The organism is Micromonospora vulcania (assembly GCF_042658605.1).
Lineage (GTDB): Bacteria > Actinomycetota > Actinomycetes > Mycobacteriales > Micromonosporaceae > Micromonospora > Micromonospora vulcania.
This window is the reverse complement of sequence record NZ_JBHSQS010000006.1, coordinates 124,710-355,395: the sequence shown is the minus strand read 5'-3', so window position 1 is coordinate 355,395 and position 230,686 is coordinate 124,710. Positions and strand designations below refer to the sequence as shown.

The 230,686-nt window shown below is 71.4% G+C and carries 191 protein-coding genes and 1 pseudogene (2 of these 192 only partly in view); 108 read left to right on the top strand and 84 right to left on the bottom strand.

Going from position 1 to position 230,686, the window contains the following annotated elements; all coding sequences use genetic code 11:
• Both ACFQGL_RS12745 and ACFQGL_RS12740 read right to left on the bottom strand, forming a co-directional pair.
• A protein-coding gene (locus ACFQGL_RS12745) for an SDR family NAD(P)-dependent oxidoreductase (RefSeq protein WP_377510442.1) crosses the window boundary here: on the bottom strand, positions 1–694 show its 5' portion. 104 nt of this gene lie to the left of the window's left edge; only the first 694 of its 798 coding nucleotides appear in the window; its start codon is at positions 692–694; the stop codon falls past the left edge of the window.
• Positions 695–876: 182 nt separating this feature from the next.
• Positions 877–1,443: a TetR family transcriptional regulator gene (locus ACFQGL_RS12740; protein WP_377510439.1), complete on the bottom strand. Its 567-nt coding sequence runs from the start codon at positions 1,441–1,443 to the stop codon at positions 877–879.
• 129 nt (positions 1,444–1,572) lie between these two features.
• Between ACFQGL_RS12740 and ACFQGL_RS12735 the strand changes: the two genes are divergently transcribed.
• The 4 genes from ACFQGL_RS12735 to ACFQGL_RS12720 all read left to right on the top strand — a co-directional run bounded on the left by ACFQGL_RS12735 (position 1,573) and on the right by ACFQGL_RS12720 (position 4,809).
• Entirely contained in the window at positions 1,573–2,097 is a 525-nt protein-coding gene (locus tag ACFQGL_RS12735; RefSeq protein WP_377510436.1) for a hypothetical protein, read from the top strand.
• 74 nt (positions 2,098–2,171) lie between these two features.
• Complete coding sequence (locus tag ACFQGL_RS12730) at positions 2,172–3,014, top strand: DUF4097 family beta strand repeat-containing protein (protein WP_377510434.1); 843 nt, start codon at positions 2,172–2,174, stop codon at positions 3,012–3,014.
• Positions 3,015–3,046: 32 nt separating this feature from the next.
• Positions 3,047–4,024: an ATP-binding cassette domain-containing protein gene (locus tag ACFQGL_RS12725; RefSeq protein WP_377510431.1), complete on the top strand. Its 978-nt coding sequence runs from the start codon at positions 3,047–3,049 to the stop codon at positions 4,022–4,024.
• The gene (locus ACFQGL_RS12720) at positions 4,021–4,809 is read left to right on the top strand and encodes an ABC transporter permease (RefSeq protein WP_377510428.1); all 789 of its coding nucleotides are present in this window, start codon (positions 4,021–4,023) and stop codon (positions 4,807–4,809) included. The genes ACFQGL_RS12725 and ACFQGL_RS12720 overlap by 4 nt, the downstream gene beginning before the upstream one ends.
• A 31-nt stretch (positions 4,810–4,840) precedes the next feature.
• Here the strand turns inward: ACFQGL_RS12720 and ACFQGL_RS12715 are convergent, their stop codons facing one another.
• Both ACFQGL_RS12715 and ACFQGL_RS12710 read right to left on the bottom strand, forming a co-directional pair.
• Positions 4,841–5,638 carry an SAM-dependent methyltransferase gene (locus ACFQGL_RS12715; protein ID WP_377510425.1) on the bottom strand — a complete coding sequence of 266 codons (798 nt, stop codon included), beginning with the start codon at positions 5,636–5,638 and terminating at the stop codon, positions 4,841–4,843.
• A 98-nt stretch (positions 5,639–5,736) separates the two neighbouring features.
• Positions 5,737–6,384: a winged helix-turn-helix transcriptional regulator gene (locus ACFQGL_RS12710; RefSeq protein ID WP_377510422.1), complete on the bottom strand. Its 648-nt coding sequence runs from the start codon at positions 6,382–6,384 to the stop codon at positions 5,737–5,739.
• A 106-nt stretch (positions 6,385–6,490) separates the two neighbouring features.
• On the opposite strand from ACFQGL_RS12710, the gene ACFQGL_RS12705 reads away from it, so the two are divergent.
• From ACFQGL_RS12705 to ACFQGL_RS12695, 3 genes are all read left to right on the top strand, one after another.
• Positions 6,491–6,877, top strand: a complete 387-nt coding sequence (locus tag ACFQGL_RS12705; RefSeq protein ID WP_377510419.1) for a VOC family protein — start codon at positions 6,491–6,493, stop codon at positions 6,875–6,877.
• A 73-nt stretch (positions 6,878–6,950) separates the two neighbouring features.
• Positions 6,951–7,826: an alpha/beta fold hydrolase gene (locus ACFQGL_RS12700; RefSeq protein WP_377510416.1), complete on the top strand. Its 876-nt coding sequence runs from the start codon at positions 6,951–6,953 to the stop codon at positions 7,824–7,826.
• 153 nt (positions 7,827–7,979) lie between these two features.
• Positions 7,980–8,729, top strand: coding sequence for an alpha/beta fold hydrolase (locus ACFQGL_RS12695; protein WP_377510413.1), 750 nt, complete (start codon positions 7,980–7,982; stop codon positions 8,727–8,729).
• A gap of 22 nt (positions 8,730–8,751) precedes the next feature.
• Here the strand turns inward: ACFQGL_RS12695 and ACFQGL_RS12690 are convergent, their stop codons facing one another.
• A complete protein-coding gene (locus ACFQGL_RS12690; RefSeq protein WP_377510410.1) occupies positions 8,752–9,351 on the bottom strand; it encodes a TetR/AcrR family transcriptional regulator in 600 nt (199 codons plus the stop codon).
• Positions 9,352–9,549: 198 nt separating this feature from the next.
• Between ACFQGL_RS12690 and ACFQGL_RS12685 the strand changes: the two genes are divergently transcribed.
• From ACFQGL_RS12685 to ACFQGL_RS12625, 13 genes are all read left to right on the top strand, one after another.
• The gene (locus ACFQGL_RS12685; protein ID WP_377510407.1) at positions 9,550–11,193 is read left to right on the top strand and encodes an MDR family MFS transporter; all 1,644 of its coding nucleotides are present in this window, start codon (positions 9,550–9,552) and stop codon (positions 11,191–11,193) included.
• 97 nt (positions 11,194–11,290) lie between these two features.
• On the top strand, positions 11,291–12,070 hold the full coding sequence (locus tag ACFQGL_RS12680; RefSeq protein WP_377510404.1) for a phosphatase PAP2 family protein: 780 nt from the start codon (positions 11,291–11,293) through the stop codon (positions 12,068–12,070).
• Positions 12,071–12,079: 9 nt separating this feature from the next.
• Positions 12,080–12,274, top strand: a complete 195-nt coding sequence (locus tag ACFQGL_RS12675) for a helix-hairpin-helix domain-containing protein (protein WP_377510401.1) — start codon at positions 12,080–12,082, stop codon at positions 12,272–12,274.
• A gap of 87 nt (positions 12,275–12,361) precedes the next feature.
• The gene (locus ACFQGL_RS12670; protein ID WP_377510398.1) at positions 12,362–13,555 is read left to right on the top strand and encodes an MFS transporter; all 1,194 of its coding nucleotides are present in this window, start codon (positions 12,362–12,364) and stop codon (positions 13,553–13,555) included.
• A 176-nt stretch (positions 13,556–13,731) separates the two neighbouring features.
• Positions 13,732–14,715 carry an NADP-dependent oxidoreductase gene (locus ACFQGL_RS12665; RefSeq protein WP_377510395.1) on the top strand — a complete coding sequence of 328 codons (984 nt, stop codon included), beginning with the start codon at positions 13,732–13,734 and terminating at the stop codon, positions 14,713–14,715.
• Between the two features lie 33 nt (positions 14,716–14,748).
• The gene (locus tag ACFQGL_RS12660) at positions 14,749–15,513 is read left to right on the top strand and encodes an SDR family oxidoreductase (RefSeq protein WP_377510392.1); all 765 of its coding nucleotides are present in this window, start codon (positions 14,749–14,751) and stop codon (positions 15,511–15,513) included.
• Positions 15,514–15,659: 146 nt separating this feature from the next.
• Entirely contained in the window at positions 15,660–16,271 is a 612-nt protein-coding gene (locus ACFQGL_RS12655) for an MmyB family transcriptional regulator (protein ID WP_377510389.1), read from the top strand.
• Positions 16,272–16,400: 129 nt separating this feature from the next.
• Positions 16,401–18,800 (top strand): DUF7800 domain-containing protein, encoded by a 2,400-nt coding sequence (locus ACFQGL_RS12650; protein WP_377510386.1) that lies wholly within the window; start codon positions 16,401–16,403, stop codon positions 18,798–18,800.
• A complete protein-coding gene (locus ACFQGL_RS12645; RefSeq protein WP_377510383.1) occupies positions 18,797–22,222 on the top strand; it encodes a DUF6603 domain-containing protein in 3,426 nt (1,141 codons plus the stop codon). The genes ACFQGL_RS12650 and ACFQGL_RS12645 overlap by 4 nt, the downstream gene beginning before the upstream one ends.
• Positions 22,219–24,870: a hypothetical protein gene (locus ACFQGL_RS12640; protein ID WP_377510380.1), complete on the top strand. Its 2,652-nt coding sequence runs from the start codon at positions 22,219–22,221 to the stop codon at positions 24,868–24,870. The genes ACFQGL_RS12645 and ACFQGL_RS12640 overlap by 4 nt, the downstream gene beginning before the upstream one ends.
• Positions 24,867–30,179, top strand: coding sequence for a hypothetical protein (locus tag ACFQGL_RS12635; protein ID WP_377510377.1), 5,313 nt, complete (start codon positions 24,867–24,869; stop codon positions 30,177–30,179). The genes ACFQGL_RS12640 and ACFQGL_RS12635 overlap by 4 nt, the downstream gene beginning before the upstream one ends.
• Before the next feature lie 11 nt (positions 30,180–30,190).
• Positions 30,191–31,816, top strand: coding sequence for a hypothetical protein (locus ACFQGL_RS12630; RefSeq protein ID WP_377510374.1), 1,626 nt, complete (start codon positions 30,191–30,193; stop codon positions 31,814–31,816).
• 198 nt (positions 31,817–32,014) lie between these two features.
• A complete protein-coding gene (locus ACFQGL_RS12625) occupies positions 32,015–32,818 on the top strand; it encodes an SGNH/GDSL hydrolase family protein (protein WP_377510371.1) in 804 nt (267 codons plus the stop codon).
• 60 nt (positions 32,819–32,878) lie between these two features.
• Here the strand turns inward: ACFQGL_RS12625 and ACFQGL_RS12620 are convergent, their stop codons facing one another.
• A complete protein-coding gene (locus ACFQGL_RS12620; protein WP_377510368.1) occupies positions 32,879–33,763 on the bottom strand; it encodes a LysR family transcriptional regulator in 885 nt (294 codons plus the stop codon).
• 128 nt (positions 33,764–33,891) lie between these two features.
• Between ACFQGL_RS12620 and ACFQGL_RS12615 the strand changes: the two genes are divergently transcribed.
• The gene (locus ACFQGL_RS12615) at positions 33,892–34,263 is read left to right on the top strand and encodes a DUF4267 domain-containing protein (RefSeq protein WP_377510365.1); all 372 of its coding nucleotides are present in this window, start codon (positions 33,892–33,894) and stop codon (positions 34,261–34,263) included.
• Positions 34,264–34,380: 117 nt separating this feature from the next.
• On the opposite strand, the gene ACFQGL_RS12610 is transcribed toward ACFQGL_RS12615, so the two are convergent.
• The 8 genes from ACFQGL_RS12610 to ACFQGL_RS12575 all read right to left on the bottom strand — a co-directional run bounded on the left by ACFQGL_RS12610 (position 34,381) and on the right by ACFQGL_RS12575 (position 40,782).
• Positions 34,381–34,806 carry a nucleoside deaminase gene (locus tag ACFQGL_RS12610; RefSeq protein ID WP_377510363.1) on the bottom strand — a complete coding sequence of 142 codons (426 nt, stop codon included), beginning with the start codon at positions 34,804–34,806 and terminating at the stop codon, positions 34,381–34,383.
• Between the two features lie 61 nt (positions 34,807–34,867).
• Positions 34,868–35,170 (bottom strand): GNAT family N-acetyltransferase, encoded by a 303-nt coding sequence (locus tag ACFQGL_RS12605; RefSeq protein WP_377510360.1) that lies wholly within the window; start codon positions 35,168–35,170, stop codon positions 34,868–34,870.
• Between the two features lie 183 nt (positions 35,171–35,353).
• Positions 35,354–36,430, bottom strand: coding sequence for an ABC transporter ATP-binding protein (locus tag ACFQGL_RS12600; RefSeq protein ID WP_377510357.1), 1,077 nt, complete (start codon positions 36,428–36,430; stop codon positions 35,354–35,356).
• Positions 36,427–37,248: an ABC transporter permease gene (locus ACFQGL_RS12595; RefSeq protein ID WP_377510354.1), complete on the bottom strand. Its 822-nt coding sequence runs from the start codon at positions 37,246–37,248 to the stop codon at positions 36,427–36,429. The genes ACFQGL_RS12600 and ACFQGL_RS12595 overlap by 4 nt, the downstream gene beginning before the upstream one ends.
• A 27-nt stretch (positions 37,249–37,275) precedes the next feature.
• Positions 37,276–38,073: a molybdate ABC transporter substrate-binding protein gene (gene modA / locus ACFQGL_RS12590; RefSeq protein ID WP_377510351.1), complete on the bottom strand. Its 798-nt coding sequence runs from the start codon at positions 38,071–38,073 to the stop codon at positions 37,276–37,278.
• On the bottom strand, positions 38,070–38,495 hold the full coding sequence (locus tag ACFQGL_RS12585; RefSeq protein WP_377510348.1) for a TOBE domain-containing protein: 426 nt from the start codon (positions 38,493–38,495) through the stop codon (positions 38,070–38,072). Before ACFQGL_RS12585 ends, modA begins: the two co-directional genes overlap by 4 nt.
• Positions 38,496–38,761: 266 nt before the next feature.
• Complete coding sequence (locus ACFQGL_RS12580) at positions 38,762–39,583, bottom strand: SAM-dependent methyltransferase (RefSeq protein WP_377510345.1); 822 nt, start codon at positions 39,581–39,583, stop codon at positions 38,762–38,764.
• Positions 39,584–39,654: 71 nt separating this feature from the next.
• The gene (locus ACFQGL_RS12575; RefSeq protein WP_377510342.1) at positions 39,655–40,782 is read right to left on the bottom strand and encodes a DUF4185 domain-containing protein; all 1,128 of its coding nucleotides are present in this window, start codon (positions 40,780–40,782) and stop codon (positions 39,655–39,657) included.
• 259 nt (positions 40,783–41,041) lie between these two features.
• Here ACFQGL_RS12575 and ACFQGL_RS12570 point away from each other — a divergent pair, with 259 nt between their 5' ends.
• On the top strand, positions 41,042–41,929 hold the full coding sequence (locus ACFQGL_RS12570) for a peptidoglycan DD-metalloendopeptidase family protein (protein ID WP_377510339.1): 888 nt from the start codon (positions 41,042–41,044) through the stop codon (positions 41,927–41,929).
• A 52-nt stretch (positions 41,930–41,981) separates the two neighbouring features.
• On the opposite strand, the gene ACFQGL_RS12565 is transcribed toward ACFQGL_RS12570, so the two are convergent.
• Both ACFQGL_RS12565 and ACFQGL_RS12560 read right to left on the bottom strand, forming a co-directional pair.
• Positions 41,982–42,272, bottom strand: coding sequence for a DUF1540 domain-containing protein (locus tag ACFQGL_RS12565; protein ID WP_377510336.1), 291 nt, complete (start codon positions 42,270–42,272; stop codon positions 41,982–41,984).
• Positions 42,273–42,402: 130 nt separating this feature from the next.
• A complete protein-coding gene (locus tag ACFQGL_RS12560) occupies positions 42,403–43,116 on the bottom strand; it encodes a DUF2470 domain-containing protein (RefSeq protein ID WP_377510654.1) in 714 nt (237 codons plus the stop codon).
• Between the two features lie 71 nt (positions 43,117–43,187).
• Here ACFQGL_RS12560 and rpsD point away from each other — a divergent pair, with 71 nt between their 5' ends.
• On the top strand, positions 43,188–43,796 hold the full coding sequence (gene rpsD / locus ACFQGL_RS12555; protein ID WP_377510333.1) for a 30S ribosomal protein S4: 609 nt from the start codon (positions 43,188–43,190) through the stop codon (positions 43,794–43,796).
• A 54-nt stretch (positions 43,797–43,850) separates the two neighbouring features.
• Here the strand turns inward: rpsD and ACFQGL_RS12550 are convergent, their stop codons facing one another.
• On the bottom strand, positions 43,851–46,496 hold the full coding sequence (locus ACFQGL_RS12550) for an AAA family ATPase (protein ID WP_377510330.1): 2,646 nt from the start codon (positions 46,494–46,496) through the stop codon (positions 43,851–43,853).
• Between the two features lie 320 nt (positions 46,497–46,816).
• Between ACFQGL_RS12550 and ACFQGL_RS12545 the strand changes: the two genes are divergently transcribed.
• From ACFQGL_RS12545 to ACFQGL_RS12525, 5 genes are all read left to right on the top strand, one after another.
• Positions 46,817–46,999 (top strand): mersacidin/lichenicidin family type 2 lantibiotic, encoded by a 183-nt coding sequence (locus tag ACFQGL_RS12545; RefSeq protein WP_377510327.1) that lies wholly within the window; start codon positions 46,817–46,819, stop codon positions 46,997–46,999.
• Positions 47,000–47,090: 91 nt separating this feature from the next.
• Positions 47,091–50,261, top strand: coding sequence for a type 2 lanthipeptide synthetase LanM family protein (locus tag ACFQGL_RS12540; protein WP_377510324.1), 3,171 nt, complete (start codon positions 47,091–47,093; stop codon positions 50,259–50,261).
• Positions 50,249–52,474 (top strand): peptidase domain-containing ABC transporter, encoded by a 2,226-nt coding sequence (locus tag ACFQGL_RS12535; RefSeq protein ID WP_377510321.1) that lies wholly within the window; start codon positions 50,249–50,251, stop codon positions 52,472–52,474. The genes ACFQGL_RS12540 and ACFQGL_RS12535 overlap by 13 nt, the downstream gene beginning before the upstream one ends.
• Positions 52,456–53,088 carry a flavoprotein gene (locus ACFQGL_RS12530; protein ID WP_377510317.1) on the top strand — a complete coding sequence of 211 codons (633 nt, stop codon included), beginning with the start codon at positions 52,456–52,458 and terminating at the stop codon, positions 53,086–53,088. Before ACFQGL_RS12535 ends, ACFQGL_RS12530 begins: the two co-directional genes overlap by 19 nt.
• A complete protein-coding gene (locus ACFQGL_RS12525; RefSeq protein ID WP_377510314.1) occupies positions 53,081–53,737 on the top strand; it encodes a DUF3105 domain-containing protein in 657 nt (218 codons plus the stop codon). The genes ACFQGL_RS12530 and ACFQGL_RS12525 overlap by 8 nt, the downstream gene beginning before the upstream one ends.
• A 61-nt stretch (positions 53,738–53,798) precedes the next feature.
• On the opposite strand, the gene ACFQGL_RS12520 is transcribed toward ACFQGL_RS12525, so the two are convergent.
• Positions 53,799–54,737: an SDR family NAD(P)-dependent oxidoreductase gene (locus tag ACFQGL_RS12520; RefSeq protein WP_377510311.1), complete on the bottom strand. Its 939-nt coding sequence runs from the start codon at positions 54,735–54,737 to the stop codon at positions 53,799–53,801.
• A 119-nt stretch (positions 54,738–54,856) separates the two neighbouring features.
• On the opposite strand from ACFQGL_RS12520, the gene ACFQGL_RS12515 reads away from it, so the two are divergent.
• Positions 54,857–55,762, top strand: a complete 906-nt coding sequence (locus tag ACFQGL_RS12515) for a LysR family transcriptional regulator (RefSeq protein WP_377510308.1) — start codon at positions 54,857–54,859, stop codon at positions 55,760–55,762.
• 69 nt (positions 55,763–55,831) lie between these two features.
• Here ACFQGL_RS12515 and ACFQGL_RS12510 read toward each other — a convergent pair whose 3' ends face one another.
• The 3 genes from ACFQGL_RS12510 to ACFQGL_RS12500 all read right to left on the bottom strand — a co-directional run bounded on the left by ACFQGL_RS12510 (position 55,832) and on the right by ACFQGL_RS12500 (position 61,685).
• Positions 55,832–57,994 carry a peptidase domain-containing ABC transporter gene (locus tag ACFQGL_RS12510; RefSeq protein WP_377510305.1) on the bottom strand — a complete coding sequence of 721 codons (2,163 nt, stop codon included), beginning with the start codon at positions 57,992–57,994 and terminating at the stop codon, positions 55,832–55,834.
• On the bottom strand, positions 57,976–61,404 hold the full coding sequence (locus ACFQGL_RS12505; protein ID WP_377510302.1) for a type 2 lanthipeptide synthetase LanM family protein: 3,429 nt from the start codon (positions 61,402–61,404) through the stop codon (positions 57,976–57,978). Before ACFQGL_RS12505 ends, ACFQGL_RS12510 begins: the two co-directional genes overlap by 19 nt.
• 113 nt (positions 61,405–61,517) lie before the next feature.
• Positions 61,518–61,685 carry a hypothetical protein gene (locus ACFQGL_RS12500; RefSeq protein ID WP_377510299.1) on the bottom strand — a complete coding sequence of 56 codons (168 nt, stop codon included), beginning with the start codon at positions 61,683–61,685 and terminating at the stop codon, positions 61,518–61,520.
• Positions 61,686–61,946: 261 nt separating this feature from the next.
• Between ACFQGL_RS12500 and ACFQGL_RS12495 the strand changes: the two genes are divergently transcribed.
• The 3 genes from ACFQGL_RS12495 (at position 61,947) to ACFQGL_RS12485 (ending at position 65,925) form a co-directional block, all read left to right on the top strand.
• The gene (locus tag ACFQGL_RS12495) at positions 61,947–62,192 is read left to right on the top strand and encodes a mersacidin/lichenicidin family type 2 lantibiotic (RefSeq protein WP_377510296.1); all 246 of its coding nucleotides are present in this window, start codon (positions 61,947–61,949) and stop codon (positions 62,190–62,192) included.
• 19 nt (positions 62,193–62,211) lie between these two features.
• A complete protein-coding gene (locus tag ACFQGL_RS12490; protein ID WP_377510293.1) occupies positions 62,212–62,454 on the top strand; it encodes a mersacidin/lichenicidin family type 2 lantibiotic in 243 nt (80 codons plus the stop codon).
• A gap of 147 nt (positions 62,455–62,601) precedes the next feature.
• A complete protein-coding gene (locus ACFQGL_RS12485; protein WP_377510290.1) occupies positions 62,602–65,925 on the top strand; it encodes a type 2 lanthipeptide synthetase LanM family protein in 3,324 nt (1,107 codons plus the stop codon).
• 77 nt (positions 65,926–66,002) lie between these two features.
• Here ACFQGL_RS12485 and ACFQGL_RS12480 read toward each other — a convergent pair whose 3' ends face one another.
• The 12 genes from ACFQGL_RS12480 to ACFQGL_RS12425 all read right to left on the bottom strand — a co-directional run bounded on the left by ACFQGL_RS12480 (position 66,003) and on the right by ACFQGL_RS12425 (position 78,013).
• Positions 66,003–66,875: an AfsR/SARP family transcriptional regulator gene (locus ACFQGL_RS12480; RefSeq protein WP_377510287.1), complete on the bottom strand. Its 873-nt coding sequence runs from the start codon at positions 66,873–66,875 to the stop codon at positions 66,003–66,005.
• Positions 66,876–67,060: 185 nt separating this feature from the next.
• Positions 67,061–67,318: a DUF418 domain-containing protein gene (locus tag ACFQGL_RS12475; RefSeq protein ID WP_377510284.1), complete on the bottom strand. Its 258-nt coding sequence runs from the start codon at positions 67,316–67,318 to the stop codon at positions 67,061–67,063.
• Positions 67,319–67,361: 43 nt separating this feature from the next.
• A complete protein-coding gene (locus ACFQGL_RS12470) occupies positions 67,362–68,177 on the bottom strand; it encodes a class I SAM-dependent methyltransferase (RefSeq protein WP_377510281.1) in 816 nt (271 codons plus the stop codon).
• 34 nt (positions 68,178–68,211) lie between these two features.
• On the bottom strand, positions 68,212–68,982 hold the full coding sequence (locus tag ACFQGL_RS12465; protein ID WP_377510278.1) for an ABC transporter ATP-binding protein: 771 nt from the start codon (positions 68,980–68,982) through the stop codon (positions 68,212–68,214).
• Positions 68,982–69,725 (bottom strand): ABC transporter ATP-binding protein, encoded by a 744-nt coding sequence (locus ACFQGL_RS12460; protein WP_377510276.1) that lies wholly within the window; start codon positions 69,723–69,725, stop codon positions 68,982–68,984. The genes ACFQGL_RS12465 and ACFQGL_RS12460 overlap by 1 nt, the downstream gene beginning before the upstream one ends.
• Positions 69,722–70,750: a branched-chain amino acid ABC transporter permease gene (locus ACFQGL_RS12455; RefSeq protein WP_377510273.1), complete on the bottom strand. Its 1,029-nt coding sequence runs from the start codon at positions 70,748–70,750 to the stop codon at positions 69,722–69,724. The genes ACFQGL_RS12460 and ACFQGL_RS12455 overlap by 4 nt, the downstream gene beginning before the upstream one ends.
• Complete coding sequence (locus tag ACFQGL_RS12450) at positions 70,747–71,643, bottom strand: branched-chain amino acid ABC transporter permease (protein ID WP_377510270.1); 897 nt, start codon at positions 71,641–71,643, stop codon at positions 70,747–70,749. The genes ACFQGL_RS12455 and ACFQGL_RS12450 overlap by 4 nt, the downstream gene beginning before the upstream one ends.
• Positions 71,640–72,833 (bottom strand): ABC transporter substrate-binding protein, encoded by a 1,194-nt coding sequence (locus ACFQGL_RS12445; protein ID WP_377510267.1) that lies wholly within the window; start codon positions 72,831–72,833, stop codon positions 71,640–71,642. The genes ACFQGL_RS12450 and ACFQGL_RS12445 overlap by 4 nt, the downstream gene beginning before the upstream one ends.
• Positions 72,834–72,885: 52 nt before the next feature.
• Positions 72,886–73,290, bottom strand: coding sequence for a roadblock/LC7 domain-containing protein (locus ACFQGL_RS12440; protein WP_377510264.1), 405 nt, complete (start codon positions 73,288–73,290; stop codon positions 72,886–72,888).
• A 17-nt stretch (positions 73,291–73,307) separates the two neighbouring features.
• Entirely contained in the window at positions 73,308–75,701 is a 2,394-nt protein-coding gene (locus tag ACFQGL_RS12435; RefSeq protein WP_377510261.1) for a sensor histidine kinase, read from the bottom strand.
• 252 nt (positions 75,702–75,953) lie between these two features.
• On the bottom strand, positions 75,954–76,433 hold the full coding sequence (locus tag ACFQGL_RS12430) for a helix-turn-helix transcriptional regulator (protein WP_377510257.1): 480 nt from the start codon (positions 76,431–76,433) through the stop codon (positions 75,954–75,956).
• A 287-nt stretch (positions 76,434–76,720) separates the two neighbouring features.
• Positions 76,721–78,013 (bottom strand): cytochrome P450, encoded by a 1,293-nt coding sequence (locus ACFQGL_RS12425; RefSeq protein ID WP_377510254.1) that lies wholly within the window; start codon positions 78,011–78,013, stop codon positions 76,721–76,723.
• A 444-nt stretch (positions 78,014–78,457) separates the two neighbouring features.
• On the opposite strand from ACFQGL_RS12425, the gene ACFQGL_RS12420 reads away from it, so the two are divergent.
• Together ACFQGL_RS12420 and ACFQGL_RS12415 are read left to right on the top strand one after the other, a co-directional pair.
• Entirely contained in the window at positions 78,458–79,615 is a 1,158-nt protein-coding gene (locus ACFQGL_RS12420; RefSeq protein ID WP_377510251.1) for an FHA domain-containing protein, read from the top strand.
• A complete protein-coding gene (locus ACFQGL_RS12415) occupies positions 79,612–80,760 on the top strand; it encodes a serine/threonine-protein kinase (RefSeq protein WP_377510248.1) in 1,149 nt (382 codons plus the stop codon). The genes ACFQGL_RS12420 and ACFQGL_RS12415 overlap by 4 nt, the downstream gene beginning before the upstream one ends.
• Here the strand turns inward: ACFQGL_RS12415 and ACFQGL_RS12410 are convergent.
• Together ACFQGL_RS12410 and ACFQGL_RS12405 are read right to left on the bottom strand one after the other, a co-directional pair.
• Positions 80,747–82,327 carry a serine/threonine-protein kinase gene (locus ACFQGL_RS12410; protein ID WP_377510245.1) on the bottom strand — a complete coding sequence of 527 codons (1,581 nt, stop codon included), beginning with the start codon at positions 82,325–82,327 and terminating at the stop codon, positions 80,747–80,749. The genes ACFQGL_RS12415 and ACFQGL_RS12410 overlap by 14 nt on opposite strands.
• A 136-nt stretch (positions 82,328–82,463) precedes the next feature.
• Entirely contained in the window at positions 82,464–83,483 is a 1,020-nt protein-coding gene (locus ACFQGL_RS12405) for an LLM class flavin-dependent oxidoreductase (RefSeq protein ID WP_377510242.1), read from the bottom strand.
• Between the two features lie 192 nt (positions 83,484–83,675).
• On the opposite strand from ACFQGL_RS12405, the gene ACFQGL_RS12400 reads away from it, so the two are divergent.
• The 17 genes from ACFQGL_RS12400 (at position 83,676) to ACFQGL_RS12320 (ending at position 102,822) form a co-directional block, all read left to right on the top strand.
• Positions 83,676–84,749 carry a glycoside hydrolase family 19 protein gene (locus tag ACFQGL_RS12400; RefSeq protein WP_377510239.1) on the top strand — a complete coding sequence of 358 codons (1,074 nt, stop codon included), beginning with the start codon at positions 83,676–83,678 and terminating at the stop codon, positions 84,747–84,749.
• A gap of 256 nt (positions 84,750–85,005) precedes the next feature.
• Positions 85,006–85,956 carry a S8 family peptidase gene (locus ACFQGL_RS12395; RefSeq protein ID WP_377510236.1) on the top strand — a complete coding sequence of 317 codons (951 nt, stop codon included), beginning with the start codon at positions 85,006–85,008 and terminating at the stop codon, positions 85,954–85,956.
• Between the two features lie 5 nt (positions 85,957–85,961).
• The gene (locus ACFQGL_RS12390; protein WP_377510233.1) at positions 85,962–86,570 is read left to right on the top strand and encodes an RNA polymerase sigma factor; all 609 of its coding nucleotides are present in this window, start codon (positions 85,962–85,964) and stop codon (positions 86,568–86,570) included.
• The gene (locus ACFQGL_RS12385) at positions 86,567–87,055 is read left to right on the top strand and encodes a hypothetical protein (protein ID WP_377510230.1); all 489 of its coding nucleotides are present in this window, start codon (positions 86,567–86,569) and stop codon (positions 87,053–87,055) included. Before ACFQGL_RS12390 ends, ACFQGL_RS12385 begins: the two co-directional genes overlap by 4 nt.
• Before the next feature lie 11 nt (positions 87,056–87,066).
• Complete coding sequence (locus tag ACFQGL_RS12380; RefSeq protein ID WP_377510227.1) at positions 87,067–89,613, top strand: CHAT domain-containing protein; 2,547 nt, start codon at positions 87,067–87,069, stop codon at positions 89,611–89,613.
• Between the two features lie 120 nt (positions 89,614–89,733).
• Positions 89,734–90,000 carry a hypothetical protein gene (locus ACFQGL_RS12375; protein ID WP_377510224.1) on the top strand — a complete coding sequence of 89 codons (267 nt, stop codon included), beginning with the start codon at positions 89,734–89,736 and terminating at the stop codon, positions 89,998–90,000.
• Positions 89,990–91,294, top strand: a complete 1,305-nt coding sequence (locus tag ACFQGL_RS12370) for a DUF6895 family protein (protein ID WP_377510221.1) — start codon at positions 89,990–89,992, stop codon at positions 91,292–91,294. The genes ACFQGL_RS12375 and ACFQGL_RS12370 overlap by 11 nt, the downstream gene beginning before the upstream one ends.
• Positions 91,295–91,556: 262 nt before the next feature.
• Entirely contained in the window at positions 91,557–92,399 is an 843-nt protein-coding gene (locus ACFQGL_RS12365; RefSeq protein ID WP_377510218.1) for a DUF1684 domain-containing protein, read from the top strand.
• A gap of 27 nt (positions 92,400–92,426) precedes the next feature.
• On the top strand, positions 92,427–92,960 hold the full coding sequence (locus ACFQGL_RS12360; protein ID WP_377510215.1) for a flavin reductase family protein: 534 nt from the start codon (positions 92,427–92,429) through the stop codon (positions 92,958–92,960).
• A gap of 453 nt (positions 92,961–93,413) precedes the next feature.
• Positions 93,414–95,057 (top strand): ABC transporter substrate-binding protein, encoded by a 1,644-nt coding sequence (locus ACFQGL_RS12355; RefSeq protein ID WP_377510212.1) that lies wholly within the window; start codon positions 93,414–93,416, stop codon positions 95,055–95,057.
• A 1-nt stretch (position 95,058) separates the two neighbouring features.
• Positions 95,059–95,994: an ABC transporter permease gene (locus tag ACFQGL_RS12350; RefSeq protein ID WP_377510209.1), complete on the top strand. Its 936-nt coding sequence runs from the start codon at positions 95,059–95,061 to the stop codon at positions 95,992–95,994.
• A 4-nt stretch (positions 95,995–95,998) separates the two neighbouring features.
• Positions 95,999–96,889: an ABC transporter permease gene (locus ACFQGL_RS12345; RefSeq protein ID WP_377510207.1), complete on the top strand. Its 891-nt coding sequence runs from the start codon at positions 95,999–96,001 to the stop codon at positions 96,887–96,889.
• Positions 96,889–98,532 (top strand): dipeptide ABC transporter ATP-binding protein, encoded by a 1,644-nt coding sequence (locus ACFQGL_RS12340; protein ID WP_377510204.1) that lies wholly within the window; start codon positions 96,889–96,891, stop codon positions 98,530–98,532. Before ACFQGL_RS12345 ends, ACFQGL_RS12340 begins: the two co-directional genes overlap by 1 nt.
• A 10-nt stretch (positions 98,533–98,542) precedes the next feature.
• Positions 98,543–99,751, top strand: coding sequence for an LLM class flavin-dependent oxidoreductase (locus ACFQGL_RS12335; RefSeq protein WP_377510201.1), 1,209 nt, complete (start codon positions 98,543–98,545; stop codon positions 99,749–99,751).
• 15 nt (positions 99,752–99,766) lie between these two features.
• Positions 99,767–101,122 carry an NtaA/DmoA family FMN-dependent monooxygenase gene (locus ACFQGL_RS12330; protein ID WP_377510198.1) on the top strand — a complete coding sequence of 452 codons (1,356 nt, stop codon included), beginning with the start codon at positions 99,767–99,769 and terminating at the stop codon, positions 101,120–101,122.
• Positions 101,119–101,679: a GNAT family N-acetyltransferase gene (locus tag ACFQGL_RS12325; RefSeq protein WP_377510195.1), complete on the top strand. Its 561-nt coding sequence runs from the start codon at positions 101,119–101,121 to the stop codon at positions 101,677–101,679. The genes ACFQGL_RS12330 and ACFQGL_RS12325 overlap by 4 nt, the downstream gene beginning before the upstream one ends.
• 18 nt (positions 101,680–101,697) lie before the next feature.
• Positions 101,698–102,822, top strand: a complete 1,125-nt coding sequence (locus ACFQGL_RS12320; RefSeq protein WP_377510193.1) for an LLM class flavin-dependent oxidoreductase — start codon at positions 101,698–101,700, stop codon at positions 102,820–102,822.
• A gap of 20 nt (positions 102,823–102,842) precedes the next feature.
• On the opposite strand, the gene ACFQGL_RS12315 is transcribed toward ACFQGL_RS12320, so the two are convergent.
• Complete coding sequence (locus ACFQGL_RS12315; RefSeq protein ID WP_377510190.1) at positions 102,843–103,985, bottom strand: sulfite oxidase; 1,143 nt, start codon at positions 103,983–103,985, stop codon at positions 102,843–102,845.
• A 294-nt stretch (positions 103,986–104,279) separates the two neighbouring features.
• Here ACFQGL_RS12315 and ACFQGL_RS12310 point away from each other — a divergent pair, with 294 nt between their 5' ends.
• Both ACFQGL_RS12310 and ACFQGL_RS12305 read left to right on the top strand, forming a co-directional pair.
• The gene (locus tag ACFQGL_RS12310) at positions 104,280–104,645 is read left to right on the top strand and encodes a hypothetical protein (protein WP_377510187.1); all 366 of its coding nucleotides are present in this window, start codon (positions 104,280–104,282) and stop codon (positions 104,643–104,645) included.
• A gap of 163 nt (positions 104,646–104,808) precedes the next feature.
• A complete protein-coding gene (locus ACFQGL_RS12305; protein ID WP_377510184.1) occupies positions 104,809–105,513 on the top strand; it encodes a superantigen-like protein SSL4 in 705 nt (234 codons plus the stop codon).
• Here ACFQGL_RS12305 and ACFQGL_RS12300 read toward each other — a convergent pair.
• A complete protein-coding gene (locus tag ACFQGL_RS12300; protein WP_377510181.1) occupies positions 105,510–106,874 on the bottom strand; it encodes a serine/threonine-protein kinase in 1,365 nt (454 codons plus the stop codon). The two genes, ACFQGL_RS12305 and ACFQGL_RS12300, sit on opposite strands and share 4 nt — an antisense overlap.
• Before the next feature lie 55 nt (positions 106,875–106,929).
• Between ACFQGL_RS12300 and ACFQGL_RS12295 the strand changes: the two genes are divergently transcribed.
• Positions 106,930–107,478 carry an RNA polymerase sigma factor gene (locus ACFQGL_RS12295; protein WP_377510178.1) on the top strand — a complete coding sequence of 183 codons (549 nt, stop codon included), beginning with the start codon at positions 106,930–106,932 and terminating at the stop codon, positions 107,476–107,478.
• A 99-nt stretch (positions 107,479–107,577) separates the two neighbouring features.
• Here the strand turns inward: ACFQGL_RS12295 and ACFQGL_RS12290 are convergent, their stop codons facing one another.
• The gene (locus ACFQGL_RS12290) at positions 107,578–107,724 is read right to left on the bottom strand and encodes a hypothetical protein (protein WP_377510175.1); all 147 of its coding nucleotides are present in this window, start codon (positions 107,722–107,724) and stop codon (positions 107,578–107,580) included.
• A 186-nt stretch (positions 107,725–107,910) separates the two neighbouring features.
• On the opposite strand from ACFQGL_RS12290, the gene ACFQGL_RS12285 reads away from it, so the two are divergent.
• Positions 107,911–110,286, top strand: a complete 2,376-nt coding sequence (locus ACFQGL_RS12285; RefSeq protein ID WP_377510172.1) for an acylase — start codon at positions 107,911–107,913, stop codon at positions 110,284–110,286.
• Positions 110,287–110,288: 2 nt separating this feature from the next.
• Here ACFQGL_RS12285 and ACFQGL_RS12280 read toward each other — a convergent pair whose 3' ends face one another.
• The 4 genes from ACFQGL_RS12280 to ACFQGL_RS12265 form a co-directional block, all read right to left on the bottom strand.
• Positions 110,289–111,269 carry a ThuA domain-containing protein gene (locus tag ACFQGL_RS12280; RefSeq protein WP_377510169.1) on the bottom strand — a complete coding sequence of 327 codons (981 nt, stop codon included), beginning with the start codon at positions 111,267–111,269 and terminating at the stop codon, positions 110,289–110,291.
• 296 nt (positions 111,270–111,565) lie between these two features.
• Positions 111,566–112,369, bottom strand: a complete 804-nt coding sequence (locus ACFQGL_RS12275; RefSeq protein ID WP_377510166.1) for a citryl-CoA lyase — start codon at positions 112,367–112,369, stop codon at positions 111,566–111,568.
• Positions 112,366–113,556, bottom strand: coding sequence for a CaiB/BaiF CoA transferase family protein (locus ACFQGL_RS12270; protein ID WP_377510163.1), 1,191 nt, complete (start codon positions 113,554–113,556; stop codon positions 112,366–112,368). The genes ACFQGL_RS12275 and ACFQGL_RS12270 overlap by 4 nt, the downstream gene beginning before the upstream one ends.
• 50 nt (positions 113,557–113,606) lie before the next feature.
• A complete protein-coding gene (locus ACFQGL_RS12265) occupies positions 113,607–114,311 on the bottom strand; it encodes an IclR family transcriptional regulator (protein WP_377510160.1) in 705 nt (234 codons plus the stop codon).
• Between ACFQGL_RS12265 and ACFQGL_RS12260 the strand changes: the two genes are divergently transcribed.
• The 7 genes from ACFQGL_RS12260 to ACFQGL_RS12230 all read left to right on the top strand — a co-directional run bounded on the left by ACFQGL_RS12260 (position 114,274) and on the right by ACFQGL_RS12230 (position 124,695).
• Positions 114,274–116,052, top strand: coding sequence for an aldehyde dehydrogenase family protein (locus ACFQGL_RS12260; RefSeq protein ID WP_377510157.1), 1,779 nt, complete (start codon positions 114,274–114,276; stop codon positions 116,050–116,052). The genes ACFQGL_RS12265 and ACFQGL_RS12260 overlap by 38 nt on opposite strands.
• Positions 116,049–117,827: a thiamine pyrophosphate-binding protein gene (locus tag ACFQGL_RS12255; protein ID WP_377510154.1), complete on the top strand. Its 1,779-nt coding sequence runs from the start codon at positions 116,049–116,051 to the stop codon at positions 117,825–117,827. The genes ACFQGL_RS12260 and ACFQGL_RS12255 overlap by 4 nt, the downstream gene beginning before the upstream one ends.
• 73 nt (positions 117,828–117,900) lie before the next feature.
• A complete protein-coding gene (locus tag ACFQGL_RS12250) occupies positions 117,901–119,055 on the top strand; it encodes an ABC transporter substrate-binding protein (RefSeq protein ID WP_377510151.1) in 1,155 nt (384 codons plus the stop codon).
• Between the two features lie 64 nt (positions 119,056–119,119).
• On the top strand, positions 119,120–119,989 hold the full coding sequence (locus tag ACFQGL_RS12245) for a branched-chain amino acid ABC transporter permease (RefSeq protein WP_377510148.1): 870 nt from the start codon (positions 119,120–119,122) through the stop codon (positions 119,987–119,989).
• Complete coding sequence (locus tag ACFQGL_RS12240; protein ID WP_377510145.1) at positions 119,986–121,800, top strand: branched-chain amino acid ABC transporter ATP-binding protein/permease; 1,815 nt, start codon at positions 119,986–119,988, stop codon at positions 121,798–121,800. Before ACFQGL_RS12245 ends, ACFQGL_RS12240 begins: the two co-directional genes overlap by 4 nt.
• Positions 121,797–122,534: an ABC transporter ATP-binding protein gene (locus ACFQGL_RS12235; RefSeq protein ID WP_377510142.1), complete on the top strand. Its 738-nt coding sequence runs from the start codon at positions 121,797–121,799 to the stop codon at positions 122,532–122,534. The genes ACFQGL_RS12240 and ACFQGL_RS12235 overlap by 4 nt, the downstream gene beginning before the upstream one ends.
• A 19-nt stretch (positions 122,535–122,553) precedes the next feature.
• Positions 122,554–124,695 (top strand): outer membrane protein assembly factor BamB family protein, encoded by a 2,142-nt coding sequence (locus tag ACFQGL_RS12230; RefSeq protein ID WP_377510139.1) that lies wholly within the window; start codon positions 122,554–122,556, stop codon positions 124,693–124,695.
• Between the two features lie 65 nt (positions 124,696–124,760).
• On the opposite strand, the gene ACFQGL_RS12225 is transcribed toward ACFQGL_RS12230, so the two are convergent.
• Complete coding sequence (locus tag ACFQGL_RS12225) at positions 124,761–127,550, bottom strand: TIM barrel protein (protein ID WP_377510136.1); 2,790 nt, start codon at positions 127,548–127,550, stop codon at positions 124,761–124,763.
• Entirely contained in the window at positions 127,531–128,460 is a 930-nt protein-coding gene (locus ACFQGL_RS12220) for a shikimate dehydrogenase (RefSeq protein ID WP_377510133.1), read from the bottom strand. The genes ACFQGL_RS12225 and ACFQGL_RS12220 overlap by 20 nt, the downstream gene beginning before the upstream one ends.
• Positions 128,461–128,546: 86 nt before the next feature.
• Between ACFQGL_RS12220 and ACFQGL_RS12215 the strand changes: the two genes are divergently transcribed.
• From ACFQGL_RS12215 to ACFQGL_RS12205, 3 genes are all read left to right on the top strand, one after another.
• On the top strand, positions 128,547–129,218 hold the full coding sequence (locus ACFQGL_RS12215; RefSeq protein WP_377510130.1) for a TetR/AcrR family transcriptional regulator: 672 nt from the start codon (positions 128,547–128,549) through the stop codon (positions 129,216–129,218).
• A 287-nt stretch (positions 129,219–129,505) separates the two neighbouring features.
• The gene (locus ACFQGL_RS12210) at positions 129,506–135,088 is read left to right on the top strand and encodes a GH92 family glycosyl hydrolase (protein WP_377510127.1); all 5,583 of its coding nucleotides are present in this window, start codon (positions 129,506–129,508) and stop codon (positions 135,086–135,088) included.
• Positions 135,089–135,191: 103 nt separating this feature from the next.
• Complete coding sequence (locus ACFQGL_RS12205; protein ID WP_377510124.1) at positions 135,192–136,133, top strand: hypothetical protein; 942 nt, start codon at positions 135,192–135,194, stop codon at positions 136,131–136,133.
• Between the two features lie 24 nt (positions 136,134–136,157).
• Here the strand turns inward: ACFQGL_RS12205 and ACFQGL_RS12200 are convergent, their stop codons facing one another.
• The 3 genes from ACFQGL_RS12200 to ACFQGL_RS12190 all read right to left on the bottom strand — a co-directional run bounded on the left by ACFQGL_RS12200 (position 136,158) and on the right by ACFQGL_RS12190 (position 141,722).
• A complete protein-coding gene (locus ACFQGL_RS12200; RefSeq protein ID WP_377510121.1) occupies positions 136,158–137,342 on the bottom strand; it encodes a DUF418 domain-containing protein in 1,185 nt (394 codons plus the stop codon).
• 282 nt (positions 137,343–137,624) lie between these two features.
• On the bottom strand, positions 137,625–140,423 hold the full coding sequence (locus ACFQGL_RS12195) for an AfsR/SARP family transcriptional regulator (protein WP_377510118.1): 2,799 nt from the start codon (positions 140,421–140,423) through the stop codon (positions 137,625–137,627).
• A 165-nt stretch (positions 140,424–140,588) separates the two neighbouring features.
• Positions 140,589–141,722 (bottom strand): DUF1996 domain-containing protein, encoded by a 1,134-nt coding sequence (locus ACFQGL_RS12190; protein WP_377510115.1) that lies wholly within the window; start codon positions 141,720–141,722, stop codon positions 140,589–140,591.
• Positions 141,723–142,499: 777 nt separating this feature from the next.
• Here ACFQGL_RS12190 and ACFQGL_RS12185 point away from each other — a divergent pair.
• Positions 142,500–143,135 (top strand): hypothetical protein, encoded by a 636-nt coding sequence (locus tag ACFQGL_RS12185; protein WP_377510112.1) that lies wholly within the window; start codon positions 142,500–142,502, stop codon positions 143,133–143,135.
• A gap of 118 nt (positions 143,136–143,253) precedes the next feature.
• Here the strand turns inward: ACFQGL_RS12185 and ACFQGL_RS12180 are convergent, their stop codons facing one another.
• Complete coding sequence (locus ACFQGL_RS12180; protein WP_377510108.1) at positions 143,254–143,709, bottom strand: GNAT family N-acetyltransferase; 456 nt, start codon at positions 143,707–143,709, stop codon at positions 143,254–143,256.
• Between the two features lie 119 nt (positions 143,710–143,828).
• Between ACFQGL_RS12180 and ACFQGL_RS12175 the strand changes: the two genes are divergently transcribed.
• Complete coding sequence (locus ACFQGL_RS12175) at positions 143,829–144,596, top strand: DUF5984 family protein (protein WP_377510105.1); 768 nt, start codon at positions 143,829–143,831, stop codon at positions 144,594–144,596.
• Between the two features lie 4 nt (positions 144,597–144,600).
• Here ACFQGL_RS12175 and ACFQGL_RS12170 read toward each other — a convergent pair whose 3' ends face one another.
• The 3 genes from ACFQGL_RS12170 to ACFQGL_RS12160 form a co-directional block, all read right to left on the bottom strand.
• Positions 144,601–145,323: a VOC family protein gene (locus ACFQGL_RS12170; protein WP_377510102.1), complete on the bottom strand. Its 723-nt coding sequence runs from the start codon at positions 145,321–145,323 to the stop codon at positions 144,601–144,603.
• A gap of 102 nt (positions 145,324–145,425) precedes the next feature.
• Positions 145,426–146,430, bottom strand: coding sequence for an ADP-ribosylglycohydrolase family protein (locus ACFQGL_RS12165; protein WP_377510099.1), 1,005 nt, complete (start codon positions 146,428–146,430; stop codon positions 145,426–145,428).
• Between the two features lie 17 nt (positions 146,431–146,447).
• On the bottom strand, positions 146,448–148,589 hold the full coding sequence (locus ACFQGL_RS12160; RefSeq protein ID WP_377510096.1) for a serine/threonine-protein kinase: 2,142 nt from the start codon (positions 148,587–148,589) through the stop codon (positions 146,448–146,450).
• A 429-nt stretch (positions 148,590–149,018) separates the two neighbouring features.
• On the opposite strand from ACFQGL_RS12160, the gene ACFQGL_RS12155 reads away from it, so the two are divergent.
• Positions 149,019–149,444, top strand: coding sequence for a hypothetical protein (locus tag ACFQGL_RS12155; RefSeq protein ID WP_377510093.1), 426 nt, complete (start codon positions 149,019–149,021; stop codon positions 149,442–149,444).
• 48 nt (positions 149,445–149,492) lie between these two features.
• Here the strand turns inward: ACFQGL_RS12155 and ACFQGL_RS12150 are convergent, their stop codons facing one another.
• Together ACFQGL_RS12150 and ACFQGL_RS12145 are read right to left on the bottom strand one after the other, a co-directional pair.
• A complete protein-coding gene (locus ACFQGL_RS12150; RefSeq protein WP_377510090.1) occupies positions 149,493–149,684 on the bottom strand; it encodes a DUF397 domain-containing protein in 192 nt (63 codons plus the stop codon).
• Positions 149,675–150,442 (bottom strand): DUF5753 domain-containing protein, encoded by a 768-nt coding sequence (locus ACFQGL_RS12145; RefSeq protein WP_377510087.1) that lies wholly within the window; start codon positions 150,440–150,442, stop codon positions 149,675–149,677. The genes ACFQGL_RS12150 and ACFQGL_RS12145 overlap by 10 nt, the downstream gene beginning before the upstream one ends.
• Before the next feature lie 324 nt (positions 150,443–150,766).
• On the opposite strand from ACFQGL_RS12145, the gene ACFQGL_RS12140 reads away from it, so the two are divergent.
• The 4 genes from ACFQGL_RS12140 to ACFQGL_RS12125 all read left to right on the top strand — a co-directional run bounded on the left by ACFQGL_RS12140 (position 150,767) and on the right by ACFQGL_RS12125 (position 153,073).
• Positions 150,767–151,045: a hypothetical protein gene (locus tag ACFQGL_RS12140; protein WP_377510084.1), complete on the top strand. Its 279-nt coding sequence runs from the start codon at positions 150,767–150,769 to the stop codon at positions 151,043–151,045.
• On the top strand, positions 151,042–151,290 hold the full coding sequence (locus ACFQGL_RS12135) for a flavin reductase (protein ID WP_377510081.1): 249 nt from the start codon (positions 151,042–151,044) through the stop codon (positions 151,288–151,290). The genes ACFQGL_RS12140 and ACFQGL_RS12135 overlap by 4 nt, the downstream gene beginning before the upstream one ends.
• Before the next feature lie 21 nt (positions 151,291–151,311).
• Complete coding sequence (locus tag ACFQGL_RS12130) at positions 151,312–151,791, top strand: hypothetical protein (protein WP_377510079.1); 480 nt, start codon at positions 151,312–151,314, stop codon at positions 151,789–151,791.
• Positions 151,792–151,867: 76 nt separating this feature from the next.
• Positions 151,868–153,073, top strand: a complete 1,206-nt coding sequence (locus tag ACFQGL_RS12125) for an MFS transporter (RefSeq protein ID WP_377510076.1) — start codon at positions 151,868–151,870, stop codon at positions 153,071–153,073.
• Here ACFQGL_RS12125 and ACFQGL_RS12120 read toward each other — a convergent pair.
• On the bottom strand, positions 153,021–153,719 hold the full coding sequence (locus tag ACFQGL_RS12120; RefSeq protein ID WP_377510073.1) for a hypothetical protein: 699 nt from the start codon (positions 153,717–153,719) through the stop codon (positions 153,021–153,023). The genes ACFQGL_RS12125 and ACFQGL_RS12120 overlap by 53 nt on opposite strands.
• Before the next feature lie 157 nt (positions 153,720–153,876).
• On the opposite strand from ACFQGL_RS12120, the gene ACFQGL_RS12115 reads away from it, so the two are divergent.
• Positions 153,877–154,470, top strand: coding sequence for a hypothetical protein (locus ACFQGL_RS12115; RefSeq protein WP_377510070.1), 594 nt, complete (start codon positions 153,877–153,879; stop codon positions 154,468–154,470).
• Between the two features lie 15 nt (positions 154,471–154,485).
• Here ACFQGL_RS12115 and ACFQGL_RS12110 read toward each other — a convergent pair whose 3' ends face one another.
• Positions 154,486–154,866, bottom strand: coding sequence for a YccF domain-containing protein (locus ACFQGL_RS12110; protein WP_377510068.1), 381 nt, complete (start codon positions 154,864–154,866; stop codon positions 154,486–154,488).
• A gap of 165 nt (positions 154,867–155,031) precedes the next feature.
• On the opposite strand from ACFQGL_RS12110, the gene ACFQGL_RS12105 reads away from it, so the two are divergent.
• The 3 genes from ACFQGL_RS12105 to ACFQGL_RS12095 all read left to right on the top strand — a co-directional run bounded on the left by ACFQGL_RS12105 (position 155,032) and on the right by ACFQGL_RS12095 (position 157,166).
• Complete coding sequence (locus tag ACFQGL_RS12105) at positions 155,032–155,655, top strand: RNA polymerase sigma factor (RefSeq protein ID WP_377510065.1); 624 nt, start codon at positions 155,032–155,034, stop codon at positions 155,653–155,655.
• Complete coding sequence (locus ACFQGL_RS12100) at positions 155,652–156,410, top strand: hypothetical protein (RefSeq protein WP_377510062.1); 759 nt, start codon at positions 155,652–155,654, stop codon at positions 156,408–156,410. The genes ACFQGL_RS12105 and ACFQGL_RS12100 overlap by 4 nt, the downstream gene beginning before the upstream one ends.
• Before the next feature lie 114 nt (positions 156,411–156,524).
• The gene (locus tag ACFQGL_RS12095; RefSeq protein ID WP_377510059.1) at positions 156,525–157,166 is read left to right on the top strand and encodes a hypothetical protein; all 642 of its coding nucleotides are present in this window, start codon (positions 156,525–156,527) and stop codon (positions 157,164–157,166) included.
• 46 nt (positions 157,167–157,212) lie between these two features.
• Here ACFQGL_RS12095 and ACFQGL_RS12090 read toward each other — a convergent pair whose 3' ends face one another.
• The 3 genes from ACFQGL_RS12090 to ACFQGL_RS12080 are packed head-to-tail and all read right to left on the bottom strand — an operon-like array spanning position 157,213 to position 159,220.
• Positions 157,213–157,446 carry a hypothetical protein gene (locus tag ACFQGL_RS12090; protein WP_377510056.1) on the bottom strand — a complete coding sequence of 78 codons (234 nt, stop codon included), beginning with the start codon at positions 157,444–157,446 and terminating at the stop codon, positions 157,213–157,215.
• 17 nt (positions 157,447–157,463) lie between these two features.
• A complete protein-coding gene (locus ACFQGL_RS12085) occupies positions 157,464–158,306 on the bottom strand; it encodes an ABC transporter permease (protein ID WP_377510054.1) in 843 nt (280 codons plus the stop codon).
• A complete protein-coding gene (locus ACFQGL_RS12080) occupies positions 158,303–159,220 on the bottom strand; it encodes an ABC transporter ATP-binding protein (protein ID WP_377510051.1) in 918 nt (305 codons plus the stop codon). The genes ACFQGL_RS12085 and ACFQGL_RS12080 overlap by 4 nt, the downstream gene beginning before the upstream one ends.
• 493 nt (positions 159,221–159,713) lie before the next feature.
• Between ACFQGL_RS12080 and ACFQGL_RS12075 the strand changes: the two genes are divergently transcribed.
• The 12 genes from ACFQGL_RS12075 to ACFQGL_RS12020 all read left to right on the top strand — a co-directional run bounded on the left by ACFQGL_RS12075 (position 159,714) and on the right by ACFQGL_RS12020 (position 174,980).
• Entirely contained in the window at positions 159,714–161,873 is a 2,160-nt protein-coding gene (locus ACFQGL_RS12075; RefSeq protein WP_377510048.1) for a TOMM precursor leader peptide-binding protein, read from the top strand.
• Positions 161,874–161,926: 53 nt separating this feature from the next.
• Entirely contained in the window at positions 161,927–162,109 is a 183-nt protein-coding gene (locus ACFQGL_RS12070; RefSeq protein ID WP_046564715.1) for a hypothetical protein, read from the top strand.
• Positions 162,110–162,414: 305 nt separating this feature from the next.
• A complete protein-coding gene (locus ACFQGL_RS12065; protein ID WP_233258082.1) occupies positions 162,415–162,516 on the top strand; it encodes a hypothetical protein in 102 nt (33 codons plus the stop codon).
• 75 nt (positions 162,517–162,591) lie between these two features.
• Positions 162,592–162,777 (top strand): thiazolylpeptide-type bacteriocin, encoded by a 186-nt coding sequence (locus ACFQGL_RS12060; protein ID WP_377510045.1) that lies wholly within the window; start codon positions 162,592–162,594, stop codon positions 162,775–162,777.
• A 91-nt stretch (positions 162,778–162,868) separates the two neighbouring features.
• A complete protein-coding gene (locus ACFQGL_RS12055; protein WP_377510042.1) occupies positions 162,869–164,818 on the top strand; it encodes a TOMM precursor leader peptide-binding protein in 1,950 nt (649 codons plus the stop codon).
• Between the two features lie 10 nt (positions 164,819–164,828).
• A complete protein-coding gene (locus ACFQGL_RS12050) occupies positions 164,829–166,445 on the top strand; it encodes a SagB family peptide dehydrogenase (protein ID WP_377510039.1) in 1,617 nt (538 codons plus the stop codon).
• A 59-nt stretch (positions 166,446–166,504) separates the two neighbouring features.
• Complete coding sequence (locus tag ACFQGL_RS12045; protein ID WP_377510036.1) at positions 166,505–169,285, top strand: lantibiotic dehydratase; 2,781 nt, start codon at positions 166,505–166,507, stop codon at positions 169,283–169,285.
• Positions 169,278–170,324, top strand: a complete 1,047-nt coding sequence (locus ACFQGL_RS12040; protein WP_377510033.1) for a thiopeptide-type bacteriocin biosynthesis protein — start codon at positions 169,278–169,280, stop codon at positions 170,322–170,324. Before ACFQGL_RS12045 ends, ACFQGL_RS12040 begins: the two co-directional genes overlap by 8 nt.
• A complete protein-coding gene (locus ACFQGL_RS12035) occupies positions 170,321–171,616 on the top strand; it encodes a hypothetical protein (RefSeq protein ID WP_377510030.1) in 1,296 nt (431 codons plus the stop codon). Before ACFQGL_RS12040 ends, ACFQGL_RS12035 begins: the two co-directional genes overlap by 4 nt.
• A gap of 7 nt (positions 171,617–171,623) precedes the next feature.
• Positions 171,624–172,760, top strand: coding sequence for an effector-associated domain 2-containing protein (locus ACFQGL_RS12030; RefSeq protein WP_377510027.1), 1,137 nt, complete (start codon positions 171,624–171,626; stop codon positions 172,758–172,760).
• A gap of 137 nt (positions 172,761–172,897) precedes the next feature.
• Positions 172,898–173,125: a hypothetical protein gene (locus ACFQGL_RS12025; RefSeq protein ID WP_377510024.1), complete on the top strand. Its 228-nt coding sequence runs from the start codon at positions 172,898–172,900 to the stop codon at positions 173,123–173,125.
• On the top strand, positions 173,115–174,980 hold the full coding sequence (locus ACFQGL_RS12020; RefSeq protein ID WP_377510021.1) for an HEXXH motif domain-containing protein: 1,866 nt from the start codon (positions 173,115–173,117) through the stop codon (positions 174,978–174,980). Before ACFQGL_RS12025 ends, ACFQGL_RS12020 begins: the two co-directional genes overlap by 11 nt.
• Positions 174,981–175,003: 23 nt before the next feature.
• Here the strand turns inward: ACFQGL_RS12020 and fxsT are convergent, their stop codons facing one another.
• The 3 genes from fxsT to ACFQGL_RS12005 all read right to left on the bottom strand — a co-directional run bounded on the left by fxsT (position 175,004) and on the right by ACFQGL_RS12005 (position 181,001).
• On the bottom strand, positions 175,004–178,897 hold the full coding sequence (fxsT, locus tag ACFQGL_RS12015; protein WP_377510018.1) for an FxSxx-COOH system tetratricopeptide repeat protein: 3,894 nt from the start codon (positions 178,895–178,897) through the stop codon (positions 175,004–175,006).
• Positions 178,898–179,021: 124 nt separating this feature from the next.
• Positions 179,022–180,434 carry a VMAP-C domain-containing protein gene (locus ACFQGL_RS12010; protein ID WP_377510016.1) on the bottom strand — a complete coding sequence of 471 codons (1,413 nt, stop codon included), beginning with the start codon at positions 180,432–180,434 and terminating at the stop codon, positions 179,022–179,024.
• A gap of 129 nt (positions 180,435–180,563) precedes the next feature.
• Positions 180,564–181,001, bottom strand: coding sequence for a hypothetical protein (locus ACFQGL_RS12005; RefSeq protein WP_377510013.1), 438 nt, complete (start codon positions 180,999–181,001; stop codon positions 180,564–180,566).
• A 637-nt stretch (positions 181,002–181,638) separates the two neighbouring features.
• On the opposite strand from ACFQGL_RS12005, the gene ACFQGL_RS12000 reads away from it, so the two are divergent.
• Positions 181,639–183,015: an FAD-dependent oxidoreductase gene (locus ACFQGL_RS12000; RefSeq protein WP_377510010.1), complete on the top strand. Its 1,377-nt coding sequence runs from the start codon at positions 181,639–181,641 to the stop codon at positions 183,013–183,015.
• Between the two features lie 4 nt (positions 183,016–183,019).
• Here the strand turns inward: ACFQGL_RS12000 and ACFQGL_RS11995 are convergent, their stop codons facing one another.
• The 3 genes from ACFQGL_RS11995 to ACFQGL_RS11985 form a co-directional block, all read right to left on the bottom strand.
• Positions 183,020–183,496 (bottom strand): heme-degrading domain-containing protein, encoded by a 477-nt coding sequence (locus tag ACFQGL_RS11995; RefSeq protein ID WP_377510007.1) that lies wholly within the window; start codon positions 183,494–183,496, stop codon positions 183,020–183,022.
• A 32-nt stretch (positions 183,497–183,528) separates the two neighbouring features.
• Positions 183,529–184,989, bottom strand: a complete 1,461-nt coding sequence (locus ACFQGL_RS11990; protein ID WP_377510005.1) for an SDR family NAD(P)-dependent oxidoreductase — start codon at positions 184,987–184,989, stop codon at positions 183,529–183,531.
• 194 nt (positions 184,990–185,183) lie between these two features.
• Positions 185,184–186,524 carry a glycoside hydrolase family 18 protein gene (locus ACFQGL_RS11985; RefSeq protein WP_377510002.1) on the bottom strand — a complete coding sequence of 447 codons (1,341 nt, stop codon included), beginning with the start codon at positions 186,522–186,524 and terminating at the stop codon, positions 185,184–185,186.
• A 152-nt stretch (positions 186,525–186,676) separates the two neighbouring features.
• On the opposite strand from ACFQGL_RS11985, the gene ACFQGL_RS11980 reads away from it, so the two are divergent.
• Complete coding sequence (locus ACFQGL_RS11980; protein ID WP_377509999.1) at positions 186,677–187,552, top strand: bile acid:sodium symporter family protein; 876 nt, start codon at positions 186,677–186,679, stop codon at positions 187,550–187,552.
• 94 nt (positions 187,553–187,646) lie between these two features.
• Here ACFQGL_RS11980 and ACFQGL_RS11975 read toward each other — a convergent pair whose 3' ends face one another.
• The 4 genes from ACFQGL_RS11975 to ACFQGL_RS11960 all read right to left on the bottom strand — a co-directional run bounded on the left by ACFQGL_RS11975 (position 187,647) and on the right by ACFQGL_RS11960 (position 190,937).
• Positions 187,647–188,066, bottom strand: coding sequence for a PPOX class F420-dependent oxidoreductase (locus ACFQGL_RS11975; RefSeq protein WP_377509996.1), 420 nt, complete (start codon positions 188,064–188,066; stop codon positions 187,647–187,649).
• 125 nt (positions 188,067–188,191) lie between these two features.
• Positions 188,192–188,908, bottom strand: a complete 717-nt coding sequence (locus ACFQGL_RS11970; RefSeq protein WP_377509993.1) for an SDR family NAD(P)-dependent oxidoreductase — start codon at positions 188,906–188,908, stop codon at positions 188,192–188,194.
• Entirely contained in the window at positions 188,905–189,792 is an 888-nt protein-coding gene (locus ACFQGL_RS11965; RefSeq protein ID WP_377509990.1) for a dihydrodipicolinate synthase family protein, read from the bottom strand. Before ACFQGL_RS11965 ends, ACFQGL_RS11970 begins: the two co-directional genes overlap by 4 nt.
• Complete coding sequence (locus ACFQGL_RS11960; RefSeq protein WP_377509987.1) at positions 189,789–190,937, bottom strand: mandelate racemase/muconate lactonizing enzyme family protein; 1,149 nt, start codon at positions 190,935–190,937, stop codon at positions 189,789–189,791. Before ACFQGL_RS11960 ends, ACFQGL_RS11965 begins: the two co-directional genes overlap by 4 nt.
• Positions 190,938–191,023: 86 nt before the next feature.
• Here ACFQGL_RS11960 and ACFQGL_RS11955 point away from each other — a divergent pair, with 86 nt between their 5' ends.
• The 6 genes from ACFQGL_RS11955 (at position 191,024) to ACFQGL_RS11930 (ending at position 197,202) form a co-directional block, all read left to right on the top strand.
• On the top strand, positions 191,024–191,833 hold the full coding sequence (locus tag ACFQGL_RS11955) for an IclR family transcriptional regulator (protein ID WP_377509984.1): 810 nt from the start codon (positions 191,024–191,026) through the stop codon (positions 191,831–191,833).
• Positions 191,830–192,729 (top strand): carbohydrate ABC transporter permease, encoded by a 900-nt coding sequence (locus ACFQGL_RS11950; protein WP_377509981.1) that lies wholly within the window; start codon positions 191,830–191,832, stop codon positions 192,727–192,729. The genes ACFQGL_RS11955 and ACFQGL_RS11950 overlap by 4 nt, the downstream gene beginning before the upstream one ends.
• Positions 192,726–193,622 (top strand): carbohydrate ABC transporter permease, encoded by an 897-nt coding sequence (locus ACFQGL_RS11945; protein ID WP_377509978.1) that lies wholly within the window; start codon positions 192,726–192,728, stop codon positions 193,620–193,622. Before ACFQGL_RS11950 ends, ACFQGL_RS11945 begins: the two co-directional genes overlap by 4 nt.
• Positions 193,623–193,660: 38 nt before the next feature.
• On the top strand, positions 193,661–194,959 hold the full coding sequence (locus ACFQGL_RS11940; RefSeq protein WP_377509975.1) for an ABC transporter substrate-binding protein: 1,299 nt from the start codon (positions 193,661–193,663) through the stop codon (positions 194,957–194,959).
• Between the two features lie 76 nt (positions 194,960–195,035).
• The gene (locus tag ACFQGL_RS11935) at positions 195,036–196,217 is read left to right on the top strand and encodes a golvesin C-terminal-like domain-containing protein (protein ID WP_377509972.1); all 1,182 of its coding nucleotides are present in this window, start codon (positions 195,036–195,038) and stop codon (positions 196,215–196,217) included.
• Positions 196,218–196,401: 184 nt separating this feature from the next.
• A complete protein-coding gene (locus ACFQGL_RS11930; RefSeq protein ID WP_377509969.1) occupies positions 196,402–197,202 on the top strand; it encodes an SAM-dependent methyltransferase in 801 nt (266 codons plus the stop codon).
• Between the two features lie 71 nt (positions 197,203–197,273).
• Here the strand turns inward: ACFQGL_RS11930 and ACFQGL_RS11925 are convergent, their stop codons facing one another.
• Positions 197,274–197,945 (bottom strand): DUF1345 domain-containing protein, encoded by a 672-nt coding sequence (locus tag ACFQGL_RS11925; protein WP_377509966.1) that lies wholly within the window; start codon positions 197,943–197,945, stop codon positions 197,274–197,276.
• Between the two features lie 405 nt (positions 197,946–198,350).
• On the opposite strand from ACFQGL_RS11925, the gene ACFQGL_RS11920 reads away from it, so the two are divergent.
• Positions 198,351–199,601 (top strand): phospholipase D-like domain-containing protein, encoded by a 1,251-nt coding sequence (locus ACFQGL_RS11920; RefSeq protein WP_377509963.1) that lies wholly within the window; start codon positions 198,351–198,353, stop codon positions 199,599–199,601.
• 43 nt (positions 199,602–199,644) lie between these two features.
• Here ACFQGL_RS11920 and ACFQGL_RS11915 read toward each other — a convergent pair whose 3' ends face one another.
• The gene (locus ACFQGL_RS11915) at positions 199,645–199,893 is read right to left on the bottom strand and encodes a flavin reductase (protein WP_377509961.1); all 249 of its coding nucleotides are present in this window, start codon (positions 199,891–199,893) and stop codon (positions 199,645–199,647) included.
• Positions 199,893–200,081, bottom strand: coding sequence for a hypothetical protein (locus tag ACFQGL_RS11910; RefSeq protein WP_377509958.1), 189 nt, complete (start codon positions 200,079–200,081; stop codon positions 199,893–199,895). Before ACFQGL_RS11910 ends, ACFQGL_RS11915 begins: the two co-directional genes overlap by 1 nt.
• A 351-nt stretch (positions 200,082–200,432) precedes the next feature.
• Here ACFQGL_RS11910 and ACFQGL_RS11905 point away from each other — a divergent pair, with 351 nt between their 5' ends.
• The 3 genes from ACFQGL_RS11905 to ACFQGL_RS11895 all read left to right on the top strand — a co-directional run bounded on the left by ACFQGL_RS11905 (position 200,433) and on the right by ACFQGL_RS11895 (position 202,632).
• Positions 200,433–201,233: a helix-turn-helix domain-containing protein gene (locus ACFQGL_RS11905; RefSeq protein ID WP_377509955.1), complete on the top strand. Its 801-nt coding sequence runs from the start codon at positions 200,433–200,435 to the stop codon at positions 201,231–201,233.
• The gene (locus tag ACFQGL_RS11900) at positions 201,224–201,415 is read left to right on the top strand and encodes a DUF397 domain-containing protein (protein WP_377509952.1); all 192 of its coding nucleotides are present in this window, start codon (positions 201,224–201,226) and stop codon (positions 201,413–201,415) included. Before ACFQGL_RS11905 ends, ACFQGL_RS11900 begins: the two co-directional genes overlap by 10 nt.
• A gap of 530 nt (positions 201,416–201,945) precedes the next feature.
• Positions 201,946–202,632: an HAD family hydrolase gene (locus tag ACFQGL_RS11895; RefSeq protein WP_377509949.1), complete on the top strand. Its 687-nt coding sequence runs from the start codon at positions 201,946–201,948 to the stop codon at positions 202,630–202,632.
• Between the two features lie 449 nt (positions 202,633–203,081).
• On the opposite strand, the gene ACFQGL_RS11890 is transcribed toward ACFQGL_RS11895, so the two are convergent.
• The 7 genes from ACFQGL_RS11890 to ACFQGL_RS11860 form a co-directional block, all read right to left on the bottom strand.
• Positions 203,082–205,874, bottom strand: coding sequence for a M14 family zinc carboxypeptidase (locus tag ACFQGL_RS11890; protein WP_377509946.1), 2,793 nt, complete (start codon positions 205,872–205,874; stop codon positions 203,082–203,084).
• A gap of 121 nt (positions 205,875–205,995) precedes the next feature.
• A complete protein-coding gene (locus ACFQGL_RS11885; protein ID WP_377510651.1) occupies positions 205,996–206,742 on the bottom strand; it encodes an MBL fold metallo-hydrolase in 747 nt (248 codons plus the stop codon).
• A 168-nt stretch (positions 206,743–206,910) separates the two neighbouring features.
• Positions 206,911–207,210 carry a hypothetical protein gene (locus ACFQGL_RS11880; RefSeq protein WP_377509943.1) on the bottom strand — a complete coding sequence of 100 codons (300 nt, stop codon included), beginning with the start codon at positions 207,208–207,210 and terminating at the stop codon, positions 206,911–206,913.
• Between the two features lie 142 nt (positions 207,211–207,352).
• The gene (locus ACFQGL_RS11875; protein ID WP_377509941.1) at positions 207,353–207,637 is read right to left on the bottom strand and encodes a hypothetical protein; all 285 of its coding nucleotides are present in this window, start codon (positions 207,635–207,637) and stop codon (positions 207,353–207,355) included.
• An 87-nt stretch (positions 207,638–207,724) separates the two neighbouring features.
• Complete coding sequence (locus ACFQGL_RS11870; RefSeq protein WP_377509938.1) at positions 207,725–208,063, bottom strand: hypothetical protein; 339 nt, start codon at positions 208,061–208,063, stop codon at positions 207,725–207,727.
• Positions 208,051–209,256, bottom strand: a complete 1,206-nt coding sequence (locus ACFQGL_RS11865) for a WXG100-like domain-containing protein (RefSeq protein ID WP_377509936.1) — start codon at positions 209,254–209,256, stop codon at positions 208,051–208,053. The genes ACFQGL_RS11870 and ACFQGL_RS11865 overlap by 13 nt, the downstream gene beginning before the upstream one ends.
• The gene (locus ACFQGL_RS11860; RefSeq protein WP_377509933.1) at positions 209,253–209,591 is read right to left on the bottom strand and encodes a type VII secretion target; all 339 of its coding nucleotides are present in this window, start codon (positions 209,589–209,591) and stop codon (positions 209,253–209,255) included. Before ACFQGL_RS11860 ends, ACFQGL_RS11865 begins: the two co-directional genes overlap by 4 nt.
• 150 nt (positions 209,592–209,741) lie before the next feature.
• Here ACFQGL_RS11860 and ACFQGL_RS11855 point away from each other — a divergent pair.
• Positions 209,742–210,635: pseudogene (locus ACFQGL_RS11855) on the top strand (NAD-dependent epimerase/dehydratase family protein).
• 6 nt (positions 210,636–210,641) lie between these two features.
• On the opposite strand, the gene ACFQGL_RS11850 reads toward ACFQGL_RS11855, so the two are convergent.
• The 5 genes from ACFQGL_RS11850 to ACFQGL_RS11830 form a co-directional block, all read right to left on the bottom strand.
• Positions 210,642–211,745 (bottom strand): glycoside hydrolase family protein, encoded by a 1,104-nt coding sequence (locus ACFQGL_RS11850; protein ID WP_377509930.1) that lies wholly within the window; start codon positions 211,743–211,745, stop codon positions 210,642–210,644.
• Between the two features lie 173 nt (positions 211,746–211,918).
• Positions 211,919–213,280 (bottom strand): GH1 family beta-glucosidase, encoded by a 1,362-nt coding sequence (locus ACFQGL_RS11845; protein ID WP_377509927.1) that lies wholly within the window; start codon positions 213,278–213,280, stop codon positions 211,919–211,921.
• On the bottom strand, positions 213,277–214,155 hold the full coding sequence (locus ACFQGL_RS11840) for a carbohydrate ABC transporter permease (protein WP_377509924.1): 879 nt from the start codon (positions 214,153–214,155) through the stop codon (positions 213,277–213,279). The genes ACFQGL_RS11845 and ACFQGL_RS11840 overlap by 4 nt, the downstream gene beginning before the upstream one ends.
• Before the next feature lies 1 nt (position 214,156).
• A complete protein-coding gene (locus ACFQGL_RS11835; RefSeq protein ID WP_377509921.1) occupies positions 214,157–215,179 on the bottom strand; it encodes a carbohydrate ABC transporter permease in 1,023 nt (340 codons plus the stop codon).
• Positions 215,180–215,260: 81 nt separating this feature from the next.
• Entirely contained in the window at positions 215,261–216,559 is a 1,299-nt protein-coding gene (locus tag ACFQGL_RS11830) for an ABC transporter substrate-binding protein (RefSeq protein ID WP_377509918.1), read from the bottom strand.
• 328 nt (positions 216,560–216,887) lie between these two features.
• On the opposite strand from ACFQGL_RS11830, the gene ACFQGL_RS11825 reads away from it, so the two are divergent.
• From ACFQGL_RS11825 to ACFQGL_RS11815, 3 genes are all read left to right on the top strand, one after another.
• A complete protein-coding gene (locus ACFQGL_RS11825; protein WP_377509915.1) occupies positions 216,888–217,898 on the top strand; it encodes a LacI family DNA-binding transcriptional regulator in 1,011 nt (336 codons plus the stop codon).
• 184 nt (positions 217,899–218,082) lie between these two features.
• On the top strand, positions 218,083–220,968 hold the full coding sequence (locus tag ACFQGL_RS11820; protein WP_377509912.1) for a glycosyl hydrolase: 2,886 nt from the start codon (positions 218,083–218,085) through the stop codon (positions 220,966–220,968).
• A gap of 210 nt (positions 220,969–221,178) precedes the next feature.
• On the top strand, positions 221,179–224,850 hold the full coding sequence (locus tag ACFQGL_RS11815; RefSeq protein WP_377509909.1) for a family 78 glycoside hydrolase catalytic domain: 3,672 nt from the start codon (positions 221,179–221,181) through the stop codon (positions 224,848–224,850).
• Positions 224,851–224,949: 99 nt separating this feature from the next.
• Here ACFQGL_RS11815 and ACFQGL_RS11810 read toward each other — a convergent pair whose 3' ends face one another.
• Positions 224,950–225,981 carry a LacI family DNA-binding transcriptional regulator gene (locus tag ACFQGL_RS11810; RefSeq protein ID WP_377509906.1) on the bottom strand — a complete coding sequence of 344 codons (1,032 nt, stop codon included), beginning with the start codon at positions 225,979–225,981 and terminating at the stop codon, positions 224,950–224,952.
• Between the two features lie 235 nt (positions 225,982–226,216).
• On the opposite strand from ACFQGL_RS11810, the gene ACFQGL_RS11805 reads away from it, so the two are divergent.
• The 4 genes in view from ACFQGL_RS11805 to rhaS are tightly spaced (at most 37 nt apart) and all read left to right on the top strand, a layout consistent with a single transcriptional unit that may run on beyond the window.
• Positions 226,217–227,740: a sugar ABC transporter ATP-binding protein gene (locus tag ACFQGL_RS11805; protein WP_377509903.1), complete on the top strand. Its 1,524-nt coding sequence runs from the start codon at positions 226,217–226,219 to the stop codon at positions 227,738–227,740.
• Entirely contained in the window at positions 227,737–228,798 is a 1,062-nt protein-coding gene (locus ACFQGL_RS11800; RefSeq protein ID WP_377509900.1) for an ABC transporter permease, read from the top strand. Before ACFQGL_RS11805 ends, ACFQGL_RS11800 begins: the two co-directional genes overlap by 4 nt.
• Complete coding sequence (locus ACFQGL_RS11795) at positions 228,788–229,843, top strand: ABC transporter permease (protein WP_377509896.1); 1,056 nt, start codon at positions 228,788–228,790, stop codon at positions 229,841–229,843. The genes ACFQGL_RS11800 and ACFQGL_RS11795 overlap by 11 nt, the downstream gene beginning before the upstream one ends.
• A 37-nt stretch (positions 229,844–229,880) precedes the next feature.
• On the top strand, positions 229,881–230,686 hold the 5' portion of the coding sequence (gene rhaS, locus ACFQGL_RS11790; RefSeq protein ID WP_377509893.1) for a rhamnose ABC transporter substrate-binding protein. The gene runs 280 nt beyond the window's last position; 806 of the gene's 1,086 nt are visible here — the first part of the coding sequence; the start codon lies at positions 229,881–229,883; the stop codon falls past the right edge of the window.

Sequence of the window (230,686 nt, the reverse complement as noted above, 5' to 3'; positions counted from 1 at the left end):
GCAGGGTCATCGGCTCGCCCGCGTCCAGACCGGCGAGGGCGGCGTCGACCGCGTCGTCGACGGACATGACCGACTCCTGCGGGAGCATGGACACCTCGATGCCGGAACCGTCCCAGATCTCGGTGCGGACCGCGCCGGGGAAGACCGCCTGGACGCGGATGTCGGTGTCGGCGAGTTCCTGCTGGAGCGCCTGGGTGAGGGCCACCACGTAGGCCTTCGTCCCGCTGTAGACGGCGCTGACCGGCAGCACGTTGAACGCCAGCGCGGACGACACGTTGATGAGCGTGCCGGTGCCCCGCTGGGTGAAGCCCGCGAGCACGGCGGTGGTCAGGCGGGTCAGCGAGGTCACGTTCAGCGCGATCTGGTCGTCCACGTGCGACTGGTCGGCCTGTGCGAGTGGGCTGAAGCTGGCGACGCCGGCGTTGTTGACCAGCAGCGAGATCGACGCGTCGGTGCGGAGGCGTTCCTGGACGGTCGCGAGCTGTGCGGGGTCGGTGAGGTCGGCGGCGAGCACCTCGACCGTACGACCGGTGTCCTCGGTGACCTTCGCGGCGACGGTGTCGAGGCGGCTCTTGTTGCGGGCGACCAGCAGCAGGTCGTAGCCGCGGCGGGCGAGTCGGTCGGCGTACACGGCGCCGATGCCGGTCGAGGCTCCGGTGATCACGGCGATGCCCTGCGTGTTCGTGGCAGACATGGAGGCACGTTCCTTCGGATCGGGGAAGCGCGGTTGCCCGACGGGGCTCCGCGGTACTCGATTAGATTACTCCCATCATCTAAAGGCTGCAAACGAGCGCCTCCAAGCGGACATCGGGCGATGGTCGGTATGAAAAGGCGCCCGCCGGATGGTCCGGCGGGCGCCCTCGGGTGGGGCTTGACTCAGTCCGTCGCGGCGGGCAGCGCCTCGTGGGCCGCGGTCAGGATCCGCTCGGACAGCTCGGTTCCCGCGGTGGCGCGGGCAAGGGTCAGTGCGCCGACGAGCATCGAGACGGTGGCGAGATCCTCCTTGCCGTCCGCTGACAGCCAGCGGGCGAACAGGCCCACGCCCTCGGCGTACGCCGTGCGGGCGGGGCCGTCGGCGCCCTCGTTCGCGATGTCGGAGCCGAGGCCGGTGGCGGGGCAGCCCTGCCCCACGTCGTCCCGATGTTCCGTCGAGAGGTAGTAGTCGACGAGTTCCCCGCGGGCCGAATCGCGGTCGCCCGGATGCCGGGCGTCGAACTCGGCCAGCAGTACGGCAAGGTCGGCGAACGCGTGCACGGTGGCCTCGGAGAGCAGCGCCTCCTTCGAGGCGAACTGCCGGTAGAAGCCGCCGTGCGTGAGGCCGACCTCCGCCATGAGATCGGCGACACTGACCGCCTGGACGCCTCGTTCGCGGAACAGGCGAGCTGCCGCGGCGATCACCCGCTTGCGGTTCTCCTGAGCTTGCGCCTGCGATACCCGTCCCAAGGTGCACCTCCTGCCCGCAGTATAGATGAGAGGTCTAATCTATAGCGTTCACCAGGGTGGCGGCACTCGATGTGCCAACTCTGAGCCAACCGGTTGCGCTCTGAGCCAAAATGGTGCCATGATGGTGTCATGGAGCTGAGGTCGTACGTCGAGAACCTGCGAAACGAGTTCGCCGTGGCCGCCGAGGGGGTTGACGCGGACGGCCGGGCATTGGCGGAGCGGCTCTTCACCCAGCTGGAGGCGGCGACACGCCTGACGTTGCTCGAAGCGCTGTCGGACGCGGCCGAGGAGATCACCCGTGACCTCGCGCCCGGGTCGGTGCACCTCCGGCTGCGGGGCCGCGAGCCCGACTTCGTGGTGGTGCCAACGAATCCTCCGACGGAGGAGCCGGCCGTTGAGCCGGCCCCGCCGGTGCTGCCGGCGTCGGTGCTCACGCCCGAGGGCGACGACGGCGGCACGTCGCGGATCAACCTCCGTCTGCCGGACCACCTCAAGGCCAGCGTCGAGGAGGCCGCCGGCCGGGCCGGGCTGTCGGTCAACGCCTGGTTGGTGCGAGCTGTCGCCGGCGCCATCGGTGCGGGCGACGCGGATCGCCGTCCGTCCCGCCGGCCGGAGCCGCGGTCCGGCCAACACTTCACCGGCTGGGCGCGCTAGCCCTCCGTACCCCTTCTTTACTTCACGCCGCTGACCAGCGGCGACCTTCACCGACCACATTTCTGGAGACCACCATGCCTGTTTTCGACACGCCAGAACCGATCACCGTCCAGCTCGAACTGCCCGTCGGGGACGCCTGGATCTCCGCGACCGATCGCACCGACACGGTGGTGCGGGTGCGGCCCCGCGACCCGTCGAGCAAGGCTGACCTGGGCGCCGCGGAGCAGACCGTCGTCGAGTACGCCGCCGGGCAACTGATGGTCAGGGTGCCGAAGAGCTGGCGTCGCTACGGCTTCGGCAGCGGACCGTCGGTCGACGTCCTGATCGAGGTGCCGACCGGGTCGCGGGTGCACGCCGAGGCGTCGTGGGCGGCGTTCCGCTGCGAGGGGCGGCTCGGTGAGTGCCGCTTCAAGACCGGTGGCACGATCCGGCTCGACGAGACCGGGCCGCTCGACATCGACACCAGCCACGGCGAGGTCGCCGTGGAGCGTGTGCACGGTTCGGCCCGGGTGAAGTCCTCGTCCGGCAAGGTGCGCCTCGGGGCGGTCGACGGCACCGCCGAGATCAAGAACTCGTCCGGTGACTGCTGGGTCGGCCGCAGCGGCGGGGACGTCCGGGTCAACACCGCGTACGGCGACATCACCGTCGACGCGCCGATGGCCTCGGTGTCGGGGCGCACCGCGTACGGCAACGTCCGGCTGGGCGAGGTCGTACGGGGCTCGATCGAGCTGCAGACCTCGTACGGCGCGATCGAGATCGGCATCCGGCGGGGGACCGCCGCCTGGCTCGACGTCAGCTCGCGCCACGGACGGGTGCACAACGCGCTCGAGACGACCGACAGCCCGGCGCAGACCGACGAGACGGTCGAGGTCCGGGCGAACACCTCCTACGGCGACATCATGATCCGCCGCGCCTGATCCGCCCGCCACCGTCCACAAATGAGGAAACCATGACCATCCCCACGAAGCCCGCGATCATCGCGACCGAGCTGCGGAAGTCCTACGGTGACAAGGTCGTGCTCGACGGCATCGACCTCACGATCTCCGAGGGAACGATCTTCGCGTTGCTCGGCCCCAACGGCGCCGGCAAGACCACCACCGTGCAGATCCTGTCCACGCTGATCAACGCCGATGGCGGCAACGTCCGCATCTTCGGCCACGACCTGAAGCGGGAGCCCGACGCGGTACGCCGACTGATCGGTGTCACCGGCCAGTTCTCCGCCGTGGACAACCTGCTCACCGGGCGGGAGAACCTGAACCTGATGGCCGACCTGTGTCACCTGGACAGGGCGGCCGGACGGCGACGGATCGCCGACCTGCTCGACCAGTTCGACCTGGCCGACGCGGCGGGCAAGCCGGTGTCGACGTACTCCGGTGGCATGCGGCGCCGGCTCGACCTCGCGATGACCCTGGTCGGCGCGCCTCGTGTCATCTTCCTCGACGAGCCGACCACCGGCCTCGACCCGCGTAGCCGCCGGTCCATGTGGCAGATCATCCGCGCGCTGGCCGCCGAGGGGGTCACCATCCTGCTGACCACCCAGTACCTGGAGGAGGCCGACCAGCTCGCCGACCGCGTCGCGTTCCTCGATCACGGCCGGCTGATCGCCGAGGGCACCCCGCACGAGCTCAAGCGACTCATCCCGGGCGGTCACGTCGTGTTGCAGCTGGCCGACCCGGAGGGGCTCGACTCGGCGGCCCGTACCTTCCCGGACGCCACCCGGGACGACGCGGCGCTCACCCTCCAGGTGCCGAGCGATGGCGGGGTCGGGTCGCTGCGGTCCCTGCTCGACCAGCTCGACCGGGCCTCGATCAACGTGGCCGGACTCTCCGTGCACACCCCCGATCTCGACGACGTCTTCCTCACCCTCACCGGCCAGCCCGACGGCCAGGCCGGCCGACCCGACCACGAAAGGGCTCCGGCGCGATGAGCACTCTCTCCCTCGCCGTGCGCGACTCGGGCACGATGCTGCGGCGCAACCTCCTGCACATGCGGCGCTATCCGTCGATGACCTTCCTGCTCATCGGCATCCCGGTCATCGTCCTGCTGCTCTTCGTCTACGTTTTCGGCGGCACGCTCGGCGCCGGACTCGGGCCGGCCGGTGACCGCGCCGACTACGCCAACTACGTCACCCCCGGCATCCTGCTCATCACCGTGGCCAGCGCGGCGCAGGGCACCGCCATCTCGGTCGCCATGGACATGACCGAGGGCATCATCGCCCGATTCCGTACCATGGCGATCTTCCGACCGTCGGTCCTCACCGGCCACGTGCTGGGCAGCCTGGTCCAGACGCTGATCAGTCTCGCCGCCGTCATCGGTGTGGCACTGCTGGTCGGTTTCCGGCCCACCGCCAACCCGGTCGAATGGCTCGCCGCGATCGGCGTCCTCGCGATGATCACCTTCGCGCTCACCTGGCTGTCGGTCGCATTGGGCCTGGTCAGCGACAGCGTCGAGACGGCGAGCAACCTGCCCATGCCGCTGGTGCTCCTACCGTTCCTCGGCAGCGGGTTCGTGCCCACCGATTCGATGCCGACGCCGGTGCGCCTGTTCGCCGACTACCAGCCCTTCACCCCGGTCATGGAGACCCTGCGGGGCCTGCTGTTCGGTAGCGGGATCGGCACCAACGGGATCCTCGCGGTCGGCTGGTGCGTCGTCATCACGGTGGTCTGCTTCCTGTGGGCCAAGTCGCTCTACAACCGCAAGACCGCACGCTGACGGGTCGCCGTCGGGGTGGTCCGCGAGGCCGTCAGGGCTTGCGGGCCACCGCGCCGTACGCGTCGATGCCCTGGGCGTCGGGCTCGTCCGGACGCCACAGCGGGATCGGCACCAGGCCGGGCGCCACCATCGTCAGGCCGTCGAAGCAACTGGCCAGATCCTGCGGGCTGCGCAGGATGTACGGAACACCACCGCTCTCCGCCAGCCGCGCGGCACCCGAGACCACGGCCGGACTGGTGTCGGTGCCGTCCCACAGCACCAGGTGGCTGCCGGACGCGGTGGCGTCCATCGTCCGCTGGACGATCGAGCGCACCACGGCCAGGTCGGGCTCGTAGCCCATGACGCCCATGTACATCACGGCGACGGGCTGGTCGAAGTCCAGCGTGTCGGCCGCCGCGGCGAGGATCCGACCGGGGTCGTGGTAGTCGGCCGGCACGTAGGTGGTGACGCCCTCGGAGGTCGTGTTGGCCAGCAACGCCCGAGCGTGCACGAGCACCATCGGGTCGTTGTCGACGTAGACGATCCGGGACTCGGGTGCGACCTGCTGGGCGACCGCGTGGGTGTTCTGCATGGTGGGCAGGCCGGTGCCGATGTCCAGGAACTGCCGGATGCCGGCTTCGGCGGCCAGGTAACGCACGGCCCGCACGAGGAACCGGCGGGACTGCTGCGCCATGACGACGATCTCCGGGTAGACCTCTGCGACGCCGTCGCCGGCGGCCCGGTCGGACGGGAAGTTGTCCGTACCGCCCATCCAGTAGTTCCAGATCCGTGCCGCGTGCGGCACGTCGGGCTGAAGTTGCGCGGTGAGGTCGGAATCTGGGCCAGCCATGCCAGGCTCCCATCGAGAAGGGTGATCGGTGGTGGATCACCGCTGCGGCAGGACAGCATCGTACCGACCAACCGTCCACTGTCGAGGATCCGCCGAGGCTAGCCGGCGACGGTGACCGAGCGCAGGAGGCGGCGCAGCGCCGCAAGGTCGCCCGCGGCCACGACGCTCCCGTCCGACACGGCGGCGTCGAGCGCGGACGGGTCGTCGAGCAGGGCGTTGAACGTCTGGGGGTCGGCGCGAAGGGACGCATCCGCCCTGCTGGGCTCGCCCGGCTCGACCTGCACCTGACCGGCCGCCGCCCGGACGGTCCAGACGCGCTCGTCGAGCTCGATCCGATAGCTGGTCGGAGGCGCCGTGGGGGCGGGGCGCCCGGCGGAGCGCAGAAAGAGCAGCACGGAGGTCGCGCTGAGCGTGGTCGGCGTGGACGGCAGCGGGACGCGAACACCCCAGTTGCCCAGAGCGAGCACCACCGGTTCCAGCTCCCGTCCCCACGGGGTCAGGTCGTACACCCATGAGCTGGCCGGGGGCGTCAGTTTGCGGCGGTGGATCACGCCGCGGCCTTCGAGCTCGCGCAGCCGGTCGGCGACCAGGTTCGAGCTCGCGCCGGGCAGCGCGCGACGCAGGTCGGAGAAGCGCTGCGGGCCGAGGAGCAGTTCGCGTACGACGAGCAGGGCCCATCGTTCACCGACGACATCGAGGGCGCGGGCGATTCCGCAGGCGTCCCCGTAGCTACGGCTCGTTGGCATGACCGCCCCCCACTCGCGTCGGTTCAAACGTACAACTTGGTGGTTGCTTTTAACAACCATGGTCCTTACCGTGGGGACGTCCAGCCAGGACACGGAAGGGGCCGACATGGGACAGCCAGTTGTGCACTTCGAGATCATCGGAACCGACCCGGCGAAGCTCCGTAGCTACTACGGCGACCTGTTCGGGTGGAAGTTCGACACGAGTGGTCCAGTGTCCGAGGCGGTGTCCGAGCCGGGCAACTACGGATTCATCGACCCGAGCGTGAGCAGCGGCGGAGTCGGCATACCGGGCGGCGTCGGTGGAGGCGCGGGCTTCGCCGCCCAGGTCACCTTCTACGTCGGCGTGCCTGACGTGGAAGCCGCGCTGCAGAGGGCGGAGAGCCTCGGGGGGACGCGCCGGATGGGCCCGTCCCGGGCGCCGGGGACGAACCTCGTGGTCGGCCACTTCACCGACCCGGAGGGCCACCTGATCGGCGTCGCCGGCACGGCGTAGCCGTCCGGATTGCCGGCCGCGACCCGCACGCGGTGCGCCACGATCCGTTCCCGTCGGCCGTAGTCTCACCGGCATGACCGAAACGCAGACGCACACCCTCGCCATCCCCGGCGTCGACCTGGTCTACGACGTCCGCGGCCCGCTTCCGCCGTCCGGCGGGCGCCCCGCGCTGCTCCTGATCGGCCAGCCGATGACGGCGGAGGGCTTCAGCGCGCTCGCCCCGCACCTGGCGGACCGCACGATCGTCACCTACGATCCGCGCGGCCTGGGTCGCAGCGTCCGCACGGATGGCCGCACCGAGCACACCCCGCAGCAGCAGGCGGCGGACCTGCACCTGCTGATCGAGGCGCTCGGCGCCGGTCCGGTCGAGGTTTTTGGCAGCAGCGGCGGCGCGGTGACCGCACTCGAACTGGTCGCCACCCACCCCGGCGACGTCGTCACCCTGGTGGCGCACGAGCCGCCGATCAACGCCGTGCTCCCCGACGCCACCGCCGCCGAGCGCGCCCGGGCCGCCTTCCACGAGGCGTACCAGGCCAAGGGCCGAGGCGCGGGCATGGCCTCGTTCATCGCGATGACCTCGTGGCAGGGCGAGTACACCGACGCCTACTTCGCCCAGCCGGTGCCCGACCCGGCGATGTTCGGCCTGCCGACCGACGACGACGGCACCCGCGACGATCCGCTGCTGTCGAAGGACTCGTGGGCGGTCACCGACTACCGGCCCGACGCGAGCCTGCTCGCCGCGGCACCGACCCGGATCGTGATCGCGGTCGGCGAGGAGTCGGCGGGGACGTACACCGCGCGTACCTCGAACGGCACCGCGGCGTTGCTCGGCCAGGAGGCCGCGGTGTTCCCGAGCCACCACGGCGGCTTCCTCGGCGACCAGCACGGGTACGCGGGCAAGCCCGCCGAGTTCGCGGCACGGCTGCGTGAGGTGCTGGACGCCGACTGACCGCGAGGGCATCTGTCGACGCCGAGGGATGGGCGCGGCGGGTAAGCAATCTCTCGTCGGCGCAACCGCGCCGCGACGACACGTCGTCCCGTGGGAGTCTGGGGAGCCAGCGCCCATCGAGGCCGGTTCGCACGCGCAGGGACAGGTGACGTCATGACCGTGGTATTCGTCCATGGGGTGCCCGAGACACCCCGGGTGTGGTCCGATCTGCGGGCCCAGCTCACCGTCGAGTCGACGGCACTGACCCTGCCCGGATTCGGCACCCCGCTGCCGGCCGGGTTCACCCCCGACAAGGACGGGTACGCGGCCTGGCTGGTCGACGAGCTGAAGCGGTTCGACGGCCCCGTCGACCTCGTGGGGCACGACTGGGGAGCGCTGCTGGTGCTCCGGGTCGCCACCACCGCTGGGGTGGAGTTGCGCAGTTGGGCGGTCGATGTCGCCAGCGTCTACCACCCGGACTACGCCTGGCACCCCTGGGCGGTCGGCCTGTGGGAGGCCGGGGTCGGCGAGGAGACCCTGGCCGCCCGACGCGACGCCGGCCCGGACGACCCGGCCGGGTCGGTGGCCTTCCAGACCGGCCTGGGTGTGCCGAAAGACGTCGCCGTCGAGATGGCGCAGGCCCACGACGAGACCATGAGCCGGGCCATCCTCGGCCTCTACCGTTCGGCCGTGCCGAACGTCAGCGCGGACTGGGGTGCCGCGGCCGAGCGACCGACCGCCAGCCCCGGCCTGGTGGTCTTCGCGAGTGCGGACGCTGTGGAGAACGAGCAGCGCTCGCGCGAGATGGCAGACCGGCTCGGCGCACGGTGGGTGCCGATCGAGGGCAGCGGGCACTGGTGGATGTTCGATCCGACCGGGCAGGTCGCGAGCACGCTTGAGGAGTTCTGGGCATCCGCCAGGTAGGTCAGCGGCGCAGGGTGCCGTGCTAGCCGTGGGCGGGCACGGCGGCGGCGGCCTCCGCGAGCGTGGTCCGGACCGTGTCCAGCAGCGGGTCGCCCGGGTGCTCGATCCAGTGCTGCACGGCGACCCGCAGGACGGCCAGGAAGGTCGCGGCCAGAACGCGGGACCGCAGCGCCACGTCGCCGCCGGTGATGCGGTGTGCCAGCTCTCCGGCAAGCTCGCGCTCGATCGCCGTGTACGCCGCGACCTGGTGTGCGGCCAGGCTGGGGTGCCCACGCAGCTTCCGGCGCCGGGTCAACCAGGAGGGGTCGCGATCACCGAACGCCTCTTCGGTGAGGCGTTCGGCGGCCCGACTCAGCACCGCCCACGGCGGCTCGCCGGCGGGTTGTTCGCGGATGAGCTGCAACAGCCGGCGTAGGCGCATGGTGTCGCCGTGGAAGAGCGCCTCTTCCTTGCTCGAGAAGTAGTTGGAGAAGGTTCGCCGGGAGACGTTGGCGGCGTCGGCGATGGCCTCGACGGTGATGCCGTCGAGCCCTTGTTCGACGGCGAGGCGCAGTGCCGCCTCGTGCAGGGCGAGGCGGGTCGCCGCCTTCTTGCGCTCCCGCAGCCCAACGGTCTCGTCCATCGCACCCAGCGTACGTGCGGGTGATCGGCTTCTCAATGTGCAAACTTGCCTACTGGGCAAGATCGGTAGATGCTTGCGTGAGGCAACCAACTTGGGTGTGGGGGCAGACGTGGACGGCGCCGTTCGTGAGCTCGGCGTTCGGCTGGCTCGCCGCACCGGGGTCGCCTTCGCAAATCACGACAACCTGGAGGCCGCGCGATGAGCGCACCCACCACCACGACCGGCGCCGAGCCGATGACGCATCGGCAGACGCTCGAGGCACTCAGCGGCCTGCTGCTGGTGCTGTTCGTCGCGATGCTGAGCAGTACGGTCGTCTCGACCGCGCTACCGAAGATCATCGGAGCGCTGAACGGCTCGCAGAACCAGTACACCTGGGTGGTCACCGCGACGCTGCTCACCGCGACCGCGACCACCCCGATCTGGGGCAAGCTGGCGGATCTGTTCAACAAGAAGATCCTGATCCAGGTCGCCATCGTGATCTTCTTGCTGGGCTCGGTCATCGCCGGGTTCTCGCAGAGCGGCGGCCAGCTCATCGCCGCCCGCGCGTTCCAGGGCATCGGGGTCGGCGGCCTGCAGGCCCTCGTTCAGGTGGCGATCGCGGCCATGATCCCGCCGCGCGAGCGGGGTCGGTACAACGGCTACCTCGGCGGCGTCATGGCGGTCGCGACGGTCGGCGGCCCGCTGCTCGGCGGCCTCATCGTGGACACGTCCTGGCTCGGCTGGCGCTGGTGTTTCTTCGTCGGCGTGCCGGTCGCCATCATCGCGCTGATCCTGCTCCAGGCCACCCTGCACCTGCCGACGGTGCGGCGGGAGAATGTCAAGATCGACTACCTGGGTGCCACCCTCATCGCCGCCGGCGTCAGCCTGCTGCTGATCTGGATCTCCTTCGTCGACGGCTCGTTCGCCTGGGCCTCCTGGCAGACCGCGGCCATGGTGGGCGGGTCGCTCATCCTGCTCGCCCTGGCGGTCTGGGTCGAGTCGCGGGCGGCCGAGCCGGTCGTCCCGCTCGGCATCGTGCGCGAGCACACCACCGCGCTGGCCATCCTCGGCAGTCTCGCGGTCGGTATGGCCATGTTCGGTGGCGCCGTCTTCCTCGGCCAGTACTTCCAGATCGGCCGCGGCTACAGCCCGACGGAGGCTGGCCTGCTCACCATCCCGATGATGGCCGGGGTCCTCGGATCCTCGATCGTCGCCGGCCGGCTGATCACCAAGTCCGGAAGGATCAAGCCGTACATCGTCGCCGGCTCGATCATCCTGGTCGCCGGGTTCGCGCTGCTCGGCACCATCGACCACGAGACGTCGCTCGTCCTGGTCGGCGCCGCCATGTTCATCGTCGGCACCGGCGTCGGCATGACCATGCAGAACCTCGTCCTGGCCGTGCAGAACACGGTCGCGCTCAAGGACATCGGCGCGGCGAGCGCCAGCGTCGCGTTCTTCCGGTCGCTCGGCGGCACCATCGGCGTCTCGGTGCTCGGCGCGGTCCTCGCCCGCCGGGTCACCGACCAGATCACCCACGACCTCGCCGCCGCCGGGATCCCCGCCTCCGGCAACGGGAGCGGCAGCAGCAACCTGAACATCACCGCGCTGCCCGAAGGGATCCAGCACATCGTCCGGGCCGCGTACGGCGACGCCACCGGGCACATCTTCCTCATCTCCGCCGCCATCGCGGTGGTCGGCGTCATCGCCGCGATCCTGCTCAAGCCGGTCACCCTGCGGACCAGCCTCGACCTGCCGGACACCGCCACGTCGACGGCCGTCGCCGCCGACGCGATCGACGGCGCACCCGCCTTCGACCAGGTGTCCGTCGACGCCGTGCCGGACGGAACGCCCGGCCGGCGCTGACATCGGGCCGTACGACCCGGGGCCGCCGCCGTCTTCAAGACGGCGGCGGCCCCGGTCTGTCCGGGCGAGGGCCCGTGAGTAACCGAATCGAGGCGTTGTGGGAATTTCGGAAATCGCAGCGGTACGGCCGGCAGCACCCGACCGGCGAGCCACCGCACTGCGCCGAGCGCTGCGTGAACTGGGACTCGTCGCCGCGCTGTTCCTGCTGTACAAGGTGGCTCGGCTGGCGGTGGCCGGTCGGGTCTCGACCGCGCTCGCGAACGGGGAGTCCGTCTGGCACCTGGAGCGCCTGTTCCACCTGCCGAACGAGGCAGCCGTCCAGCGCCCCGTGCTCGCCCACGATCTGCTGGTGCACCTGGCCAACGGCTACTACGCGTACGTGCACTTTCCCGCCACCGCCGCGGCGCTGATCTGGCTGTACGCACGGCATCCGGCGCACTACCTCTGGACGCGCCGGATGCTGGCCGGGCTCACCGCGGCGGCGCTGGCGCTGCACCTCCTGGTTCCACTGGCACCGCCACGGCTGACCACGCTGACCGGCATGGTGGACACCGGCCGGGCGTACGGGCCCGCCGTCTACGGCCCACCCGACACGGACGCGTTGAGTAACCAGTACGCCGCCATGCCGTCCCTGCACGTCGGGTGGGCGATCGCGGTCGCCGTCGCACTCGTCGCGGTGACCCGGGGGCGACCGCGCTGGCTGTGGCTGGCCCACCCGCTCGCCACCCTGCTGGTCGTCGTGAGTACCGGCAACCACTACTGGCTCGACGGCATCGTCGCGGCGATCATGCTCGCCGCCGTCTGCCTGCTGCTGCCCGCACCCGACACCGGCCGCCGCCCGTCGTGCAGCCCGCCGAGGCAGCGCTCGGCCGATTAGCATCCGGGGATGACCTCGTCGCTGGACACGCTTCCGAAGATCGGGGCGCCCGCGACCCGGGCCCTGCACGGCGCCGGCTACACCACCCTGCGCCAACTCGCCGGCGTCCCCCGGTCGGAACTGGCCAAACTGCACGGCATGGGCCCGAAGGCGCTCGGCCTCCTGCAGGCCGCCCTCGAAGAGCACGACCTCGGCCTCGGCTGAGCCGGTGAGCTAGCGCTCCGGCTTTGCTCGCGTGTGCAGGGCCGCAGTGGGTACTCCGCTGCGGCCCTGCACACCGAGGAGACGCTGATGCCTGTCGCCGAATCGAAGCGCCTGTCGCCGAACGTCTCCCTGTTTCTGCTCGCCTCGATCCTCGTGTCCTTTCTGGCGGCTTCGGCGGCCCCGACGCCCCTCTACGGGCTCTACCAGGAGCGTTGGCACTTCTCGCCGATCACGACCACGGTGGTGTTCGCCATCTACGCCCTCGCGGTGCTGGCGTCCCTGCTGACGTTCGGCAAGCTGTCCGACCATGTCGGGCGACGACCCGTCCTGCTCGTCGCGGTCGCGGTCCAGATGATCGCGATGGTCGTCTTCGTCCTGGCCAACGGCGTACCCACACTGCTGGCCGCCCGCGTCGTGCAGGGCCTCGCGGCCGGCGCCGCCGCCGGCACCATCGGTGCTGGCATGCTCGACATCAACCGCACTCGTGGCACGCTCGCGAACTCGATCGCCCCCGGCATCGGAACGGGCAGCGGTGCGCTGCTCTCGGCGTTGTTCGTCCAGTTCCTGCCCGCGCCGACACGGTTGGTGTACGTCGTCCTGTTCGTCATCCTGCTGATACAGGGCGTCGGGGTCGTGCTGATGCCGGAGACCGTCACGCGGATGGGCGGTGCGGTACGGAGCATGCGGCCGGAGATCAAGCTGCCCCGCGCCGTGCGTGGGCCGGTACTGGTCGTCCTGCCGGTGGTCTTCGCCGTCTGGGCGCTGGCCGGCTTCTTCGGTGCGCTCGGCCCGGCACTGCTGCACGCCCTCATGGACACCTCGATCGTGGTCGGTGGCCTCCTCCTCTTCGTGTTCGGCATCGTCGGGTCCATCACCGTCCTGCTGCTGCGCAATGCCACCGCACGGACCGTGATGCTCACCGGTATCACCGCCCTCATCCTCGGCATGATCATCACGCTGGTGTCGGTGATGACCGACTCCGTCGCCGGCTTCTTCGTCGGCCTCGCGTTCGGGGGTGTCGGCTTCGGTGGCGGTTTCCAGGGCAGTCTCAAGACCGTCCTGCCGCTGGTCGAGGCCCACGAACGAGCCAGCGTGCTCTCCCTGCTCTACGTCTTCAGCTACGTCGGCTTCGGTCTGCCGACCGTCATCGCGGGCTTCCTCGTGGTCTACGGCGGTGGCCTGCCCCGGACCGCCGACGAGTACTCCGTCGTCGTCATCCTCCTCGCCCTGGTCGCCCTGCTCGGTCTGCGCAGGGCCAGCAGGACGTCTGCCACCGCGTAGGGAGGCGGGCATCCCGGGGCGGCGCACGCCGATCCGGTTTGCCGATGGGAGGTGGCCAGGGTCACCTCGTCGGGTGCCCGAATAAGCGGACGAGAACCGTCCTGTTGGGCTACGGTTCGAAAGCGGACGGAAGTCGTCCGCCTGGTCCCTGCGGTAGCCACGAGAGGAACGCATTCGTGCGAGCTGTTGGTCTGTACGAGTTCGGCGGGCCGGAGGTGCTGGAGGTCATCGACCTGCCGGAACCACACGCCGGGCCCGGCGAGGTTCGGGTGCGCGTGCGCGCGGCCGCGGTGAGTCCGTCGGACACGCTGCTGCGCTCGGGTGCGCACGCATCGGCGCTGGCTGGGGTGCCGGGGCCGTACGTGCCCGGGATGGACGTCGCGGGTGTGGTCGACGAGATCGGCTCGGGGACCGAAGCTGACCTGTCGATCGGTGACCCGGTGATGGCGATGCTCCTGCCGGTGACCCCGACCCCCGCCGGCACCCTTGAGAACAGCGGCGGCGGTTACGTGGAGTACGTGGTGCTCCCGGCCAACTGGGTCGTCCGTGCACCAGCGGGGATCAGCCACGAGGCCGCGTCGACGCTGCCGATGAACGGTCTGACCGCACTGTTGGCCCTCGACCAGTTGGCCCTCGCGCCTGGCTCCACCCTGGCGGTGATCGGGGCCGCGGGGACCCTCGGTAGCTACCTGATTCAGATGGCCAGGCAGGCCGGTCTGGTCGTGATCGCCGACGCGGCTCCGGCCGACGAGACCCTCGTTCGCGAGTTCGGCGCGGCCGACGTCGTGGCCAGGGGCTCCGATGTCGTCGACCGAATCCGGGCCCGCTATCCCGATGGGGTGGACGCGGTCGCCGACGTGGCGCTGCTCGGATCGCGGCTGTTCGACGCCGTACGCGACGGCGGCACTCTGGTCCGGTTCCGCTCGACTGACGAACCGGGCGGCTATCAGGCCGACAGCAGCCGCGGCATCACCGTGCTGTCCCCGTTCGTGCCCGACTACGCCGGCCGGACGGACAAGCTGGACGAGATCCGGCGTCTCGCCGAGTCGGATGTGCTGATCCCGAGGGTCGCGAAGACCCTGCCCGCCGCCGAGGCGCCCGACGCGCACCGCCGATTCGAGGCCGGCGGCGTCCGCGGCCGCCTCGTGCTCACCTTCTGACCACCCAGACCCGAGAAATCCAAAGGAGCAATGATGTCCACGCGTTTCGCGGACAAAGTCATTCTGATCACCGGTGCCACCTCCGGCATGGGCCGGGCCGTCGCAGAGCGGGTTGCCGCGGAGGGCGCGAGGGTCGTCCTGGCGGCACGCGGCAAGGACGCGGGTGAGGCACTCGTCGCCGACCTGCACTCCGCCGGACGCGATGCGATCTTCGTGCCGACCGACGTGACGGTGGGGGCCGAGGTGGCGCAGTTGGTGCGGCGGGCGGTCGACCACTACGGCCGACTCGACGGCGCGTTCAACAACGTCGGCGCGGCCACCGCGTACGGACCGATCGCGGATATCGAGGAGGACGCCTGGAGCGCCGACCTGGCCCTCAACCTCAGCAGTGTCTTCTTCGGACTGAAGTACCAGATCCCGGCGCTGCAGGCGTCCGGCGGCGGCGCGATCGTGAACAACGCCTCCAACCTCGGTGTCACCGGTGCGGCCGGCATGGCCTCCTACAGCGCCGCCAAGCACGGCGTCGTCGGGCTCACTCGCTCGGCGGCACTCGACACCGCCGCGACGGGTCTGCGGATCAACGCGCTCATCACCGGTGGTGTCGACACCCCGCTCCTGCGCGGTGCGATGGGCCCGAACCCGGAGGAGGCGATCCGTGCCGCCGGCGCGATGCACCCGGTCGGACGGATTGCCCAGCCGGACGAGATCGCCGCGTTCGCGGCCTTCCTGCTGAGTGACGAAGCCAGGTTCATCACTGGAGCCGCGCTCGCGATCGACGGCGGCATGACCGCCGCCTGACCACCCGGCACCGGGTCTTCGGCGCGTGCGCCCTTCCTGGCCGAGGGCGTGACCGCTACCCGCGCCGAAGACCCGACGGTCGTGGACCGAACTGCTCAGTGAGGCGGGCGGTGAACAGGTCGACGCCTTTGTACCGGAGTGAGCGCGTGCACCTGTACCGCCTCACGAAGGCGGCCGACCCCGGTTTCAACTGTCGGGGTGCGGCGCCCCCGGCGCGCACGGTCCGTCCCACCGTGCAGGCCCTGCTGGACCGTCTCGAACCCACGGCAGCGGTGCTGCTCAACCAGCTCGGCGACATCCTCGCCCACACGGCCGCCTACGAACGGCTGGCCAAGCCGATCGGGTTGCTGGACGGGGCACCGCCCAACCTCGCCCGGTTCGTCCTCACCGACGACCGGGCACGCAGCACGTACCCCGACTGGGACCACATCGCCGACGAGCAGGTGGCCGCCCTCAAGCAGGGGCCGTTCCGGGCGGACCCGCACATGGCCGCGCTGGCCGACGAGTTGACCGTGACCGCCGGTGCGGCCTTCACGCGTCGCGTCGACACCGTTGCGGGGTTGCCGAAGTCCAGTGGCATCTATCGACTGGCCCATCCCGAGGCGGGTCTGCTCCGGCTCGCGTACGAGACCCTCGAACTCTCCGCCGACGACGACCAGCGCCTGATCGTCCACCTGCCCGCCGACGCGGCGACATGCGCCGCCCTCGACCGTCTCGACAGGCACCATCCGCAGCCGCTCCGCCTCGTGGTCGGATAGGCGGTTCCCGGCCCGGCGGCCCTCGGATCACGTCTGATTCGCGACAGAGCGCACTGCCGCGTGCGCGCTGCTGCCACGATCCTGCGTGTCGTGATCGGACAGCCGAGTGGACGGTGGTGACGTCGGGCCGTGAGCCTCTTCCGACCTCTCGCGGAATGGCCCCTGCTGATCTGCGGGCCGGTGCTGCGGCGCGTCACGCCGACCCGGGTCAGCGTCTTCGTCGTCACCTCGGCGCCCTGCACGGTGGAGATCCTGCTGAGCACCGGTGGGCAGCAGGTCGCGGCGAGTCCGGCCACCTCGACCCGTACGATCGGCGCACTGCTGCACGCCATCGTGGCGACGGTCGTCCTACCCGACGCGAGTCCGCTCACACCCGACGTGGTCTACGCCTACGACGTGCGGATGACACCCACGCTCCCGGCCGGTCCGGCGAAGACCCTGGCGGACCAACCCGGGCTGCTCACCGGGCCGCGACCGCTCGGCTACCGCGACGGCGCGCTGCCCAGCTTCGCGCTCCCCACCGGCCTGCAGTACCTGCATCTGCTGCACGCATCCTGCCGCAAGCCGCACGGTGGTGGCCCGGACGCGACGGCCATCATCGACAGTCTGGTCAACGCCGCACACGGCAACCAGGCCATCGCCAACACCGTCGAGGACGCCCGCCGCCGTCCGCACCAGTTGCTGCTGACCGGCGACCAGATCTACGCCGACGACGTGGCGGTCAGCCTGCTACCCGTGCTCATCGACGTGGGCGGGCTGCTGCTCGGCGAGACGGTCAAGGAACGGTTCGCCGGCAACGCCGTGATGACCGACCCGGCGGTACGGCCGGGCCCGTCCCGCCGCCGCTACCTGGAGGCGAACACGAAACTCTCCAGCGGCGCCATGGAGAACCACCTGATGTACTTCGCCGAGTTCTGCGCGATGTACGTGCTGGTCTGGTCGGACGAGCTGTGGGCGCGCGACGGCGGCGGCGTTCCGCGACTCGATCCGCTGGACCCCGCGACGATCTACCCGGCCAGGCAGAGCCCGGACTGGACCAAGGCCGACGACGTGGCGCGGGCCCGCGCCCTCACCCACCGGGGCGAGGTGCTCTCCTTCGCCAAGACGGTCCGGCGGGTGCGCCGCGTACTTGCCAACGTGCCGACCATGATGATGTTCGACGACCACGAGATCAGTGACGACTGGAACATCGACAGCGGTTGGGTACAGGACTCCCGCACCGACCCCGGTACGCACCAGGTCGTCCGCAACGGCCTGCTCGCCCAGGCGCTCTTCCAGGCCTGGGGCAACCTGCCGACCCGCTTCGAGGCCGGGGTCGGCAAGGCGCTGCTCGACCTGATCACCGTGCCCACCGGCCAGTTGCGTACGCCGCTGGCGGTCACGCCGGCCGCGGCGGACGTGCTGCTCGACATCGCACCGACCGGCCCGTCGCCGGCCGCACAGCGGGTGCAGTGGGACTGGACCCTGGACGGCCCGCAGCACCGGATCATCGGGCTCGACACCCGTACGCACCGCGACTTCACGACCGGCGGGCCGAACAAGGTGGGGCTGCTGACCGAGGCCGAGATGACCCGCCAGTTGACCGCGAACAAGCCGACCGATCCGTCCACGCTGGTGTTCGTCATCGCCCCCGCGCCGGTCGTGGGCCATCCGCTCGTGGAGGAGGCGCTGCAACCGATGGTCACCTCCGCCGAAGGCGTCCGTGAGGCCGACAGCGAGGCGTGGGGCGTCAACCGTCCGCTGTTCGAGGCGTTCCTGCGGCGGCTCGGGGCGTTCGGCCGGGTGGTGCTGCTCTCCGGTGACGTGCACTACGGGTACACCAACCACACCGCGTACTTCGGCCCCGCCCCGCAGACCCCGTCCCGTTTCGTGCAGTTGTGCGCGAGCGCCGCCAAGAACGCGGACGAGCTGACTCGGGCGATCCAGACAGCCGGCTACCTCACGATGGTCAATCGGGGCTGGCTCGGCTTCAGCACGCCGATCACCACCGACGGGGGTGCCAAGCTGCGGGCCGGCCTGCGGGCGATGACCGAGGCGAACCCCCGCGACAAGGTGCTGCGGGACATCTACTTCCGGCTCATCGTCGAGGACCGGCTGACCACCCCGCCGGTGATCCCGGCCGGTCCGTGGTTCACCGACGCCGCCACCGCCGAGGTCGCGCAGATCGTCGCGTTGGGTCGACCGGACGACTGGGCCTACCGCACCACGTACCTGAGCGACACCCGGACCACCGCGCAGCGCCTGACCGACCTCGGGGTGACCCCGGGATCGAGCGTGCCGCAGACCAGCCGGCAGTTCATGCAGGACCTGGCGGTGACCGTGGTGGGCGAGCCCAACATCGGTCAGATCCGGCTCCGGATGACGCAGGGCAACCTGCAGGTCGTCCACCGGCTGCACTGGTACGTCCCGGCGCAGACCATCAACACCGACACCGCGCCGGCCGCGTACACCGAGCACGTCGCGCCGCTGACCGTACCGACCGCCGCGGACCGGCCGACCGTGTTCAAGCTGCCGACGGTGACACCGTGACCGAGCGCAACGCCCTCGACGACATCGTCGACACCCTGCTCGATCTCGTCTCCCCGCTCGCCGAGGCGGTACGCGACGACGCCGCGTTCGGCTGGTTCCTCGCCCAGTTCGGCTGGACCGCGCGCACCGTCGACCTGGACGACGCCGGCGCGGCCGTGCAGGCGCTGCTGGACACCCTGGAGAACCTCGGCGAGGACCTGTCCTTCGACGACCTGCCGGCCCTCGTGCAGAGCCTCGCGTCGCTCGGCGGGACGGTCGTCGCGGTGGCCGACTTCGCCGAAGCCCTCGGCTCGGCCGCCGGCGATCCGGCCGCATCGGCCGAGGTGCTCGGCGAACTGGCCGCCGACGTGCTGCAACACCTCGTGCTGACCTGGATCGGCACCCGGTCACCGGCGGCGTACAGCGTCCTGTCACTGCTCGGGATCATCGACCGGCGGGTGGCGACGGCCGTGGCGACGGCCGGGCCCGATCCGCTGCTGCAGCGCGCGGCGGTGGAACGGCCGGTGCTGGTGCTGGAGGCGTTCGCGGCGCTGCTCAGCGATCCGGTGGGGCACCTTCGCACCCGGCTGGGCATCATCCAGATGGCCTCGAACGAGGACGCCGAGCAGCTGCTGCGGACCCTCTTCGCGCCGATCCGGGAGCTGGTCGTCGCGGCCGGCGGCGTCGGCAGCCTCGGCGCGGACGCGGTGCCCGCGCTGCCCGGCGACCCGGTGCTGCGCCGCGCCGCCTTCCTGCTGCCGCTCCCGGTGGGTGGCGACGACCAGGACGTACGACCGTGGGTGTCGCTGCTGCTGGAGCTGGTGCCGGCTGGCGGCCTGAGCCCGGCCGGGGACGCCGGACCGGGCCTGGCGGTCGAACCGGGCGGGGGACTAGAGGTCACCCTCCCGCTGCCCGGCTCGCGGCTGGATCTGCACGTAACGGCCGGCATCGGCAGCGTCTTCTTCGCCCAGGGCGGCCCGCCGGCCGTGCACGCGGACAGCACCGAGGGTGTGCACGTGCGGGTCGATTTCACCACGGTCGCGGACGCCGCCGGCACGCCTGCCATCGTCCTCGGCGCCGACACCCTGGGGCTCACCATCGGCGGCGTGACCGCGGGCGCCGAGGCGCGTTTCGGCCGCCGCGACGACCCCGGCCTCGACCTCGACCTACGCGCCGGCGTCCAGGACGCCCGCTTCCGACTGGCGCCCGGCGAGGGCGACGGCTTCCTCGGCAAGGTGCTGCCGGCCGACGGGATCGGCTTCGACTTCGACCTGGGCATCGGCTGGTCCACCCGGCGCGGGCTCTACTTCAGTGGCGCGGCCAGCCTGGAGGCGGAGTTTCCGCTGCACGTGAGCCTGCTCGGGGTGCTGACCATCGACCTGGTGCACCTGCGGCTGGCCGCCGACGACGACGGGTTCGGCCTCACCGTGGCGGCGACCGCGGCGCTCAAGCTCGGCCCGATCGCGGCCACCGTGGAGCGGATGGGGCTCGGCGCTCAGGTGGCGCTCCCGCCCGGTGGCGGCAACGTCGGCCCGTTCGACATCAGCCCCCGCTTCGTGCCGCCGCGCGGTGCCGGCATGGTCATCGACGCGTCGGTGGTCATCGGCGGGGGGTACGTGCTCAACGACCCGGACAACGGTCGTTACGCCGGCATCCTCCAGCTGAAGATCGGCGACATCGTCACGGTCACCGCGATCGGGCTGGTCACCACCAAGCTGCCGGACGGGTCCCCGGGCTTCAGCCTGCTGGTCATCATCACCGCCACGTTCCCCCCGATCCAGCTCGGATTCGGCTTCAACCTGTCCGGGCTGGGTGGCCTGCTCGGCCTCAACCGCACGATGAACGTGCAGGCGTTGCGCGACGGCGCGCGCAGCGGCGTACTCGACTCGATCCTGTTTCCGGTCGACCCGGTGGCCCGCGCGACCAAGGTGATCAGCGATGTGGAGGCGGTCTTCCCGGTCGCACCGGGGCGCTTCGTGATCGGGCTGATGGCGCGGATCGGCTGGGGGAGCCCGCGCCTGGTCACGGTCGACCTCGGCGTGATCATCGAGGTGCCGATGCCGCTGCGGATCGCGCTGATCGGCCGGGTCAGCGTGGTGCTGCCGGCCGCCGACGCCGCCGTCGTCGAGCTCAACCTCGACATCGTCGGCATCATCGACCTCGGCCGTGGTGAGCTGTCGATCGACGCCAGCCTGCACGACTCCCGGGTGGCCGTCTTCGACATCAGCGGCGACATGGCGGTACGGGTCGGCTGGGGCGCGACGCCCGCGTTCGTCGTCTCGGTCGGCGGCCTCAACCCCCGATTCGAGCGTCCGCCCGGCCTGCCGGACCTCAAGCGGCTCACCATCGCGCTCGCCTCCGGAGAGAACCCGAGCGTCCGCCTGGAGACCTACCTCGCGTTGACCTCGAACACGATCCAGATCGGCGCGCGGCTCGGCGCGCACGCCGAACTCGACGCCGGCGCGCTGGGACTGTTCAGCGCGGACGCGTACTTCGGCTTCGACGCGTTGATCACGTTCGTGCCGTTCGAGTTCATCGTGGACATCTCCGGTGGCATCGTCATCGCCCGCAACGGCGCACCGTTCATCGGCGCGGACGTCCTGCTCACCCTCTACGGGCCGGAGCCACTGCGCGCGGTCGGGTACGCCGAGGTGCACTTCCTCGGCACCCACCGGATCCCGTTCGACGTGACGGTCGGCGGCGAGGCGGTGGCCGCCGTCCTCGCGGCGGTCGACCCGCTCGCCGCGTTGCTGGCCGAGGTGGCCCGCCTGGGGGCCTGGAGTGCCCAGCCACCCCGCGAGGTGACCGGTGTCGCGGTGCGCGACGTCGGCGGCAGCGAGGAGCTGCTCGCCCATCCGCGCGGCGAGCTGACGGTACGCCAGCGGGCGGTCCCGCTCGGCGTCCGCATCGAGCGGTTCGGTGGGGCGCCGATCGACGGCGGACCGCGCGGGTACACGCTCGGGTACCGGCTGGGCGGCGAACCGGCCACCGGTGGCGAGGAGATCCGGGACGCCTGGGCGCCGGGCGACCTCTTCACGCTCACCGACGACGAGAAGCTCTCCCGCCCCTCGTTCGAGCGGCTGCCCAGCGGCAACACCGGAATCGGCGGCGTCGGGGTCAGCTTCGGCACCGCACGCGAGGGTGCCGAGGCCGACTACGAGACGCGGGTGATCGACGACGACGAGCTGTCCCGGCCGGCCGCCGGCTACCGGGTGCCCGCCCGTGCCGAAGCGGTGCTGGTCGCGGCGGAGGCCCGGGGTGCCCCCGGGTACGCCGGCCCCGACCTGGCGGTCCGCGTCGCGCCGCCGGCGTTCCGGGTGGCCGACACCGCGACGCTGGCCGCCGACGGTACCGAGCATCCGTCGTGGATCGAGGCGTACGAGGCACAGGCGGGCCGGTCGGACCGGCAGGTCGTCGGAGCCCACGAGGTGGCAGCAGCATGAGCCGTCCCACCTACCTGCCCTGGGTACGCGCCGGACTGGTCGCCACCGTGACCAACCCGGACCCGCTGTCCGGGGCGCTGCCGGCCCGTACGACGTTCCAGGTGACGGCCGAGGCGGACACCGGCGACAGCCAGTCGGTCGACATCCGGCTGATGGGTCCGGGCGACGTCACCGCCATCGATCCCGGTCTGGTCACCGGCACGCAGCCGACCGACGGCGCGATCGAGGTGGAGCCGAACTACTTCTGCGTCGCCGAGCTGCCCAGTGCCGACCTGCCCTGGATGTTCACTCCGGCCGCACCCAACCAGGACCGGCTGCGCCCGTTCCTCGTGCTGGTGGTCGTGCCGGCCGAGACGAACGCGCTGACGCCCGGCGCCGCCGACCGGTTGCCGGTGCTGCACGTCGACGACGCCAGCACCGAACTGCCCGACCTGGCCCAGTCGTACGCGTGGGCGCACGCCGAGGTGCCGAACGTGGCCGGGCTCCCGGCAGCGGCGCAGCCGACCGGCGTCGCGCGGCTGATGTGCCCCCGGCTGCTGGTGTCCCGCACGACGTACCTCGCGGCCGTGGTGCCCGCCTTCGAGCCCGGGCGGCTCAGCGGGCTCGGGCTGCCGCTGCCCGACGACGACACCATGCTCCCGGCCTGGGACATCTCGGTCGCCGGCCCGGTCGACCTGCCCGTCTACCACTCCTGGACGTTCACCACCGGCGACGACGGCGACTTCGAGGCACTCGCCACGCGCCTGCGACGGGTGCGCCTCGGCGCGGACACCGCGGTCGGTCAACCGGCCACCGTGGACGCCCATGCGGGCCTGCCCGCCCTGACGGACTGGCGCTTTCCCGGCGCACTCGGCAGCTGCCCCGACCCGCTGCCCGGCACCGACTTCACCGCCGGGCTCACCGCGCTCGTCGACGGCACGGAGGCCGCGGCCGAGCTGCCGGTGCCGCCGCCCCTGTACGGCGGCCGGCACGCCGCCGACCCGACCCTCGCCGGGACGGCCAGAACCTGGCTGCGGCGGCTCAACCTGGATCCCCGCTACCGCAGCGCCGCCGCCCTCGGCACCCGCCTCGTGCAGGAGCACCAGGAGGCGCTGATGGGCGCGGCCTGGGCCCAACTCGGCGAGGTCGAGGCGGCCAACGCGCTGCTGCGGCAGGGGCAACTGGCCCGTGCCGCCGGCACCGCCGTACACGCCCGCCTCGCCACCCTCGACGCGGCCACGCTCGTCCAGCTCGCCGGCCCGATGCTGGCCCGTCTGCGCGAGCCGGCGAGCGGCGGCACGCTCGCCCACCGGGTCGCGGTCAGCTGGGTGCCGCGACAGTTGGCCTCCGGCGCGTTCCGGCGGGCCCTGCGGCCGCGTGGCCCGCTCGCCCGGCGTACCGGACGGACCGCCGCCGACCTGCTGGCCGCGGTCGACGCGGGCACGCCCGTGGTGCCGCCCCGGGGCCGTCCGGACGGGATCGTGACCATCGACGTGCAGACCCCGGACGGCTTCCCCGACTGGTGCACGATCACCCCCAAGACCCTTCAGGAGTACGCCGGCAGGCCGCAGCCGCCAGCGAACGCCGCGCAGTGGCGGGACCTGGTCGGCGCGCTGGCCGCCGTACACCGGGCCAAGCCGCCGTGCACGCCGCCGCCACCGGCCGGCGGACCGGTCCCACTGGCCACCGCGCGGACGGCGATCCTCGCCGCCACCGATCCGCACACCACCGTGCCGGCCCGGATCGGCGCCCGCGTCACCGGCCCGCCCGGCTGGTCACCGGCCGACCCGCTCACGCCGATCATGGCGACCCCCCGGATCGACACCCCGCTCAGCCGCGACCTGATCGCGCTCTCGCCCGACCTGCTCCTGCCCGGCATCGCCGCGCTGCCGGCCGAGGCGGTCGGCGCCGTGCCGGTCAACCGCCGCTTCGTCGAGGCGCTGATGGTCGGCGCCAACCACGAGGTGATGCGCGAGCTGCTCTGGCGCGGGTACCCGACCGACCAGCGTGGTACGCCCCTGCACCGGTTCTGGGACCGCAACGGCTCGCTGGCCGGGGCCACCGACGACATCCCCGCCATCGACGAGCACTGGACCGGCGACCTCGGTACGCACCAGACCGGCGACCCGTCGCAGGTGGTGCTCATCGTGCGGGGTGAGCTGCTGCGCCGGTACCCGCGTACCCAGGTCTACGCGGTGCGGGCCGAGTGGGTCGACGGCCGTCGCCGTCCGGTCGCCGTGCCGGCCGCGCTGCCCCTCGACGACCCCGCCCACCCCGAGCGGTACCCGGCCTTCGGCGGCCTGATCCCGCCGGACATCGCGTACGTCGGCTTCGACCTGCCCGACGACGTACGCGGCGACGCCGATCCGGCCGCCGGACGGCCCGGCTGGTTCTTCGTCTTCCAGCAGCCGCGCACACAGACCCGCTTCGGCCTGGACGCGACCCGTTCGGAGAACGTCCCCGGCCAGGGCGCACCGGACCTGTCCTGGCCGGCCGTCGCGGTCAGCCCGTCCGGGCATGTCGACCTCGCCGGCCCGCTCTCCGATCTCGTCCTGCCCGGCTGGGGGCCGCAGGCCACCTCCGCCGACCTCGCGCAGTGGTGCGAGCAGAAGCCGTACCGGGTGTGTATCCACGCCTCTGACCTGCTTGCGGAGGAAGACACCCCGTGACCACGTACGACGAACTCGTGGCCCTGCGGCAACCGCAGCGCGCCGCCGTGCTCGCCGCCACGATCGGCGACCTGGACCAGGGCGTACCGCTGGTGCTGCTGCCGGTGCGGTTGGAGACCCGGTACGACACCGACCCGGCCTCCACCCGGCTGCGGATCCGGGTATATCCCGACGACATCCACCTGGACGCGCACGAGCCCGAGCTCACCGACGCGGAGGCCGAGGCCGGTCGGGCGTACTGGCGTGCCTGCTGGACGGCCGCGGAGCAGCCGGACCGGCAGCGGGCCTGGACGCTGCTGGTCACCTCGGTGGGACCGGAGCGGGCCGCCTGGATCAGCCGTGCGCTCACCCCGGTCAACCCGCGCACGGATCCGGAGCCGCTGTTCCCGGGCCACGCCACCCGCGCCGGCCGGTGGACCCGAGCCGTACGCGCCGAGCTGCTGCCGGACTGCTGGCGGGCCGAGGCGTGGCGCGGCGGCGTCCGCATCGCCACCGCCACCGGCAGCCTCATCCGCCGCCCCCTGCCGGCCGGCCCGGACCCGGCCGACACCGGCGGCGGCCTGATCGACGACGGCATGCGGTGGATGACCGACTTCGGTGCGGCGCTCGACGCCGGCATGGGTCTGGTGCTCGACCTGCCCGACCGCGACCCGGTCGACCTGCTGACCGTCGTCGGTGTCCGGGCCACCGAGCCGCCCGACGCCGGGCTCGCCGACCTCCTGCGAGCCCACCGGTACGGCCTGGGCGACGGCCTCGACCTGGTCGCGCACGGCGCGCCGACCAACAACGACGAGCAGGCCCGCTCGGCGTACGTGGGGGCACCGTTCGCCGACCCGTTCACGCCGGCAGCGGGCCCGGTCGCCGGCGACGGCGGGGACGCCGACCGGCTCGCGTCCGCACTCGGCGTACCGATCGCCACGTTCGACGACCTCCCCGGTGCCGCCCAGCGCCGGGCCGCGCTCGAAGTCGACCTGGCCACCCTGCTCTGGCCCGGTACCTGGGGCTACTACCTGACCCAGCTGCTCCGACTCGACGAGTTCGACCAGGAGGGGCCGGCCTGGCGGCGGTGGATCATCGACAGCGTCCGGGCCGGCGGGCCGCTGCCGGTGCTGCGGGTCGGGCGTCAGCCGTACGGCGTACTTCCGGTGACATCGCTGGATCGCTGGCGTCCCGGGCGGACCGCCGGGCTGGTCAGTGTCGAACTCGTACCGGCGAGGAAGGGCACCGCCACCCGGCTCCGGGTCTTCGGTGGGCTGACCGACCAGGCGGTCTGGACGTTCCTCGAACCTCGCGTCTTCGCGCTGCCCAGTCCAGCGGCGGCCCGGCTGGTCGCGGCCGCCACCGACCCGAGCACCTCCGGCGAGCGGACGCGGATCGTCATCGCGTACGCCGGTGACGCCGACCCGGCCACCGGCGGCATCACCTGCCTACGGATCGGTCTGGACGACGGCGGACCCACCGGGCCCGCCGCGCTGCGGATCGGCCCGGTGCCCGGCGGCTTCCCCGCCCGCCGACTGCAGGGGCTCGCCGTCGCGGTGGGCCGACGGGACGTGGCGTTCGTGCTGCAGTTCGAGCCGACCCGACCGAAGCTGCGCCCCCAGACCGCCGTCCTGGTGGGAAGTGGCTTCAACGGCTCGACCGTGCGGGCCTGGTCGGCGTTGGTGGACATCACCGCACGGCTGACCGCCACCGAGCGGGTCACCTCGGCCGCCCTGCTGCCCAGCAAGGACCGCTACGACCTGGTGGTGGTCACCGAGGAGACCGCCGCCGCGCCGGACACACCCCTGGCCCGCTGGCACGTCGGCCACGGGCTCGACGCCGACGGTCAGGTCGCCGGATGGTCCGGACCCTTGCCCGTCGGGCCCGCCTCCGCCACCGGCATCGGGTCGGTCGGGACCGCGTTGACCGTCACCGACGTCGACGGCGACGGTGCGCCCGAGGCGTTGCTGGCGGCGTACCGCACCTACCCGGACGGCACCGTCACGGCGGGCTACACCGTCGGCGTCACCCCGACCGACGGCGTGTTCACCTGGCCGGCCGGCTGGTACGCCAACCTCGGCCAGCCACCCGCCGACCTGCGGGGTGCGGCGCTCGTCGCGGTGCCGTGGACCCCGTTCCGTGAATCCACCAGCGGCCTGGGCACCCCGAGCCGCCAGGTCAACCTGCTGCGCCGGCTCGCCGAGCGGTGGCGCGAGGCGTCGGCCGGGGCCGCCCACGTGCACGACGGCGACCGCGACCCGGACCGGACGCTGCTCGACCTGCTCGCCACCGACGCGGTGTCGCAGACGTTCGAGGCACGACCGTTCGTGGGCGCCGCGGTCCTGGAGAGCACCGCCCGGGTGCTCGGCCGAGGGCAGCCGACCGGCTCGGCCGCTGCCGTCGTCGCGGCCCTGCTCGACGATCTCGGCATCACCCCCGGTCGTCCGGTACGGCTCGGCCGTGGTGGCTACACCGACGTGGCCAGTCCGGTCGAGCCGCCGAAGCCGGGGCAGGACCTGACGGGCACCGCCGCCGGACCGGACCGGGACCGGCCGTTGCCGTGGCTGCGCGAGATGCTCGACGCGACCCCGGCCGAGCTGCACGACAACTGGATCGGCGCGGACGAGCCGCTGCTGGCCCGGCTGGTCCGGCACAGCCTCCTACAGGCGTACGCGGACGCCGCGTTCGCAATGGTGCCGGTGCCGACGGCGGACCCGCCACCGCTGCCCGAGCCGGAACTCGTCGACCTCGTCGACCTGACCAAGCCCGACCCGGTGGTGACCCGCACGCTGACCTCCTGGCGGCACCTCTCCACGGCCACCTACCAGGGCAGGCCGCTGGCCGAGGTGCTGTACAAGGCGGCCCGGGACGCGAACCCGCCACCGCAGGTGCGACCGCTGGCCGAGACGCTCTCCGCCCTGGGTCGGCTCGCCGAGATTCCCGCCGGCGAACTCGCCCGGCTCACCGGCGGGGCCCTGGACCTGGCCACCCACCGGCTCGACGCGTGGATCACGGCGGTCGCCACCGAGCGGCTGGGCCAGCTGCGCGGGACCAGGCGGACCGGCGCGCACACCGGCGGGTACGGTTTCGTCCGCGACCTGCGGCCGGCCACCGGGTCACCGTCCACCGGGTACGTGCACGCGCCCTCGATGACCCACGCCGCCACCGCCGCCGTGCTCCGCTCGGGGCACCTGACCCACCCCGGCGGCGAACTGGCCGTCGACCTCTCCTCCGGCCGGGTACGCGCGGCGCTGGACGTGCTCGGCGCGCTGCGCCAGGGCCAGTCGCTCGGCGCCGCGCTCGGCTACCGCTTCGAACGCGCGCTCTCCGATGCCGGAGCGGCCCGCTACCTGACCGCCGTACGGCAGCTCGTCCCGCTCGACGTGGGGCTGCTCACCCCGGCGCCGGAGGGCGTCGACGTGTCCACCGTGGCGGCGATGGTCACCACCGACGGGCTGGCCCTGCTCGCCCTGGCCGAGGGGGCGGGCCTGCCGTGGGGGACCACCCCACCCGGCCAGCAGCAGGCACTTCCCACACCGGGCAGCGCCGACCAACGGGCCATCGACGCGGCCATCGAGCGGGTCGCCGACGTCGCCGACGCGATCGCCGACATCGGTGTCGCCGAGGGCGTGCACCAGCTGCTCCAGCGCAACCCGATCCGGGCGGCCGGCACGCTCGACGCCCTCACCCGTGGCGAGGTCCCCGCGTCGGACGACCCCGACGTGCTGCGTACCCCGCGACAGGGCACCGGTGTCACCCACCGTCTGCTGGTGGTCGCGCCGGACCCGGGCAGCAAGGTGGCGGCATCCGCCCTGGCGGCCTGGCCGGCCACCGTGGCCCAGCGCGCCCGGCACGCCCGCGCGAGCGCCGAACCCCGACTCAACGCCTGGGCCGCGCTGACGCTCGGCGATCCGGCCCGGGTGTTCTTCCGGGTGGCGTCGGCCGGAGGCGAACCCGAGGAGTTCAGCCTCGCCGAGGTCGGGCTGTCACCCTGGGACGTACTCGCCGCGTCCGCACCGGGCGTGGCCAGCCTCGCCCAGACGAACCTCGGCCGACGGCTGCTGCGGCACGCCCAGGCCAGCCTCGGAACCACGGACCTCACGCTGGTCACCGAACCCGCCGAGGACTGGGACGTCGACCGGCTGAGTGTTCCGGAGCTGCTCACGCTCGCCGAGAGTGGTCGCAACCTCATCATGGGCGCTCGCGCGGCACACGCCGGCGACCTGCGCGCCGGCACCGCCCAGGACCCCGCACGGGACGACGCCGACCTCGCCGCGCGGGCCAGCACCGCCCGGGCGAGCCTCACCGCGGCGGTGAACGACCTGCGCCCGTACTTCACGCTCGACGCCGATCAGCGCGCCACCGTGGACGCCCTCTATCCCGGGATGGACACCGGTGGGCTGACCAACCTGCTGGACCTCCCGGCGTACCGGGACGTGACCGCCGCCGCCAACGCCGTGCGCCTGCCGACGATGCCGGCGGACGGGCTGCTCGACGTGCTCGACCGGCTCAGCGGCTTCGGCATCGCGGACGCCGCCGCGCCACCCGCCTCCGCCGACGTCGAGGCGGATCGCGCCGACCTGGCCGTACGGGCCCGGGCGGCGCACATCCAGGCCGTCGAGCGCCTCGCCGCGTCGACCAGGGCCACTGCCGAGGGGGACGGGCCGGCCGCGGTGGAGAGCCTGTTCGGTGAGGGCTTCCGGGTGCTGCCACTCTTCGAACCGGGCGTACCCACCGTCGCCACGCCGTCCGGCGCGACCGATGACGAGGTTGCCGGGTGGCTCGACGGCGTCGCCACGGTACGGGCCGGCGCGGCCCGGTTGCAGGACTTCCTGCTCGGCAGCGAGGTGACCGGCGGGGACCCGGGCGGTTGGGACGTCGTGCAGTTGCCGGCCGGGGCCGCGACGCGCTGGGTCGCGCTCGCCCCCGACCCGGGCGGCCCACGGATCCCGGCCGGCTGCGTCTCGGTGGTCGTCAGCGGCCCGGACCCGACCTGGCGCGAGAGCGCGGCGGCTGCACTGCTGGTGGACGCCTGGGTCGAGGTCGTCCCGTCGACCCAGGAGAACACGGCGATCGCGTTCCACCTGGACACCCCGGACGCCACCGCGCCCCAGTCGATCCTGCTCGCCGTCGCGCCGGACCCGGGCCGCCGGTGGACCTGGGACGCGCTCGGCGACGTGGTGGCCGAGACCGCCGCACTGGCCCAGATCCGCGCCGTCGACCCCGACCTCGTCCCGGCGTACGGGCATCTGCTCCCCGCGCTCCTGCTTCCGCACAACATCGGCGGCGACCCGGGCGGCGACACGGTTTCCACGAGATTCGAGGGCTGACCATGCCATCGGTGACGACCTGGCGACGGCTGGAGCCGCGTACCCGCGACGGGGAGCTTTCGTCGATCGCGGCTCGCGTCGCGGATCCACTGTGGATGCTTGCTAGGCAGTGGCAGAGCGGCGAGCTCACCGGATCGGACAACGGCTCACCCACGCTCGTCCGGCTCACCGCCGAGCACTCCACCATCACCCGGTGGACGACCGGTACGCAGACGCCGGCCGGTGACGGCACCACACTCCCGGCCGGCCAGCCGATCGAGAGCCGGGTCGACGCGGTGCCGGTGACCCCCGGGCTCGGCGATCGCGCCCGCGCCGGTCAGCACCTGCTACGGCTGCTCGGCGCCACGCTGGCCGGGCGGTACGCGTCCGCGCTCCGCGACCACTACGCGCTGCCCCCGCTCGACGCCGCCGCCGAGGACCGCAGCGACCAGGCCGGCCGGCGCTGGTCCGGGTTGCTCGCCGGGCGGGCGCTCGACGGGGAGGCGCTACGGACGGCGATCGGGTCCGCGCAGGCCCCGAAATCCCCGCCCGGCCCGGCGTACGACGTTGGCGACCAGGCGGCGGTACGCGACGCGGCCGGCCGGTACGCCCGCTGGTGGGACGCCCGCTTCGCTGCCACCAGCGGGGCGTGGCTGCCCGGCCGTCTCGCCGCGCCGTTCCGCCTCGCGGCATCCACCTCCACCGGGCCCACCGCGCTGGTCGCGCCGGAGCACCGGGGTGGCCGGATCGACTGGCACTCGTTCGACGGCGCCGGATCCACCTCGATGGCGGCGGCGGACGCACCCTCGGCGCCCGTGACCACCAGAGTGCTGCCCAACCGGCTCAGCTTCCCCGGCATGCCCCGCCCACGCTGGTGGGAGTTCGAGGACGCGGCCGTCGACCTCGGCCGGATCGACGCCGCTCCGGACGACCTGGGACGCCTGCTGCTGGCCGAGTTCGCCCTCGTCTACGGCAACGACTTCTTCGCCGTACCGATGTCGATGGCCGCCGGCTCGCTCTGCCGCGTCGTCACGATCGAGGTCGACACCTGCTTCGACGAGACCGTCACGGTCCCCTCGGCGGTCGACTTCGACGGCCCGGGCGGCGGGCGTCGCGCCTGGCGGATGTTCCACAGCGACGGCGCGGCCGGCCTGGTCCTCGCACCGTCCATCGTGGATGTGACGGAGGGCGCTTCTCGCGAGGAGGTGCTCCTCAGCCGCGACGAGATGGCCAACCTCGCCTGGGCGGTCGAGCTACGGGTGACCGGGCCGACCGGCACCGTCGTCGACCGCCGCGAGGTCGAGTCGGCCCGGCAGGCCCGCGCCGGCGACGAGCCCACCGTGGAGAACGCGTTGCACTATCGGCTCTCCACCACGGTGCCGGAGTCGTGGCTGCCGTTGCTGCCGGAAGCCGGGGGCGTACTGGCGCTGCCGGCGACGTCCGCGCCGGCCGGCCGACTCCTGGGCGACCAGCAGAGCTTCCGGCTCGACGCCATCGAACTGCCCCGGGTCGGCCGCCGGGTCACGCTGGTGCCGCGCCGTGCCCGCGCGGTCGACGGCACGATCCGGGTCTGGTCGGGCTGGCACGTCGGACCCGGTCGAGGGGAGAGCTCCAGTGGCCTGCGCCACGACGAGCTCACCCACGAGCGGCCCGCCTAGCCGTACGCCATCGCGCTGATCTGACCCGGCACCGAAGGAATTTCTTCGGTAGCCGTCAGTCATCGGTCCTCGTCGGACGGCCGCCGCCTCCCGGCGCCGACCGGCACGGCGGCGGGACGCGCCGACAGGATCTTTTCATCATCGATGTTTGGTGATACCTATCTCACACCGAACCTCCTACCACCACCGGAGCGCGACGTGCGGAGATCCCGTCTGGCAACCCTTGCCCTGAGCCTGGTCACGGCTCTGGGCGCCACCTTCACCCTGGCAGCGCCCGCCCAGGCCGCTCCCAGCGACCACTACGTCGCCCTCGGCGACTCCTACTCCTCCGGGGTGGGCGCCGGTAGCTACACCGCGGAGAGCGGTTCGTGTCAGCGCAGCTCCAACGCCTACCCGGCGCTGTACGCCACCAATGTGCGCCCCGCGTCGTACCGGTCGGTCGCCTGCTCGGGCGCCACCACCGCCAGCGTGATCAGCTCGCAGCTCGGCGCACTCAGCGCCACCACGACCTTGGTCAGCGTCTCGGTCGGCGGCAACGACGTCGGCTTCGCCAACATCATGACGACCTGCGTGCTCTACGGGACCACCGAATGCGTGGCCGCCGTACAGGGCGCCGAGAACAAGGCCCGCGCCGACCTCGCGAACCTGCTGAACGGCGTCTACAACGGCATCCGCACCCGAGCGCCGTCGGCGCGGGTGGTGGTCGTCGGCTACCCGGTGTTCTACCAGCTCGGTACGACGTGCGTCGGGCTCAGCGCCACCTCGCGGGCGAAGATCAACGAAGCCATCAACCTGGTGGACGACATCATTCGCAGCGCCGCCGGGGCTGCCGGGTTCGCCTTCGCCGACGTCCGGTCGCAGTTCGTCGGCCATCAGCTGTGCAGCTACGGCGAGAAGTGGCTGCACGCCCTCAACTTCACCAACCTCGGCATCTCCTACCACCCGACCGCCGCGGGTCAGTCCGGCGGCTACTACCCGGTCTTCCGCTCGGTCGCGGGCTGACGGCAGGCGCCCGTGGGGCGCGTTCCGGAAGATCCGGACCGCGCCCCACGGGCGAACCGCCTACAGCCGGAGCGGTCCGAGATCGGTGACGACCTGGGCGAGTGTACGGATGAGGTCGGTCTCCGCCGCCGTACGCCAGATGAGTGCCCACTCGGCGATCGGCGCGTCCGCGATCGGCAGGTAGCGGATGTCGGGACGGGCGTAGTAGCGGCTCGCGTGGTCGTGCACCGGGCAGACCGCGTTGCCGGCCGCGACGATGGTGATGAGTTCCTGGAAGTTGGCCACGTACGGGCCGCGCGGGATGGGCCTGCCGCTCGGAGTGTGGAACGGCGTGATGCCCGACACCCAGTAGTCCGGGGCGGTGGTGGAGGGGACGACGTAGTCGCCGAGGTCCTCGTAGCGGACCGAGTCCTGGTAGGCGAGCGGGTTGTCGGTCGCGACGGCGAGCAGGATCCGTTCGGTGTGGACGATCGGCCCGACGGTGAGGTCGGGCTCCTGGATCGGCAGCCAATTGATCTGGGCATCGATCTCACCTCGGCGCAGCGGGCCGAACGGGTCGCTGAAGTGGTTGTGGGCTATCTCCAGGAGACAGTGTTGGCGGCGGGACCGTAGGCCGTCCAACAGCGGACGCAGGTCGTCCAGGTTGCTGGCGAGCATGCCCAGGCGTAGGACGTCGGTCGTGCCCCGGGCTGCCGCCGTGGCGCGTTGCAGGCTGTCGCGTAGGCCGCGCTGAACGGGCCGAAGGTCGTCGAGGAGTTGGCGGCCGATCGGCGTCAGGGTCACGGTGCGACTGGTCCGGTCGAACAGGGCCGCGCCGATCTGCCGTTCCTGCTTCTTGATCGCCTGGCTCACCCGGGCCTGGGAGACGTGCAGGCGCTCGGCCGTCCGGCCGAAGTGCAGTTCCTCGGCGAGCGTCAGGAAGATCTCGATGTCGCGTAGTTCCACTCGCAGCACCTCCGGCGATAACGCACAGGTTATCAATATCGGCCGAAGTCATCGTTGATCAATAGGGGTTCGTGGCCGGAAGCTGTTTCCACACCACCCCTCATCGTCACAAGACAACGGGAGTCGCCGTGCTCACCCCCATCGCCTACGGGCTCGCCATCGTGCTCAACCTCTTCGTCGTCGTCATCGGTGCCCGTTTCCTGCTCGCCCCGCACAGTGCCGCGGCCGGCTACGGCGTACCGGCCAGACCCGGCGGGGACGGCGCCTATCTGACGATCAAAGGCCTGCGTGACCTCAGCTACGGCGTACTCGGCCTGGTCCTGCTGGCGTTCGCCGGCGCGCAGGCCGAGGCGTGGTTCATGCTCGTCGTGGCCCTGCTGCCGCTGGGCGACACGGTGATCGTCCTGCGCCACGGCGGCACCAGGGCAGCGGCCTTCGGCATCCACTTCGCCACCGCGGTGGTCGTCCTGATCAGTGCCGCCCTGCTGTTCGCGCTCTGAAAGAACCCAACCACCCCAGGGAGTACGCCCATGTCGCTGTCCGTACCGGACCTCACCGACTCCGTCGTGGTCCGCGCCGCACCACCACTCCTGGGACCACGCGCGGGTCGCCGACCGTCAGTAGTAACGGTCGATCGGCTCGCGGGCCTCGGCGAACAACGCCGGTCCCTCGTAACGGACCGGGGCCGGCTCCGGGGTGGGCGGTTTGACGTCCTCGAACTGCTCGCCGGACAGGCCGAACACGATCCGCCCCAGGCCGGAGCGGGTGATGGCGGTCGCGCACATGGGGCATGGCTGGCAGCTCGTGTACATGGTGGTGCCGGCTGCTACCTCCGGGGCGAGTTCCCTGGCCGCCCAGCGGGCCAGCTTCAGCTCCGGGTGGGCCGTGATGTCGCGTTCCGAGACCACCGTGTTGTGGTCCTCGGCCAGGACGTCCCCGTCCGGGCCGACCAGCAGTGAACCGAACGGCCGCTCGCCGGCCGCGCCGGCCCGACCGGCGATCTCGATCGCCTGGCGAAGGAACTTCTCGTCGTCGGGTGTCATGAGCCAACGTTATCGATACGACAGCGGCGGTCGCGGCCCGGCGTGGCGGGACGAGAAGGACCTATTTCACCTTGCGGGTCGATCGAGCCACGATGCCCTCGTACTCCGGGTGCTTGACCAGCCATTCGCTGAGAAACGGGCAGATCGGCACGACGGTACGGCCCTTGGCCCGCGCGTCGTCCATCACCGCCCGAGCCAGGGTCGACCCGACGCCCTTGCCCTCGAACTCCGGATCGACCTCGGTGTGGGTGTAGGCGATGACGTTGCCGGTCAGCTGGTAGGTGACCACCCCGGCGACCGCGCCCGCCTCGTCGCGCGCCTCGAATCGCTCCCGCGTCGGCGCGTCTGTCACGGTGAACTGCACCGGACCATCCAACCACGTCCGCCGGTCGACCCCGACGTGGTGGGGACGTGGTGCCGGTACTGCTCAGGAGCCATATACCTGTGGGTCATGATTATGACTCACAGGTATACCGCGCTCAGGTGCGGCCGCCGCGCAGGTGGTCGACCGGTGCAGAGCCAGCGGCCGTGGCTCCGACAGGTCGGGTCAGCCCGAACAGGGGTAGACGCGGGTCTCGGTGGCCTTGACCGTGGCCCAGACGGCCTGGCCCGGGACGAGGTGGAGGTGGGCGGCGGCGAGCGGGGTGATGTCGGCGGCCACCCCGACCGGGCCGTCGAGCTGGACGCGCAGGTTGTCGCCGTGGCGTTGGATGCCGCTGATGGTGGCCGGCCAGGTGTTGCGGGGGCTGCCGTCGGGGCGCTTCGGATACAGGGCCACGGCCGAGGGTGGGAAGGCGACGAAGACGTCCCCGTGGTGCTGCTCGGCGGTGGCGAGCGGGAAGGTGCCACCGACCAGGACGGTCAGCCCGTTGGCGGCGCCGCGGTAGAGGTTGAGCCCGACGAGGCGGGCCACGTAGTCGGTGCGCGGTCGGGCGGTGATGGTCGCGGCATCGCCCTCCTGCACCACCCGGCCGTCCTCGACGATGATCAGCCGGTCGGCGAGGACCAGGGCGTCGAGCGGATCGTGGGTGACCAGCAGGGTGGCCCCGGTGTGGTCACCGAGGTGGCGTTGCAGTTCGGCCCGGGTGTCGAGGCGGGTACGGGCGTCGAGCGCGGCGAGCGGCTCGTCGAGCAGCAACAGCGCCGGGTCGACGGCGAGGGCGCGGGCGAGCGCGACCCGTTGGGCCTGGCCACCGGAGAGCTGACGTGGTTTGCGCCGGGCGTGGTCGGCCAGCCCCATCCGGTCCAGCCAGCCGGCGGCCTGTTCGCGGGCGGCACGCCGGTCGACGCCGTGCCGCCGGGGGCCGAACGCGACGTTGTCCAGTGCGCTCAGGTGCGGGAACAGCAGGTAGTCCTGGAAGACCACGCCGATCGGACGGCGCTCGGTGGGCACCCAGACCCGACGCTCGGGCCGGTCGAGGTCGGTGCCGCCGAGGGTGACATGGCCGGCGGTGAGTGCGGCCAGGCCGGCGAGCGTACGCAGGGCGGTGGTCTTGCCGGCGCCGTTGGGCCCGAGCAGCGCGACGACCTCGCCCGGCGCGACCCGCAGGGTCAGGTCGAGGCGGAAGGTGCCCTGGTCGACGACGAGATGGGCGTCGAGACTGGGATCCGTGTCGGTCGTCACGGGCTGGTGATCCATCGGTCGCGGAGGCTGGCCAGGATGGTGACCGAGACGGTGAGCAGGATGAGGCTCAGGACGATCGCCGACTGCAGGTCGGTTTCCAACGCGAGATAGACCGCGAGCGGCATGGTCTGGGTGCGACCCGGGAAGTTGCCGGCGAAGGTGATGGTGGCGCCGAACTCGCCGAGCGCGCGGGCCCAGCAGAGCACCGCCCCGGCGGCGATGCCGGGGGCGACGAGGGGGAGCGTGACGTGGGTGAAGGTCGTCCAGCGTCCCGCGCCGAGGGTTGCGGCGGCCTCCTCGTAGCGGGTGTCCGCGCCGCGCAGCGCACCCTCGACCGCGATGATCAGGAAGGGCATGGCGACGAACGCCTCGGCGAGGACGACGCCGGTAGTGGTGAACGGCAGGGTGATGCCGAACGTGGAGTCGAGCCAGCCGCCGAGCAGACCCTTGCGGCCGAAGACCAGCAGCAGCGCCACTCCGCCGACGACGGGCGGGAGCACGAGCGGCACGGTGACCAACGCGCGGACGACGCGCCGGCCGGGGAACTCGGCCCGGGCCAACAACCACGCCAGGGGTACGCCGAAGGCCAGGCAGAGCAGCGTGGCGAGGGTCGCGGTCTGCAACGACAGGCGCAGTGCGGTGAGTACGCCGGGCTCGGCCAGTCGCTGCGGCAGGGTGCTCCACGGCGTACGGACCAGGAGCCCGATCAGGGGTAGGACCAGGAACAGCAGCCCGAGCGTGGCGGGGACGAGAAGCGCGACCGGAATGCGGGAACGTCGGCGACGTGGCGGAGCGACCACCGCTGGTCGTTCCGCCACGTCCGTACCGTTGGCGACTGACACGTCCTACGGGGCCTGGAAACCGGCCTGGCTGAGCACGGACCTGCCGGCGTCCGACCGCACGTACGCGACGAAGGCCGCCGCGCCGGTCTTGTTCGGCGCGCTCTTCAGGACGGTGATCGGGTATTCGTTGATGGCACCGGCGGATTCGGGGAACTCGATGCCGTCGACGTCGGCGGTGGATGCCTTCGCGTCCGTCCGGTAGACCAGGGCGGCGTCGACCTCGCCGAGCTTCACCTTGGACAGGGCGCCCTTGACGTCCTGCTCCAGCGTGACCGGGGTGAGTTTCACCCCGGCGGCGTCGAGGGCCTTCTTCGCCGCCGCGCCACAGGGCACCTGCTCGGCGCAGAGCGCGACCTTCGCGCCGGGCTTGGTGAGGTCCCTCAGCCCGGTCACACCGTTCGGGTTGCCCTTGGGCACGGCGATGACGAGCTGGTTCTTCACGAAGGTGGTCGGGGTGCCGTCGCCGTTGCCCGCGTCGGTGACCGCCTTCATGTTCGCCGGGGCGGCGGACGCGAACACGTCCGCTGGGGCACCCTGGTTGATCTGGGTGGCGAGCGCGGAGCTGCCGGCGAAGCTGAAGGTGACCTTCGTGCCGGGGTTGGCCGCCTCGAAGTCCTTGCCGATCGTGGTGAACGACTCGGTCAGCGACGCCGCCGCGAAGACGGTGATCGTGCCGCTGACGCCGGAGGCGGTGCTGCCCGGTTGCGGGCTGGCGGGGTCGGCGTCGCCGCAGCCGGTGACGCCGAACGCCGCCAGTGCGGTGAGTGCGGCCAGGGCGATGCGGAACCGTCGTGCTCTCACGAGCTGGTCCTCCCTCTGCTGCCGGTGGTCGGGGTGGGCTTCTCCACCATGACCGTGGTGGACTTGATGACGGCGATCGCCACCGATCCGACGGTCAGGCCGAGTTCGTCGACGGCTTCCCGGCTCATCAGCGACACCACCCGGAACGGCCCGGCCTGGATGTCGACCTGCGCCATCACGGTGTCCTTGACCACCGCGGTGACGATCCCCCGCAAGCGGTTGCGCGCGGACGACTCGTCGGCGCGATCCTCCGGCTCGGCGGCCTGGGTCTGGACGAACGTGGCGAGGTCGATCCCTCTGATCACGCGGTGGCCGTGCTCGTCGCGGACCGCGGCGACGCGCCCCGCGTCGACCCAACGCCTCATGGTGTCGACGCTGACTCCGACCAGGTCGGCCGCTTCGCCGATCCGAAACACCGTCATGTCGGCCAACCCTAGTCCACCGCACCTGCGAGGAGAAGATGGCTGTTGGGGCCGCAGCATCGGCCTGGTGTTCCCTTTCATCGGCCGCATCTGCATGATGGCTTCATGGCTGGTGACACGCTGTCGACAGGGCAGATCCGCACCGACGAACAGCGCCGACGGTGGACCGATGTCCTCGACCACATCGCCGACTCCCCGGCGCGCAGATCCGGCTCGGGGCGGTGACGACGTGTCCTGCGGTCAGGCTGACCCTGCCGGACTGTCGGTCACCGCACGACGCGGGCGACGACGCCGTTGAAGGACACGTCCTGCACGGACGGGCGCGGCTGCGGCAGGTCGTCCGTGTGCCACCGCGCCACGGACACGATGCCCGGCTCGACGAGCTCCAGGCCGTCGAGGAGGTCGGCGAACTGCTCGGTGTTGCGGGCCCGGAACTGGCCGTTGTCGTTGTTGGCTTCCAGCTTGGCGGTCACCGCCGGCGGCAGATATTCCCAGGTGACGTGGGAGGCGACCACATAACTGCCGGTCGGGAGCGCGGCGACGAGCCGGGCGAGGATGCCCCTCGGGTCCTCGTCGTCGCGGATGAAGTGCAGGATCGCCACCAGCATCAACGCGACGGGCTCGGACAGGTCCAACGTGGCGTCCAGATCAGGGTGGGCGAGGATCTTCTCCGGCTCACGCAGGTCGGCGTCGAGGTAGGCCGTGCGGCCCTCCGAGGTGCTGCTCAGCAGCGCGCGGGCGTGGGCCAGCACGATCGGGTCGTTGTCGACGTAGACGACCCGGGCGGACGGGATGACCGCCTGGGCGACCTCGTGCGTGTTGTCGGCGGTCGGGATGCCGGTGCCGATGTCCAGGAACTGCCGGACGCCCTGCCGCGCCAGGAACCGTACCGCGCGCTGGAGGAACATCCGGTTCTCGACGGCGGCGAGCCGGATGGTGGGCATCGCGGCGGCGAGGGCGTCGCCGGACTCCCGGTCAGCGGCGAAGTTGTCCTTGCCGCCCAGCAGGTAGTTGTATCTGCGAGCCGGGTGCGCTACCGAGGTGTCGATTCGGTCCACCGCTGACAGTTCACCGCTCCGGCTGATCATCCCGGCCCCCATCGCTGCTGTCGACGACATCCACAACCTACACACACGACGGTCGATGTGGATGCCGCCGGTCACACCGAGCCGACGAACTGGCTGACGTGGTATGCGGTGCTTCGGCCGTCCGGCGTACGCGTCCACTTCGAGACCATCAGGTGCAGGTCGTTGGCGTCGCGACTCGACCAGGGGTGGATGAACCCGCCGTAGAGGGCGGGCTCCTGCCAACCGGTGACCTGGACCTTCTCCGCGGTCCACGCCCGATCCGGCCCCGCGGCGGTCCGGGTGACCAGGTTGCCGGTCTGGCAGTTCAGGTACGACATCACCCAGGTCCCGTCGGTGAGGCGGCGTACCGACGGCTCGCCGAAGCGGCCGGTGAGGATGGCGGTGCAGGGGCGACCCCAGCCCCAGTTCGTGCCGTTCCAGCCCCACCCCTCGTACGACTCGGGGTAGAACAGCCGGTCCCACCGGACGCGGCGCAGCATCATCGGGCCGTCCTGGCGCCCGGAGCGTACCGAGAAGACGTAGACGTGGTCGCCGTCGCGCTGCATGGTCCACATCTGGAACGGGTCCTTGTTGTCGGGACTGTTCCACCACTTCAGCGGCGTACGGATGAAGTCGTTGCCGTTGTCCGAGTAGGCGAGCCCCGCGTAGCGCGACCTCCACTGCGGACCGGCCGGGCCGGCGGAGTTCCAGTTCTCGATGCTCATGTAGGAGACGAGCTGCCGACCGGTCTCCGGGAAGGCGATGCCGTCGTTGGGGATGACGGTCACCTCCCACAGCCCGTCGATGCCGACGCCGTTGTGGCCGTTGTGCATCAGCTCCGGCGCGCGTCCGTTGCCGGCGACCCGTGCGGCGCTGTCGAAGACCACCCCGCCCGGCGCGGCCGGGTGGATGGCGGAGCGCAACATGACCGGTGAGCGCCAGTCGTTCGGCAGCGGCGGGCCCTCCGGCCACGGCGTGTTGAAGGTGTCGCCGAAGAGATAGCCGATCGACCCGTTCTCCAGCACGTACGGGATGCCCAGGTCGGTGCCGGCCACCCGCCACCGGCTGTTGGTGTCGAGGTCCGCGCCGGTCAACCGCTTCTTCCACACCGCCGCCTGGGCGGGGCCGGCCGTCATCAGAGCGGCCCCGGTGGCACCGACGGCGCCGGCCGCACCGATGGCCGCGACCCGCCCGAGGAGCGTACGACGACGCATACCCATGGCTGCCCCTTCACGCTGCACTCGTCGGTTGCCCGCTCGCTCGATTGCCGGCGAGTCAACCCGCGACGACCATCGATGTCAATACCTGCCCACCTTGGCTGTCACGACGAAGGAAATGTTCAGATTGGGTTGACAGAATTCACTGCCTGGGGTCGTCCGTCCCGACCCGGTCCGGCCCGGTCCGGACATTGATCCCCACGATTTCGAGGGTTACCCTCTGCTCGCCCATGGTCAACTACGACCGTATGGAGGACCGGCCATGAACCACGACAATCCGTCCGGCTGCTGCGGCGGCGACGGACAGCAGTCACAGCCCGGGATCAGTCGTCGGAGGCTGCTGCGGGGCACCGCGCTGACCACCGGCGCGCTCGCCGTCGGTGGCGTCGTCGGCCTGCCCGGGATCGCCCACGCCGCGCCCGCGATCTACAACCCGTTCGCCGGCTACCCGATCACCGGCACCTGGCAGGACCACCTGAACAGCGGCTCGCTGGGCGGTATCGACTTCGGGATGGGCGTCGGCACCAACCTGCCGGCCTGCGGCGCCGGCACGATCCAGAACATCCCGAACAACGGTACGGGCGGCCACACCGTCACGATCTACCACGCGGACGGATACCGCAGCCAGTACCTGCACCTGTCCCAGTTCCTGCTGTCCAACGGCACCGCGGTCGGCGCCGGTGCGATCGTGGGACGCTCGGGCGGTGCGGTCGGTGCGCCCGGGTCCGGCAGCTCCACCGGGCCACACCTGCACTGGCACATGATCAACCCCAGTGGGGTACGCATCAACCCGCTGACCTACATCGCCCAGAACCCGGGTGGCGGCGGGCTGCCCAAGACCTCGACCGAGCAGGACGGCATCCCCGGCACCGTCTTCTACAAGCGCATGCAGAACTGGCTGCGGATCACCTCGGGTTACACCGGCCCGATCGACGGTGTCCCCGGTACGCAGACCTACGCCGCCCTGCAACGGGCCATGCGTGGCTACGGCTACACCGGCCCGATCGACGGGGTGCCGGGGGCGAACACCTGGAGGGCGGTGCAGCGGCTCGCGTCCGGCTGGGGTTACACCGGCCCGATCGACGGGGTGATGGGGCCGAACTCGTGGCGGGGGTTCGCCCGGTTCCTGAACCAGGACCGGTGGGACTGACCTGTTCCCGGGGTCTGCGGCCGGCTCCGCGGCGGAGCCGGCCGGTCCCCACTCATCGTGGTTCGTACGTCTGGCAGTCGGCGATGTCCTGACCCGGCCCGACGCGAATCGACGAGGCGTGGCACTCCAACTCGGCGTTGTGTCGGCACTCGGACCGCTGGCACGCCCCGACCTGGGCGATGACCCGGTCCAGCCCGCCCTTGGCGGAGGTGTCGATGAAGGTGGCGCAGTTGGCGTTCTCCTGGCCGATGGTGATGGCGAACGCGTGGCAGCCGTCGTGGTTGTAGCCGCAGTCGGTGACCGTGCACTCGTGTACCCGAGGCATCTCCAGCATGTCAGTCATGATCGTTTCCGCCTTCCGTTGGACGTGTCTGCTGGACACCCTTACCCGGCTCGGAGCGGACGATTCCCGGTTTACTGCCCCTTTCAGGGGTATTTGAGGTAGGTCAGCCTAACCTAAGGCACCTGTCCGTTTAGGACCGTGCGCGCGGAGGGTGGCAGTGTCGCGTGTGCGCGAGCAGTGCCTCGATCTGTGCCCCGAGCTGGCCCGGATGGCGCAGCGTGCTGGGGAACTGCAGCCGGACGTCCCGGTCGCGGTTCGACAGTTCGAGCCGCAGGACGATGCCGTGGCGGTCCAGGCGCAACGGGCGGACCATCCGGACACCATGCAGGTGGCGGGGATCCACCAGCCGGCACAGTCGTTCGACCGTGTGCGGGTGGTGGTGGTCGAGGTGGCACAGCAGGTCGGCCTCCTCGGCGGCGAGCGGATCGGGCTCGGCGTCGGCGAACTCGTCCGGGTCGATCGACGTGGTGCCGTCGACGGTGGTCAGCTCCGCGGTGGCGAGGTCGAGGACCGTCACCACGTCGTCGTCGACCGCGCGTCCGGTGCTGTCGGCCTCGGCGGGGCTCAGCCAGCCGGTGAGGGTGGCGCGTCCCCGGACCCGGTCGCGTACCGGGGTGGGTGCCAGGTCGGTCACCTCGATCATCGCCACCGTCTCGTCCTGGTACGCGACGTGCTGCGCCATCCGGCTATCCGTGGGCAGTTCGATTCGTAGGCGTCCGTCCCGGGTGACGACGTGTCGGCCGGCGATGTCCGCCCGGAAGCCGGGCAGGTGCAGGCCCAGCGACGGGCTGGCGACGAGCATCGAGCGGAGCCGGCTCGCCGGGCTGTCGGTCACGTCCGTCATGTCGGTCAGCTGGTTGCTCAACCCGATCACCTCCTATTAAGGTAAGGCTTACCTTACTTGAGAGGTGAAGGATGAATCAGACCCGCCCCAAGGTCAAGCGCTCCCGCGCACTGGGCATCCCCTTGACGCCGAAATGCGTGAAGTACTTCGAGCGCCGCCCGTTCCCACCGGGTCAACACGGCCGGGCCCGCCGTACCACCAGTGACTACAAGGTCCGGCTGTTGGAGAAGCAGCGCCTCAAGGCGCAGTACGACCTGCGCGAGGTCCAGCTGCGGTCCGCGTTCGACCGGGCCGTGCGCCGGCCGGGCAAGACCGGTGAGGAACTGATCGTCGATCTGGAGACCCGGCTCGACGCGCTGGTGCTGCGGGCGGGATTCGCTCGGACGATCTATCAGGCCCGCCAGCTCGTCACCCATCACCACATCACCGTGAACGGCCGTCGGCTGGACCGGCCGTCGGCGCGGCTGCGCCCCGGTGACGTCATCGCAGTGTCGGAGCGCAGTCGCGGCAAGGCGCCGTTCGTCGTGGCGGCGGCCGGCGCGCACGCCCCGGAGCGTCCCGCGCCCTACCTGGAGGTCAGCCTGACCGGCCTGACCGCCCGGCTGGCCCGGCCCCCGCTGCGGTCGGAGGTGCCGGTCGTCTGTGACGTGCAGCTCGTCGTCGAGTACTACTCGCGCTGAGCGGGAGTGGGCCGAGGCGCGGCATCCGCCCCGTGGGCGCGCCGCAGCCCGGCCTCACCCGGCCCGCCGTACGCCGATCGCCTGGGTGAGCCCGGACCGGCCCCGTACGCCGAGCTTGACGTACGCCCGCTGGAGGTGGTTCTCCACGGTCCGTACCGACAACACCAGCTCGGCCGCGATCGCCGCGTTGTCACGCCCGGTCGAGGCCAGCTCGCAGATCTGCCGCTCCCGTGGGGTGAGCCCCTCCCGGTCCGTTGGCCGAGGGCTCAACGGCGGCCAGTAGCCGCCGCACCGCTCCCGCAGCAGGTCCGCCCGGCGGGCCAGCAGGTTCGCCCGGCGCTGGTCGCCGCGCCGACCGTACGCCGCCTCGGCGGCCACCACCGCCTCCAGCCCCAGCGTCAGGTACCCGCTGGCCTCCAGGGCGGTGCCGACGCGTTCCAACGCGGCCGGGTCGTCGGCGGCCAGCGCGTGGGCGTACTCGGACCACAGGCCGAACAGCGGGCTGTCACAGTCGGTCGTCGCCTCGGCCAGACGCGCGGCGGTCGCGGCGCTGGGCTCCAGGCGGGAGAGCAGGTGCAGGCACTCGACCGTGACCGTGGTCGCCTGCTCGGCCCGCCCGTGCAGGTCGCGCAGCGTGGCGACGGCCGTGGCCGGACGCCCCTCGGCCGCGGTCAGCCAGGCTGCGGTCAGCTCGGCGTCGATGGCCACCAGGCCGCCGGTGTGCGCCCCGTCGTCGTCGGCCCGGTCGTCGTCGAGCTGCCGCAGCAGGCGCCTGCTCTCGGCCAGCTCACCCAGTTGCGCCGCCACGTACGCGTTGGCCGACAGGACGTAGTCCCGGATCGGAAACAGGGTGCCCTCGGCGACGAGGGTCCGCGCCTCGTGCAGCCAGCGCATCGACCGGCGCATCTGCCCGGCGTGGTACGCGCACTTGCCCCGGGAGAAGGCGAGCAGCCCGACCGCGTCCGCCGAGCCCCGGGTCACCGCGTCCTGGTAGTAGCGCTGCGCCAGCCGTTCGGCCTCCGGCAACCGCCCGGACAACACCAGGGACTGCACGTGGCACGCCTGCGTGGCCGCCCGCATCGTCGGCCAGGTCTCCGGGAGGTCGACCTCGCCGGTCTCGAACATCCGCACCGCCCGGCCCGGCTGCCCGTCGAACAGCAGCAGGTACGGCAGCAGCGCCGCGACGGCCGTCGCCAGCAGCGGATCCCGGGGCCGGTCGGCGGCCAACCGCACCACGGATGCCCGGGCGCCGACCGCGTCGCCGCCGAACGCCGCGACCCCCACCTCCGCGGCGAGCAACCCGGGCAGCGCCTCGGCAGGCAGCTCACGGCGACCCGCGTCGATCACCTCGCGGGCCCGGTCCGGCCGGCGGCCACCCCAGTACATGTTCAGCGCCCGCAGCGCCGTCGCCTCCGCGCGGTCCCGCGGGTCGACGAGGTCGGCCGCCGCGCGGGCCAGGTACCCGTCCGCCTCGTCGCTGCGGCCCTGAGCCACCAGCGCCCGGCCCACCTGCCAGTCGCCCCGCGCGGAGCCGATCCGACGGCCCAACCGCTCGGCCAGCACCGCGTCGTGCCGGCGTAGCGCGTACTCCGATGCCACCAGCAGGTCGTCCGCGTCCACCGGCAGATCCGCCTCGCAGCGCCAGGCCGCGATCCGCGCCCGGTCGTCGGCGCCGCCGCCGTCCACGGTCGCGAGCGCCTCGGCCAGGGTCCGGCGCAGCCGGCGGGCCCGCAGCGCGCCGGTACGGTTGCGGACCACCTCGGCGTAGAGCGGGTGGCCGGTCTGCACCAGCACGGCCGCACCGTGGCGGACCAGGCGGATCAGGCCCCGCTCCTCCAGCCGCTCCGCGGTCAGCGGGTCGACCGTCCGCTCGATCAACGCCAGCGGTGCCGGCTCGGCGTGCGCGACGTACTGCAACGCCTCGGCCTCCTCGGAGGTGAGCGTGCCGAGTGTCTGGTCGATGAGGTCGGCCAGGTGCGTGGGACAGAGCGATTCGGCGGGCCAGGTCCACATCCCGTCACGCTGGACCAGCCCGCCGTCGCGAAGCCCGCAGCGCAGTGCCTCACGCAGGAAGAGCGGGTTGCCCTGACTGATCCGCCACAGCGTGCCGAGGGTCAGGCCGTCGACCGGACCACCGAGCGCCTCGCGGACCAGCAGGGCGGTCTCGTCCGGGTCCAGTGGCGGCACGTGAACCCGGTCGATGCCGCAGGACCGGCGCAGCGCCGCCACCGGCGCGGCGTCCAGGGCGTCACCGCGTACGCTCGCCACCACCCGTACGGTGCCGCCCGCGACGAGACGTTCGAGCAGTGCGCCGGACGCGTCGTCCAGCCAGTTGAGGTCGTCCACGCCGACCACCACGCCCCGGCCGGCCGCGACCTCGCGGAGCCGGCGCTCCACGTCCCGGAAGACGTCGGCCACGCTCGCGTCGGACGGCTGCGGCAGCCGGCTGGCGAGCACGCCGAACGGCACGCCGCGCCAACCCGGGGTGGCGGTGACCCGCAGTACGACATGTTGGCGTCGCAGTGCCTGGTCCAGCACCGCCTCCAACAGCCGGCTCTTTCCCACCCCCGGATCGCCGGTGAGCACGACCCCCTGACCCGGCGACGCGGTGAGCGCCTCGACCGCCCGGTCCCGCTCGCGCGTCCTGCCGACGAACGGCCAACCGGCGGCACCGTCGACGAAACCTCCTGGTGCAGACACGGAACCCCTTCAACCCGGCCGGGTCCCCCCGGGCCCGGTCGCCATCTCCGTCCTCGATCCGCTCGACCAGCCGGATCGTGTGCACGGCGGTCTGGGTGTCGCGGGCCCACCCTCACACACCCCGAGCGGTGGTGCCGTCACCTTCCAGACACGCCTGCACACCTGACGCCCCGGCCCGCGGGTTCGGTTGTCACCACGGTGACAGCACCGGGCCGGGGTGAGGTACCGGCTACTCATGTGCCGGCACCCCCTCGGCACCGACGCTGGTTCTGCCAACGACCGCCGGGCAGGCCGGCGGTCGTCCTGAGAGGAGAAACCGAATGTCCATCACCGACATCGTCAGCAGCTGGAAGGACGAGTACCGCCGCGCCGCCTCGCCCGAGGTCGTCGAGTCCCACCCGGCCGGCGTGGTCGAGCTGGACCGTGACCAGCTGGAGACGGTGGCCGGCGGTGCCGCCGCGACCACCGGACACACCACGGCCTGCTGCCACTGCGTCTGCTGATCCGGAACGACCGACCATCGGGTCCGTACGGGGTCCGGGCCTGGCCCGGACCCCGTCGTCCCGCCCGACCTCACCGCGAGGGGAGCTCCGAATGTCCGTACCTGCGCACCACGCCGCCGTCGATCCGGCCGTCCGCCGCGCCGAGCAGCGCCTCCTGGCCGCGTTGACCAGCACCGAACGGCTGGCCGTGCCCGTGCCGACCGACGTGACGTTTGGCGATCGGGCGCGGTGGCGACTGTCCCGGTGGCGCACCGGCGGCGCGTTCACCGACGACGCCGACTGGCGACGCCGGCTGGACGCCGAGGGCATCGACGAGCAGGTGCTCCTCGCGCTGCTGGACGAGACGCCGGAGCGGCTCGCCGAGCGCCTCGGCCGCCCGCCGGCGTGGATCCGCCGCCTGCTGGCCCGCTACGACCAGCCGGTGGACGGCGAGATCGAATCCGGGCTGCTGCCCGGCCGCCCGCTGGACGCCTGCCTCACCCTGGTGGCACCGCTGGTCGCGGCGGCCCGCGCCCGGGTGACGCGCCGGGCCCGCGAACTCCCCGGCGACCTACTGCCGGCCGACGCCGATCGGCTGGGTCTGACCGGCCTGCTCGACGAACTGGTGGTGGTCCTCAGCCGGGCCGTCGTCCTGGAACTCAACATCGACCGGCTGCGCGGCACGTCGGCGGGGGAGACGCCGCAGGAGCGCTTCGCGGCCTTTTTCCACCGGCACCGCGCACCCCAGGCCGCCCTGACCCTGCTGGCCGACTACCCGGTCCTGGCACGTCAGGCGTACGAGCTGACCCACGACTGGGCCGAGCGCACCGTCGAGTTCCTGGAGCGGCTCGTCGACGACGCCCCGACGCTCGGTGCGGTCTTTCACGCGGGCGTTCCGGTCGGTCGCCTGGTCGAGATCGAGGAGACCGGCGACCCGCACCGCGACGGCCGCCGGGTGCTGGTGGCCACGTTCGACAGCGGACTGCGGCTGGTCTACAAGCCCCGACCGGTCGCCGTCGAGGCCCGGTTCCAGCACCTGCTGGCCTGGCTCAACGACCGCGGCGCGGACCTGCACACCTTCACCGTCCTTGCGCGTGGTGAACACGGCTGGGCCGAGTACGTCGACACCCGGGCCCCCGGTACGCCCGACGGGCACCGCCGCTACGCCCACCGCTTCGGCGCACTGCTGGCCCTGTTGCAGGCCGTCGGCGCCACCGACTGCCACCAGGAGAACGTGCTCGTGCACGGCGAGCATCCGGTCCTGGTCGACCTGGAGACCGTGTTCACCCCGTCGGTCGTACGGGCCGCGAGCGCGCGGGGCGGGGACGCCATCGCCGACTCGGTGCTCGCGGTCGGCCTGCTGCCCCGCGCCGACGAGGCGGCGGGACCGGCCGGCGACGGCTGCAACTGCTCGGCCTGGCAGGGCGCGGGGACCGACGAGATGCGGCTGTGCGCGCCCGGTCACCACCACGACGAGCCCGGCGTCCAGGACCCCGCCGCGGCGTCGCCGGTGACCGACGTCGCCGAGCACCTGCCGCAGGTGGTGGACGGCTTCGCCGCGATGTACCGACTGCTCGCCAACGCACGCGAGGACCTGCTGGCCCCGGACGGGCCGGTAACCGCGTTCGCCGACGACGAGATTCGCGTGGTGCTCCGCCCCACCCGCACCTACCTGCGGCTACGCGACGCCGCCCTGCACACCGACGTGTTGCAGGACGGCCTCGACACCGAACGGCTGTACGACTGGCTCTGGTCAGGAGTGGCCGAACTGCCGCTGCTGACGGCCACCGTGGCGGCGGAACGGGCCGACCTGGCCCGCCGCGACGTGCCGGTGTTCACCACCAGGGTGGACTCGCGCGACCTCTGGACCAGCCGGGGACGACGACTGCCGGGGCTACTGGCCCGGTCCGGCCTCGCCGAGGCGCGTCGTCGACTCGCCCGGCTCGACTCGGCCGACCTGGCCCGGCAGCGCTGGCTGATCGAGGCGGCCTTCGCCGCCCGGGTGGACGCCACCGAGGCACCCCACGCGCGGGTACGGTGGCGGCTCGCGGACGTGCCACCTGCGCCGCTGCCTCCGTCGTCGGTCTACCTGGCCGCCGCGACCGAGGTGGCGGACCGGGTGGTCGGGCTCGCGCACCCGGGCACCGAGCCGACCTGGTTCGGCCTGACGCCCGGCGCCACCGCTCCGGGCCATCGGGCACCGGCACCGCTCGGGCCACACCTCTACGACGGTGTCGCGGGGGTGGCGCTCTTCCTGGCCCACGCCGGCCGGCTCGCCGGTGAGCAGCGCTTCACCGACCTCGCCGAACGTGCGGTGGTCGGGCTCGCCGTCCGAATCCTCGACGACCGGATACCCGGCGACCGGATCGGCGCGTTCACCGGCTGGGCGGGGCTGCTCTACACGTTCGGCCACCTCGGGGCGCTGTGGCAGACCCGCCGGTTCGTGCCGGTCGTCGACAGGGCACTGGCGCGGATCGGCACGCTGGCCACCACCGACCAGGCACCCGATCTCGTCGACGGGTACGCCGGTGCCGTCCTCGCGGTGTCCGGCGCCGGTCTGGACCCCGAGCGGGTCGGGCCGGTGGTGCGCGCGGCGGCCCGACGCCTGCGCGACGCCGCCGACCGCTATCCGCACCCGGCCGGGGCGGCGAACGGCGGCCCCCTGGGCGGGCTGTCCCACGGGTCGGCCGGGATCGCCGCGGCGTTGGCCCGGGCCGCGCAGACCACCGGCGAGCCCGGGTACGCCGACGCCGCCGCCCGCGCGCTCGCGTACGACCGCAGTCTGTTCCGCCCCGACCTGGCGAACTGGGCCGACCTGCGACGCCCGGGGCGAAGCGCGGTGACCTGGTGCCACGGCGCTCCGGGGATCGGCCTGTCGCGGCTGCTCGTCCGCGACGCCCTCGGTGGCGACGACGTCCTGGACGCGGAGATCACCACCGCGATCGGCACGACCCTGGCCACCGGCTTCGGTCGCAACCACTCGCTGTGCCACGGCGATCTCGGCAACCTCGACCTGCTGCTGACCGCCGCACCGCGACAGGCGGCGGCACCCGCCGCGGCGGTGCTGCGCGACGGCCTCGTCGAGGGCTGGCGCTGTGCGAACCCGACGGCGCTCGCCGCACCGGAGCTGATGACCGGCCTGTCCGGGATCGGGCTCGCCCTGCTGCGGCTCGCCGCGCCCGAGCGGGTGCCGTCCGTACTCCTGCTGGCGTCACCGGCGGGTACCCCGACGCGGGAGCGCGCCAGCGCGCCCGGGGACCGGAGGCGGCAGTGGGCGGCCTGAGTACCGGGCCATCGTGGCCGGGCCGGCGGCGGGTGCCGCTGGTCCTGCAGATGACCGACGCCGACTGCGGTGCCGCCTGCCTCGCCATGGTCTCCCGCCGGCACGGCGTACGCGCCTCGCTGGCCCAGGTACGCGATGGGCTGGACGTCGGCCGCGACGGGGTCACCGCGCGGGCGCTGCTGGCCGCGGCCCCACGGTTCGGGTTGCGGGCGCGCGCGTTCCGGGCCGACGCGGGCCAGGTCGGTACGCTGCCGCTGCCCTCCATCGCGCACTGGGAGGACGCCCACTTCGTGGTGGTGGAACACGTCGGCCCGCGCGGGGTCCGGCTCGTCGATCCGGCGCTCGGGCGTCGGCTGCTCACGCCGGCCGAGTTCGCGGCCGGATTCAGTGGAACGGTGCTGACCTTCACCCCCGACCCGCGGTACGCGCCCGAGCCGTCGACCCGCCGGCCGAGCCCGCTGGCCCGGTGGCGTCGTGCCCGTCCGCTGATACGGCCCTTCCTGCCCCGGCTGCGGGCCGCCTTCGGCGTCTCCCTGGTGCTCCAGGCGCTGGGGCTGGCGCTGCCGCTGGCCACGACGGTCGCCTTCGACCAGATCATGCCGGCCCGGGAGACCGCCCTCATGCCGTACCTGGCGCTGGGCATCGCGGCACTGGTGCTCACCCAGTTCGGCGTGGCGTACCTGCGGTCCCGGCTCCTGGTGACCCTCCAGGCCACGGTGGACGCCGCGCTGATGACCCGGCTGTTCGGGCATCTGCTGCGGCTGCCGTACGCCTTCTTCCAACAGCGGGCCAGCGGCGACCTGATGCAGCGGCTGTCCAGCAGCATCTTGCTGCGCGAACTGGTCACCACCCAGGTGCTGACCGCGGTGATCGACGGGGTGCTGGTGATCGCGTACTTCGGTGTGCTGCTCGCCAAGGACCTCGCCTTCGCCGGGCTCGCCGCCGCGATCGGCATCACCCAGGTGGTGGCCGTCGCGATGGTCAACGGTCGGCTGCTGCGGTTGACCCAGCGACACCTCACCGTGCAGGCCGACGCCGAGAGCGCGCTCATGGAGGCGCTGTCGGGCATCGCGACGGTCAAGTCGATGGGGGCCGAGCGGCAGGTGTTCGACGGCTGGCTGCGCCGGTACAACACGGCACTGGATGCCGACGTCGCCCAGAACCGGCTCTCCGCCACGGTCGCCAACATCACCGCGAGCGTCCAGCTCGCCGGGCCGCTGGCGTTGCTGTGGCTCGGCACCGGCCGGCTCTTCGACGGCGCCGGCCTCGGTCAGACCCTGGGCCTGCAGGCGCTGGCGTTGTCCGCGCTGACGCCGCTGGCATCCCTGGTGGCCAGTGCCCAGGTCCTCCAGTCGGTCGTGTCGCACCTGCAACGGCTGCGCGACGTCTTCGCCGCCCAGCCGGAACCGACCGGGGACCCCGAGCTGCCCGCGCCCCGGCTGACCGGCCGGATCAGCGTCCGCGACCTCAGTTTCCGCTACGACGGTGGCGCGGCACCGGTGTTGCGGGACGTCTCGTTCGACGTCGCGCCGGGGGAGAAGGTCGCCGTGGTCGGCCCCTCGGGCAGCGGCAAGAGCACCCTGGCCATGCTGCTGACCGGCCTCTACCGGCCGACCGGCGGGGAGATCCTGTTCGACGGGGTGCCGCTGTCCCGTATCGACCCGACCGAGCTGCGCCGCCAGTTCGGCGTGGTGCTGCAGGAGAGCTACCTGTTCCGGGACTCCATCCGACGCAACATCAGCCTGGTCCACCCGGGCGTCGGCATGCCGGCGATCCGGGCGGCCACCGAGGCCGCCGCCATCGACGAGGACATCGCGGCGATGCCCATGGGGTACGACACCCAGGTCGCCGAGCGGGGCCAGGCCCTCTCCGGCGGGCAGCGGCAGCGGCTGTCCATCGCGCGGGCCCTGGCGGGGCAGCCCGCCGTGCTCCTGCTGGACGAGGCCACCAGCCACCTCGACGTGGCCACCGAGCGCCGCGTCGACCAGGCCATCTCGGCGATGCGCTGCACCCGGATCGTGGTGGCCCACCGGCTGAGCACCGTCCGCAACGCCGACCAGATCCTCGTCGTGGCCGGTGGCCGGCTCGTGGAGCGGGGCCGGCACGACGACCTGCTGCGCGCCGGGGGCGTCTACGCCGACCTGGTCCGGTGCCAGTTGACCGACGACGAACCCGCCCGTACAGGAGGCGACCCGTGGATACCCGTACCGTGACCGCCGGCGCGAAGCCGGCCCGTCCCGCCACCTCCGCCGGCAGCGACCCCGGGCCGTTCCCGGCGCGGCGGGTCCTCGTCGCCGCCTGCGGCTCGGCGGACGTCCTGACCCTGCCTCAGTCGATCATGGTGCTGCGTCACGCCTTGCGGCTCGACGTCCGGGTCGTGCTCACTCCCGCCGCGGCCCGCTTCGTCCCGGCCCGCTCGTTCAGCCTCCTGACCGGGCACCCGGCGCTGGTGGACGAGGAGGCGATGACGGAGGTGCCGCACCTGGCCCTGACGGCATGGGCGGACCTCGTGCTCGTCCTGCCCGCCACCGCCAACACCCTGGCCAAGGCGGCCCTGGGGATCGCCGACAACCTGGTCGGCACCTGCGTGCTGGCCGCCACCGCCCCGGTCGTGCTGGTGCCGTCGATGAACGCCGCGATGTGGCAGCGCCCCGCCGTGCAACGCAATGTGGCGCAGTTGCGCGCCGACGGGTACGGCGTGGTGCCGCCGGTGCCGGTGCTCGCCCTGAGCACCGGCACCCTCGCCGGCCGGGGGATGCCGTCCATCGAGGCGGTGCTGGAGTGGACCGCCGCCCACCTGCGGGCCGCGGGGGCGGGCCGTGGCTGAGGTGCGCGCCGGGTACGGGCCGCGGATCGCCGCGCTGGCCACCGCGCTCGGCGTCACCCTGCTCGTGGTGGCGGCCGTCCCGTTCCTGCGCGCGTACGCCGACCCGGCCGCCCGCCAGCCGGCCACCGCGATCGGGGTCGGCCTCGACCGGGCCGGTTGCGATCCGGAGCTGACCGACCCGATCAGTGGCGCCGGGGTGCACGTCGGCCCCGGCACCGCCCAGCCGTACGTCACCCGGATCCAGTACGACCTGGTCCCGCCGTCGTCCGGGCCGCACTTCGTGGTGCCGGCCCCGACCGTGCGCCGGTTCTACACCGCCCGGGACCGGCCGCCGATCGAGACGTTGGTGCACAACCTCGAACACGGCTATGCCGTCCTCTGGTACGTCGAACCGCTCGCCCACGACCAGATCGAGGCGCTGCGGGCGCTGGCGCGTACGTTCGGCGCCGACCGGTACGGCGGCAGGTTCGTGGTGGCGCCCTGGGACCCGGGGTACGGGGCGTTCCCCGCCGGCCGTCCGCTCGCTCTGTCGCACTGGGGCGCGCACGCCGGCTACCGGCAGTTCTGTGCCGCGGTCAGTGGCGCCGCCGTGGAGCGGTTCGTCCTGGCGCACCCGGCGGGTGACGCGCCCGAGCCGACCGGGATGTGACGCCGTCGGGCCGGTTCCGTCGTCGGCGCGGGACCCGTCGCCCGGTCGGGGGAGCGCGGGGTCAGGCGCGCCCGGCGGCGGTGAGCATGTCCAGCGAGACCTGCCACAGGCGCTCGGCCGCCGTGGGGTCGACCGCGTGGTCGGCGACGCCGTTCAGCGGTGTCTCGGAGCTGTGCCGCACGGCCTGGTTGCAGTCCTCGAAGTACCGGCCACCGACGCCCTCCAGCTGCGGCCAGGCCGCGAGCAGCACGGAGGTGGCCGCACCCTGCTCCGGGGTCTTGAAGTCGTACGACGGGAGCTGCGCGTAGTCCTCCTCGGTGAGGTGGCGTCCCAGGTTGGTGGTGACCGCGCCGGGGTTGGCCGCGTTGACGATGATGCCGTCGCCGGCCCAACGCCGGTTCGCCTCGACCGCGAACAGCGCGGTGGCCGTCTTCGACTCGCCGTACGCGAGCATCCGGTCGTACGGGCGTTCGCGGAAGTTGACGTCCTCGAAGACCATCGGCGCCGACACGTGGGCGATGGAGCTGAGCGACACCACACGGGCCCGGCCGGCCGCCGCGAGCGCCCGGTGCAACCCGGTGGCGAGCGCGAAGTGGCCGAGATGGTTGGTCGCGAACTGCAGCTCCCAGCCCTCCGGCGTCCGCGACTCGGGGGTCGCCGAGACCCCGGCGTTGTTGACCAGGATGTGCAGGGGGCCGTCCCAGGCGCGGACGAAGGCGGCAACCGAGCTCTGGTCGGACAGGTCCAGCGGGGCGACCTGGATCAGCGTGCTCGCGGTGGTGGCGTGGATGTCCTGCGCCACGTGCTCGCCGGCCGCCATGTCCCGTACCGCCAAGGTCACCTCGGCCCCCGCGGTGGCGAGCGCCCGGGCCGTCTCGACGCCGATGCCCGACGAGGCGCCGGTGACGATGGCGCGCTCTCCGGTGAGGTCGACACCGGCCACGGCGTCAGCGGCGGTGGATCGGGCATCGAAAGGCGTGCTGATGGGTGGTGCAGTCATGATCGGCTTCCTTCGCTGTGTGGTTGGTGCGTGGTCCGCACCGGTTCCCGAAACCATCGTGCGAGGCGGCCGGCGAAGCGCCCAACACACGCTTCCTGGCGTGGTTACAGTCTGTTCCTGTGACCACCCCTGAGCTGCGGCAACTGCGGTATTTCCTGGTCCTCGCGGAGGAGTTGAGCTTCACCCGGGCCGCCGCCCGCCTGATGATCGCCCAGCAGTCGCTGTCCCAGCAGATCACCGCCCTGGAACGCGTTCTGGGGGCGAAGCTGTTCGACCGGGACAGCCGCGGCACCAGGCTGACCGACGTCGGTGCCCTGTTCGTCCCCGAGGCCCGCGCGGTGACGGACCGCGCCGAGGAGGCCGTCGCCGTGGTGGACCGGGCCCGACGGGGCGAGGTCGGTGGCCTCAGCCTGGCCTTTCTGGCCACGGTCGCCAACCACCTGCTGCCCCCGGTCGCCCGGGCCGTGCGGGACCGGCTTCCCGGCCTCCGTCTGACCACCGAGTCCACCAGCATCGCGCCCCTGGTCCAGGGCGTCCTGGACGGGCGCTACGACGTCGGCTTCACCCGTACCCCGCTGGTCGCCGGCCTGGAGTCCAGGATCCTGGCGACCGAACCGGTGTGTGCCGTCCTGCCCGAGGGCCATCCGCTCGCCGAGCGGGCCGAGTTGGACCTCGCCGATCTGGCGGACGAACCGTGGGTCATGACCCCGCGCAGTTCCTGGGAGCCGTGGCACCGCGCCTACGACGACCTCTTTCGCGAGGCGGGCTTCGTGCCGAACATCGTCCAGGAGGAAGCCAGCGTGCAGAGTCTGCTCGGCCTGGTCGCCGCCGGCCTCGGCGTCACCCGGCTCGCCCGCTCGGCGCGCAGCCTGCGCCGTACCGGCGTGGTGTTCGTCCCGCTGGTCGGCGCCCGCACGAACACCGAGATGGTCTGGCTGCCCGGCAACACCGCACCCGCCCTGCGCCGGCTCGTGGACGTGGTCACCGAACTCGCGGCGGCAACCGACCTCACCGAGGCCGGTTGACCGTACGCCGCGACGCTGCCGACGCCCGAGCCGACCGACGGTGACCTCGCGCGGTCGCCGTGCGGCCTGTCACCTGGCGCGGGCGGACTCGGTGAGCCGGGGGGTCTGCCGCCGTACCAGCGCCGCGTACCGGCCGCCGAGCACCATCAACTCCTCGTGGTCGCCGCGCTCGATGATCTCGCCGTGGTGCAGCACCACGATCTGGTCCGCGTCGCTGACCGTACTGATCCGGTGCGCGATCACGATCCGCGTACAGCCCAGCGCCGACAGTTCGGCGGCGATCGCCGCCTCGGTCAACACGTCCATGTTGCTCGTCGCCTCGTCGAGCAACAGCACGCTGGTCCTGGCCAGCAGGGCCCGGGCGATCGCCAAACGCTGCCGCTGCCCACCGGAGAGGGCGCTGCCGCCCTCGCCCACGCTGGTGCTCAGCCCCAGCGGCATGCGCTCCAGATCCGGCAGGAACTGCACCTTGCGCAACGCTTCGCGCAGGTCGTCGTCGCTGACGTCACCCCGACCGAGGCTCAGATTGTCCCGGATCGAGCCGCCGAAGACGTACGGGAACTGGGTGACCACTCCGAACCGCTGGCGCAACGGCTCCAGGTCGTAGTCGTCGAGCGGATGCCCGTCCACCAGCACCGTCCCGGCGGTCGGCTGGAGCAGGCCGGTGAAGAGCCGCACCAGGGTGGTCTTCCCGGAACCCGTCGAGCCGACGATGGCCACCTTCGTGCCGGGTGCGATCCGGAGGTCGATGTCGTGCAGGACCAGCGGGGCGCTGCTGTCGTACCGGAAGTCGACCCCCCGCAGCTCGATCTCGCCATGCAGCTCATCCGGCTGGCGGGCCTGCGGGCGGGCGGGTTCGGGGGTTTCGTTCAGGACGTCGTAGATGCGCTCCAGGTGCGAGCCGATCGTCTGCAGATAGCGCAGTGCGCCCATCACCTGACCGATGGGCCTCAGCAGCAGGCCGGCGAGGACGTTCAGGCCGAGCATCGTGCCGAGCGACATCCGCCCGTCGACCACCTGGATGATGCCGAAGACGAGCAGCACCAGTGGCGCGGCGGCCTGGAACATGCCCATCGCGGACTCGTTGATCAGATCCAGCCGGCGGCGCTGGAACCCGGCCTGGACCGACTCGACGAACCGGTCGGACCACCGCCGCAGCGCCCAGTTGGCCAGCCCGGAGCTCTTCAGGAACTCCGCCCCGGCCAGAGCGTCGATCGCGCTGCTCTGCGCCTTGGCGTTGACGGACAACTCGCGCTGCGAACGCTCGTGCACCGCCCGGAGCGTGGTCAGCACGATGACGATCTGGGCGATCGTCAGGACCGCGACGACGGCCGCGTACGCCGGGCTCACCACCACCAGCAGCGCGGTGTAGACGAGGACGAAGAGGGTGTCCAGCACGATCGTGACGAGCTGTGAGGTGAGCATGTCGCGTACCGTCATGTTGCTGCTCAGGCGGGCCATCAGGTCACCCGTGCCGCGGGTCTGGAAGTACGTGTACGGCAGGCGCAACAGATGGCTCATGAAGCGCTCGCCCAACTCGGCGTCGAGCCGTCGTTGCAGCACCAGCAGCGCCAGCCCCCGGGACAGGGTGGCCAACGTCTGGGTCAGGACGTACGCGCCGACGCCGACGACGAAGAGCGACAGCGTGTCCGCGCCCTGGCCGATGAGGACGTCCACGCCGTACTTGGTCGCCCAGGCCGAGGCGAGCCCGAGCACCTGCATCAGGGCCGAGAGGATGGTGGCCAGCACGATGAAGAACGGGGCGAGCCGGACCACGTCGCGCAGAAACCGCAGCGCCAGATTGTCGCGCCGGGCCGGGCGTCGCCGCTGCATCGACTCCTGCGGCGTGAACTCCAGTATCGTGCCGGAGAAGCCGGCGAAGAAGTCCTCGTGCGTCAGCCACCGCCGACCATAGGCCGGGTCGACCAACCGTACGCGGCGCCGTCCGATCCTCTCCACCACCGCGAAGTGGTCCTTGCCCCAGTGTGCGATGGCCGGCAGCCGGACGGCGGCCAGCCCGGATTCGTCCACCCGCAGCCCTCGGGCGTGCAGCCCGTGGTCACGGGCGACCTCGGCGATCCGACGCGCGCTGGTGCCGTCGCGTCCCACCCCGAAGTGCGGGCGCAACTCCCGCACCGAGGTCGTCCGGCCCAGGGCGCCGAGCACCATCGCCAGACAGCTGGGGCCGCACTCGGTCGAGCTCATCTGCAGGATCACGGGTACGCGGGGCATGCTGCCTCCTCGGTGACGCCACGGTCGACGGTCGGGGCACCCGGCTCGCGTCCCGGCCGGGTCGCGGCCGGCGGTGGCGCGGTGGCCGGCGGTGGCGCGGTGGCCGGCGGTGGCGCGGTGGCCGGTGCCTCAAGCAGCAGCACGTTGGGCGTCAGATCGGGTCGGGCGGCGCGGAGCAGCCCGTAGCCGATGCCCGCGGTTCCCATCAGCAGTCCCGGCACGTGCACCCCGCGAGGTACGCCACAGAGTTCCTCCCCGGCGAGGACGGTCTCCGCGACGGCCCGCGCGGTGCGGCGGGCCAGCCCGAGGAGCGCCGCGTCGTCGGTGACCCGGCCGACGGTGAGCAGGGTCTCGGCCAGACCGAGATCCCCGTGGCACAGGCAGTCGTTGCCGATGCCGGTGAGCACGTCGTCGTCCAACAGGTCCCGGAGGACCGCGGCGATCGCGGCGTCGAGGTCGGCCCGTACCTCGGGGATGTCGACAGTTCCGACCATGCCCGCCCGGGCCATGCCGATGCCGGCCGCGCCGTGGCACCACGCGTTCATGAACGATCCCCGCGGTGTGCTCGTACGGTGATCGGGCCAGTTCCCGGCGACCGCGTCGTACTGGTGGTGCTCGTGCCGGACGGCCTGCGCGGCGGCGTCGAGGAAGCGCTGTTTCCCGGTGGCGCGGCCGATCTCGGCCAGCGCGTGGGCGATGCCGGAGGTGCCGTGCGAGTAGCCGAGCAGCGGTGAGCGCGCTTCGAGCACCGTCCGCCAGCCCAACCCGTGTTCGGTGGTCGTGGCCGCAGCGAGCAGGCGGTCGCCGGCCGCGTCAAGGGCCGCCAGCGTCCGGTCGCTCGGGTCGACCGTGTGCAGGGCGCGCAGCGCCAGGGCCGCGCCGGCCGTTCCGGTCACCACATCGAGGTGCCGGTCGTTCCCGAACCGCCGAACCAGCTCGGGTACGAGTCGGTGTGCCTGGGCCAGCATGGTTTGCGATCGCCACAGGGCGCCCAGGTGGGTCAGTGTGTGGACGTAGCCACCCACCTCGCTGAAGCCCCCGATGCCCAGCGCGTCCCGGTCCGCCTCCGGCCAGCCGAGCAGCGCGTCGACGTGCTCGCCGAGTGTCGCGGCGATCGCACGGGCCGTGGACCGGAACCTCGTCAGGTTGGTCTGTTCGCCGAGCTGGCCGAGGAACACCGCGATGCCGCAGAGCCCGCTGAAACTCTCGAACGTGGTGGGGACGACGCTCCAGTAGCGATCGGCCACCAGTGCGAGCGTGAGCCACAGCGGACGCTGGGCGGGATCACCGACCGCGGTGCCCAGGAGGTGGTCGCCGAGCCGGACGGCGGCCCGCTCGGCGAGGGCCTGGTCGATCTCCTCGGCCGGCAGGGCGCGCGTCCGTGGTCGCGGGTCACGCTGGCGGTCGCCGATCTGCAGGGACGCCAGGGACGCGGACACCGCCCAGGTCTGCCGCCGCAGATCGGCGGCGGAGAGCCCGGCGATCCGGTCGCGGACCAGCTCCAGCCCGGACGCGGGGAAGAAATCCGCTGCCACCACCCCGTGGTCGTCGTGCAGGTCCCGGGAGTCGGGCCGGGTCCAGAAGAAGGGAATGTCCCGCCGGGCGAGCTGTCGGATCTCGCTGGCGGCGACCGGACCGTCCGCCACCAGGTCCGGGTGGCGGGTCGCGAGGATCTCGAACAGGCACTCCCGGTCCAGCGCGTCACCCAACACGGCCGGGTGCCAGGACTCCTGCAGGATCCGGGCGTACGTCACGGTGGGCAGCACGATGAACCGGATCTCGTCGGTGGCGAACGCGGCCACCGGACCGCCCGGCGCCGCCAGCTCGTCGCGGTGTGCCAGCAGCAACTGGTAGCAGGACGTGAAACCTTCGATCAGGTCGTCGTGGTGCCGGGTCGGGTCCGCCGGGGTGCCGTTCAACCGGGGCAGGTTCTGGGCGGCCGGCATCTCCACCCGGTCCCGGGCCCGCCGCATCTCGTCCGTGCCGGTGCCATCCCAACGCGGCACCTTCATCGGGGTGAGGTCACCGGTGCCGCCGGCCAGCCCGGACAGCTCCATCGCCAGCACGTCGTCGCCCTCGTGCCGCATGATCCGCTGCGGCAGCAGGCCGATCGACAGCACGGACTCCTCGGCGAGCCGGAGCGCCTCGGCGGGCAGCGCCAGCGGTCTATCGCGGACGGTCGGCCGGGTCTGCTGGAAGGTCGCCTCGAGGTCGACGATGACCGGTTGCTCGCCGGCGGCGATGACGTTCTCGAGGTGGATGTCCGATGCGCGCAGCAGATACAGCAGGCCGAGGTAGGCGCCCTGCCGCCAGAAGAAGCGGCGCACCCCGTCCTCGTCGGCGCAGCCGTCGACGGGGACGAACTCCACCCAGCCGTACTGCGGGCGTTCGACGACGACCATGCGGCGCAACGGGTTGGCCAACCCCTTGTCGTTGAGCCAGTCGACGAGCGCGTAGAAGTGCGTCTCGACGGTCAGGGAACGCGGTTTGTAGACCACCTTGCCGCCGTCGACGAAGGTGAGGATCGCGACGCTGCGTCCGCCACGGTGGGTGTCGCCCGCGCCGGTCTGCAGATCGACAAGGTCGTTCAGCGAGGTGCAGGTCAGCCCGAACTCCGCGCGCAGCGCGGGCAGGTCCGCCAGCAGGCGGTCGGCCAGCTCCCGTCGTACGGCGACCCAGGACTCCACCTCGTCGACCAGTTCCCGGGCGAGGGTGGGATGCGCGGCGAGGATCGCCAGCGCGTACGCCGGTTCCTGGAGCTGCCGCACGAAGTCGGCGTACCGGGCCGTCGGGGTGTCCCCGGACAGGGCGCCCGCCGCACGGGCCCGCTGGAGGTGTACGGCGAGGACCGGGCTGATCATCGACAGATGTACGCCGTGGTGGGGCTGTAGCAGCGGATGGTGCAGCGGGATCTCGTCCTGGTGACCGACCTCGCGGGCACGTCGGTTCAGCTCCTCGTGCAGGCCCCGCTGGTACGCCGACAGCAGCGGGTGGACCAGCGCCAGGAGGCCTGCGGACGGACCGAACTCGGCGGTCGGACCGTCCCCGAAAGGGGGTCGTTCGGATGGGTCGACCGCCCAGGCCCGCGACATGCTGGTGAGCCAGGTGGGGGGTTCGGGCAGGCGGTCCCGGAGGCTGTCGGGCGACTCGCCCAGCAGCAACCGCAACTCGTCCTCGCTCAGGCCGGATCGGTGCCACCGGGAGAGGTCCGGCTCCAGGCCGCCGGTGACCGTCCGGTCGGTCCGCCAGGCGTCGAGCCGACGGGTGCCCCGGAGGTCGGCGTCGGTGGTTCTCGTCACCGGCGACCGCCGCCGTTCCTCCAGCGGCAGTGCCCTCCACCAGGCCGAGCTGTCCAGTACGTCGCCCCCGAGTTCGGTGCGATCGCTGCGTGCGATGTTGTGCGGGACCATCACGATCCTCCATTGCGGCGAGTCTCGGTGGTACGGAACCCGGGTGGGCGGCGACGCCGCGCGCCGCCGCCCACCCGGTTGGCGATCGTGCTGACGATCGCCGGTCACGTGCCTCAGCAGCAGCCCGTGCTCAAGATGCCGCAGGTGCCGCACGCGGTCCGCTGCGAACCGAAGAAGACGGTGGTCCACGTCGAGGTGGCACCGTTCAGGTCCTGCAGCTCCAGGTCGGTGAGGTCCATCTCGCCGATCGGGTCGTCGATGAAGTCCTGATGTTCGGTCATTCTCGTCACCTCCTCTCGTAAGCGAGTCGCCGATTCTGGCCGAGCCTGTACAGCCTTTCAGGACGGGGTCTATTAGCGGTGTCTTCATGGTCGACGCTCGACCAACCGCTGGTCGAGGCGCGGTCGAGTGACGCTGTTCCGTGTTGACAGGCGGATGCGTCGAGCCGAATGTGGAATTCGCGGCGGTGCCGGTTCCTGGCCGAGCCGAGATGTGTTTTCCGCCGCCTGACTCACACCGTCTATTGACGATTGGAGGAGACCATGAACACCACGACCAGGGCATGGAAGGACCCGGTTTTCCGGGCCACGCTCGAGGACGCCGAATTTGCTGCTCTGCCGGTCCACCCGGCCGGCGCGGTCGAGTTCGAGACGATCACGTTGGACGAGACCCGGGGTGCCGGCAGCGAGGCCAACATGACCGTTGGCTGCTGCAACACGATCCCCGCGACGTTCCGCACCTGCCTCACCTGTGCTCAGTGGACCTGTCGCACCTGCTGGGGCTGCTAGCAGAAACGGAGAGAATTCGATGAATACGATCATCAGAGCGTGGAAGGATCCCGCATTCCGCGTAACGCTCGACGACACCGGTCCCGCTCTCATGGAGGACAGCCCGGTGGGCGCCGTCGGCGGCATCGACGACGAGTTCACCGAAGTCGTCGGTGCGGATCGGGCGTTCACCTTCTACACCTGCTTCACCTGCCAGTGGGGCAGCCTCGGATGCGGTACGTCCGGCTGCACCTGGTGCGGTGCCCCGCACGGTGGCTGCTGACCGCCGCTGATCGGTGCGCAATTGATTTCCGCGCGACCGGGGTGGGCATCGTGGTGCTGATGCCCACCCCGGGCCGGAAATGCGAATGTCGATGACTGCTGGGCTGCGGCCCCCGGGCATTTCAGGCCCCACAACGAAGGCAGAGGCATGTTAGAGCAGATTCTCGATGCGCCGGAATGGTGGCGTGGCGTGACCCGGGACCAGCGGGGCGACGGCGCGCTGTCCCTCACCGACGAACAGCGGGACTATGGCCGCCGCCGGCAGGAGGCGTGGCGCGGCGGGTACATCCTGCGCGGACAGGAGATATCCCTGGACCGATGGAAGCGGCTCGGCCTGACCGAGGAGCGGATCCTCGGGCTGCTCGCCGAGCCGGCCGAGTCCATCGCCGGACGACTCCCCGACCGGCCACCCTGGCTGGAGGTGATCGGCGAGGCGTGGCGACGGTTCGGATCGGCCCGCCCGGAGGAGCTTCCCGGCTTCGACCGGATGGGGGAGGACGACCACGACCACGACGGCCAGCACCACGAGGCGGCCAACGAGGCCTTTCTGCACCTGATCGCGCCGCTGCTGGCGTGGGGTCAGGACGAGCTGGGCAACCGCGTCGCCGCGCTCTCGGCCCACCACGGGTACGGCGACCGCCTGCCGGCCGCCCATCCGCTGCTGCACCCACCGGTCGGCCGACTCATGCACATGATCATCTCGGTGATGATCCTGGAGGTGAACGTCGCCCGGATGGAGGGGCGGCTGTCGGGTACGACGCCGAGTGAGCGGATGGCCTCGTTCATCGAGCAGATCCGCGAACCGGACAACGCGCTGCGCGTCCTCGCCGAATACCCGGTGCTCGCCCGCGAGCTGGTGCTCTGCGTGCAGACCGCGGTGAACGTCCGTGCCGAGTTCGTCGCGCGTCTGCTCGTGGACCTGCCTGTTCTGCGGCGGACGTTCGGCGGGTCGTGGCAGGGGCTGGCGGACCTCGCGGAGGTCAGCTTCGGAGCCGGGGACACGCACCGCGGTGGCCGTACCGTGGCGATCCTCACCTTCACCGACGGCCGCAAGCTGGTCTACAAGCCGCGCAGCCTCGGCGTGGAGGTGCATTTCAACCAGTTGGTCGACTGGCTCAACACGAACGGGCTCCGGCACCAGCTCCGACCGCTGCGGGTCCTGGACCGTGGCGAGTACGGCTGGGTCGAGCACGTTGCCGTCGCGCCGTGTCAGGACGAGGAGCAGGTCGACCGGTTCTTCTGGCGACAGGGCAGCTACCTGGCCCTCTTCTACGCCCTCTGCGGCTCGGACATGCACCTGGAGAACGTCATCGCCTCGGGAGAGCATCCCGTTCTCGTCGACCTGGAGGCGATCTTCCAGGTCCGGCCCCGGGTCGACGTGGAGGAGGCCCTGCCACTGGTCCTCGGTGAGGCGCCGAGGGTCGTACGCGATTCGGTCCTGCGGGTCGGCCTGCTGCCGGAGCGGATGATCACCGCCGACGAGAGTGGCGTCTACGACGCGGAGGTCAGCGGCCTCGCCGGGGGTGGCGGCCAGCTCTCGCCGGGACGGATGCCCACCTACGTCGATAGTGGCACCGACGACGTACGGGTCGTGCGGGAGCGGCGCGAGATGCCGGAGACGGAGAACCGGGCGCGGCTCGACGGTCGACCGGTCCACGCACTGGCCTACGTCGAGACGCTCGCCGCCGGCTTCGAGGAGTGCTACCGGATCATCTCGACCCACCGGGACGAGTTGCTCGCCGACGACGGCCTGATCGCCAGCTTCCGCGACGACGAGGTGCGCTTCATCCCGCGCGCGACCATGACGTACGCCCGGGTGCAGAGCGAGTCGTGGCACCCGGACCTGCTCCGCGACTCGCTCGACCGCGAGATCTTCTTCGAGGTGCTCTCGTCCGGCTTCGTCGACCTGCCGGACCGGGAGTTGCTGCTGGCCAGCGAGCAGCGCCAGCTCGCGGACCAGGATGTCCCGTCGTTCCACACCACGCCCAGTTCCACCGACCTGTACGACGGGTACGGCGTGGTGACCCGCGACTTCCTGGAGAGCAGTGGGCTGGCGGCGGTGCGCGCGCGGATCGGCGACATGTCCGAGAAGGATCTACGCCGACAGCTCTGGTGCATCCGGGCGTCGATGTCGGGGCTGACCGTCGGCGCCCCGCGCCCCGAACTGGTCGAGTCCAAGGTGCTGCCCGACGCGCCGCTCGACGTCGACCTGGCGATGCGGGCCGCGCGGACGGTCGCCGACCAGTTGCTCGAAGCCGCTCTGGTGGTGGACGGAGAAGCGCCCTCCTGGCTCTCGGTGAACTTCGTTGGCGACCGTTTCTGGTCGGTCGGGCACGCGGGCATCGACCTGTACACCGGGGTACCCGGCGTCGCGCTGTTCCTGGCGCAGTTCGGTGCCCTGACCGGTGAGTCCCGGTTCCGTCGTCCCGCCGAACAGATCGCTCAGCAACTCGTCGACGTGACCGCGAAACTCGCCGTCAGCGCGGATCGCAGCGCCCAACTGCCGATCGGCGGGTTCGGCGAACTTGGTGGCCTGGTGTACGTGCTGAGCCGGCTCGGCGAGCTGTGGCAGGAGCCCGCGCTCCTGGACGCGGCCCGCCAGGCCATGGCCATGTGTCGGGTGCGCTTCGCCGACGACAAGGTCCTCGACGTCATCGGCGGCACCGCCGGCGCGGCGCTCGCGATCTCCGCTCTGCACCTCGCCGATCCGCACGACGAGACGCTCGACGCCCTGCGCGCCGCTGGTGCCCGGCTCGTCGACCAGGCGATCGAGGTACCCGGCGGCACCGCCTGGCAGACCGACTTCGAGCAGACGCAGCCGGTGCTCGGGTTCTCGCACGGTGCCAGCGGAATCGCGTACGCGCTGGCGCGCATCGCCGAGGTCACCGGCGACGGTCGCTGCACGGACCGTTGCGCCGAGGCGCTGCGCTTCGAGCGGCACCATCTGTCACCGGAGCGGCGGAACTGGCCCGACCTCCGTGAGATCAGCGGGCCGGGCGCGTTCATGGACGCGTGGTGCCACGGTGCCGCCGGCATCGGTATGGCTCGGGCCGCGCTGCTCGACTTCCCGGGCCTGGCGTCGTCGCACGGTCTTATTCGCGAGGATCTGGAGATCGCGGCCGGCCGGGTGCGGGACGACCTGGTCGTCGACGGCCGCTACGCGGGTACCGGCAACGACTCGATCTGCCACGGGGATCTCGGACTGGTGGAGACGTTGCTGGTGGCGGGCCCAGCGCTCGGGGAGCCGGAGTTCCCTCTGGTGGGCCGCCGGTGTGCCCGGGTGATCGCGGAGGAGGTCGTCGCCGGCCGCCCCCGGCCCGGAGTTCCGCAGAGCGTCTCCACTCCCGGCCTGCTGATGGGGCTCGCCGGCATCGGCTACGGCCTGCTGCGTACGGCGATGCCGCAGCGGGTCCCGAACGTCCTGCTGCTGGAGCCGGCCAGCCGGGGTGGCGAGCCGGATCCTCGGTCGTAGGACAGCCGGCGGGTCGCGCCCGCCCTCGGTGCCGGTCCGGTCGCCCGCTCGGGGTGACCGGACCGGCAGGGCCAGCCTCAGGCGAGGTTGCCCACGGGTGGCGTCTCCGGCCGCAGCAGGTCGGGATCGCCCCGCAGGATGGCCTGGTACATCTCCTGGGCCTCGACGCCGGCATTGAGGCCGAGTTCGTCGCGCAGGGTACGGCGCAGATCGTGGAACAGCGCGAGGGCGTCGGTCTGGCGGCCGGAACGGTACAGGGCCAGCATGAGCTGTACCCGCAGCCGCTCCCGCAGGGGGTGGGCCACGACGAGCGCCTCCATGGGTGGCACGAGCCAGGTGTGGTGGTCGCAGGCGAGTTCGGCCTCGATCCACGCCTCCATCGCCAGCAGCCGCACCTCCTCCAGCCGGGTGGCCTCGGCGTCTGCCGCGGGGACGTCCTCGATGTCGCCGAGTGCCGGGCCCCGCCAGAGGGCGAGGGCCCGTCGCAGGTGGTCGGCAGCGGCCTCGGGGGCCCCGGCGGCGAGCGCGCGGTGCCCCGCCGCGGTGAGGTCGGCGAAGCGGTCGGCGTCCAGCTCCTCCCGGCCGACGATGAGCTGATAGCCCGGCGGTCGCGTTGCCAGGTGCTGTCCTTCGGCGTCGCCCAGGGAACGTCGCACCTGGTAGACGTAGTGCTGGAGCAGTTTGCCCGCGGTCCGCGGCGGCGACTCGGACCAGAGTTGCCGCCGGAGGTCGTCCGCCGGTACGACCTGGTTGGGGTTCGCCAACAGCGCGGCCAGCAGCGCTCGGCACTTGGCCTGTCGCAGCGATGTCCACCGGCCGTCGTGGTAGACCTCGACCGGCCCGAGTATCCGGTACCGCATCGGCGGGCCGTCGTCGGGTGAGTCGTCCGAGGCGTAGCCGTTGGCGCGCAGCGTCCAGTTCAGAGCGTCGATGCCGTTGCTCGGCGGCACGATGACCGTCCCCTCATGATCGGTTCCCCATCCAGCATCATCGTGTGGCGGGTCGGCGGGCAACCGATCGTCTGTTCGGGACAGTTCGGGACGGGAACGGCCCTGTTCGGCCTGCTCCGGGCCTGTCGGGTACGCGGCGCCGTTGGCGCGGGTCCCCCGGCCGAACGGCGGGGGACCCGCGATGCCTACGCCCGTGGCCCGTAGGTCAGTCGGCGCAGGAGGATCTCGGCGGGACCGGCCTGCTGGCGCTTGTCGAGCAGGCGGGCGAGCAGGACGGTCGCCAGCCAGACGGTGACCGCGATGAGCAGACCGGTCACCGTGGGATCGCCGAAGCGGGTGCCGAGGGCGAGCGTGAAGGGGGCGAGGAGGACCAGCCAGGCCACCGACTGGAACAGGTATCCCGACAGGGAGCGCTGCCCCAGAGCGGAGAGCGAGAGCGGCACACCCTCCTAGGATGCTTTAGAGGGTGTGCCGCACGCCGCCGACCTACCTGCCGTCCGGGCCCGGCAGACGACCCCGCGTCGAGACGAAGTGGTACGACATGACGGCGAAACCGGGGTCGCGGACCAGCCTGCGGAAGGCGTTCAGCTGGTTGGCCGACAGGCCCGCCGCGAGCAGGTCCGGCTCCAGCTGGCGGGAGTTCGTCTCGTAGAGCGACGCCCCGGTCGAGCCGCCGGCCCAGCTCTGCGAGTGGGTGATGGTGTCGACGTCGGTGAGACCGGCGAGGGCCATCTCGGTGTGCACATCCTGAGCCCACCCCAGGTCGGCGCCGTGCTCCTGGAGCACGCCCATCATGGTGTCCAGCACCAGTGCGAAGAGCTTCGCGGCGTCGTCGGTCGGTGCGGTCAGCACCCGCGGTGTCGCGGTGCAGTCGAACTCCTCGACCACCAGCCACCCGCCGGGAGCCAGGGCCCCGACCAACGTGCGCAGGACCCGTCGCCGGTCGGGCAGGTGCAGCAGCAGCAGCCGGGCGTGGATCAGGTCGAACGCGTCCTGCGGCGGCGCCTCGGTGCGCACGTCGTGCTGGCGTACGTGCAGGTTGCCCTCCGCCACGAGGTGCGTGGGGTCGATGTCGGTGGCCAGCACGTGCCCGTCGTCGCCGACCGCTCGGGCGATCCGCCGGGCCATCGAGCCGCCACCGGCCCCGACCTCCCAGCAGCTCGCGCCGGCCTGCAGGACCGGGCGGGACAGTCGGCGCATGGTGATCGGGTCCAGAAAGGACTCCAACGCCTGCATCTGCGGGACGGCGTCCGGTGCGCCGTTGTCGAAGGTGTACGTGTCATCGCTGGTTGCGGCTGTCATCGGTGTCTACCTCTCCGAGGGGGGATCGGGTGACCTACGGGGTGTCGGCCCAGAGCCGAGGGTTTCCTCGCGTGCCCGGTGGCGTCGGGGCGGTGGCGATGCTCAACATCGCCGCCAGCGGGGCCGGGTCGATGCGGGCCTCGGCCGTCGGTCGGTCGTAGACCACCCGGCCGTACTCCAGTACCGCCACCCGGTCCGCGATCTCGATCGCGTGCTGGAGCTGCTGCTCGACGAGCAGCACGGTCAGCCCCTCGGCGGCCAGGACGCCGATGAGCTCGCGTACGCGCGCCGCCAGGTCGGGGGAGAGCCCCTCACACGGCTCGTCCAGCAGCAGTACCCGTGGCTGACCGAGCAGCGCGCGGGCTATCGCGAGCATCTGCTGCTCGCCACCGGAGAGTTCGCAGCCGCGGTGCCGCAGCCGTGCCGCCAGCCTTGGCAGCAGTTCGAGGATCCGGGCAACCGTCCAGCCCTCGCCGCCGGGGGTCGCGGCACGCCACGGTGCGGCCGCCAGGGCGAGGTGCTCGGCCACGGTCAGCCGGGAGAAGACCCGGCGGCCCTGCGGGACGAGGCCGACCCCGGACTGGGCGATGCGGTGCGGTTGTCGGCCGGCCACGTGCACGCCATCGATCTCGATCCGGCCACTGGAGGCGCGTACCAGGCCGGCGATCGTGTGCACGAGCGTGCTCTTGCCCGCTCCGTTGCGGCCCACCACGGCCTGGATGCTGCCCGGAAGCACCCGCAGGCTCACCTCGTGCAGCACGATCCCTCCGGCGTAGCCGGCGCTGAGCTGCTCCACACACAGCATCAGGCCACCCCGTCCGCGTAGGCCTGCCGTACCAGCGGCGAGGTGCGGATCTCGTCGGGCGTCCCGGCGGCCAGGGTCTGGCCGTCGCGCAGCACGGTGACCGTGTCGGAGAGGGCGTACACCAGGTCCAGCCGGTGTTCGACCAGCAGTACGGCGACCGCGCGGGGGAGCACCTGGAGCAGCTCGACCAGCCGGCCGACCTCGGTGGCGGACAACCCGGCTGCCGGCTCGTCGAGCAGCAGCAGGCGGGGGCGACCGGCAAGGGCCATCGCGATCTCCAACTGGCGTCGTTGCCCGTGTGCGAGGTGACCGGCGGGGACCGCCGCGACGTCGGTCAGGCCCATCTGCTCCAGCAGTGGGCCGGCGCGGTGCTGCGCGGCGCGTCGACTTCCGACGGGCCACCACCGGTGCCGCCGGATGACCCGGGGCAGCGCGGCGACCACGATGTTCTCGGTCGCGGTGAGTGTCGGGAAGACCGCGGGTCGTTGGTGTATCCGGTTGATGCCTCGGCGGGCCCGGGCGGCCGGGCCGAGCCGACTGACGTTGCGGCCGGCGAACCGCACCGTGCCGCGTTGTGGCTTGGTCGACCCGCCGATGACGTTGAGCAGGGTCGTCTTGCCGGCGCCGTTGGGGCCGATGAGGGCGTGCCGCTGGCCGTCGTGAATGCACAGGTCGACGCTGGTGAGCGCGGCGAGGGAGCCGTAGCGCACGCTGACATCCTGGGCGCTGAGCAGGCAGGTCATGCGCGTAGCTCCGATACCGGGGCGGGCTCTGGGGCGGGCGTGTCGTCCGGCCGGCTCGCGGGGGCGGCGGGTGGGCGCAGCCGGCCGCGTACGGCACGGGCCCGGGTGACGCCGGTGGGCAGCAGGTAGACCGTCGCTATGAACAGCGCGCCCAGCACCAGCGGCGCGTGGCCGGGCAGCACGCCGAACAGCCAGTCCCGCACGGCGATGACGAGCGCGGCGCCGACCAGTGCGCCGCCGACCGAGGCGGTGCCGCCGATGACGACACCGAGCAGCAGCAGGGCGGAGGTGTCGAAGCCGAAGTCGGCGGGCGAGATGTACTGCTGGGCGACGACCAGCACCGAGCCGGCGGCGCCGGCGATCGCCCCGGCGAGGATGTGGGCGCCGGACAGGTGCAGCGGCACCCGGTGCCCGCTGGCCCGCAGCCGCGTCTCGTCGTCCCGGCCGGCCCGCAGCAGCAGCCCGACCCGGGTACGCAGCACCAGCAGCACCGCGCCGACCAGCGTGGCCACGACGACCAGGGCGTACAGGTAACGTGCCTGGTCGTTGGCCAGCACCGGCAGGCCCCAGAACGGGCGGACCGGCGCGATGCCGGCCAGCCCGTCCGTGCCACCGGTCACCGAGCGCCAGCGGCCGAGGACGGTGACGACGAGTTCGCCGATGGCCAGGGTGATCATCAGGACGATCACTCCCCGGGCGTGGACGACGAGCGGCACGGTCAGCGCGGCCAGCACCGCTCCGGCGCACGCCGCGACGGCGAGTTGCACGACGCCGACGTCGGAGATCTGGCTGCCGAGCACGGCGCACGCGTAGGCGCCGGCCGCGTACGGTGCGGTCTGGCCGAGGGTGGGCATGCCGGCGACACCGGTGAGCAGTGCGACACTCACCCCGACCAGGCCCAGCGCCAGCGTCCGGGCGAGGATCGACGCGGTGTAGTCGTCGACGAACCAGGGCGCCACGACCAGGCCGGCCAGGACGAGTGCCGCGACCGCGCCTCGTAGCCGGCGGATCACCTCGCCCCTCATGCCGCCCTCCATTTGCTGGCCAGGCCGCGCGCCCGCAGGGCGAGCACGGCGGCCATGGCGGCGAACAGCAGGAACGGCGCGGCGGAGGGCAGCAGCGCCACACCGAGGGTCTGGATCTCCCCGATCGCGAGCGCGGCGAGCAGGGTGCCCACCATGGAACCGAGCCCGCCGAGGACGACGACCACCAGGGACAGCAGCAGCACGGTGTCGGCCGTGTCGGTGCCGGGGCCGATGATGGGTGCGCCCAGGACGCCCGCGGCGCCGGCCAGCGCCCCGGCGGCGGCGAGGACGCCGGCCCGGATGCGCGCGGGGCTGACGCCCATGCAGGCGACCATCTCGGCGTCGTCGACGGCGGCGCGGACCAGCATCCCGGCCCTGGTCCGCCGCACCGCGAGGTAGAGCCCGGCGGCGAGCGCGGCCGCGACCACGATGAAGACCAGCCGGTACGCGGCGTAGCGGTGGCCGGCGACGACGACCGAACCGTCCAGGGCGGCGGGGACCTGGACCTGCGGATCGTCGGGGCCGAAGCCGGCGACGAGCAGGCTGCCGCCGGCCAGGGCCACGCCGAATGTCAACAGCGCCTGGGTGAGATGGTTACCGGTGGCGACCGGTGTGAGCAGGCCGGCGAGCAGCACTCCCGCCGCGGCCGAGGCCAGCACCCCGACCGCCAGCGCCAACGCCAGGCTCGCCCAGCCGCCGTCGAGCAGGGCGGCCGCGGTGTATCCCCCGATGGCGTAGAGCGTGCCGTGCGCCAGGTTGAGGATGTTGGCGACGCCGAAACAGAAGACCAGGCCCGCTGCCGCGACGAAGACGAGCAGCCCGTAGGCGACTCCGTCCAGCGCCGGGATGATGTACGGGTCGATCCGGTTCGGGCCGGCCGCCACCGCGATCACCGGCCGACGGTCGCGAGGTCGCCCACGACGGTGTTGGACAGTGCCCGGCCGTCCTGGCGGACCTGCCGCAGGTACCACTTCTGCACCGGGGAGTGCGTGGCGGTGGAGAACTGCCAGGTGCCGCGCGGGCTGGCGATCTGACCGAGCTGACCGATGGCCGCGTTGATGGCCTCCGGGGTCGGGTCGCTACCGGCGGCGCCGATGGCCCGGTCCAGCACTGCTGCCGCGTCGAAGGAGGCCAGCGCGTACGTCGTCGGTGAGCCGTCGTGCTTGGCCTTCCAGGCCGCGACGAAGGCCCGGTTCTCGGCGTTGTCGAGGTCGGGCGAGTAGTTGAGCACCGAGTAGATGTCCCGGGCGGCCTCGCCCTGGGCGTTGAGGACGCCGCCCTCGGTGAGGAACCCGGCGGCGTACAGCGGGATGTCCTTGATCTCGGACTGCGCGTACTGCTTGACGAAGTCGACGGCGGCGCTGCCGGCGTAGAAGGTGTAGACCGCTGCCGCGCCGGAGGCCTTGATCCGGGCGAAGTAGGGGGTGAAGTTGGTGGTGGTCGGGAACGGGGTGAAGGTGGTCTTGCCGTCGGTGTTCGCGAGCTTCCCGCCGATCTTGGCGTACGCGTCGGTGAAGCCGCGCAGCTCGTCCCAGCCACCCTGGTAGTCCGGGCCGATCGCGTAGACGGAGCCCTTCACGTTGTCGCGGACGTGCTGGGCGATCGCGGCCCCGGGCTCGTCGGAGAGGTACGAGGTGTGCCAGACCCGGGACACGTCCTTGAGCTCGGGACGGCCGTTGGAACCGACGAGCGGCACCTTGGTCTCGTTGAGCAGGGGAGTGACCCCGGCGACCGAGCCGCCACCGACGATGCCGGTGAGCGCGGACACGCGGTCCTGCTTGAGCAGCTTGGTCGCCGCCGGCACCGCGGTCTGCGCGCCGTTGCCCTCGTCGGCGACGATGAGGTCGACCTTCCGGCCGCCGAGCTTGCCGTCGTGGGTGTCCAGGTAGAGCTCGAAGCCGCTGCGGATCTCCTTACCGACGGCCTCGTACGTGCCGGACAGCGATGCGAGCAGGCCGATCTTTATCGAGCCGCCGGCGCCCGTGCCGGCCTTGTCGTCGGCGCAGGCCGTGCTGGCGGTCAGCACGAGCGCGAGCAGCGTGGCGGCGAGGGCACGGCTGCGCCAAGGGGTGGTGAATGACATGTCTTCTCCAGGGGAAGGGTGCGATTGCTCCGGCGTGGGGGGTGCCGGGTTGTCAGCGGCTGCGGGCGAGCGCCGCCCGGGCCGCGGGGGTCAGCGCGTCCCCGATTCGGTTGGCCAGTTCGGTCATCTCGTAGGAGACCTTGCCGACGTCGCACTCGGGTGCGGCGAGCACCAGCAGCGAGGCGCCGTCGTTGAAGGCCATCGAGAACATGAACCCGCCTTCGAGCTGGGTGACGTTGGAGATGACCGCGCCGGCGTCGAAGAAGGCCGCCGCGCCCCGCAGCAGGCTGACCAGCCCGCTGCCCGTCGCGGCGAGTTGGTCGGCCCGGTCCGGTGGCAGGTCGCGGGTGGCGGCCACCATCAGGCCGTCGCTGGAGATGGCGATCGCGTGGCTGACCTCGGCCGCGCGTGCGGCGAAGCTGTCCAGTAGCCAGCCGAGGTCCTGTTGGTCGCTCACGGGCTCTCCCTGTCGCGTCATTTGTTGCCGAGGTTGATCGGGGTACGTCGGCGGGACGCCACGCCGCGCGCGTAGGCGGCCATCGCGGTGGCCACCTGGGCCGGATCGCGGTATTCGGACCGCTGCTGCTGCTGGGGCACGGTGACGCCGCCGGGCACGAGGTTGCGTTGCGGCTGTCGTTTGGGCAGGCCGGAGTTGGTGGTCGTGGCGACCTCGGGGGTGTGCACCTGGGCGGCGGCACGCCAGGCGTCGTCGGCCGGACTGGACCATTCGTGGCCGTCGTGACCGTCGACGACATCGTTCTGGAACCAGTGGTTGACCTGTTCGAAGATGAGCAGCTCCTCGGTCGGCGCCTCACCACGGTCCGGGGGCGCGGGGGTCGGTCGGAACACCGGTGCCGCCGGCAGGGTCCGCTCGGCCGGGGGCCGCCCGGCGGTGGGCTCGGGGCGCGGCCGGTACGGCGGCGGGGGGCCGGCCGGGCGGGCCGCTGCCCGCCGCGACAGCCGCCCGGGGGCGAGCACGTACTCCTCCGGTGGCAGGGACCGGATCATCGCCGCGGGCAGGGTCGCCTCGGCGAGGGTGCCGCGCCGTGGACCGCGTCGCAGTTGGACGGTGGCGCCCAGCCGGGCGGCGAGCTGGCCCACGACGACGAGCCCCATCGCCCGGACGGCGGCGACGTCGATGGCCGGCGGACGGGCCAGCAGCTCGTTGAGTTGCTGCAGCCGCTGCGGGGACAGGCCCACGCCCTCGTCGCTGACCTGGACGATGACCCGGTCGCCGAGGCTGCGGCCGGTCACCCACGCTTCGCTTCCCGGCGGCGAGTACGCGGTCGCGTTGTCCATGAGTTCGGCGAGCAGGTGCACGACCTCGTCGACGGTCTTGGCCGCGACCGCCACGTCACCGTCGACCATGCCGATCCGGATCCGCGCGTAGTGCTCGATCTGGGAGAGTGCCGCCTGGAGCACCTGTTGCAGCGGTACGTCGTGCTGGCGGACCCGACCGACGCCGACGCCGCCGAGCACGAGCAGGCTGGCGTTGATCCGGCCCATCCGGGTCGCCAGGTTGTCCAGTGTGTACAGCTGGTGGAGCCGGTCCGGGTCGGTCTCGTCGCGCTCGACCCGGTCGACCTGGGCCAGGACGGCGTCCACCAGTCGCTGCTCGCGTCGGCTCAGGTGGATGAAGATGTCGGCGGTGTTGGCGCGCATGACGGCCTGTTCGGCGGCGGTCCGCACGGCGGCCTGGTGTACGGCGCTGAACGCCTGGCCCAGCTCGCCGATCTCGTCGTCGCTGCTGGGTTCGAGTGCGACGGTGGATTGCTGGCGGGCCAGCTCGTGGGGGTCGACGCTGGAGCTGTCCGGACGCTGGAGTCGGGCCACCACGGCGGGGAGCTGCTCGAATGCGACCGCGTTGGCCGCGTCCCGCAGGCGACGCAACCGGCGGGTGATCTGGCGGGCGACGGCCCAGGTCACCAGCGCGGTCAGCAGCAGTGCCAACAGGACGCCGATCGCCTCGGCCACGGCCCGGCGGCGCTGGTCGGAGTAGGCGGCGCGGACGTCCTCGAGCACCGCGACGTCGACCCGGCTGCGCAGATCCGACAGGCGGGCGGCGCGATCCTGCGTGGTGGACACCCACGCCGGGGTCTCCAGTTGCAGCTTCGTCCCCGGCTGAGCTCGGGACACCTCGTCCTGCATCCGTTGCAGGGCCAGCGCTTCCTTGCCGGTGCCGGCCTGTTCCCACCAGAGGCTCCAGTCGGACGGGGCCAGGGCCAGGAACGACAGGCTGGATTCGGTGTAGCTGGTGCGGGCGGCGGTGATGTCCTGCTGCATGGCCGGGGTCAGTTCGCCGGCCGCGACCGCGCGGAGCACGGCGACCTGCTGCTGACCGATCGACTCGGCCGTCTTGGACAGTGCCGCCGAGGCGCGGATCTCGTCGGCGAGTTGGGCGTTGACCACGCCGTGCGAGACGTTCTCCCGGAAGGTGATCAGGTCGGCGATCGTGATGCGGTAGCTGAAGGTCATCGCCGACACCGAGGCGTGCGCCGCCGTGCGTACCTGGGTTCGCAGCGGGGCGAGGCCGTCCAGGGCGGTGTCGATGCGGCCCAGAAGGGTGCGGCTGGCGTCGGCGTCGGCGGGTACCCGGTCGCGTTGGCGGCGGTAGCGGTTGACGGCATCGTCGGTGGCGGCCATCTCCGCGCCGAAGGTCTCCTGCTGCTCGGGGGTGGCGTAGGTGAGCAGGTCGGCGGCGGCGATGCGTTCGCGTTGCAGCCGGTAGGCCAGGTCGCCGGCCTCGGCGCCGAGGCGTGCCAGGACCTCCAGGTCGCTGGCACGGGACGTCTGGCGGGCGCTCTCGGTCAGCGCTAGGCCGGCGAATCCGATGACGGCGACCAGCGGCGCCGCGACGATGAGGCGCATCCGCCCGGCAATCTTCCAACCGCGCCGGCGGGTCGGGTAGGGTCGGGCCGCGTGGGACCTCGTGCTCGACGCCAAGATTGACTCCCACGACTCGTCGACGACGGTCTATCTGCACGTTGCCGAATGCAAGTCCTATTCCGTCGGAACCCGCGCCCGGTGACCAGACCTGGCCGTGGTACAAACTGCCTGTACCAGCATCTGTACCCAGAGTCAGCAACGGGTGGGGCTGCCGCGGCGATCGGTGCCCGCGAGTCAGTGCTGGTCGTCGTGGTGGCCCGGTGCCGGGCGTCGGCCCTGGTCGTCCGGGTCGGGTTGGCCGCCGAGCACCTGGCCGATCAGCTCGCGCAACTCGTCGATGGCGTCCACCATGGCGCCCGGATCGCGGGCGTCCCGCCGGCCACGCTGACGGGGGACCGGCAGATCCGGCCGTGCCGTCTGGGCGGCGCGAGGGCCCCGGCGACCGTCGGCCGCCGACTGCTCGGCCGCGACCTGCGGCCACAGCGCGGCCAACCGGCCGTCGGTGTGGAGCACGTCGTCGCAGCGGACCGCGAACTCGTGACTGCCGAAGCGGCGACCCGACTCGACCGCCGCGACCGTCTCCCGGCTGAACCGCACCAGGTCGGCCAGGGCCCGCTGGGTCAGTCCGCGATGGATGCGGCAGTTGCGCAGTTCCCGCCGGAACCGCTCACTGGCCGGGGGGTGAGCATCGTTCGGCGGGGGGGTGTGCTCCATGTGCTCACCTTCATGGCACCGGCAAATTAGCAGCAGGCGTCAGATCGAGTTGGACCGATGGCCTCAACATTCATAGAGGGCAATTCTTAACCCTTGGTCCGATGGGTGTGAAGACGTTCGCTGGCATGAATCGTCGAGCAAAGCGCGGGCGGGTACGCGGGGGGTGGGGCGACACCCGCTCGAAGTGCCCTCGGCGCGCCGGACGCGGACAGCGCCGGCCGGCCCGTCGGACGGCTGCTCCGTCCGCAGGCCAGCCGGGCTGGTGCGGGCACGGGACCCGCGCGCTGTCAAGCGGCGTGCATCTCGGCGCCGGCGACCTCGGGCACCGCCGTGGTGTCGACCGGCGCCATGGTGTCGATTGTTGCGAGCAGCGAGTGGTGCGCGCGAAACGCGACATTGGGCTTGTATGAACGATGTTGCTCAGACGTTAGCCGCAGCCCGGGAATGGCTGCCGCGAGTCGGGTGAGCGTGATCCGGGCCTCGAGTCCCGCCAATGCCGCGCCGATGCAGTAATGCGGCCCGTGGCCGAACGACAGTTGATCCCGTACGTCGGGCCGGTGCGGGTCGAACCGGTCCGGGTGGGTGAAGACTCCGGGGTCCCGGTTCGCCGCCCCGATCAGCAGCAGGCAACGCGCTCCCGCCGGAATGGTGACGTTCCCCAGGGTCACGTCGCGGTGGGTGACTCGCAGCCAGCCGTCGATGGCGGGCGCGAACCGGAGCGTCTCGGTCACGAAGGCGGGAACGTACCGGGGGTCGGTGCCGATCGTGCGCCACCGCTGCGGGCTGGACAGTGCCTGGTCGATGGAGTGGGCGAGCAGCCCGGCGGTGGTCTCGTGGCCGGCGACCAGCAGATTGAAGGCGAGACTTGCCACCTCACTCACCGTCAGCACGGAGTCGTCGTCGTCGCGGTAGGCCAGCGCCCGGCTGATGTAGTCGTCGCCGCGTTGCCCGCTGTCGACTCGCTGTTGGACCAACTCCTGGCAGTAGTGCCAGAAGTCCACCAGGCCCTGGGCCAGGCGCACCTGCTCGGCCGGGTCCGGCTGCCCCCAGACCAGGGCGATCTGGCCGTCGGCCCAGCTCCTGATCCGCCCGATGTCGGCGTCCGGCACGCCGAGGATGTCCAGGACGACCAGCAGGGGAAGCTCGGTGGCGAACTCCGGGATGAGATCCACCTGCTCGCCGTCGCGGGCCGCCAGCCGGGACACCAACTGCTCGACCCGGCGCCGGACGATCGCGCCGTACTCGGCCTCGACCCGGTCGGCGGTGTTCGCGAAGGTCGCCCGCAGGGCCCGGCGGGTACGCGGGTGCACCGGCGGGTCGGCGGCGGCCGTCGTGGGTGGCGCGTCGAGCTGCATGATCACGCTCATCGCCTCCGGGCAGACCTCGTAGACCGGAGCGAGGGTGAGGACGTTGCCGAACGTCGAGGCGTCGGCGAGGGCACGCCGGACGTGCGCGTGCCGACTGATCAACCAGAGTCCCAGATCCTCGGCGTAGTGCACCTCGTCGGGATCGTCGAGAATGCGTCGCCAAACGCTGGCCGGATCGGTGAGGTAGACCCCGGAGAACGGATTCAACTGCATCGAACGCCTCCTGATACACCGCGCGAAACTGGCAGCGCTCGCATTCAGCACGCCACCCGAGCCGCCTGATAATGGTGTACATCTGTCTCTTGGTCTTCACGGTGCGCCGACCTGCCACACAAGTCAAGATTGGCATTGGTCGATTTGACCGAGGTGGTAATTGCTGGCTGCACGGCTGCGGAAAACCTGGCCGGATGCAAGTTGCGTGTCGGTCCTTGCCAGATCCATCCAGCTGTGCAAGGTGGCTCGTCCACCCGGGATTGCCGAGCGTCACGACCGACCACGACGGACGGTGGGAATGCCAGTTCCTCGCATTCCCTCACGACGGGGAAACGATTTCCGTGACGGCAGGTGACGCCGCTTGGCCGACCGCGCCGACGGTGGTCGGTCGGGGCGTCGGATCGCGCCCCCCAAGGCAACGGCCTTCGTTGATACCTTGACCAGATGGGACCGGAGACGCACCTGACCCTCGACGCCTCGGCCGCGGACTTCGTGGTCGACCTGTCCAACGTCATGCGCGACGATCGGCTGTGCGGTGACCGTCGAGTGGACCTGCAACGGTTCGTCGACCTGCTCGCCGCGCTCGTCGCGTACACCGGCGACGAGGCGGTCCAGGTCTACGCCGTGGCGGACTGGTCGCTGCTGCGCCACCGGGATCTGACCGCGGCCGAGAAGGCGACCCTGCACAGGTGGTACCACCGCGGCCGCATCGAGGTCCAGCCGGGCGCCGACGACCGGCTCATCGAGCTGGCCGAGACCGCCGACCTGCGGGTGATCAGCCGGGACAACTTCAAGGACGCCTACCGCACCCACCCGTGGATCCCCGGCAACCGGGACCAGTTCCTGCACGCCGCCCCCGGGTCCGGGGGCAAGGGCGTCGTGGTCGTACCCCGGATCATGCCGACCCCGCCGGAGTGGCAGATCTCCAGCAAGGAGGAGGAGAGCCTCCTGCTGCGTGCGGGCATGTACGACCGCCGCAACGCCACCGGCGCGCGGCGTGAGCTGTTGACCCGGCAGTGGCGCTGCCCGCACGACGACTGCCCGATGTTCGGCGCGACCGCCGCCGCCGACCAGCCGGTTCCCGTCTACCGCCAGGGCGTCGTGCGCTGCCCCACCCACCACGAGCCGATGACCGACGTCGGGCCGAGCACCGCACGGATCCAGCTGAAGGTACGGATCGGCGGCGTGCTGCGTACCCGATTCATGGTGCGGGCTGGTACGACGGTCGTGGTGGGCCGGGCGCCGGCCGAGCCGGACGGGGTGGCCCTGGCGTCCTGGCTGACACCCGAGGCGAAGGGCTGGATCAGCCGCCGACACGTGGAGCTGACCTGGGACGGCACCGCGCTGGCGGTCCGCGACCTGAGCGCCAACGGCACCCGCGTCCGCCGCGAAACCAGCTCCGGTGCCGGCAAGCCGATCGACGCCGGGCGTCCGTGGCGCCTGCGCAAGGGTGAGGTCGTCGTGCTGCACGACGGCGTGGAGTTGGTCCTGAGCGGGCGCGCGTTCGTGTTCGACACCGAGGCGCAGCCGCCGACGCCCCGCGACGCGCTCGCCGAGGAGGCGGCGGCGACCACGACCATCCGCCGGCCGAATGACCGATGAGCATCGAAGGCGCCCGGCTGGCCGGCCGGTACCGGATCACCGGGCGGCTCGGCGCGGGTGGGCACGGGACGGTGTACGCCGCCCATGACCAACGGCTGAACCGGCTCGTCGCCGTCAAGCTGCTGATCGACGACCCCGATCCCGAGCTGTTGGCCCGGTTCCAGCGCGAGGCCGAGATCCTGGCCATGATCAGACACCCGAACGTCGTGGCGATCTTCGACATCGGGCGGCACGACGACGGATCGGCGTTCGTGGTCATGGAGCACCTGGCCGGGCCGGACCTCGCACACCTGCAGTTCGAGGCCGGCAGCCTGAACGCCACCCAGACGCTGCGGTACGCGGTCCCGGTCGCCGACGCCCTGGTCTGCCTGCACGAGCACCCGACGCCGGTGATCCACCGCGATCTCAAACCGCAGAACCTCGTCCTGGACGGCGACGGGACGGTGAAGATCTGCGACTTCGGGATCTCCGCCGTGCCGGAGGCGATGCTCACCCGACTCACCCGACCGGGCATGGTGCTCGGCACCGCCGCGTACATGTCGCCGGAGCAGTGGCGTGGCGACGACCCGGACCGCGCCACCGACATCTACTCGCTCGGCGCGGTGCTCTACGCGCTGCTCGCCGGCGGCCCACCGCTCAAGATGGAGGGCGGGCCCGCGACCTGTGCGCGGCGCGTCAACAACGACGCACCGGAGCCGATCGTCGTCCGTTCCCCCGCGGTGCCGCCGGAGCTGGCCGAGCTGATCCACGGCATGCTCGCCAAGTCACCCGCCGCGCGGCCCACCGCACGAACCGTGCGCGACACACTGCACGCCCTCGCGACCGCCGCACCGGTGCGTCCCACCGAGAGCGCCACCGACTCCGCGCTCCGGGTCGGCGACCTGCTGCTCGGCGAGCACCGGTACGTCGAGGCCGACCGGCACTTCACCGACCTGGCCCACCGGTTGCGCGACGTCGACGACGCCGACCCCTCGGCGCGCATCGCCGCCGAGTTCGGCCGGGTGCGCAGCAGGTTCGGCCTCGGCGAGGAGGCCGTCGCGGCGTTCCGGCTGGTCCGGCTGGTGGCGCGCGCCCAGGCCGCCCTGGGCGACGACCATCCATTGGTACGCGAGATCCGCGCCTACCTGGACACTAGGAGTCGCTAGCCTTCTCCCATACCGTGGCGGTCGCCCAGACCCCGGTCCCCGTGTTGCCGCTGGTCGCGGTGATGACGAGCAGCGCCATCCGTGCCTGGCTGGTCCGGAGGCAGAAGACCTCCTTGTTGGCCACGTTCAGCTGGTCCGTGCCCTGGGTCAGGACCAACTCTCTGCACTGCTGAGGCGTCGGCTCCCCGGCACCGGTCCACTTCGCGATCTTTTCGGTCCCGAGTGGCCCACCGGAATAGCTCCTTGCGGCGTCCACGTCCTCCCATTCGGCGGGATCGACGGCCGGCGGCACCGTGTCGAGGTCGATACCGTGGTCGTTGATCCGGACCATGCCGGTCCACTGGACGCGCGGGGCACCCGCCGTGCCTGGTGTCGTCGCCCCCGAGGTGGTCGGTGCCGGCGAGACCTGGCTGGCGGGCGGGCTGGCGGGCGGTGTGCCGGTGGCGGACTGGGCGGCGGCCGGCGAGTTGGTGGGCTGGTCCGCGTTCGACGAATTGGTGCGGTCCCCGGTCGAGTCGGGTCGCATCTTGACGCCGATCGCCACGCCACCGGCGAGCACGGCCAATCCGAGCGCCGCGGCGAGCAGGACTTGCCGTCCTCGTCGACGGGGAGTCGGGTGGGGCGCGGCGAGCGGCGGCGTGGGGCCGGACGGTCCCGGCCGGACGACCGGGGGCGCAGGCACGGCGACGACCGAGGCCAGCGCCGCGCCGTAGGCCGCGACCGTCGCGGCGACCGGCTTCGGCAGCCAGTCCGCCTCGAAGCGCGGTGCCCCGCCGCACGCCTCGATGATGTCGGCCGTGGTCGGCCGTGCCGTGGGGTCCTTGAGCAGGCACGACTCGAACAGCTCGCGCAGCTCCGCCGGGCAGCCCGTCAGGTCCGGCTCGGCCTCGGAGACGCGCCGCAGCACGCTCAGGTAGTTGCCCTCGCCGAAGGCGGCCCGGCCGGTGGCGGCGAAGAAACCCACCGCCGCGAGGGTGAAGACGTCGGAGGCCGGCGCCACCGACGTGCCGTTCGCCTGCTCCGGCGACATGAAGGACGGTGTGCCGATGGGCGTCTGACTGATCGTGAGATGGGTCGCGTCGATGGCTCGGGCGATGCCGAAGTCGATGACCCGTGGCCCGTCGGCCGCGAGCAGGATGTTGCGCGGCGTCAGGTCCCGGTGCACCACGCCGGCCGCGTGGATCGCCTGGAGCGACTGCGCGACCGCGGCGATCATCGACCGCGCCGCGTCGACCGGCAGTGGACCGTGCTCGCGTACCGCCTCGAGCAGCGTGGGCCCCGGCACGTACGCGCTGGCCAGCCAGGGTGTGCCCGCGTCGGTGCCGGCGTCGATCACCTGTGCGGTGTAGACACCGTGCACGCGCTGGGCGGCCTGCACCTCCTGGGCGAAGCGCTGCCGGAAGTCACCGTCCTCGGCGTACTCCCGGCGGACGACCTTGAGCGCGACGGCCCGGCCGCCCGGCGTGAACGACAGGTATACCTGGCCCATGCCGCCCGCGCCCAGCCGCGCGCGGATCCGGTAGCCGCTGATCTGCTGGGGATCATCACTCGTCAGACGTGTGAGCATGGATCATCCCCTCCTCGCGTCGGCGCCGCTGGGCCGCCGCCATCAGCGTGGCATCGAGCGGGGCCCATGGTAACGCCCGGTGGCCCGTGGCTGGGGGGCACGGTACGGCGAAGCGCCAGCCCTGCGCCGATCCGGGTCAGCCGGCGGGCTTCCAGCCCAGCGCCGGAGCGAGCCGGGTCGCCATGTCGGTGAGGATCTGCACGTAGTCGGCGGGCTCGAAGGTGAAGGGCAGGGCGAAAGCGACCTCGCTGACCTCGCGGAACGCGACGTTCGCCAGCAGACGTTCGGCGATCACCTCGGACGGACCGACGAGGTCGGGGGCGAACATCATCCGGGCCGGACCCTGCGGCGACGCCGTCCGGGGCGTCCGCTTGCGGGCGTACTCCTCGTAGCGGGAGCGCTGGGTGGGCGTGGCCGTGTCGGTGGGGACGACGACCAGCCCCTGCGAGACACGGGCCCGGTCGCCGTCCGGGTGGTGGGCGCGGAACGTGCGGATGTGGGAGAGCTGGATCTCGGCGAAGTCGGTGGCCTCCTCGGCCTTCACGACGCTGCTGGTCAGCAGGTTCATGCCCTGCTCGCCGGCCCACTGGGCGGAGCGCAGGCTGGCGGCGCCGTACCACATCCGGTCGGCCAGGCCCCGGGAGTGTGGCTGTACGCGGCGGGAGAACTCCTCGAAGCCCTCGAAGCCCTCGATGTCGCTGGCCGGCTCCCCGCGAACGAGGTCGAGCAGACGTCGTACCCGCGTGTAGCTGAAGTCCTCCACGTCGGCGGTGTCCGGGTAGAGCGAGCGTCGTACCCGGTCGTAGTGCATCGGTGGGCCGACGCTCACCCCGGGGTTGAGCCGCCCTCCGGAGAGGACGTCGACCGTGGCCAGGTCCTCGGCCAGGCGCAGCGGGTTCTCCCAGCCGAGCGGAATGACCGCGGTGCCGAGTTCGATGTGGCGGGTCCGCTGCGAGGCCGCCGCCAGGACCGCGACCGGCGAGGAGATGCCGTACTGGAGGTGGCGGTGGCGTACCCAACTGCTGTCGAAGCCGAGCTGCTCGCCCAGCTCGATGATCTTCAGCGTCGCCTCGTGGCCGGCGCGGGGATCGGCCTCGTCGAACAGGCCGATGGTGAGGAAGCCGAGCTTCCGCAGGGGTGCCGAGGGTCCGGACACGGGTGTCTCCGTCGGGATGAAGGGGCAACGGAGGCCACGATAACCCCCTTGACCGATCGGAAAAGTCTGACCCCTGCGGGGCCGAGTCGTCCGCGCCTAATAGTAAGGATTGTGAACAGAAGGTGTTACAGTCACTCCCATCGATACGCGGCCGATTTGCCGGCCAGCGGTTTCCGAGGAGGGAGTGCACACATGCCGAGACTTCGTGCCCTGGTCGCGCTCGCGGCACTGGTTGTCGCGGGTGGACTGGCGGTGATCGTCCCGTCGACCGCCGCGTCAGCCGCGGACTGCGCGGCGTCGTGGCAGGCCTCGGCCGTCTACTGGGGAGGCGCTCAGGTCTCCCGCAACGGCCGGAACTACCAGGCGCAGTGGTGGACCCAGAACGAGGCGCCCCCGGGCACCACCGGTGTCTGGCTGGACCTCGGCGCCTGCGGAGGTGGCACCACGCCACCGCCCTCGGGCAGCTGCAACTACCCGAACTGGGCCGCCGGCACCTGGTACGCCGCCGGAGCGATCGTGCGGTACACCAACGGCCTGTACTACATCGCCGAGCACGAGAACCCGGGTTACGACCCCGTCATCAGCACCTGGTACTGGGAGCCGTACACCTGCGGGGGTGGCACCACCCCGCCACCCACCAACCCCGGCGGCTTCGTGGTCAGCGAGGCCCAGTTCAACCAGATGTTCCCGGGCCGCAACTCCTTCTACACGTACTCCGGGCTGGTCACCGCCCTGAGTGCCTACACCGCCTTCAGCAGGACCGGCAGCGCCACCGTGCAGCGGCAGGAAGCCGCGGCCTTCCTGGCGAACGTGTTCCACGAGACCGGTGGGCTCGTGCACATCGTGGAGCAGAACACCGCCAACTACCCGCACTACTGCGACTGGGGTCAGCCCTACGGCTGCCCGGCCGGGCAGGACGCCTACTACGGACGCGGGCCGATCCAGCTGAGCTGGAACTTCAACTACAACGCCGCCGGGAACGCCCTCGGGCTGCCGCTGCTCACCAACCCCTGGCTCGTGCAGAACGACGCGGCGGTGGCCTGGAAGACCGGCATCTGGTACTGGATGACCCAGAACGGGCCGGGCAGCATGACCCCGCACAACGCGATGGTCAACAGCGCCGGGTTCGGCGAGACCATCCGCAGCATCAACGGCTCGATCGAGTGCAACGGCGGCAATCCCGCCCAGGTGCAGAGCCGCGTGACCAAGTACCAGCAGTTCGTCGGCATCCTCGGTGTGCCGGCCGGTAACAACCTGTACTGCTGACCGACGGTCCCCGCCCACCTGCCGGCGCGAAGCCCGACTTCGCGCCGGCAGGCGTACGTCCCGCGGCCACGACCCCACGCGCTACCCGCACCGGGGTGGCAGCCGGTCCGGTCGGCACAACGGTCGTTGCGCCGACCGGACGATGGGCGGTACCGGCCGGACGTGGTCGACTGGGCAGCGAGGTATCTGTGTCGCTCGCGCGGCCACCTGTCTGTCGAGAACCGGCCACGCCGGCCGTCCGGTCCTGGAGGTAGACGTGTCGCAGCCCTACCGCACCGGCGGCGGGACCCCGTCCGACCCTCCTGCGCCGTCGTTCGGCGTCAGCTTCCGGGCGGCCACCGTGGAGGACGGCGCGCGGGAGCGGGAGCTCTATCCGCCCTATCTGGCCAGCGGGCGCAAGCTGGGGCACGGGACGGCGGCCTGGCTGCCCGCGCCGCCCGAGGAGATGCGGACACCCGGCACCGGGCGGCCGGACAGCGCCTTCGCGGTCGGCCGACCGGTCGTGGCGCTGCTCGACACCGGCGTACAGGACCACGACGCGTTGCTGCTCGACGGCGGCGAGCCGTACTGGGCCGAGGCCGTCGGCTGGGTGCCGCCGCTGGACATCCCGACCGCGGAACCCGGTGTGTACGGCAGCCACTGGGGCCACGCCACCTTCCTCGCCGGCCTGATCCGGCTGGCCGCACCGGACGCCCGCGTGCTGTCGCTGCGGGTGATGGACGATTCGGGGCGGGCCAGCGACACCAACGTCGCCGCCGCGCTGGCCTGGCTGGCAGACGAGCGTACGGCCGGCCTGAGGATCGACGTCGTGCTGACCGCCTTCGGCCGGCACGCCGAGACGGACGATCCGGAGCTGGTGCCCGTACGCGCGGCGCTGGCCCGACTGGCGGGGCTCGGCGTGCCGGTGGTGGCGTCCGCCGGCAACGGTGGCAGCGAGCGGCCCGTGTATCCGGCCGCCTTCACCGGCGACCCGCGGTTGAGCGTGGTCAGCGTCGGTGCCCGCGTGTCGCCGACCGAGCGGGCGTGGTTCAGCAACCACGGGGTCTGGGTGCGGGAGTGGGGCGCGGGGACCAACGTGGTCAGCACCATGCCGCTGCGTACCACGGTCGCCGACGGCGGAGGCTTCGCGTACTGGAGCGGCACCTCCTTCCCCGCGGCCAGTCACGCGGGGGCGCTCGCCCAGGCGACAGCGGACCGGTCAGCATGATCGAGATGCCCGGTCCCGACGTGGCCGCCGACGCGCCGCCCGTACCCCCGGTGCCGCCGACGGACCGGGCAGCCCTGTTGGCCGCGTGCCTGAGCCGCGCGCAGAGTGGCGAGACCGACGCACTCGACACGGTGGTGCGTGAGTTGAACCCGCTGCTCTGGCATGTCGCCCGCAGCCAGGGACTGGCCGCCGACGAGGCCGCCGACGTGGTGCAGACCACCTGGCTGGAGTTGCTCCGGCGACTGTCGGAGATCCGCTCTCCGCGCGCGCTGACCGCGTGGCTGGTCACCACCACCCGCCGGGAGGCGTGGCGGGTTCGTGAACTGTCCCGCCGGCCACCGCCCCAGGCGGATCCCGCGCTCCCCGCTGCGGCGGATCTGGACGACCGGCTCCTCACCGACGAGCGCGACCAGGCGCTCTGGCGCCAGGTCCAGCGCCTTCCGACACGGTGTCAGCGGCTGTTGCGGGTGCTCGCGCAGGTGGACCGCCCCGACTACGCGGTCGTGGCGGATGCGATGGGCATGCCACGCGGCAGCATCGGCCCCACCCGCGGCCGGTGCCTGGCCAAGCTGCGTACGCTCCTGCAGGCCGACCCGGTCTGGGGGATGCCGTGAGTCCTGACTTCGGCGAACAGCCGCTGGACGGTGCCGATGGTGCGCTGCTCGACCACCTCGCCGCCATCTACGGTCGACTCGACCCGCCGCCGTCGGATCTCGACGACCGGGTGCGCTTCGCGATCGCCCTGCGCAACGTGGAGATCGAGGTGGCCCGGTTGGCGACCGAGCAGCAGCCCGTCGGGGCGGCCCGGGCCACCGAGCGAACCCGTACCACGACCTTCGACGCGCCGAGCCGCACCATCATGATCACTGTGGTGGACCGTCCGGACGGGCTGGTCCGGCTGGATGGTTGGCTCGCCCCCGCGGCCACCCTGCGGGTGGAGTTGCGCTTCCCCGAGCCGGTACCGCCCCAGGTGGTGACCGCGGACGAGACCGGCCGCTTCGTCTTCGACGCGGTGCCGCACGGCCTCGTACAGATGTTGGTCGACCCGGGGGAGGGCGCCGAAGGGCCACGGGTGGTCACCCCGTCCTTCGTCCTGTGACCGGGCACCCGGTGACCAGCGGGGAGGCCGACGCGGCGACCCGCCTGTACGAGGAGGCCCTGGCATCCAGTGACGGCGGTCGCCCCGCCCGGGCGGTACGCCAGCTCAGGGCCGGGCTGCGGCTGGTCACCGGCCGTCCGGCGCTGACCGAGCTGCGGGCCCGGATCCTGTTGAGTCTCGCCTGGGCGGAGTCCGAGCGGGGGCGGGTGGACCTCGGGTTCCAACTCCTCGACGAGGCCGAGACCGACGCGCCGGCCCAGGTCCGACCGATCCTGCTCGCGCAGCGAGCCCTCCTGCTCAAGCGGGCCGGGCACAACACGGTGGCCCTTGCGCACTACGACGCGGCCATCGCCCTGTTGACCGAGCCCGCCTACCCGCAGGACCTGGTCCGGGCACTGAACAACCGCAGCCTCGTGCACCAGGAGGCGGGTGACCTCCGGCTCGCCCGGGCCGACCTGACGCGGGCTCTGCGCATCGCCACCCGTCAGGGGTTCGAGCTGCAGGCCGCGGTCATCGCCAGCAACATCGGCTGTCTGGACGTGACCGCCGGAGACCTCCCCGCCGCGCTGCGCGCGTTCGCCGCGGCGCGGGTCACCTACCAGGTTCTCGCCCCCGGCCGGCTGGCGAACCTGGCGGTGGAGCGGGCCCGGGCCCTGCTCGCCGCCGGCCTGTTCGTCGAGGCCGACCGTGAACTCGCGGCGGCCGTCAGTCAGGCGCAGGGGCAACGGCTGGACCACACGTACGCCGACGCGCTCCAGGTCCGCGCGGAGGCCGCGTTGCTGGCCCGCGAACCGCAGGCGGCGATCCGGTGGGCGCGGCAGGCGCGTGCCGCGTTCCTGCTGCGGCGCAACTCGCGCAGGGCGGCGCTCGCCGAGCTGATCGCGCTGCGCGCCCACCAGGAGCCGTCGGCCGCACCCGTCGGCCGGCCCACGACGACCGGGCGGGCGCTCGCGCTCGCTGCCCGCCTCAACCGCCTCGGTCTGTCCGAGGACGCCTGGCTCGCCGGGATCGTCGCGGCTCGCAGCATGACTGCCGCGGGCAGAACCGCCCACGCGGAGCGCATGCTGCGACAGCGTGGCCGGCCCCGGCGTATCGACCGGCTCGACACCCGCCTGCTCTGGTGGCTGGCCCGCGCCGAGTTGGCGTTCGCCACCGGGCACCCCGCCCAGGCGCGCGGCGCTCTGCTCGCGGGGATGGCGGCGCTACACCGCCACCGCACCCAGTTCGGCAGCCTCGACCTGCAGACCGGCGCCGCCGCGCGAGGCCAGGACCTGGCCAGCGCCGGCCTCGCGGCGGCCGTCGCCAGCGGGTCCACCACCGGGGTGTACCGCTGGTCCGAGCGCGCCCGCGCCCAGGCACTGCTGCTGCCGCCGGTACGGCCACCGGCCGACCCGAGCGCGGCGGCACTGCTGGAGGAACTGCGCCAGAGCCGGCACGCCTTCCGCGACGCCGAACTCGCCGGCCGGCCCGCCCCGGACCTTCGCCGCCGGATCGAGGAACTGCAGCGGGCGGTACGCGAGAGATCGTGGGCGACCCGGGGCCACACCGACACCGGGACCCCGCAGATCGCACCCCTCGGCCGGATCGCGGCGGAGCTGGGCGGCGCTGCGCTGGTGACCTACCTGGTCACCGAGGGCGTTCTGCGGGCCCTGGTGCTGACCGGTCGGTCCGCCTGGCTCGTCCCGCTGGGCGGGTACCGGGACGCGGTCGAGGCCGTGCTGCGGTTGCGTGCCGATCTGGACGCGCAGGTCGGCCACGCCACGCCCGGACGACTGGCCAGCGCCGTCCGGGCCGCGACCCGACGGGACGCCGAACGGCTCGCGGCCATTGTGCTGAACCCACTCCTGCCCCGGATCGGGGACCGTGATCTGGTGGTGGTGCCGACCGGTCCACTGATGACCACGCCCTGGGCGGCCCTGCCCGGCAGCACGGCCCGGCCCGTCACGGTCGCGCCGTCAGCCACGGCGTGGCTGGCGGCCCGTGACCGGATGCGCGTTTCGCGAACGGACACCGCCGCCGGAGGTGCGGCCGGATCGATCGTCCTGGCCGCCGGGCCGGGCATCGATCGTGGCGACAGCGAGGTCCGGGCGATCAGCCGGACCTACCCGACCGCCACCGTCCGTACCGGCGCGGACGCCACGCCGGCAGCCACCCTCGCCGCTCTGGATGGCGCCGACCTCGCCCACATCGCCGCGCACGGCAGCCACCAGGCCGAGAACGCGCTGTTCTCGACCCTTGAGCTGGCCGGTGGTCCACTCCTGGGGTACGACCTGCTGCGGCTGCGCCGCGCGCCCTCGATGGTGGTGCTGTCCTCCTGCGAGCTGGGGCTCACCGACGTGCGACCCGGGGACGAGACCTTCGGAATGTCCACCGCGCTGCTCGTCGCGGGCACCACCACCGTGGTCGCCAGCGTCGGTCGGGTCGGTGACGAGCTGGCGATGACCGTCATGGTCGACTACCACCGGGCGGTCGCCGCGGGTCGGGCGCCGGCGACCGCACTCGCCGAGGCCATACCGCCCGGCTCGCCGGCGGCCTTCATCTGCTTCGGCGCCGGCTGACCGAACGGCTCCCGTACAGCTTCTCGATTCTTTTCACCGCGGATGTATCCAGCGGCCGCCTGCCGACCCTTGTTCTGCGTACACCCGGCGACGGGCCGGGTCGGCACGAGAGGTTCGACAATGGCGAGATCCCGTAGGGCTCCCTCCGAGAAGGAGATCGGGCTCATCCGCAACCTGGCGACGAGTGGCGCCTTCAACTTCGAGCAGCTCGGCAAGGCGGTCGGCGAGGTGATGCCGGCCCTGCTCGACGGCACCGACCTGGTCGCCTCGGACTACATCGCCCATGGCTACACGAGCGTCGTCCAGGTCTGGCACGTGGGCGGCGACCTGGCGGTCCTGGACGACCTGACCGGGCTGCGTTCTCTGGGCGGCGAACTTGAAGGTTGACAGTCTGCCGGCTGCCGCTCCCACCGCCATGCGGTGGGAGCGGGTCGACATCGAGGAGCGGCTGCTCGGGACGTTGCGGGTGGCCCGCCGAACGGTTCGTACCCTGCTGCCCGACACCGGGGACCCCGCCCTGCTGTCGGAGAAGGTGATCAGCGAGACCGCTCTGCTGCTGGTCGCCGCCGCCAACGCCGCCCAACGGTGCTGCCGGCCCACCGCCGCCGAGCTGATCGGCGAGATCGCCGCCGAGTTGGCCCCGCACGCGCGCAGCGAGGCGCTGCGGACGCGGATCCGTCTCTGGCCGACCCACGCGGGCGAACTCGGAGTCGCCCACGTGTGCCTCACCCGGCTCGGCCTTCCCGATCCGAACTTCGACGCCGTCTTCACCGCGGCGATGGACAGCACGGTTGCCCGGATGGCGGAGCGGCTGCCGTGGAAGGAGATCGAGCTGGCCTGGCTGGGTTCGATCGGCGGACCGCCGCGACCGCCGGCGACCGGTGCCGCCCGGCGGACGCGGGTGGGGACCGGGCTGGACGCCATGCTGGCCACCCGGATGGAGGTGTACGGCTTCACCCACGCGCTCATCTATCTGACCGGCTTCGGAGCGCTCCGGCCGACGCTGCCCCGGCCGCGCTCGGCGGTCCTCGCCGACGCGACCGCGGCTCTGGCCCGCAGCCTCGACGACGACGACTTCGATGTCGCCGCCGAGACGCTGCTGAGCTGGCCGTACCTCAGGTCCCCGTGGACGGGGGCCGGCGCCTTCGGGCTCCGGGTGCTGACCGAGGTGGAGGACCAGGTCGGATATCTGCCCGGTCTGGGGTTGGTGGCCGATCGCTTCGCCGGCCTGTCGGCGGCCGACCGTACCCGCCGGGTCGTCGGTGCGGCCTACCACACGACGTACGTCATGGGGCTGCTCATGGCGGCGACGTTGCTGCCAGGGGCGGGCGGCCCGCCCCGGTCCTGGGCCGGCCCGGGGGCGCGACCGCGCGGCGGGATCGCCGCCGAGCTGCTGGCCCTGATGCCCGACCGTACGCCCACCCCGCACTGGCGGTCCACGATGGACCGGGTGTCCACCGAAGATCGCGACTCCATGGCCGATCTGCTGGCCGCCATCGCGCTGCGCCGCGCCCTGTACGCCCACGACATCGGCCTGTTCCAACGGATCCTGCGGGTGTGCTGCTCCTATGATCTGGTCGACTGCGCGGCGGTGCGCCAGGGGGCTGACCTGCTGGAGCGCCTTCGCGCCGAGGGTGGCCACGGGGGGTCGGTGATCGGCAGGTTCGGTCCAGGGGCTTGAAATCCTACCGATGTGGTAGGAAAATCGGTGCCATGCTGCTCGTACGGCTGTTCACCTCCCGCCGGGTCGTCGACCTGATGCGGGTCGCCGCGCAGCTCTGTCTCGGAGCGCCCATCCCGGCCTGAGCGGGCCGTGCCCGCCCTCGCCTGTCCTCGTCCCCTCCCCGTCGGCATCGCGGCCGGCTCCGGTATCGCGCCCTGTCGCGTCCCGAAATCCCCTCCAGCCGCTGCCGCAGGGTCGCGCATGATCGAGAAGGGCCGTCATGAGTACCGATCTCGCACCGTCCGTTGCATCCCTCGTCGGGGAGTCCCCGCTCGCGTTCACCGAGGACTGGCAGGCGTGGCACCGGCGACACGAGGAGGTGCGGGCCGACCCGCACGGCTTCCTCGCCGTCACCGGGCTGCACTGGCTCACCCCACGGCCACAGCGCTTCCCCGACGTCCCGGGGGAGTGGCACACCGGTGCCGACGGGCCGGTGGTGACGCTCGCCGACGGCGAGGACCTGTTCGTCGACGGCCAGCAGGTCCGCCGCCGCCACGAGTTCGGGCCGATCGCCGAGCGTGCCGGGGTGACCGTCCGCATCGACGGTGGGGTCCTGGAGGTGGCCCGCCGAGGCGGGCACGACATCCTGCGGCCACGGCGCCCCGATCATCCGCTGCGCGTGGCCTACCAGGGCACCCCCGCCTATCCGGCCACGACGCGGTGGGTGCTGAGCGGACGCTTCGTGCCGTTCGACGAGCCTCGGGCCACTACCGTCGGCGCGGCGGTGGAAGGGCTCCAGCACGTCTACGACGCGCCCGGCCGGGTCGAGTTCACCGTCGACGGGGTGCCACTGAGCCTGACCGCGTTCAACGGCCTGACCCCCGGGAGCCTGATGGTGCTGTTCACCGACGCCACCTCCGGCGTCACCACCTATCCGGCCAACCGGTCCCTGGCGGTGGGTGCGCCGGACGAGCAGGGCCGGGTGACGGTGGATTTCAACCGGGCCACCAATCTGCCGTGTGCGTACACCGACTTCGCGACCTGCCCGTTGCCTCCGGCGGAGAACCGGCTGCCGGTGGCCGTCGAGGCTGGCGAGATGATCCCGTACGAGCGCCGTCCGTAGCCCTGGCCCACCCCTCGGGAGGATCGCATGACCTCGTCCACCGCCGACCCGATCGACGCCGACGCCGACGAGTTGCGGACGTTGCTACGCAATCAGGCCAGCACCGTCACGGTGATCACCGCCCCCGGCCGGCCGGCGGTCGGCTTCACCGCCACGTCGTTCACCTCGGTGTCGCTGGCGCCGCCGATCGTCTCGTTCTGCCTGGACCTCGGCTCGTCGAGCTGGCCCACGGTCGCCCAGGCGCGGCACGTGGCGGTGCACCTGCTCGCCCACCATCAGCAGGAACTGGCCCGCACCTTCGCCACCAGCGGCATCGACCGGTTCGCCGCCCCCACCCGGTGGCGGACCGGCCCGGAGGGGGTGCCGATCCTCGACGACACCCTGGCCCTGCTGCTCTGCCGGGTCGTCGACCGGGTGACCGTCGGCGACCACGTCGTGGTGCTGGCCGAGCCGGAACTTCTCCGGCACGCCGACGTCGGGTCACCGCTGCTCTATCACCGGGGCCGGTACGCGGGCCTGGCCGGCGGCCCGGACGGGACGGCCCGTCGCCCGGCCGCCTGATCTGCCAGGAGCAGCCAATGGGGGCGGACCGGGGGCGGGGCGGTCCCGGCCGTGCGAGGTCCGGGCCGGCCCACCGGGCGCAATTCCTCTAAATCCTATAGGTTCAGTAGGTATTACGTCAACGAATCGACGTTCGCGCGTGCGATAGCCGACATCCGTCGACGGATTCGTTGACACCACCCCCCGATCGAAGGTGGACTCGGCTCATGTCCAGCGAGCTGCGGTTGACGATCCGCGGCCACATCGACTTCGGTCGAGTGTGGTCGAGTTCCTGTCTGGCCTGACCCGGCATACCCGCCCGTGCCTGCGGGCCGCGCCGACCCGCCGAGGTGGGGCTCAGCGCCGAGCTGACCGCCGCGTCACCGATCACCGTCACCCGCACCGGCCCGCGCCACCGTGCCCGGCCGGGTGTCGGCGTACCCGCTCTCGCCTGTCTGGACAGGAGATCTCCGCATGCCCGCACACCGTCTGCGAACCCTCGCCGCCGTCGCCCTCACCCCACTGCTCGCCGTCATCGCGGGCTGCTCCACCGGCACCACGCCGGACGTCGAGGCCGCCGGCCAGCCGCGCTCCGGCGGCACCCTCACCTGGGCCGTCGAGACCGAGCCGATCACCCTCAACCCGCACCAGTACGCCCAGGCCAAGGCCCGCCTGTTGGTCTGGAACACGTTCGAGTCCCTGCTCACCTACGACAAGCAGGGCACGGTCGTACCCTGGCTGGCCAGCGGTTGGCAGGCGGCCCCCGACGGGTTGTCCTACACGCTGACGTTGCGGGACGGGGTCACCTTCTCCGACGGCACCCCGCTCGACGCCGCCGCCGTCAAGGCCAACTTCGACAAGCTCCGCGAACCCGGGTACGCCCCCACCGTCGCGGCCGTGCAACTGCGCAACCTCAGGAGCGTCGAGGCCGTCGACCCGCGGACGGTACGACTCACGCTCAGCGCGCCGGACGTGCTCATCCTCGACTTCCTCGCCTCCCCGCAGGGCGCGCAGGTCTCCCCGAAGTCGCTGCGCGAGGCGAAGAACCTCAAGGCCGGCGGGGTCGACGTCGCCGGCACCGGCCCGTTCGTGCTGGACCGCTACGTTCCCGGTCAGGAGCTGCACTACCGGCGCAACCCCGGCTACGACTGGGCGCCGCCCACCGCGACCCACACCGGTCCGGCCTACCTCGACGAGATCACCTACCGGTTCCTCAAGGAGTCGGCGGTCCGCGTCGGCGCGCTCAGGTCCAACCAGGTGCAGGTCGTCGAGGGGGTGCCGGCCACCGACCAGCCGCAGGTCACCGCCAACCCCAAGCTGCGCCTGATCCGCGAGCTCAACTCCGGCTCCGCCTACTCGTACTACCTCAACACCTCCCGCGCCCCCTTCGACGATCTGCGGGTCCGGCAGGCGTTCCGGGAGGCCGTCGACGTCGACACCGTGCTCACGTCGGTCTACCGGGACACCGCCACCCGCGCCTGGAGCGTGGTCAGCCCGTCCAGCCCGCTCTATGACAAGCGCCTCGAGGGCGGCTACAGCGGCGACACCGCCAAGGCGAACAGCCTGCTCGACGCGGCCGGCTGGGCTTCCCGGGACGCCGACGGCTACCGGGTGCGCGACGGCAGACGACTCACCGTACGGCTGGTACAGGCCGCCCCCTACGTCCGGGATCGTCGCGACGTCCTCGCGCAGGCCGTACAGGCCGCCGTCAAGCAGAGCGCCGGCATCGACCTGAAGGTCTCCCTGGTGGACCAGGGCAGCGCCACCGAGGCCGTCGAACGCAACGAGTACGAGGTCTTCGACAACTCCCGCGCCGACACCGACGCCGGGGCCGCGCTGAACCTGCTGCTGCACTCGAAGGGCGGGATCAACCGCACCCAGCACAACGACCCGCGGATCGACCAGCTCCTGGAAGCCGGTCAGGCCAGCACCGACCCGACCAGGCGGGCCGGCATCTACGCCGAGCTGCAACAGCGGGTCGTCGCCGAACAGGCTCTGGCCCTGCCGCTCTACGCGCCGGCCGACCAGATCGCCGCGAGCACCGGCGTCGGCGGGGTCCGCTTCGAGCCCACGGCCGGCGTGCCCGCCAGCGCGTACGACCTGTGGATCGGCAAGTGACATGAGCCGACTGCCCCTGCCCGCCGTGGCCCGCCGGCTCGGCTCCGGCCTGATCGTCCTCTGGGTCGCCGCCACCGCCGCCTACCTGGCACTGCTGGCCGCACCCGGGGACACCGTGGACAACATCGTCGGCGACGGTGCGGACACCCCGCAGATCCGCGCCGAGATCATCGCCGAGTGGGGCCTGGACCGGCCGGGCGTCGTGCAGTACCTCGACTACCTGTGGAGACTCGCCGGCGGCGACCTGGGCCGCTCCTACCTCTTGCAACGTCCGGTCAACGAGGTGATCGGCGAACAACTCGCCCCGACCCTCACGCTCGCCGTCGCCGCCGCCGGGCTCGGTACGCTGCTCGCCCTCGTCCTCGCGGTCGCCACCGCCGGTGACCGCCGGCCGTGGCTGCGCCGGGCCAGCTCCGGCACCGAACTGCTGCTGGTCTCCACCCCGCCGTTCCTGATCGGCATCGTGCTGCTCAGCGTGCTGTCGTTCCGGTTCGGACTCTTCCCGGTCTCCGGCGACCAGGGCCTCGGCGCGCTGGTGCTGCCCGCCGTGACCCTCGCGCTGCCCATCGCCGGGCTGCTCGCCCAGGTGCTCCGCGACGGGCTCGACCGGGCCCTCGACGAGCCGTTCGTGCTGACCGCCCGGTCCCGGGGCGTACGGGAACGGACGGTGCTGCTGCGCCACGCGCTGCGGCACGCCCTGCTGCCGGCCGTCACCCTCGCCGGGTGGCTCTTCGGCATCCTGCTCGGCGGTGCCGTCATCGTCGAGCAGGTCTTCGGTCGGCCCGGCCTCGGCCAGGTCACCCTCACCGCGGTCACCAGCAGGGACATGCCGGTGGTGCTGGCCGTGGTCACCCTCTCCGCCGCCGCCTACGTCGTGGTCAACACCGCCGCCGACCTGGCGTACCTGCTGGTCGACCCGCGCCTGAGAAGGAGCTGACGCGATGACCGTCATCCTGGGCCCCGCGCCCACCGACGCCCCGGCGCGCACCCTCGCCGACGAATCGCCCCCGGCGGTACGCCGACACTCCGGACCACGACCCGGTCTGCTCGCCGCCGGGGCGTACCTCATCCTGCTGGCGGTGGCGGCGGCCTGGCCGGCGGCACTGGCGCCCGGCGACCCGCTCGCCGCCGAGCCACTCACCGTGCTCTCCCCACCGAGCGGCGCGCACTGGTTCGGCACCGACCACCTCGGCCGCGACGTCTGGACCCGGGTGGTGCACGGCGCCGGCCACTCGCTCACCATCGGCGTGGCCGCCACCGCGATCGCGGTGACCGCCGGCGTGCTGCTCGGCCTGCTCGCCGGCCTCACGCACCGGTTCGCCGACGAGGCGCTCAGCCGCACCTTCGACGCCGTGTCGGCGTTTCCCATCCTGCTGCTGGCGTTGCTGTTCATCGCCGTCGCCGGCCCCGGCAGCACCAGTCTGATCATCGCGATCGGCATCGCCACCCTGCCGCACCACGCCCGGGTGGTCCGCGGTCAGACGCTGCTCGTGCGCCGCGCCAACTACGTGGAGCAGGCCGTCACCTTCGGCCTGTCCCGACCTCGGCTGGTGCTGCGGCACGTGCTGCCCAACGTGGTCGGCCCGGTGCCGGTGCTCGCCGTGATCGGGCTCGGCGAGGCGATCATGGTCGCCGCCGGCCTCAGCTTCCTCGGCATGGGTCCACAGCCACCGTCGCCCGAGTGGGGCGCGATGCTCTCCGAGGGACGCAACTATCTCCAGGTGGCCTGGTGGATCAGCATCCTGCCGGGCGTGGCGGTCACCGCCACCGTGGTGGCGCTGACCGTCGTCGGCCGACACTGGCAGGCCCACTTCGACGGGCGGCGGCGCTGATGGCCCCCCTGGTCACGGTCGAGGACCTGCACGTCGACTTCGACACCCCGACCGGGCAGGTGGCCGCGGTCCGTGGGATCAGCTTCACCGTCGAGCCCGGCGAGTGCGTGGCCGTCGTCGGGGAGTCCGGCTCCGGCAAGAGCGTCACCGCCCGTACCCTGGTCGGCCTCCCCGGCCCGGGCGCGCGGGTCCGCGCCGCCCGACTGGAGTTGGCCGGTCAGGACGTACGCGGCCACCGGCCACGGGACTGGCGGCGGGTGCGCGGTCGGCTCGCCGGACTGGTCCTGCAGGACGCGTTGGTCTCCCTCGACCCGCTGCGTACGGTGGGCGCCGAGATCGGCGAGGTGCTCACCACCCACGGCATCGTCGGCCGTCGGGAACGCGCCGGCCGGGTCGCCCACCTGCTCGACCTGGTCCACCTGCCGGAGCCGGAGCGCCGGGCCCGGCAGTATCCGCACCAGCTCTCCGGCGGACTGCGGCAGCGGGCGCTGATCGCCTCGGCGATCGCCGGTGAGCCGGCCCTGCTCATCGCCGACGAGCCGACCACCGCGTTGGACGTCACCGTGCAGGCGCAGATCCTGCGGTTGCTCGCCGAGCGGCGGGCCGCCGGGGTGAGCCTGCTGCTGATCAGCCACGACCTGGCCGTGGTCGCCCAGGTGGCCGACCGGGTCCTGGTCCTGCGCGACGGTCGGATCGTCGAGCACGGCCCGACCGGAGGGCTCCTGCGGGCCCCGGCGCATCCGTACACCCGGCAGTTGCTGGCCGCGGTGCCGTCGGTGTCCTCACGGGGACGCCGGCTCAGCGCCACGGCCGAGGTGTCCGAGGGCGCGGACGTGTTGAGCCGCCCGGCGCTGCCCGCCCGCCCCGAGATCCGTCCCGGCGACACGGTGCTCGACGCGACCGGGCTGACCAGGAGCTACGGCGACCACACGGTCGTACGGGACGTCTCGTTCTCGATCGCCCGGGGCGAGACGCTCGGCCTGGTGGGGGAGTCCGGCTCCGGCAAGAGCACCGTCGCCCGGATCGTCGCCGGTCTGCTCGCCGCCGACACCGGCACCGTCACCTTCGAGGGGAGGCCATGGTCCGGGGCGACCGAACGGGCCCGTCGCCCGCTACGCCGTCGGCTCCAGCTGATCGCCCAGGACCCGCTGAGCTCGTTCGACCCCCGGTACACCGTGGGCCGGGTCGTCGCGGAGAACCTCGAACCCGACGTACCCCGCTCGGAGCGGGGCGAACATGTCGTCGAACTGCTGCGCCGGGTCGGCCTCGGCCCGGACCTGCTCGACCGGCATCCCCGGCAGCTCTCCGGTGGGCAGCGACAACGGGTCGCCATCGCCCGCGCCATCGCACCGCGACCCAGCCTGATCATCTGCGACGAGCCGGTCTCCGCCCTCGACGTCTCCGTCCAGGCCCAGGTCCTCGACCTGCTGGCCGACCTGCGGGCCGCCGACGGCACCGCCCTGCTGTTCATCTCGCACGATTTGGGCGTCGTGCACCACCTCAGCGACCGGGTGCTGGTCCTGCACGACGGCGCGGTGGTCGAGCAGGGCCCGGTCGGCGACGTCTTCACCTACCCCCGCCACGACTACACCCGGTCCCTGCTCGACGCGCTGCCCACGCTCGTCGCCGCCGGCCGACCGTAGGAGGAACGCCATGCCCGGAAAGACCCTGCACCTGGCCGTGGCCCTGGACGGCCTCGGCTGGCACCCCGCCGCCTGGCGGCTCTCGTCCGCCGACGCCGGGTCGCCGTTCACCGCCCGCTACTGGACCACCCTGGCTGGCGAGGCCGAACACGCGGCGCTGGACCTGCTGACCATCGAGGACGCCCTCGACCTCCAGTCGTCCCGATTCGACGGCCCCGACGGCCGTACCGACCAGCTCCGCGGACGCCTCGACGCCGTACAGATCGCGGCCCGGCTCGCCCCGCTGACCCGACACATCGGGCTGGTCCCGACCACCAGCACCACCCACACCGAGCCCTTCCACCTCTGCACGGCCGTGGCGACCCTCGACCACGTCAGTGGCGGTCGGGCCGGGTGGCGACCCCGGGTGTCGGCTCGGCGGGCCGAGGCTGAGCACTTCGGCCGCCGCGAGATCCCCGTACTGGACCCGGCGCGGCTGGACGACCCGGAGGCCGTACGACTCGTCGGTGACCTCTTCGCCGAGGCCGGCGACGCGGTGGAGGTGGTTCGCCGGCTCTGGGACAGCTGGCAGGACGACGCCGAGATCCGGGACGTGTCGACCGGCCGCTTCGTCGACCGGGAGCGGCTGCACCACGTCGACTTCGTCGGCCAGTGGTTCTCGGTCAAGGGTCCCTCCATCGTGCCCCGCTCGCCGCAGGGGCAACCGGTGGTCGCCGCGCTGGCCCACGCGTCCGTGCCGTACGCCTTCGCGGCCCGGCACGCCGACGTCGTCTTCGTCACCCCCACCGACGCCGCACACGTCAGCGCGATCGTCGCCGAGATCCGGGCGACCGAGGAGACCGTCGGCCGCGCGGACCCACCGCTGCGTATCCTCGCCGACCTGGTCGTGCTGCTCGACGAGACGCCGACGCTGGCCCGGCACCGCGGCGCCCGCCTCGACGAACTGCACGGCGCGGAGTTCACCTCGGACGCGGCCGTCTTCGCCGGCACCCCGGGACAGCTGGCCGACCTGCTCGCCGAGTGGCACCGGGCCGGCGTGGACGGCTTCCGGCTCCGCCCCGGCGTGCTCCCCGACGACCTGACCGCGATCACCCGCACGCTGGTGCCCGCGCTGCGCGACCGTGGCCTGTTCCGCGCCGGCTATCCCGGCGGGACCCTGCGCGACCTGCTCGGCCTGCCCCGACCGGCCAACCGGTACGCCGTCGCGGCGACCACCTGAGCTCTGGAGACCGTCATGCCCAAGCAGATCATCCTCGCCGCGCACTTTCCCGGGGTGAACAACACCACCGTGTGGAGTGACCCCGACTCCGGCAGCCAGATCGACTTCGCCTCCTTCCTGCACCTGGCCCGTACCGCCGAGCGCGGCAAGTTCGACTTCTTCTTCCTCGCCGAGGGGCTGCGCCTGCGCGAGCAGCGGGGTCGCATCCACGACCTGGACGTGGTGGGCCGTCCGGACACGTTGACCGTGCTCGCCGCGCTCGCGGCGGTCACCACCCACCTGGGTCTGGCCGGCACCCTGAACACCACCTTCCGCGAGCCGTACGAGCTGGCCCGGCAGTTGGCCAGCCTCGACCACCTCTCCGGTGGGCGGGCCGCCTGGAACGTCGTCACCACCTCGGACGCGTTCACCGGTGCGAACTTCCGCCGGGGTGGCTACCTCGACCGGTCGCTGCGCTACGAGCGCGCCGCCGAGTTCGTGCGTACCGCGCGGGAGCTGTGGGAATCGTGGCCGGCGCGGGCGGTCGTGGGGGACCGCGACGGCGGCCGGTACGTCGCCGGGCCCGACCCCGGCGCCTTCGCCCACCACGGCGACCAGTTCGACCTCGCCGGGCACTTCACCGTGCCCCGCAGCCCCCAGGTGCACCCGGTGATCCTGCAGGCCGGTGACTCGCCCGACGGACGCGAGTTCGCCGTGTCCAGCGCCGACGCGATCTTCTCCCGGCACGGCACCCTCGAAGCGGGCCAGGACTTCTACCGGGACGTGAAGTCCCGGCTGGCACGGTACGGCCGTCAACCCGACGACCTGAAGATCATCCCCGGGGTCACCTTCGTGCTGGGGGACACCGACGCCGAGGCGCAGGAGCGCGCCCACCACGTCCGCCGCCAACAGGTGTCCCCGCAGACCGCCCTGCTGCTGCTGGAACAACTGTGGAACCGGGACCTGTCCGGGTACGACCCCCAGGGCCCGTTGCCCGCCGAGGACCCGGACGTCGACGCCGACGCGATCAGCCGAGGCCGGGCCGGCATGTATCCCGACCCGGTCGGCACCGCCCGGCAGTGGCGGACGTTGGCCGAGGAGAAGGGGCTCGGCATCCGTGATCTGATCATCGAGGTCACCGGCCGGCAGTCCTTCGTCGGCACTCCGCGGCAGGTCGCCGAACGGATGAACCACTTCGTCCAGTCCGATGCCGCCGACGGGTTCATCCTGGTGCCGCACCTGACGCCGGGCGGGCTGGACGAGTTCGTCGACCGGGTCGTGCCGCTACTGCAGGAACGCGGCGTGTTCCGCACCGAGTACACCGGCACCACCCTGCGCGACCACCTCGGCCTCGGTCCCGCCCGGCCGGTCACCCAGGTCGGTACGCGGTGATCCCGCCGGCCACCGTCTGCCGGCGGCGTTGGGACGACCCGGACGCCGCGGCCCTGCGCGCGGCGATGACCGGGGAACTGCGCCAGCGGTACGCGGACCGCCCGGACGACCCGATCCACCTGCCCCCGGCCCAGGCCCTCGCCGCCGGCTCGATGGCCTTCACGGGTGTGGCGTACACCGCCGAGGCCATCCCGGTCGGGCACGCCGCGCTGCGCTGGCACGGTCCCGACCTGGAACTCAAGCGGATGTACGTGCTGCCCGCGTACCGGGGACGCGGTGTCGCCGAGATCCTCCTCGACGCGGCCAGCGAAGCCGCCGGCCAACTCGGCGCGGCGCGGATCGTTCTGCAGACCGGTGACCGCCAACCCGACGCCGTCCGCCGGTACGAGCGGGCCGGCTACCGGCCGATCCCGGTGTTCCCGCCGTACGACGTGTTGCCGTACTCGCGCTGTTTCGCCCTGGTGGTACGCCCGCCCCTGACCCTGCCGCCGAAAGCGACGGTGCCGGCTCCGAGCCGCCCCTTCCTTCCGCCGGCGACCGCCGCCCGAGCGCTCTGACCAGAAACGGGGAACACGATGTCACCGACCCCTCTGTCCGTTCTCGATCTCTCGCCGGTACCCGCCGGCGGTACCGTCGCCGACGCCCTGCGGAACACCGTCGACCTGGCCCGCCGGGTGGAACAGTCCGGCTACCACCGTTACTGGTTGGCCGAACACCACCTCGCCGCCGGCGTCGCCAGCTCGGCACCGGCCGTGCTCATCGGGCAGGTCGCCGCGGCGACCAGCGCGATCCGGGTCGGCTCCGGCGCGGTCCAGGTCGGCCACCGTACGGCCCTGTCGGTGGTCGAGGACTTCGGTACCCTCGGCGCACTGCACCCGGGTCGGATCGACCTCGGGCTCGGTCGCTCGGGGCAGCGGCGGGTCGAAGCGGCCCAGGAGATCGTCGCGCCCACGCCGCCGCCGGTCGAGTCCCGGGTGGTCGACGGCCTGCTGATCCCGCCGCCGTTCTCGTACGCCAAGGTGCTCGCCTCGCCGCGCTTCGCCCTGAGCAGCGCGTTGCTGCACCAACCTGGCGCGCAGCCGCCGCCCTTCGCCGAGCAGGTGGCCGACGTCCTGGCCCTGCTGCGCGGCGACTACCGGGACGCCGACGGCCTGGACGCGCACGCCGTGCCGGGGGAGGGCACCGACCTGGAGGTGTGGCTGCTGGGCAGCAGCGGCGGGGAGAGCGCCCAGCTCGCCGGCGCCCTGGGCCTGCCGTTCGCCGCCAACTACCACGTCAGCCCCTCCTCGGTGCTCGACGCGGTCGCCGCCTACCGGGCCGCGTTCCAGCCGTCGGCCGCGCTGGCGGAGCCGTACGTGGTGGTCTCCGCCGACGTGGTCGTGGCCGAGACCGACGAGACGGCACGCCGGCTGGCCGCACCCTACGGGCCCTGGGTACGCAGCATCCGCAGCGGCGACGGCGCGATCCCGTTCCCGAGCCCGGAGCAGGCCGCCGCGCTGCCGTGGACCGACGACGACCGGCAGCTCGTGGCCGACCGGGTGGACACCCAGTTCGTCGGATCGCCCGGGACGGTCGCCGAGCGGCTGCGTACCCTGCGCGACGTCACCGCCGCCGACGAACTGCTCGTCACCACGATCACCCACGCACACGCCGACCGGGTCAGCTCATACGAGCTGCTCGCCAAGGAGTGGCGTGACTGAGCCGCGAGGTCAGGTGCCGGTCAGGCGACCGTCACCGGATGCCGGACGATGCCGTCGAACAGGTAGCCGAGTTCGTTCGGACCTGCCTCGTCGGGCTGGCCGGCGCCGGTGACGTCGGTGGCTCGGGCGCGCAGGGTCCACCGGCCCGGCCCCGGCGGGTGCCAGACGGCCGTCCACCGCTGCCAGGCCCCGCCGGCGTCGTCGGGGTCGAGGTCGGCCGCCTGCCAGCTCGCGCCGTCGTCGGTGCTGACCTCGACCGCGCGGATGGGGCCGTTGCCGGACCAGGACCGGCCGTGCAGCAGCACGTCCACACCGGCCGGAACGCGAGCGTCCCAGGGCAGCTCGAAGGCGCTCTTGACCACCGACGTCGTCACGAGTCGGCCGTCGGCGGCGTGGCCGGGACCGAACATCCGGTAGAAGCGGGTGTTCCACGGGGAGAACAGGGCAGTGGCGGAGACCTCGATCGGGCCGACCCACTTGATCGAGGAGATGCCGATCCAGCCCGGCACCACCAACCGCACCGGGAAGCCGTGGTCGGCCGGCAGGGCCTTCCCGTTCATCTCGTACGCCAGCAGCACGTCGTCCAGGGCCTTGCCGATCGGCAGGGAACGGCGTACCCGGCCGAGGTTGACCCCGCCGGTCACGTACTCCGGGTCCAGGCCCTCGGGCTGCACGTCGACGGCGGCGTCGGTCAGACCGGCGTGGCGCAGCACGGTCGACAGTCGTACGCCCCGCCACCGCGCCACCCCCACCGCGCCGAGGCCCCACGGCACGCCGGGCGTCGGGTGGGCCTGCTGGGACGCGAAGAAGCGCCGGCCGTTGCCCGCGCACTCCAGCAGGGCCGAGGTCTGCACGGCGGGCATCGCCCGCAGGTCGGCATAGTCGAACTCGACCGGGTCGTCCCGCGTCGGCGTGCCCCGCAGGCCGGTGCCGAACAGACGCAGCCGCCAGGTGTCGACGTCCACCAGCGGGGTGTGGGTGTGGTTGCGGACGAAGAACCGGTCGGTCGGCACCACGTACCCCTGCCCGGCCATCGCCTCCCAGCGCATCTCGGCGTTGCCGTCGCGGGCGGTGAGCAGGCTCGGCACGAGCGGCTTGACGATGGTCGCCTCGGCGAGCGCGCCCATCGCGGCGCCAAGCTCGATCAACTGTCGGCGGTGCATACCCTCACCTCGGGCGTGCCCGGTCAACCACTGCCGTGCGCGGCGAGCGTCATGCTCGGCCTCGTGTTGCGGGAGCGAAGGTGTCACGCCGGCCCCCTCCGACTCGACGGCTGGATTCCTATTGAAGCAGTAGGAGTTGCCGGCCGGCCAGCCGACGTTCGGCCACCGTCGACCGCGACATCCGTTCGGGGTTGTTCGGGACTGTTCGAGGTGGTTCCCGCAGCTGGGAGGGCTCGCCAGGCTGGGGGCAGGAGCCGGGCGCTCCAGCACACAGCCGACGGCAGGGAGAGAACGATGAAGTTGCTCAGAACGGTGGCCCTCGCGGGCGCGGTGGCCGCCGCGGCCGTGCTGGGTACGGCGGCGCCGGCGAGTGCCGACGCCTACTCGTACAACGGGTACGGATCGGCCCTCTTCGAGAGCGCCGGGGACTACATCACCCTCACCCACTACACCTACGACCCCTACCCCGGCTACTACGCGTCCTACGCCGAGTGGTTCACCAGCTACGGCCGGACCGGCATCTGCGGCGACAACATCGGCGGCCGGCTCTCGTGCAACGAGGACGTGGCGGAGAAGCGCAACATCAGCATCCGCGTCTGCACCCGGTACGGCGTCTTCAACCAGGTCACCTGCGGGGACTGGGCCACGTCCCGTACCTGACGAGCGGGGGCGGGCCGCTCCCGGGCGGCCCGGGGGACAGCCGCACCTGACTTCGGCGCAGGTGCGGCTGTCCCCGTCCAAAAATCGCCATCGCCCGCGCGTGAACCGCTGCCCGTAACGGGGCATCGAACTCTGTGACCGATCCGCAGAGAAAGGACCGTTCATGCGCGGCAGACTGCTCACCGGTGTGACGCTCGGCCTCACGTTCGTCGCCGGCTGCACGACACCGATCGACCGTTCCAACGGCGAGGCGGCTCCCGCCGGCTCGTCCGCTCCCAGTGCGACTCCGACGGCTACCTCGACGCCGAGCGCCGCCGTGACTCCCAGCTCCGGACCGAGCGCCTCCAATACCGCCAGCTCCCGGCCGGGCGCTCCGACGACCGCGCCGACCCGCACGCTGAGCGAGATCCGGCGGACCGACTGGCGCGACGTGACCATCCGAAGTCTGGGTTTCTGTGGCGAGTCCGACGGTTCGGTGACGTTCCGCAACGGGTCGAACGGCTTTGACGTGCCGTGCCGGATCCTCCCGGGAGGCGCACGACCGGTGTACGCCGAGTTCTTGGTCGAGGAGCCGGCGAACGCCCCGTCGACCGAGGACGCCCTCGTCCTGGTCGAGTTGGGCAACACCGACGCGGCACGGCAGCAGGCCCTCGTTCCGGTCCAGCTCGCGGACGACGGCCGGACCCGTTCCGCGTGGCCGGTCATCAAGGGGGACCCGTCCAGCGCGTCCGGTGACCGGGCCATGACGTTCCTGTCGTACCGGGTCCTGAGCGGTCACGTGGAGGCGATCGTCCGCCGGCTCGATGGCCGTACCGAGACCCGCCGGTGGCGTCAGGTCGATTATGGCGGCAACTGGGAGAGGTTCTAACCTTGCCCGGCCGTCGAGCCGTCCACCTGGAGGGTGTCGAGGATCCGGTCGGCGTGGTCGGCCCCGCCGGTCTGCTTGATCTGCACGTACACGCCGAAGGAGCCGCCGGGCGCGACCAGGGTGACCTCGCTGAAGGACGTGGTGGCGCCGTCGCAGCGCGTCCAACGCCCGACGCGCCCGCGCAGGGTGCCGACGGTGATCGCGCGGTCGGCCTCGCGGGTGCAGCGGTCGTGGGCGGGCAGCGCGGGCTCGCCGGCCGCGCCGCCGAGGGACCGGCTCACCCCGGCGAAGACGCCCGGCGCCGCGCTGGCCACGTCCGGCCAGGCGGCGAGGTCCGGACCGACGAGCAGGCCGGGGTCGCGTCCGTCGGGGAGGCCGACCGCGGCCGGGTTCCAGCCGCCGACCCGCAGCTGTCGGGCCCAGTCGTCGGGTACGGCGACCGAGATGGTCCCGGTCGAGTCGGCCACCCGCGTCCAGCCGTACGGAACGGGGGAGACGGGGGCCGAACCGGCCACGACCAGCGCCGCGGCGACGGTGCCGATGGCGGCGACCGAGCGGCGGGTGCGCTGCCACGACGGACGGCCCGGGCGCTGGGTGGCGAGCAGGTCCTCCAACGCGGTGGCGTACGCGATCGCGGACGGCCAGCGCCGGCCTGGCTCGCGGCGCAGGGCCCGGCGTACGACACGCTCGACGGCGGCGGGGGTGCGCGGCGTCGGCACCGCCACCTGCCCCGGCGGCAGCCCGGTCAGCATGTGGTGGGTCAGCGCGCCGATCGCGTAGACGTCGGCGCGCTCGTCCAGCCTGCCGCCCGGTACGAGCTGCTCGGGCGCCATGTAACCGGGTGTGCCGGCCACCAGTGTGAAGCCGGAGGCGTGCGCGAGGGTCTTGGCCAGTCCCAGGTCGGCGACGAGCACCCGGTCGCCGGCCGGGGTGGTGTCGAACAGGACGTTGGAGGGCTTGAGGTCGCGGTGCAGCACCCCGTTGTCGTGCAGGACGGCCACGGCCCGGGCGATGTCGGCCGCGATGCGCAGCGCGTCGCGTACCGGCAGCGGGCCCTCGGTCAGCCGATCGGCGAGCGTGCCGCCACCGGCGTACGTCATCACCAGGTACGGCCTGCCGTCGGGCAGCTCACCGATGTCCAGCACCCGGACCAGATGGTCGGAGTCGACCTGGCGCATGAATCGGGCCTCTTGGCGGAAGCGCGCCCGGATGTCGGCCCGCTGCGACCAGTTGTCGGCGAGCACCTTGACGGCGACCGGCGAGTGCAGCTCGTCGTCGTACGCTAGCCACACGGTGGCGAACGCGCCGGAGCCGACGGCGTGGGCGACGCGGTACCGGCCGACCTGTGGCGGTATGGACACGACCGCATTATCCGACGGCCGGAAGGCCGGTGACGCACACGAGCGGGGAGCGCTGGTGACGGACCGGTCGGACACCGAGGAGCTCGCGCGACGGGCGGCGGCCGGCGACAGCGCGGCACTCGACCGGCTGCTGTCGGCGATCCGTCCACGGGTGCTGGAGCAGTGTGGACGGTTCCTGCCCTGCCGGCAGGACGCGGAGGAGGCGGCACAGGACGCCCTGGTGCAGGTGGCCCGGCACATCGAGAGGTTCGAGGGCCGGTCGTTGTTCTCGACCTGGCTGCACACGGTGGTCGCCAACTGTGCCCGGCAGACCTACCGGTCGCTGCGGCGGCGGGCCGCCGAGCAGGCGAGCGCGGTGTTGCCGGTCGAGATCCCGGATCCTCGGACGACCAGTGTCATCGCCGGGTCGCGCCTGGACCTGCTCGACGCGTTGGACAAACTGGAGGCCCACCGGCCGGAGTTGGTGACCGCGCTGGTGCTGCGTGACCTGTGCCAGCTGGACTACCAGGAGATCGCCGGGCAGTTGGGCATCCCGGTCGGCACCCTGAAATCCCGGATCCATCACGCCCGTCGGCACGTCCGTGAGTCGCTGCGGGGCAACTGACCGGTGCACGCTCCCCTTCGGGAGACCCGACGCGGGTGGCGGCCGGTGCGTACCGGCGGCCACCCGCGTTCCTGGTGCCGTGCCATGTGGTGCTCGGCGTCAGCCCGTGATCACCGGCCAGGAATAGGCGAGCAGGGCGCAGGCCGCCCCCAGCAGTGCCAGCGAGATTCCACGGGTGCCGATGGGCAGGGCGGCAAGCACGATCAGGATGACGGCAACGATGTAGAGGAACGCCTGGAACGACATGAGGTTCTCCTGAGCTGAGGGATCGTGGCGGTCGCTGGTATGCCCGCAAAGGGGCCCGGCCGAAACACGTCGGTCGCACAGCGGAGCGCAAGGGGTGTACGGGGCGGTTCGGCAGCGGCCACAATGGCGATCAACGTGAATGCCCCTCGGGCGACGGCGTCCGGGGTGCGACGGGGGGAGGACGCGGTGAGAGCATCAGCACGCCTCGGTGCGGCGGTGACCGCACTGGGCCTGGTCCTGGCTGGTCTGAACGCGGTGCCAGCCAGTGCGCACCAGCGCGATCGCGGCTTCTCGGCCGAGATCCGCCGCGCCTCCTACGGCGTCCCGCACATCATCGCCACGAGCTTCGCCAACCTCGGCTTCGGCACCGGATACGCGCAGGCGGAGGACAACCTCTGCGTCATCGCCGAGAAGGTGGTGACGGCCAACGCCGAGCGATCCCGCTTCTTCGGCGCCACCGGCCCGACCGACGCGAACGTCCGTAGCGACCTGTTCTTCCGCAAGGCCATCGACGATCGGACGGTGGAACGGCTGCTCGTCGGTCGCCGCGACGGCATGCACTCGCCGTCCGACGACGTCCGGGACCAGATCCGCGGCTTCGTCGCGGGCTACAACTCCTACCTGCGCCGCACCGGCGCGGCGAGACTCACCGACCCGGCGTGCCGGGCCAAGCCGTGGGTGCGGCCACTGACCGAGCTGGACATCTGGCGTACCACCTGGGCCAGCATGGTTCGGGCCAGCTCGCGGGCGGTGCTCGACGGGATCGTCGCGGCCGCTCCGCCCACCGCCACCGGCCCGGCAGCCGTCCAGGACGCGCCGGGTGCCGCGGCCGTGCTCGCCGCCCGGGACGGCGCCCCCGCCGGGGTGGGCAGCAACGCGTACGGGCTGGGCGAGGCGGCGACCGCCAACTCCGGCGGCATGGTGCTGGCCAACCCGCACTTCCCGTGGGACGGCGCGGAGCGCTTCTACCGGATGCACCTCAAGGTGCCCGGCCGCTACGACGTCGAGGGCGCCGGGCTGATCGGCGACCCGATCGTCGAGATCGGGCACAACCGCACCCTCGCGTGGAGCCACACCGTCTCCACCGCCCGTCGGTTCGTCTGGCACCGCCTCGCGCTGGCCCCCGGCGACCCCACGTCCTACCTCGTCGACGGTCAGCCACGGAAGATGACCACCCGTACGGTCACGGTCCAGGTGCCCGGCCCGAACGGCGGGACGGTGCCGGTCAGCCGTACCTTCCACGACACCCACTTCGGGCCGGTCGTGGTGGTGCCCGGCTCCTTCGACTGGACCGCCAGCACCGCGTACGCGATCACCGACGTCAACGCCACCAACCTGCGGGCCTTCGACGGCTGGCTGCAGATGGGCCGTGCCGACACGGTCCGCGACCTGAAGCGGGTGCTCGACCGCTACCAGTTCCTGCCCTGGGTCAACGTGATCGCCGCCGACGCCCGTGGTGAGGCGCTCTACGCGGACCACTCGGTGGTGCCCCGGGTGACCCCGGCCCTCTCGGCCGCCTGCATCCCGGCGCCGTTCCAGCCGCTCTACGCCAGCAGCGGCCAGGCCGTCCTGGACGGCTCCCGGTCGGCCTGCGCGCTCGGCAAGGACGCGGACGCCGCCGTGCCCGGCATCCTCGGGCCGGCGAACCTGCCGATCCGCTTCCGGGCAGACTACGTCACCAACTCCAACGACAGCTACTGGCTGGCCAACCCGCAGGCGCCCCTTGAGGGTTTCGCGCGGATCATCGGCGACGAACGAACCCCGCGCAGTCTGCGTACCCGTCTCGGTCTCGACCAGGTACAGCGGCGTCTCGCCGGCACCGACGGGCTGCCCGGCCGTGGGTTCACCGCGGACCGGCTGTGGCAGACCGTCTTCGGCAACCGGGTGTACGGCGGTGAACTGGTCCGCGACGACCTGGTCGCGATCTGCACCGCCCAGCCCACCGGCACCGCCTCGGACGGCACGACCGTCGACCTGCGCGCCGCCTGCGCGGCACTGGCCCGCTGGGACCTGCACGTCGACCTGGACAGTCACGGCGCGCACCTGTTCTCCGAGTTCGTCCTGGCCAACGGGCTGCGCTTCGCCGACACCTTCGACGTCACCGACCCGGTGCACACCCCGGGCCGGCTGGACACCGCCAACCCGGGCGTGCGCACCGCCCTCGCCGACGCCGTGCAGCGCCTCGCCGGCATTCCGCTCGACGCCCGGCTCGGCGACGTCCAGACCGAGCCGCGCGGCGAGCGGCGGATCCCGATCCACGGCGGACGTGCCGAGGCCGGCATCTTCAACATGATCATCAACAACCGGGTACCCGGTGTGGGCTACCCGAAGGTGGTGCACGGGTCATCGTTCGTGATGGCCGTCGAGTTGGGCCCGCACGGGCCGTCCGGCCGGCAGATCCTCACCTACTCCCAGTCGACCAACCCGAACTCGCCCTGGTACGCCGACCAGACCGCGCTCTACTCCGGCAAGGGCTGGGACACGATCAAGTACACCGAGGCCCAGCTCAGGGCGGACCGGAACCTGCGTACCTACCGGGTGGGGGAGGGCCGCCACCACTGAGGTCATCGGCAGAACGGGCTGCGTCCCATGGCGGACTCGATACCTCCGAGGGTGTGCTCCAGGAAATACTGGTCGCCGGTCATCGGCGTGTCCGTCCAGGCCTCGACGGCGTGCCCCAGGGTGGTGACCCAGGATCGCCCGCCGTCGTAGTACTGGCACCACGAGACCGGGTGGTTGCGGCCGTGCCCGGGGTGCCCGCTGCCGCCGACCGCGCCCTCCGGCAGGGTGGATTCGTCGACCTTGGCCAGGAATCGCACGTCGCTGGGGAACGGCACCAGGTTGTACCACTCGTCGGCGAAGTCCCAGCGGCTTGGAAGCCCGGCGGTTGAGGCGTCCCGACGGCTGGTGGTCGTGACCGTGCCGGGCTGGTTGCGGCCGTGGTCGTAGTAGTTGGTGCCACCGAGCAGACCCTCGTACCAGTCCCAGTTGTACTCCGTACCGAAGGCGTTGTGGATGCCGACGAAGCCGCCGCCGCCGCGGATGTACTGGCGTAGCGAGGTCTGGGCCGCGTCGTCGAGGGTGTCCCGGGTGGTGCTCAGGAAGATGACCGCGTTGTAGCGGAACAGCCGAGATGGTGAGGAGAGCTGGGTGACGTCCTCGGTCCAGTCGACGGCGAAGTCGTGCTCGGCGCCCAGTTTGACGATGGCGCTCTGCGCGGCGTGCGCGGGGCTCAGCGGCGGGTTGAGTCCCGACGGCAGGACGGGCCCGAGGTGCGCGTGCCGTGGGCCTGCTGTGCGGCTGTAGACGAGGACCCGGTAGCCGTCGGTGGCCGGGTCGAAGTTGCCCCAGTCGTGGTAGCAGTCCGGGTCGGTGCCGCGACAGACGCCGTAGTCGGGTCGGCCGAGGTTCTCGGCGCCACCGTCCTTCGGCTTGGTGGCGGCCTTGTCCGCCGCGCTCGGGATGGACGTGCCCAGCAGCAGGACGGCTGCGGTGAGGGCAGCGCCGAGGGCTGCGCTGATCAGTGAGTTGCGCCGTAGGGGCATGACTGCTCCTTGTCGATGTGTTGGCGGTGGCCGGGAACGGCGGGCGCATCACCGGCCGGGGAGCAGGGGACCGGTGGGTGGGTGAGCGCTGGACGAGCCCCAGTGCGCTCAGGTCCGGCAGGTGGACCTCGCGGACCGCGTAGAGGTACCGCCAATATAGCGAGGCGTTGATTGGTCAGCAAGGCGCAAACCGTGCCTGGCAAGGGCTTTTGCAGCCAGGTCGGCGGCTTCGCGGATGAGTTGACGGCCCCCGGCAGAGAGCCGGGGGCTGTGGAGATTCCTCGTGCGGGGCGGCCTCAGACGGGCCCGAGGTAGGTGGGCAGAATGGTTGGCGGCATCGGGCCCTTGTTGCGCCGGCCCTGACCCGTCTCCTCCCACGCGTGCGCGAGGATTCCGACGCTGCGGCTCAGCACGAACAGGCCGCGAGCCAGCGGCGGCGCAAAGCCCAGCTCGCCGTAGACGACCGCCGTGCATCCGTCCACATTGATTGGTACGGGCTTTCGGCGTCCCTCGGTCAGGACGTGCTCGACCGCCTTCGCGGCCCGGAGGTACGCCCCATCGACCACGCCCTCGGCGACCGCGGCCTCGACCAGGTTCATCAGCGGCTCGCGGCGCGGATCCACGCTGTGGAAGCGGTGCCCGAAGCCGGGCAGGTACTTCGAGCGGGCCCTCCAGTCCTCGACGACCGAGGTCGCCGCGTGACCGAGGGCGCTGCCGGCTCTGGCGCGGCTTGTGACCTCGGCGAGCATCTCCATGCATTGTTCGCCGGCGCCGCCGTGCACGTCGCCCAGGAGGTTGACCCCGGTGGCGACGGCGTTGTTGAGCCCGACACCGCAGGTGGCCGCGATGCGGGCCACCGCGATCGACGGCGCGTGCGGGCCGTGGTCCGCCCCGGAGACCAGAGCGGCTTCGAGCAACCGCTCCTGGCCGGGCGTCGGCGGCTGCCCCCGCAGCAGCAACCAGATCACGCCGACGAAACTGGTCTGCCCGATGAGCTCCTGGATCGGTCGCCCGCGCAGCTCGATCACGTCCGGTTCGATGCGGGACACCGCGGTGGACCACCAGTCCGACACGTCCCGTACGGTCGGCCCGTCGCTCATGACGTCGCGACCTCGTTGACGGCGCCGATGCCAGCGTCCAGGGCGAACTCGTCGTTGTGCTCGCCCAACAGCGGTGGGGAAGTGACTGGTCGGAGTGGATCGCCGTTGACGAGTACGCCGTTGCCGCTGACCCGCAGCGTGCGATCGGCGTGGCCGGGAAATGCCAGGTCGGTGAAGAAGCCGCGGACCTCAAGCTGCTCCAGCTGGACCGCCTGCGGGACGGTCAGGATGCGCGCCGCCGGAACGCCGGCCGCGGAGAGCATCCGCTCCCACTCGATGGCGGGCCGATGCCGCAGCGCCGTGTTGATCTCCTGGTTCAGGGCGGCACGGTTGGCCTTGCGGGCCTCGCGGTCCGCGAAACGCTCGTCGGTCACGAGATCGTCGCGCTCGACGAGCCGGCACAGCACCTCGAACTGCTGCTGGCGGTTCGCCGCGATGTTGAGGGGGCCGTCGGCGGTGTCGAAGGTGCCCGAGGGGGCGGCGGTCGCGTTCTGGTCACCCATCGGCTTCGGCGGGACACCACTGACCAGATAGTTCGAGGTCGCCCACCCCATCGCCGACAGCGACGCCTCCAACATGGACACGTCGAGAAACGCGCCCTCCCCGGTACGCGCGCGGCCGGTGAGCGCCGCGCAGATGGCCATCGCGGCCACCAGACCGCCGATCGAGTCGGACACCGGGAAGCCGACCCGCAGCGGTGCCGTCTCCGGCGTGCCGGTGATGCTCATCATCCCGGCGAGGCCCTGGATGATCTGGTCGTACGCGGGTGCCTGGCTCATCGGGCCACCCTGCCCGAAGCCGGAGATGGCGCAGTAGACCAGGCGCGGGTTCACCTGGCGGAGCGTGTCCCAGTCGTACCCGAGCCGTTGCAGGACCCCGGCCCGGAAGTTCTCCAGCAGCACGTCCGCTCCGCGCAGGAGTTCCTCGAACGACGCGCGATCGTCAGCGTTCTTGAGGTCGAGCTCGATCGACTTCTTGCCGGCGTTCTGCGCGAGAAAGGAGGTGCCGATCCCTTCCTCGTTGAGCGCGGCCTCCGGGCCGAGCCGGCGGGCCAGATCGCCGTGACCGGGCTTCTCGATCTTCACCACTTCGGCCCCGAGCAGCATGAGCTGGTAGCTGCAGTAGGGTCCGGCCAGGACGTTGGTCAGGTCCAGGACGCGTACGCCGCCCAGCGGTCGGTTGTCCATGCGTCTGCCCCTCGGGTGGGTGGTGGCGGCTGCGCCGATGTGACGTTGGCCTACCGGGCGAGTGGGTGGTCGAAGCCTGCCTCGGACATTCGGGTCGCGGCGACGGTGAGCGACTCGACGAAGTCGGCGACGCGCTCCGGGGTGAACCGCGTCGTCGGTCCGCTCAGGCACAGGGCTGCCACGACCGGTCCGGATCTGCCGGTCACCGGCACGGCAACGGCGGACAGGCCGGGTTCGCGTTCACCGGCGCTGGTCGCGAAGCCGGCGACCGCGGCCTCGCTGATCCAGGTGCGCAGTGTTCCGACGTGCGACTGGCCCCACGGGGACGACGCCGCGACGCGCGCGAGCAGGGCGGGTGCCGCGTCGCGGAGCAGGACCTTGGAGGACGCGCCCGCCCACATGGGCAGCTCGTCGCCGACCCGGACCACGTGTCGGAGGGCCTGCGGGCTCTCCTCCTGGGCGACGCAGACACGGCTGATGTCCCGGGTCACGTACAGGTTCACCGTCTCGCGGTGGGTCGCCGCGAGGTCGCGCATCAGTTGGCGGGTCTCGGGCGGGACCTCCCAGCTGCGGTTGGCGAGGTGGGCCCATCGCCACAGGCCGGGACCCGCGGTGTAGCCGTGGCTCGTCGCCCACAGCAAGCCGTTCTGCTCCAACGTCTGCACCAGGCGGATGACCGTCGTCTTCGCGAGGCCCGTGCTGTCCACGATCTCCCGGATGGTCACCGACGGCCTGTTCTCGGTCAGCAGGGACATGATTTCCATCGCGCGTTGGACGCTGCGGACGCCGCCCGCGTCGGGGGTGTCGGCGGGCGTCAGCCCTTGTGTCGATGAGTTTCGTTCGGCCATGGATGCCATGGTCTCTCTCTCGCGTCCTTCGATACGGCTTCATGTCCCCGTAACGGTTTTGGAACCAACTATTGCCAGGGGACCTCGCCGCCCGTACGTTACACCTAGTCCGCAGAACGGTCCAGGAGTACCACTAAGCGGTCCACTCAAAGGAGCGGCGATGCTCGACAAGCCCATCCGCACCGCATCGACCGAGGTCGTCGAGGTCGGATGCCTGATCGCCGGCGAGTGGGTCACCACGGGGCCGCGATTCGGGCGGGTCGGGCCCTGGGTGCGCGAGACCGTCAGCACTGCGCGGCAGGCCGACGAGCACGACGCCAGGACCGCTTTGGACTACGCGCAGCGCGGCGCGAAAGCGGTCGCCCGCCTGTCGCCGGCGGCCCGTGCCGCGGTGCTGGAGCGTGCGGCCGTCGCGGCGACGGAACAGCGGGACGCTCTGGCGCGGCTGCTCGCGTTGGAACTCGGCAAGCCGGTCAAGGACGGTCGCGGCGAGATTGACCGGGTCGCGGACACCTTCGCCGTCGCCGCCGCCGAGGCCCGGCGCGTCGGTGGCGAGGTCCTGCCGGTCGCCGGCTGGGCCCGGGGTGTGGGGAACACCGCGTTCACCCATCGCGCGCCGGTCGGCGTGGCGCTGGCGATCACGCCCTTCAACGCACCGGCCAACCTGCTGGCACACAAGCTCGCGGCGGCCTTCGCCGCGGGAAACACGACGATCGTCAAACCGCCGCCGCAGGCACCGGCGGTGTCCGCGGCGATCGTTTCGCTCCTGCTCGACGCCGGAATGCCCCCGGAGGCGGTCCAGGTGCTGCACGGCGCGGGCCCGCTCGGGGCCACCCTGTGCGCGGCACCGGAGGTCGGCGTCATCAGCTTCACCGGCAGCGTTGCCACCGGTGCTGCCGTCGCCCGCGCCGCCGGAGCGAAGCGGCTCGTCATGGAACTCGGCGGCAACGCCGCCACGATCGTCTGCGCGGACGCGGACATCGGGGCGGCCGCCCGGATCTGCGCCGCCACCGGATACAGCAACTCGGGGCAGAGCTGCATTTCGGTCCAACGCGTCTACGTCCAGCGCGGGTGCTACGACGAGTTCCTGGCAGCCTTCACCGGCGAGGTGGAGAAGTTGTCGGTCGGGGATCCGCTCGATCCGGGCACGGACGTCGGTTCGATGGTCGACGACGAAGCGGCCGAGCGGGTGGTCCGATGGGCCGCCGAGGCGAAGGCCGCCGGTGCGAGTGTCACGACCGGCGGTCGTCGCGACGGCGCCACCGTCGTGCCGACCGTGGTGGCAGCGCCGCCCGCCGACGCTCGGCTGATCCGCGACGAGGTGTTCGGCGCGGTGGTCAGCGTGGTGCCGTACGACAGCTTCGACGAGGTGGTCGCCGCCTGCAACGACAGCCGTTACGGCCTGCAGGCGGGACTGTTCACCAACGACGTCCGGCGGATCGTGAGTGCGTGGCGTGACCTTGAGGTCGGTGGCCTCGTCGTCAACGGCTCATCGAACTTCCGGCTCGACCACGTGCCCTTCGGCGGGGTCAAGGACTCCGGGTTCGGGCGCGAATCGCCGCGCTGGATGATCGACGACTACACGGTTGTGAAGACGTTGCTGCTGCGTGGCATGTCCCTGTTCGGCGACCAGGAAGGCACGCGATGACTCTCGACCAACTCGTGGACGCCGCCGCGCCCAGCGACGACACGATTCCCGCGGCCGAGGCCATGGTGGCCCAGCTCGAGTCGTACGGCGTCGAGTACGTCTTCGGCACCTGCGGACACACCAACATCGCGCTGCTCGACGCCATCGGACGCAGCAGCATCCGGTTCGTCATCGCCCGCCACGAACAGGCGGCGGCGCACGCGGCCGACGGTTACGCCCGCGCCACCGGCAAACCCGGGGTCCTGCTGCTGCACGTCGGTCCCGGTATGACGAACGCGGTCACCGGGGTGCTCACCGCCGCGATGGACTCGGTGCCGCTGGTGGCCATCGCCGGCGACATCCCGTCCTACTACTACGGCCGCCATCCGCACCAGGAGGTCAACCTCCATGCGGACGCGGATCAGGCGGCGATCTACCGCCCGTTCGTGAAGCGGGCGTGGCAGGTGCACCGTGCGGGTGACCTGGCGCGGTTCACCGAGCGTGCCTTCGCGACCGCGACCACCGGTCGGCCGGGCGCGGTGCTGCTCAGCGTGCCGATGGACCACTTCTCCCGGCCGGTCACCCGGGGCTCCGCAGCCGGGTTTCCACTCGTGACACCGGAGCGGCCGGGCCTGCCGTCCGCGGTCGCCGAACGGGTCGCCGAACTGCTCGTGGCCGCCGAGCGACCGCTGGTCTACCTGGGCGGGGGTCTTCGGCGCGGCCCAGGGCTCGACGCTCTGCGCTCGCTGATCGAGCACCTCGACATCCCCGTCGCACACTCGCTGATGGCCAAGGGGACGCTGCCCGACAGTCATCCGCTCCTGCTCGGGATGCCGGGCTTCTGGGGTCTCGAGATGACCAACCGGCACACCCGCGAGGCCGACGTCGTGCTGGCGCTGGCCACCCGGTTCGCCGAGACCGACACCAGCTCGTGGGACCCCCGCTACACCTGGCAGTTCCCGCCCGCGCAGCTGATCCAGATCGACATCGATCCGGCGGAGATCGGCCGCAACTTCCCGGTGACGGTGGGCGCCGTCGCCGACATCACCGACGCCGTGCGGGCCATCGACGTCGCCGTTCACGACCGGCAGCCCACGCCGCGCCGGCGGCCCGGGCTGCGCGAGAGCATCACCGCGACCCGCAGAGCCCTCTTCACCGAGAGCCGGGAACGCGGTGCCAGCACCCAGTTCCCGCTCCGACCCGAGCGGATCCTGACCGACCTGCGGGCGATCCTCCCGGCCGATGCCATCCTCGTCACCGACGTGGGATGGAACAAGAACGGCGTCGCCCAGTGCTACGAACTGCCGGACGAGGGACGGTTCATCACACCCGGCGGGGCCTCGACGATGGGCTTCGGCCCGGCGGCGGCCGTCGGCGTGCAGATCGCCCAGCCCGAGAGGACCGTCGTCGCCCTGATCGGCGACGGCGGCATGAGCGCACAGCTGCCGGCGGTGCCGATGGCCGTTGAGCAGGGCGCCCCGGTCATCTTCGTGGTGATGAACAACCGGTCCCACGGCACGATATCCGACCTGCAGGCCGCGAACTTCGGCCGCAGCTACGGCTGCGACTTCGTCGGACCGGACGGCCTGCCGTACAGCCCGGACTTCGCCGCCTACGGCCGAGCCTGCGGCGCCGACGGCTACCAGGTCACCGCCGCCGAGGACCTCGGCACTGCACTGCGCGCCGCCGTCGCGGCCCGGCGCCCGGCCGTGCTGGACGTACCGATGATCAACGAGCCCGTGCCGACCCCCGGTCACTGGAACATCAAGGACATCTACCGGGGTGTCTTCGACTGAAGTGGCACGCGCCCGCCGTCGTTCGTGCAACCCCCACCGAACCCACCACCCACGACGACTCGAGGTGACCCTCATGACCCGACGTTACCGGCGTACGTTCGCCGTCTCGCTGCTCGCCACCGCGGTGGTCCTTGCCGGCGCCTGCTCCGCCCCCGGAGACGAGGCCAACGACAAGGACGGAAACACCGGCCCCATCAAGATTGCCATCGCCAACGCGCAGAGCGGCCAGCTGAGCTCGCTCGGTGCCTGGGAGCTCAAGGGCGCCAAACTCGCCATCGACGAGTGGAACAAGAAGGGCGGCATCGACGGCCGGCAGATCGAGGTCGGCGTCTTCGACAGCCAGGGTGACCCGACGGTCGGCACCAACGTCGCCCGCAAGATCGCGAGCGAGGGTTACGTCGCCATGCTCGGCACGGCCGAGAGCGCCGTGACGATCGCCATGGCGCCGATTCTCCGGCAGGAGGAGATTCCCAACATCACCTCCGGCCAGTCGCCGGGCCTGGTCGCCGTCAAGAGCCCGTTCCTGTTCCTCAACGGACCGACGAGCCTGACCTACGACGAGACGTTGGCCAAACACGTCGTCGAGAAGCGGGGCATCAAGAAGATCGCCCTCATCACCAACAACGGCTCGTACGGCAAGGGCGAACACGACGCGTTCACCAAGGCGCTGGCCAGCCGCAGCGTGACGCCACTGGCCGACCAGGTCGTCACCACCGACCAGAAGGACTTCAGCGCGGCCCTGACGAACATTCGGCAGAAGAACCCGGAACTGATCTTCGTCGGGGCGGAGGAGGTGCAGTCCGGCCTGATCGTCAAGCAGGCACGCGACCTCGGCATCACCGTTCCGTTCGCCGGCGCGGCGCCGCAGGGCACGCCGGTGTTCCTCGACACCGCCGGGGTGAGCAACACCGAGGGCACGATCGTGAGCACGCCCTACCTCAGCAACGAGGTGAGCGACGCGTCCCGTACCTTCGCCGCCGCCTACCTGGCGGCGCACGGTGAACCGGCCGAGATGCACGGCGCGAAGGCGTACGACGGGGCGCAGATCCTGCTCACCGCCCTGAAGAACAGCAACGCCGCCACGGGCAAGGAACTCGCCGACGCGATCCGTGCCGTGAAGCACAAGGGGCTGCTGGGCGACTTCGCGTACGACGAGACGGGCGTCGGGATCTTCGCGACCTCGATCGGCACCATCACCGCCGGCAAGCTGGTGCCGGCCGAAGGCTGACCGTCCAGGGGGCGGTCCCCACGGGGGCCGCCCCGGTTCGTCGCAAGAGGGTCAGGGGAGAAGCATGCAAGTCTTTCTGCAGACGTTCATCGGCGGGATGAGCCTCGGCGCGATCTACGCGCTCGTCGCGATGGGCTTCTCACTCGTCTATCGCACCATGGGCCTGGTCAACTTCGCGCACGGCAGTGTGGTGATGATCGGCGCCTACCTGGCTTCGACGTTCTACCTCTCGGTGAAGCTCCCCTTCGCGCTGGCCATGGTGGTGGCGATCGGGGTGACCGGCCTCATCGGCGTCATCATCGAGCGGGTGCTGCGGCCGTTGGAGAACAAGGACTTCGACCTCATGCTGATCGGCACGATCGGCTTCGGGATCGTGCTGGAGGCGCTCGCGATCGTCATCTGGGGAGCGACCGGCCGCGCGGTGCCATCGCCCGTCCCGGCGGCGCCACTGGACCTCTTCGGCCTGCGCATTCGCACGTACGACCTGGTCGTGCTCGCCATCGCGGGCGCCGCGACGGTCCTGCTGGTGCTCTTTCTGCAACGCACCAAGCGCGGCGCCGCGATGCAGGCGGTGGCCATGGACCACCAGGCGGCGACGGCCGTCGGCATCCACGTCGGACGAAGCAACTCGATGGCGTTCATGATCGGGGCCGGTCTCGCCACACTGGCCGGCGGCCTGGTCGGTCCGCTGTTGTACGTGAGCCCGGCGATGGGCGGATCGCTCGGCATCAAGGGCTTCGCCGGGGCGATCCTCGGCGGCTTCGGCAGCGTACCGGGCGCGATCCTCGGTGGGCTCAGCATCGGGGTGATCGACTCGTTCGCGGCCGGACACTTTCAGGGCTACTCAGAGCTCGTCACATTCCTGATCTTCACCATGATCATCATGATCAGGCCGACCGGCATCTTCGGCGAGAGGACGGTGAACCGGGCATGAGATACCGGCTCGGCGTCCCGGCGGTGCTGGCGGTGGCCGCGTGGCTGCTCCCGTACCAGCTCAACTCGTACACGATGCACGTGGTCAACGTCATGCTGCTGTACGCGATCCTGGCGGTCGGCCTCGGCCTGGCCATGGGCATCGCCGGGCAGATCAACCTGGCCCAGGTCGCGTTCTTCGGGGTCGGGGCGTACGCCACGGCCGTCCTCACCGTCCGTGCCGGCCTGGGATTCTGGACGGCCGCTCTGCTCGCGATCCTCGCCACGGCGGCGGTCGGCCTCGTCGTGGGCACACCCGCACTGCGCGTGCAGTCCCACTACCTGGGCATCGTGACGCTGGGGCTCGCGTTGGCCTTCACCAACTGGGTGACCAACTCCGAGCTCGCCGGCGGCGCGGAGGGCATCTCCGGCATCCCGCGGCCGGGTCTGCCCGGCCTCGACCTGTCCAACGCCTACCTCTACTACTACGTCGAGCTGCTGCTCTTCGCGCTCACCCTGGGCTTCGGCCTCTTCATCGTGCACACCTCGCTGGGCCGGCGGATGCGCGCCATGCGTGACGACTCCCTCGCCGCCGGTGCGGTCGGCGTCGAGGTGCCGGCGCTGCGGATGACCGCCTTCCTGCTCGCGAGCGTCTACGGCGGCGTCGCCGGGGTTCTCTACTCCGGGCTGATCGGCTACGTCGCGCCCGAGACGTTCAGCATCGCCAACATGTTCCTGCTCCTCGCCATGGTGATCATCGGAGGGCGGCAGAGCCTGGTCGGCTGCGTGGTCGGCGCGATCGCGCTCGCGCTGGTCCGCGAGGTGCTGATCGACTACCCGACCTACGCACAGGTGGCCTACGGCACCGTCGTGGTCCTCACCGTCGTGTTCGCGCCGACCGGGCTCGCCGGCCTGCCACGCCGTCTGCTCGCCGCGGCGGGGCGGTTGGGCTGGCGCGACGGGCCGGCCCGACAGGCCGGGGTCCTGAGCCCCTTCCAACCGTACGAGCCCGGGCAGCCGCCGGCCGCCGACGCGGCGCCCCTGCTCGAAGTTCGCAACCTCAGCATGTTCTTCAAGGGCGTCAAGGCGGTCGCGGACGTCTCCATCGCCGTGCCCGCCGGGCAGATCCGGGGAATCGTCGGTCCGAACGGCTCCGGCAAGACCACGCTCTTCAACGTGATCAGCGGGCTCTACCGGCCGACCGCGGGACGGGTCCTCCTCGACGGTCGTGACGTCACCGCGGCTCGGCCACACGCCCTGGCCCACGCCGGGATCGCGCGAACATTCCAGAACCTACGGCTCTTCGCGGCGCTCACCGTACGGGACAACGTCCTGGTGGCGCTCGACCCGACCCGGGCCCGGGGCACCTGGCGGTACCTTCTGCTTCCGGTCGGCGTGTGGCGGCGTGACCGCGCGCTGCGTCGGGAGGCCGACGCGCTGCTCGAACGGTTCGGCCTGCGGGCCTTCGCGGACGACCAGCCAACGGCCCTGCCCTACGGCACCCAACGCCGGGTCGAGATCGCCCGCGCGATGGCGGCCCGACCACGGCTACTGCTGCTCGACGAGCCAGCGGCCGGCCTCAACGGCGACGAGGTCCGGCAACTGTGCGACATCATCCGCTCGATCCGCGACGTCGGCGTCACCGTCGTCGTCATCGAACACAACATGGGGATGGTCATGTCGTTGTGTGACCACGTCACCGTCTTCGCCCACGGCGCGATCATCGCCGACGGGCCGCCACAGGACGTCGCCGTCTCACCCGAGGTGATCGAGGCCTACCTCGGCGAGACGATGGCCATGCCGGCGCCGGTGGTGTCGGAGGCCCAGCGATGACCGACGACGGCGAGGTCCGCACCGGGCGTCGACTCGTCGTCGACGGCCTCTCGGTGCGGTACGGCGGGGTGACGGCGGCCAACGACGTGTCGTTCGCCGTCCAACCTGGTCAGTCGGTCGGCATCATCGGCGCGAACGGTGCGGGCAAGACCTCCACGCTCAAGGCGCTGATGGGTCTGGTCCCGCGCACCGTACGGTCGATCCGTTTCGGTGACGTGGACCTCACCCGCGTACCGGGCCGCAACATGGTCCGCCACGGCATCGGCTACGTCCCGGAAGGGCGGCACGTCTTCCCCGGCCTTCCGGTGGAGAAGAACCTCCTGCTCGGCGCGTACACCCGGCGGTGGAAGGGTGCCACGCTGGACACCCTCGACGAGGTCTACGAGCTCTTCCCGGTGCTGCGCGAGATGCGCGGCCGACTCGCGGGCGCGCTGTCCGGCGGACAGCAGCAGATGCTCGCCATCGGGCGGGCGCTGATGTCGGCACCGCAGCTGATGCTGCTCGACGAGCCGTCGATGGGCCTCTCACCGAAGCTGGTCAGCGAGATCGTCACCGTGCTCAAGAAGCTCAACGAGCGCGGCCTGAGCATCCTGCTCGTGGAACAGAACGCGCAGTTGACGTTCGAGGTGACCACCGAGTGCCTCGTCATGGAGAACGGCGTCGTCGCCATGACGGACAGCTCCGCGGCCCTCCGCCAGAACCCCCAGGTACGAAAGATCTATCTCGGCCTCTGAAGAGGAGAGGTGCTAGCCGATGGCACAGATCGATCGAAGGAACCTACTCAAGGGCGCGGCGGCGACGGCGGTCGCGGCCACGGTCGGGCCCGCCGTCTCCGCCGCTCCCGCAGCGGCCGGTGGGAGGCACGGCGGTGGCCACCACCCGCCTACCGCTGCCGACCTCGCCCGTTTCGACACACCCGGCGACCAGGACTTCCCGAAGGTCGGCGGCAACCTGGGCAATCAGAACTACACCGCGCTGCGCCGCATCGACCACGGGAACGTCCGCCGTCTGCGCGGAGCCTGGGTCAACCGGATCGAGGGCGGTCTCACCACGGGCAACAGCCAGAGCACGGCCGTCGCGGTCGACGGCGTGCTCTACCTCGAGTCCGCGCTCGGCAACGTCATCGCGGTCGACGGCGTCACGGGGCAGACCAGATGGCGGTACGACCAGACCCGCGGAGCTCTGACGCGGCGGGGCGTGGCGGTCGGTGGGGGCCACGTCTTCACCAAGTCGAACGAGAACTACGTCATCGCGCTCGACCAGCAGACCGGCCAGGTCGTCTGGGAGCGCCAGGTCAACGGCTTCGGCAACATCGAGAAGGTCGCCGTCGTCTACCACGACGGCCTGCTGTTCTGCGGTACGAACGACGGGCCCCGGGGCGCAGCCCTCGCCCTCGACGCCTCCACCGGCGACGTGCGGTGGCACTTCTGGGGCACCCCCGGCCCCGGCGAGTTCGGCAACGACACCTGGGAGGGCGACTCCTGGATGGAGGGTGGCGCCACACCGTGGATCCACCCGGCCGTCGACCCCGAGCTCGGCCTGACCTACTGGACGTTCGGCAACGCGCGCGGCAACAACTCGTCCCAGGACGGCTCGGCGCGCGGTGGGCAGAACCTGTTCGCCAATTCGCTGGTCGCGCTGGACCTACGTACCGGCGCCTATCGATGGCACTTCCAGTCGATCCACCACGACATCTGGGACATGGACAACGTGATGTCGCCGGTTCTCGCAGACGTCCGGATTCGGGGACGCTCCCGCAAGGTGGTCATCTACGGCAGCAAGTCCGGCATGTTCTTCATCCTCGACCGCCGCGACGGCACGGCGCCGCTGGGCATCGTGGAGCGGCCGGTGCCACAGGAGCCGCGCCAGAAGACCTGGCCGACCCAGCCGTTCCCGGTGCAGGGTGGGTGGACCGAGCAGCGCGTCGTCGACCAGCCGCTGGGCACCGCCGTCCCCGGCGACCCCAACCGCGCGGTGCCCAACTACGTGCAGGGGGCACTGTACGACCCGCACTGGGAGACGCCCATCCTCACCATCCCGGGCCACGGGGGCGGCGGAGACTGGTCGCACCTGTCGTTCAGCCACCGCACCAGCCTGGTCTACAACGGCTTCGGGTACGTCGCCGCCGCGCACTCGCTGACCGAGAGCAGCAACGGCCTCCGGCCGCCCGGCGAGTACCAGACCGGCGGCATCGTCGCCGTCGACGTCCGTACCAACCGGGTGGAGTGGAAGCGGCGGATGCCGTACTCGCTGGCACACGGCAACGGCATTCTCACCACCGCCAGCGATCTGCTGTTCATCGGCCAGCCCGACGGCAACCTGCTGGCGATCGACGCGCGCGACGGCCGCGAGCTGTGGCGGTTCCAGACCGGCGCCGCGATCAGTTCCAGCCCGATCATGTACCGGGTCGGCAGTAAGGAATACCTGGCGGTCTACGCCGGCGGGACCAGCATCCCGTACGGGAATTCGGCCCCGCGCGGTGACTTCCTCTGGGCGTTCGAGATCGGCGGGAGCCTCGGGCCCGCGCCGACACCGCCGCCCCCGGTGATCCGCCGGCCGGTCTCCGGTGGCCCGGTCGAGGGCGCGGCGGTGGCGAACACCGTCGTCATCGGGCGTACGTACAACGCCTCCACGGGTGAGATCGGCGCCACCGAGTCGTTCGCGGTCGCCGGCATGGCACCCACCCATCTGCGGGTCCCGGTCGGCGCGACCGTGACGTTCACCAACCACCCGGGCAACGCTGGCGTACGGGGCGTGACGCAGTTCTTCGAAGGGCTCTTCAACGTGCGGCTCGCGCCCGGTGAGTCGTTCCAACACACGTTCCGCCGAGTGGGCGAGTACTTCTACAACGACCCGGGGAGCCCCCGCTCCACCGGGAAGATCGAGGTGTACTAGACCGTCTCCGGCGTACGACGACGTTGATCACTTGGTCCTGAGTAGGTGCGCGGGAGCTTCTGCGACTACTCGGGACCAAGTGATCTTGCGGAGCGAGCGCGGTGTGCCGTCGGGCGGTCGAGGTGATCGCGGGCGGCCGTGATCGCCAGACGGGCGTGCTCCTTCGCCCCCACCTGCGCCACCAGCGTCGCGCGGGGGATCTCCAGCGCGTACGGGAGCCCGGGCGGTAGGGCGTCGAGAATGCCGTGCACGTCGATGCCGCCCTCGCCCGGAAAGAGCCGCTCGAATCGCGCGGTGTGGATGAGCCCCTCGTTGGTCGCGGGCACCCCCGGCGGCGCATCGCACACGTGCACGAAGTGGAACCACTCGACGGGGAGTTCGCGCAGGTCGGCCACGCTCGACCCGGAGCGTGCGAAGTGCAGCAGGTCGATCAACATGCCGGCGTTCGGCTGGTCGGCGGCGCGCAGGACGCGAACCGCCTCGCGGAGGTCCGGGGTCTCGGTCCAGGAGGGAAACTCCAGGTCCACCGTCAGGCCGAGGGGACGGGCCAGCTCACACAGCTGGGCGTACCGGTCGATCTTGCGTGCCCGGTCGGGGTCGGGAAGCTGCGCGATCACGTGCCGTGCGCCGAGCTCGGCGCCGGCCTCCAGGAATCGTAGGAACCCCCGTGGGTCGTCGTCGGGGCTGATCCGGGCCAGTTCGATGTCGAGGACCTCGACGCCGGTGGCGGCGAGGTGGACCTTGGTGGTTCGCATGAGGGCCGGGTCGGTGGCGAGCGGATAGTGCGGCTCCTGCGGGGTGACCCGGGTCATCCGCAGGCCCACGTACCGGTATCCGGCGTCCGCCGCGGCGTCGACCAGCTCGGGTGGGGACAGGCTCAGCGCGGTGAGGTGGGCCAGCGAATAGTCGTGGCGTTCGTCGGTCCGGCGCGTGGGCGCGTCCCGCAGGGTGATCAGTCGGCGCTCCCGGTGGGCGGCCATGCGGACCGGGACGCTGGCCGGTGCGCCGTACCCGAGATAACCCTCGACGCGCTGCACCACCTCGAAGAAGACGCGTGATCCGAGTATCTCGGTGTAGAAGTGCAGGTATTCGCCATGCTCGTCGCGGTCGTAGAGGATCGAGTGGTCGCGCATGGCGGCGAGGAGTTCCGGCGGCGGGTCGAGCCGGGCGTCGAGGTCGACGTAGTAGTTGTCGGGGATCCGCAGTATCGGAGCGCCCAACGCGCGCATCGCCCGAGCGCTGGCGAGCACGTCGTCGGAACTGAACGCGACGTGCTGCGGGCTCGGCACCGCCGGCGCCCAGTCACCCCGACGCAGGGGCGCCGTGTTGAGCGTGATGCGGACCCGGTGCCGCAGGTCGGTGGCCGCCCGGCTCCGGATCAGCCCGAACGGTGCGGCGATCTCGGTGGCCTCGCCGGCATGCAGACCCAGCACCGTTCGGTAGAAGAGTGCCGACTCGTCGAAGTCGTCGACCGACTCGGTGAGCGAGACGTGATCGATTCCGGTCAGGAGGCCGTCGGCCCGGGGCGGTGTGCCGGTGGGGGAGAAGTCGTCGAGCCAGCCGCCGCTGGCGGCGCTGCGAACGAGGAAGACGGCGGTGCCGTCCGGCGCCGCCACCGAGGTGAGGTCCGCTTCCTCCGGGCTGCGCAGGCGCGGAAGCACCGGGGCGAGCAGCCGTTCCGCCCGCTGCGCGGACCCGGCCGGGTCGGCGCTCTCCAGACCCAGGGCGCAGACCGCCGCCGTAACCGGTGGGACCGTCCGGTGCGCCGCGAAGTTCAACAGGATCCGCGCCGTGCCCTGCTCCCACAGCTGCACCGGCTTCGAGCGGTGTTGGCCGGTGTGCGCGAAGCCGAGCGCGGTCAGCGTGCGCGCCACGACCGGACCGGAGAGGTCGTCGACGGCGAGTTCGGTGAACACGTGCCCACCGAGTGGCGGGGCCGGGGGCAGGCCGGTCATCCGTAGGCGTTCACGGGCGGCCGGCGGGCCGGACGTGCTGACCGCCTCCCGCAGGGCGACGAGCGCGCGCATGCCGTCGATGGCGGCGTGCCGGGGATCGGCCTGCCGGTAGACGTCGTTGAACACCTCGAGTGACAGCGGACCGTCGTAGCCGGTGGTCAGAACGTGGCCGACGAACTCGGCCAGGTCGAACGAGCCGAGCCCGGGAAACAGCCGGTGGTGCCAGCTCCACTCGACCACGTCGCCGGTGAGCCGAGGGGCGTCGGCCAACTGCACGTGGAACACCTTCGAGCCCGGTATGACCCTGATCCCGGCGGGGTCGTCGCCCCGGGACAGGACGTGGAAGCTGTCGAGGCACAGGCCGAGAGCGGGGTGGCCGGCCCGCCGGACGATGCGCCAACTGTGCGCGTAGGTGTTCACGAACCGGCCCCACGCCGGAGCCTCGTACGCGATCCGCAGGCCCCGTCGCTCGGCCCGGTCAGCCAGCAGGTGGAGCTGCTCGGCGGCGAGGTCGTCGTCGTCGACCGCGTCCGTCGACGTCGACGAGCAGACCAGCATCGTCGTGGCACCGAGTTGTTCGATCACGTCGAAGGTCCGCTCGGCGCGTCGCAGGTTGGCCGCGAACACCTCGGGCGGGACCGCCTCGAAGTCACGGAACGGCTGGTAGAGATCGATGGACAGACCTCGCCGTACGCACTCCTGCCGGACCCGGCGGGGCGACCAGGGCGAGGCGACGAGATCGCTCTCGAAGATCTCGATTCCCTGGAAGCGTGCCGCGGCGGCGGCAGCCAACTTGTCCTCGAGCGTCCCGGAGAGGCAACCCGTCGCGATCGCCGCGTGGGGGGCCGCGGGCGATTCCTCGGCCTGCTCATGCGGACGGTCAGTGTGCGCGATGAGCATCGGAATCCCGCCTCCCCTGTCGATCAACGAGTGCGTCGAAGTGACGCAGCATCCGTCCTGTGTCCGGCGCCACTCCGGTGAACAGCTCGAACGCGTACGCGGCCTGGAAGACCGCCATTCCTCCGCCGTCGAGCACCCGGCACCCCCGAGCCCGCGCGGCGGTCACCAGTTGCGTCGCCAGCGGTCGGTACACCACGTCGGCCACCCACAGGTCGGGGCGCAGCAGCGCCGGCGGCACCGGTATCCCGGGGTGGCCCTCCATGCCGGTCGGGGTGGCGTGGGCGAGCCCGTCGGCCTCGCGCAGCTCGTCGGCCAGGGCTGTCAGGGGTACGACGACGGCCCTGCCGGTGCCGAACCGGTCGGTCACCGAACGGGCCAGCGCGCCGCTGCGTCCGACGTCGGTGTCGAGGATGTGCACCGAGCCCGCGCCCAGGGTGAGGAGCGCGTGCGCGACCGCCGCCCCGGCGCCGCCGGCACCGAGCAGCACCACCCGGTCCAGGGCCACGTCCGCGAGGCCGGTACGGAAACTGCGCGCGAAGCCGGGCATGTCGGTGTTGTGCCCGACGGCTCTGCCGTCGCTGAACACGACCGTGTTGACCGCGCCGAGTGCGGCCGCGTCCGGCGTGACCGCGTCGAGGTGTTCCAGCACGAGCTGTTTGACCGGGTGGGTGATGTTGACGCCGTCGAACCCGGCCAGCCGGGTCGCGGCGAGGATCTCGCCGACCGCGCCCGGCGGGCGGTCGAGTTCGGCGAGGTCGAGCAGGCGGTACTGACATCGCAGCCCGAGCTCGTCCGCCTCGCGCTCGTGCAGGGACGGGCTCAGGGAGGTCCGAATTCCCGAGCCGATCAGGCCGACGAGGAAGGGGCCGGAATCGTTGCGTGGGGTCACGGTGCCCCTCTCGACGGCCATCATGGACGTACTAGATAGTTACTTATACGCGACGCGGGGGTCCGGTGGGAAGGGCCGAATCCACGACCTCGCTACAGTGGCCATCGATGGAGGGAGGGGCATTGGGCGCACACGCCTCCGGTGCGGCCGTCGCTACCCCGACTGGTCGAAATGCCGAGCGCACCAGATCTGAGATCCTCGCGGTCGCGAGCCACGAGTTCGCCGACAAGGGGTACGCGGGTGCCCGGGTCGACGAGATCGCGGCCAAGACCCGTACGACCAAACGGATGATCTACTACTACTTCGGCGGCAAGGAGCAGCTCTACATCGCGGTCCTGGAGCACGCCTACACCGGCATCCGCGCGTTGGAGCAGCAGCTCGACGTCGAGCACCTTGACCCCGCCCAGGCCATCCGGCGGCTGGCCGCGGTGACGTTCGACCACCACGAGGCGCATCCCGACTTTATTCGGTTGGTGAGCATCGAGAACATCCACCGTGCCGAGCACCTCGCCCGCTCGGACGTCCTGGCGGGCCTGGCCAATCCGGCACTGGACGTCCTGACCCGCATCCTCGAACGTGGCCGCGCCGAGGGCCGGTTCCGGGCCGACGTCGATCCGATCGACGTCCACATCCTGATCAGCGGATTCTGCGTCTTCCGGACCGCCAACCGGCACACCTTCAACGCGATCTTCAAGCGGGACATGCTCGACCCGGCACGCCGTGAGCACTACCGGACGATGCTCGGCGATGTCGTCCTGGAATACCTGGCCGCACGCTAGATCCCGCGGGGCGGCGGCGGGCCGCGGCGCGGTCCGGGGGTGCTCGGTCACCCTCAGCGACGAGGTGTTACGCCCCGATGACCCCATTGACACGGCCGTCATCCGCCCGGAACTATCAGCGACAGTCCACTGCGTCTGCCCTTGTTTGTCGCCAGTCCAATGACAACGATGTCAGACCGCAGTCGACCGCAGTGACCACCATCCACGCTGCCCAGACGACCGACGTACTCGACCCGAATCGAGTCGAAAGGCCCGCCCCCATGTCGTACCCCCCTCCTGCGCGACCCGTGTCCCCCCGACTGCTCGCCGCGACAGTCGCGGCCCTGCTGCCGGTGGGACTGCTCGTCGCCGCGCCCCTGGCCAGTGCCGCGCCCGCCACGGCGCCACCCGGCAACTTCAGCTCCTCGTTCGAGTCGGCCGACCCGCAACCCGCCGCGAGCACCGTCGAGGTCGACGCGAGCGGCAAGCCGGTCCAGGCGAACCTGACCGGCACGGTCCGCACGGGCCTGCCCGGAAGCCTGCTCGGTCACGTGACCGCGGCGACCGCGAGCGACGAGAACGCGCCGGGTGAGACCGCCGCGAACCTCACCGACGGCAACTCGGCGAGCAAGTGGCTGGCGTTCCACCCCACCGGCTGGGTCACCTACCAGCTGGACAAGCCGGCGGTCGTGGTGCGCTACGCACTGACCTCGGCCGACGACGCGCCGGGCCGCGACCCCAAGGACTTCACGCTTCAGGGCTCCACCGACGGCAGCACGTGGACCGACCTGAACCGGCAGACCGGGCAGAGCTTCCCCGGCCGGTTCGCCACGAAGGCCTACAGCCTCACCAACACGACCGCCTACGGTTGGTACCGCCTGAGTGTCACCGCGAACTCCGGTGACCCCCTCATCCAGCTCGCCGACTGGGACATCAGTGACGGCTCGGACGTCCGGCCGCCGGCCACCCCGATGGGCGGTGTCGTCGGTGCCGGACCGTCCAGTGGCCGCAACATGAAGCCCCGGGCCGGTTTCACCGGGCTCGCCGCGCTGCGCTACTCCGGTGGCGCCGAGGTCGACGGCCGCTCGTACGCGACCAACCGGTTGTTCGACGTCAACATCCCGGTCGGGCCGAAGACCCGGTTGTCCTACAAGATCTTCCCCGAGTTCACCGGCCAGGACGCCCAGTACCCGTCCACCTTCGCAGCCGTCGACCTGCACTTCACCGACGGCCGTTACCTCAGCCTGCTGTCGCCGAAGGACCAGCACGGAAACCTGCTGACCGCCGCCGGGCAGGGCACCTCGAAGGTGCTCTTCGCCGACGAGTGGAACGCGGTGCAGTCGGAGATCGGTGCCGTGGCGAACGGCCGGACGATCGACCGCATCCTGCTCGCCTACGACAACCCCCGGGCGACCGCCGCGACCCACTTCCAGGGCTGGGTCGACGACATCACGGTGACCGGAGCTCCCACCCCGATCGACGGGTCGAGCCTGACCAACTACGTCGACACCCGGCGCGGGACCAACTCGTCGGGCGGCTTCTCGCGCGGCAACAACCTGCCGATCTCCGCGGTGCCCAACGGCTTCAACTTCTTCACGCCGGTCACCAATGCGACCTCGAACTCCTGGGAGTACGACTACCAGCGCAACAACGACGCGGCCAACCTGACCCGGCTGGAAGGGCTCGCCATCTCGCACGAGCCCAGCCCGTGGATGGGTGACCGCAACCAGATGTCGGTCATGCCGGTGCCGGCCGGTGGGCCGCTCACCGGAGCACCGAGCGGCCGGGCCCTCGCCTTCAGCCACGACGACGAGGTCGCACGGCCGGACTTCTACCGGGTCAAGCTGCAGAACGGCATGACGGCCGAGATGGCGCCGACCGACCACGCCGGGATCATGCGGTTCACCTTCCCGTCCGGGCCGGCGACCGGAAGCCTGGTCTTCTCCAACGGCACCTTCACCATCGGTACGGACGGCACGTTCACCGGCTGGGTCGACAACGGCAGCGGCCTGTCCGCCGGTCGTAGCCGGATGTTCGTGTCCGGCACCTTCGACCGGGCGCCGACCGCCTCCACCGCCACGTCCGCGACCTTCGACACCTCCGCTGACCAGCAGGTGACGCTGCGACTCGCGACGTCGTTCCTCTCCGTCGACCAGGCGCGCACAAATCTCGACCTGGAGGCCACCGGGAAGAGCTTCGACCAGATCCGGGCCGCCGCCACCGCGGCGTGGAAGGACCGGCTCGGGCGGGTCGAGGTACGGGGCGCGAACGAGACGCAGCTCGTGACGCTCTACTCGAACCTGTACCGGCTGAACCTGTACCCGAACTCGCAGTCCGAGAACACCGGCACCGCCACCGCGCCACGCTGGCAGTACGCGAGCCCGGTGTCCGAGCCGACCGGCGCGTCGACCGCCACGCACACCGGTGCGAAGATCGTCGACGGGCAGATCTACGTCAACAACGGTTTCTGGGACACGTACCGCACCGTGTGGCCCGCGTACTCGCTGCTCTACCCGGACGTCGCCGCCCGGATCGCCGACGGGTTCGTCCAGCAGTACCGCGACGGCGGTTGGATCGCCCGCTGGTCCTCGCCCGGCTACGCCGACCTGATGACCGGCACCAGCTCGAACGTGGCGCTGGCCGGCGCGTACCTCAGCGGCGTGAAGCTGCCCGACCCGCTCGCCGCGTACGACGCCGCGGTGAAGGACGCGACGGTCGCGTCCGGTCGCGGCGAGGTCGGCCGCAAGGGCATCGAGACCTCCCTGTTCCTCGGCTACACGCCGACCTCCACCGGCGAGTCGGTCTCCTGGGCGCTGGAAGGCTTCATCAACGACTACGGCATCGGCAACATGGGTGCGGCCCTGGCCAAGGACCCGGCCACCCCGAAGTCCGAGCGCGAACGGCTCAAGGAGGAGTCGCGGTACTTCCTGGAGCGTGCCCGCAACTACGTCAACCTGTTCGATCAGAAGACGAAGCTCTTCCAGGGCCGCGACGCCGCCGGCACCTTCCTCGCCGGTGACCCGCTGGACTGGGGTGGCGTCTACACCGAGACCAACGGCTGGAACTTCGCGTTCACCGCGCAGCAGGACGGCCGCGGTCTGGCCAACCTGTACGGCGGGCAGCGGGCCCTGCGGGACAAGCTGGACCAGTTCTTCGCCACCCCGGAGAACGCCGACCGTCCCGGCGGGTACGGCAACACGATCCACGAGATGCTCGAGGCGCGTGCCGTGCGGATGGGTCAGCTCGGCATGAGCAACCAGCCGTCGCACCACATCCCCTACATGTACGACCACGTCGGTGCGCCGGCCAAGACGCAGGCGATCGTGCGTGAGATCCTGCAGCGTCTCTACGTCGGCAGCGAGATCGGCCAGGGCTACCTGGGTGACGAGGACAACGGCGAGATGTCGTCCTGGTACATCCTCAGCTCGCTGGGCCTCTACCCGCTGCAGGCCGGCTCGTCGAACTGGGCCATCGGCTCGCCGCAGTTCACCCGGATGACCGTGCACCGCAAGAGCGGCGACATCGTCGTCAACGCGCCGAACAACAGCACGGCGAACATCTACGTGCAGGGCGTGAAGGTCAACGGGAAGTCGCAGCGCGGGGTGTCCATCGACTCGCGGGTACTCGCCAAGGGCGGCACGATCGACTTCCAGATGGGCTCGCACCCGTCGACCTGGGGCACCGGCAAGGACGACGCCCCGCCGTCGCTGACCCGGGGTGACGAGGCACCCAAGCCGCTGCAGGACACCACCGGTCCCGGCCTGGGCACCGCGACCGTGAGCGGCGGGCAGGACGCGTCGAAGCTGTTCGACGACACGTCGACCACGCAGGTTGCCTTCACGTCCGCGACGCCGCAGGTCAACTGGGCCTTCCGTGGTGGCAAGCAGAAGCCGAGCTACTACACCCTCACCTCCGGTGCGGCCGTGGGCGACCCGGCGGACTGGCGGCTGCAGGGCTCCAACGACGGCATCACCTGGACCACCGTCGACTCCCGTAAGGGCGAGGTGTTCCGGTGGCGCAACCAGACCCGTCCGTTCACCATCGACAAGCCGGGGCGGTTCGCGCAGTTCCGGCTCGCCGTGACCAGGACGGTCGGCGCCGCGCAACCGAACCTCGCCGAGATCGAGCTGCTCGCCGGCGGCGACCTCGACCTCGGTGGCGGCGACATCGCGGTGACCGCCGCGGGTAGCGTGCACGCGACGTCCGGCGTACCCGTGGCCGCGCCGTTGGCCTCGGTCACCGGTGGCACCGCCAGCGGTTACCGCGCCACGATCGACTGGGGTGACGGTTCGCCGGTCACCGAGGGCACCCTGACGTTGAGTTCGCGGGCCGTCTACAACGTGGGCGGGACGCACACCTACGCCACGCCGGGCTACCACCAGGCGAGCGTCACGGTGACCGATGGCACCAGCCAGAGTTCGGTGACGGTCGGCGTCGACGTGGCCTACGCGCCGGCGTCCGGGCTCACCGCGGCCTTCGACACCGTCTGCGTCGGCGACGAGGGCGCAGTCGCGGCGAACTGCGACGCCAAGTCGTGGGCGTACTCGCGGGCCGCCCTGACGGCGGCCGGTGTGACGCAGGGCCAGCAGCACCAGGTCCCCGGCACTGCGCTGCACTTCACCCTGCCGACGATCCCGGCCGGGCAACCGGACAACGCGAGCGGCAACGGTTCGACCGTCGTGCTGAACCTGCCGACCGACGCCACGAGCGTCTCGTTCATCGGGGCCGGTACGCAGGGCAACCAGAACACCACCGGTACGGCGAACTTCAGCGACGGCAGCACCGCCAGCATCCCGATCCAGATGAGTGACTGGACGCTGGGCGGCAACGCCAACGGCACTCCGTCCTACGGCAACGTCGTCGTTGCCAAGGCCGCGTACCGGCTGCTCGGCACGAGCCGGGACGGCGCCCAGCCGTTCCTGTTCGCCACCGCGCCGTACCAGATTCCGGCGGGCAGGACGCTCGTCTCGGTGACCCTGCCGACCCAGACCGGTGACCCCGGCTCGGACGGCCGGATCCACGTGTTCGCCATCGCCGATGACGGCACGCCGAACCCCGCACTGCGGACCGTCGCACCGGCCGACCAGACGGCGAACGCCGGCCAGGTCCTCGCGGCGAACCTCGGCTCGGTCACCGGCGGCGTTCCCGAGGCGACGGGTTACCGCGCCCGCGTCCAGTGGGGTGACGGCACGGTTCCGGGCGATGTCACCATCGACTCGGCGGGTGCGATGACCGGGCAGCACACGTACGCCCGCGAGGGCACCTACACGGTGCACGTCACCGCATGGGACAGGCTGTCCAGCAGCACCGAGACCTTCACGGTGACCGTGGCGCGTGGCGGCCTCCAGCCGTCGATCGCCGCGTCCGACACCGTCGCCGCCGGGGACGCGATCACCGTCACCGGCAGCGGGTTCGCCGCCGGCGAGCAGGTGACCGTGGTTCTCGGCAGCACCCCGGCGCGTACCGTCACGGTCGCGGCCTCCTCGGCGGGAGCCGTACGGGCCTCGGTTCCGACGTCCGGTGCCGTGCGGCCGGGCCGGTACGCCGTGACCGCCACCGGCGCGTCCTCGCGGACCCCGGTGACGGCCACCGTCCAGGTGACCGGGAAGCCGGCAGGGTCGACGTACCACCCGCGGGTGGCGCTGTCGGCCACCTCGGGTTCGCGCAGTACGCCGATCACGGTCGACGGGTCCGGCTTCGCGCCGAACGAGGCGATCACGATCACCTTTGGTGACGGCCTCACGGTCAGCACCGTGCGCGCCAATGGTGACGGCGTCGTCTCCGGCCCGACGGTCAGCGTTCCCGGTACGGCGCGGGCGGGCTCGACCAGCGTCACGCTGACGGGTGCCAGTTCGGGGACGCGGGTCGTCCTGCCCTTCACCGTGAACTGATCCGAAAGTGCTGTAACCGCTGTGGGCGGGCCGTGATCACGGCCCGCCCACAGCCGTTCGAACGGGTACCACGGCCGGCGAGTTGATCTCGTAGGATGCCGTCATGATCGCCGCCCCCGACGACCTCACGACGGATCCGATGGTTGCTTCCCCCGAGCTGGTGCCGCTGCGGGACACGCTGCGCGCGGGTGACTGGGTCGCCTTCCGCGACCAGCTCGCCGGCCACCTCGGCGACAGCCGGACCCGCGCGATCGGCATCCTGTCGCCGTACGCCCCGCAAGGGCTCCTGGAGTCCGTCCTGGAGGCCGACCCGGCGGACACCTCCGCAGCGGCGATGCTCGCCGTCCGGCTCACCGACGAGGCGTGGGCGGTGCGCACCGGGCAGAAGGCGCGGGATGTCAGTCGCGAGCAGTTCGACCGGTTCCACGAGATGCTTGCCGGGGCCGAGCGGGTGACCGCGGACTCGGTGGCGCACGACGACAGCGACCCGGCCGTCTGGACGCAACGGCTCACGATCGCCCGTGGCCTGGAAATGGGGCAGGCCGAAGCCCAGCGGCGGTACGACCAGGTGGCGGCCCGGGACCCGCACCACCTGCCGGCACAGGTCCAGTTGCTGCAGCAGTTGTGCCCGAAGTGGGGCGGATCAGTGGAGGCGATGCACGAATTCGCCCGGCAGTGCGCCTGGTCGGCCCCCGAGGGCACGCAACAGCCGACCCTGATCGCGGACGCCCACCTCGAACACGCACTGTCGCTCTCCGGCGGCAGGCAGGACTACCTCAGCAGCCGTGCGGTGGTCGACGAGCTCCGCGAGGCGATGCGGCGCTCGATCCTGCACCCGTCCTTCCAGCGCACCGTCGGCTGGGTGTACGCCCACCACATCTTCGCCCTGTTGTTCGGCCTGATCGGTGACCGCAAGACGGCCCGGCCGCTCTACGAAGCCACCGGGAACCTGCTCAGCGAGGACCCCTGGAACTACTTCGGCGACCCGGTCACGGTCTATCGGGAGCACCGCGCGCGGGCGATGCGCAAGACGCGCTGGTTCTGATCGGGCTGCCACACCACACGGCCGTCAACGGACCATCGGGGGTCGTTCCCGGTTGGTCCAGGCCCGCAGGACCCACTCGACGGGCCCGTAGCGGAACCGGTGCATCCACCACGCGCTGGCAGCGAGCTGCACGGCGAAGATCGCCAGCGCGACGAGGATGACCTGCGGGGGCGAGGTGCGCCCGGCGAGGCCGAACCCGACGCCGGTGAAGATGGCGACACAGGCCAGGGACTGGCCGAGATAGTTGGACAGTGCCATCCGTCCCATCGGTGCCAGCGCGTCGGCGATACGGCGTCGGTGCTGAAAGAGGTGCAGCAGGGTCGCGGCGTAGGCAGCGGCGAGGAACGGCGCGGTGCTGACGCTGACCATCAGGCCGGTCAGGTTGCGGGTGCCGCCGCCGACGGCGAAGATCGTCGCGCCGGCCAGGCCGATCGGGTAGCCGACGACCTGGATCCTGCGCAGCAGTGCCGCGTGAGCGGGCACGTCGGCCAGCAATCGCTGCTTTCCGGCCGCGAGCCCGACCAGGAACGCCGAGAAGGCGAGCGGCCCCTGAACGGCGAGCCCGCCGAACATGGCCGGAAGAGACCGCAGGTGCTCCACGATGACGTCACCCAGACCGCCCTGCAACGCCGCCGTGGAGGCCGCGCCGGCCTCGACGGCCGCGGCGGTGTCCGGTACGAGTGTGCCGCCGAGCACCGCGGCCACCCCGCTGAGGAACGCGATGACGCCCACGATGCACGCCGCCGCGATCAGGGCGGTACGAGGGGTGATCCGCCGTACGGCGAGCAGGGCGAGCCCGAGCAGCGCGTACGTGGTGAGGATGTCGCCGTGAAAGAGCAGGACCGCGTGCAGTGCCCCGATCAGGAACAGCCCGGACAGCCGACGCAGGAAGCGGGGCTTGAACGCGACACCGCGCCGGGCGGCCGATTCGAGCTGCAACGTGAAGCTGTAGCCGAACAGGAATGAGAACAGCAGATAGGCCTTCATCGCGAACAGCAGTTCGACCATTGTGGCCGCCAGCCGGTCGGATCCACTGATGGCGGGATCGTGGACCAGATGGAACGGGTACCCGCTGGCGAAGAACGCGATGTTCACCAGCAGAATGAGGAGCAGGGCAGCCCCTCGTAGTGCGTCGATGTCGCTGATCCGGGCGTCGGACGTTGCCTGCGGACGGCTGACGACCTGCCGTCCCTCCGTTGACGACTGCATTCTCCGACGCTATTCGTCCCCGCAGATGCGTCGACATCCCGTGGTCCCGACAAGGGGGAGTAGGGCCATCCCTACTCGCGGCTCCCGCAGGGCCACCCCCGTGCTGGCCCTGCGGACGCCAATCCGTGATCACTGACGCCGGGCTGGCGGTCGGTGTCCACGCGGTGGGGGGCCAGAAACGGCCCCCCCACCCCCACCGCGCGCCCAGGGGTCGCTTACGTGCCGGAGCCCGCCTACGAGGCTGACAGAGGGACCTGACCAAACCCTTACCACGCCCGGCGATCAGTCCGGGTCGATCTGTGGCTGGTGGCCGGACCGCGCGAGCGCGGCGGCGGGAAACTCGATGTCGCGGGTGCCGATGTCGGCCATCAATCGGTGGGACTCCTGCCAGCAACCGACCGCCTCGTCGGTGGCGCCGAGGCCGTCGAGCCCGACGCCCAACCAGTAGAGCCCCCGAGCGGTGCTGAGATGATCACCGAGGTGCCGCAGCGCCACCGCCGCCCGAGCGTGTTCGACCGTGGCCTCGTAACGCCCGAGGTTGGCGTTCTGGTGGGCGAGATGGACCTGAAGCGGGGGAATCTGTTGCCGGATGTCCTGGTCGACGGCGATCCCCAGCGCCTCCTCAAGGTGGGTGAGCGCCTCCTGCGCCCTGCCCTGCTCGGTGTAGAGCCACCCGAGATTGCTCAGGCAGACGCAGAGGAGGAACGGGTCGTCCAACTGTCGGGCGCCGGCCGTCGCCAGCCGCATGTGCTTCTCGGACTCGTCCCGGTCGCCCTTCTGACCGTACGCGTTGCCGAAGTTCAGGTGGCTGACGACCTCGTCCCGTGGGGAACTGTGCGCCACGTTGATCTGCGCGGCGCGTTCCATCCATCGGATCGCCTCGTCGAAGTCCCGCGTCAACGCGTAGGCCACACCGAGCCCGTTGGCCATCAGTCGCTCACCGTCGGGTCGACCGTCCAGCCGGGCCGCGACCACGCCCAACTCGTGGGTCTCGCGCAGCGTGGTCAGCGCGTGCGTCCGCAGGAGGAAGCTGTACTGGCTGTCGGCGAGCTGCCAGGTCTCCCGCGCCAACCCGAGGCCATCGCTGATCCGGACCAGCGCCACCAGATTGCCGGCCTCCACCTGGAACCACACGCTGGCGGCGTCCAGCGAGTCGTACCTCGGCTCCTGCGCGAGGGGATGCTCGATCCGCATGGGCACCGACGCGCGGACACGGTGGAACGCCGCCTGGGCGGCCACACCGTGCTGGACGTACGCGTCGGCGAGGCGACTCACGGCCGTGCGGCGCTCCTGCTCGGAGTCTTCCAGCTCGGCCCGCTCCGCGCCGTAGAGCCGGAGCAGATCGTGCATCTGGTAGCGGCCCGTGCCGCCGTCGTCGAGGAGGTGCCGGTCCACCAGATCCTCGATGGCCGGCTCGATGTGGGTCTCGGGCTGGCCCGCGAGGGCCGCCACCGCCGCCAACGGCAGAGCGGTGTTCGGTACGAGACCCAACAGTCGGAACACGCGCGCCGAGGCGGCCGGCAGCGCCCGGTACGACACGGCAAAGGCACCGCGTACGGCGGTGTCGCCCTCGACGGCGAGCCCGGACAGCCGCTCCCTGGCGTCCGCGAGTTCCAGCAGCAGGTTCCCGACGGTCAGACGTTCGTCCACCACGACCCGTGCGGCGGCGATCCGCAGGGCCAGCGGCAGATTTCCGCACAGTGCCGCCAGCCGAAGGATCTGCTCCCGGCCCGCCGTCGCCGCACGGTCCGCGCCGATCATCGACGCCACCAGGTGGTGCGCCTCGTCGTCGGACAGCAGGCCCAGCCGTAGGCTCTGCGCGCCCTCGTGTGCCACCAGCCCGTCGAGGCGGTTGCGGCTGGTGATGACCGTCAGACAGTGCGCCGAGGCCGGAAGGAGCGGTCGCACCTGATCGGAGGTGGCGGCGTTGTCCAGCAGGACCAGCACTCTCCTGTCGGCGAGCGTCGACCGGTACAGGGCCGAGGCCTCGTCGACGTCGAGAGGGATGCGCTCGGAGGGAACGTTCAGCGATCGCAGCAACTGACCCAGCGCGTCGATCGGACGGGTCGGCGCGTCCGGCCCGTAACCGCGCAGGTTCACGAACACCTGCCCACCGGGATAGCGCGCGGCGGCCCGGTGCGCCCAGTGCACGGCCAGCGCCGTCTTGCCGATCCCGCCGATCCCGCCGATCGTGCAGACCGCCGCCACTGGGGACGACGTGGCGACGGCATCCACCAGGGCGTCCAGGGCCGCGAGATCGGCGTCCCGGCCGATGAAGCCCGGAACGTCGCGCGGAAGGTGCCTCGGCGCGTCGGAGGTGGTGGCCGCACCGGCAGGCGCGGGCAGCGTCAGAGTCGGGTCATCGGCGAGGATCCGCCGGTGTAGGCGCTGCAGGTCCTGACCGGGCTCGACGCCGAACTCCTCGACCAGCACCCGCCGTGCGCTGCGGTAGACCTCCAACGCCTCGGTACGCCGGCCCGCCCGGGTCAGCGCCAGCATGAAAAGCTCGATCCCGTGCTCCCTGGTCGGGAACTCCCGCACCAGTTCGGCCAACAGCCCCACCACCCGGAGGTGCTCACCCGCGGCGAGTTCGGCCTCGACGCGGCGTTCGAACGCGGCGAGCCGTCTCTCCTCAAGGCCGCTCCCCAGCCGCTGGCGCAGCTCCTCGTCGGCGACGCCGGCCAGCAGTGGACCGCGCCACAGCTCCAGGGCAGCGGCGAGGGCCTGCGCACGGGCGGCCGGGTCGACAATCGTGCTCGTCCGTTCCACCTCGGCCGTGAACCGGTGCAGATCGACCGTCGCCGGGTCCACATCGAGCAGATAGCCGGCACTGCGGGTGATGATGCGGACCCCGTACGGTGCGAGCCGTCGCCGCAGCCGGGCCACGTAGGTGTGCAGTGTCGCGCGACGCTCCGTCGCGTCGGCGTCCCTCCACAGCAACTCGATCAGGCGCTCGGTGAGCACCACCCGGCCGGGCTCCAGCAGCAGCAACCCCAGCAGGCAGCGCTCCTGTCGTCGGCCCAGCTCGACCGGGCTGCCCCGGTGGCTGGCCGCGACGTTTCCGAGCACCTGGAACTCCACGGGCCGCAGCGTATCCGAGGATCGATCCGCCTCATCGATTGTGCCCGTCCGCGTACTGGTCGGGTCGTTCCGGTCGGCCCGGCTGAACGCCGACGGCGGCGGACGGTCAGCCCCGGATCGGGGAGAACCGTACCGCCGCCGTCTGCGGGCGTGGTGCCGCGATAACTAGAAGTTACCGGCCGAGTTGCACTTCACGCCCTGGTCGAGGCAGTTGCGCACCCGCGCGGCGAGCGCCTCGTCCTGCCACGCGTTGAAGAAGTCCGCGTGCATCGAGAACGAGGTGCCGGACGCCAGGCTGATGCCGTCGGTGTTCGCGCTCAGCGGGTACGAGATCACGAACGACACCGAGGGGACCGGTACCGGGTGGCTCTTCGGGCAGGCCCCGGTGTGGTCACCGTTCGCCATGTGGGCCTTGTGGTCCGGGCTGTCCAGGTGCTTGCCGTCCCAGCAGTCCGGGAAGGTGATCTGCCGGACGATGTGCGCGGTCTTGGCGCAGACCGGGAACGTCTTGTCGGCGCTCCGGCCGATCTCCCCACCGATACCGGCGCACCAGAAGTGGTTGCCCTGCTTGTCCGGGGTGTCGACCTGGTTCTTCGCGTTACCCGTGATCATTCGCAGGCCGAACGGGAACGGCTGGGTCTTGCTCGGGTCCTTGAGCCGGGATCCGTAGTAGACGGTCACCTCGTCGGGGTCAACACGCTTGCCGTTCTGAATCATCGTCGGCACCCAGTAGGCGGACTGGTCCTGGGGCGAGTTGCAGGTGGTGGCCTTCGACGCGCGCAGCGACTCCGCGGTCGAGTTCGAGTTGGTCGACTTGTTGCCCCAGAACGTGTGGTTGTGCGATGCGCCGGGCAGCTTGGGCAGCACGATCGGGTCGTCGTTGTTGTGATGGCTGGTCGTGCAGCCGACGTTGAACTCGGGCACCTTGACCGGGTTGCCGGTCACCGGCTTGGGCTTGCGGGCGAAGAACGCCTTGGTCGCGGCGGCCTGCGCGGCCAGATCGACGGTGACCCAGGCGCCGGCCGGCGTGGGCCGCCCCGTGCTGGTCGACGGGGTGGCCGACGTACCGGGTGCGGACGGAGTGGCCGAGGTGCCCGGCGCGCTCGGGGTGGCCGACGGGCCGGCCGGGTCGGCCGGCGTCGACGCCGCCGGGCTGGTCGTGCCCGGGTCGGTGCCGCCGGACGGACCGGACGCGCCAGGGGTGCCCGGAGCCTCCTTGCAACCGCCGGCGAGCGCCACGCTCAGCAGCAGCACGGCGGCGACGGATCGACGTTGTCTGGGGGTGGATCGCAGATTCATGTGGGGGCACACCTTTCTTCCGAGAAAGGAGACTACGAGTGCACCCCTGCTTTTTCGAGCCAGCAGGATTATCTCTGGCTTAAATCTCGCTCGGCGATTGCCGAATCGGCTTTGTGGAGCAGCTGACCCGTCTAGTCGATCTCAATTCCGTGATTCTTTTCCAGAAACCGTAATGTGCGCCTCCACAGTAGGGTCGCCATTTCCTGCGGGATCCGCTGCAGGTGCCGCCCCAGAGCGTAGATGCCAACGACGTCGCACGGTGTCCGGTCAGCAGAGGCACCACCCTGGGGCGGTGTCCAGCATGCGCTGCGGTGGCGACGGAACTCGGTGGCGGCGCGGTACGGGGCTCGGTAGGTTCACAAGTCCGGCTCGGCAAGGAGGTCTCGATGATGTGCATGGTCCCCAGCGAGGTGGCTATCACTGCTACGACCTCGGAGTTCGCCGCGATTTGAACGGCTGCCGTCCTCGGTGGCGGCACACCGCCGGTGCGATGCCGGCGAACTCCTCGCCTCGTAGCGGTCCAGCTGGCCGCGGTCGTCTTCACCCCGCCAGCTCTGTGCGCCGTCCTTCGGCGCTGACTCACCGCTTACCACGCTGACACGAGGAGAAATCGTGGTTTCCGCATCGTCCTTCGAGCCGCTGACGGCGGCCGAAGGCGGACCTAGTCAGGTCACCCGTTCCGGCGAGACGATCAGGCGTCCCGCCCAACCCTGGAGCAGCACCATCCATGCCCTACTACGCCACCTTGCGGAGGTCGGATTCGCCGGCGCCCCGCAGGTGGTCGGCGACGGGTTCGACGCCGACGGTAACGAGGTGTTGACCTATGTCGACGGCGAGATCGTGCACCAACGGATCTGGTCCGACGACGGCATCGGGCAGGTCGGCACCTTGCTCCGCGACCTGCACACCGCCACGGCAAGCTTTCGGCCCCCGCCGGATGCGACGTGGCAGCCCTGGTGGATGCACCACTGGGGGCCAGATTCGGTGATCGGTCACTGCGACGCCGGGCCATGGCACACCGTGGCCCGGGAGGGTGTGCCGGTTGCGTTCATCGACTGGACGCTGGCGGGGCCCGTCGATCGTCTCGACGAGGTCGTCGCCACCGCATGGTGGAACGCGCAGCTGCACGACGACGACGTCGCCGAGCGTCAGGGTCTGCCCGACGCCGCTGTCCGAGCACGGCAGTTGCGGCTGTTTCTGGACGGCTACGAGCTGCCGCGAGCTGATCGGCGCGGGCTGGTCAGTCGGATGATCGAGTTCGCGATCCGTGATTGTTCCGCCGAGGCGATCGCGGCCGGTATCACGCCGGACTCGACTGACCCGTCACCGCTGTGGTCGCTGGCCTGGCGAGCCCGCGCGGCAGGGTGGATGATCCGTCATCGCAGCCTGCTCGAGCGGGCCATCACGGCCTGAGCGGTAACGCCTCAACCGGCGTACACCGCAGGGCGCCCGTCCCGGTATCGGGGCGGGCGCTCCGCTGTGGTCCGTGGGGTCAAGCCTGCCTGATCCGACCGTGGGGGGTTGGCCCGGATCACCAGTGCCGGACGCCGACGGTCTCACCCTCACTCTGCTCGCCGGTCGGCTGGAAGCCTAACTTCAGATAGAAGTTCTCGGGTCCCCCGGCCCGGGGCTCCCAGGTGACGTACGCCCGGGTGCCGCCACGATCACTGATCTCCGCGCACACGGCCTCGACGGCGAACCGACCGTAGCCGTTTCCCTGGGCGTCGGCCGCGATGTTCAGCCGCCAGAGCCCGGAGCGACGGTCATCGGGATCGCGGTCGGGATCCCAGGGCAGGTCGAAGAACGCCATCAGGAAGCCGACCAGCCGATCGCCGTCGTAGATCAGCCGCGGCCAGGCGTGGTTCGGGAAGACGTACGCCTCGGCGAGCGACTTGACCACCGGCGCGACCAGGTCGTTCTGATCCGGGCGTACGGAGAGCGCGAGCGCCGCCTCGTAGTTCCTGGGTGTGACCCGCTCCAGCCGCATCGACGGACCATATCGGGCGAGTGCGGGAGGCAGCGACCGGATTGTGTGGCCGGACGGCGGGCGTTGGCGCGAGCCGGGGGTGACTTGCCACCTCGTCACCGATCACCGATGGTGGCCGGGTGCTGCGTATTCAATTCGAGCTCCGCCCGCTCGCGGACGTGTCACCCTGGGGTGGCGACCAGCCAAATCTGCATTGGTTCGGCCTGACCAGCGGCTGGTACTGGATCGAAACCGACCGTCACCAGATGCTGCGATACAGCGAACAGGCGGTACGCCGCTGGGACCTGAGCCGCCCCTACCCGCACTATTACGTGGTCCGACTCTGGGAGGACCTGCTCGTCCTACGGTGGGCGTTGGCCGAGCCGGTGCCCGCCGACATCGTTCGTTTCGTCGACGGCACCTTCCCGAGGCGGGAATTTCCGGACGACGACATCAGCGCTGACGTGGACGCGGCATTCGACCTGCAGGGCGACCACCATCTCTATCTGGGATACCTGACCGACCCGCCGGTCATCAACTGCTGGCGACACACCGACGCTGGACGGGACCTGGTGACTGTCAGCCAGCGGATCCCGCCAACCGACCAGCACACCTTCGCCGGGCCGGAGATAGTCGAGGTCACCCTGCCGACGGCGGAGTTCTTCGCCGCGCTACACGACTTCGACCGTCGGCTCATCGCGGCGATGGACGAGCGTGTCACCGAACTGGAACGGGTTGGCCCTCCAACTGGGGTGGAACTCGACCTTGGCCTGCTGCGCGCCGAGCACGTTAGCCGGAGCCGCTGGCTGGCGGAGCGTCTGACGATTCCCCGGCGGGTCGACTGGGACAAGGTGCGGTCCGGCATCGCCGAGATCTCATCCTGGCCACTGGTGGAGGCCGGGCACTGATCCGCTATCGGGGCGTCAACAGGCAGAACTCGTTGCCGTCGGGGTCGGCCAGGACCACCGCGCCAACCTTGCCCCTGCTGGTGTCGAGTCGAGTCGCTCCGAGAGACAGCAGACGGTCGACTTCGGCTTCGAGATCACCCTGCGCGGGCAGCATGAGGTCGAGATGCAGGCGGTCCCTGCCCTTTCTCGGCATGTACGGTGGGCCACCCCAGGTGATCTTCGGGCCGCCGTCCGGTGACTGGATCGCGGTCTCCTCGTCCTGATCCCAGACCAGCGGCCAGCCCAGCGCCTCGCTCCAGAAGTATCCGACCGCCTGCGAGCCGTCGCAGGACAGCGCACCGATGAAACCGCAGCCGGCCAGGAAGTTGTTGCCCGGCTCGATCACGCAGAACTCGTTGCCCTCGGGGTCGGCGAGCACCACGTGCTCCTCCTCCGGGAGTTGCCCGACGTCGGTGTGCTGCCCGCCAAGCTCCAGGGCCCGGGCCACCGTCCGCTGCTGCTCCTGCAGGGAGTCGCTGGTCAGGTCGAAGTGCAGCCGGTTCTGGCCGACCTTCGGCTCCTGGGTCGGAAGAAAGCGCAGACGGAACCCGCCGTCGGCACTGGGCAGGAGCGCGACGCCGTCGTGCGGATCGTCGACCAACTCCCGGCCCAGGACGCCGGCCCAGAACTGGGCCTGACGAAGAGGCTGGTCCGCACCGAAGCTGACCGCGAACAGTTGACTCGTCATCCTGCTCATCTCCGATCTCCAGACCGGACGCACTCGACAGGGTGCCCGGTCGGCCCACGATCGGCAGCCTAGGGGTGAGCCGCATCAGCCGCACCCGAGTATTCACGACCTCGGGTCCCAGGCCTGGCCCATGGCGGTGAGCTGGTCGGCGTACTCGATCTGGCCCTGCCAGCGCGCCGGCCACGCGGCCATGCCCAGCGAGGCGCCGAGGAAGGCGCCCGCCAAGCATGCGATGGAGTCGGAGTCCCCGGACGTGGCTGCCCCGCGCGCCAGGGCCGACACCGGATCGTCGGCATGACGGATGGCGCAGAACAGCCCGGTGGCCAGTGCCTCCTCGGCGATCCAACCGGCGCCGGTGATCCGGCAGGCGTCCCCGCCGTCGTCGGTCGTACGCAGGGCCAGATCGAGCCGGTCCAGCACGGCCAGGCACTCGTCCCAGCCCCGACCGATGTAGTCCGCCGGAGTCGCGATGCCGGGCTGTCGCCAGAGCACGTCCAGCCACTCGGGTCGATAGACCGCACGCTGCTCACGACAACGCTCGCGCAGCAGGCCCGGCAGCGCCGCCAGCTCCGCGCCGTCGCGCAACATCCGGATGGCGTACGCGGTCAGCTCCGAGGCCGCGAGCGCGGTCGGGTGCCCGTGGGTCATGGCCGCCTGGAGTTGCGCGACACCGGCGAGTACGTCGAGATCGTAGTCGGGCACCAACCCGACGGGTGCGACGCGCATGTTCGCGCCACATCCCTTTGATCCGACGACCGTTGCCTGCGTCCACGGCACGCCGAGCGAGAGATCCCCGCACGCCCGCAGGCATGTCATGCCCGGAGCCCGGTTGTTGTCCGGGCTCGCGGCCCACTCCAGGAACCGGGCCCGCAACAACGGTTCCACGACCTCCGGGGAGGGCTCCCGGGCACCGAGCAACGCGTGGCCCACGGCCAGCGTCATCTGGGTGTCGTCGGTGACCAGAGCGGGGACTCCGGTCAGCTCGCGAGGACCGTCCGGGCCGTACCGCTCCCGGATCTCGGCGACCGTCAGGAACTCGGTCGGCTTTCCCAGAGCGTCCCCGTACGCGAGCCCGAACAGACATCCCGCTGCCGTGGTCGACACCACTGTCTCCTCTCAGATGGTCAGCCGGCGAAGATCTTGAGAGCGTCGATCATCCCGAGCGCGCTCGGTCCCTTGTAGACGATCTTGATGGTGTGCTGGCCCGGAGTGAGCCCGGTCGTCTGGTAGGCGACCTGCTGAGCCGTCCTCGACTCGGTCTTCGCGAGGCTCACGTTGGCTTGGAACACCCCGTCGAGGTACACGTCCAGGTTGCCCATGTCCACCTTCATCTCGGACAGGTAGGCGACGCCCGTGCCGGTGAACGTGTACTGCGCACTGGCCCCCGGCTCGGTGGTGACGGTCACGTCGTTCCGGTAGTCGCCGAAGGGCCGATCGGGGAAGCGGCTCCACTTACCCGTGTACGTGAGCTCGGTGTCGTTGACCCAGGTCTCGGTGATGGTCCGGGCGCTCGCACTCGGCTGCGCCGACGGTGTCGCACCGGTTTGCGTGCTCGGCGTGACGCTCGGGTCCGTCGTCGGCCGGAAGCCGGAGGTGATGCGCTCGAAGGCGGCCTCGCTGTCCGCCCAGACCGCCTCGGGGGTGGACCACTCGATCGTGTAGCCCGTCCGCTTCGCGGTGCGGAACGTACGCCGACGGACGTGTGTCGCCTGCTTGGCGCCGGCGGTGTAGGTGAACTCCCAGTCGGCGCCGCCGAGGTGATAGTCGACGCTGGTGAGCTTCACCCGGCGGTAGCCCCGGTAGTGCTTGTCAGTCGAACGAGCCTTGTCCTGCGCCTTCAGTTCGGCCAGCGGATTGGAGTTGGGGGAGTCGGTCCGGCTGACCAGGAGCACCCGGCCGCCGCCGGGCTCCCGGAACTCGACCCGCCGGTCGCGTCGGTTGACCTGCCATCCGTCGGGCACCGGGAGGACGAACCCGCTCGTGTCGCGGTACGTGGTCCAGGTCAGCGCCGTCTGCGGTGTCGATGGCGACGTCGACGTCGTACCGGTGACGGGTGCCTGCCCGGCATCGGCGGCGGCGGGAACGCCGCCGGGCGTGATCGGCCCAGTGCCGGCCTCGTCGGCCGCCCCGTGGGTGACCAGCGGGATGCCCACCGCGAGCCCGACCACCAGCAGGGCCGCGACGCCGCCGAGGGCCCAACGCCGTCGCGTGCGGTGTGTCGGGGTGGCAGCCGTCGTGTCGCCGCTGCTCACGGTGGCGGCGTCGTTGCCACCGTCGTCGACCGAGCCGACCGAGCCGACGGCGGCCATGGTCGGCAGGTCGGCGGACGCCGGTGCCGGTTCACCCGACGGCCGGAGCATCGTGACCGAAGGCACCGGTGCGTCCGGCCGTACTCCCGCGGTCCCCGCCTCCGCCCGCCCGGCTCTCGGCCCGCCGCCGGACGCCTCGCGGATCACCTGACGGAGCATCCGTTCCGCGGTGGTCGCGTCGATCCGCTGGGCCGGATCCTTGCGGAGCAGACCCTCCAGCACCGGAGCGAGCGGGCCGGCGCGCTCCGGCACCGGGGGCGGCTCGGTGGCGAGCGCGGCGATGCTCATGGCGCTGGACGGGCGGGCGTACGGCGATCGGCCCTCCACCGCGGTGAAGAGGGTGACGCCGAGCGACCAGAGATCGCCCTCCGGGCCGACCGTTCCGGCGATGGCCCGCTCCGGGGAGATGTAGGCGGGCGAGCCGAGGACGATGCCGACCGAGGTCAGCTGCGGGTCGTCGATGGCGGTGGCCAGGCCGAAGTCGGTGAGCACGATCCGGCCGTCGTGGGCCAGGAGGATGTTGGCCGGCTTCACGTCGCGGTGTACCACGCCGGTACGGTGTGCGGCCTGGAGGGCATTGAGCACCCCCCGCCCGATCTCGGCCGTCCGGCCGGGCGGAATCGGCCCGTCGGTGGCGATCGCCTGTTGCAGCGAGCGCGACGGGACGTACTCCATGACGATCCAGAGGTCACCGGCGTCGCCGGCCAACACGTCGAAGAGGCGAACCGCGTTGACGTTGTCGAGCTTGGCGATCGCCCGAGCCTCGCGGAGCGACCGGACCCGCAGCTCGTCGCGCGCCTCATCGGTCAGACCCGGTGGCAGGACCATCTCCTTGATGGCCACGTCACGGTGGAGCATCTTGTCGCGAGCCTTCCAGACCCGCCCCATTCCGCCCTGGCCGATGAGCTTTACGAAGTCATATCGGGTGGTTACGACGAGTGGTCGCGATTCCTGCACGTGGCATGCTACCCCGACTCGCTCAGGCGCAGAATCGTGGCTACGGCGTCAGTATTGACGGCGCGACCGCTGGGTAAACTGTTACCGAACGCCGAGGGAATTTCCCGGCATTCCAATTCTCGGATGAATTCGCGGTCCGCTGCATCGTCCCTCCTGTGTGGTCTGACGAAGACCCGGCCGCGCCCGGTGACGTGCTGCTCCGGCCGCTGCAGACGTCGCCGGAGCAGACGTGTTCGGGGCTGAGTCAGCGGCACGCCTCGCCCTCGGTCCGCGGCACGCTGGCCGTCCACCCCGCAAATCGACGCCCAGGCACGCGCCCACCTACTTGCCGACCCGGCCCTGACGATCGATCACCTGCCCCGGATCTGGGCAGCGGGCGAGATTTGGCTGACACGGCAATCCCTCGGGTTGAGCGCGAGAATGAGAGCCATGGGTCGTACCGGTAAGCCACCGGCGAGCTTCTCCGCCGCCGTCGCTCAACAGTTCGGGCCGGTCGCTCAGGAGTGGGGCATGGACGGCCCGATCGAGGACCACAGAGTGCTTCCGAGCGTGGAATGGACGCTGGACCGGCTCAGCTACGGGTGGAGCCAGGATCCGTCCGACGGGTCGGTGTCCGTCACCGTGAGCCTTGTCGTGGCCGAGGGGGTGCTGTGGGGGTCGCTCGGCGACCTGGTTGTCGAGAACCGACTCGCCGTTCCGCAGCAGGTTCGTCGATCCGGCTTCCTGGTCCGGCAGGTCGAGTCGCACGTCGAATGGATACGGCGCCTGCATCCCACCCTGACCGGTGCGCAGGCGCAGGAGTTCATGGAGTCCGGTGGGGCTCGCCTGACGAGCCCCGATTCCTCTGGAGAGTGACGTCGCGGCCTTCAGCCGGGGGTGCGCCCTCTAGCGTGGCGCGGCGAGCTACGGCCGATCCGCGACCTGGGAGACGAATGCGCGCCACGCAACAGGAGTGAAGGTCAGTGCCGGCCCGGCCGGGTCCTTCGAGTCCCGAACGACCACGACGCCAGGAAGGTTGTCCGCGACCTCGACGCAGTTGCCGCCGTTGCCGCCGCTCTTCGTGCTCTTGCGCCACCGTGCGTCGGTCATGTCCATGATCTTGCCGCTTCTCTCATGAGATCCAGGGTCCGCCCGCGTGGAAGTGCCTCACCGCGAATGCGTTCCCAACGTCGTTCAAGCGTAACAAGGTCGGACGCTTGATCCAGGATCTGCGCTTGTGCTGGGCTGTCAACGTGCGCCACCCGCGTGCCGTCCGGCATATCGGCGATGGTGAACGGCCCGTCGAGACCGGGATAGCTAGGCGCGTCGGACGGAACGACGTGAAGTTGCACGCTCGGCAGGTCGGCGCACGCCAGGAGGTGGGCGAGTTGGGCTGCCATGAGTGTCCGGTCGTCACCGACCCGCCTACGCAGGACGCCTTCGTCCAGAACGGCGACCAGTAGAGGCCCCCGTTCGCGGTTGAGAATTGCCTGCCGGCTGATCCGCGCGCCAGCGAGGTCGGCTGCGGAGTCGGCAGTGAGCACCCCGCCCGTGAGCGTCGCCCGTGCATAAGCCTCGGTCTGGAGGAGGCCGGGGACCCAGGCCAGCTCGAACGCGCGCAGGGTGACCGCCTCGCGTTCGATGTCGACCCAGGGCCGGAACCAGACTGGTTCGCGGCGCTTGACGATGTCCGGCCAGAGCGCATCGACATCCCGTTCAAGCAGGTTTGCGACCGTCACGCGGTGGCGGCTCTGAGGAATGTGCCCCGGGTTTGCCCAGCGAGCGACGGTCTTCGGGTGGACGCCGATCTGACCTGCAAGGCTCTCGGCAGTGTGGCCCGCATCGGCGAGCGCAGCGACAAACACGTGGTTCATGCCAGCTCCTTCCAGGAACAAAACAACTGCCCAAAGGAGATTAGACAACGCTGTGTGATTGTCCAGCAACCCTAGGAAGAGTTCGGTGTAGACGGTTGCGGCCGCCCGGAACTTTCGAGCCCGGCGGACGTACCCCGTACCGGGGCCGCCTCGTGGGCGAGCACTCAGGGGAGGCCCCACCCAGCGGCAGACAGGAGAGACCGTGCCGAACGAGAAGTCGACGCCAACGGAACCGCCAGCGACCGCGTCGTCCGCGTCGCCACCGCCCCGGCCGGTCGTGTCGAAGCGCGCGAACCGCGTCCCGGACCACCGCTGGCGGGCGCGGTGACCGCCCCCGAGTTCCGGGCCGGCGATGTAGTTCATCTGACCCGCGCCGCGAGTCCGCAGTTCGGGCGGCCGCTGACCGTCCGCATCATTCGCGAGTTGACCGACCGGCACACCTACCACGGGTGGACGTGGATCGAGGGGTACGAGCTGGGTCCCGGCGGGATGGCGTTGGCGAAGCGCGAGCTGTTCGTGCTGCGTGCGGGGGTGCGGCGGCTGGTGTTGGCCCCGCCCGCCCAGCGGTCCATTCGTCGGGGCGCGGTAGGAGTTGAACGATGAGCCGCCGCCGACTGCCCCACCTGCCGACTCGGCCCACCTGGCGGTGCCAGGCGTGCGGCATCGCATGGCCCTGCTCGCCCGCGAAGCTGATGCTGCTCGGCGAGTACCGCAACAACCGGACCGCGCTGCTGGTCTACCTGGCGACCCTGCGCGACGAAGCCGCTGTGCAGCTCGCCGAACTGGACGGCGGGACGCAGCCCGACGGGCTGATCGAGCGCTTCACCGCCTGGGCACACCACCGGTAGTTGTCAATGTAGCGTTGACATGTGACGGCGGAGCTGGCGCAGTTGGCCGACGTTCGCGCCACCCGTGCCCGCCTGGACGAGCAGGAGCTGGAGCTCATCGACCGGGCGCGGCACGGCGGGGCGACGTGGGCGCAGATCGCGACGGCCCTGGGCCTGAGCAGCCGGCAGGCCGCGGAGCAGCGCCGCCAGCGCCTGGTGGCGGCGCAGCGGGCGCGGCGGCAGCACCTCGATCTCGATTACTCACCCCGGATCGTCGCGGTACGAGCTGCCGTGGCTGACCTGGGTCGGTGGATCGCCGCGGACCGTCGGTGGGACACCCGTTTTCGCCGAGCGGCTCTCGTGCGGAGCACCGTGGATGCCGCCCTGGATGCCGCGCCGGGCTCGCTGTACGCGTTGGCCCTGCATCTCGCGGCCGATCTCGGCGAAGCGGGCGACCGACTGCCGGCGGCGGCCCGTCCGGTCGCGGGAAGGCTGGACTCCGCGCTGTCAATGATCCGTTGACAGCATCCACAAGCATTGTCCGTGCTGCGCTCAAGAGTTGAAGATGTGAGTCGTTCCGGCTCAATCTGGAGGGCTCATGCGCCGCAACGCGGCACTGTTTGTGGCGATCTCACTGCTGTCCGGCTTCGGCAGCAGCGCCATGTCCCTGGTGGCCGGCATCTGGGTCCTGGACCTGACCGGTTCCACCGGGCTCGCGGCTCTCACCGGGCTCTGCGTGTACGCCCCGGTGCTCGCCGGGCCGTGGTTGGGCGGTCTGCTCGACCGGGCACCCCGAAGGCCGCTGGTGATCGCGGTCAACCTCCTGCTGGCGAGCGCCTTGCTGACTCTCTTCGCGGTACGGGGGCCGGCGCAGACGTGGCTCATCTTCGCGGTCTCGTGCGCGTACGGTGCCAGCTACGTCCTGATCGACGCGGGCGAGACGGCGCTGCTGCCGTCCGCGCTGTCACCCGCGGCACTCGGCGACGTCAACGGGTGGCGATCGAGTGCGCAGGAGGGCATGAAGCTCGTGGCCCCGCTGGCCGGCGCGGGCCTCTACGCCTGGCACGGCGGGCACGCGGTCGTCGTGCTCAGCGCCGCGATGCCAGTGCTGGTCGCCATCCTGTACGCGGCGGTGCGACTGCACCGGACGCCACCCGAGCAGCCGGCCCAGCAGGAGCATCGGGGCCTTCGTGCCGGGCTCGCCATTCTGTCCGGGCAACGGGCGATGCGCGTACCGGTCGCGCTGGCCGCGGTGGCGATCGCCATGTCCGGCTTCACGACCGCGGCGGTGTACGCGGTCGTCACCACGGAGCTGAGCCTGCCGACGACGTTCCTCGGGGTGCTGGTCAGCGCCCAGGGGGCTGGGTCCATCGTCGGCGGTCTGGTCGTCGGCCGGCTCCTCGCCCGACGGGGTCCGGTCGCGGTCGGTGTCGCCGGTTCGGTGCTGTTCGCGGTCGGCTGCCTGGCACGGTCGCTGCCCTGGTGGCCGGTCACGGTCGTCGGCGCGGTGGTCGCCGGCATCGGCCTGCCCTGGACTCTCGTCGCGGCGGTCACCGCGGTGCAGACACACACGCCCGCCGCGTTGCTCGGTCGGGTCGCCGCGACGGCCAACACCGCGATGTTCGGACCACTCGTCCTCGCGATCCCGCTCGGGGCCGCGGCCGTCCACCTCGGCGGACGCCCGCCGCTCGTCGCCGCTGCCGGGATCTGCCTGACGGCGGTGCTGGCCGCGTCGTACCGCCGGCGACGCGCTACAGCACCATCGGCAGCGGCTCGGCGTAGCAACTCTCGACGTGTGGCGTGACCAGTCGCACCGCCTCCTCGGCGTCGGCCTCGGTGAGGAAGACGCCGAAGTTGTGCCGGCGACGCAGATCGTTCTCGTGGGTCACCGCCCAGACCAGGTACACGTACCGGTATCGCTCCCGGCGCTCGCCCTCCGGCAGGCCGGTCAGGAACGCCTCCACCGCCTCCTGAGGCGAGGCGATGCGGCTTCCGTCGTGCACCCCGGCCAACGGCTCGACCGGCCAGTCCGGGTGGACGGAATTGAAGAACGAGGCCTGCACGGGCGACATGACGCCCTCCCGCCAGCCGACGGCGGACGTCACCACGTACCCGGTGGCCCCCTCGCTCTCCAACAGGAGCACCCGGGCCTCGTGGCTGCGGTACCCGTAGTCGGAGACGCCGTCGAGAATCCGCGCCGACTCCTCCTCGGTGGCGCAGCGGATGACCAGACCGAGGTACGCCTCCTGGATTTGCACGGCCTTGACCGGCTTGAACAGCACCTCGATCGTCGTCGGGAGTTGGTCGCCCTGCGGCATCCGGTTCGCTCGCAGCAGCAGTTGGCTGTGGCTCACCGAGTACGACCAGAGCTGGAACTCCCGCTCGCTGCGCAACAGTTCCGCCCCGGGCGCGAAGTCCCCGTCCTTGAAGAGCCACACGTCCGCCGTCACCGGGTAACCATGCGCGACAGGATCAACAGCGTCAAGATCAGCCGACGGTGGCGTCCAGCTCCAGAGCGGGGGACCGCTGCGTGGTGGTCAGCAGCGGCGCAGAGCGCGGCCGAGGGCCAGAACGCGGCCGGGACGAGCTTGGCGGGATGATGGCCGGATGGATGTGCAGACGTACGCGGTTGTCGGCGAGGTGTGCCGGCTGCTCGCGGGCCGGCTCTCCGACGACGCTCTGGGTACCGTGCGGGAGGACTACGCCGCGGGTGAGCTGGACCTGGCTGATGGCAAGCTCCTGCTCAACCTGGCGTACCAGAGCGTCGGCATCACCACCGAGGAACGGGACTTGATCCGGTCCTTCCTCGGCGACCCCGACGATCCCGACCTGCTTGACGTGCCGGTCATCGCCGAGGTGCCCCCGCCGCCGTACCGCTTCAGCCCGATCGGCCCCGCGACGGCCCCGGACCCGACTCCGGTGGACGTCCTGCTCGCCGCCGAAGCCCCGCAGCGCCGCGCCCACCACCTGCATCGCGTCTGGCGAACCCCGCTCGACGGGGCGCCCGACGAGGCGGCGTGGCTCTACGTGTTGCAGGTTCCCGAGGGCGTGGACGAGCTGAGTACGCACTCGGGTCTGATGGCCCAGCTGTGGATCTCGCTGGGGAACAAGGGGCCCCTGGAGGTCCTCGCCGATGGCGCGCCACGGACGCCCTACCAGGTCGCCGCACTGGCCGCCGCGCACCTGGTCTGGAGTGCCTGAGCGGCGGTCAGCCGCTCACGGCGCGTCGACGACCTCGCGGCCGAGCGGCCAGAACGCGGCCGGGACGAGCTTGAAGTTGGCGATGCCGAACGGGATCCCGATGATCGTGACGCAGAGCGCGATGCCGGCGACGATGTGCGACAGGGCGAGCCACCAGCCGGCCAGCACCACCCAGAGGATGTTGGCCAGCCCGGAGCCGACGCCCGCGCCGGGCTTGGGCACCAGGGTGCGGCCGAAGGGCCAGAGCGAGTAGACGGCCAGGCGCAGCGACGCGACGCCGAACGGGATGGTGATGACCAGGACGAAGCAGATCAGCGCGGCGAAGCCGTAGCCGATCGCCAACACGATGCCACCGCCGAAGATGAGCCACAGCACGTTCAGCACGAAACGAATCACCCCTCAAGCATGAGCGATGCTCGCCACCGTCCGTACACCGCTCCCGGTTCCGTCGGCGGCGGTTGGCGGTGCCGGATTGCCGGTGGCTAAGGTCGGCCGGCAACGATCAGCGGGGCGGCCCGGGTTCGGTCGGAACCCGCGCCGCCGGACGGACAGAAATTGGTCATGGAGTCGAGTCTGCGTGCTCGGATACGAGCCGGTGACCCCGGCGCGTTCGCCGAGTTGTTCGACCAGCACGCGCGGTCGGTCTACAACCACGCGTTCCGGCTCACCGCCGACTGGGCCACGGCGGAGGACGTGATGGCCGCCACCTACCTGCAGGCGTGGCGCTCCCGGGAGCGGGTCAACGACGAGGGTGGCTCGCTGCGGCCGTGGTTGCTCGGCATCGCCACCAACGAGACCCGCAACCACACCCGCAGCAACCGCCGCTACCGCCGGGCGGCCGCCGCGCTGCTCGCCGTCGATGCCACGCTCCCGGATCACGCCGACGAGGTCGCCGGCCGGCTCGACGACGGCGACCGGATCGCCGCCGCGCTCGACGCCCTGTCCAGGCTGCGTCGTCCCGAGCGCGAGGTGCTGACGTTGTGCCTGTGGGAGGGCCTGGACTACGAGTCCGCGGCGCGAGCACTGGGCGTTCCGGTCGGCACGGTCCGGTCCCGGCTGTCCCGGGCCCGTGCCCGGCTGCGCAGCCTCGTCGACGCCGCTCAGCGTGCGCCCCGACGCCCGGCCGGCGCCGCCCGAGCCGTCCGCGACAGCATCACCTCGTTGGCGCGGGAGGGTAACCGATGACGACGCAGCCACCGGTGGACCCGTCCGAGTGGGCGGAGCTCGACGCACTCGCCCCGCATCCCGGTGATCGTGATCTGCCGGCCGGCCGCCACGAGGCGCACCGGGACCGGTTGCTGGCCGTGATCGCGCAGGAGACGCGTACCCCCGGAGCGGTCCGCGCGCCGTGGCGGCCCGCCCTGGCGCTGGCCGCGCTGGTCCTGGTCGTCGCGGGGGTCGGAGCCGGGGTCGCCGCCACCACCGGCGGCGGCGACCCTCCGGCCGCGCTCCCGTCGCCCGAGGCGAGCAGACCGTCGGCCGAGCCCGCGCCGCGCACCGCCACCAAGATCCGGGGGTACGGCACGGTGCGGCAACTCACCGACACCGCCGACCTGGTGGTCCGGGGGGACGTCGTGTCGGTGAGCGGCACCGGTGGCGAGCGGCGGGCCGTCTACCGGGTCGCGGAGGTGCTCTACCGCACGTCGGGGGCTCCGGTCGAGGCCGAGATCACACTGTTGGCGCCGGAGACCGTGGGGATGTCCGGGCTCGACGCCGGGCAACCGACCGTCCTCTACCTGGCCCTCGCCGATCCGCAGGGGCCGGCCTACGCGCCGCTCAGCGGTGACTTCGGGGTCTTCGACGTCGTCGGGCAGACGGCCACCAGCCGGTCGCCGAGCCGGTCGGTGACCGGGCTGCGGGCCGAGGACGCCACCAGGAGCGGCCGTGGATTCGTCACCACGCTGACCGACCTTCGCCAGCTCGCCCGGGAGCGGGGCTGAGCGCCGGAAAGATTGTGGGAACTCGGTGCCCGGGCCGCACAGATAAAGGGTGAGAGCAGTTCCGCGCCCCGGGCGAGACGACCCGAGGCGGCACCGACACGCGAGGAGCACGTCATGGCAGTCGACCACCCGTACCGCAGCCGGCCCGTCTGGGCTGCGGCCGCCGCCGTCCTCACCGCGGCGGCGCTGTCCGCCTGCGGCAGCACGGGCGCCAGCGAGCCGGCCGCCGCACCCACCACGACCAGCGCCGCCCCGGCGGCCACCACCAGCGCCGCCACGCCGACGGACACCGCGTCGCCGCGACCCATGGGCAAGCTGCGCGGGTACACCACGGTCCAGCAGCTCACCGAGACCGCCGATCTGGTCGTACGCGGCGAGGTCGAGGCGGCCGGGTTCCGGGTCGACGAGGTGCTGCGCGCCGCGACGGGGACCTCGGTGCGGGCCGGGGAGCGAATCACCCTGGCGAGCCTGCCATCCGGGATCCCCGAGGTGGCCCACATGTCGAAGCTGGAGGCGGGCCAGGTCGTGGTGCTGTACCTGGCCAAGGACGCGGCGGCGGGTGCCCCGACGTTCCGGACGCTGAGCGGCGACTTCGGCGTGTTCGACGTGACCGGGGCCGACAGCGCCGCCGTCGCGTCGACCCGTTCGCAGGCGATGGCCGTCACCGGCCTGCTCGCCGAGGACCCGGCCGCGTCCGGCAAGGGCTTCCGCACCACGCTCGGCCAGCTGCGTACCGTCGCCGCCCAGGTCAAGTAGTACGGCTGCGACGCGGACGGCGTCCGACCCGGGATGCCGTCCGCGCTCAGCTCCCGGGGTGCCGCCGGACGAAGTCCTGGTAGGTCTCGTTGGCCAGCTCGATCTCCCGGACCTGGGCCGCCAGCTCCGCCCGGCGCACCTCGGACACCGACCGGGCCTGGGCGAGGCGCAGCTCGTGGCGTCGGTCACGGGCGCGGGCCCAGCCGCGGACCAGAGCCCAGGCGATCCAGCCACTGGACGCCACGAGCCCGGTCAGCACGAAGGCGAGGAGGAAGTCCATCTCGTCACCCTTTCCGATCAGCCGACGTCTCGGCGGGCCGCGAGCCAGATCCCCAGCCCGAACATCAGCACCACGTATCCCGCCAGGACGGTGGTGGGCAGCCCGGCACCGCTCGACGCGATCACTCCCGGGGTGCCTCCGTCGAACTGGGACGGGGCTCCCAGCGCGCCGGCCAGCGCCCCGGAACTCGGTGCGAGCAGCAGCTTCTGCACCACCTCCAGTGGGCTCAGCACGAGGGCCAGCCCGCTGACCGCGTTCTCCAGCACCAGCGTCCAGACCAGGCCGACGGCGATCGCGGTGGCGGTGCTGCGAAACGCGATGGCGAGGAAGTAGCCGACGCTCGCGTGTGCGGTGCAGATCAGCCAGGCCGCCGCGACGGCCCCGGCCAGGTCACCGACGGGTGGCCAGTCCAGGCCGCGACCCTCGACGAGCGCGAGCAGCGCGGTGACCCCGGCCAGCGCGGCGAAGGTGAGCGCCACGAGCAGCAGGGTCAGGGCGCAGAGCGCGACGGCGTGCCCGGCCAGCACCTGCGCCCGCCGGGGGCGCTGGGTGAAGATCAGGTTGAGCGTCCCCCAGCGGTACTCGTTGCCGACGACCAGAGCGCCGAGGATCACCACGATCGCCCCGCCGAAGAGCGGGAACAGCGCGATCCCGGTGGGCACGAGCTTGCCGGGCAGGACCGCGTCCAGCAGCGACGCCGCAGCGTCCGCCTCCTTCGGGTCACCGGCCAGCGCCAGGTGCACCACGTACGGGATGCCGACGCCGAAGGCCAGCGCCAGCGCGATCCAACTGAGGGTGACGGTCCAGACGGCCGGACGTTTCCGGTCCGCGAACCAGGCCGCGCGTACCGAGGCGATCATCTGCTGCTCCCCGCCGTGCTCGTCGACTCCACCTCGGGCCGATCAGACCCGGTCAGCTCCAGGAACGCCTCCTCCAACGAGTGGCGGACCGTACGCAGCTCCCGTACGTCGAGGCCCGCCTCGACCAGCCGGCGGTTGAGCTCGGCGGCCAGTTCCGGATCCGCGCTGACCCGCAACCGACCGTCGACCGCCTCGACCGCGCGGACGCCCGGGTGGTCCCGCAGGCACGCGACGGCCTTGTCGAGGGGGTCGGCGGCGATGAGCAGTTCCCCGCCGCCGAGCGCGGCACGCAGTTCGTCGGAGGTGCCGTCGGCGACCAGCCGACCTGCGTTGATGACCGCGATCCGGTCGCAGACCTGCTCCACCTCGCCGAGCACGTGGCTGGAGAGCAGCACGGTGCACCCCTGCCGCCCGAGCGAACGGAGCAGCTCCCGGATCTCACTCACGCCGGCCGGGTCGAGCCCGTTGGTGGGCTCGTCGAGGATCAGCAGGCTCGGCTCCTTGAGCAGCGCCGCCGCCACGCCGAGCCGCTGCTTCATGCCCAGCGAGTACGTCCGGAACGCCGAGCGGGCACGTCCGGTCAGGCCGACCTCGGCGAGCACCCGGTCGGCGGCGCGGTCGGGCACTCCGGCGTACCGGGCGGCCAGCCGCAAGTTGTCCACACCGGACAGGTGGGGATAGAAGGCCGGCGACTCGATCAGGGCACCCACCCGGGCCAACTCGGCCGGGGTGCCGGGAGGCTGACCCAGCACCCGGATCCGGCCGGAGGTCGGTCGGACGAGCCCGACCAGCATCCGCATGGTGGTCGTCTTGCCGGCGCCGTTCGGGCCGAGGAAGCCGAAGACCGTCCCCTCGGGCACCCGTAGGTCGAGCCCGTCGACCGCGGTGACGCCGCCGGGATAACGCTTGGTCACCTCGTGCAATTCGATGGCGAAACGGTCATTCCCCAACGGAGTGCCGCAATCTTTCAGCGGTGCGTCGGGGGCGGTCGGGGGCCTCTTCCTTCGCCTTCATCTGGGCGGTCCTTACTGAATCCCGACCGCGACGCTGGGTTGTTTGCGTGCGGTCAATTAACTGATCGTTAAGGCAACGTCGAGGTGGGGGCCGTGGGCCGTCCACCTCGGATGGTGTCAGCGCCACTGCCGTCGGCCCACCTCGCATCTGGAGCAATGGCAAGGCTTCTGACCTGCGGTGGAGCCGACAACGCCCACAGAGTAGCGGAGGCTGATCGCCGCTGGAAGGCCCCGGCCGACGGGTCGCCGGAAAATCTGCCCTAACCGCAGCTCAGTGCCCTTGAATTCACTCCGGACACTACCTGACACGAAACAATCTGTTGACGAACGAATTGCTCTTGTGCAGCATGTAGACACTTTCGAGTCGATGGTGATCGCTGGCATAGGAGCCTGGATGAGCCTGCCGCCGGACGGTGCGGAGAACCTGGATGTGCGGCCCAAGCTGCGACACGACGTGGTCTTCCTGGATGCGCCGGCCGGCGCCTACCTGCGCGGCCCGGACACCGCCTTCCTCATCAAGGGCAAGTCGGCCTTTCGCTGGCTGACCTCGCTGAGCCCGTACCTCACCGGCGAGCACACCGTGCGTCAGCTCACCGCATCCCTGAACCAGGGGCAGCAGCAGACCGTGCTCACCCTGGTCCGGGCGCTGCTCGCCCGTGGCTTCGCCAAGGACGCCGGTGACCGCACCGAGGTGGCCGAGCCGGTGGCGCGGCGGTTCGCCCCGCAGATCGAGTTCGTCGACCACTTCGTCGACGATCCGACCGGCCGGTTCCTGCGCTTCCACGACGCCCGGGTGGTGCTCAGCGGCGGGGGAGCGACCCTGCTGGCGGCGGCGAGTGGCCTGCTGCGCAACGGGTGTCTCCGCCTCGACCTGCACCCGTACGACGACCCGTCGCGCTACGCCGAGGCGTTACGGCCGGAGGTGGCCGACCTGCGCGCGGACGGGCTGGCGGCCGAGGTACGGGTGCACGACGGGCCGGTCGAGCTGACCGGCGCGGACGCGGTGGTCCACTGCACCGACCCGACCGGCCTGGCCGACCTGGCCGAGCTGGCCCGGGTCTGCCACCGGGACGGCCCGCTGCTGGTCCCGGTGGTGTGGGACGAAGACCGGGCGGTGGTGGGCCCGACGGTGCAGCCGGGCCGGACCCCGTGCTGGCTCTGCGCCCACCTGCGGCTCAACGCCAGCGCCGAGGCCACGGCTGCCGCCGAGTTCTGGCGGCAGCTCGCCGTCGGCGCCGGCCCCGACGCGCCCGCACCGCTGCCCGAGGTGACCGCGCGGATGCTCGGCAACGCCGTCGCGTTCGAGGTGTTCCGGGTACTCACCGGCGCGCTGTCGCCGGACACCGCCGGCGGTGTGCTGCTGCTGGACCGGTCCACCCTGGAATCCACCCGGGAGCAGGTGCTGCCGCACCCGGCCTGCCCGGTCTGCCGGGACGTCGACGTGCCCGAGCCGGGTTGGCTCGGCGGCACCGACGACGAGACCTACCAGCGCGCCCAGGCGCTGGTGTCGCCGAACGCGGGAGTCTTCACCCGGTTCGTGGACGACCCGCTGGAGCAGGCGCCGCTCAAGACGGCCCGGCTGCGACTGCCCGGCCGGCGCGGGCCCCGCGAGGTGACCGCGTTCGACGTACACACCGTGCTGAGCGCCCGACTGGCCGCCTACCGGGTGGCGGTACGCGAGCACGCCGCCCGGTACGCCGACCCGCACCTCGGGGTGCTGGCCTCGGCCGAGCAGTTGCGCGAGCGCGGCGAGCATCCGGTGCCGTGGACCGAGCTGACCGGCGCGACCGGCGCGGTGGCGTACGACCCGGACCGGCCGGTCCGTTGGCTGTCGGCGAGGGTGCTGGGGCAGCCGGAGAGCGTGTGGGTTCCCGCCGCGCTGGCGCTGCCCACCTCTGCCGCGAACGGCGAGGGCCTCGCCGAACGGACCACCGCGGGCGCGGCCGCCGCCGACAGCCTCGACGGCGTCATCGACCAGGGCCTGGCGGACGCGCTGGCGTACCACGCGCTGACCGCCGCGATGCGCGGCGACGGCGGCCTGGTCGTGCTCGCCGAGGAGGAGTTGGTCGCCGACGACGACACCGCCTTCGTGGTGAAGGCGGCGCACCGCTTCGGTCGCCAGCTCGCGGTCTACGCCCTGCCCGGCGCCGCGCCGGCGCACGCCGTGCTCGCCGTGACCGAGACACCCGACGGCGGCGACCGGGACTGGCGGCTCGCCGGCGGCTTCGACCCGGTCGCCACCCGGCTCACCGCGCTGCGGGAGCTGGTCGGACGGATCCAGGTGCGGCACTTCGAGGGGACGGACGCCGACCTCGGCGATCCGGTGCTCGCCGACCTCGACCCGGCCACCCTGACCGCGCGCGCGGCCAGCGCCGCCACAGCGGGTGACGGCACGGCGGGTGACGGCACCGACCGGGCCGCCGTGCTGGCCGCCCTCGCCGAGCGGCGGATCTCCGCGCTGCTGGTCGAGACCACCACCCGGGACGTACGGGCCAGCGGGGCGTTCCGCAGCGGCGTGGTCCTGCTGCGACACCACGGCCGCGCGGCCGACTGAACCACCACACCAGTGGTCCGAGCGAGGCACGCGACGCGAAAGGAGGTGGAAATATGCCGATTACCCTGAATGACGAGCTCCGCGAGCTGGAGACCGAGACCTTCGAGATCGAGGAGGTCGAGGACGGCGGCGAGGCGCTCGCCGCGACCAGCTCCAGCTGCTCCTGCTCGAGCTGCTGCAGCTGCAGCACGTCGAGCTGCTGCAGCACCAGCACCAGCACCTCCAGCTGCGGCTGACCGGGTGACCGGGGTCGACCCCCACAACGCAGACGCAATCCAGTTCCCGGTGGGACGTCGCATCTGTACGCACCAACCGCCGCCGGCCGACACCGGCGAGTAGCCCCTGCGTGCCTCCGCTGGCTCCACCGTGGTGGTGCGGACGCAGACCCACCCACGACTGGCGCTGACCGCGGCTCAAGGAGAGTCCCGTGACACAACCCCCGGCATCCGTCGCACTGTCCGAATCGGTTCAAGGCGAACTGCGGGACCTGCAGACCGAGACGTTCGAGGTCGAGGACATCGCGGATCTGTCCGCCGACCAGATGGACATCTGCAGCAGCAGCACCAGCACGTCGAGCTGCTCCAGCTGCAGCACGTCCAGTTGTTGTAGCTGCACCTCGTCGAGTTGCAGCAGCACCAGCTGAGCTTCGGCACCAGCGGTCGCTCCGGACGGCCGATCGGTGGCGAGGCCCGCACACGCCCGAGGGGAGGTAGAGGGAATGCCGGAACTGACTGACGAACTCCGCGCGTTGGAGACCGAGACGTTCGAGATCGAGGACGTCGACGCGATCGACGCGATGGTCATGGACTGGTCCAGCTCCAGCTGTTCCTGCTCCAGCTGCTGTAGCTGCAGTACGTCCAGTTGCTGCAGCAGCAGCACCAGCACCGGATGCGGCGGCGGGTAACCCCCGCCGCAGCCGTCCCCGCCGGCGAGCCACGCCGGCGGGGAACCCCGGTCCCTCCCCACCGACCGCAGCGACCGCAGACAGGTGAACCATGATCGTCGACGTCCGGACCACCTCCACCGGGTGGGACAGCAGCCTCAAGCAGCTCGGCGAGGCGTTCCACGAGCGGCTCCAGGACCGGGCCGACCAGCCGCCCGCCGGGATCACCGTCCGCATCGCCGCGCTCGGCCTCACCGACGCGTACGCCGACGCCGGCGAGGGGCTCACCACCGACGTGGTGCCGATCTGGCTGCACGGCGCGACCGCGCTGGTCGGCCCGCGCTGGACCGGGGCCACCGGCCCGACGGACACCCGACCCGGGCCGTGCCCGCTCTGCGTCCAGCGCCGTTGGCAGGCCATCCGACTCCGGGAGGAGCGGCACGCCCTGGAGCACGGCGCCCGGGTCGGCGTGGTGGCGGCCCTGCCACACCTGACCCCGTTCGCCGTGGACGCGCTCTGGCAGCTGTTCCGGCAGGCCTGCCGGCCCCCGGCCCAACGACCCGGCGTGGCCCGGCTGCACCAGCTGCGGATGGACACCCTGGAGACGACCACGGTCGAGGTGCTCGCCGACTCCGAGTGCCCGGCCTGCGCGCGTACCCGCCCGGACACCGCCGAGGCCGCGGTGATCCCGTTGACCCGCCGGCCCAAGCCGGACCCGACCGCGTACCGGCTGCGTGCGGCCGACGAGCTGGACCTACCGGTCGGGGCGCTGGCCAACCCGGTCGCCGGGGCGCTCGGCGGCAACGCGCTGCGGGCGTACAACGCCACGGCCACCGCGCCGGTCACCGGCTACTTCCGGGTCCGCAGCCGCTACGACCTGCACGAGATGTGGTGGAGCGGGCACGCCAACAGCTACGGCGGCAGCGAGACGTACGCGCTGCTGGAGGGCCTGGAACGGTACGCCGGTCAGTTCCCGCGGGCCAAGCGCACCGAGGTCTTCGACAGCTACGCCAACCTGGCCCCGGACGCGCTCGACCCGGCCGGCCTCGGTTACCACCCGGCGTTCTATCAGGGCCACGGGCTCTACTACGCCCCGTACGCACCGGACGAGCCGATGCACTGGGTCTGGGGGTGGTCGCTGCGCGACAGCCAACCCCGCCTCGTACCCGAACAGCTCGTCTACTACCTGGACCGCCGCACCGACCAGCGCAAGTTCGTCCAGGAGTGCTCCAACGGCTGCGCCAGCGGCAGCTGCCCGGAGGAGTCGCTGCTGCACGGGATGCTGGAACTCGTCGAGCGGGACGCCTTCCTGCTCGCCTGGTACGGCTCGGCCCGGCTGGCCGAGATCGACCCGGCGACCTGCCGCGACGAGCGGGTGCACTTCATGCTCGACCGGGTCGACCTGCTCGGCTACGACGTCCGGCTCTTCGACACCCGCGCGGACCTGCCGATTCCGGTGGTCACCGCGGTCGCGGTCAAGCGCGGTGACGGGCTCGGCCAGCTCTGCTTCGCCGCCGGTGCGAGCCTCGACCCGGACGACGCGGTCCGGGCCGCGCTCTGCGAGACCGCCTCCTACGTCCCCGGCTTCGACGAGCGGGTCGCCGCCAGCGAGCCCGAGCTGCGCGAGATGATCCGCGACTACACCCGGGTCACCGAGCTGAGCCACCACGCGCTGCTCTACGGCCTGCCGGAGATGGCGCGGCACGCCGCCTTCCTCTTCGACGACCCGCCGCTGCGGTCCATGTCCGAGCTGTACGGCGACTGGCTCGCCACCCGGCCCGCGCACGACGACCTGCGCGCCGACATGACGTACCTCGCCGGCCTGATCGCGGGTCTCGGCGGCGACGTCGTCGCCGTCGACCAGACCTGCCCGGAGCAGGAGGTCGCCGGGGTGCACACGATGGCCGTGGTGGCCCCGTCCCTGGTGCCGATCGACTTCGGCTGGCAGCGGCAGCGGGTGCTCTGGAGCGACCGGTTGGAGCGGTACCTGGCCCGGGGTCGGCACGGCCCGGACGGGCTCGGCGCGACCGCCCGCAACCCCCACCCGCACCCCTTCCCGTAGGAGCAGCGACATGCAGCAGGATGCCCGCCAGGTCGTCCGGGAGTACACCGAGGCGGTGTTCCGTCGGGCCCGGACCCCGATGGAACCACTGAACTACGAGGTGGACTGGGCCGACCAGCCGTCCCGGCACAAGAGCTACCCGGACGCGTCCCGGCTGCCGCTGCCCGCCGAACTGCCCGAGCTGCCCACCCTGCGCGACCTGCACACCGGCGCAGACCTGCCGCCGACCACCGGCTGGTCGCTGACCCGCCTGGCCGCCCTGCTGCGCCTGTCGTACGGGGTGCTGGACCGGCGGATGACGGTCAACTGGAACCAGGACGTCGCCAAGCGGGCGCACTTCGAGCACGCGGTGTGGGGGCGCGGCACCGCGTCCGGCGGCGGCATGTACCCGGTGGAGTTGTATCTGGTGGTGGGGGCCGGTGGGCCACTGCTGCCCGGCGTCTACCACTACCACACCGGGACGCACGTGCTGGAACGGCTGCTGCTCGGCGACGTCACCGGCACCGTCCGCGCCGCCCTGGGCACCGACGATCCGGGGGCCGCCGGTGACAGCTATTTGCTGGCCGGCATCCGGTTCTGGAAGAACTCGTTCAAGTACAACAGCTTCTGCTACCACGTGGTCACCCAGGATCTCGGTGCCCTGCTCGGGTCGTGGGATCTGCTGGCACCCGCGCTGGGCGTACCCCTGCGGCGGCTGCTCTGCTTCGACCCGGCGCCCCTGGACCGGCTGCTCGACCTGGACAGCGACGCGGAGAGCGTCTTCGCGGTCGTACCGCTGAACTGGGCCGAAACCGCCGCGCGCCCGGCGGACGAGCCGGTGGCCGCCGCCGCGCCGGTCCGGGCCCGGTACGACGCCTTCGAGCGGTCCCGTCGGGTGCGGGACTTCCCCGGCGTCACCGCGGTGCACCGGGCAGCCGCGGCTCCGGCCGCGCCCGCACCGGACACCGTGGGCGCCGCCGCTCCTCCCGACCTGCCCGGCGAGCCGGTCGCGCTGCCCGCGCCGCAGCTGGACCGGCTCGCCCGTCCACTCTCGACCGTGCTCACCAACCGGTCCAGCAGCTTCGGCCGGTTCCGTCGGCCGCCCGAGCTGACCGCCGCCGAGCTGGGCACCACCCTCGCGTTCGCCGCCGCCGGCCGTCGCTACCCGGCGGACGTGAAGCAATCCGGTGGGGGCCCCGAGCTGACCCGGCTCTGGGTGTTCGCCAACCACGTCGACGGCCTGCCCAGCGGCAGCTACGCCTACTGCGAGCGGCGGCACGCTCTGCTGCCGGCCGGCGCGGAGCCCGACGACGGGATGTCCGCCTTCCTGCAACAGCAGTACTTCCTCACCAACTACACGATGGGCCAGGTCGGCGCGGTGCTGGCCATCTCCGGTCGACCGGACGCGGTGCTCGACGTGTTCGGGCCGCGTGGCTACCGGATCCTGAACGCCGAGGTCGGCACCGTCGCCCAGCGGGCGTACTGCGCGGCCACCGCGCAGCGCCTCGGCTGCGGCGCGGTCCTCGGCTTCGACAACGTCGCCATGAACACCGCCCTCGGGCTGGACGGCACCGACGAGCGGACCGTGCTGTTCCTGCTGCTCGGGCGGCACCCGGACGGCACCGCCGACCTGGCGTACCGGCTGTGACGGCACCGACCCGGGCCACCGCGCCGCCCCCTGACCAGCCGCCGACGAAGGAGAGACCCGTGACGGTGTCCCTGCCCGCACCACCGGTGACCCCGATCTCGTGGCGGATGCCCGGGGTGTTCATGCTGCGTACCGCCGGGCTGCCGATCGAGGTCGCCGACCGGCTCGCCTTCGACCGGACCGCCGACTGGGCCCGCCGGGTGCTCGACCTGGAGGACCAGCTCCGGTCGACCGGACGGGACCTGGCCGACGCCCTACAGGTCGCGGTGGGGCGGAACCTGGCCGATGACGGGCTGCGGCAGCGGCTCATCAAGCTGCGCCGGGACGTGTTCAACCTCCGCCCGCCGCGCCCCGCCGACCCGGCGGCCTGGCCGGCCGAGGCGCTGGGCGCGGACACCCACCGGGAGCTGGCCCGGTGGCTGGAGACCTTCGAGGCGTACCGCCGGGAGCTGGCCGCTGGCCCGACGGTGCTGGACGACGAGCTGGCGGGGCGGCGGGCCGTGCTGCGCGGCCTCGCCGACGACCCGGTCCTGCGCGGCGGCATCCTGCTCGCGTCCCCGTCGTTGGACCGCTACCTGGCCGGCTACCTCACCGGTACCGGTCCGCTCGGCAAGCGGGCCCGCCGGGTGGAGCGGTCGCTCCTGGAGTACGCCTACCGCACCGCCGCCAAGACCAGCCCGTTCAGTCGGCTGACCACCGTGAACGTCGGCACCTTCGGAGGCGGAACCGGCCGGCTGCTGGACGCCGCAGTGGACGCCGGTGGCACGGTCGCGGCGATGCGGGGGAGTGCGCGGCTCAACCTGGCCGCGCTGGGCCGGCTGTCGGCCATCGTGCTCGCCGACGAGACGCTCCGCCCCGACCTGCCGGTGACCCTGACCACCGGCTGGCGCATCGCCCACGGCCGGCTGCGTTACCTGCGCCGCCGCCGGACCAGCTCGGAGGACGGCGACGCCGCCATCACCCTGGAGTCGATCCACGAGTCACTCTTCGTGCTCCCCACCGGCCGGGTGCTGCACGACATCCTGGCCGCACTCGACGGCGGCCGGGTACGACGGATGGCCGACCTGGTCACCGAGTTGACCACCGACGGTCGGCCCGCCGACGAGATCGCCCTCTACCTGCACCACCTGCTGCGGGTCGGCCTGCTGGTGGTGCCGAACCTGCAGCTCGACATCCACGCCGACGACCCGGTGCAGGGCTACCGCAGCGCGCTGCGGCAGATCGGCCGGGACTGGTCCGACCGGCTCGCCGAGCGGGTCGCCGCGGCCAACCGGCTGGCCACCGACTACCCGACGCAGGACGTACCGGGTCGCCGCCGGGCGCTGGACGGAATCCGTGACGAACTCGTCGCGGCCCACACCGACCTCGGCCGTCCCGACGTACCCGCCCCGCGCACCCTGGTCTACGAGGACGCCACGCGGCACACCACCGCCCCGGTGACCGCCGACCTGGACCGCTGGGAGCGGGAGGTGCTACCCGGCCTGCGGGCACTGGCCCGGATCATGCCGGTGTTCGACATCAACCTGCCCCGCCGCCTGGCCACCAAGGGCTTCTTCCGGGCCCGGTACGGCGTCGGCGGGCGCTGCGACGACCTGCTCACCTTCGCTCACGAGTTCCAGCAGGACTTCTTCGAGCACTACAGCGGTCGGATGATGCGCCGCCGGGCCTTCGACGCGGACAACCGCTACGTGCGGCAGGAGAACTGGTTCCGCCAGGACGAGATCACCGCGCTGGACGACGCCCGGCTCGAGGTGGCCCGGCGGATGAACGAGGCGTACGACCGGCTGCCCGCCGACGCCGAGGAGTTGGTCCTCGACGACGACTTCATGACCGACGTCGCCGACCTGGTGCCGGAGACGCTCGGCACGCTCGACCCCCGGTCGTTCTTCCTCCAGCTCGCCGACCAGGGTGGGCGGCACCGGGTGGTGGTCAACCGGGTCTACTCCGGCATGACGCTGCTCTTCTCCCGCTTCGCGCACCTCTTCGCCGAGCAGGACCTCGCCGGCACGCTGCGCGCCGAGTTGCTGCGACTCCAGCCGCCCGGCGCGGTGCTCGCCGAACTCAAGGGCGGGTACGACGCCACCAACCTCAACCTGCACCCGGTGGTCACCCCGTACGAGCTGGTGTGCCCGGGGGAGATCAGCCACCGGCCGGCGGCCGAGCAGATCGACATGGACGACCTCAGTGTCGAGCACGACCCGGTCGCGGATCGTCTGCTGCTGCGCTCGCGCCGGCTGGACGCCGAGGTCATCCCGGTCTACCTCGGTTTCCTGCTGCCGATGGCCCTGCCGGAGGTGCAGCAGGTGCTGCTCACCTTCGCCTACCTGGGCATGGCGCAGCCCGACCTGTGGGCGGGCACGACCGTACCGCTGCCCGGGCGGGGGATCGCCGGCTACCCGCGCATCGTGCACGGCGACGTGGTGCTGCAACGGCGGATGTGGAAGCTGCACCCGGACCACCTGCCGGCGCGTACGTCCGGGCAGAGCGACGCGGAGTGGTTCCTGGCGTGGCAGCGGTGGCGGCGCGACAACGGACTGCCGCGTCGCGTCTTCGCCACCCCGGAGGGCACCCGGCTCACCCCGGCGGCCGGGGACGACACCGGCCAGCCCGCCGCGCAGCCCGCCGCCCGGCCGGACCACAAGCCGCTCTACGTGGACTTCGACAGCCACTTCTCGCTGCAACTGCTGGACGCGACGGCACGCGGGGCGGGCAGCCGTTTGGTGCTCACCGAGATGTTGCCCGGCCGCGACGAGCAGGTGCTGCGCGGCGACGCCGGCACCTACGTCACCGAACTCACCGTCGAACTCAACGGCGTCCGACTTGGAGTGGACCATGACTGACTACCCCGCGCCGGTCGACCACGGCTGGCTCAGTGTGCACGTCTTCTACGCCAGCAACGCCAACCCCATGCTGGTCGAGGGCGTCCGGCCACTGGTCGACGAGCTGCGGGCCGAGGGCCTGATCAGCCGGTACTTCTTCATCAAGTACTGGATGGAGGGACCGCACGTGCGGCTGCGGGTGCTGCCCGCACCGGGCGTCGACCCGGCGCTGGTCCGGGCCCGGGTGGACGCGGCGATCGGGGCGTTCCTGCGCCGCCGACCCGCGCTCTACGAGGTGGACAGCGAGGGCCTGGGCGACCTGTACAAGCAGATGTTCCTCGCCGAGTACGGCCAGCAACGCTGGGACGAGGAGTACGGCCCGGACGGCGTCATGCCGATGCGGGCGAACAACAGCCACCACCACATCCCGTACGAGCGGGAGTACGGCCGGTACGGCGGGCCCGCCGGGATCGAGCTGGCCGAGTGGCACTTCGAGCACTCCAGCGACGTGGTGCTCGACCTGCTGGCCACCACGAACGTGCACGTCCGCCCGGTGCTGCTCGGGCTCTCCGCCCAGCTCACCATGATGATGTGCGCGGTCTTCCTCGACGACGACCGGGCGATAGCCGGCTTCCTCGACGAGTACCGGCGGTTCTGGGAGGTCTCCTACTCGGAGCCGAGCGACGACTACCACGCCAGCTTCGACACCAGCTACCGACGGATGGACGCGGCGCTGCGCGGTCGACTCGCCGATATCCGCGCGGCGGCCCGCGAACCGGAGACCGGACGCCTCGGCGGGGTCGAGGGACGCTGGCTGGCGCACTGCCGCGCCCTGCGGGATCGCGTGGTGGCCCTGGCACACGGCGGTGAGCTGGTCTTCGCACGCGGCGGTGGCGAGCCCACCCCGGTCACGGATCTCGACGCCGTGCTGCCCATCCTGCTCAGCTCGTACGTGCACATGACCAACAACCGGCTCGGTGTGAGCATCCTGGACGAGATCTACCTGTCGTACCTGATGCGCGCCGCGTTGCTCGACGACGCCCCGGCCGGCGCACGATGACCACCGTCGACGCCACCTGGACCCATCCCCGGCTGCGGGCCGGGGTGGTGCTCGGCCCAGGCCAGTGGCGCGGTGAGAAGCTCGTGCACCACGTCAAGGACTCCGAGACCGGCTGGTTCTACCGGGTCGGCCCACGGGAGCACTTCCTGCTCTCCCGGATGGACGGCACCCGCACCGTCGACGACATCGGCACCGAGTACGCCACGACGTACCAGCGCAGGCTCGGGCCGGAGAACTGGCAGCAGCTCTTCGGCATGCTGCACCGCCGTCAGTTGCTCGACGGCGCCACCGATCCGGAGGCGATCGCCCGGTTGACCGCCTCGGCCGCCGAGGGTGCGGCGAAGGCCCGACGCGGGCCGCTGTCGGCCCGGCTGCGGCTCTTCGACCCGGATCGGCTCTTCACCCGGCTGCTGCCCCGGCTCGGCCCGCTGTTCAGCTGGTGGTTCGTCGTGCCGGCGCTGCTGGCCGTGCTCGCCGTGACCGGTTACGTCGCGCTGCACCTGTCGGATCTGACCGACCGGGTGGGCGGCGGTCACCGGCCGCTCGCCGCGATCGTGGCGGCGGTGGTGATCACCTGGGTGATCGTCTTCCTGCACGAGTGCGCGCACGGGTTGACCTGCCGGCACTTCGGTGGGCGGGTCACCGAGATCGGCGTGATGTGGCGGTTCCCGCTGCTGGCGCCGTACTGCAAGGTCGACGACATCGTCCTGTTCACCCCGCGGCGGCGGGTGGCCACCGCGTTCGCCGGGGTGTTCGTGAGCATGCTGGCCCTGGTGCCGTTCGCCGCGATCCGGGTCTGGGCCGAGCCGGGCGCGTTGCGGGACCTGGCCGGCACCATGCTGCTCTTCGGCACCGCGACCGCCGCGCTGAACCTGGTGCCGTTCCTGCGGCTGGACGGCTACCACATGCTCAGCCACGCCCTGAACCTCGCCGACCTGCGGTCCGACAGCTACCGGTTCTGGGGGCGCCTGCTGCGTGGCGGCCCCCGCGCGGTCGTCGCCTACCGGCGCCGGGAACGGCTGGTCTACGCCGGGTACGGTCTGGCCTCCGCGGTCTTCGCGGTGACCGTGCTGACCCTGCTGGTCCGACTCTGGTACGCCTCGCTGGCCGGTTGGGTCGGGGCCGGCTGGGCGGTCGCCGTGCTGGTCGCCGAGGCCGTGCTGCTGCTGGCGCTCGCCGGGCACCTGGCGCGACGCCGCCGTGCCGCCGACGGTGGGGCGCCCGGCGGAGGTGGGGAAGCGGCACCGACGCCGGGCGCGGAGCGAGACATCGGCGCCACCGCAGAGGGATGATGGCCCGATGCCTCCCGACTCACCCCGTCGCGGCCCTGATCCCCGCGATGTCCAGGTGGTCGGCGTCGGCATCGACCGGTACGCGGCCGGGAGCGACTGGAGCCTGGTCGGGCCCGTCGACGACGCCATCCGGTTCGCCCGCCGATTCGTGGCCCGGGGTGTACCGCCGGAGCAGGTGACCCTGCTGCTGGCCCCCGAGCCCGAGCCGGGCGCCGTCCCGCCGGGCGTCGTCGTGCGCCCCGCCGACCGCGCGACCGTCCGGGACGTGCTGCTCAGGGAGTTGCCGACCCGACGCCAGTCCACCCTCCACGTGGTCTGGGGCGGCCACGGCTACGTCGACGTCGGTCGGCACCGGCGGCTCTACTACGCGGACGCCACCGCCACCGACGCCGGTGCTCTCGACCTGGATTCCCTGCTCGCCACGTTCGCGTCCGACCTCGTGGGGGCGTTCGACCGGCAGTTGTGGATCGTCGACGCGTGCCAACTGCACGATCGTCCCCAGGGGCTGCGCTCGCCCGGCAACGAGACCTTCCCCGCCGGTGAGCCGGTCGCCGGTCGCACCCAGGACGTGCTGTTCGCCGCCGGGCTCGGGCAGGCCGCCGCCAACCTGCGCGTCCGGCGTACCGGGCTGTTCAGCCGCGAGGTGCTGCGCCTGCTCGAATCCGGCGGGACGGACTGGCTCGACGACCCGGCCCTTCTGGTGGCCGCGCTGCGCGAGCGGTTCGCCGAGCTGCGGGCCAGTGGGCTCGCCGGGCAGACGCCCACGTACCTCTGGTACCGCAACGCGCTCGGCGACGAAGGTCTCGTCCTCGGCCGATCGCAGGCGGGGCGGCCGGTTCCGTCGGCCCCCGCAGCCCCGACACCGGCCGCGCTGGCCCCCCTCGTGGACGCGCTGCTGGCGATACCGGAGTTCCTGCGGCCCGACGACCGGGAGGAGATCCTGTCCCTGCTGAGGGGCCAGGTGTACGCCGCGATCCGGCGCAGCAGCGCCGCGCGGGTGGACGCCATCAGCGTCGTACGGACCTGCCTGCGGTATCCGGGGGCGATGGCGGAACTGGTCGAGGCGGTCCGGTTCTTCGCCACCGACGACGCCGCGATGACCCGCGTCGAGGACGGCGCGGCGCGGCTGGCCGCGTACACCTGACCAGGCTGCCCATGACGTCCACAACGGACCGCCGGGTGGTGGAATCCGGGTTGCGGTACCCGTTGCTCGATGTGACGCTTTCGTTGCGCTCCAGACATAAGCGATGATGGAGCTATTGACTGCCATCGTCGGAAGGAATGCCGTACATGGAGGAAGGCCTCGCCGGTATCGAGTCGGAACTGCTCGATTTGTCAACGGTGGACATTGCGACCCTGCGATCCGTTGACCGCACCGGCATGACTGCGGCTATCTCGCGGGTGCGAGAGAGAGTTGCCGATTCGGGGGGCAGCATCAGCGGCTACAACGGCTCCTTCCCGAGTCGGATACGGCCCGCCGGGCCGGATTCGGAGGAACATGTCGTCTGATCCCGTGCCGTTAGGGCCGACGTACCTCGATCCCGAGCACTTCCACGCCCTAGCCTCCGGTGCTGGTGACGAACGGACCATCGCGGCGCTCTGGCGGGCCGAGCGCAGTTGGCGGCTGATCGTGCTGCGGGCGCTCCTGGACGGCTGCGCCACGCGGCCCGACGCCGCCGGCCCGCTCGCGCCCGTCGCCGACGCCTGGCAGCTCCTCGTCCAGGCGCACGGTGTGGATCCGGCCGTCACCGAGGACGTCCTCGCCCAGCCACAGGTCGGCATCTGGGCAGCGCACACCCTGCGTCGTCTGCACGACGACCCCGACCCGTCGGTGCCACTCTGGCTGGACGTCGGCTACCTGCACGCCCTGGCGGCGGCCAGCGCCGTACGGACCGGCCTCTCCTTCGAGCTCGACATCCCGGCACGACAGGGCACGGCCGTGCTACCCACCGTGGGCGCCGCCTCGACCCCGGCGGACGTCCCGGTCGTCCGGGTACGGGCCCGCGCCGGGCAGGCCGACCTGCTGACCACCGCCCGGACGGTCCACTGCGTTGCCGACGACCCCGACTGGCATGAGCCGCTCATCGTCGAGGTCGGTGTCGACGGCATTGACCTCCGGGTCGAGCTGCACGACCGGGACGTGTACCGCGACCTGCGCGGCCCCGCGCCGTCCCAGCCGCTGTCGGCAGCCGAGATCGCCCGTTGGCGCGCATGTCTGGAGCAGGCCTGGGAGCTACTGGTCCGTCAGCAGCCCGACGCTGCCCAGGCGATCGCCGGGATCCTGCGGACCGTCTCGCCCCTGCCGCGCCGGGCCCGGTTCCGTCAACTGTCCGCGTCCGGCGCCGAGGCCTTCGGCGGGACGCTGCTCTCCGAGCCGGACGACCCGGCACAGCTGGCCGTGACCCTGGTACACGAGTCGCAGCACCACAAGCTCGGCGCGCTGTCCCACCTGCTCACCCTCGCCGAGGCCGGCGGAAACCTCCGCTACTACGCCCCCTGGCGCGACGACCCCCGACCCCTCGCCGGCGTGTTGCAGGGCGCGTACGCGTTCGTCGGCATCACCCGGTTCTGGCGGTCCTACCGACACCACGCGCCGCCCGGCGAGCGGGCCGCCGCGGATTTCGAGTTCGCGCTGTGGCGGCGGCAGACCCTCGGCGTCCTGCGGGTGCTGGCCGCGTCCGGCCGGCTGACCGGGCACGGCCAGCGGTTCGTCGACACCCTGCACACGGAGTTCAAGGCGTGCCAGGAGGACGCCGTGCCAGCCACCGCGCTGCGCGCGGCCGACGCCGTCGCCGTCGATCACCGCGCGATGTGGCGGGGCCACAACGTGCGCCTCGATCCCGCCGACCGGGAGGCGCTGGCGGCAGCCTGGGAGCGTGGTGTCCCAGCGGTGCAGGCCGTCTCCGGTCTCACCGTGCTGGCCGCGCCGCCGGAGGGCCTGCTCGACGCCCGGGCCGTGCTGCGCAGATATCTGCTGCTCGACCCGGACGCGTTCGGCCGACTGCGCGCCGAACCGGCCGAGGTGGCGGCCGAGATCGCGGGCAGCACCGGGGCCGATCTGGCCCTGGTCGCCGGTGACCTGGAGCGGGCGCGCGCCGGCTACCTCGACGAACTGCGCCAGCACCCGTCCAGCGTGCACGCCTGGGTCGGTCTCGGCCTCACCCAGCTCGACCGTCGCGCCGACCCGGCGACACGGGCCCTGCTGGGCCGCCCGGAACTCGTCCTCGCCGTCGTCGACGGGCTGCGGTCGAGGGGCCACTCGACCGCCATCGGAGACCCGATCGAGCTGGCCACCTGGGTTGGCCACCGGATCCCCGAGGCGGCTCTCGACGCGATCGACCCGGCGGGCTGGCTGGCGGCCTGACCCGCCGGGTCGATCGTGCGTCGCTACAGAGGCAGTGGGTCGATGTCGCAGTTGGCCCGTACGCCGGCGCCGATCGCCGCGACCGCCGGGTGGCGTGCGCCCAGGGTCTGCCGCAGTTGTTCGAGACCCTTGTCGAACAGCATGCTCGCCTCGGATTCGCGGCCGAGGTCGCGCAGGTCCATGGCGAGGTTGAGCGCACACACCAGCGTGGTGGGGTGGCTGCTGCCGAGCACCTGCCGGCACAGTGCGAGAGTGTCCAGGTCGAGGGCGTGGGCCTCGGCGTACTCGCCCAGCTCGTAGTGGTCGCTCGCGAGGTTGACCCGGGCGGCCAGCACCAGCGCGTGCGAGTCACCGAGCCGGCTGGTCAGCCGTTGCAGCGCGCTCTGGTTGAGATCCCGGGCCTGTGCGCACTCGCCCAGCAGCCGCAGCGTCACCGCCAGGTCCACCTGGGCGCCCGCGGTGTGCGGGTGGTGGTCGCCGTACAGCCGGCGTAGCCCGTCCACCGCGGCCTCCGCCGCCTCCCGCGCGGCGCGCAGGTCGCCGGTCAGCCGCTGGTCGATGGCGAACGTCAGCGTGGCGAGCACGGTGTCTGGGTGGTTCTCGCCGTAGCGGGTCCGGAAGCGGCGCAGCACGTCGCTCGACAGGTCCAGTGCGTCGTGGTGGTGACCGGCCTTGCGCCGGAAGCTCGCCAACATGTGGCTCTGGCGCAGGAGGTCGGGGTGGTCGTCGTACTTCAGCATCCGCCGGGCTGTCGCGACGACGTTCTCCTGGTTGGCGTGCGCCGCCAGGTAGTCGCCGAGTTCCCGGCGGTCGAGGTTGATGCCGCCGAAGGTGCTGAGGCTGTCCGGGTGGTCGGTGCCGTAGATCTGCACCAGGCGCTGATAGGTCTGATCGTCGAGCTGGAGGGCCCGGCCGAAGAGGCCGGACAACCGCATGCTCACCGCGAGGTTGTGCGCGGCGCGCAGCGTGAACGGCTCGTCCTCGCCGAAGTTCCGCTTGGCCTGCTCGTAGACGGTGAGCGAGCGATCCAGCGCGCCGGAGAAGTCACCGGCGACGCGGTGGTCGGCGGCCACGGCGCCGATGGCGTCCAGGGTCTCCTCGCGGTCGTCGCCGATGGTCTGCCGGTAGAGCTCCAGCGTCCGCGCGTTCAGCGGAGCGGCCGCCGCGTAGTCACCGACGACGAAGTGCATGAAGCCGAGCCAGCTCGCCATCCGGAGGCTGTCCTGGTCGGCGCCGTTCGTGTCGGCGGTCCACGCCGTCCAGGCCCGCTGGGAGAGGTCCCGGGCGCCGTGGTGGTCACCCCACCGCCACAGGTACTTCGCCTCGTTGAGCACCATGTCCCGCACGAGATCGTTCGAGCACCACTCGGCCTCGGAGGCGACGATGTGCGGATACAGCTCGGCGTACCGCGGCCAGTGCTCGGCGTCGTCGGGCTGGTCCGGGTCGTTGCCGGCGAGCAGCAGGTGGGCGCCGTGCCGCATCGCCTCCTGATCGTCCGGGTCCATCTGGTTGATCAGCACGCGTTGCACGAGGCGGTGCATCTGGAACGAGTTCGTCCGGTGGTCGATCCGGGCCAGCGACAGTCGGCCGATCGTACGGATCGCCCGGTTGAGGCGGATCGGGTTGCGGACGAGGGGATCCAGGTCGGGATGGATTCGCAACGCACGCGGCTTCGACAGGAGCACCTTGCCGATCGGCTCGGAGGCGAAGTACGAACACACCTGCAACAGCCGTAGCGCCGAGCGGTCCTGCTCCCGCAGCCAGTTGAGCGACACGTTCCAGGCCGCCGCGACCAGCTCGGGGTAATCCTGCTGCGAGGTCGTCTCGGCGTCGAGCACCGGACGGCTGGCGTTGAGCAGTTCCAGGTATTCGTCCGTGGGCATCTTGGTCTCAGCGCGCCAGGCCGCCGCCTGCTCCATCGCCAACGGGAGGTCGCCCAGGGCCGCGGCGAGCCGGTCGGCGTCGGTGACGGCCAGGTCCGGGCCACGACGACGAAGCAGCTCGATGCTCTCCTGGCGCTCGAACACGTCGACCGCGAGGCTGTTGGCGATCTCCCGCCAGGCACCGTTGCGGGAGGTGACCACGATGCTGCCCGGGCCGCCCTTGGGAAAGAACCGCTCGACGTCGTCCGGGTCCTCGGCGTTGTCGAAGATCAGCAACCAGTTCGAGTGCGGACGGCCCACCCGCAGCGCCTCCAGCACCGCCGGCACCGCCGTGTTGGCGGTCGACGGCACCGGCAGGTTCAAGCGCGCCGCCAACTCGACCAGCGCGGACTGGATCTGGGCCGGGCGCTCGGCCGGGATCCACCAGATCAGGTCGAAGTCCTGCTGATGGAGGTAGACGTACTCGATGACGAGCTGCGACTTGCCGACCCCGCCGGCACCGTGCACCGCCTCGGGCAGCACGGCGGTGGTGCCGGCGCGCAGGCGCTGATGCAGGGCGTCGAGCAGGTCACGCCGCCCGGTGAAGTTGGTGTTCCGCAGGGGCAGGTTGCCGACGACCGCCGGTAACTGGCCTTCGAGCCGCTGCGTGGGCGGCAGTTCGCTGGTCGACGGCAGGCTCGGGACGATGCCCGTCTCGACGTCCAGCATGGCGTGCGGCGCGGTGCCGAACGAGGCCGCCGAGTCCGGCGATTTCACTCTGTCAGACATTCCGGACTCCATGGTCCTGTGAGCGGTAACGGAAGACGGCTCCAGTACTCGACGTACCTGCCGTGGAATGGGTGAGCCGAGTGCCTGGCCCAGCCGCGCGGCCGCGACGAGGTTCGGCCCGCCCAGTGAGAGGTGAACAGCCAACTCGACGCGCAGATATGGCTCTGCGGCCGGGGTGACGCGCTCGTACGACGTGTTGCGCGGATCCTTGATACGAAGGGTCAGGCCGCGCACCGCCTCGACGTCGTGCGCGAGTTCGTATTCCACGACGTGCTGGACCTCGACGGTGCGATCGCGGTACCCGAGCGTGAGGAGCCGCTCGCGGACGCCGTGCGCGAACTCGTACCTGATCCGGGTGTCGCTCGTCGCCGCGGCCCGGTGCAGGACGGGACGCACCAGGTCGCTCGTCAGCACCTCGGTCAGTTGCGCTGGCCCCGATCGGACCACCGTCTTCAACAGCGCGCGGACCACCCGGGCGTTGAGCGGGGCGGCGGCCAGTCGGGTCGCGAGGGTGAAGGAGGCCGGCGACACGGTGGCCCGGAAGCGGGCGACCAGGTCGTGGGCGGGCAGGGACCGGCTGGCCGGTCGGGCGCCCTCGCCGTCGGGCGGCAGGAGCAGGGCGGGCAGGCGTACGTCACCGGCGGGTGGCTCGGCCAGCAGTTGGCTCCACCGCTGCAACCAGTCGGTGCCGCGCTCGATGACCGGGACCGCCGTCAGCCGGGCGTCGTCCTGCTCGTCGGGCGGGCGCAGGTCCAGGCCGCTCATTCGCCACGACCAGCGCGGCAGCACCGAACCCGGATCGGCCGGGCTCCAGGCCACCTCGGACGTCTCCATCCGCCGCTCGCGCCACCGTTGCTGGGGCAACAGGTTGACCACGGCGATCGTCATGCTGGCGGCCCAGGAGACGAGGACGGGTTGGACGAGCCCACCGCGCCAGGCATCGGAGCCGCCGTGGGTCAGCAGGAACACGACCCGCTGCCCGGCCGGGTCGACCAGATCCGACGGCGCGGCGGGAGCACCGCCGACATCGTCGGTCACCACGAGCGCGCCGTCGTCGACCGCCAGCCGACGGACCTCGACCGAACTGAAGGCCCGTTGGGCGCGCAGCACCGCGACGAAGGTGGCTATCTCGTCGGCCCAGAACTCCATCACCGGGTCGTCGTCGACGACCACGACAAGATCCCGGGGGTGACCCGGCAGATCGAGCCCCATCCCGTCGGCCGGGCGGCTCGCGGAGTCGAAGGTCAGCGGCAGTGATCGGTTCATCAGGGCCCCGTCGTCGAAGCGGGCCGCGGCGGCGGCACCAGGAGGCACTGGTCGGCGGCGCCGTGGCCCGGCCGGTGTGTGCGCCGGACGGTGGCGCTCCCTGTCCTGCGTTGGCCGTTGCCGCTCATGCAAGGACCTTTCGCCTGTCGTCGTCGGCGGCGACCGCCCCCCCGGGCTGCCGATCCGGATCGTCGAACAACATCACAAAGCCGTGCCCGATGTGCCTGTCGAGCCCCTCGGGATCATCACTCCACGCCGACTGCCGCAGGTGCGCGGCACGGTTCGGGAGGTCTGCCACCCCTGAGCCGGACGCTTGATTGCCGACCATCGACGCAACAGTCTGGCATAGATCCTTTATGGACGGTGCGTTACGGTGCCACACGATCGCGGGCACCCCGGAGCGCAGCCCGACGAGCAGCTGTCGCTCACCGACGCTGTCGGTGGTCGGGGTCTCGCTGAGCACCAGGACGACGACCGAGCTCTCGCGTTTGAGGATCGCTTCGAGCTGGACGTCGGCGTGGTGCTGCGCCGCGCAGTGGATCAGTTTCCGCTCGCCGGGGCGGTCGACGACGCCCCGCCACCGATTGCGCCAGACCCGGTGCCAGTGGCTGGCGCGGATGCGCTCCAGGCTCCGGATCACCAGGGGATACTCCGTGGTGAGCGGGCTCGGCATCCCGGACTGGAGCTCCTTGCGCCAGGTGTCGACCGGCTCGTTGATCAGCTGCCAGGGCAGCACGAACTCGATGGTCACCGCGCCCGCCCGCGCCGCCCAACGGCGTTCGGTCTCGTTGATCACGCGGTCGACGGCCGCCTCGAGCTCGCCGTACGCGACGTGCCGGTCCTCGCCGCGGATCGGCTGCCACACCGCGGACGCCCACTGATACCAGTGCGACATGATGTACGTGTCGTCGTCACCGCCGTACTTCTCGAACTGGATCACCAGGTAGGCGGTGCCGGTGGGGGCCGGCGGGCTCTGCGGGGCGGCGTCGAGCTGGCCCGCGACACCCCAGTCCGTGGCCAATCGCGCGCAGAGCTCGCGTAGCCGGGGCAGCGATGCCGGCGGCACCGCCGTCGACAGCCGGTCGAGCAGCGGGAGCCAGGGCGGCACCTCGCCGTGCGAGTTCGCGGACGTGAGGTGCGCGAAGAGGTCCCACGCGGTCTCGCACCACGGTGGGGCGGGAACGGCGCGGGTCTCGGCGACGAACTGCCGCAGGTCGTCGCTCGCCTCGATGGCGGACAGCAGGCCGCGGAGCCAGGGCACGTCGTAGTCGGAGAACAGCTCGAACGCCTGCCAGTCGTCGGCCAGCCGCAGCAGCGCGACGGTCTGCTTGCTCTCCGGTTCGAGCAGTTCGAGGCATTCGGCGAGGCAGCGCAGCCCTCCTGGCCGGTCCACGCAGACCGTCACCAGCGCCACGATCTGGGGTCGGAGCAGGCCCACCTCGCGGTAGCCAAGCGAGCCGCCCAGCGCGTGCTCCAGCTCCTGGAGCAGCAACTGTCGGCTGCTCGGGTCGCGGATGACCGACGACCCTTCCAGCACGGTCGTGATCTGTCTGACGAGTTGGCGGCGTTCCTCCGCTACGGGTGGCGAATGGAGCCGCGGGGCCTCACGCACGAGCCTCGGGTGATCGGTCGTCGGCGTGTCTGCGCCGAAAGGGCGCGGCCAGCGTCATTGGGGTGGCCCTGTGCCGAAGGGGTCGAGCGTCTCCAGTGCCTGCACCACGTCGGCGGCCTCCCCGGTTACCTCGGCACGCCGCCGCTGGGTGCCGTCGTCGAAAATCGCGACCACTCTGAGCTTGCCGCCGCGACGACGCAGCAGCGTCTGGAGCGCGTGCCAGCCGGCGGACGAGCCGATCCCCACGCCGATCTGGAGCAGGGAGTCGGTCAGCACCCCACGGGACGAGATGAACTCGCACTCGGTGGCGGGGTGCCAGCTCTCCGCCGCCACTCCCGCGGCGAGTAGTTCCTGAATCAGGTCGGGGACGGACTCGTCGTAGACCGGAACGCCGCCGTCGTCGGCGATCGGCAGGAAGGTCACGTCGGCGCCGGGTCGTGGGCCGGGCTCGCGGTGGCTCTCCGTGGCGACAATCGAGACCTTTGGTGACATGCGCTTATGGTATTAGCGGCGGCGGTGGCCATGGCGTCCGCGAAGTGTCAGCAACTTGACACTTCGCAATGCGCCCAATCTGGACCTGCACCTCAGAGGCCTCGCGAGATTCCTTAGCGTCGATTGATTTGCCGCGCGCGCCGGGCTGATGACCGTCCAATGGGCAGCCGGGGTCCGACACGGATTCCCCGGCGGACGGTTACACGAGCGATGGACCAACGAGCGTCCTTCTGGCCACGAGTCTCCCCGCCGCCGCGCCGCGTCCGCCGATGAGGCCGACCCGAAACAGGCTGGGTGACTCACCGTCTTTCCCCGCGAAGGAACCCAGCCACGCAGCATCGACTTCCCACCCGGCCGGTACGGTCCGGCCGAGGCCGCCGGACGGCACTCCTGACGAGCCTGTTGCTGGGACCAGCACCTGGGCAGCGCCGAGACGGCGGACCTGCTGCGCGGTGCCGGCACCGGCACACCGGCCGAGGCCGCGGGCTGAGCCGTCGACGACGCAGTGCGGGCTGAGCCGTCGACGCGGACGACATTGGTCGTGGACCCGACCGGGCGATGGTCGCTGATTGTGCAACGATCGTCGCTGGCAGGCGCGGGGAAGCGCGTCGCACCCTCGTACCCCTTGGAGAGCACGATGTCCCTCTCGCCGACCCGGGTCTTCGCCGCGCTGAACGCGGTGCGTCCCCTCGACGAGGCGTCCCCGGTCCTGGGCAAGGCCGTCGTTCTCGGTGGCAGCGTCGCCGGCCTGCTGGCCGCCCGGGTGTTGTCCGACCACGCGGAGAGCGTCGTCATCATCGACCGGGACGACCTGCAGGTGACCGGCGGGCGGCCCGGCGTGCCACAGGGGACCCAGCTGCACGCGCTGCTGCCCGGCGGCTTCCTCCAGCTTGAGCGACTGTTCCCGGGGTTCCGCGAGCAGGCCGTGGCCCAGGGTGCGGTCGGGGCCCCGCCCGAGGCCCGGCGCAACTATCTGGACGGCCGGCTGAAGGTCGTCGTCCCCGACGACGCCGACAGCCTGGCGGGCAGCCGACCGCTCCTGGAGCGGCTGATCCGTCAGCAGGTGCTCCGACTGCCCAACGTCAAGACGATCACAGCCCGTGGCACGGGTCTGGTGATCGACGGCAGCGTGGTCACCGGCGTCCGCTGCGACGTCGGCGGGGTCACCGGCGTCGAGAGCGGTGACCTCGTGGTGGACGCCATGGGGCGTTCGAGCAGGCTGTCCGAGTGGCTGGAGCAGTCCGGCTGGGAGAAGCCGGTCACGCGGCGGATGACCGTCGACCTGAACTACGCGACGGCCCTGTTCCGCCGTACCGAGACGAACCCGGCCGCGACGGTCGTCCTGGCACTGCACACTCCGGCCGTGTCGTCGGACGTGGCGGGTGCCGCGTTCTTCGCGATCGAGGACGGCCGGTGGATGGCCATGATGGCGGGTTACGGCGACAACCGTCCCGGCCGCACCGCCCAGGACTTCGTCCGTCGGCTGCGGGAGCAGTTTCCACCGGAGTTCGGTGAGGTCGCCGGCAACGAGATGCTCGGCGACGTGCAGACCTACCGCCACTCGGACAGTCGGCGGCGGGACTTTCACGCGCTCAGGCGGTTCCCGGCACGGCTCGTCAGCGTCGGTGACGCCGTCGCGTCGTTCAACCCGGTCTACGGGCAGGGGATCACCGCGGCCGCCCTGCACGCGGCGTGTCTGTCGACGTACCTGCGCGCGGGCTCGAATCTGGACGAGCCCGCGCGCGAGTTCTTCGCCGCGCAGAAGGTCGTGGTCGACGCCGCCTGGTCGTTGTCGACCTCCGCCGACCTGGCGCTGCCGCACGTCGACGGGCCCTACCCGCGTGGCTACCGGCTCTCCAGTTGGGCCAGCCGGCAGATCGTCGCGGCCACCGTCACGGACGTGGGGATCGCGCGGCGGTTCAACGAGGTCGTCTCGCTGCGGGAACACCCGGGAACGCTGGCCAGGCCGGGTGTGATCCTGGGTGCCCTGCGGGCCAACCGCCGCGCCCGCTGAGCGCCTAGCGCGGGAGCGAGCGCAGCATCTCCACGACGAAGCGGTGATCGTCCAGCTGCGGAAGGCCGGACACGCCGAACCAGCCCACCACGCCGGTGCCGCGCACCCGCAGCGGCACGGCGCCGCCGGCAGCCGCATAGCGCGCGGCCGGTAGCCCGTACCGCTGCGCGAGCGTCACCTGCTTGTCCTGGCACAGCCGTGCCATGTACAGCGACGAGTGCTCGAACCGCATCACCACCCGACCCTTGCGGCGCAGCCACGCGTCGTTGTCCTGCGTCGAGCCCGGCAGCCCGCAGTGGAACAACTGACGTCCCGCGCGCCACACTCCCACGGCGACCGGCAGCTCCCGCTCCTTCGCGGCGGCGACGGCGAGTATCCCCAGCTCGTAGGCGTCCGACTCGGACAGACCGGCAAGCTCCAGCTCGCCCTCCTCGCGCAGCAGCTCCTCCTGCGTCGGCCAGGGGTCCTGGTCGAGGGGCATCCGAATCTCCTTCTGGTCGAGCGGCACGGTGGTCACCAGGCGCAGGGCGCGTAGTCCTTGAGGAAGCAGCCGTACAGATCCTCGCCCTGCTCGCCGCGCACGATGGGGTCGTACACCCGGGCCGCGCCGTCGACCAGGTCGAGCGGGGCGTGGAAGCCGGCGTCCGCCAGCCGCATCTTCGTCGGGTGCGGGCGCTCGTCGGTGATCCAGCCGGTGTCGACGCTGGTCATCAGGATGCCGTCGGTCAGCATCTCCTGGGCGCTGGTCCGGGTCAGCATGTTCAACGCGGCCTTGGCCATGTTGGTGTGCGGGTGCCCCGGCCCCTTGTAGCCGCGGCCGAACTGGCCCTCCATGGCCGACACGTTCACCACGTACTTACGGCGGGCGCTCGCCGCCGCCATCGCCGGGCGCAGGCGGCTGACCAGCACGAACGGTGCGGTCACGTTGCACAGCTGCACTTCGAGCAGCTCGACCGGGTCGACCTCCTGCACCCGCTGCACCCAGCTGTTGACCGGGTCGAGGTCCGGGACCAGGCCGCCGGCGTCGATCGCCGTGGCCGCCGCGATCCGTTCCGGCGAGGCGGAGCCGCTGGTCAGCGCCAGCGCGGTGAGTGCCTGCGGGCTGAGCGTGCTCGACGGCAACGGGCCGGTCAGGCTGCCCGCCGGGCTGCTCTGCCCGCCGGGCTTCGCGAACGTGATCAGCTCCGGCAACGGGCCGTCCGGCAGGGCCGCGGCCTCCGCGGCCACCAGTTGGGCGTACGCGCCGGGCGAGCGGCGCACGGTCTGCGCCGCGTTGTTGATCAGAATGTCGAGCGGCCCCTGACTGCTCACCGTGTCGGCCAGGGCGATCACCTGGGCGGGGTCGCGCAGGTCGATCCCGACGATCCGCAGACGGTGCAGCCAGTCCCCGCTGTCCGGCATCGCGGCGAACCGGCGGACCGCGTCGTGCGGGAAGCGCGTGGTCACCGTGGTGTGCGCGCCGTCGCGGAGCAGCCGCAGCGCGATGTACATGCCGATCTTGGCCCGGCCGCCGGTGAGCAGCGCGCGCCGGCCGGTCAGGTCGGTACGGGCGTCGCGGCGCTCCCGGTTGAGCTTGGCGCAGGACGGGCAGAGCTGGTGGTAGAAGGCGTCCACCTCGCGGTAGCGCTGCTTGCACACGTAGCAGCCGCGCGGGTTGTGCAGGAAGCCGGCTGTGGTGCCCGCGGTGGGGGAGGCGAGCGGGATGCCCTGGGTCTCGTCGTCGATCCGGCCCGGCGCGCCGGTGGCGGTGGCCTCCGTCACGGCCTGGTCGGCCGCCGCGAGGGCGTCCCGCCGCTCCTCGCGTCGGCGCTGCTTGATCACCTTGTAGAGCTTCGCGGTGGCGCGCTGGACCCGCACCACGTCGGGGTGATCGGGAGGCAGGTCCTCCAGCGCCTCGAAGACGCTGAGACAGGTCTCCAGCCGGCTGCGGTCGATGCCGGGCTGACCGGTTTCGACGATGTTGTCCGCCTTCATGCGTTGCTGTCTCGTTCCGTTCCCTGTGCCGGATCCACCCGGCCCGCCCCAAGTCCGACCCGAAACTGTACGCACCGCGCGGCCCCCGATGCACCTCCACGCCCGCCCGTCGTTCCCAAAGACGAGGCCCGCCGCCGGCCGGGTGAGTCGGTCGGCGGCGGGCCGTCCTCAGGTCGAGCGCCAGGGAGTACGCCCTACCAGGTCGTCAGCCCGAGGCCGATCGTCCTGGTCAACGTGGCGTTGTCGTCGTCACCGTCCAGCGACCAGATCATCGCGCCGGCCAGGCCGGCACGCCGGATGTAGAGCGTCTTCTGCAGGACGACCGCCGGATCGTCGTACGTCCAGAGGGTCGTGCCGTCGAACAACCAGGCATGCCCGGCGCGAAGGTCGCGGTGCACGGTGAACCCGTTGCCGGCCAGGGTCTTGAGCTGCTTGTAGTCCTCGTATCCGGCCTCGAAGGTCGCCGGCGCGGGCCCGGTGGCGGGCTGGAACAGGCCGTTGCCACCGCCGGTGATGCCGGTCCAGCCCCGGCCGTAGTACGGGATGCCCAGGACCAGTTTGTCGCGCGGCGCACCACGGGTGATCCAGCCGTCGATCGCGACCTCGACGGAGAAGTCCGGGTTGTCCGGCGCACCCGCCGGCACGCGCAGAGCCGACTGCTGGTTGGCGACCGCGTCCCAGCCGCCGTGGAAGTCGTACCCCTGCACGGTGGCGAAGTCGAGGTACTTGAAGATCTTGCGACCCTCGAACCCGGCGTCCATCGCCGCCGGGGCGGCCGGCAGGAAGGCGGTCAGCGGGTGGTGCTCGCGGGTCGTGCGGCCGTACGCGTCGAGCTGCCGGCGGAACTCGGCGAGCAGCTTGGTGAAGTTCTGCCGATCCTCCGGGCGGACGACGTTGCCCGGCTCACCCGGCCAGTTCGGCCACTCCCAGTCGAGATCGACGCCGTCGAAGACGCCGGCGGCGGCACCCGGGCCACCACTGCCGCCGTCCGAGGCCGGCAGGTTTCCCTTGAGGTAGAGGTCGATGCAGGACGAGACGAACGCGCGGCGCGAGGCGTCGGTGCGGGCGGCGTCCGAGAAGTACGTCGACCAGGCCCAGCCGCCCAGCGAGATCAGCACCTTCAGGTCGGGGTGCTTGGCCTTGAGTTTGGCCAGTTGACCGAAGTTGCCGTTGAGCGGCTCACCGGCGGCGTCGGCGACCCCGTCGACGCTCTCCTCGGCAGGGACGGGACGCTGGTAGTCGGCCCAGGCGTCGCCCTCGCCCGGCCCGCCGTCCACGTAGCACCGCCCGTCCGGGCTGACGTTGCCGAAGGCGTAGTTGACGTGGGTGAGGCGGCTCGCCGCCCCGGAGGTGTCGAGCTTCTTGACCGGAAAGGCCCGGCCGTAGATGCCCCACTGGGTGAAGTAGCCGACCCGGTGGTAGCCGTTACGGCGGGGGCCGTCGCTCGCGCTCGCGGCGGTCGGCGGCGCGGCGGTGACCAGCAGAGTCGCCAGAGCGACGAGGGCGGTGAGGCGGCGGTGACGGGATGGTCGCATCGGCACTCCCACGAGGATGGCTCAGAATAGTAAAGAGACTTATCTGATTGATGAAGCTAAGCCGATCACCGTCTGCGGTCAAGAGTTGACGCGACCGAGCCGGCCGCTCGGGGGATTGTGGGGCCGTTACCGGGTGGTAACGATGTCGTGTCATGGACTCAGCCCTGACCTTGATCGGACTGCCCATCGCCCTCGGCATCATCATGCTCGGCCTGGGTCTCGGGCTGACCACAGCGGACTTCCGCCGGGTGGCTCAGCACCCGAAGGCCGCCGTCATCGCGCTGGTGTGCCAGGTGTTGGTGCTGCCGGCGCTCTGTTTCGGCCTGGTGCTGGCCTTCGACCTGCCGCCGGAGCTGGCCGTCGGGATGATGCTGCTGGCCGCTTCCCCCGGTGGCACGACGGCCAACCTCTACAGTCACCTGTTCGGCGGGCACGTGGCCCTGAACATCACCCTGACCGCCATCAACTCGGTGCTCGCCGTGTTCATCCTGCCGATCGTGGTGAACCTGTCGGCGGCGTACTTCCTGACCGACGGGACGGACATCGGCCTGCAGTTCGACAAGGTGTTGCAGGTGTTCGCCATCGTGCTCGTCCCGGTCGCGATCGGCATGCTGATCCGTGCCCGGCTGCCCCGCGTCGCCGAGCGTCTGAACCGCCCCGTCCGGATCCTGTCCGTCGTCGTGCTGGTCGCGGTGATCGCCGGCGCCGTGCTCGGCGAGCGCGAGAACATCGCCGACTACTTCGTCGCGGTCGGCCTTGCCGTACTCGCGTTCAACCTGCTGAGTCTCGCGATCGGGTACGGGGTGCCGCGGCTGGCCGGTGTCGACCGGAGCGCCGCGACGGCCGCCGGGTTCGAGATCGGCATCCACAACAGCACCCTGGCCATCACGATCGCGCTCAGCCCGTCGCTGCTGGACAGCACCCAGATGGCGATTCCCGGCGCGGTCTACGGCATTGTCATGTTCTTCACCGCGGCGGCCTTCGGCTACCTGGTGACCCGCACCGGCCGGCAGCCCGCGCGCACGTGAGCACTGGCCAGGCCGGGTGTCCCCGGCCAGGCCAGCCCCGCCGGGTGTCCCCGGCCAGGCCAGCCCCGCCCGAGCTGGACCAGTGGTGACGGTGTCAGCCGATCTGGCCGCTGTCCTTGAGCGCACCCCATCCGTGCCAACGGTCGATCTCGATCCAGGCGCTGAACCGGGCACGCTCCCGCCGCGGGTACGCGTTGCCCGTGTAGTGCTCGGAGAGGCGGTCGATGTCCTTGAGGCCGTCGTCCTCGCGCAGGTCGGCGACGTGTCCCACGATGCTGAGGTGGGTGTACCAGCCGGCCTCGTCCAGGACGGTGAGCGAGACCCGGGGGTCCTTGCGGATGTGGCCCAGTCGACGCCGCTGCTCGTCCATGTTGACCAGGATCCGGCCGTCGTCCCACAGGTACCAGGTGGCGGCGGACACCGGCGAACCGTCCGACCGCAGGGTGGTGATGACGGCGGGGTTCGGCTTCTGCAGCATTTCGACCGCGGGTGCGGGAAGCGGGGGCTTGGACATGGGTGTTCCTCCTCGCGTCGGGCGTTACCCCCGGCACGTTACGCACCTGTCCGCCTCGATCAAGTTGGTATGCCGAACCTGGCGACCCGGCCCGTGCCGCTACGGCCCGCAGACTCGTCGTACGGTCAGGTCAACCAGCGGTCCCGCAGGTCGGCACGGAGGAACGCCGCCGGGGAGGCGATCGACAGTCCACCGTCGACCGGCAGGGTCACCCCGGTGACGAATCCGGCGTGGGCGAGGAAGTGAACTGCGGCGGCGACCTCGTCCGGTGTGCCGGTGCGACCGAGCGGATAGCCGGCGGCACCATTCTCGATGGTGTCCCCGATCATTCCGGGGGCGACCGCGTTGACCCGGATCCCGCCTGGGCCGTACTCCAGGGCGAGTTGGCGGACCAGACCCTCCAGGCCGGCCTTGGCGGCGGCGTACGCCGGCACACCGGGCGCGGCCAGGAACGCGTTCACCGAGCTGACCGCCACGATCGCCGCGCCGTCGGGCAGCACCGGCAGCGCGGCCCGGCTGACCGCGAAGGCGGTGCCGAGGGTGGCGTTGATCGCCGTACGCCACTGCTCGTCGGTGGTCGCGGTGATCGGGCCGACCGGCATCGCGGCGGCGGCGAGCACCACCACGTCGAGTCGACCGACGACCTCCACCGTGGTCCGTACGGCGATGCCGGCGCCGGCCGCCGTCGTGCAGTCGAGCACCAACGGATAGTCGTAGCCGGTGCCCGGATAGCGTTCGAGGGCGACGCCGACGGTGCGGTCGCCGGAGGCTTGGAAGGCCCGGCCGATCGCCGCCCCGATGGGTGAGCTGGCACCGACGACCAGGACCCCGCGCCCGCTCACGCCAGGCCCAGATCGGTGAGGATCTCGTCCAGCGCGGCCAGGGTCGCCGGGTCGGCGTCGACCGCCGGTGGCCGGACCGTGGCGCTGCCGATGACGCCCCGGCGGATCAGGACGTGCTTGTGGATCGACCAGGCGATGCCCGGCTGGAGCCCGAAGCGGATCAGTGGCAACACCCGGTTGAAGGCGGCCCGCGCGGCGGCCGGCTCGGTGGCGTCGAGCACCGGCCGCAGCAGGTCGGGGAACTCGCAGGCCGGCATGGTCCCGGCGGCGCCGCGGGCGTACTCCTCGCGCAGGAACAGGGCGTTCTGCCCGCCGAGCACCAGGCAGTCCGCCGCCACGGCGGCGACGACCGCGCCGAGTTTCGGCGCGGTGGGCTGGGTCTCCACCTTGACCGAGGTGACCCCGGCCAGCTTCGACAGCTCGACGATCAGTGGCACCGGCATGGTGACCCCGGTCGAGGCCGGTGCGTCCTGCACCATCACCGGCAGTTGACCCTGCTCGGCGACCGAGCCGTAGAAGTCCACGATCTGGGCGGGGCTCGGCTTGACCATGTGCGGTGGGATCAGCATCGCCACGCTCGCGCCTGCCTCGGCCGCCGCCCGCGCCTGCTCGACCGCCTCCCGGGTGCCGGTCGCGCCGACCCCGGCGACCACCGGCAGCTCCGAGCCGACCCGGTCGGTCACCACCCGCAGGATCGCGGCACGCTCCCGGGCCGTAAGGGTGAATCCCTCGCTGGCGAAGCCGAACACGGCCACCCCGTCGACACCGGCGGCCACCTGGAAGTCGGTGAGCCGCGCCAGCGAGTCGAGGTCCAGCTCGCCGTCTGCTCGAAACGGCGTGGCGAGCACGGGGATGAGACCGCGGACGGTCGCGGAGCGGGTCATGAATCCTCCATCAGGGATGCCAGGTCGACCTCGACGCCGAGGCCGGGGGAGTCGGGGAGTCCGAAGGCCACCGGTCCGCCGACCAGCGGGTCGGTCAGAATGCGGTCGGCCACGGCCATGGTGGTCGGCTGGTACTCGAAGGCGGGCATCGCCTCGATCGCGGCGGCCACGTGCAGGCCGGCGGCGACGGACACCCCGAGGCCGACCGAGTGGTGCGGAGCGACCGGGATGTGGTGCGCGCCGGCCAACTCGGCGATCGCCATCGCCTCGGTGATGCCGGTCCGGGCCACGTCGGGCTGACACAGGTCCACCGCGCGGGCGGCCAGCCAGGTGCGGAACTCGTACCGGTTGCGCAGCGCCTCGCCGACGGCGATCGGAGTGGTGAGCGCGGCGGCCAGCTCACGGTGCGCCTCGACGTCCTCGGGCACCAGCGGCGCCTCCAGGAACCAGGCCCGCCGTTCGTCCAGCGCCCGCCCCAGGCGCAACGCGTCGGCCAGGTCGTACGCCCAGTGCGCGTCGACGGCCACCCGCAACCCGGGGTGGACGGCGGCGACGGCGTCGACGGTGGCGAGGTCCGCGTCGACGCCCTGGCCCAGGTGCAGTTTGATCGCCCGTACGCCCTTGGCCACCCACTCGGCGGCGAGCGCGGCGCGGTCGGCGTCGGTCGACCGGGGCAGACCGGAGACGTAGGTCGGGATCTCGGCGCGGAACGCGCCGCCGAGCAGCGCGTGCACGGGTGCGCCGTGTGCCTTTCCGGCCAGGTCCCAGAGGGCGGTGTCGACGGCGGCGAGCGCGTCGGCCTGGTGCCCGACCAAGTGACCGCGCTCGCGCATCAGCCCGGTCAATTGACTCCACAGGGGACGCACGCGACGCGGATCGGCGCCGATCAGCACCGGGGCGAGCAGCCGGTCCACCACGGCCCGGACGATCTCCGGCCCGACCGGAGCCAGGGCCTCGCCCCAGCCGTACCGGCCATCGTCGGCGGTGATCCGGACGAGCATCGTCTCGAACCGGTCGGAATAGAGGCTGCGCCAGGGCGGGCGTTGGTAGTACCCGTCGTCCGCACCGGAATCCGGCCGCTGTCCGAGATAGACCTCGGGTGGCCGCAGCTTGAGCACCCAGGTCTGCACCCGCTCAATCTTCACAAGCCACTCCCGACGGACGGTTGACCGCTTGCAACATGCGGGATACCTTGCCGTATCACGCAAGCAAATTCCAGAGGGGCCAGCAGATGGCAGCGGAAACGGGTAGCAACCAGAGCGTCGAGCGGGCCTTCACGGTCCTGCGCGCCTTCACCGCCGGCCGATCCGAGCTGCGGGTCTCCGACGTCGCGAAGACCGCCGGCCTGGGTCTGTCCACCGCCTCACGGCTGCTCGCGACGCTGGAGGTGGCCGGTTTCGTGGACCGGGACCCGGTCAGTGGCCTCTACCGGCTCGGTCTGGACGTGGTCACCCTGGGCGGCGCGGTGCTCAACGCCCACCCGGTGCACCGGGAGGCCCGGCAGGTCGCGCAGAACCTCGCCGGGGAGCTCGGGCTCGGGGCGAACGTCGCGGTCCGTCGGGACGACCGGCTCTTCTACCTGCTCAACTTCGAGGGCCGCCAGTCCCCGCGGGCGTTCGTGCTCTCCGGGCAACGCAACCCCCTGCACGCCACCGGCCTGGGCAAGTCGCTGCTCTGCGGCCTGACCCCGACCGAGCGCCGGGAGCTGCTGCCGGACGCGGTGCTCACCGGGTACACCCCGCGTACGGTGACCAGTCACGAACGGCTCGACGAGGAGATCACCCGGACCCTGGCCCGGGGCTACGCCACCGAGGTCGAGGAACTGGCGTTGGGCCGGGCCTGCGTCGCAGCGCCGATCCGGGACGGCTCCGGAGCGGTGGTGGCGGCCCTGTCGGTCTCCGGCCCACTGTCCGCGATCGAGCTGGGCACCCGCGAAACCGCCCTGGCCCGCGCCGTGATCGAGGCGGCGGACTCGATCAGCATCGGTCTCGGTTACGTCGGCCCGGCCCACCTGCCGTCGGATCTGGAGGCGGCCCGGTGAGCGCCCCGGGCGCACCCGCCCGCCGCGGGCTCTCCGACGGCGCCTTCGGGCTGCTGCTGACCCTGCCGGCCCTCGCGTTGCTGGGTGCGGTCGTGCTGTACCCGCTGATCGGCGCGGTCACCACCAGCGTCTTCGCGCAGAGCCTGGTCGTGCCGGGCCGGTCCTTCGTCGGGTTGGACAACTTCCGGGCCGTCCTCGGCGACGACTTCTGGCCCGTCATGAAGAACACGGTGGTCTTCACGCTCGGCTCGACCGTCGCGCCGGTCGTGGTGGGCTTCGCGCTGGCGTTGGCGTTGAACAGCCGGATCCGTGGGCGGGCGGTGCTGCGCGGGCTCTTCCTCTTTCCCTGGGTGATTCCCGGCGTGGTCGTCTCCTTCGTCTGGCTCTGGATCTTCAACGCCAACTACGGCCTGCTCAACGGCATCCTGGTCGGGATCGGGGTGGTGGACACTCCGATCGTCTGGCTCGGCGAACCGGGCACCGCCATGGCGGCGATCATCGTGGCCAAGACCTGGGCCAGCTTTCCCTGGATCATGGTGATGCTCCTCGCCGGCCTGCAGACGGTGCCGGCCACCCTCACCGAGGCCGCGAGCCTAGACGGCGCCGGGCCGGTCGCCCGCTTCCGGCACGTGACCCTGCCGCACCTGCGAGGGATCCTCGGCATCGTCGTACTCCTGGAAGTGATCTGGAATCTCCAGCACTTCGACACGATCTACGTGCTCACCGGCGGTGGCCCCGCCGGCTCGACCACGACCTTCGCGGTGGCCGTCTACGACACCGCGTTCAAGGGCTTCGACCTCGGCAGGGCCAGTGCGCTCGGCGCCCTCTGGCTCGTGCTGATCATGGCCCTGGTCGTGGTCTACGTCCGGTTCAGCGAGCGGGGTGAGAAGGCATGACGATGACGGTCACTCCGGCGCACCCGACCACCGCCGCGCCGCCGCAAGCCCCGGTGCCCCGCCGACGCCGCCGGCCGCCGCCCTCCTGGGGTGCCGTCGTCACCGTCGCGGTGCTCGGCGTCTTCGCCTTCGGGCCGGTCTACTGGGTGACGGTCACCGCCTTCACTCCGGCCACCGACGTCTTCCGCTTCCCGCCCCGGTTCTTCCCCGAACGGCTGACAGTCGAGAACTTCAGCGCGCTCTGGGACAACCCGGCGCTGCTGCGCTACCTGCTCAACAGCCTCCTCGTGTCGACCCTGACCGCACTGTTGACGGTCGTCGTCTCGGCCTACACGGCATACTCGTTCGCCAAGTTCCGCTACCGCGGCCGGCGTTCGCTGATGTATCTGGTCCTCGCCTCGCAGATGTTCCCGCAGGCACTCCTGCTGATCACGCTCTACCTGGTCTTCAGCCAGGTCGGCCTGCTCAACTCGTACCTCGCGCTGATTCTCTCCTTCACCACGTTCACGCTGCCGCTGTGCATCTGGATGCTCAAGGGGTTCTTCGACACCATTCCCGACGAGCTGATCGAGGCGGCCAAGGTGGACGGCGCCGGCCAGGGCGCGATCATCCACCGGATCCTGCTGCCCGTGTCGCTGCCCGGTCTCGTCGCCACCGGCCTGTTCGCGTTCATCCGGGGCTGGAACGACTTCATCTTCGCCCTGACCCTCGCCGGGCCGGACAAGCAGACCCTCCCGCCCGGCCTGGTGAACACCTTCCTCGGTGAGTTCGAGACCGCCTGGCCGGCGCTGATGGCCGCGTCGCTGGTCGTCTCGCTCCCGGTCGTGCTCGGCTTCGCCGTCCTGCAGCGCTACCTCGTCGCCGGGCTCACCGCCGGCGCCGTGAAGGGCTGAACACCCCCACCGCCACCCGTCCGATACTGGAGACCCCGATGTCCGACCAATACTCCCGCCGAAACCTGCTCAAGCTCCTCGGTGTCGGCGCCGGCGTCGCCATCGCCGGCCCCGCGCTCACCGCCTGCGCCCCGTCCGGCTCGACGGGCACCACCGGCGGCCTCAAGGAGGACGACGCCAAGCAGTTCCCCTTCACCACCTGGGCCGCCAACGAGGCGGCCACCAAGGAGCCGCTCGCCGGCCTGGTCAGCCGCTACACCGGGGCGAACGGCGGGATCACCATCTCGACGCCGTCGTACCCGTACAACGACTACCTCAACCAGCTGCTGCTCCAGGTCCGGGGCGGCCAGTTGAAGGGCGCCATGCAGCTCGACGTGGCGTGGCTGGCGACCCTCGCGGCCACCGGCAAGCTCGCCGACCTGGGCAGCGTCACCACCGGCACGGACTACACCGACGCCGCCCTGGCGCTCGGCAAGGTCGACGGCAAGCAACTCGCCCTGCCCTGGACCCAGGCCGGCATCGGCCTGATCAGCAACCAGGAGATCCTGACCCGGGCCGGCGTCACCAGCGCACCGAAGACCATCGAGGAGTTCGAGGCGGCGCTGCGGGCGGTCAAGGGCCTCGGCGGCATCGTGCCGTACGCGGCCATGACCAAGGTCGACCAGCTCAAGGACATCATCCCGTGGATGTGGGCCTTCGGCTCACCGGTGGTCGAGAACGGGAAGATCGTCATCGGCGACGAGCCCAGCGTCGCCGCGCTGACCTGGTACAAGAAGCTCTACGACGAGAAGCTGATCGCCGCCGACGTCAACCGGGTCGACGCCCGCGCGCTGATGTCGCAGGGCAAGACCGCCTTCTACGAGGACGCCATCAGTGGCCGTGCCGCGGTCACCAACTCATCCCCGGACAAGACCCTCGGCGACAAGCTGGTGCCGGTCGCCCGTGCCGTACGGACCGCCGGTGACAAGCCCCGCCACCTGGCCTGGGGGCACGTCATCGCGATCGTCAACGGTGCGGGCGGCACCGCGGCGGCGCAGTTCGCCAAGACGCTGACCACCGACACCGCGTACTCCCTGGACTGGTTCGCCAAGGCCGGTCTGCCACCGACCACCAAGACCGGTCTCGCCGCCGCCGAGGTCCAGCAGAACGCCTTCGCGGTCGCGTTCACCCGCGAGGTCGCCGCCAACTCCAGCGCCGGCCCCTTCTGGATCTACCCGCAGTTCTCCCAGATGGAGAAGGTGCTGGCCGAGAAGGTGCAGGCGATCCTGATCGGCAGGTCGTCGCCGAAGGAGGCCCTGACCGAGGCCCGGGAGCAGATGTCCGCACTGGCCAAGTGAGCACGACCGCCGTGGCGGCCGGCGGAGTTCAGGATCGAAAACCCTCAGCCCCGATCCGTCCCCCTGGGAGGCTTTCATGCGTACCCCCGGATCCATCCTGCGCGGCGGGCTCGCCGCCGTGCTCGCCACCGCCGGCTTGGCCGTGCTCGGCCCGGTCACGTCCGCCCACGCCGACCCGGTCGGCGCCGGCTGGACACTGGCCTTCTCCGACGAGTTCAACGGTTCGGCCGTCGACACCGCCAAGTGGAACTACCGCACCGACGTCAAGGCCTACAGCGCGCAGCGACCGCAGAACGTCTCGATCTCCGGCGGGGCGATGAACATCGCGCTGCGCCAGGAGAGTTACGGCGGCAAGGACTTCACCGGCGGCGGCCTGGTCAGCAAGCAGAAGCTGCGGTACGGCTACTACGAGACCCGCGCGAAGATCAACGACGGGTCGGGCTGGCACAGCGCGTTCTGGCTCCAAGCCGGCGACGGGTCGACGACCTTTCCCGCCGAGCAGCGCACCGAGATCGACGGTTTCGAGATCGACTCGATCCAGCCGCAGCGGCTGCGGCACAACGTGATCACCTGGCGGGGCTCCGCGCAGCAGGCCCCGACCTACTACACCAGCGGGGTCTACGACATCGGGTTCGACCTGCGGCAGTGGCACACCTACGGGGTCGACTGGGCCGAGCGGTCGGTCCGGTACTACGTCGACGGCGTACTGAAGGCGACCCAGCCGTACACCCCGGAGCAGTGGACCCACGACTACACGGCGATCTGGCTGACCAGCATCGCCTACGGCACGGTCCCCGACGTCACCAAGCTCCCCTCGGCGGTGCAGTTCGACTACGTCCGCTACTGGCAGCGGGACTACTACGTCGACAACGACGGCCCGGCCGCCTACGGCTACACCGAGACCGGGTCCTGGTCGAACTCGGCGCTGACCGGCTGGACGTACGCCTCGCCCACCCGCTACGCGACCTGCGCGGTGGCCGGGGCCACCGCGACCTGGCGGCCCAACCTGCGGGCCGCCGGCACCTACCAGGTGTACGCGTACAAGGTGGCCGCCAGCGGCAGCGACCCCAACCAGCGGTACGACACGGCACACGACGGCACGGTCTCCACCAGCTACCTCGACGGCACCTCCGGATCCAGCGGCTGGGTCCTGCTCGGCTCCTGGTACTTCCCGGCCGGCACCGGCGGCTACCTGCGCACCACCGCCAGCGGATCCGGGTGTGCCCGGGCCGACGCCGTGAAGTTCGTCCGCGTCTGACCTGCGGCCGGCGGGGCCACGACCGATCGGTCGCCCAGGGGTTTGTCGCACCCTGATCCGGAGCACATGAACGCGATGGGCTCGGAGAACCGATCGTCGTGGCTGCCGCCGCTGGAGCCAAAACGTGAATGACCATCATGGACGGTATGCTCCGTGCTCGGCGCCGGGGGAGAGGTGGACGATCATGACGCATTCCGAGGCCGGGACTGGCCTTCAGCCCGACAAGCCGAACGCGGCTCGAATGTTCGACTACTACCTCGGCGGCAAGGACAACTTCGCGGCCGACCGGGCCGCGGCCGCCGCGGTGCTACAGGTCGCGCCGTGGATGCCAGAGGCCGCCCGGCAGGGCCGTGGCCTGATCGCCCGGACCGTTCGCCACCTCGTGCAGGAGCGGGGCATCCGGCAGATCCTGGACCTCGGGTCCGGTCTGCCGACGCAGGACAACGTGCACGAGATCGCCCACCGCATCGACCCGGACGTCCGCGTCGTCTACGTCGACGACGACCCGGTGGTCTGCGCGCACGGCAAGGCGCTGCTTGCCGACGCGAAGACCGTCACGGTGGTACGGGGAGATCTGCGCCAACCCGAGCAGGTCCTCAGTCACCCGGAGGTCACCGCCGCGCTCGACTTCGACCAGCCGATCGCGGTCCTGATGATGTTCGTGCTGCACCTGGTGCCCGACGAGCAGGACCCGCAGCAGGTCGTGGCGACCTACCGGGACGCGCTGGCCCCCGGCAGCTACCTGGCGCTGTCGCACGCCAGCACCGATGTGCACCCCGACCTGATGGCCCGGATCTCCGCGATCTACGAGCGTGCGAACAGCCCGTTCGTGCCGCGTAGCCACGCGGGCATCTCCGAGTTCTTCGGGAACTTCGTCCTTGAGCCGCCCGGGCTGGTCAACATGTGGCCGTACGCCGAGCCGCCGGCCACCGAGGACCCGGAGGTGGCCCGTACCGGCTACAGCGGCGTCGGCCGCAAGCCGTAGCGAAGCTGACAGGACCGATGTCGACCCGCCGCCGTCGCGGGGGTCGGCATCGGTCCGCCAATGGCCGGAGGTCAGCCGGTGATGACGCTGACGGCGATACCGACCGTCGCGGTGTTGTAGATGAACGACAGGATCGAGTGCGACAGGATCTGAAGCCGGATCTTGGAGGTCTGCGTCTCCACGTCGGATACCGAGAACGTCGCGCCGAGGGTGAACGAGAAATAGGCGAAATCGATAAAGGTCGGCCGATCCGTGTTGGGAAAGACCAGGTGCTGCGTCGGCAGCGCGGCGTAGTAGCCCTGCGCGTACCGCTCGGCATAACCGAAGTGCAGAATGCCCCACGCGAGCAGTACGGCGGGGATACCGACAACCTTTGCCAGCAGAGTGTCGTCCGCATTGTCGCCGCCACTGACGATCAGCAGACCAGAGACGATTCCCACCAGACTCGCGAAGATGGTGAACAGTAGCCCGATGCGTGGCCCGAGGGCACGCTTGAGCCACTCGGTGTCGTCGCTCACCTTCTTGTACCGGAGGCGGTTGATCCGGATCGCCAGGTAGACGACACCGATGCAGTCCCAGACCGCGATGTAGCCGACGACATTCTCCGAGACGATGACGAATATGCCCAGGACGATAAGCGCGACTTCGATCGTCCGGGACACGGCGAACGACACTCTTCTGGCCATGACGAACCTCACAATTATTTGCGGAGAGGTGACGCCCGTGGTGATTTCCTCGGTCATCCACGGCGACCGGGGATGCTACTGCACATACCGGGGAGTGATTCGCGGGGTCGCGGCCCGATAGCACCCAGAGTGGTCGCATTATCGCGTTACTGTCGAGTACACGCTCTCTTTGTCGACCGAGCTCCGGTCCACTGTGGCGGGCGACACGTGCGCGACAGCGTGGCGAACCGATTCGGTGATTCGGCACACACCTCTGTTCGTGCGCCGCCGGCCGCGAAGGGGGTCGGCGGGATGACGTAGGAGGCGTTCGCCCAGGGTGCCGGCTTCAGCGCGTGGCACGTCAGCGCTCCGGAGGGCGAGACGCGGACCGCCACCCCTTCGCCTCTCGACGACTGCCGTACTCGAAAAGTTTCACCAACGGTGCATTGACACGTGAAGGTTTCCTGCCAATCATTCCTGTCTATGATGATCGGTCAAGTGGGCGCGGCGGTTCGCCGTACGGCGATGTGGACTCTGGTCGTTCTGGGGCTGACCCAGCTGGCGGCGCCGGCAGCGGCGGCACCGGCCACCGCGGTGCCGGCGAGCGTCTCGGCCGCGTCGGCCACCCTGGCCGGCTACCCGGTGTGGGCGCACTTCAGCGATCCGAAGGATGGGCGCGACTACACCATCATCACCGAGCTGCAACGGCTGATCGACGCGGCTCCTGCCGGCTCCACCATCCGGGGAGCGATCCACTCGCTCAGCGTTGATTCGGTCGCGGACGCGCTGCTGCGCGCCCAGACTCGCGGCGTCACCGTCCAAGTGCTCCTGGACGGCAAGAACGCGACCTCGACCGACCCCGCCATCACGACGATCAAGAAGCTGACCAACTATCAGTTCTGCCTGAACAGCAGTGGTGGCCACGGCTGCATCAGCACCAGCGCCGACGGCGACATGCACACCAAGCTGTTCACCTTCACCCGTACCACCGATCCGAACGGCGTCGCCCGCAGCAACGTCGCCTGGTTCGGATCCAGCAACCTCACCTACACGACCGGGCCGGACGCCTTCAACAACACCATCACGGTGTACGGCGACACGACGCTCACCGCCGGGCTGAACGCCAACTTCGGCGACATGTGGAACCGTCGGCACTACAGCGGCAACGACTACTACGACTCCGCCACGGGCCGGGGCTACTACCAGGCCGCCGCAGCCGACGTGTACGCGTCGCCGGAGGCGGCGGGGCAGACCGACACCATCGTCACCCGGCTCAACGACCTGACCCCCGACGCGAACTGTCGGCTGCGCGTGGGCATGGCGTCGGTGACGACCGGTCGGTCGCAGATCATGGACCTGGTCACCCGGTTCCGCTCCGACGGCTGCAAGGTCTGGATGGTCGTCGGCACCAACGAAGAGGGCGGCATCTCGATGAGCCAGTCGGTCTACAACGAGTTGCTCGACGCCGGCGTGGCCATCCACCGCATGGACAACGTGCACGACAAGTTCTTCGCGGCGTACGGCAAGTACGGCACCGCCTACCAGTACCGCGTCTACACCGGCTCACAGAACTGGACCCAGGACGCCCTCAACGAGAACGACGAGATCTTCGTCAAGATGGCCCCGGAGAGCGGCACCACCCACCCGCTCTACGACGCCTACTACACGCACTTCAACGACGCGTACAACTATGGGGTGAGCTGCTCGAAGAGCAGCTTCCCCTGCCGATCCTGAGCACGGGCCACCGGTCGATGCGACCGGGGATGACAGGACGCGGCTAACGCGCGGACGCCCAGCCGGTGAAGCGCCCGGTCAGATCGGCCGGTGGCGCGCTCGGGTTCAGTGCGGTGAGGTCCGCGGTTGCCTGGTCCCGAAGCGTCGCCAGGTGAACGAGCAGGGCCGGGCGGTCCAGCCGGTACACGGCGAGGAGCCGCAGCTTCGCGGGTGAGCAGGGCCAGGCGATGCCACATGCTCCGCAGCGCCACGTCGGGCGGGCGGGCCGGTGGTCGGGAGCGCGCCGGGGCATCAGCCGACCCGCGCAGGGTGCCGACGGATCGGACGCCGGATCGCAGGTGGGGAGGTCAGCCAACGTACGCCGGCAGGCATCAGGAACAGCTCGCGGCGCTCGACGGCGTCGCCGTCGGGGCCGAGCTGGTACGCCTCGATCCAGAGCCATCCGTGGTAGGTGTGTCGGTCGGTCAGAGCGCGGATCACGCGGACCACGATGGGCCGGGCGAACTGGGGGCTCGCGGCGGAGGTCAGGTGCAGGAGGTCCCCGGACCGGACTTCTCGGACATCTGGCGTTGTCGGCTTCTCGTTGGGCACGGTCTTCCCCTGTGGCCGTTGATCGGGAGGGGCCGCCCCGTGAGTGCTCGCCCAACCGAGGCGGCCCCGCAACGAACGCGTCCGCCGGATTCGGATTCCTGCCGGCCGCGCCGTTGGTGACACTCTGCTGTGGACGCCGCTACCCTCGGAAGGTGGTTCGCCGGTTCGGGCTGAGCTGGCGATACGTTCCACGCCCAGCAGCGGCGTGAGTCGTCGATCTTCCGGTTTGGGGAGCGTTGAATGGCCGATGTACCGCACCCGCTCGCCGCGTTCATCGTGGGTGAGATCCGCCGCGCCCGAGGGGCCGCGGGCATGACGCAGGAGGCGTTCGGCCGAGGTGCCGGCTTCAGCGCGTCGCATGTCAGCGCCGTCGAGGGCGAGACGCGAGCGCTGACGATGGACTTCATCAAGGGCGCAGACCGGGCGCTCTCCAACGGCGGGCTGTTCGAGCGCATGGTGGCGAAGCTCGGGATGCCGTCCTGGTTCCTGCCCTGGCTGGACGCCGAGCGCGCAGCCGCACAGCTCAGGGTCTTTCAGCCCAGCCTCGTTCCGGGCCTGCTCCAGACCGAGAGCTACGGCCGGGCCGTCATCCGCTGCGACGACACGTTGAGCGATGACGAGGTCGACAGACGATTGGCGCATCGGCTCGACCGGCAGGGGGTCCTCACACAGGCGAACGCACCGCAGTTCATCGCCGTGATCGCCGAGGCGGTGCTACGCCGCGCCGGTGCGGACTTCCGCGACATCATGGCCGGGCAGATCAAGCACCTGACCACCCTCGCGGAGCGGCCGAACATCAGCGTTCATGTGCTGCCCGACGAGGTCAGCATGCACGTCGGCCTGACCGGGCCGTTCAGCCTTGCGCGCCTGCCCGATCACAAGTGGGTAGGGCAGATGGAAAACCAGCTCGGTGGTGTGGTCGTTGACAGCGATACCGATGTGGATACTCTCGTTTCGAGGTGGGAGACGGTTCGCAACGAGGCGCTGTCCCGCCGCCAGTCCATCGAGCTGATCGAGGAAGTTGGGACGTCATGGACCTGATCGGTGCCACGTGGCGCAAGTCGACCCGCAGCGGCTCCGGCGGTGGCGATTGTGTCGAGGTCGCGGACAACCTGCCCAACATCGTCGGCGTCCGGGACTCCAAGAACCCCGACGGTCCGGCCTTGGTCTTCTCCCCGCCCGCCTGGCGGTCCTTCGTTGCGCAGGTCGCCAGTCGGCCTTAGCCGGTCCCGGAAATGGCGGCGATGGGGCTTTCCGAGGCTCCCGGCGGCGGCAACATCCCCGCACAATCGCAGGAGTTGACCGTCGTGTACGAAGTCGCGTTCTTCGGGCGGCCTTCTCGCGGTCTCTGCCTGCCGTCTCGTCGATGTTGACGAGGTCCGTCGGGTCGACTGCTCTATCAGATCAAGGCGGCCCGCAAGCGGGCCGCGCCGGCCGCGCTCGGCCTGCTGGCGGCGCAAGCGCCGGCATCAGCCGGCGCGTCGGCCGATAAGAGCTCTTGCCTCCGGCAGGGGCCAGACGGCTCCGAGATGGAGTTGCCGAACGGTTCCGGTTCGCGGGTGGTGGGATGCCATCCCGCCAGCCACCGACCCAGGCGGAGCCGAGCAGACCAGGGCCAGGGCGACAAGGTCGTTCGTCCGGTAGGCGCTCCACCTTGTCACCCTGGCTCTGGCCCGATCCACGGTGTGTGGGTCGGCGGCAGACGGGATGGCGAGGAAGGTGACAGCGGTGACGATCTCAGTAGGATGCTGAAATGTCTCGGCCGGTGATCTTCGACCTCTTTCATACCTTGATCCACGGGGCTGACGAGGAACGTGACCGGGTAGTCGGCGAAATGGCGGTCATGGTCGGTGTGGCTCCGGCCGAGCTGGTCGCCGCGTACCACGCCACCTGGCGGGATCGGCTGGTCCGGTGGGACGTGGAGGAGACCATCCGGATCCTCGCCGGACGCCTCGGCGGCACACCGACCGCCGCACAGGTGGCACGGGCCGGTCAGCATCGGCGAGCCCTCGGACGGCGGGTGCTGGAGAGCGTCTCGACCGCCACCCTGGACGTGCTCGACGCGCTATGCGCCAATGGTCATCCGCTGGCCCTTATCAGCAACGCCACGTCGGACACTTCCGAGCCGTGGCCGCAGAGTCCACTTGCCCGACGGTTCGATGTCGCGATCTTCTCCTGTGATGTCGGGCTGGCCAAGCCCGACCCGGCGATCTATCACCTTGCTGCCGAGCGCCTGGGGGTCGAGCCTGCGGAGTGCTTCTTCGTCGGCGACGGCTCAGACGGTGAGCTGCCCGGGGCGGCAGCGGTCGGTATGACCGTCTTCCGGACCACGGAGCACAACGACACCGACCCCAGCTGGGGCGGGCCGGTTATCCATACCTTGGGTGAGCTGCCCGCCATACTCCGAGAGCCATCCAAGGTCATGGAGCCGGCCGAGTAGAGCAGTCAGTACAGCCACTCGTACAGCCAAGCCCGCCGACGGATACCGTCCGGGGTCGATGGCAGGCGACACGGCGGGCAGCTCAGCGGCAGTCACCGACCTAGGCAGACAGCCGTCTTGATCTTTGCAAGGCAGGGTGAGCGGCCCGCCCCACTTCATGGCAGCGAGCTGTCCGCATCCAGTCCGCAAGAGGTCGACGGGCGGCGGGGGAGTGGTGAGAGATGAGAGAGGTGTTTCCGCTGGTAGGACCCCCCTTGCGCAGGTCACCGGTTCGCCCATCTTGATCTCGTAATGCGTAGGTTGTCGACCCTTGTCATCTCCCTGCCGACCTTGCCTGCCGACTGCCGACTGCCGACCGACGGGGACGGGGCTGGCCTGCGCCAGAACGCGCGGAAGCGCCCGCCCCCAACTCGGGGACGGGCGCTTCGCTGTGCAGGGCCGTCAGAGCCTCAGCCCACTATCGACCGCAGCGGAATCGAGGCGGCGCGCAGCGCGCGTACCAGATCATTCAGGAACGGATGTTCGTCGGCCTGGCGTCCCTCGGGGTTAGGAATCACCAGGTAGGCCGAGCCGCCGACGGCGGACGTCCGTGCGTCGGTGGTGAATCGCTCGACGATCGCCTGGGTCCGCGCCAGGTCGGCCCCCGCCACCTCGATCCTGATGGGCCTCCACTCGCCGCCCAACTCCGGCGTCACCGGCGCGGCGGCGGCGCTCACGCGCGCCGGGTCGATCGCCGCCGTCCGCCGGGGAGCCGCACCCTGCGCCGCCGGGTAGAGCAGCGCGTTGGCCACCAGGTGCAGACCATTTTCGTTGTACGCCCGGAAGAGCGGGTTGAACGCGAACAGCACCGCCCGACCGGCCCCGGTCGGCTCGTCGACCACGGCCGCCGTCCCCTTCAGCGCGTCCGCGCCGACGGTGTAGCCGTTGGCCCAGAAGGTGTCGCCCGCCGGGTAGCTGAGCACGTTGGTCCCCGTGGTGCTCGGGTTCAGGATCGGGTCGCTGTTGTTGAACTCGAAGTCCTCCGCCGGGCGGCCCAGTGCGACCGGGCTGTCCTGGTCGACGTCGACCCGCAGGTGCGAGCCGATCACCAGGTAGTCGTCCGGCTTGGTCTTCTCGGTGGTGGAGGTGAGCCCGGCGGCCCGGGCCACCCGCGTTCCCTCGTTGCGCAGCCCGATGTAGGTGTGACCCTGGGCGATCCAGTCGCGCAGGTTGGCCTGCCCGGCGGCGGTGAGACCACCGGTCGGGCTGCTGCCGTCCGGCACCAGCAGCACCGTACGGCCGGTGAACGCCGCGGTGTTGTCGTTGATGTCGGCCGTGGTGACCGGCGTGAGGTCGAGCCCCCACCGCTTGCCGAGCACGTAGCGGGCCTCGCCGTGCGAGCCGGACGTGGTGGAGACGCCGGTGCCCTGGAACAGGCCGACGTCGGGCAGGTTCACCGGCGTACCGCTGGCCGGTCCGCCGGGGGTCAGGCTCACTCCGAGCGAGGCGGCGAGCCGGTCGATCTCCCGGGTCAGCCTGGTCGCCGGCAGGGCCACCCGGCTGCTGTCCAGGCTCCGCACCAGCGGCACGCCACGGCCGAGCAGGGTGAAGGTGAGTTCCGCGGCGGCGGCCGAGTCCAGCGGATAGGTGTACGAGCCCCAGGGCCGGGCCGTCGACGTTCGCCCACCGGAGATCTCCCGGACGAGCTGGGCCTTCGGTCGTACGTTGTCGCCGGTGTAGATCGTGGACACACCCATCAGCAGCGGGTTGCTCCACGAGGACACGTCGTAGAAGTAGGGGAACGGCGTGTACGGGTCCTCACCCATGACCGCCTGGATCCAGTGCTTCTGCGGCTGGTCCATCGGAATCCAGTACGCGCCCTTGGGCACCGTGACGTTGGTGGCCGTTCGACCACCGAACACCCGGGCGGTCGGCACCCGGGTCGGCTTCTGCACCTCGTACACCTCGACGTCCATCCGGCGTAGCCGCTCGACGAGCTGGCGTACGTCGGCGAGCTGCCGGTCGGGCAGCAGGAAGTACGAGCGGATCTTGATGTCCGGCACCGGGAACTGGACCTCGTTGGTGGGCTGGACCACCTCGTTCGGCTCCAGCGCGCCCGCCCTGCCCTCGGCGAGTGCGTCACTCCAGATGTCGAAGTAGTCGCTCAGCACCTCACGCTTGTTCGCGGCGGCCCAACCCAGCGTCGACCACTGGGTGTTGAACTGCTGCTGGACCCGGTCGGCCACCGCCGACGCGCTGCCCTTCTCGTAGGTCATGCCGGCCGCGCCGAAACCGGTGGTCGGCACCGTGTCGCCGTAACCCATGAAGAACATGTCGTACGTGTCGTAGTTGAAGTAGCACTCGGTGGTGACCACGTCGTCGCAGGCGCCGTTGTAGCCGAAGCCGGCCTTGTTGGCCTCGCCGATCCGGTTGATCCAGTCCACCGCCTCGCCGGCGATCTCGTGGTGGATCGGGTCGGCGTTGGGCGGGAAAAAGTACTGCCGGCCGCCCATCTCGTGGGCGTCAATGAAGACCTGCGGCGGGTAGCGGCGCAGGAGTTCGAGCTTGCCGTCGGTCTCCTGCTGGGTACGGGCGAACCAGTCCCGATTCAGGTCGAACCCGTACTCGTTCTGTCGCCGGGTGGCGTCGCGCCCGTCCGGGTTCTGCGTCGGGACGATGATGGTGACCAGGTTGTCGTTGCGCTGGGCGACCGCGCAGGACAGCCCCGCCGCCAGCTCGTACAACGTCTTGAGTGCGGCGTCCGTGCCGCTCTTCTCGCCGCCGTGCACGTTCGCGGTGACCCAGACGATCGCCGGGCTGTCCTTCGCGGTCCCGGCGGCCTTGCGCGCGCTGGTACGACGCGGGTCCCGCAGGTCCCGTACGTCGTCGGCGATCTCGCGCAGCGCGCCCGGCCGGACGTTACGCTCGTTGGACACCACCGCGTACGGCAGCGGCTGGCCGAGCACACTGCTCGTCATGACTCCGGTGACGACCCGGTCGGAGGCGCCGTCCACGGCCCCGAGGTAGGTCCGGACCTCGTCGTTGGTGACGACCCGCTGCTGACCCACGCCGAGCGGAAAGCCGAGCACGGCCTCGGGCGTGGGCACCTTGCTCAGCCGGGCGGTCGGGTCGTCACTACAGGGGGAGTGCCGAGGGGCGCTCGCGGCCGGTGTGCCGCCGAGCAGGGGGATCGTGCCGAGCAGGAGAGCGATCGTGGCGGCACTCGCCAACCGCCTCGGAGGGACCGTCCAGAACGGAGCCATGCGTGTTTCCCTTCTCGGGAAATGGATCACAGTGACCGGAGCCTATGAATCTTCCGAGAGCCCGGTCAAGGTCCCATCGACGCGGCCGATGATCCGGCCCCACCCTCGACCCCGACCCGACCTAAGCCTTCCTGCGCAGGTAGGTCTCGGCCAACTGGCGAAGGCGTGTCCGGTCGAAGCTGTGCCCGTGGCCGGGATGGACGACGGACACGTCGAGGTCGACGAGGAACTCCATGCTTCGCCGGTAGGCGGCCACGTCGGAGTTCGGCAGGTCGTCGATCAAGGCACCGTCATAGATGATGTCGCCGGAATACAGGGTCCCGGTGCGCTCCTCCAGCAAGGCGATGCTTCCCGGTGTGTGGCCGGGAAGGTGCAGCACGGTCAGTACGAGCCCGCCCAGGTCGATCCGGTCGCCGTCGTCGAGCACGCGGTTCAGGGTCATCGGTTCGACGCGGTAGGTGGCCGGGTCGTAGCCGGCATCGGGCAGCACGTCGATCATGAGCTCCGGGACGGGCTCCCCCGCCGCGTCGATCCCGAGTTTGTCGTAGAGCTCCGCGCCGTACAGGCTCGCCGGTACCCCGGCCGCGAGGAGCCCCGCCTCGGCGGGGTGAGCGGCCCGCTCAGCGAACTCATTCGCCCCACCGACATGATCCAGGTGCGCGTGGGTGAGCAGGACCATCGGATCGCGCTCGAACATGCTCGGAATCGCGTCCCGCAGGGCGACGACACCGAGCCCGGCATCGACCACGATGTCCCGATCGTCGCCGCGCAACCACCAGAAGTTCGCCGACAGCAGTTCGTTGACGTGCGGTTCCGAGATCCGGATGACGTCACTGCTGGCTTCGGCCTGCGTAAACCAATCGACCATGTCCACAGTGTGTCAGTGCGCCGGTGCCGTCTCGGTCCGGTCGGACCCCGGCGCCCGGCCGACAACCTCTCGCGCACACGGACTGACCCTCGAACCCAACACGTGGTTGAACGGGCGTCTGGGTGCGGGCCAGCAGGGCACCGGTGTCGAGCACCCCGGCCGCTGCGCTCACCCCACACCCAGCCGGTCGAAATCGGCGCGCACTTCGTCGACCGTGCGCTCCAACAGTTCTGCCACACGGGCTATCGCCGCATCCCGCATCTCGGGTGTCACCTGGCGGACTGCCAGCTGCTGCGCTGCGCCCTGCGGGTCATACGGGAACTCGCCGTGCCCGGCCGCCTGCATGTCATCGGGTGTCCGGCGACGACGCAGCGCTTCGGTGACATACGCGGAGACCTGGCGGGCCGGGAGTGCCAACAGCTGCTCGGCCACGTCATCAGGTACGGAGATCGTCACGCGCCGACTCATGCTCGCGAGCCTAGCGAAGCAAGAATTGCCCTCGGTGGCGACATTCTTACGCAAGGTAGATCATCTTTTCTCCAGTGGAGTAAACCCAACGACGCGGGCCAGCAGTCGTACTCCTGGGTTGAGAGCGCGCTCGGAACGTGAGCTACGTGACCAGCCGGTAGTTGGGGATGCCCCGGCTGCGTTCCTCAGCCGGCCCATCGATCGCCCGTGCCATGACCCCATCCGGGATGGGTGCTCTGGAGAGATGGATGCCCTCCAAGCAGGTGTCGCACCAGAAAAAGGCGTAGCCGTATCTCGATCCGTGCGGCCCGGTAAAGATCAGGCGTAACGTCCGGTCACCGCAGTTCGGGCATTGCACGTTCGATGGTGCGGGCTGGTTGCGGTAGACACTGTCGTACGCGTCCAGCCACTCATCGAAGGTCGCCATTCGCCCGCTTTCTTGCGCGCGCCTCACTCGGCTGCTGCCGCCGGTCGCGGCCGCCGTTGGCGACACCAACGGTAGCCCTGCGGCCAGCTAGCCGGCGGTGCCGGGCCCTGGCAGATCGGCGGAATAGGTCGCGTCAACCAGTTCTTGAAGGTGGCGGATGACATCCGCCTTGTGCTCGGTGTTCGGGAGTTGCCGCTCGCCAGCCGCGACGAGGCCGTCCCGCCAGAGGTCGATGATCTCCTGCCGGGCTGCGACGGGAAGTTCGCTGACCCACAAGGACCCAAGGTTGTTGTCGACGATCTCTTGAAGGTGGTTGGCGGCCTGCCGGTCCGAGAGGCTGGAGATCAGGAACTCCAACGTCCAGTCGAACAAGCCTCCCGTCGCGGTCCAGTCGACCCCGGGCTTCAGCACGATCAGGCCAGCCATCTGTTCCCCACGATGAATACTCGCGGACCGAGGTTCCGGTCCGTTATGAACTGTTCGATCCGGATGACCTGCTCCGGGGAGAACTTCGAAACGTCCACCGGCACAAGGTCCGCCTTGTCCAAGTGCCGCTCAATTTGATACTGCAGTTGGGGCCACTGCCGATCGAAGAACTGCCCCGGAAAGTTTCCCACCGCATCATAGGTCCGCCCGACGTCGTCGACCCAGTCGGCGGAGGAGTCCGCCGGAGCGCGACTCAATCTCACCCCCCGCTCCTGCTCCAACCGGATCGCCGTCTCCGCCTCGCCCGGTCGGAACCTTCCGGTCGCCGGATCCATGCCGAGGTCGTGAACTCGTTGTTGCTCCGCGCCGGAATGAGATGGAGGCTCGCGAGGTGGTTCAGGCTCCGGGGTGCTACGGCTCGGCGGCGATTCACCCCTCTGGAGTCGGCCGAGCGCTTGCTTGAGTTTGTCGATCAGGTCGCCGAGTCGGCGGATTGCCGGCAGCAGTCGCCGCAGACTGGCCAGCAGGCCCCGCAGCAGTCGAGCGATCCGTGCCGCCCACGACGCCACCGTCGTGGCGACCTGCTCTGCGACAAGTGGCGCGGCGAGCCCGCCGGTGATGACCAGTTCGCCCGCGTACACGATGAGGCGCGAGACGCAGGTGGCGATGGCGTCGCGGACCAGCAGTCGGACGGCGGCGACCAGGCCCGCGGCGCCCTCGGTGATCGCGGCCAGGGCGTCGGCGCCCTGGGCGAGCCCGGTGATGGCCTGTGTCTGCTCCGCGGCCCAGGCCCGGTACGCGGGCCCGGCGCTGCCGCCCCAGCCGGCGACGTCGGCGCGGACGGCACCGGCCAGCCCGGCCGCCTCCTGCCGCAGCGAGGCCGCGACGTTTCGCCAGGTTTGCGCGTGGGCGGTGATCTCGGCGGGGTTGCCGGCGAGCCAGTCCAGGGCTTCGCTGAGCGGCTTGACGTGCTCGATGAGCCAGGCGATGCCGTATTGCAGGAGCGCGCCGACCGGGTCGGAGACGAAGGCGAGACCGTCGAGGCCGGCGCTGACCACGCCGAGGCTGCCGTCGATCCAACTGCCGTTGCGAACGCCCTGAGCGATGAGCTCGATGTCCTCGCAGATCCAGATGCCGGCCCAGGCGCTGGGCGCGGTGTCGGAGGCTGTGGCGACGAGCGGGTTGGTCGTCACCCCTTGCCCCGTGCCTGACGCAGGAGCTGCTCGGCGCGGTCGTCGGACGCCTGGTAGCGGTGCGCGCTGGTACGCAGCCTCCCGGCGGTCTCGCGTACCGAACTGGCTGCGGTGCCGATGCCGTCGATGAGGGTGCGCTGTAATCCGTCCAGCAGGTTGGGCATGATCGCGCAGAGTTGCCCGTACGCGTCGCTGCTCAGCCGGACGTGCTGGCCGGCTTGGCGGGCGGTGTCGAGGCCGTCGGCGTGGCGGTCGACGCGTGCGGCGTGCGAGGTCAGGGCGACCGGGTCGACCTGGATGCCCGCGCCGCTCGATGCAGCTTCGTCCGCCCCCATGCCGACCCTCCCCAGGGACATCGGCGGCCATCAACGCCGTCACGTTATCAACCGGTGGCGCTCCGTGTCGGCCCGAAGTCCGGCCAGAGCTGATCAGGTCGTGCCGCACCCGCGTGCCGGACTCTGCGCACCGCCGGAGAGGATGTGGGTATGAGCGCTCCCGCACTGCCCAGGCGTGTTGTCGTCACCGGGGCCACCGGCAAGCTTGGTCGCGCCGTGGTCGCCCACCTGCGCGCCGTGGGCGTCGACGTCCTGGCCGTCGACCGCGCCGCAGGGCGCGATCCCCGTGACATCGAGGGCGAGTTCCTCCAGGTGGACCTGACCGACTACGGCCAGGTGGTGGAGGCGTTCACCGGCGGTGCCGACGAGCACGCCGGCGGCGTCGACGCGATCGTGCACCTGGCGGCGGTCCCGGCTCCCGGCCTGCTGCCGAACGCGATCACCTTCGCGAACAACTCGGCGGCGACGTAGAACGTCTTCGCCGCGGCGCGGGCGGCGGGGATCAAGCGGGTGGTGTGGGCGTCGAGCGAGACGGTGTTGGGGTTGCCGTTCGACACCCCGCCGCCGTACGCGCCGGTCGACGAGGAGTACGCGCCGCGCCCGGAGTCGACGTACTCCTTGAACAAGGCCCTTGAGGAGGAGATGGCGCGGCACTTCTGCCGGTGGGACCCGGAGTTGGTGATGGTGGGTCTGCGGTTCTCCAACGTGATGGACGTCGAGGACTACGCGCCGTTCCCGTCGTTCGACGCGGACCCCCGGCTGCGGCGGTGGAACCTGTGGGGCTACATCGACGCCCGCGACGGTGCCCAGGCGGTCGAGCGGGCGCTCGCACATGACCATCCCGGCGCCGACGTCTTCATCATCGCCAACGCCGACACCGTCATGAGCCGGTCCAGTGCCAGCCTGTTGGCCGAGGTCTACCCGGGCGTCGAGGTGCGTAAGGAACTCGGCGAGCACGAGACCCTGTTGAGCATCGACAAGGCGCGACGGGTGCTCGGTTACGAGCCCCGGCACTCGTGGCGGGACCACGTGGACCTGGCATAGGCCAGGTCAGCGCGCGGCCTGGTAGGCGCGGCCGACGGCGGTCGCCGTGCTGCCGGTCCGGAAGAGCCCGGTCTGGTCCTTGTCGGTGGCGGGTAGGCCGAACCAGGCGTACCGGTGCAGCCAGGACAGCCCGCTCAGCATCCGGGTCGCCGCGGTGAGGAAGGCGGCCTGCTGTGCCTGGCTCGGGAACCGGACGCCGTTGGAGAAGTCGATCAGCGCGAACTCGGTGAGCCAGATCGGCAGCTTGTAGCGGTTGTGGACCGCCGAGAGGTACGACTTGAGCTGGTTGACCGCGTTGGTGGTGGTGAAGTCGCCGCCGTACCAGTGCAGGGCGATGAAGTCGACCCGGTAGCCGCGTGCCTTCGCGCCGGTCATGAACCGGTCGAGCCACTCGCCCGGGCGGTCCCCGCCCCACGCCACGGCCGGGCTGCCCAGCGGGAGGCCGGTCGCCTGCAGTTGCGGCCACAGCTCAAGTGCCTGGTCCACGCTCATGTTGGCCTGGCCGCCCATGTCCGGCTCGTTGAATCCGAGCAGTTGGCGGCCGTTCGCCTTGGCCTGTTGCAGGTTGTTGGCGGTGACGCTCTTCGCTCCCCAGATCATCGGAACGAACTCGGCGCCCTTCGGGGTGGTGACGCCCTGGTGGTTCACGTTCCAGGTGTAGTACCAGCTCGCCGTGGAGTTGGCCAGGGCCTGGCTGACGCCGTCGAAGGTCCAGACGCCGACGCCCTTGCGCTTCGAGGTCACCGCGGGTCCCGCCGGGGCGGCCGGGCGGGTGGTCGCCGGCTTCGGGGTGGGGGTCGCGGCCGGCGCTCTCGTCGTGGCGGCGGGTGTGCTGACGGCGGGTGTGCCGGCGGGCTGGTCGGTCGGCGTGGTCACGCCTGGCAGCGGCTCGCCGGCCTGGGTCGCCGCCGGGGCGGGTGCCGGGCCGGTCGGTTGGGCCACGACGATCGCCCCGATCACCAGGACGGCCAGAAGGGCGGCCACCGAGATCGGGCCAAGTACGCGCTTCGAGCTGAACGGCAGACGGCCGCGTGGTCCGCGCCGGCGTGCCGCGTGGGCACCCCCGGTCATCATCGCGGCGTCGGTGTCGTCCCGGCCGGTTCCGCGCATCGATTCCACTCCTTGTGGTCGCACCGCTACCTGATGGAGGCGCCGGTGGAAATCCCACCAAAGCCTCCCCTCAGGAGACCGGCCGGCCGCATCGGGATAACAGTTTTCGCCACGAACGGCCGGGTGCCCTGGCCGCCACGCGCGGCCAGGGCACCCCGATCGTCGACCGACCGTCAGTCCGGCAGGGCGTTGCGGGCGATCACCGACCGGTACCAGTGGGCGCTGTCCTTGAGCGTCCGGCGTTGGGTGCGGTAGTCGACGTGCACCAGCCCGAACCGCTTGGAATAGCCCTCGGCCCACTCGAAGTTGTCCAGCAGCGACCAGGCGAGATAGCCCCGGACGTCGACGCCCCCGCGCAGGGCGGTGTGCACGGCTCGCAGGTGCCCGTCCAGGTAGGAGATCCGGTCGTCGTCCGGGACGTGGTCGCCGGAGACCTGGTCGTCGAAGGCGCCGCCGTTCTCGGTGACCCACAGCGGCGTACCGGGATAGTCGTGGTGCAGCCGGCGCAGCAGATCACTGAGGCCGGTCGGGTCGATCTCCCAGCCCATCGCGGTGGTCGGGCCGGTCGGGGCGCGGAACTCGATGCCGGCGGCACCCGGGTAGGTGCCGTTGCCCTCGGGTGCCCCGGGCCGGGCCGCCACGTACACCGGGTTGTAGTAGTTGATGCCGAGCAGGTCGATGGGCGCGGCGATGGTCTTCTCGTCGGATTCGGCGAGCCAGGTCGGCTCCCCGAACCGGCTGAGGTGGGCCAACACGTCGGCGGGGTAGCCGTCGCCGAGCACCGGGTCGAGGAAGATGCGGTTGTGCAGCCCGTCGATGAGGCGTACCGCGTCGGCGTCGGCGGCGCTGGTCGGGTCGTCGGGGCGTACCGCGACGGGGTTCACCACCAGACCGACGGACCGCGCGCCGGCCGCGCGCAGCGCCTGGGTGCCCAGGCCGTGGGCGAGCAGCAGGTGGTGGACGGCGGCGAAGGCCGCCGCCGGGTCCCGCCGGCCGGGAGCGTGGATGCCGCTGCCATAACCGAGGTACGCCGAGCACCACGGTTCGTTGAGCGTCGTCCAGCAGTCGACCCGGTCGCCGAGCCGATCGTGCACGACGGTGGCGTACTCGGCGAACGCCTCGGCGGTGCGGCGGTTGGTCCAGCCGCCGCGATCCTCCAGCGCCTGTGGCAGGTCCCAGTGGTAGAGGGTGGGCATCGGGGTGATCCCGTACCGGTGCAGCTCGTCCACGAGGCGGTCGTAGAAGTCCAGGCCGCGTTCGTTGGTGGGTCCGTCGCCGCCGGGTCGGACCCGGGGCCAGGCGATGGAGAAGCGGTACGCGCGCAGCCCGAGATCGGCCATCAGCGCCACGTCGTCCCGGTAGCGGCGGTAGTGGTCGCAGGCCTCGTCGCCGGTCTGACCCCCGGCCACCGCGCCCGGTGTCCGGCTGAAGGTGTCCCAGATCGACGGCGAGCGGCCGTCGGCGTCGACCGCGCCCTCGATCTGGTACGCCGCCGTGGAGGCGCCCCAGACGAACGTGTCGGGAAAGCTGATCATGCCTTCACGGCTCCTTCCATGATTCCGCTGACGATCTGCCGGCCGAAGACGACGAAGACCAGCAGCAGTGGCAGTGTGGCGATCGCGGTCCCGGCGAAGATCTGGGACATGTCCTGGTAGTAGCCCTGGGACAGGGCCCGTAGGGACAGCTGCACGGTGGGGTTCTCCGGATCGTTGAGCACCGCGTACGGCCAGATGAAGTCGTTCCAGGTGGTCATGAACGTGAGCAGGCCCAGTACGGCGGCGGCCGGCCGCAGCGCGGGCAGCACCACGTTGAGATAGATGCGCAACGAGCTGCAACCGTCGACGCGGGCCGCCTCGATCAACTCGTCGGGTACGGCGTCTGTCGTGTACTGCCGCATCAGGAACACCCCGAAGCCGGTGACCAGGGCCGGGACGATGACGGCCTGGAGTTGGTTCTGCCAGCCCAGTTTGGTCATCAGCATGTAGAGAGGGATCACGCCGAGCTGGGTGGGTACGGCCATCGTCGCGATGATCACCAGGAGCAGCTTGTTGCGGCCCCGGAAGCGGAGTTTGGCGAACGCGAAGCCGGCCAGCGAGGAGAAGAGCACCACGGAGACCGTCACGCAGATCGCCACGATCGCGGAGTTGACCATGCCGGTGAGGAAGTTGGCGTCGTCGTTGCCGAACAACCGGGACGCGTTCTCCGGCAGGTTGCCGCCGGGCAGCAACGCGGGTGGGAGCTGACCCGTGGCGTCGTTCGTCCGGGTGGCCACCACCACCATCCAGTAGATCGGGAAGACCGAGAAGGCGCAGGCCACGATCAGCGTGAAATAGGTGAGTCGACCGGCCGACCAGAGCCCGGTGCCACCACCACGGCCCGCCTGGCGCGGCGGACGCAGCACGGACGTCATGTCACAGCCCTCCCTTGCCCGAGCGACCGGTACGCCGGATGAGCGCCACGTTGACGACCGCGACGATGATGATCAGCAGGAACAGCATCCAGGCGATCGCCGAGCCGTAGCCGAAGTTGAAGTTCGGCGCGAAGGCGTTCTCGAACATGTACATCGTGATCGTCTGGGACTCCCGCAGCGTGCCGCCACGGATCGGGTTGGTGCCCGAGTTGAACAGCAGCGGCTCGGTGAAGAGTTGCAGGCCGCCGATGGTCGAGATGACCGTGCAGAAGATGATCGTGGGCCGCAGCAGCGGCACGGTGATGGACCAGAACTGGCGTACCAGCCGGGCGCCGTCCAGCGCGGCCGACTCGTACAGGTCCCGGGGGATGGCCTGCATGGCGGCCAGGAAGATCAGCGCGTTGTAGCCGGTCCACCGCCAGTCGACCATGGTGGACACCGCGATCCAGGCGCCGAACCGGTTCGCGTGCCAGTCGATGGCGTCCACGCCGACCAGGCCGAGAGCCCAGTTCACCAGGCCGAACTCGCGGCCGAACAACTGGCTGAAGACGATCGCGACGGCCGCCGTGGAGGTGAGGTTGGGGATCAGGATCCCCATCCGGAACGAGGTACGCGCGCGCAGCCCTCGGTTGAGCAGATTCGCCAACCACAGGGCGAGCAGCAGTTGGGGGACCGTCGAGATGACGAAGATGGCGAGGGTGTTGACGACCGAGTTCCAGAAGTCGGCGTCGCGGAGCAGGGCGGTGTAGTTGGCGAGGCCGACGAACGTCGGGTTCGCGGCGATGAGGTCCCACTCGTGCAGGGACACCCAGGCCGTGTAGGCGAGCGGATAGAGGCCGAAGATCGCGAAGAGCACGAAGAACGGCGCGATGTACAGGTAGGGGGCGTACCGGTTGTCGAATCGGCTGGTCCAGGAGGGCCGTGGACTCCGACGCTGTTCCCGGTCGTCCCGCCGGTGGCGGCGGGCGGACCGGCCGCCGATCGGGGTGGGCCGGTCGGCACCGGTGTCGACCTGAAGGCTCATCAGGCTCCTTGAGGGAAAGGGGCGGCCGGTGGGCGGCCCCGGGTCCCGGCGGTGGCCGGTCCCCGGGGCCGCTGGCGGCGGCTACTTCTGCGCGGCGGCCTTGGCCTTGCTGACCGCGTCGGACCAGCCGTCGGCGGCGCTGCGCTGGCCGAGTTCGACGGTGCGGACCGCGGTCTCCACCTCGGTACGGACGGCCTGGTTCTTCGGGCCCATATAGACCGGCCGGAGGCTCCTGGCGCCCGCACCGAAGATCTGCCCGACCGGGGCGTCACTGAAGTACGCGTTCTTGGCGTCCTTGACGGCCGGTTCGTCCAGGGCCTGCGGTGAGGAGGGCAGGTTGCCCTTGGCCTTGAACGCGCCGATCTGCCCCTGCGGACTGGTCAGGAACTTGGCCAACTCGATGGCCTCCTTCTGGTGCTTGCCCTGCTTCGGCACGGCGAGCACCGAGCCGCCCCAGTTGCCGCCGTTACCGGGGACCGAGGCGATGTCCCACTTGCCCTTGGCCTCCGGGCCGGCGTTGCCCTCGATGACACCGGTCATCCAGGCCGGGCAGGCGATGGTGGCGAACTTGCCCTGCTTGAACGCGGCGGACCACTCGTCCGAGAAGGCGCCGAACTTGCCGGACAGCTTCGCGTCGATGATCTTCACGGTGGTGTCGTACGCCGTGCGTACCGCCGGGTTGCTGTCCACGACCACCTGGTCGGACGTGTCGTAGTAGCTGTACCCGGTGGTGTTGCCGGCGGTCTGCAACAGGATGGTGTTGAAGGTGTTGGTGGCGGCGTCGAGGAAGCTCGCGCCCGTGTTGGCGGCGGCGAACCGCCGGCCGGTGTCGATGTAGGCGTCCCAGGTGGGCCACAGCTCGGACACGGCCTTGCGGTCGGTCGGCAGGCCGGCCTTGGCGAACAGGTCCTTGCGGTAGCACATCGCCATGCCGCCGACGTCGCTGCCGAGGCCGATCAACTTGCCGTCCTTGGTGAGCCCCTGGTTCCACCGCCAGTCCAGGAAGTTGCCCTTGAGCTCACCGGCGCCGTGGTCGAGCAGGTTGACGAAGTTGTTCGGGTTGGCCCGGTACTCGACGAGCAGGCCCTCCTCGATGGCGACGATGTCGCCGGCACCGGCACCGGCGGCCAGCCACCGGGTCAGCTTGGGGGAGTACTCGTCGAGGTTCGTGCCGGTGCCCCGCTCAACGATCTTGATGTTCGGGTGGTCGGCCATGTACTGCTTGTACAGCTCGTCATAGCCGAACTGGCTGAACACGTCGACGGTCAGGGTGACGGTGCCGTCGGCGTTCTCGCTGTCGTCGCCACAGGCGGAGACGCCGGTCAGGAGCACGGCGGCGGCGAGTGCGGCTGCCGCGAAGCGGCGGGGACGGGCTCTCATGGATTCGGACCCCTCTCAGGTCACGTCAGACGGTCGGAGCGGAGCGGCGAGGCCCCGGCAGGTGGGGGCGCGCGCTCCGGTGTCGATACGAGAGAGCGTTCTCAGAGCGGGATAAGAGTCACCGCATTGAATGTGTCCTGTCAAGAGAGCGCTCTCAGGGATAGTCTCCGAGAGCGGTGATCGCCGGGCCCGGCCTGCGGGCGGTCGGCGGGATGATCCAGTGACTACGATGACGCCGGAGGTGTCGTGTGATCCGCCTGCGAGACAACGGCCCGGGTCGGCCCGAGCCGTCCGGTGTGGATGCGCCGCGGCCGACGCCGGCCGGCCGATGACCGCCGCGGGCGGCCGGCCGACCCTGGAAGCCGTCGCCCGTCGGGCCGGCGTCTCCCGCGCCACGGTCTCGCGGGTGGTCAACGGGTCGCCGAAGGTCGCCGAGGAGATCCAGGTCCGGGTCCGCCAGGTGGTCGAGGAGATGGGGTACGTGCCCAACCAGGCCGCCCGTACCCTGGTCACCCAGCGGACCGACTCGATCGCGCTGGTCCTGACCGAGCAGGCCAACCGGGTCTTCTCCGACGACCAGTACTTCCCCGGCATCATCTTCGGGGTCAGTCAGGTGCTCGAGGACGCCGACAAGCAGTTGGTGCTGCTGATGGCGCACTCCGACGCCGGCCACGAGCGGATCGAGCGGTACGCCACCGGTGGGCACGTGGACGGCGTGTTGATCGCCTCCATGCACGGCGCCGACCCGCTGCCGGCCACCCTGGCCCGCCGCCGCATCCCGGTGATCTGCGGTGGACGCCCGCTCGGCCGGACCAACCTGCCGTACGTCGACGTCGACCAGGCCGGCGGCGTCGCCACCGCGATCGAGCATCTGCTGGCCGGCGGGCGGCGGCGCATCGCCACCATCGCCGGCCCGCAGGACATGGTGGCCGGCATCGAGCGGCTGGCCGCGTACCGCAACGCGTTGCGTGACTCGGACCGCCGGTCCATCGTGGCCGTCGGTGACTTCACCCGAGGGTCCGGCGCGGTGGCCATGCGGCAACTGCTGGCCGACGATCCGCAGCTCGACGCGGTCTTCGTCGCCTCGGACCTGATGGCGCACGGCGCGCTGCGCACCCTGCGGGAGGCGGGGCGCCGGGTTCCCGAGGACGTCGCCGTGATCGGCTTCGACGACGTGGAGATGGCCCAGTTCACCGATCCGCCGCTGACCACCGTCCGTCAGCCGATCGTGGAGATGGGCCGGCGGATGGCCGAACAGGTCCTCCGGCTGGCAGCCGGCGAGCAGGTCGACCACTCGGTCGTGCTGGCCACCGAGTTGGTCCTGCGCGACTCGACCTGAGCCGCGCCGCTTGCCCTGCCGGCCGGCGATCAGCCGTCGCGACGGCGCAACCGATCGGAAACATTGACGGGTACGAAAGTCGTCGCTACGCTTCCGGCGAGAGAGCGCTCTCACGGGCAGTCCCCCGCCCGCTCCTCGAACCCGGTGTCCCGGCCCGTCCCCAGCCGGCCGCCACGGAGGCATCATGAGACCGATTCCCCACCACCCCCGCCGGGCCACTGGCCCGGTCTCGCGCGTGCTGGCCGCTGGCGCCACCCTGGCGTTGCTGGTCGGCGGCCTGACGCTCGCCGCCCCCACCCGGCCCGCCGACGCCGCCCCCGCCGGCGCCGGCAGCTACACCACCACCCCGGTCGGCGCACTGCCCGCCGGGTGCGGCCAGCAGTCCACCAACCCCCGGCAGTACGCCACCGCCAACGCCCCGGCCGGCGCGGTACCCACCAACGACTGGTGGTCGTCGCTGCTCTGGAAGCGCACCGACTGCGCGTTCAGCGAACCGCTGCACGCCCACCCGTTGTCCTACGACACCTTCGCCAACGGCCTCGGCTTCTCCGGCAACTCCACACCCAGCATCAGCGGCACCGCCACCGGGGTGGGGGAGTACCACTACCCGTACGTGGAGGACATCCGGGTCGGCGTCAACGGCCTCGCCGCACCCAACGTCAAGGTCGACGGGTGGACCGACTGGACCGTCAGTCCGTACTGGAGTGACGGTGCCCGCAGCCTGCGCGCCACCATCGGTCACGGCCTGCCCTTCGCGTACTTCCAGAGCAGCGGCGGCGACGCGGTGATCAACGCGTCCGGCACGCCGACGGTGTGGTCCAACAGCGGCGCCACCATCGGGTTCACCGTCGCGGGCCACGACTACGTCGGCTACGCGCCCAGCGGCGCCACCTGGACCGTGGCGGGCGCACGGATCAGCTCCACCCTCGCCGGTCGGGGCTACTTCTCGGTCGCCCTGCTCCCGCCGACGGCCAACGGCACCGACCGGGCCGCGCTCGCCACCAGCTACGGCCGGTACGCCCACGCGCACGTCACCGGCACCCGGGTCAGCTACTCGTACAACCCGTCGACCAGCACGGTGAGCACCACGTACGCGTTCACCACCACGGCCCGCGAGGGCACCGCCACGCAGACCGTGGTCAGCCTCTATCCGCACCAGTGGAAGGCGCTGACCGGGGCGACCCCGCTCACCCAGACCTACCCCTCGGCCCGGGGTCGGATGAGGGTGCTCACCGGGATCAGCCAGTTCACCACCTCGATGCGGTACCAGGGCGTACTGCCGGAGCTGCCGCCGGTCGGCGCGACCGGCGCGGACCTGACCACCCTGCGCAACCACCTGGCCGCCGCTCGTGGCAACCCGATGGACCAGCGTGGCAACGACACCTACTGGACGGGCAAGGGCCTCGGCCGCGCCGCCCGCCTCGCCGAGATCGCCGATCTGGTCGGCGACGTCGACACCCGCACCAGCGCCCTGAACGCCATCCGTTCCACCCTCACCGACTGGTTCACCGCGTCGGCCGGCAAGACCTCGCGCGTCTTCTACTACGACGCCAACTGGGGCACCCTGATCGGCTACCCCGCCTCGTACGGGTCCGACCAGGAACTCAACGACCACCACTTCCACTACGGCTACTTCATCGCCGCCGCGGCGACACTGGCCAAGTTCGATCCGAGCTGGGCGACGGCGAGCCAGTACGGCACCATGGTCGACCTGCTCATCCGGGACGCCGACAACTACGACCGCACCGACACCCGCTTTCCCTACCTGCGGGACTTCGACATCTACGCCGGCCACGACTGGGCCTCCGGGCACGGCTCGTTCGGCTCGGGCAACAACCAGGAGTCCTCGTCCGAGGGGATGAACTTCGCCAACGCCCTGATCCAGTGGGGGCAGGCGACCGGGAACACCGCCGTCCGGGACGCCGGTGTCTTCCTCTACACCACCCAGGCCGCGGCCATCCAGGAATACTGGTTCGACGCCAGCGACCAGAACTTCCCGACCGCGTTCGGCCACTCCACGGTGGGCATGGTCTGGGGTGACGGCGGCGCGTACGCCACCTGGTTCAGCGGTGAGCCGGAGATGATCCATGGCATCAACCTGCTGCCCGTCACCGGTGGTCACCTCTACCTCGGCCAGAACCCGGCGTACGTACGCACCAACTACGCCGAGCTGGTCCGCAACAACGGCGGTCCACCGACGGTCTGGCAGGACATCCTCTGGCAGTTCCAGGCTCTCGGCGACGCGGACGCCGCCCTGGCCAACCTGCGCGCCAACCCCGGCTACACCCCGGAGGAGGGCGAGAGCCGGGCGCACACGTTCCACTGGATCCGCAACCTCGCGGCCCTCGGCACCGTCGACACCAGCGTCACGGCCAACCACCCGCTGGCCGCGGTGTTCAACCGCAACGGCGCCCGCACCTACGTGGCGGCCAACCTGACCGGCGCGCAGATCACGGTCACCTTCTCGAACGGCACCACGCTCACCGTGCCGGCCGGGAAGACCGCCACCACCGGGGCGTACACCTGGGTCGGGGGCAGTGCCGGCGGTGGCACCAACCCGGACCCCGACCCCGATCCCGACCCGGACCCGGATCCCGATCCGGTCGGCAGCCCGACCCAGTACCTGCTGCCCGGCGGGAGGCTCGGCGCCGTCGGCACCGCGGCCACGACCACGGTCGCCGCCGCGGGCGGAAACCACGACGGTACGCCGACCAACGCCGCGGTCTTCACCACGACCGGGCTCACCCTCGGCTACCAGGGCGGCCAACCCACCTTCGACCTGTTCCTGGACGCCGGATCGGCGGTCGGCAACGGGGTGCAGGTGCGGCTGTCCTACGACCTGACCGGCAACGGTAGCTGGGATCGGGTGGAGACCTACCGGTACTTCGCCACCGACCCGGTGACCGGGTACGAGCACTACACGCAGACCGCCGGCCTGCAGTCGTCCACCGGCGCGCTGGGCAACCTGGTTGGCGGCACGGTACGCGCCGAGGTGTGGTCCGCCATCGGCAACAACCCGACCACCCTCGGCCTCGGCAACACCTCGGTGATCCGCCTGCCGTACGCCTGACCGTCGATCGCGCTGTCGTTCCGCGCCGGACATCCCGTCCGGCGCGGGACGTCGACGTGTCGATCCAGCGCCGCCGCCGCTCGCGCTCGCCGGCCGATCCATTGCGGCCGGAACTCATCGCCGTGAATGTCTTCACTTGACCACAACGAGCGCGTAGCCTGCCTGAAACGATTCATCCTGCTACCACCACCAGAAGGATGAGGACCAGGTATGACGCGCACACCGCGGCACCGCGCCGCACTCTCGGCGCTTCTCGCGCTACTGCTCGGCGTGACACCGATGGCGGGACCGGGGCCGGCGTCGGCTGCGCCGGCCGCCGCAGCGCTCACCGTGACCGGCCTGACCACCGAACGAGCGTCCGAGCCGATCGGGCTGGACGTGGCCAAGCCCCGCCTCGGCTGGCGGATCGAATCCGCCGCGCGAGGCGTGCTCCAGGAGTCGTACCAGGTGCGGGTCGCCACCAGCACCGACCGGCTCGGCAACCCGGACGTCTGGGACAGCGGCCGGGTCCGGTCACGCGAGAGCACCCTCGTTGCCTACGCCGGGCCGCAACTGCGACCACGAACCCGCTACGTCTGGCAGGTCCAGGTCTGGGACACCGCTGGTGACGCGTCCGGGTGGAGCGCGCCCGCGTCCTGGGAGACCGGCGTACGGGGTGGCGAGGGCTGGCAGGCCGACTGGATCGGTCTGCCCTCGCCCACCGAGAGCTGGGCCGACTACACGGTGCAGACGACGGTCCGGCTGGAACGCGACGCGGCGGGAATCTACCTGCGCGCCCGTGGCGCGGCCAACGCGTACATGTGGCAGTTCTCCATCACCGGCGGTAGCGCCAAGCTGCGCCCGCACGCCCGGGTCGACGGCGCCTGGACCGTGCTCAAGGAGGTGCCGCTCGGCGCGGTCGTACCGGCCGACAAGCTGACCACACCGCACACCCTGCGCATCACGGCGGCCGGAAACACCATCACCACCTGGGTCGACGGCACCCAGGTCGACGTCACCACCAACACCGCGCACCGGGCCGGTTCGGTTGGCCTGCGCACCAACGGCGCGGAGACCGGCGTCTTCTCCAACTTCTCGGTGACCAGTGGCGGCCAGACCCTCTTCGCGGCTCCGCTCACCGACGGGCAGAACCCGTTCGGGGCGGGCACGGCCACCTCCGCCGGCCTGCGGGTCACCGGCGACACCGAGGCGATGCTCACCGCGCTGGACGCGAACCCGCTGCTGCGCAAGGGCTTCCGGGTCAACGGCACGGTCGCCCGGGCCCGGATGTACGCCACCGCGCTCGGTGTCTACGAGCTGTCGCTCAACGGCCAGCGGGTCGGCAACCACGAGCTGGCACCCGGCTGGACCGACTACCACCAGCGGGTGCAGTACCAGACGTACGACGTGACCAGCCAGCTCCGTTCCGGCGACAACGCCGTCGGCGCCCAGCTCGGCGACGGCTGGTACGCCGGCAGCATCGCCTGGTTCGGCACCGACAACTACGGCTCCCGCCCGCATCTCAGCGCGCAACTGGTGATCGACTACACCGACGGGCGCAGCGAGACGGTCGGCACCGACGGCTCGTGGCGAGCCACGGCCGGGCCGTTCCTGCAGACCGACCTGATCCACGGCGAGACCTACGACGCGCGCCGGCTGCCGGCCGGCTGGGACACGCCCGGGTTCAACGACACCGGGTGGTCGGCCGCCACGGTCGACGACGTCGACGCCACCGACAAGATCGTCGCTCAGGTCGACCCGCCGGTGCGGGTCACGCAGGAACTGCCGGCCAAGGCGCTGACCCAGCCCACCCCCGGCACCTGGATCTTCGACCTCGGCCAGAACATGGTGGGCAAGGTGCGGCTGAGGGTCAACGGAGCGGCCGGCACCACGGTCCGCATCCGGCACGCCGAGGTGCTCAACCCCAACGGCACCGCGTACACGGCCAACCTGCGTACGGCCCGGGCCACCGACAACTACACCCTGCGCGGTGGCGGTGCCGAGGTCTACGAGCCGACCTTCACGTTCCACGGCTTCCGTTACGTCGAGCTGACCGGCTTCCCCGGCACTCCGAGCCTGTCCACGGTCACCGGCCTGGTCATGCACACCGACGGGGGCCTGACCAGTGAGTTCACCACCTCCAACGCGATGGTGAACCAGCTGCACAGCAACATCACCTGGGGCCAGCGCGGCAACTTCCTGTCCATCCCGACCGACACCCCGGCGCGGGACGAGCGGCTCGGCTGGACCGGCGACATCAACGTCTTCGCCAACACCGCGACGTTCAACATGGACAGCCTGACGTTCCTCAGCAAGTGGCTGCAGGACCTGCGGGACGCGCAGTCAGCCAACGGCGCCTACCCGGACGTCGCTCCCCGTGCCTGCTGCGGGGACGGTGCGACCGGCTGGGCCGACGCCGGGATCACCGTGCCGTACACGCTCTGGCAGCGCTACGGCGACACCCGGGTGGTCGAGGAGCACTACGCCTCGATGGTGCGGTACGCGTCCTGGCTGGAGAGCACCAGCTCGGGCAACCGGCGTACCAACGCCGGCCCGTACCTCGACTGGCTCAACCTGGACGACCCGACGCCCGCCGGTGTCGTCGGCACCGCGTACTACGCGTACAGCATCCGGCTGCTGGGGCAGATGGCCGGCGCCATCGGGCGGACGGCCGACGCGGCCCGCTACGCGGCGCTGTCCAACGCCATCGCGCAGGCGTTCGTCGATGAGTACGTCTCGGCCGACGGCGCCGTGCAGGGCGACAGCCAGACCGGGTACGTGCTGGCCATCGGCATGAGGTTGCTGCCGGACCCGCTGCGGGCCAAGGCTGCCGACCGGCTGGTCGCCAACGTGCAACGGCACGACTGGCACCTCTCCACCGGCTTCCTCGGCACTCCGGACCTGCTGCCGGCGCTGAGCGACACCGGGCACCTGGACGTCGCCTACCGGCTGCTGCTCAACGACACCTACCCATCCTGGGGCTACGAGATCGCCCGGGGCGCGACCACGATCTGGGAGCGCTGGAACTCGATCATGCCGGACGGCAGCTTCGGCGACGTGGGGATGAACTCCTTCAACCACTACGCCTACGGCGCGGTTGGCGACTGGATGTACCGGACGGTGGCGGGCATTCAACCCGACGCCGGCAACCCCGGGTACGCCCACCTCACGTTCGCGCCTCAGCCGGGCGGCGGTCTCACCTCGGCCAGGGCGTCGTACCGCTCGGCGTACGGGTCGATCGGCAGCGACTGGAACCTCGACGCGGGCGGCGACCTGCGGCTCCGTCTCACAGTGCCGGCCAACACCACGGCGACGGTCCGCATCCCCACACCCGGGCCGGAGGCGGTCACCGAGGGCGGCCGGCCGGCAGGGCAGGCCGACGGGGTGCGGTACGTCCGGATGGACGGCGCGGTCGCCGTCTACGAGATCGGGTCCGGCTCCTACTCCTTCGCCGTCGACAACGACCCGCCGGCGGGTGCGTACGACCACGTCGACCTCGGCGTCCAGGCGTCCGAGCAGGCGCACCGCCTCGCGGCGTCGACCTACTCGGGCACCAGCGTCGAGGCCGGGCTGACCCGCCGGTACACCGACGTGACGCGCCCCGGCGGTTGGTTCGAGTTCGACCTCGCTGTCCGGCCCAACGAGCCGTTCGTGCTGCGTTCGGTCGAGACGTACGACGGGCCGCAGCTCAAGGACTACCAGGTGGTCGTGGACGGGGTGGTGGCGCACACCCGGTCGTGGCAACGCACGGCGACCGGGCCCGGCACGGTCAGCTACCAGTTCGTCGTCGACCGGCCGGACGCGACCCGCGACGGCGTGGTGCGGGTCCGCTACCAGGACACCGGTGGCGGCTACGACCCGTCGATCGCCGACGTCTGGGTGACGCCGGTCCCGGCAGCCTGATCCACGAGCACGGCTAGGTTCCGCGTCGCGCGGATCGTGGAGGCGGCGGGGTCGAACCTGTGGTGGATGTCCGCCACGTCGCCCCGCCGCTTCGGTCGGTCAGCGTCGGGTGCGTCGGGGCTGGTCGCTGGAGCGGCGGACGACCAGCTCCGGCTGGAAGACCACATGCCGGTGCCGGTGCGTGTCGCCGGACTCGGCCTCCTCCAGCAGCAGCTCCGCGGCGGTGCGGCCGAGCTGGTCGCGCGGCTGACGCACCGACGACAGCGGCACGGCCGCCGCGTCGGCGAACTCGATGTCGTCGTAGCCGACGATGGCCACGTCGACCGGCACCCGCAGGCCGCGCGCGGTCAGTTCCTGGAGTACGCCCAGCGCGATCAGGTCGTTGGCGCAGAAGACGGCGGTCGGCCGCTGCCGGGCCGGCAGCGCCAGCAGTTCCTCGGCGGCACGGCGGCCGGCGGCGACGGTCAGGCTGGAGGTCGCCGCCACCCGGAGTTCGGCGGCGCCACCGCGTTCCTCCAGCGCGGCCGCGGCTCCGGCGTGCCGGTCGGCGACCTGGGCGAGCGAGAGCGGGCCGCCGAGGTAGGCGATGCGTTGGTGCCCCTGATCCAGCAGGTGGTCCATGGCGAGCCGGCCGCCGAGGACGTCGTCGACCGCCACCGAGCAGCGGTTCGCCCGGCCCGTACCCCGATCCACCAGCACCACCGGGATGCCCCGGTCGATGAGCTTGTCCAGGTTGGGTTGGGGGCCGTGCCCGACCGGGGTGATGAGGACACCGCGGACCCGCTGCTCCTCCAACAGCTCCAGGTGTCGGCGCTCCCGTGCGCTGTCCTCGCCGCTGTTGCAGACGACGAGCATGGCGCCGGCCTCCTCGATCACCTGTTCGGCGCCGCGGACCACGTCGGTGAAGAACGGGTTGGCCACGTCCAGAACGACGATGGCGACGGTCCGACTGTGCCCGGCGCGCAGTTGACGTGCGGAGTCGTTGCGGACGTAGCCGAGCGTGGTGATGGCGTCGAGCACCCGCTGGCGGGTTGCGGGGGCGACGGTGTCGGGCCGGTTGAGCACGTTGCTCACCGTGCCGAGAGAGACGCCAGCGTGCCGGGCGACCTCCTTGATGTTCGCCGTTGCCATGGCTCCCTCGACACTGGTTCGACCTGGTCGCCGGGCAGTCTATATCTCCTAAAACGTTTCATCCAGCCCAGCGGCAGCGCCGCGCGTCGGTTCTACGGGCGGTGCAGGGGTGCCGGACGCCCAATCGAGCCCGCATCAGCAACAGGAAAGAAATCGCGGCGAAACTCTTGACGCTCTCGAATGGCTGCCCCTACGGTCCATGCACGAACCGTGAAACGATTCAGGAGGGGATCGGATGACCGCCGAACTACCGGGCACGGACGAGGCTCCGCTGCTGGTACTCGACGGCGTGACGAAGTCCTTCGGGGCCGTCGCCGCGCTCCGCGGGGTGCACCTGGCACTGCACCCCGGTGAGGCCCACGCCCTGGTCGGCGAGAATGGTGCCGGCAAGTCCACCCTGGTGAAGATCCTGGCCGGCGCGCACGCGCCGGACGCCGGTGAGATGACCCTGGACGGGCAGCCGCTGCGGCTGCGTGGCCCCGCCGACGCCCGAGCCGCCGGCATCGCCGTCATCTACCAGGAGCCCACGCTCTTTCCGGACCTGTCCGTGGCGGAGAACATCTTCATGGGCCGGCAGCCGCTTCGCGGCCTGCGCCGCATCGACGCCGCCGCGATGAACCGCGACGCCGAGCAGCTGTTCCAGCGGCTGGGGGTCCGGATCGACCCGACCCGACCGGCCCGTGGGCTGTCGATCGCCGACCAGCAGCTCGTCGAGATCGCCAAGGCGCTCTCCTTCGACGCCCGCGTGCTGGTCATGGACGAGCCCACCGCCGCGCTCTCCGGGGTGGAGGTCGAGCGGCTCTTCGCGGTCGCCCGGTCGCTCTGCGAGCGCGGCGCGGCGGTGCTGTTCATCTCGCACCGGTTCGACGAGGTGTTCGACCTGTGCCAACGCGTCACCGTGCTGCGCGACGGCGCCTGGGTCTCCAGCGACCGGGCCGCCGATCTCACCGTCGACGAGGTGGTGCGGCGCATGGTCGGCCGAGACGTCGCCTCGCTCTATCCGAAGCAGGACGCCGAGCTGCGCGACACGCTGCTCGAGGTCCGCGGGTTGACCCGAACCGGCGTCTTCACCGACGTGTCGTTCTCGGTCCGTGGCGGAGAGATCGTCGCGCTCGCCGGGCTTGTCGGCGCCGGCCGCAGTGAGGTCGCCCGGGCCGTCTTCGGCGTCGACCGGTACGACGCGGGCGAGGTGCTGGTGGCCGGTCGGGCCGTCCGGGCCGGAAGCCCGGGCCGGGCGATCGCCGCCGGCATGGCGCTGGTCCCCGAGGACCGGCGGCAGCAGGGCCTGGTCATGGAGCTGTCGGTGGAGCGCAACGCCACCCTGGCCCGCCGTCGGGCCCTGAGCCGGCTGGGCATCCTGCTCGGTGGCGCCGAGCGTGCCGAGGCCCGCAGTTGGACGCGACGGCTACAGGTGAAGGCCTCCCGGCTCGGGGCGCCGGTGGCCACCCTCTCGGGTGGCAACCAGCAGAAGGTCGTACTCGCCAAGTGGCTGGCCACCGAGCCGCGGATCCTGATCATCGACGAACCCACCCGTGGCATCGACGTCGGCACCAAGTCCGAGGTGCACCGTCTGCTCTCCGAGCTGGCCGGCGAAGGGCTGGCCATCCTCATGATCAGCAGTGAACTGCCCGAGGTGCTCGGGATGGCCGACCGGGTCCTGGTCATGCACGAGGGGCGACTGGTCCGCGAGCTGCCCCGGGCCGAGGCGGACGAGACCTCCATCATGTTCGCCGCCACCGGTCAAGGAGCGACCGCATGAGCCTCACCGATGCCGGCGCGCCCGAGCGGGCCACCGCCAACGCCCCGACCGAGCCCGACCGGCCGCGCCGCAGTCTCACCGAGCGGCTGCTCGCCGTACGCGAGCTGAGTCTGCTGCTCGCGCTCGGCCTGCTGGTCCTGGTGACCACCCTGCGCAACGACCGGTTCCTGAGCGGTCAGAGCATCAAGGACCTGCTGCTGGGCTGCGCGATCCTGGTGATCCTGGCGGTCGGCCAGACGCTGGTCATCGTCACCCGCAACGTCGACCTCTCGGTCGGTTCGATCCTGGGCCTGGTCGCGTTCGCCACCGGAACGCTGTTCCTCAACGCGTCCGGCACCCCGTGGCCGGTGGCGCTCGTGGTCGGTGTGGCCCTGGGCGCGCTGTGCGGCGCGGTCAACGGTGGCCTGATCGCGGTGGCCCGGGTGCCCGCCCTGGTCATCACCCTCGGCACGCTGTACGCCTTCCGTGGCGTCGACTACTACTGGGCGTCCGGCCGGCAGATCAACGCCGCCGACATGCCCCCGGCGTTCCTGCGGCTGGGCAACCAGACGGTGCTCGGCGTACCCGTGCTGTTCCTCGTCGCTCTGGTCGTCGTCGCCGCGGTCGGCTTCTACCTGCGCTCCTACCGCAGCGGCCGGGAGTTGTACGCGATCGGCTCGGAACCTGCGGCCGCCCGGCTCTCCGGCATCCCGGTGGGTCGGCGGGTGTTCGCCGTGTTCGTCGCCAACGGCGCGCTCGCCGGGCTCGCCGGCGTGCTGTACGCGGCCCGCTTCGGCACCCTCGACGCGGCCGCCGGCAACGGCCTGGAACTCCAGGTCGTCGCCGCGGCCGTGGTCGGCGGGGTGGCGATCTTCGGCGGCAGCGGCAGCGCCTACGGCGCGGCGCTCGGCGCCGTGCTGCTGACCACGATCGGCAGCTCGCTCGCTGTCCTGCGCATCGACCCGTTCTGGCAGCAGGCCGTGGTCGGCGCACTCATCCTCGCCGCCATCGGGCTGGACCGGCTCCTGGCCCTGCGGGTGGCGGCCCGCCTCCGAGGGAGAAGCGCCCATGGCGCATGACAGCCTGTACGCCGCACCGCCCACCGCCGAGGCCGAGCCCGGCGCGGGCCGCCTCGCCACCCTGCGCGGGCTGCTCGGCTCGTGGGACACCGCGATCGTCGCCGCCCTCGTGGTGGCCGTGCTGGTCGCCGGCCTGACCGTGGAGAACTTCGCCACCGGCCGCAACGCCCAGTTCCTGCTGCTCGACCTGGTGCCGCTGGCGCTCATCGCACTGCCGATGACCCTGATCGTGATCACCGGCGAGATCGACCTCTCGGTGGCCAGCATGGTCGGCCTGTGCAGCACCCTGATGGGACAGCTCTGGCTCTCCAGCGGGTTGTCCCTGGAGCTGATCTGCGTCCTCGTGGTGCTGCTCGGTGCCGTACTCGGGGCCGTGAACGGCCTCTTCGTCACCGGCTTCGGTCTGCCCTCGTTGGCGGTGACCATCGGTACGCTCGCGCTCTACCGGGGGCTGTCCTTCGTCCTGCTCGGTGACCAGGCCGTCGCCGACTTCCCGGCCGACTGGACCGCCGCCATGGTGCGCAACATCCCCGGCACGTCGATCCCGGTCGTGGTGGTCCCCGTGCTGCTGCTGGCACTGGTCTTCGGGGTCGTCCTGCACGCCACCCCGGCCGGCCGGGCGCTCTACGCCATGGGCAACAACGACCAGGCCGCCACGTTCACCGGTGTCTCGGTGGCCCGGACGAAGTTCTGGCTCTTCGTGGTCTCCGGAGCCGTGTGCGGCCTGGTCGGCATCTTCTGGACGCTGCGCTACGCCAGCGCCCGCGGCGACAACGCCACCGGCCTGGAGCTGACCGTGGTGACCGCCGTACTGCTCGGCGGCGTCTCGATCTTCGGCGGCCGGGGTGGCCTGCTCGGCGTGCTGGCCGGCGTCCTGCTCCTGGGCGTCCTGCGCAACGCGCTGCAACTCGCCGACGTCGACGCCAACGCGCTGACGATCGTCACCGGCACCCTGCTCATCGCATCCGTGGTGCTGCCCAACGCCGTCGCGGACATCCGCGCCCGGCTGCACCGTCGACGACAGCGGCACCCCGTCGCTTCGTGAGGTCCCCCGCGTTACAACCACCCCCGGAAGGATGACGATGTCCGCGTACCGCAGAGGGCTCCGTGTCGGGGCCACCAGCCTCACCCTCGCCGCACTGCTGCTCAGCGCCACGGCCTGTGGCGGCACCACCCGGGACAATTCCGACAACGACTCCGGAGCCGGCAACCAGGCGAGCGGCGCCGCCAATCCCGACGCCGCCATCAAGGAAGGGCTCAAGATCGCCTTCCTGCCGAAGCAGCTCAACAACCCGTACTTCACCGTCTCGGACGGCGGCGGCAAGTCGGCCGTCACCGAGATCAAGGGTGAGTTCAAGGAGGTCGGCCCGTCCGAGGCCAGCGCCTCGTCCCAGGTCAGCTACATCAACACCCTGTCCCAGCAGGGCATGGACGTGATCGTCACCTCGGCCAACGACCCGAACGCGATCTGCGGCGCGCTGAACCAGGCGAAGACGGCCGGCGCGAAGATCGTCACCTTCGACTCGGACACCAAGCCGGAGTGCCGCCAGATCTTCGTCAACCAGGTCACCGCCGAGGGCATCGCGGAGAACCAGGTCAAGCTCATCTCGCAGCAGATCGGCGGCGAGGGCGAGATCGCCATCCTGTCGGCCACCGCCAACGCGACCAACCAGAACGCCTGGATCGCGCTGATGAAGGACGAGCTGAAGAAGCCCGAGTACGCCAAGATCAAGCTCGTCACCGTGGCGTACGGGAACGACGACGACCAGAAGTCCTTCCAGGAGACCCAGGGTCTGCTGCAGTCGTACCCGAACCTCAAGGGCATCATCTCGCCGACCACCGTCGGCGTCGCGGCGGCCGGCCGCTACCTCAGCGGGTCGCAGTACAA

Excerpts from the sequence above, each read along its gene's own strand:
- ACFQGL_RS12020 (WP_377510021.1), top strand. The coding sequence starts at position 173,115 with ATGTCGTCTGATCCCGTGCCGTTAGGGCCGACGTACCTCGATCCCGAG.
- ACFQGL_RS12365 (WP_377510218.1), top strand. The coding sequence starts at position 91,557 with ATGAGTACCGATCTCGCACCGTCCGTTGCATCCCTCGTCGGGGAGTCC.
- ACFQGL_RS12075 (WP_377510048.1), top strand. The coding sequence starts at position 159,714 with ATGAGCCTGCCGCCGGACGGTGCGGAGAACCTGGATGTGCGGCCCAAG.
- ACFQGL_RS12455 (WP_377510273.1), bottom strand. The coding sequence starts at position 70,750 with ATGAGGGGCGAGGTGATCCGCCGGCTACGAGGCGCGGTCGCGGCACTC.
- ACFQGL_RS12200 (WP_377510121.1), bottom strand. The coding sequence starts at position 137,342 with ATGCAGTCGTCAACGGAGGGACGGCAGGTCGTCAGCCGTCCGCAGGCA.
- ACFQGL_RS11895 (WP_377509949.1), top strand. The coding sequence starts at position 201,946 with ATGTCTCGGCCGGTGATCTTCGACCTCTTTCATACCTTGATCCACGGG.
- ACFQGL_RS11880 (WP_377509943.1), bottom strand. The coding sequence starts at position 207,210 with ATGAGTCGGCGCGTGACGATCTCCGTACCTGATGACGTGGCCGAGCAG.
- ACFQGL_RS12730 (WP_377510434.1), top strand. The coding sequence starts at position 2,172 with ATGCCTGTTTTCGACACGCCAGAACCGATCACCGTCCAGCTCGAACTG.
- ACFQGL_RS12465 (WP_377510278.1), bottom strand. The coding sequence starts at position 68,982 with ATGCTGTGTGTGGAGCAGCTCAGCGCCGGCTACGCCGGAGGGATCGTG.
- ACFQGL_RS11815 (WP_377509909.1), top strand. The coding sequence starts at position 221,179 with ATGACGCGCACACCGCGGCACCGCGCCGCACTCTCGGCGCTTCTCGCG.
- ACFQGL_RS12610 (WP_377510363.1), bottom strand. The coding sequence starts at position 34,806 with ATGACACCCGACGACGAGAAGTTCCTTCGCCAGGCGATCGAGATCGCC.
- ACFQGL_RS11835 (WP_377509921.1), bottom strand. The coding sequence starts at position 215,179 with ATGAGCCTTCAGGTCGACACCGGTGCCGACCGGCCCACCCCGATCGGC.
- ACFQGL_RS12280 (WP_377510169.1), bottom strand. The coding sequence starts at position 111,269 with ATGCCCCTACGGCGCAACTCACTGATCAGCGCAGCCCTCGGCGCTGCC.
- ACFQGL_RS12720 (WP_377510428.1), top strand. The coding sequence starts at position 4,021 with ATGAGCACTCTCTCCCTCGCCGTGCGCGACTCGGGCACGATGCTGCGG.
- ACFQGL_RS12275 (WP_377510166.1), bottom strand. The coding sequence starts at position 112,369 with ATGAGCGACGGGCCGACCGTACGGGACGTGTCGGACTGGTGGTCCACC.
- ACFQGL_RS12430 (WP_377510257.1), bottom strand. The coding sequence starts at position 76,433 with ATGGAGCACACCCCCCCGCCGAACGATGCTCACCCCCCGGCCAGTGAG.
- ACFQGL_RS11870 (WP_377509938.1), bottom strand. The coding sequence starts at position 208,063 with ATGGCTGGCCTGATCGTGCTGAAGCCCGGGGTCGACTGGACCGCGACG.
- ACFQGL_RS12490 (WP_377510293.1), top strand. The coding sequence starts at position 62,212 with ATGAATACGATCATCAGAGCGTGGAAGGATCCCGCATTCCGCGTAACG.
- ACFQGL_RS11925 (WP_377509966.1), bottom strand. The coding sequence starts at position 197,945 with ATGACCGAGGAAATCACCACGGGCGTCACCTCTCCGCAAATAATTGTG.
- ACFQGL_RS12725 (WP_377510431.1), top strand. The coding sequence starts at position 3,047 with ATGACCATCCCCACGAAGCCCGCGATCATCGCGACCGAGCTGCGGAAG.
- ACFQGL_RS12520 (WP_377510311.1), bottom strand. The coding sequence starts at position 54,737 with ATGACTGCACCACCCATCAGCACGCCTTTCGATGCCCGATCCACCGCC.
- ACFQGL_RS12695 (WP_377510413.1), top strand. The coding sequence starts at position 7,980 with ATGACCGTGGTATTCGTCCATGGGGTGCCCGAGACACCCCGGGTGTGG.
- ACFQGL_RS12505 (WP_377510302.1), bottom strand. The coding sequence starts at position 61,404 with ATGGTCCCGCACAACATCGCACGCAGCGATCGCACCGAACTCGGGGGC.
- ACFQGL_RS12040 (WP_377510033.1), top strand. The coding sequence starts at position 169,278 with ATGACTGACTACCCCGCGCCGGTCGACCACGGCTGGCTCAGTGTGCAC.
- ACFQGL_RS12570 (WP_377510339.1), top strand. The coding sequence starts at position 41,042 with ATGAACCACGACAATCCGTCCGGCTGCTGCGGCGGCGACGGACAGCAG.
- ACFQGL_RS12135 (WP_377510081.1), top strand. The coding sequence starts at position 151,042 with ATGAGCCGCCGCCGACTGCCCCACCTGCCGACTCGGCCCACCTGGCGG.
- ACFQGL_RS12710 (WP_377510422.1), bottom strand. The coding sequence starts at position 6,384 with ATGCCAACGAGCCGTAGCTACGGGGACGCCTGCGGAATCGCCCGCGCC.
- rpsD (WP_377510333.1), top strand. The coding sequence starts at position 43,188 with ATGAATCAGACCCGCCCCAAGGTCAAGCGCTCCCGCGCACTGGGCATC.
- ACFQGL_RS12255 (WP_377510154.1), top strand. The coding sequence starts at position 116,049 with ATGACTCTCGACCAACTCGTGGACGCCGCCGCGCCCAGCGACGACACG.
- ACFQGL_RS11955 (WP_377509984.1), top strand. The coding sequence starts at position 191,024 with ATGGCAGCGGAAACGGGTAGCAACCAGAGCGTCGAGCGGGCCTTCACG.
- ACFQGL_RS11890 (WP_377509946.1), bottom strand. The coding sequence starts at position 205,874 with ATGGCTCCGTTCTGGACGGTCCCTCCGAGGCGGTTGGCGAGTGCCGCC.
- ACFQGL_RS11810 (WP_377509906.1), bottom strand. The coding sequence starts at position 225,981 with ATGGCAACGGCGAACATCAAGGAGGTCGCCCGGCACGCTGGCGTCTCT.
- ACFQGL_RS12690 (WP_377510410.1), bottom strand. The coding sequence starts at position 9,351 with ATGGACGAGACCGTTGGGCTGCGGGAGCGCAAGAAGGCGGCGACCCGC.
- ACFQGL_RS12575 (WP_377510342.1), bottom strand. The coding sequence starts at position 40,782 with ATGGGTATGCGTCGTCGTACGCTCCTCGGGCGGGTCGCGGCCATCGGT.
- ACFQGL_RS12205 (WP_377510124.1), top strand. The coding sequence starts at position 135,192 with ATGATCGCCGCCCCCGACGACCTCACGACGGATCCGATGGTTGCTTCC.
- ACFQGL_RS11820 (WP_377509912.1), top strand. The coding sequence starts at position 218,083 with ATGAGACCGATTCCCCACCACCCCCGCCGGGCCACTGGCCCGGTCTCG.
- ACFQGL_RS11935 (WP_377509972.1), top strand. The coding sequence starts at position 195,036 with ATGCGTACCCCCGGATCCATCCTGCGCGGCGGGCTCGCCGCCGTGCTC.
- ACFQGL_RS12705 (WP_377510419.1), top strand. The coding sequence starts at position 6,491 with ATGGGACAGCCAGTTGTGCACTTCGAGATCATCGGAACCGACCCGGCG.
- ACFQGL_RS11985 (WP_377510002.1), bottom strand. The coding sequence starts at position 186,524 with ATGCGACCATCCCGTCACCGCCGCCTCACCGCCCTCGTCGCTCTGGCG.
- ACFQGL_RS12155 (WP_377510093.1), top strand. The coding sequence starts at position 149,019 with ATGGGTCGTACCGGTAAGCCACCGGCGAGCTTCTCCGCCGCCGTCGCT.
- ACFQGL_RS11795 (WP_377509896.1), top strand. The coding sequence starts at position 228,788 with ATGGCGCATGACAGCCTGTACGCCGCACCGCCCACCGCCGAGGCCGAG.
- ACFQGL_RS12350 (WP_377510209.1), top strand. The coding sequence starts at position 95,059 with ATGAGCCGACTGCCCCTGCCCGCCGTGGCCCGCCGGCTCGGCTCCGGC.
- ACFQGL_RS12055 (WP_377510042.1), top strand. The coding sequence starts at position 162,869 with ATGATCGTCGACGTCCGGACCACCTCCACCGGGTGGGACAGCAGCCTC.
- ACFQGL_RS12580 (WP_377510345.1), bottom strand. The coding sequence starts at position 39,583 with ATGATCAGCCGGAGCGGTGAACTGTCAGCGGTGGACCGAATCGACACC.
- ACFQGL_RS12375 (WP_377510224.1), top strand. The coding sequence starts at position 89,734 with ATGGCGAGATCCCGTAGGGCTCCCTCCGAGAAGGAGATCGGGCTCATC.
- ACFQGL_RS11980 (WP_377509999.1), top strand. The coding sequence starts at position 186,677 with ATGGACTCAGCCCTGACCTTGATCGGACTGCCCATCGCCCTCGGCATC.
- ACFQGL_RS12715 (WP_377510425.1), bottom strand. The coding sequence starts at position 5,638 with ATGGCTGGCCCAGATTCCGACCTCACCGCGCAACTTCAGCCCGACGTG.
- ACFQGL_RS12675 (WP_377510401.1), top strand. The coding sequence starts at position 12,080 with ATGACCTCGTCGCTGGACACGCTTCCGAAGATCGGGGCGCCCGCGACC.
- ACFQGL_RS12025 (WP_377510024.1), top strand. The coding sequence starts at position 172,898 with ATGCCGTACATGGAGGAAGGCCTCGCCGGTATCGAGTCGGAACTGCTC.
- ACFQGL_RS12145 (WP_377510087.1), bottom strand. The coding sequence starts at position 150,442 with ATGAACCACGTGTTTGTCGCTGCGCTCGCCGATGCGGGCCACACTGCC.
- ACFQGL_RS12420 (WP_377510251.1), top strand. The coding sequence starts at position 78,458 with ATGGGACCGGAGACGCACCTGACCCTCGACGCCTCGGCCGCGGACTTC.
- ACFQGL_RS12250 (WP_377510151.1), top strand. The coding sequence starts at position 117,901 with ATGACCCGACGTTACCGGCGTACGTTCGCCGTCTCGCTGCTCGCCACC.
- ACFQGL_RS12435 (WP_377510261.1), bottom strand. The coding sequence starts at position 75,701 with ATGCGCCTCATCGTCGCGGCGCCGCTGGTCGCCGTCATCGGATTCGCC.
- ACFQGL_RS12090 (WP_377510056.1), bottom strand. The coding sequence starts at position 157,446 with ATGGACTTCCTCCTCGCCTTCGTGCTGACCGGGCTCGTGGCGTCCAGT.
- ACFQGL_RS12320 (WP_377510193.1), top strand. The coding sequence starts at position 101,698 with ATGTCACCGACCCCTCTGTCCGTTCTCGATCTCTCGCCGGTACCCGCC.
- ACFQGL_RS12235 (WP_377510142.1), top strand. The coding sequence starts at position 121,797 with ATGACCGACGACGGCGAGGTCCGCACCGGGCGTCGACTCGTCGTCGAC.
- ACFQGL_RS12410 (WP_377510245.1), bottom strand. The coding sequence starts at position 82,327 with ATGCTCACACGTCTGACGAGTGATGATCCCCAGCAGATCAGCGGCTAC.
- ACFQGL_RS11900 (WP_377509952.1), top strand. The coding sequence starts at position 201,224 with ATGGACCTGATCGGTGCCACGTGGCGCAAGTCGACCCGCAGCGGCTCC.
- ACFQGL_RS11965 (WP_377509990.1), bottom strand. The coding sequence starts at position 189,792 with ATGACCCGCTCCGCGACCGTCCGCGGTCTCATCCCCGTGCTCGCCACG.
- ACFQGL_RS12460 (WP_377510276.1), bottom strand. The coding sequence starts at position 69,725 with ATGACCTGCCTGCTCAGCGCCCAGGATGTCAGCGTGCGCTACGGCTCC.
- ACFQGL_RS12510 (WP_377510305.1), bottom strand. The coding sequence starts at position 57,994 with ATGCCCCGCGTACCCGTGATCCTGCAGATGAGCTCGACCGAGTGCGGC.
- ACFQGL_RS11975 (WP_377509996.1), bottom strand. The coding sequence starts at position 188,066 with ATGTCCAAGCCCCCGCTTCCCGCACCCGCGGTCGAAATGCTGCAGAAG.
- ACFQGL_RS12115 (WP_377510070.1), top strand. The coding sequence starts at position 153,877 with ATGGATGTGCAGACGTACGCGGTTGTCGGCGAGGTGTGCCGGCTGCTC.
- ACFQGL_RS11825 (WP_377509915.1), top strand. The coding sequence starts at position 216,888 with ATGACCGCCGCGGGCGGCCGGCCGACCCTGGAAGCCGTCGCCCGTCGG.
- ACFQGL_RS12540 (WP_377510324.1), top strand. The coding sequence starts at position 47,091 with ATGTCCGTACCTGCGCACCACGCCGCCGTCGATCCGGCCGTCCGCCGC.
- ACFQGL_RS12245 (WP_377510148.1), top strand. The coding sequence starts at position 119,120 with ATGCAAGTCTTTCTGCAGACGTTCATCGGCGGGATGAGCCTCGGCGCG.
- ACFQGL_RS12500 (WP_377510299.1), bottom strand. The coding sequence starts at position 61,685 with ATGACCGAACATCAGGACTTCATCGACGACCCGATCGGCGAGATGGAC.
- ACFQGL_RS12355 (WP_377510212.1), top strand. The coding sequence starts at position 93,414 with ATGCCCGCACACCGTCTGCGAACCCTCGCCGCCGTCGCCCTCACCCCA.
- ACFQGL_RS12035 (WP_377510030.1), top strand. The coding sequence starts at position 170,321 with ATGACCACCGTCGACGCCACCTGGACCCATCCCCGGCTGCGGGCCGGG.
- ACFQGL_RS12660 (WP_377510392.1), top strand. The coding sequence starts at position 14,749 with ATGTCCACGCGTTTCGCGGACAAAGTCATTCTGATCACCGGTGCCACC.
- ACFQGL_RS11940 (WP_377509975.1), top strand. The coding sequence starts at position 193,661 with ATGTCCGACCAATACTCCCGCCGAAACCTGCTCAAGCTCCTCGGTGTC.
- ACFQGL_RS12220 (WP_377510133.1), bottom strand. The coding sequence starts at position 128,460 with ATGGCCGTCGAGAGGGGCACCGTGACCCCACGCAACGATTCCGGCCCC.
- ACFQGL_RS12640 (WP_377510380.1), top strand. The coding sequence starts at position 22,219 with ATGAGCCGTCCCACCTACCTGCCCTGGGTACGCGCCGGACTGGTCGCC.
- ACFQGL_RS12335 (WP_377510201.1), top strand. The coding sequence starts at position 98,543 with ATGCCCGGAAAGACCCTGCACCTGGCCGTGGCCCTGGACGGCCTCGGC.
- fxsT (WP_377510018.1), bottom strand. The coding sequence starts at position 178,897 with ATGAACCGATCACTGCCGCTGACCTTCGACTCCGCGAGCCGCCCGGCC.
- ACFQGL_RS11875 (WP_377509941.1), bottom strand. The coding sequence starts at position 207,637 with ATGGCGACCTTCGATGAGTGGCTGGACGCGTACGACAGTGTCTACCGC.
- ACFQGL_RS12545 (WP_377510327.1), top strand. The coding sequence starts at position 46,817 with ATGTCCATCACCGACATCGTCAGCAGCTGGAAGGACGAGTACCGCCGC.
- ACFQGL_RS12565 (WP_377510336.1), bottom strand. The coding sequence starts at position 42,272 with ATGACTGACATGCTGGAGATGCCTCGGGTACACGAGTGCACGGTCACC.
- ACFQGL_RS11805 (WP_377509903.1), top strand. The coding sequence starts at position 226,217 with ATGACCGCCGAACTACCGGGCACGGACGAGGCTCCGCTGCTGGTACTC.
- ACFQGL_RS12050 (WP_377510039.1), top strand. The coding sequence starts at position 164,829 with ATGCAGCAGGATGCCCGCCAGGTCGTCCGGGAGTACACCGAGGCGGTG.
- ACFQGL_RS12305 (WP_377510184.1), top strand. The coding sequence starts at position 104,809 with ATGCGCGGCAGACTGCTCACCGGTGTGACGCTCGGCCTCACGTTCGTC.
- ACFQGL_RS11885 (WP_377510651.1), bottom strand. The coding sequence starts at position 206,742 with ATGGTCGATTGGTTTACGCAGGCCGAAGCCAGCAGTGACGTCATCCGG.
- ACFQGL_RS12105 (WP_377510065.1), top strand. The coding sequence starts at position 155,032 with ATGGAGTCGAGTCTGCGTGCTCGGATACGAGCCGGTGACCCCGGCGCG.
- ACFQGL_RS12585 (WP_377510348.1), bottom strand. The coding sequence starts at position 38,495 with ATGACGGTGTTTCGGATCGGCGAAGCGGCCGACCTGGTCGGAGTCAGC.
- ACFQGL_RS12215 (WP_377510130.1), top strand. The coding sequence starts at position 128,547 with ATGGAGGGAGGGGCATTGGGCGCACACGCCTCCGGTGCGGCCGTCGCT.
- ACFQGL_RS11995 (WP_377510007.1), bottom strand. The coding sequence starts at position 183,496 with ATGCCCCTCGACCAGGACCCCTGGCCGACGCAGGAGGAGCTGCTGCGC.
- ACFQGL_RS11850 (WP_377509930.1), bottom strand. The coding sequence starts at position 211,745 with ATGCGCGGAACCGGCCGGGACGACACCGACGCCGCGATGATGACCGGG.
- ACFQGL_RS12225 (WP_377510136.1), bottom strand. The coding sequence starts at position 127,550 with ATGCTCATCGCGCACACTGACCGTCCGCATGAGCAGGCCGAGGAATCG.
- ACFQGL_RS12240 (WP_377510145.1), top strand. The coding sequence starts at position 119,986 with ATGAGATACCGGCTCGGCGTCCCGGCGGTGCTGGCGGTGGCCGCGTGG.
- ACFQGL_RS12085 (WP_377510054.1), bottom strand. The coding sequence starts at position 158,306 with ATGATCGCCTCGGTACGCGCGGCCTGGTTCGCGGACCGGAAACGTCCG.
- ACFQGL_RS12390 (WP_377510233.1), top strand. The coding sequence starts at position 85,962 with ATGCCCGGTCCCGACGTGGCCGCCGACGCGCCGCCCGTACCCCCGGTG.
- ACFQGL_RS12270 (WP_377510163.1), bottom strand. The coding sequence starts at position 113,556 with ATGGACAACCGACCGCTGGGCGGCGTACGCGTCCTGGACCTGACCAAC.
- ACFQGL_RS12315 (WP_377510190.1), bottom strand. The coding sequence starts at position 103,985 with ATGCACCGCCGACAGTTGATCGAGCTTGGCGCCGCGATGGGCGCGCTC.
- ACFQGL_RS12310 (WP_377510187.1), top strand. The coding sequence starts at position 104,280 with ATGAAGTTGCTCAGAACGGTGGCCCTCGCGGGCGCGGTGGCCGCCGCG.
- ACFQGL_RS12005 (WP_377510013.1), bottom strand. The coding sequence starts at position 181,001 with ATGTCACCAAAGGTCTCGATTGTCGCCACGGAGAGCCACCGCGAGCCC.
- ACFQGL_RS12000 (WP_377510010.1), top strand. The coding sequence starts at position 181,639 with ATGTCCCTCTCGCCGACCCGGGTCTTCGCCGCGCTGAACGCGGTGCGT.
- ACFQGL_RS12685 (WP_377510407.1), top strand. The coding sequence starts at position 9,550 with ATGAGCGCACCCACCACCACGACCGGCGCCGAGCCGATGACGCATCGG.
- ACFQGL_RS12260 (WP_377510157.1), top strand. The coding sequence starts at position 114,274 with ATGGTCACCGACGGCCTGTTCTCGGTCAGCAGGGACATGATTTCCATC.
- ACFQGL_RS12415 (WP_377510248.1), top strand. The coding sequence starts at position 79,612 with ATGAGCATCGAAGGCGCCCGGCTGGCCGGCCGGTACCGGATCACCGGG.
- ACFQGL_RS11915 (WP_377509961.1), bottom strand. The coding sequence starts at position 199,893 with ATGCCCCGGCGCGCTCCCGACCACCGGCCCGCCCGCCCGACGTGGCGC.
- ACFQGL_RS11800 (WP_377509900.1), top strand. The coding sequence starts at position 227,737 with ATGAGCCTCACCGATGCCGGCGCGCCCGAGCGGGCCACCGCCAACGCC.
- ACFQGL_RS11990 (WP_377510005.1), bottom strand. The coding sequence starts at position 184,989 with ATGAAGGCGGACAACATCGTCGAAACCGGTCAGCCCGGCATCGACCGC.
- ACFQGL_RS12290 (WP_377510175.1), bottom strand. The coding sequence starts at position 107,724 with ATGTCGTTCCAGGCGTTCCTCTACATCGTTGCCGTCATCCTGATCGTG.
- ACFQGL_RS12340 (WP_377510204.1), top strand. The coding sequence starts at position 96,889 with ATGGCCCCCCTGGTCACGGTCGAGGACCTGCACGTCGACTTCGACACC.
- ACFQGL_RS12345 (WP_377510207.1), top strand. The coding sequence starts at position 95,999 with ATGACCGTCATCCTGGGCCCCGCGCCCACCGACGCCCCGGCGCGCACC.
- ACFQGL_RS12070 (WP_046564715.1), top strand. The coding sequence starts at position 161,927 with ATGCCGATTACCCTGAATGACGAGCTCCGCGAGCTGGAGACCGAGACC.
- ACFQGL_RS12700 (WP_377510416.1), top strand. The coding sequence starts at position 6,951 with ATGACCGAAACGCAGACGCACACCCTCGCCATCCCCGGCGTCGACCTG.
- ACFQGL_RS12360 (WP_377510215.1), top strand. The coding sequence starts at position 92,427 with ATGACCTCGTCCACCGCCGACCCGATCGACGCCGACGCCGACGAGTTG.
- ACFQGL_RS12125 (WP_377510076.1), top strand. The coding sequence starts at position 151,868 with ATGCGCCGCAACGCGGCACTGTTTGTGGCGATCTCACTGCTGTCCGGC.
- ACFQGL_RS12180 (WP_377510108.1), bottom strand. The coding sequence starts at position 143,709 with ATGCGGCTGGAGCGGGTCACACCCAGGAACTACGAGGCGGCGCTCGCG.
- ACFQGL_RS12445 (WP_377510267.1), bottom strand. The coding sequence starts at position 72,833 with ATGTCATTCACCACCCCTTGGCGCAGCCGTGCCCTCGCCGCCACGCTG.
- ACFQGL_RS12495 (WP_377510296.1), top strand. The coding sequence starts at position 61,947 with ATGAACACCACGACCAGGGCATGGAAGGACCCGGTTTTCCGGGCCACG.
- ACFQGL_RS11860 (WP_377509933.1), bottom strand. The coding sequence starts at position 209,591 with ATGGGGGCGGACGAAGCTGCATCGAGCGGCGCGGGCATCCAGGTCGAC.
- ACFQGL_RS12100 (WP_377510062.1), top strand. The coding sequence starts at position 155,652 with ATGACGACGCAGCCACCGGTGGACCCGTCCGAGTGGGCGGAGCTCGAC.
- ACFQGL_RS12065 (WP_233258082.1), top strand. The coding sequence starts at position 162,415 with ATGGACATCTGCAGCAGCAGCACCAGCACGTCGAGCTGCTCCAGCTGC.
- ACFQGL_RS12330 (WP_377510198.1), top strand. The coding sequence starts at position 99,767 with ATGCCCAAGCAGATCATCCTCGCCGCGCACTTTCCCGGGGTGAACAAC.
- ACFQGL_RS11840 (WP_377509924.1), bottom strand. The coding sequence starts at position 214,155 with ATGACGTCCGTGCTGCGTCCGCCGCGCCAGGCGGGCCGTGGTGGTGGC.
- ACFQGL_RS12400 (WP_377510239.1), top strand. The coding sequence starts at position 83,676 with ATGCCGAGACTTCGTGCCCTGGTCGCGCTCGCGGCACTGGTTGTCGCG.
- ACFQGL_RS12735 (WP_377510436.1), top strand. The coding sequence starts at position 1,573 with ATGGAGCTGAGGTCGTACGTCGAGAACCTGCGAAACGAGTTCGCCGTG.
- ACFQGL_RS11845 (WP_377509927.1), bottom strand. The coding sequence starts at position 213,280 with ATGATCAGCTTTCCCGACACGTTCGTCTGGGGCGCCTCCACGGCGGCG.
- ACFQGL_RS12425 (WP_377510254.1), bottom strand. The coding sequence starts at position 78,013 with ATGCAGTTGAATCCGTTCTCCGGGGTCTACCTCACCGATCCGGCCAGC.
- ACFQGL_RS12170 (WP_377510102.1), bottom strand. The coding sequence starts at position 145,323 with ATGACGAGTCAACTGTTCGCGGTCAGCTTCGGTGCGGACCAGCCTCTT.
- ACFQGL_RS12190 (WP_377510115.1), bottom strand. The coding sequence starts at position 141,722 with ATGAATCTGCGATCCACCCCCAGACAACGTCGATCCGTCGCCGCCGTG.
- ACFQGL_RS12560 (WP_377510654.1), bottom strand. The coding sequence starts at position 43,116 with ATGACGGACGTGACCGACAGCCCGGCGAGCCGGCTCCGCTCGATGCTC.
- ACFQGL_RS11930 (WP_377509969.1), top strand. The coding sequence starts at position 196,402 with ATGACGCATTCCGAGGCCGGGACTGGCCTTCAGCCCGACAAGCCGAAC.
- ACFQGL_RS12670 (WP_377510398.1), top strand. The coding sequence starts at position 12,362 with ATGCCTGTCGCCGAATCGAAGCGCCTGTCGCCGAACGTCTCCCTGTTT.
- ACFQGL_RS12060 (WP_377510045.1), top strand. The coding sequence starts at position 162,592 with ATGCCGGAACTGACTGACGAACTCCGCGCGTTGGAGACCGAGACGTTC.
- ACFQGL_RS12485 (WP_377510290.1), top strand. The coding sequence starts at position 62,602 with ATGTTAGAGCAGATTCTCGATGCGCCGGAATGGTGGCGTGGCGTGACC.
- ACFQGL_RS12095 (WP_377510059.1), top strand. The coding sequence starts at position 156,525 with ATGGCAGTCGACCACCCGTACCGCAGCCGGCCCGTCTGGGCTGCGGCC.
- ACFQGL_RS11920 (WP_377509963.1), top strand. The coding sequence starts at position 198,351 with ATGATGATCGGTCAAGTGGGCGCGGCGGTTCGCCGTACGGCGATGTGG.
- ACFQGL_RS12030 (WP_377510027.1), top strand. The coding sequence starts at position 171,624 with ATGCCTCCCGACTCACCCCGTCGCGGCCCTGATCCCCGCGATGTCCAG.
- ACFQGL_RS12265 (WP_377510160.1), bottom strand. The coding sequence starts at position 114,311 with ATGTCCCTGCTGACCGAGAACAGGCCGTCGGTGACCATCCGGGAGATC.
- ACFQGL_RS12230 (WP_377510139.1), top strand. The coding sequence starts at position 122,554 with ATGGCACAGATCGATCGAAGGAACCTACTCAAGGGCGCGGCGGCGACG.
- ACFQGL_RS12150 (WP_377510090.1), bottom strand. The coding sequence starts at position 149,684 with ATGGACATGACCGACGCACGGTGGCGCAAGAGCACGAAGAGCGGCGGC.
- ACFQGL_RS11945 (WP_377509978.1), top strand. The coding sequence starts at position 192,726 with ATGACGATGACGGTCACTCCGGCGCACCCGACCACCGCCGCGCCGCCG.
- ACFQGL_RS11905 (WP_377509955.1), top strand. The coding sequence starts at position 200,433 with ATGGCCGATGTACCGCACCCGCTCGCCGCGTTCATCGTGGGTGAGATC.
- ACFQGL_RS12470 (WP_377510281.1), bottom strand. The coding sequence starts at position 68,177 with ATGACAGCCGCAACCAGCGATGACACGTACACCTTCGACAACGGCGCA.
- ACFQGL_RS11830 (WP_377509918.1), bottom strand. The coding sequence starts at position 216,559 with ATGAGAGCCCGTCCCCGCCGCTTCGCGGCAGCCGCACTCGCCGCCGCC.